We start from the raw sequence: 228,459 nt of genomic DNA, 5'->3' as shown, positions 1-228,459 counted from the left end.
TCGGACATGCCACAGCCAGCGGCGTGCCGTCTGGTCGCCGCCACGCATGAGATAGAGCTCGACATCGGCACGGGAGCCACCGGGGTCGAAAGACCAGCCGCCCGACCAGGTGCTGCTCGCCAAATCGTCGTCTCGAGCCTGGTCGGCGCGACCGCCAACGCGGATCTGCCGCGACGCGGTGCCGATCGGAACCCCGTCGGCGGCGAAGACGGCCGTGATCGTGCGGAGCTGCCGGAGTGCCGGATCGTCGGTTGCCGCGACCTGAATCGTGATGAACGGATGCGGACGTTCCGGGGTCACTTCGATCGTCGCGGTCGAGGACGATCCGCCGGTGAGGGTGAAACCGTCGTGGAAAAGGGTGATGGTCAACGTAAACGCGTCCGATGCGACCTGGAAGGGCCCAGACGCCGCGAGCGTTCGGTCGATTTTCGGGGAAAGGCCAACCCGGAGATTGAAGACGCTGCCGGGATCGACGCTTCCGGGGCATTCCAAGAGCGGGTGCACGGTTCGCACCGTGTCGCCGAGGGGATCTGCGCGACCTGAGCCGGCCGGTGGCCGTTCGCCGCGTTTGCCGCGTTTCGGGAGGCTGACAGGGTACGCTTTCTTGAATATTTTCACCAGCGGCGGCTCGACACCGGGAGTCCCGGGTGGAACGAGGCGCGCATCGCCCAAGGTATCGCCCACCTCGGAAAGCCAGCGAAGGACGTTCACCCGGTGCGCACGGTGTTCGGTGGCACGTCGTACGGCGACGAGGACGTCTCTCGGCCGGACCAGTGACAAGAGCCCGCCGGTCCATACCGGATCGGTGCTCGTCACGATCGCGGCCGGGCTGGTCAGCCTCGCCGTCACTGCTCTCGCACCGTCGTGGGTCAAGGCTGCGACGACTCGGCGCAGGCGGTCGGTGCCGGCACGACGGCCGCGGAGGGTGGCCGCCGTGTGCGGTTGCTCCGCCAGGATTTCGAGGAGCGCGGTCAGCAGATCTTCGCCGTCGGCCACCGAAAGCTCTCGCAGTGGCGAGAGATTGGCGGGAAATCCGGCGGGTTGGAGAATGGTCGCGATTATCTCGACCACGAGGGGGAGCGGCTCGGGAGAAGCTGCGGACCGGTCCGCCTTGGCTTGTGGAGAAACCTGTTCGAGGGTATCGGCAGCATGCTCAGCGGCCGCTCGGAACAGCTCGTCATCGCCGGTTGCGAGCATGCGCAGGAACCGGATATCGGCGTCGTTCGCCCGCGAGGCAACCATATGGGAGAAGTCGTGTGCCTGCGGCGGGTGTTACGATGAATGGCGGTTTCTTGAATCTCGAGGGTGGATCGGGCTCAGCTCCGCTTGGCTGCACACGCTGGAAACTGTGAAATGAGCTCCTTGCTGTCACTGGGTGTGACCTGTCGACCAGGACAGCCTGTCAGGTGACGACAAGGGAGTAGCCGCCGACGAGCCGGCCGTCGAGCTCTGTCGCGGTGAAGCGGAGCAGGTGCTGGGATCGCGACGGGCCACCCATGGCCGAAGCGATGTGGGCGGCTTGCAGGTTGTCGATGTCGAGCAGCGTTCTCAGCGCGTCCGGGACCGCCTGGACGAGGGGCCGCCGGGTCACTGCTCCCACCAGGTCGATGTCTTCTCGGGGCAGGTCACGGATCAAGCCCGGGAGCGCCGGGATGTCGGTGAACGGATCCGGTGCGTTACGTTCGGCCAGCAAGGCGGCTAGGAGATCGCTGCGCACGATGATCGTGCGGTCGACCTCGACGCGGATGATGGTGAGGACGTGCTGCTCGAGTTCGGTCCGGACACCGTGGCGCAGGTCGTCGAAGGGGACTGGCGTGACCGTTGTCGGGAAGGGGTCGCCCTGCGGTGGCACGATCGTCAGCCTGCCGCCGGCGATCGCGTTCAGCAGCGGCCCGGCCGCGGGGCCGCCGTGGGTGAGGTGGAGTGCGCCAAGCCGCGGCAGGTTGTCGCCGAGGGTCCGGAGCAGCGGACCGGCGTCTTGCTGTCCGGTCAGGACTGTCAGGTTGCGCTGGCCGAAGTGCCGGTCGGTGTTGCAGTCCCAGCGTCCGCTCCACTGGTCCGCGGGACAGGACACGGTGGCTACCAGGCATTCGTGCCCGCTGATGTCGGCGGGAATGGACCACGGCCGGTCGAGTTCGATGAGACGCTGCGAGTCTGCCCGAGTCCGGTCGTCGAGGTCCACCATGGCGCCGCCGACGAGCGTCGGCTCGTAGCCCGGTTGCCCCTGGTTCGCCTGCCCGAAGAAGCCGGGCTGCACCCACCACGCCCGGATGTGGACACCGACGGCAGGGAGCAGGCCGAGGTTCCACACCCGGACGAAGAGACGATAGCTCCGGCCGGCCGTGGGTGAGGCCACGAGCCGGCCGGGATCGAACGGGCCGGTCCAGGCCGCGTCGATGAGCAGGATGTCCGGAGACTCCCAGCACACGACGGGCGGCCACAGCGGCCGCTGACCGCGGTCACCCGGCGAGAAAGCCCGGATCAGCAGGAAAGGCAGCACGTCTTCGCGGCGTGGCCGGTGCCGTTGGGCAAGCTTGCCGTAGACATTTCGCCAGTGGTCGGCTCTGGTGTCGTCCGGTCGCCAGCCGGGATCCGGGTCGGGACCGGGGTCGGGAGGATGTCCGCCGCCGACTGTGCGGGCGGGGTCTTCCCCGCGCTGGTCGGATGCCGGAGGCTCGGTGCTGTCCGGTTGCCGGTCCTCGGTCATGGCCGGCCCGGACCTTCCGGTGGTGTGTGCCATGGTCGGGTCCATCCCCTCCGGCCCAAGCCGAGGTCATCGGTCCGGTCCTCGCCTGGCAGCCGGTGTCGCCAGCCCGTGCCGTCGAACGGCTCGTGCGGCGAGCCGGACATGTCACAGGGATCTTCGTCGTCAGCCGGCGGTTGCTCGACGCCGCGACCGAGGTAGTGGACCTTCAGGTCCAGCCGCGGGTCGTACCACTGACTGTCCAGCGGCGTCGTCCCATCCGGCTGGAGCTGGTGTTTGTTGTCGGTGTCGGCATGGAAGAACTGCGGAGGCGTGCACGGCTGGCGGTAGGAAAAGTTGCTCTGGGGTGTCGCGGTCAAGAGCGGGGTGCAGGCCCATTCGCCGGCGGAGCCGTGGTGGTGGCGGGCCCAGTCCCAGCACAACCAGGCGTACCCGCGGTCGGAGTCGAGATTGAAGTCCGGGACCCGGAACTCGGGTGACTGATCCGTGGCCATCCTGCCGACGAGGTAGAGGCCGTAGTCGACCGGGCCACCGAGGTGCAGGTCGTCGGGGAGCAAGGCGTCGAGCGCGGCAAAGGTCTCCGCCGGGGTCTTGCAGTCCTCGAGCCGGTTGCGTGCGGCCGTACTTCCCTGAGGGCCGGGCAGCAGGACCGCGGAGCCGTCTCCGGCGACGAACGGGCCAACGTGGGCCGGCGCGCCTTCCTGGGGAACGCCTTTGCCGGCTTGACCAGTCAGGGGATACCGCCACGGCGCGATCCACTCGGTGGGCTTGAACACGGCGATTCCGTCGCCCGCATACCGAAGCGGGCGGGTCAGTCCCAGCATGCCCGGAAGGTCGACGGCGCTGACGTCCGTGGGCTGGTCCCGGACGATGCCGCGAGGATAGGCGGGATCGAGGCCGAAACCGGACGTCGCCGTCTCGCGCCCGGACGGCTCGGTCACCCGGAATGTCGCCGCACCGTCACCCAGCGGGCTGTCGAGAGCCGCGGTCACGTCGTACGTTCCGGAGGCCGAGCCGAGTGTGGTCAGGCCGAGGTCGATCTCCTCCGGCTTGGGCGTCAGGAAGCCCGACATGACAAGTGCTCGCCGGGCCAGGATGTACAGGTTCCAGGCCGGCACCACAACGGCCCAGTAGAGCACTTCACGAACCGGGAAGGTGAGGACGTCGACGATCAGGCCGGGCAGCACGGTGACCAGCCACTCGATGATCTGCGCGAGGTAAACCACCCACGCGAAGATGGCCAGCACCAGGTCGAGCAGGCTGAACGAGTCGTCGTCATCGACGTCGGCACCGCGGGCCGGGTCGTCGTCGACACCGTAGCCGCCGCCACCGGGCGGCGTGGGGAAGGAATGGTCGGTGAACACCGACGGCGGTGCCGGGCGGCGCGGACTCAGGCCGTCGCTTCCGGTGGCCTTCAGGTAGGCATAGACGAGCGTCCACATCTGGTTCATCGCATCACTGTTGGGCCGCCCGTCGGGGGTGCCCGACGCATCTGCTGCCGAGAACTGCGGATCCTGCGTCAGGATCTTCGGGCCGTCCGGGTACACCTCGGCCATCGCATCGAGCAGAGCGGTGACAAGGGGCTCGGGGAGTTCTCCCGAGTCCAGATCGAACAGAGCCCGCCGCGCCGCTGAGGGCGTGGCGCCTTCGGAGGTGTCGTAGGCCGGGAATCCGGCGAAGTAGTCATAGGCGGGTGCGTCTTCGCGCATGTCGTACGGCTGATCGTGCCGCGCGCGGAACGCGACGTAGAAGTGCAGCGCGCTGGTGCCCCGCTCGCCGTAGCACGGTCCTGGGTTGCGGGCCGAGTAGTTCTCGCTGTCCATGTGGTTCTCGACCAGATGGTGACGTTGCCAGTGATCCCGGTACGGTCCGCCGGCCTTGGCGTTGGTGAACGGGTGGCCCGTCACGTCGGTCGCGCAGTGGCTCATCCACCCGACCGCGAAGGCGGTCCTGGCGTCGGCGTCCAGCCGTTCCGCGTCGGTGGTGGCTGTGGCGCGTGCCTGTTCGGCTTGGCGGAACAGCGTGTAGGGGAATTGGTAGGTGCGGCGGTAGTGGAACATGTCCGACCAGTAGAAAGCGTCGTTGCTGTAGCCCTGGGGCACCCCGGAGGTGAGCAGCCCGAACCAGTCGCCCATCCGGGCGAGCAATCCCTCGAACGCGGACGTGACGGCAGCCGACAGTTCGTCAAGGATCGCGCCGAGCTGGTTGGACAACCCTCCGGTGAGCTGGCCGGTGAGCTGGGCATCGTTCGTCTGGATCGGATCGATCCACTTCTCCCACTTGGCGACGAACTGCGCGTCGAGCACGGCCCACACGTCGACCACCCAGCGGATCACCTGACGGATCACGCAGCCGGTGGTGTTCGCGAAGTCCGGCAGGAGATAGAACAGGTCCGGACCGAGCGACCCCAGCGCAAGGTAGTTGCGCCAGGTATGGCACGTCTCGCCGAGGGCCTGCGAATCGGCGAGGTCGAGGGGGAACCCCGGCGGAATGTCACCGTCGCGCAGTCGCTGAGCCGTTTGTTTCGCAGCTTCCAGATGGACGTACCAACCGGGCATCACGCCCTCCTCGTCTCCGGTGCTCGCCGTGGGACATCACTCACGAACCCAGTCGAACGTCACGCGCGTGCCACCGGCGAGGCGCTCAAGTCCGCCGAGAACGTAGGTTGTGCTGACCAGGCCGGCCGTCTTGGCTTTGCGGAAGGACAGCCGCTGGCCGTTGCGCACCTGATGCGTCCAGAGTCCGACCGTGTCTTCGAAGCGGCGCGCGCCGCCCCATACGGCTCCCGTGTGGATGTTCCACGAACTGCCGGTCTCGCCATCCGGAACGTTGATCTCCTTCCACCACCACAGCATGCTGGTGATCCGGAACTCGACGACCTCGGCAGGCACCGTGCCCGGTCGGATGTCGGCCCGAATGACATCGCCGTCGTCGAGCAGGGAGCCGTTCTCCAGTTCCGCCCACGCGAGAGCGTATGGCCATTGATGGCTCAGGCCCACGTAGACGAGATTGGCGGTGGGAGTGTCCAGTTGTACTGGCGGCCCGGTGCTGGTGGTGACGGTGTAATAGTGCGGCGAGAAGACTTCGATCGTTTCGTAAGGGCGCAGCGAATCCAGGAACGTGTAGACGGTGGCGCCCACGGGGTCGACGCGCGGGGGACCGTCCGGCAGGATGGCCGGGCCTCCCGGCCGTCTGAACGTCGCACCGGGCGCCGGGGTGACGGCGCCGAACCACTTCACCCGGAATGCTTGCACGGCTGGTTCCTCTCACTCCCCGGCAGGCGCAGTAGGCGTGTGCTCCACTCGCGGACGCGCCAGCGGACCGCCTTCGGTCACGAACACGGTGGATTCGCCGGGATGTCCTCTCCCCGTTGTGTCAGGGAGCGGAGGCAGTGGAGGCAGTGGAGCCCGGGCGGGCAACGGATGGCGCCGAAGCTCCAGGAGCTTGGCGACCAGATCCGCCTTGGAGGCGAGCGGGAAATAGAACGCGGGAGCCCGGCGGAGGGCTTCGAGTGGAACAGTCCTTTCCGGACGCTCGCCTGCGTTTTCGAAAAGGGTTTTCAGTGAGTCGATGGGGTATGTCAGGAAATCAAGAGAGCGCACGTCGTCGACGAGATCACTGATATCCGGAAATTGATCGAGTACGACGTTGATTGCGTCCAGGTCGTCGGCGTCGTATGTCATTTCTCCTCCAGCGGATGACGGGGAGGCACGTAGCTAGTCTCCTCTTGTGGTATGGGCTGTCAAGCGGCGAAAGGGTTCATTCTGCAACGGTTTATTGGGGAGTATCCGACGATCACTGTTGCGCGAGGTTGGTGCATTTCACACGGTGCGAGATGCGACCGAGTGTACAATTCTCGAATTGTGGGCAACTCTGCGCGGTACGATCATACTTCTCTCCGCGGTTTGGCAAGGCGTCCGTACAAGGGCGGCATGTGATCCACCCTTCACGATGATCGGCAGCTGAGCTACACCGACGGTCGGCTGATCACCACCCATCACCCGGTGGCCACTTCTAGTAGATTGTCGTGGCCAATTCTCGGGGTATGGGTGGCGGAGTTTGACGCGTGCGTCGTCGGTGGTGTGAACTGCCGGCGGACTTGACGTTGTTCGGTGTTGATGGCGTGTTGCCAGGCGGCGAGTTCGGCGTTGAGGGTGTCGAGGTCGCTGATGCGGCGGTCGGGACATTGCCGGGGACAGTGCGGAGAGTTCGATCTCGGCGATGGTGAGCCAGGACCCGTGTTTGGGGGTGTGGTGGATCTGCAGGCGCTGGGCGAGGGCGAAGGCCTCGTCGGGCGTGAAGGCTTCGTAGAGGCCCGGCCCAGTCGATTGGTTCGCTGGGCCAGGGTTCTCGTCCATGCACACGACCGGGCGGGCGGCGTCGCGCGGCCGGGAGTAGACAGCGAGCACGTCCTCCATGCGGGCGGCGAACTCCGCGTTCACCCGTAGCGGGATGTTCCAGCACTTCCTCAGATGAGGACGCAGTTCCGTTTTCTTTAGGACCCGGCCGACGTCGTCGAGCTCGACAGCCTGCGCGGCGCGCTCGAGGACCTCGCGGTCGAGCAGGTGATCGCGCACGCGTCGGACGAGGATCTCGCCGTCATCGAGAAGGCGACTGGGGCGATGGGCCACGCCACGGATCCGCACGTGATGGTGGGCCTGGACATCGCGTTCCACGATGCTGTCTTCGCCGCCGCCGGCCATCGGCGTCTCGTCGCGGCCTGGGAGGCCATCCGGTGCCAGGTCCACCTGTTCCCGCTGACCCGCATCGGCCGCAGTACCGAGGGGTACCTCGGCGGTATCCCGCAGGAGCACCACGCTCTGGCCGCGGCCCTGCGCGCCCGGGACCTCGCGGCACTCCGCCTCTTTGCCGCTCACCGCCGTCACGCGATGGACGTGCTCACCAGTTCGCCGGTCTGAGGTTGGCTCGGTCTGTTGGGCGCCGGTGACGACTCGTAGCCCGGTGGGTGGCTCGCGAACTCGCCCGCCCGGCGCGACGAACCCGGCCTAGCCGCCACGCCCCTCTGCCGAGTGCGGCAACATCTCCTTGACCACCAGCCCACCCATACGGTGGGTGACGAAACTCAACGGACGCTGCACGATACCGTGATTCTCCAACTCAGCGGGAAGATTGACCGCCCGGTCCTCGATACACTCCCGCTCGCGTGGCTCAAACCGGCAAACCCGCTGACAGCCGAGTAGTCACCCACACGGGTGATCTGCGAGCCTCGTGCCGTGTTGACGATAGAAAGCAACAAGCCAACCGCGACTGGTGCACCGCGTTCGGCCCGGTCGGATCGGATCTTCCGGCCGTGCTAGAAGTGGCAAAGCAGGCGGGGGTTGGTGGGTCGGCGGCGTGTGCTGGACTCATCTCTCGATCTGTCGTGGTGTCCGCCCCAACGTCACCCGTCTATTCACCTGAACGATCACCGCAGGTGGGGCACCGCCACGCCGAAACGCCAGCCACCTAGGTAGGCTCCGAGGCTCTCTGCATTCACCGCATCGGACGATTCGAGCGAGCTCACGCTCTTGCCGCGTTCCGCTACTATCTGGCGAGGTGAAGCGAACCAGGCGTGTGTCGGTCGAGCGGCTTGTTCTTGCGTTGTCCGGCCTCGCCAGTGTCACCGTTGGCCTGCTTGACCTCGTTGGGCTCCTCGACGTACCTGCGCTTGCGCAGAAGTTGCCGCAGTTGACGTTGCTGGTGGGCGGCCTGGTACTGACGGTTCTCGCTATCAATGTACCGATGTGGTCGAGTCGACTACGCGACGAGCTCGTTGAACTGCGCAATGATATGAAAAACAACAACGTAGATCTGCGAGGCGAGATTGGCAGGCTTGCAACGCATGTCTCTTCGTCGCATATCGACACGTTTCCATCTCTCATCGAACAGGTGGACCCCGCTCTACTTAGGGTATTTCGTCCTTATCTGGAGGCATCGTTCAGAACGCCGACACAAGTGTTGAATGAGCGACGGTTCCAGTTAAACGATATGGAAAGCTATCGCAATTACCACCGGCGAGCGCACGAGGAAAATTCGGGTTCGACTTTCTTTGCGACCAGTCTTCCTTATCGTAAATGGTTTTGGCTGGGAGATTATGTTGAGCGAACAATCAAGAATTTCGTAGCAGCTGGCGGCTCGATTACCCGAATCTTCTTTATACGTGATGATGAGGAAGTGACGGATTCCGCAGAGGTGCAAGGGGTTCTGGGCGCTCAAGTCAAACTGGGGGTCGAAGTGCTTCTGGTGAATGTCATGCAAGTTCCACCGTATCTCCGAAAGTTCTTCTTGGTGGAAAGTGCGCAAAAGTTCGGCTGGGAAGCAATCCGTGGACCGGATGATAGGGTTACCAGTCTCAACGTGACGGCGAACCCTGCTGATACTGCGCGCTACTATTCTATGTTTCAACAGCTACGGCAAATGGCTGTTCCATATAACCCTGGCTCGATACTGAGTCAACAAATCGGCGCAGGAGGTCACGTGTCAGTTAATACGTCGCAAGATCCGGTAGCTTTCCGGGAATTTGAGTTCTCAGGCTGGCAAGGCGCGGTGGAGAAATACCATATGGCTTGGGGGCGCTTGACGCAAAAGGCTGCAAGCTCGTTGCTTGACGCTATTGGCGTGACTGAATCCACCAAGCTCCTTGATGTCGCCAGTGGCCCAGGTTACGCTGCTGCAATTGCGGCGGATCGTAAGGCAGATGTTCTTGGCATGGACTTTTCTCCACAGATGGTCCAAAAAGCTCAATCTCTATTTCCCCATGTCACGTTCCAGGAGGGTGATGCCGAGGGTTTGCCCTTCGAGAAAGAGACTTTCGATGCGATCTCAATGAATTTTGGAATGCTGCATCTCGGCAATCCTGAGAAAGCTATCAGCGAGGCGTTTCGAGTCCTAAAACGAGGCGGCCGATTTGGCTTTACTGTATGGGCGCCGCCAGAGGAGGCTGTGGGATTTTCTGTCATCCTCAAGGCTGTCAGCGAATACGGCCAGCATGTGACTGTTCCCCATGGTCCTGACTTCTTCTATTACAGTCGCCCGGATGAGTGTCGAGTTGCTCTTACTGCCGCAGGATTTGGGGCGCCGAAGGTCATACTGCTCGATTTGACATGGCAACTTGACGACCTGGATGATCTTTTTTCGGCGTTTCTGCACGGGACAGCGCGGACTGGTGGCCTGCTTCGCGCGCAAGATGCTCCCACCCGCAACAAGATCGAGAAACGCGTGCGGGAAACTGGTCGACAGTTCCAGAATGGAGATGGAAGCGTTTCGATCCCCATGCCGGCGATACTTGCGGTAGGAACAAAAAACTAAAGGTCTGTCTGGCAATTGAGCCTGCGGCCTTCGTTCGGCCTGTATTTCTTTCTCGTTGGTCGCAGATGGTTATTGGGCCGCAGGTTTAATTGTCTTACCTTCCTATAAGGCGTCTCAAACTGGCGCACGTGAAATCGGGAGTACCTATGGCTGAGGTCGCCGCCTTAGTGGTAACAAACATTGAACAACAGCAGATCCTCCACTTGGCAACGCAGCTTGAAGTAAGCCCGCAAAAACAGCAAGAATACTGCACTCAAGCCGGCCTTTTGGCAGCCGACCTTCCGGTGCGCCTCCGTGGCCGCATTGAGGAATTCTTTAGTCGATCACACGGATCTGCTCTAATTATCTCTAATCTCCCTATGGGGACGGTCCCGCCGACCCCTCAAGGAAATAGTACCCATGTCGGGCAAGGTACTCTGCTCGCCCGAGTGCAAGCGATCATTAATCAGCGATTGGGGTCGATGATCGCCTATGAAACCCAAGCATCGGGGCAACTATTTCACGATCTCGCCCCCTCAATTGACGAGGGGAGTCTTCAGACGAGCGTTAGCTACGACGTTGAACTTGATGGGCATACCGAGCAATGTTTTAGTCCACTCCGACCTGATTTCTTGAGTCTTGCATGTCTGAGATCCGATCCAAGTGCTCATACGTACATCTTCCCGGCTGTCGAGATAACCCAATGCATGTCGCCGGATCAGCGCGATAGATTATTTGAGCCTATGTGGGAAACCGGTGTAGATACCTCATTTAGAATGCTCGATCAAGGGTTCGGTTTGACGGCTACACGTGGCCCGATTTCGCTGCTGCAAGGAGACTACAACGAGCCATTTATCACCATAGATGAAACTCTCACCAAGGGGCTAACTGTTGAATCGCAAGATCTGCTAGACCTGGTAATCACGCTGTATCGTGAGCGTCGAACCAAGATTGTTCTTGTAGCCGGAGATCTCCTTATTCTCGACAACAAGAGATCCATGCATGGACGTTCCTCCTACCCGGCCCGCCTGGACGGCACCGATCGATTTCTGCTAAGGACGTTCATTGCCCAGTCTGGTCGGGCAATTGAATTTGCAATGCGCGCCGACTCTTGCGTTATTTTGGCCAAATACAGCTAACATCCACTGCTGGGGCGGGACTACGACGAGGCCCTGCGCATCCGCCGCGACGTCGAACTGCCGGTCTACGAGCGGCTGGGCGACACCACGCTCGCCATTCGCGTGTGCGAGGATCGCAACCAGTCGACGGCGCCGGCCAAGCCACGCAGCGTGCGCGCAACGCTGGCCATCCGGGACCAGCGAGGATCGCAACATCCAGGACAACATCAACTGGATCGGGGCCGCTCGGCAGCGCTGGCCGTCCACGTCACCTCAGAGGACCGGTCGATCGACTTCCCGATCACCACGACCGGAGCACTCTGACCAGCCACCTTCCCCTCTTGATGGTCACAAACGAGGGAGCATTTATGCTCCATAGCGGCGTCGATCGACTTCGATTGAGGCCGAATCAGGGCGTGAGCGAGGTAACCCGGTCGATGCGGGACAGGTGGTTGATCCGGCAGCGGGTCAGCACCGCGTGCACGGTCGATGCCGGCAGGCCGAGCCGGCCGCCGATCTGGATCGGGCCTAACCGCCGGCGCCACCACACGATCTGCCGCACCACCGGGGCCGGCGTGCGGTTCGGGCTGTGGTGTGGACGGCAGTTGCGGTCGGTCATCCCGGCCACGCCTTCGGTTCGGTAGCGGTCGGCCAATTGCGGTCGCTGTCCGCGCTGGCGTCAGTTTTTTCGTTGCTGGGGAACGGGAATCCGCGTGGGATGCTCGCGCGCTGCGCTGGCTCGGCAGTATGGCTGGTGCTGGCCGAACCGTCGCGAATGGAGATCAGGCACACGTCAGCGCAGCCAGGGCCGCCGGGCATCAGCGGGCGGATCTGAGCGGCACGGGAGATCGACGGGGCGTCGTGATCGTCGACGCCGTCCTGCACTACGTCCTCGAAGAGGCCGGACGCCGGTCCCAGCGGACGCTGTTCGTCGAGCTGGACCGCGCGACGATGCCGGTCGCTCGGCTGGCCCGCAAGCTTGCCGGCTACATCCGCTGTCACGACCACGCCCTAGCTGGGGCATGCCGGAAGCCCGCATGGCGAGAGCGGTATCCCCGGTTCCCGCGGGTCCTGATTGTCCTGTCCGGTTCCGAGCAGCCCGTGCTCGAGCGCCGGCTCGCCGACCTGCGCGCGCACGCCCAGGCCATGCCCCTCGTGAGCACCGCGGCCGGACGGGTCGACCTGGTCGCAACCACTCTGCCCCGGCTTCAGGATCACGGCCCGCTGACGCCGGCGGCGATGCCGCTGCTGGGTGACCCGCGGTGGGTGAGTGTGTTCGGCCGGCTGTCATGACCGAGGTCGTGGCGCAGTTCGGGCTGTCGCCGCGGCTGCGGCAACGCCGGTTCGCGCTGCTGCCGCTGCGCGGCGAGGGCACGCCGTTCACCTAGCTGCCGGGCCGGCTCCCTGGCGACGTCACCACGCCGTCTGACCTCGCGGACCTGATCTCCTCTATCACCAGCGTCGGACTCCTGCAGCCGGTGCTGGTCGAGGAGATCGACCCGAGCGACGGGACGCATCCGGCGATGAAGCTGGCCGCAGGGGAGCGGCGGCTGCGCGCGTGCCGGTGGGGTGCGGTCAACCGGCCGGACAACCCGCACTTCGCCGCGCTGCCCGCGGTGGTCTGCCCGGGGCCGCTGCCGGACGAAGAGCGTCGGATCTGGCAGCTCGTGGAGAACCTCGCCCGGGAAAGCCTCCGCCCGGGCGAGCTCGCCGCTGCTGTCGGCACAGGGCCCGCCAGTTCGGGTGGGTATGTGGGGGACCTGCCCCGAGTCGCCGGAGTCCGCGCACGTCCGCAGTTCGATCGCCGCGCCCCGTGCGACGGACCCTCGGGCGCTGCTCACCCTTCTGACCTGGCATGATCGTGTTCGTGCGGGTGTTGCTGGTGGAGGACGACCAGCCGATCGCCGACTCGCTGCGGCGTGGTCTGGTGCGGTACGGCTACGAGGTCGTGTGGGTTCGGACGGGCGCTGAGGCGCTGGCCGCCGGGCCCGCGGACATGGTGCTGCTCGATCTGGGGCTGCCCGATGTGGACGGTCTCGACGTCTGCCGGGAGCTGCGGGCGCGGGGTGACGTGCCGATCATCGTGATCAGCGCGCGGGCCGACGAGGTCGACCGGGTGGTCGGGCTGGAGATCGGGGCCGACGACTACGTGTCGAAGCCGTTCGGGGTCCGTGAGGTGATCGCGCGGATGCGGGCGGTGCTGCGCCGGGTGCAGCCGGCCGCGAAGCCCGCTGAACCGGAGTCGTTGTCCGGTGGGCGGCTCGTGATCGACCGGCGGGCGCGGCGGGTGCACGTGGACGGTGCCGATGCCGAGCTGGCGCTGTCGCCGAAGGAGTACGACCTGCTGGCTTTCCTTGCGGACGCGCCGGGCGCGGCGCTGACCCGTGAGCAGATCATGGAGGCCGTCTGGGACGCGAACTGGTTCGGCCCGACGAAGACGCTGGATGTCCACATTGGAGCATTGCGCCGCAAGCTCGGAGACGCGGCTGTGGTGGAAACCGTGCGCGGGGTGGGGTTCCGACTGGTGGCCGGCGGGTGAAGGGCCCGACGTCGCTGAACCGGCGGCTCGTGGTCAGCTACGTGCTGCTGGTGGCGATCGCGATCGCCGCGTTCACCGTGCCGGTCGCGTTCGTGCTCACCGGCCAGCTGCGCGGGGACGTCGAGACGTCGGTGCGTCGCGAGGCCGACACCGCCGCGTTGCTGTTGTCCGCCGGGGACCTGCCGTCCCGGCAGGCGCTGGCCCGGCTGGCCGAGGCCTACGAGAAGGAGACGCCGGGACGGCTCGACGCCGTGCTCGCGGACGGGACCGCGCCGAGGCCGCTGCCGGTGCCACGCGCCGCGGACGACCCGGCGTTCCGCGCCGCACTGGCCGGGCAGGTGCCGGCCCGCTGGGGGTACGCGGCCGCGTTGGACGCAGACGGGCTCGTCCTCGCGGTGCCCGCCCGCGAAGCCGACGGCCGGGTCGTCGGGGCGATCCGGGTCAGCTACCCGTCGGCGCCGCTGGCCGCGCGGCAGCTGCAGATCTGGGGGTTCCGGGCGGTGCTCGCGATGGCGGTGCTCATCGTCGCCGCGTTCCTGGGCGCGTTCTTCGCCCGGCGGCTGACGCGGCCGTTCCGGGAGCTCAACCAGATGGCCGGGCGGCTGCGTGACGGCGAGCTGACGGCCCGCGCCGAGGAGTCGGGGCCGGTCGAGACCCGCACCCTCGCGCGGACGCTCAACAATGCCGCGGAAACCATCGACACGCTGGTGCGGGCGCAGCGGGCGTTCATCGCCGACGCGTCGCACCAGCTGCGCACGCCGCTGACCGCGTTGCGGCTGTCGCTGGACAACATCGCCGATGGTGTGCACGACCCGGAGGTGCACGAGGACGTCGACCAGGCCACGGCCGAGGTGGTCCGGATGAGCCGGCTGGTCAACGGGCTGCTCACCCTCGCCAAAGCGGAGGCCGCGGTCGGCTCGCCGGAGCCGGTGACGATCGCTGACGCGGTGGGGGAGCGGCTTGAAGTCTGGCGGGCGGTCGCCGCCGACCGTGGTGTCGAGCTGCGTCAGGAGCACGCGGACGGCGAGTTGCTGGCCATGGTCAGCCCTGGGCACCTCGAGCAGGTGCTGGACAACGTGCTGTCGAACGCGCTGGCGGTGTCGCCCGACGGCGGCGCGGTCAGTGTGTCGAGCCGTCGTCACGAGGGGCAGGTGCTGCTGGAGGTCGCCGACGAAGGCCCCGGCATGTCCGAGGCCGAGCGGCTCCGGGCGTTCGACCGGTTCTGGCGGGGCCAGGGCCGGACCGGCCCGTCGGGGTCCGGCCTCGGCCTGGCCATCGTCAAGCAGCTGGTCACCGACGACGGCGGCACCGTGACACTCGGCACTGCGGATGGCGGCGGGCTGTGCGTCCGGATCGGGCTACCTCTCGGGCATCGCCGATGAGTGGTGGTTCACGATGAGCCACTTGCCGTCGCGCAGTTCGTAGACGTAGGTGTAGCGCGCCCGCACCAGCTGTGCCTTGCCGTCCTTGGTCAGGGTGAACTGGTAGACGCCGGTGTTGATGGCGGTGTCGGCGTCGAGGACATCGACGCTCTCGTCCTCGATCACGCCTTGTGGCTTGTCCTTCAAGAACTTGGTGAAGTAGTCGACGATCTCGGCCCGGGTGCGGCGGACCTGGTTGGACACCGTGGGCAGCAGGACCGCGTCCGGCGCGTAGAGATCGGCGACCCGCTGCGGGTCGCCAGTGGCCAGCGCGGCGTTCCACTGGGGGAACAGGTCCGCGATCTGTTGCTGGGTAGGGTGGGCCGGGGCCGCCGGTGCGGGGGCGGGGGACGCGGTGGCCCCGGCGGCGCACCCGGTCACCACCGCCGCGGCCGCCACCGTCGTCGCCACGATCGCACTCATCCGAACCTTGCGCATTTCGCCTCCTCGTGGGGAATCCCTTATGAGTCCACTGTGGATCAGCGGCCGGAAGCGGATTGCCAGCGAAAGGACAAGACCGGAGAAGGGTTTCGCCAAGGTTTGGCGGGTGAGTGAACAGGGTGACGGTCTCAAGGACGGCGAGCCGTCGGCGGCTGGGGTGCCGGAGGGCAGTACTTGCCGCCGCGGCATCGTCGAAGCGCTTTCCGGGACCGGGCGGGTCGAGGTCGATTCGTCCGCGTGCCTCGAAGTCTTGAGTGGCGGATGTTCTGTGGACTTCCTGCTGCAGGCGTAGTGGAAATCATGGGGAGGACGAGGGTGGCTGCGGGTAGGGTTCGCGTGCGTGACCGGTGAAGACGTGTTGCAGAACAAGCCGCATCGGCGTGTTGTACGAATCGGCGACACCGTCCGCAGGCCCACCTATCCGTGGTCGCCGGCAGTCCATGCTCTGCTGCGGCATTTGGAGGCCGTGGGCTTCCCGCGTGCACCTCGCGTGCTGGGCGTTGACGAGGAAGACCGGGAGGTTCTGACGTATCTGGAGGGCGAGTCCGGGCCACAGGGCTGGGCCAAGGTGGTCGACGATGCCGGCCTGACGAGGTTCGCCCGGTTGCTGCGGGACTATCACGACGCGGTGGCCGGCTTCCGGCCATCCGATGAGCTCAGCTGGTTCACCGGCGAGAGCGGCACCGGCAGCGACGAGTTGATCCGCCACGGCGACTTCGGTCCGTGGAACGTCGTCTGGCAAGGCGAACAGCCGGTGGGAATCCTTGATTGGGACTACGCTCGACCTGGCACCCGGCTCCACGACGTCGCCTACGCCTTGGAGTACGTCGCTCCCTTCCGAGACGACGCGGAGTGCCTTGAGTGGCTGCGTTATCCCCATTCTCCCCATCGGCGGCACCGCTTGGAGTTGTTCGCCGGCGTGTACGGCCTGACGTCCACGTCGGGATTGGTCGATGCTGTGATCGAGGTCCAGCGGGACGGCATCGAGCAGGTCCGGAAGCTGGCCGGCGCGGGATATCAGCCCCAGGTCGACTGGGTCGCCAAGGGCCTTCTGGTGGAGTTGACCAACAGGCTCGCCTGGAGCCGGGCCCATAGGCACATGTTCGAGTAGGCGGCAAGTTGTGAGGCAACGGTCGCTCACAACTGGGGTGTGCGTGTGCCGACGTGCCAGACCTGGACACCGGCAACGCTTGCCATCGTTACTACATCAGTGTTGAATTTTTCCGGACCGTAGGGCTGCTGCACATCACCGCCGGAACCGCCAAGACCCACGTCGCCCACCTGCTGCTCAAGCTCGCCGCCCGCGACCGCGTGCAACTGGTGATTACGGCCTACCAAGCCGGTCTGGTCACGCCTTGACCAAGGCACGCGCCGTTCAGGACGCGATGCGCTGAACGTCGACCTGGGGATAGGGCGGGGGGCCGGTCAGAAGCGGTTCGGGCCGGCCGCGCGTCACGTGGTCGGCGAAGGCGGTCAAGTAGGCCCCGGTGATGGTCAGCGCCTCGGCGCCGTTGATCGGGCCGAGGGCGAGCTGGGTCCGGATCGGCGCGGCGAGGTAGTAGGTGCCGTAGTCGCTGAAGTTGAAGTGTTCGGCGCCGTTGATCCGGTAGCACCAGGTGGGTCCGGTGGTGGCGGCCAGCAGGACGCGGGCGGTGTCACGGTCCGCCTGATCGCCGGCGTCGGCTGGTTGGCAGATGCCGGTGATGCAGGAGTTCTCGCTACCGACGAGGAGCATCGGTTTGGTGAGTCCCGTGTGGACGACCGTGCCGTACTGGGTGCCGTCGAGGTCGGCCGCGCCGGCGCAGTGGGGATCGGAGCTGCATGCTTCGAGTGCGGCGGCGCCACCGAAGGAGTGGCCGAGGTAGACGGTCGTGGTGGCGTCGACGTGTCCGGCGAACCGGCCGCTGGAGTCGAGTGCGGCGACGTGGGCGGCGGCAAAGCGGTCGTCGGCCGCCCAGATGCCGACCAGCCGGTCGCCTGCGGCCTGGGCCGGACCGGCGTGCAGGTCGGTGGCGTCGAACACCGGCGGGTTGCCGGCGTCGGTCGCGGATACGGTCTGTCCGTTCAGGACGGTCAGGTTCGCGCTGTAGGTCGGGGTGACGCCGGTGACCAGGTATCCGTGGCTGGCCAGGTTCTCCGCGATCGTGGTGTATTGAGGGGCGGCGAGGCCAAGACCGGGAGCCAGCACGGCGATGGGGAACCGGCCGCCGGCAACCGGAACGTCGGCGAGGGCGTGGTCGTGGACCTCGTCGAAGCCGGTCTCGCCCAGCCCGGGCACGCCGCCCAGGTGTAATCCCGACCAGGCGCCTGGGGTGTAGGGAGCGGGTTGCGCGTCTGGACCGGGGGCGGCGGGGTACCACAGCCAGACGGACAACTCCCGTGGCGTGCCGGGCTGAGGCGCGAGTGAATCGGTGCGGGTGTGGTCGGTCCAGCCGATGATGGTGCGGCCGACCGGATAGGCGCCGGTCGGAGCGGGCAGCGTGACCGGCTGCGCCGCCCGGATCGCGACATAGCCGACGTAGCCGCCGAGCGCGACGGCGAACCCGAGCACCAGGACGAGCAGAATCCGCAGCGGGCGCCGCCGTCGCGCCCGGCCGTTTGATGGGCCTCGTTCCATAAGGCGGATAGTACACGCTGCGTACTACGTGGCACGTAGTATCGTGCGGCGTACCATGCTGAGGGGCAGGAGGAGGACGCATGCACGGCAACGACGCGCAAATGCTGGTGCTCACCGCACTCGCGGGCGGCCCGCTGCACGGTTACGCCATCAACACCGCGATCGAAGTACTGACCGGGACCCGGCTGGGTCCGGGCAGCCTGTACGGCGCGCTCGCGCGCCTGGAGGCACGACAGCTGGTCGAACCGGCCGCCGGTCGCTCCGACGCGCAGGATCGGCACCGCACGGTCCGGATCACCGCGGCCGGACGGGAAGCGCTCCGCGTGGAACTGGAACAGCTGGCCCGGGTGGCTCAAGCCGGCCTCCGCGCGCTGGGCGTCGCCCCGGCGTGAAGGTCTCCGCGCTCCTGGTCCGGCTCTACCCGCCGGCGATCCGCCGGCGCTGGGGCCCGAGATCGCCCACGAGGCGGACGCGGCCGGGCCTCGTTCGTGGCCGAACACCGCCGCCGGGGCCGCGAAACTGTGGCTGCACCCGAGTGAGTGGCCGGAAACCGCAGCCGGACAGACCAGCCACGTCCTGGTCACCGCGGTGGTCACGGTCGTCACGACGGTCGTGCTGCTGCTGCGCGCGGCCGGGCCTACTTCGCTCACGGCGACGGTCGACCACCCCGCCACCAGTGCGTGGCTGCTGCCGATCGTGGCCGGGGTGGCGCTGGCCTCGCCGCTGCCACCCCGGCACTGGGTTGCCTTAGTGCGGCTGATCGCCGCGACGGCCCGCACCCTTGCCGCGCCCGCCCTCGCGCTCGCCGCCCTGTATTTCCTCGCCCATAGCGGACTGGCCGACCACCCCGCCGGCGCGCTCCAACCCTTGCTGCTCGGCTGGTACTGGGCGACCCTCGGCTTCGCCGGGGTACGCCTGTGCCTGCTCATGGGGCGCGTCGGCCGGATCGCCATCATGCCGAGCACCCGCCGGCTGCACGTCGCACTGCTGTTCCTCGGAGCCGGGCTGGCGCTCGCGGCCGCGCAGACCCTCGTCATCCCCAGCGGAACTTTGCCGGTTGCCACTGCGGTATCGGCCTGCGGACTCGCTGCCCTTGCCGCCGCGGTACTGATCGCCGGGCTCGACCTGCGCCGCATCCCGCCCGGGTAGCCACGACGGTGTTCAACGCGAGGACTCCGGCGGCAGCGGGAGCGGAGCAGACACATTGTGTGAGTCGTGACCTGGGGATCCCCGGGCCGGATCGGGCGGTTCGCGGAACTGTCAGAACTGTTCGTTTGCGCGAAAGCAGACCGCAGCAGGTGGAGCTGGGGCAGCGCCGAATCCGATGGCCCCGAACAGAGATCCGAATGCCTGCCGGTTGTCACGGGCCGCGGCGACCACGGCGTCGACAACCGGCGGTGACCACAGCCGTGTCCCGCCCCGGGTTTGATGGAGACATTCAAGCCTGGATGATGAGGACTGATGGCCCCACCGAAGAAGTACCCAGACGAGCTGCGTGAGCGGGCGACCCGGATGGCCGTGGAGGCGCGGCGGGATCCAGCGGCCGCGACCGGGGCGATCAAGCGGATCGCCGACCAACTCGGGATCCACCCCGAGGCGCTGCGGACCTGGGTCAAGCGCGCGGAGACCGACGCCGGGGACCGGCCGGGCACCACGAGCGGTGACGCGGAGCGGCTCGCTCAGCTGGAGCGGGAGAACCGTGAGCTGCGGCGGGCGAACCAGATCTTGAGGTCAGCGGCCAGTTTCTTTGCGGCGGAGCTGGACCGTCCGTCGCGATGAAGGTCGAGTTCGTCGACTCCCAGAAGGAAGAACACGGTGTCCAGCCGGTCCTGCAGGCGCTCAAGCAGACGCCCGCCGAGATCGCACCGTCGACGTACTACGCGGCCAAGTCCCGCCCGCAATCGGCCCGTACGGCACGAGACCGGGAGCTGACCGCGACGATCAGGCGGGTACACAAGGACAACTACGGCGTCTACGGGGCGCGGAAGGTGTGGAAGCAGCTCAAACGCGAGGGCGTCGACGTGGCCCGATGCACGGTCGAGCGACTCATGCGCGAGAGCGGACTGCGTGGCCTGCTGCGCGACAAGTCTCCGCGCACGACACGGCCGGCGGCGGAGACCAGCAGGCCCGCTGACCTGGTGGAACGTGACTTCACGGCCACGCGTGTCAACGAGCTGTGGGTCGCGGACATCACCTACGTGCGCACCGCCGCCGGCTGGGTCTACGCGGCGTTCGTGCTCGATGTCTTCTCCCGCCTGATCGTCGGCTGGCAGGTCGCCACCAGCCTCTACACCGAGCTCGCGCTGGACGCGCTGCAGATGGCGATCTGGCGCCGCCAGGCCGCCGGCGCGGACCTGACCGGGCTCGTCCATCACAGCGACCGCGGCGTGCAGTACCGGGCAGTGCGCTACACGCAGCGCCTTGCCGAGGCTGACGCTGTCGCATCCGTTGGCAGCAAAGGAGATTCCTACGACAACGCGATGGCTGAGGCGTTCAACTCGTTGTACAAAGCCGAACTCGTCCGCAACCGCGGACCATGGCGCGGTATCGACGACATCGAGATCGCCACCGTCGAGTACATCGACTGGTACAACAACCGACGCCTGCACGGCGAACTCGGACACGTACCGCCCGCCGAGCACGAAGCACTACACGCGATGACCCACACGGTCACCGCAACCCTGGAAACCAGTTAATCCAGTCTCCATCAAACCCGGTACTTGACAGCCGAGCGAGGCCGGCGATCTCGCGTAGGTGGTCTCCGAGGCAGTCGTGGAGGGCGTGCCGGTAGGCAGTGCCGGGGTCGGTTTCGAGGGCGGCCGTGCCGGCCATCGCTCCGGACAACACAGCATAGGAGATGCCTTCGCCGGTGACCGTTTCCAGCGAGTGGCGTGGTGGTCAGGCCGTGCACAGCGGTGTCGGGATGGCCGGCGCCGGGAGACGGCTGAAGTCGAGGGTCACCGGGGAGCAGTGGACCGTTTCGGTTGTTCCGTTGTCGAGAATGGTCTTCACCGTGAGGTCGGGGCTGGCGATTGCCAGGACCGGGGGAAGGCTGGTGGTGACTGTGAGGGTCCCGGTCGTACCGCTGATCTGTGTGGTTCCCACGCCGGGAACGGTCATGGTCAGGCTGCCTGTGCAGCCTCCTCCGGGAGGGACGGTGATGCCAACCGGCGCGATGGTGACGGTGAAGGTCGCCGGGGCGCTGCACTTCAAGGTGCCGTGGACGGTGTCGAAGTTGGGCACGGTCATGGTCAGGGCGCCCTCACAGGAACCGGAGAGGACCTTCACGGTGAGGGTGGCGGTGAGCACCGCTATGTCGCCCGCGCAGGTCAAGGTGCCGGAGGCGGATTGGGTCATGGTGAGTGTGCCGTTACCGCCCAGCACGGTGATCTCGCCGGTGGTGGTGTTGATGGTCACGGTATCGCCGTCGAACGTCCCGTGACCGGCGAGGAAGCCCGGGATGGAACCAGTGCCGGTGCAGTGCGCGGGGGCCACGGTGAACAACCCGGGCGTGGGGGTGGCGATCGGACCAGGAGCAGTACAGGTAAAGGCGCCGCTGGCAACGGAGGCTATGTCACCAGTGCACGCGATCTGGGTGGGTGTGGTCAACGCGCACGTCAGGGTCACACCAGCCGCCGTGGAACCATCGGGCGCGGTCCGCGCACCATCCGCGGCCGCCCCAGGCGCGGCCACTGAGAGAAGGGCCAGGACCGCCGCGGTGACCACGACCAGCGTGGCCCTGCGCGCACGGCGGTGTGCGGCGGTGAGGCGACACCACGAGAACATGACAAACCTCTATTCTTTTTCTGTCGATCTCCACACGTTTCTGTCGGGTGTTCACAGGTTTGGCCACCCCCGGAGATCCTCCCGGAATTAAACCTCGGCTCCGAGGTGGCGAAGTGGCCTCGGACTCGGACGGTCGCCCAGGATGGGCTATTTCCACTCACGTCGCCCGTCCGTGGAACTGCCTTGGTCACGCGTGTGGCGGTGCGCCGCCCAGTCATTGTTAACCGCGCCACGTCGCGACCGCAATCGCGCGGTAGAGGGATTCTTCCAATGTGATGTGCTGGCTGGTCCGATTTCTGGCTGGATCTTCAAAGCTGCGCCGCGAGGTGCGGCTGGCCAGGTACGAAGCGGCGGTGGTTGCCGTTGTTTTCGCTCGTTGGGGTGGTTGTGATCCGACTCCCGATACAATCGGACCGCTCGATCCCTCCGCTCGGCGGGGCACTGCGGGCTGAGCAGCGACGAGAAGCTTGAATCCAAGGACGTGCTATTTCCTGGGCGTTCAACGGCCAACGTAGCGACCAGCCGCGACATGATCAGCGAACGGCTGGTGGCCGGCCAGTGCAGGTGGCGTTAGTGGGACAGGTCGCGGTAGGCGGAGTAGGTGCCGAGCATGCGGGCGAACACACTGGCCTGACAGACCGGGATGTGGGGCGTCAGCTTGATCCAGGCCTGGTCGACCAGCCGACCGGCGTAGGCGATGCTCTCGTCCACCGCGCCGCAGTCCTGCAGGATGTCCAGGCAGTCCCGCACTGTGGCGGGATCGGTGGGGCGGGCGGCGACGGTTTGCCACAGTTCGCGCATCCGGGGCCGGGGCAGGATCCCGACGGCGCGGGCCATCGGGAAGTTGACTTTGCCGGCGCGGATGTCCTCGCCAGGGCTGCGTCCGGTTCCTTTTTGTTGGTGTGCGGGGTAGATGGCGGGAAATCCGCGGCAGACGTCCAGGGCATCATCGGCGACCTGGAAGGTCGTGCCAACGGTCTCGAAGTAGTCGGTCAGGGCGGTGGTGAGGGCGGGTGGGCTGTCCGCGAGCAGGGTGGCGATGATGGCCAGTCCGCGGAACGCGGCGGCGGTTTTGAGCCGGTAGGTCACGATCAGCCGCTGGCTCAGGGGTTCGGGATCGCCGGTCTCGATTGCGTGTGTCATCGCGTCGGTGTGCCCGTAGAGGTCCAGGGCTTGCCCGGCGTGCCCCGCCCGCAGGATCGCGCCGTATGTTTGGTAGATCTTGTGCCAGGTCGGCTCGTCGACGCCGTCGATGGTGCGCGCGACCCGGTCGAAGGCGAAGTACGCGGCGCAGCCGGCGTTGATGGCCAGTGCCTCGCCCACGACCTGGTGTGCGGTGGGTGCGCCGCGGCGCACCGTTGAGCCGTCCTCGATGTCGTCGACGATCTCCGATCCCACGTGGAGCAACTCGGCGGCGCTCATGATGGTGTGGAAGCGTTCCCCGTCGCCGCCGGCCAGATGCAGGGCGACCATGAACATGTACGGGCGCCAGCACTTGCCGCCGTGGTCGACCAGGTGCCGCACCGGCCGCACCAGCGCCGCGCCCAGGTCGTCGTAGGGCAGGTGGCTGAGCAGGACGGGGTCGGTGGAGCCGACGAGCCCGCCGGCCGTGGCCGCGTCGACGCGATCGGGATACAGCTCCCGGATCAGGCGCCGGACGTGCCGGGCGGGGCCGGCCAGCAGGTGTTCCATGGAGGCTCGGCGGCGGGCCGGCAGGACCTCGGCGAACCCCGTGCCGTGCACCGTCGAACCGGCCGCGGTGCCCGACACAGAGACCCGGCCTTTCCAGAAATCGCCCAGGGTGAAGGTGATGCACTCCTGTCGCGGTGAGACCGCGGTCAGGGTCAGGTCGAGTCCGGCTTGGACGCTGCGCAGTCGCCACACCGTCGGATACTCCGCGAAGGACTGCACGGAGATCCGTTCCTCGGTGCCCGCGCAGTCCAGGTCGTCCAGCGGGATGGACTCGCCGGTGGCGGCGATGGCGACCGCGAACCGGCATCGTTCCACGGCTCGGTCCTCATCCCGATTCCAGTCCAGCACCACGTACACAGTCAGGTCCCAGCCGTTGTCCAGGTGTACGCCCACCCACCACCAGCAGCGCTCCATCACCTCCACGGCATCGAGTGGCATGCGCAGGGAGCGGATCCGATCACCGAACTGGTGGTGGTACCACCCGATGCCCGAGCTGATCGGGCGCGCCTCACCTCCGGTCACGACCGCACCGGTCACCGTGCCGCGGGGGACGAAGTAGTGGAACATCGATCCGGCCGTATCTCCGCGGCTGCCGGGGATCACGCCGTCCACGCCGAACCGGATGGTGGGCTTGGTCGGCTCGAAAGCCACGTCGAATCCACAGCTTCCGTCGGCGGAGCGCGCCGGCACCCGGTAGGACCCGTCGTGCTGGCGTGTCAGCGAGGCTGCTTCGCCGTAGGTCAGCGCGAGATCGTCCCACCGAACCGACACCGGCTCGACGAGCAACCGTTCCGGCGGTATCGGGACGTCCCGGTCCAGCACTTCCAGCATGGCCCGGCGCAGGTTGGGCTCGACCACGTCGGTCTCGCGCAGCAGTTCCCGGCCGAACCGCAAGCCGTCCCGGTCCAACGCGGCGTCCCAGACGTACCGGTCCGCGGTGACGTCGTACAGACCCCACGAGACCACATGGCCCCGCTCGATCTCGCCCGCATCCGCGGTGTCGCGGTAGGCGGAGGCGACGAACACCACGAATCCCGAGAACTCCCGGCCTTCGGCATCGGTCGCGTGGAAGTGCAGCTGCCAGCACTCCACCCCGGCGGACAGGTGCGGCCGATCGTCCGGGGCGAGATCCACCACACCCTTGCCGTCCGGCCAATCCGACGGTCGCGCGGGCGCGGGTGCGGCAGAAATCGTCATACTCCGGACCTTCCAGCAGCCATCATCGACACCACAACACTGCGTACCGGACGTTCCCCCACGCGCAAACCGAGCACACCCGCGGACGACAAGCCCCAACCTTGAGTCCTATGTGGACCACTCACGGCTGGTGGCGGGGAGCGGGGATCAGGACAACGGTGAGAGGTAACTCCCCTGGATGGTCACGTGGGCGACCACCGTGTCGGTGGTGATGTCCGGGAAACCGAACGACCGCATCGACGTCGTGACCAGGTCCACCATCTCCCGCGTCATGCGCACGGGCAGGTTGGACATCTTCAAGGTCGCCGGCGCCCCCAGCACACCGGGAACGACAGACAGGACACCCTCTGCCGTGTGCCAAGTGAACATCGGCCGCACGCCGCTGTCGACGTTGTTGACCATGTAGCGAGCCGACATCTGCTCGTCCCGGACATCACCCGCCAGCCGGGTGACCCGCACCTCGGCGGCGGCTTCCCGCAGGACGAAGCCACCGTCCGCGGCAGCCGTGCCCTGGGCGTGGGCGGGGTTGGCGAGGGCGGGATCGCCTTGCGCCGAACGCAGGGGAAACCGCAGTCCTCGCCGGCCGTCGCGCTGGATCAGCTCAGCCGGGGCGATGGCCTCCACGGTCGTGCCACGCCGGTCGGTCTCGGTCTGGACCAGTGCAGTCCACAGGATCTCGAGCCACCCGTCCTGGGCCGTGCCCAGCACTTCGGCCGCGTCAGCAGAAGGGGACAAGGCCGTGGCCGCCAGCAACGGCGACGACAGCACGCCGCCCAAAACCGATCGTCGAGACACACCCATCGCCAGCTGCCTTCCTGACCGAACCCGCGGAACAGTCCACAGGGGATCTTCGCGCCCCGGCTGCCCGCCGTTCCCGAATCCAGCACAGCTACACCCCGACGAGGGACAACCACCACCTGTTCGCAGGAGCGTTCTTCACCCAGCCCAGCCCTGGACGGTTCAGGACGTGATCTCCGACGAGGTTGCCGCGGGCACGGGCGATTCGAGCAGCTGCCGGCAGCGGTCGCGCGCGCCGACGACGACCGCCTGAGCCATCCGGGTCGGTGCGTACAGCGGACGCCGGTCGAGGCGATCGTGGAGCGCAACGAGCTGATCGCCGAATACCGGGCCAGCCGTGATCCGCGGAAGGTCGAGGCGGTGAAGTGGCAGCGTCCGGTCGGTCCGGCGTCGCTGCGTCGAATCAAGGAGACGTTGCGTGCGATCTTGCGGCCGGCGGTGGACCAGGGCCTGCTGACGCACAACGTGGCGAAGCTGGTCGAGTTGCCGCCGGCGGTGCGGCCGAAGCCGAAGCTGTGGACTCCTCAGCGGACCAGCCCACGTCGTCACGGCGGTGGGAGGACGTCCGCGACGTCGGCGACCTGCTTGAGGAACGCGTCGGATGGGTGGCCTTTGATCGGGTCGGTTTCGGCGATGACGACCAGCTTCCCGTCCAGCCGCGACCGGTAGTGCTTTCCGGTGAAACGGAAGCCGCCTGCTTCGAGAATCTCCGTTGCGAACGGAGTCACGTCCCCGGATCCGTACGTGTCTTCCAGCCGGCCGAGCTGTGTGGCTGATTCGGCCGACGGCATCTTCACCCACGTGACCGAGCCGGCGATCGTGTTTCCGTTCTTGTCCTGCACGACGAACAGCAGCTGGTCGAGCTTGTCGCACGGATGACGCAGGAAGAACTGCTGAACCTGGCCGAACGACTGGACGGCGCACCGCAGGTCGTTCTTGATCTCCTTCCTGATCTCCTTGAGAGTCAGCCGTCGCCATGCCTCGGCGCGATCGCCGTTCCGTGCGGCTTTCTTGCTGTTGGCCGTGTCCGCGTCGGACACGCTCCGGGTCGTCGCAGCGTCGAGCCCGGCGCCGACCGAAGTGACAACGTCTCCGCCGCTCGCTGCCGCCACAACTGTCGCCAAGACGGCCGCGCCGAGAACGCTACCTTTCTTGATCCATTTGCCGTCCGGGCCTCTGGGCTGGTTCGGGTTGAAGGGCACGCGCTGCGCTCCTGAGTCGAGTCGGGGTGCGATTCGACTTTGCCGGAACGGGAGCTGGCGGAAAACTGCGAGCACGAGAATCACCTGATCGTCTCAATGTCCGCCGTTCCGCCGTGGCGTTCACTTACTCCGTCACGTAGATCTCCGATGGCACCGTGGCCCGGTACGCCGAATCTCGGGCGTGCACGTGCTCGACTTGACGTATTGCCGCCGTTGATCACACGACGGGAAGGTCTGCCGGTCAGAACCCGCGCTCGGTGACAAGCGTGGTAGCAGGCCGTTCGGCTGGCAGAAGGTGCTGCGGGACGGCCTCTGCTCTTCGACGCGTCACCGCGCCGATCGGGGAGAGCGCGGCTGGGGAGCAGGAGGCGCACCAGCGCCCGCGACGAACGCCTCCGACGAGCTGTGCCGCGTCAGCGACCGGACACTGAGGTCGCTCAGCGTCGCACCGGCCGTCGATCCGGCGAGGAGCTCTGGGTGGTGGAGGAGGGAGTCACCCTTCCAGCGTGGGCTCCGGCACCATTGGGCTGCCTCCGATGTTCCGCCGGGAACTACGGCTACCCCGCCAACCTCTCACCCATGGGAGCTGCGGGAGGACCGAGCCGACGAGCGATAGCGGCCGGGTGTCTGACCGACCAGCTCGGTGAAGGCGTCGATGAAGCTGCTGGGGTCCGACCAGCCCAGCCGGATCGCCGTGTCGGTGACCGAGGCACCGTCGCTGAGCTCGATCAGCGCCCGTTGGGTGCGCAGCAGGGCGCAGCGGCTCCTGTGCGGCGCGGGCGAGCTCGGCGAGTACGACGTCGATCAGCAGTCGCGCACGGGGGCTCTCCAGCGGCTCGCCCTCGCTCATCAGCGCCAGATAGGCCTCGCGCAGCAACGCGCTCGCCACGAAGACCGACGGCTCGGCCGGCAGCTGTCCGGTCAGCGTCACGGGCAGCGACAGCACCCGGATGTCCGTCTCGCCGTACGCCTTGCTGCTGTGCACCGCGAAGGGCGGCACCCACATGATCCGGCTGGCCGGCGCCACCCAGGTGCCCACCTGGGTGGCTGTGACCAGGGCCCCACGTGCGGCGTAGCGGAGCTGGCCGTGGTCGTGGAAGTGCGCGGCCACGTCGGCGCCATGGGCCAGCGGCGCCGACAACGGCGCATCGTCGGTGCAGAAGCTCGGCTCGCCGCTGGGGTCGGACACGCGATCGAGACTACCCGGCACTGGCGGGTTATCGGAAAAACCTGGCGCGATACCGGTGGTGCGCCTGGCGCCGCAGACGCATCGTGGAGACATGTCACGACAGATCAAGCTCGAGGACGCCGCGCCCGCGTCGTCCTCCCCCACCGCCACACAGACGATCGGCACGATCGCAGTCTTCGGCGCGACGGGGCAACAGGGCGGGGCGGTGGTCGACGCGCTGCTGGACCACCAGGCCCCGGTGCGGGCCCTGGTCCGCAACCCGCAGTCCGACCGGGCTCAGGCGCTGGCCGCCCGCGGTGTCGAGCTGGCGGCCATTCGGACCGACGACCCGGCGTCGTTGGCCGCCGCGCTGACGGCGGTCGAGGCGTTCTACTTCATGACCCCGGCGGCGGACAACCTCGAAGAGGTCGAGACGGAGATCCGCATCGGCACCGCGCTCGTCGACGCGGCGGTCGCGGCACGCGTCCCGCACGTCGTGTTCAACTCGGCCTTCGGCGCGGACCGGGAGTCGGGTGTGCCGCACCACGACTCGAAGCACTCGATCGAGGAGCACCTGAGGAAGTCCGGCCTCAGGGCCGCGATGGTTCGCCCGGCCCCCTTCATGGAGGTGATGGCACCGAGCCTGGAGCACGGAGAGATCGTGCTGAGGCTGCCGCTGCCGGAGGACGTCGCCGTGAAGATGATCTCGGTCAGGGACATCGGCCGGGTCGCCGCCGCGCTCCTGCTCGACACCGCGGAGGCACCTGGCGGAGCCGTTGAGCTCGTCGGCGACGAGCTGACGGGCCCTCAGATCGCCGCGGCGTTCGGCGCGCGCGCCGGGCTCCCGGCACGGTACGAGGCCCTCCCGTTGAGCGTGCTTCCCAGCGACCTCGACAGGGCGATGTTCCGCCAGTTCGCGAAGGCGGCGGAACACCCGTCGGATCTTGCGGTGGTGCGGGCGATCGAGCCGGCCACCCTCGACCTGGCCGAGTGGATCCGATCCACTGGCTGGACCGCGCCCGCAAACGTGGCTGGCTCCTGAGCCTCCGAGCCTGAACCAGCCGAAGTGCCGGTGCGGCCGCCGCCGGTCCCGGCCAAGTTGATCTTTCACTTGGAGCGACGAGCATTGGAGCAGGACATGAAGGCGATCACCTACACCGAGTTCGGCGGCCCGGAAGTCCTCCGCCTCGCAGAGGTCGACGAGCCGCACGCCGGACCCGGGCAGGTTCGGCTGAAGGTCGTGGCGGCAGGGGTCAACCCGCTCGACTCCAAGATCCGCAACGGGTGGAGGCCGCAGGTGACGCCGCCGTTCCCGGTGATCCCCGGCGTGGAGGCGGCCGGCGTCGTCGACGAGGTCGGCGAAGGCGTGACCGGCGTCGCGGTGGGTGACGAGGTCCTGGGCTGGACCGTCACCGGCGCGTACGCCGAGCACGCGCTGGCCGTCGACTTCGGCCCGAAGCCCGCGGACCTCGACTGGGACCTCGCCGCGGCGCTGCCCGTCGCCGTCGAGACCTCGGTCCGCGTGCTCGACGCCCTCGGCGTCGGGGAAGGCGACACGCTCCTGCTGCACGGAGCCGCGGGTGTGTCCGGCGCCGTCGGTGTTCAGCTCGCGGTCGCCCGCGGCGCCACGGTCATCGGCACCGCCTCCCCCGGCAACCACGACTACCTGCGCTCGCTGGGCGCGATCCCGGTCGCCTACGGCGCCGGCCTCGCCGACCGGGTCCGCGAGGCCGCACCGCAGGGCATCGACGCCGTGTACGACGCCGCGGGGGCGGGCGACCTGGAGGTGTCGATCGACCTGCGCGGCGGCACCGACCGGATCATCACCATCGCAGATACGAAGGCCGCCGAGCTGGGCGTCACCTTCTCCAGCCCCGGCGCCCTGTTCGGTTCCCGTCTCGGCGAGTACGCCCGCCTCGCAGCCGACGGCAAGCTCACGGTGCGCATCGCGCAGAGCCTTCCGCTGGAGGACGCTGCGAAGGCGCAGGAGCTGAGCGCGAGCGGTCACGCCGCCGGGAAGCTCGTCCTGCGGCCGTAGCTCAGCGCCCGGCCGGCTGGGGAGGCACGACGGCAGCGCGTCACGGTCCTGGCGAACCCGGCCGGCTCGTCCGCCTCCACCGGTCCTGCCTGCCGCAGGTGGCCGAGACCGCGGGCGAGCAGCAGTTCCGCCTGCTCCTCGCACCACGTCCGCCCGGCCCCGGCCCCGGCCGCCGCGGCCACGAGGCGAAGGCCGCGGCAGATCGCGGCGGTCGGCACGGCGCCCCGGGCCAGCCCGCCGTGAGAACCGCCACCACCCCGCTAGCGCCGCCGGCCGGCAGCCACATCGGCACAGACTCGAGGTCGCGGTGCCAGCCTGGGGCCCCGGTGCTGCGCCGGTACCGGTGGCGGAGGTGAGCGCGTCCGCGGGATGGGATGTCAACGGCAGGTGCCGCCACGGCGCGGACATCAGGGCGCCCTTGCACAGCTGCGGCACCGCGATCGGGAATTCCGGGATTCGGCCGCCGCGGCGCGCCGGTCCTAGCGCTCAGTAGCGTGTCTGGCGTTGGAACCACATTTCCGCGGAGGCGCACGAAGCGGTGCTGGCTGGCGACATCATGGTGTCGCACTCGATAGACGAGGAGCAGGTGGCCTCCTCGCTCACCTGGACCGCGAACCTGCTGGAGTGATCGAAAGCGAGTGTCCCTAAAATTAGAATCTGTGGCACATGATTTACAGTCGCCCTCGATGGCTTCATCTAGCGACTCCTAGACCACGCGTCCGATCGAGTGCAGTGGCGGGCCGATCTGCTACCGCTTGGGCAGCGTCCGCCTCGGGTCGCCGGCTCCTCGGCACAGCCGCTCGATCCACCGGAGATCGTCCGAGATCCACAACACCGCCATGCCGGAGCACCCCTGGCTATTTCCGGGATGTCCGGTCGGGCCACCCTGTGCAGCAACTGTCCGGCGCGCACAAGCGTCGACGCTCTCATCCGGCAGCGTAATGTCCTCCTCAGGAGGAGGGTGATGACCTTGACCGAATTGGTCAGATGTCAGACGGGCGGGGACTATCGGTGATCGCCCTTCGGCGCGTAGTCCCCGCAGCAGCCGTCAACACGACCGTGAACAACACGTAGGAGGCCAGCAGCCCATTGAAGCTGTCGGCCGAGCTGAGGGTGCCGCCGATCGCCCGTCCCAGCAACTGCCCGGTGCACTCGGCTGTGATGACCGCAGTGGCGAGTTCCACCGCCGTGAAGCCACTCGCGCCTGCGGTCGTCGCCCTTATGTACATGACCGGATACGCCAGCCCGATGCCGATTCCGCCGACAGCCCAAGCGGCGACCATCATTGTGAACGGTATGGCGACGACCAGCCCCACGGCCAGCACGGCCGTTCCGAGGGCGGCTAGACCCAGACCGATGGCGGGAAAGCGGTGCTTGCTGCGCTCCGACACGAACTGGGTGGCGAATAGGCTGGTCACGCCCCAGCCCAACGGGGCTGCGCTCAGGACGATCACGGCCTTTCCGAGGCTTATCCCGAGGCCGGACGTCAGCAGCACGGTGATCAGGCTGTCCGCGCCGAAGTAGCCGATTGCGAACAGGACCATCGTGCCGAGGGCGGCTGGGGTTTCCGGCCGGAAGCGCGCCGTTCCCTCGGGCAGGATCGTGATCATTCCCGCCAGTGCGATCACGGCGCCGATGATCGCGAGCGGCCACCACCCCATGCTCAGCACTACACTCGCGGCGCCCAACGGGATCAACAGTGTCCGCGCCAGCGGACGGTGTTCGGACTCGTCTGGAGGGTCGTCACGGACGGCACGCATCACGAGGAGTCGTCCCAGGAGGACGAACGGCACCGGGACGAGCAGAGTCCAACGCCAGCCCACGAGGTGCTCCAGCCCCAGGGTGGCGGCTGGACCGACCAGAGCGGGCAGGATCCACATCGCCGACGACGCCGCCACCACGCGCATGCGCAGTTGCTCGCTAAGGTGCCGGATCGCGGAACTGATGCCGAACACCGCCAGGAGCCCGCTGGCGAGCCCGTTTGCGAACTGTCCCACGGCAAAAATCCACGCGGTTTGCGCGGTGGCAGCAAGGACGAGCCCACCAATGTAGGCGAGGATTCCTGTCCCCAGGGTGCCGTTGGTGCCGAGCAGGCGGAGAACCCGGCTCGCCAGCGGTAGCGCCACGAACAACCCCAGCGTCGACCCCGCGATCAAAAGGGCAAGGCTATTGCGCGCACCCAGAGCAGTGGATACCACGGGTAGCAGCGTGGAGGCGACGAAATTGGTTACCGCAGCAGCAAACTCGAGCGAGACGATTCCCACGCCGAGAAGCGCTGTCCCGGTCCGCTGGTTCAACCGGGCGCCAGTCATACTGGCATTCTAGGCATGCGGCCCGACGACCACCACCACCTGACCGCTATTCCTTCCTGGTCAGCCCCTTGAACATGTCGAGCAGCGGATTTCGTGGAGCCTGGACCAGCTGGTTTTTAGATGCAGTGATCGGATGGGTTATCGGGTGGTAACTGGTCAGGTCGTTTCCGGGGTGTGTTTGCCCCCGTGAGATGATCTTGTTGTGCAGGCCGGGGATGGGCGTCCGTCGTATGACGAGCTTGCCGCCCTGGTGGTGCGGCAGGCGGCGGTGATCGAGGAGTTGCGGGTTGAGGTCGCTGCTTTGCGGGCCGAGAACGCTGAACTCCGGCGGCAGTTGGGGCAGAACAGCCGGAACTCGTCGAAGCCACCGTCATCGGATTCGCCGTTTGTGAAGCCGGCGCCGAAGTCGTTGCGGCGCAGGAGCGGCCGCAAGCCGGGCGGGCAGTCCGGGCATCCGGGGTCGACGCTGGCGCAGGTCACCGATCCGCATGAGCGAGTGCGGCATGAGCCCGGTCCTTGTTCCGGTTGTGGTGCGGATCTGGCCTTCGCGGCGGAGGTCGGGGTGGAGCGGCGGCAGGTGTTCGATCTGCCGCCGATCACGGTGCGGGTGACCGAGCACCAGCTCATCGCGCGCCGCTGTGAGTGTGGGACCACCACCTGCGGCGCAGCGCCGGCTGGGGTGACGGCGCCGGTGCAGTACGGGCCGCGGATCACCGCGATCGTCCTCTATCTGTATGTCGGGCAGTTCCTGTCGAAGAAACGCACCGCGACCGCGTTGGCTGAGCTGTTCGGTACCCCGATCTCGCAGGGCACGGTGGCAGCGATGACCGCACGCGCCGCCGACGGGTTGACCGACTTCCTGACCCGTCTGCGTGACCTGATTGCAGCGGCCGCAGTGGCCGGGTTCGACGAGACCGGGCTTCGCGTCGCCGGGACGCTGCACTGGGTGCACTGCGCCCGCACTGAGAAGTACACCCTGATCACGTGTCACCCCAAACGCGGCCGCGCGGGTATCGACGACGCCGGTGTGCTCGGTCGGTTCCGTGGGGTCGCCGTGCACGACGCGTGGGCACCGTATGACACCTACCTCGATGCCGACCATCAACTCTGCTGTGCCCACGCGCTGCGCGAATTGCAGGCCGTGACCGAAACCGTGCCGCCGGAGAGCCCATGGTGCTGGGCAACCCAGGTCGCTGACGCGCTCGTCGCGATGCAACACCTGGTGGCCGAGGCGATCGCCGCCGGTGCCGACGCGGTGGATGCCGACGCGCTGACCATCCAGATCCGCCGCTACCGTTCCGCCGCCCAGGTCGGGATCACCCAGACCGCCGATCGAGTGGATGCGCTGGCGTGCAAGCACAACGCACTCGCCCGCAGACTGATCAACCGGCAAGACGACTACCTCCGCTTCACCACCGACTGGCGGATCCCCGCCGACAACAACGGCTCCGAACGTGACATTCGCATGATCAAGCTGCGGCAGAAGATCTCCGGCTGCCTCCGTACCCTCGCCGGAGCCGGGCAGTTCTGCGCCATACGCAGCTACCTATCCACCGCAGCCAAACACGGCCACCACTTCTTCGACACCCTCGTCACACTCGCCGAGGGAAACCCCTGGCTGCCCGCAATTCCATGACCTGACCAGTTACATCGGGTGTAGCGCCATACTCGGCATGCGGGAAGCGTCCGAGCTCGCCGTCAAGGCACTGGCCGTCGTACTTGTCGATGTACTCCGCCGGCGCGACTTCCGGTTCGTCGATCCCGAGCCAAGGAGCCGCAGTTGCGGACACATTCGGCTTTGTGCAACCGTTTGAACGCCTCCGACCTTGCGTTGTCGTATCAGTCACCTTGGAGCCGCCCGAGGCAACATCACCTTCGTCCGCGAGCCGCTGGGTATAGCACAGCTCGGTAAGGCACTCCGCGGTCGACCAAGCCCGCCAGGCCGGCGCCGTTGGCTTGTCTCCGGCGACTTGGCAGCCCAGCCCACCACGGCCGCAATCGGCGGCGCGGCGCCCTATACCGGACGTCCCGGACCCTAGACGACACCGGCAACCGCAAGACACAGTCCGCTTCTCAGGCCCGTGCTTTGCTGGCCTTGGTGCGGCCGCATGATGTCGTGGGGCGGTCCCGCCGGCGGTGCAGCAGCGGGTTCAGCGGGTGGACTGGGCGTGTAGGCAGCAATGGGATACCCAGACCCGAGCCTTCATCCAAGGCGGAGAAGTGTGTGTTGCGCATCGAGTCCTTCTGGGGTGAAAGTGATGCCGGTGACGGCTTCGCCCAGCGCGAGCAGCCACGGAGTGGCGTTGCCCGCCGGTGCCGGGAGCGACGTGGTGTAGGAAGCCAGGGGTGCCGGGACGGCACCTTGGCCCGGCCGGATCACGACGACGTCGTGGCCAGGTTGGGCAAAGTAGGCCAGCTTGTTGCCGCGCGTCTCCCAGCCGACGTTGAGCACTGTGGTGTGCGGCCGAAGAGCCTCGACGATCTGGTGCGCGAACGGGCTGCGGTTGAACGCGATCGCGATTGTCCAGTCGTCCTCGCGTCGCAGTGCGACCTGTTCGGTGTCGGTGAGGGACACCGGTCCTGCACCGAACTCGATGCCGCCGAACGCCGCCGCGACGGTGTCGAGTGGGGTGCTGCGGGCGTAGGTGATGGAGGCTGCGAGGCCGAGCCAGTGCTCGGTGATCCACGCGTGGCGTTGCAGCGGGCCGCCGGTGCCGGCGCGGGCGCCGTCCGCGCCGGACGGTGCCGGTGGGTTTCCCAGTAGGTCCAGGAAACCGGCGAGCAGCGGTGCCGGATCGTGGCGGTCCAGTTGCTTGGCGAGTATCGCCGCGTAGATCGTCTTGAATGCGGCGGTGAGCGGGTTCGGTGCGGTGCGCAGCGTGCGTACGGCGTCCAGGGCGAGGAGCCGGAGGCGGTCGGCGTCCGGTGCGTAGCCGGCCTCGTAGCGGGCCATCCGGACCAGTTCGTCGAACTCGGTTCCGCTGTCGGGTACCTCGGTCAGCCCGGCGGAGGCGAGAACTTCGTCGACGGCGGCATGGGCGACTGTCAGCAGCGGCTCGTTGTCGGCACGGCGCAGCGCGGCGGCGAGTACCGGGTGCTGGTACTCCAGCGGCTCGAACCCGGGCGTCACCGGGTGCACGTCCTCGAGGTGTTCGGCGATCGGTGCGACGAGGGCGTCGCCGTCCAGCCAGTCTTCGGTGAACGGTTGCCCGGTCAGCCGCGCGGCGAGCAGGAGCAGCCCCGTCCGCCAATGGCTCGCCGCCCAGTCGATGTCCGCGGCCAGCGGCGTCAGGCAATCGGGGTCCTCGCCGTCCTTCCACGAGTCGGCGCCTGCTTCGAACGCCGTCTTGATGCGGCCGTCAACGGCGTAGCTGAACCTGGTCAGTGCCTCGATGTTCCAGAAGGCGCTCACCGTTTCCCCGAGCTGCGACACCCGGCGCAGGACCTCGGGTCGCGTGCCCTGGAAGCCGTTGGTTTCGATCGCGACGACGTACTCGCCCTGTCGGCACACGGCAACCGTGTACGCCTGGTCGAGGTCGTTCCCTGTCGCCGCGAACGGGACGGTCCGGGCCTCGCTTGTCACCCCGCCGAAGTCTCGCACCACGGCGTCCACGTCCGTCGTCTTCACCATGGTCACACAGGCGGCTTCACCCAGCGTGCTCGTCGACAGCCAGTCGAAATCATCCCCGGTCACCACTCCTTTGTAGCGGCCTGAACGCGGACCTGCGAGGTCACTGACTCCTCGATCTTGGCGATGACTCCCATCGGAGGCAGCCCTGAGTTACGTGTCGCACACGTTCCGACGGCTGATCGAGAAGGCTGATCTGCCACCGGTGCGGTTCCACGACCTGCGCCACGGCGCGGCGACGCTGTCCCTGGCCGCGGGCAACGATCTGAAGACCGTACAGGCACTGTTGGGTCACGCCAGCATCGTCCTGACGGCCGACACGTACACCAGCGTGCTCCCATCGCTGGCTCAGGCCTGCGCGGAGGCGACCGCGAGCTTGGTCCGCCGCGCCGGCTACGACCGGGGACGGAAGATCTGCAGGTCAGGCGCTAGGTCTACCCGGCAAGGGCGACGCCGAGCCGTCGGACATGGTCCGCGCTTCATCCGTGCCGGCGGGACTCTGGGTGGGACCCACAACGGCCCCAGCGCGGACCCACAGATCAACAAAGCCCACCGACAGCGACCCTGAAACTGCAGGGAAACCGTTGGTGGGGTTTGCTTTTCGACTGTGCGCCATCAGGGACTCGAACCCCGAACCCGCTGGTCAAGAGTTTGGCTGCCGTGCCTTCTGGTGCTCGAGCGGCGGTTGGCCCGGGACTGGGAGGTTGTGGTGACAGTAACGGCTGAGGGTGCGCTGTTGGTTATCGTCCGGGGGACGACCGGGCCGCGATGACGGTTCCGACGGTGGGTGCGATGCACGATGTTGCGGTTATCCCATTGCGTGAGCAGCAGGCTCGGACGGATGGGTCGTTGGTAGTGCGGGTGGTCTACGCGGACGGCGGGCATCGAGACGGTGCGGATTCCTTCGCGTTGCCCGCGGGCGAACGGCTACGCCGAGCGGTTTGTGCTCACAGCCAGAACCGAGCTCACCGATCGCATGTTGATCGTGAGCGAGCGGCATCTGCGCGCCGCGGTCGCCGAGTACGTCCGGTACTACAACGGTCGACGGCCGCATCGTTCCCGCGGGCTTCGCCCACCACGGCCGACCCCCGCCGTGGCAGACCTCAGCTCGCAGCGGATCAAACGACAGCAGGTACTCGGAGGCTTGATCAACGAATACGAACGGGCAGCGTAAAACTATTGGTCAGAACCGGCGACAGGGTTATGGAACCCCACACGCGGTGCACACCTACGGCTGGATGACCGACGCCCAGTTCCTCGACGCGGTGGTGCTCGGCCAGATCACCCCTGGCCCGGTCGTGCAGACGGTCGCCGTAGTCGGCCACGCCGCCGTGGGGCTGACCAGCCCGCTGCTGGCCGCACTGGTCGTCTTTGCCCCGTCCTTCGCCTTCGTGCTGATCGGCGGCCCCCATCTGGATCGCTTGCGGGGCAACCAGCGGGTGCAGGCGTTCCTCACGGGTGCCGGAGCCGCCGCGATCGGCGCTATCGCGGGCTCGACGGTCGCGTTGACCCGGGCACTGAGCCACCCCGGGCAGGGCGTGGTGCTGGCCCTTGCCCTGTGCTGGCTGCTCGTGTTCCGGCGCGGAGTGGTGACGGCGCTGGCCGGCGCCGGAATCCTGGGCGTGCTGCTGACGGTGATCGGCTGGGTCTGACCGCCTGCCTTGGGACCGCGCCTGGGGTACGCGGTCCCAAGGCTTTCGCGACCCTTGCCGGATCGCTGCCTTCGGGGCCGGATCAGTACGGGGAGGTCCAGGCATCGACCCAGTGGCGAAGCTTCCAGTCGTGATCGAGTCCGTACGCACTGGACGTGATCGGGTCCTTGTCGTAGACCATCGCGGTGTAGCACGACGTGTGCTCGTCCGCATCGACGAGATCGCACCGGTATTGCTTGAGGTCGGAATTACGGTGGATCAATGCGTAGCCGCCGGTGAAGTTGCCCGGGTCAGGACCGTAGGCGTTGCTCAGCCGAGCCCACGCCGTGTGGCATTTGAGGCTGTACCGCAGCTCCACATAGGCTTCGCTCCAGTCACCCCCGGAATTGAGGTGTGACAGCGCTTTCGTCGTGGCGTCGTTGGCGCATCCGGTCGCGATGGGGTCCTTGCCGTCGTAGGCGTAGTTCGTTGCTTCGGCCGGGACGGCCAGCGTCAACGGCAGCAGCCCGGCGGTGAGCAAACCGATGGCGGCCCGGGTGACCCCCGTGCGTACGGTCACATTCCCCTCGTTTCCCTAGGTGAGTGAGCCCGCGCCGAAGGACCCCGGCACGTGTTGCCCAGCCTGTCCGGTCGCGGCGGTGACGAACAGCGACAACCTCTACAGTTCGCCTGCACACTTGGCGGCGTTCCGCGCCAGTTCGAGGTCGGCGAGGACGGCGGTCTCGCGTTCGGCACCGCCGTGGTGGTGCAGCAGGGTGTGGGCATCGGCGAGGACCTTGGCGGCAGCGCAGGGCTCGCCCATGTCGAGGAGGGTGCGGCCGAGGGCGGCCAGTGCGATTCCTTCGTCGAGCCGGACTCCCGCCGCTCGCCAGAGCCGGGCGCTTTGCCTGAGGTTGGTGACGGCGGGCTCGTACCGTCCGGCTTCCTGATGCACGACGCCGATCCTCGACTGCGCGTAGGCCATGCCGCGGTCGTCGCCGGTTCTTCGCGCTACGTCGAGCGCTTCGGTGGCGTAGGCGAATTCTCGCTGCGGGTCGCCTTTCCGGCCGTAAAGCACGCCGAGGTTGACCAGCGTCATCGTTTCGGCCTGGGACATGCCCAGCTCGCGGTTGAGCGCGAGGCTCCGTTCACCGAAGTCGACGGCCTCGTCGAGGTCGTTCCCGAGACCGAAGACGAAACAGAGGTTGTTCAGGCACGCCGCCAGGTATCGGCGGTCGTCGAGCCGTGAACAGTCCGCGAGGCTCTGCCGCAGCTCGTCGTGGGCTCGCCGGTAGTCGTCGGAACCGGACGCGCGGGTCAGCTCGGCGGCGGCGATGCCCAGGTCGTTGCGCAGTGTGGCGACCGCGGCCCGGTCGGAGCCCGCCGAAACGAGGGCCAACGCCGCCTCGTTGACGCGGATCGCGTCCCGCCACCGGGCCCCGGCACGGTAGTACGCGAACAGCCCGAGCCCGACCGAGGCGACGACGTCACCTGGCACGCCGGGGATACCGATGGCCTGCTCGACGGCGGCGACGAGGGGCGGGTGGTGCGTGTCGAGCCAGCCGAACGCCTGGGCGGGTGTGTCCAGGGCTGGTGCCGCCGTTGCCTCGGCTCGGCCTGCTGCCCAGTCCAGCCGGTGCGAGGAAGCCGAGACCAGCGCCATGCCCCGCCACGCCACCGTGGCGTAGAGCTCGAGCACACGGGTGAGTGCTGCTGCGCGGTCCGGCACCGTGATCGCCGTCGCCAGCTCGCCGGCGTAACGGCGTAGGAGATCGTGCAGTCGGTACCGGCCTGGCGCCGGAGCCTCGAGCAGGTGCAGATCGGCCAGCCGCTCCAGCAGCCGTTCGGTCTCCTGCTCGGGCAGATCGAGCAGCCGGCAGACGACGCTCGTCGGCAGGTCCGGGACGTCGAGCAGGGACAGCAGGGGATAGACGCGTGCCGCCTGCCGGTCGAGCGGATGCGTGCCGAGCGCGAGCTGGTCGAACGACCACGCGAAGCTCGCCCGGACGCCGGTCGGGGTTGCTTCCAGCTCGTCGAGACACCGGTGCTCGTCGGCCAGCCGCTCGGCCAGGTGGGCGACCGGCCTGCCCGGCCGGGTCGCCAGCCGCGCACCGGCGAGGTGGATGGCGAGCGGGAGGCGGCCGCAGAGCCGGACCACCGCGGCGGCCGCGTCCGGTTCGGCGGCCACCCGGTCCGGACCGGCTGTCGCTGCCAGCAGCTCGACGGCCGCGCGCTCGGGCAGCACGTCCACGAAGACCTGATGCGCCTGCGCCAGCGTGGGCAAGACCGCCCGGCTCGTCACGATGGCCGCCGATCCGGCCGTGCCGGGGAGCAGTGGCGCCACGTGCTCCACGTCCGGTGCGTTGTCCAGGATCAGGAGCACGCGCTTCCCGGCGAGCAACGACCTGAAGTGCGCCGACGCGGCCTGCAGTGTCGCCAGCGTGCCCGGCTCGGTGTCGCCGAGCGCACGGAGCAGGGCATCGAGGGCGTCGATCGGCGCCGTCGGGCGTGCCGCGTGCCCGCGCAGGTCGAGATAGAGCTGACCGCCGGGGAACCGCGGTGCCAGCAAATGTCCGATGTGGACGGCGAGGGAGGTCTTGCCGACGCCGGCCATCCCGGAGATGGCGGCCACGACGGCGGTCTCGGGCTCCTCGAAGAGCCGGAGCAGGCGATCGACCTCCGCGTCCCGGCCGGCGAACACGGCGAGTTGCCCTGGCAGCTGGCGTGGTGGATCCTTCGCACCCGGCTCGGGACGGGACGCGCCGGGAGTGCCCCGGCGTGACGTCACGGCTGCGAAGGCCTGCTGTTGCTCGTCGGTGAGGTCCAGCGCGGCGGAAAGCCGATCGACCGTGGCGCGGTACGGGAACCGCCGGTCACCGCGCTCGAGCGCCCCGATCGCCTGGCCGCTGAGACGAGCTCGCTCGGCGAGCGCCTCCTGCGTCAACCCGGCCGCGAGCCGATAGCGGCGTAGCTGCGCCCCGAACGACTCCGTCACACGACCCCTCCGTGCCCGAGCGTCGCATGGAGGTATCAGTGTGTAAAGCCCGGTGTGGTCAGCTCACCGGGACTTCTTCTGCACCGAATCGGCGTTGACGGCCAGGAGCAGGTGGCCGCTGTCGTCGTCGACGACGTCGAGCCGTTCGATGTCCCCGGTGGCGATGGTGGTCGTCGCGTTGACCCGCATCGCGCCGGCATAGGTCACGTGCCACGACGACACGGTCTGGTCGCGCCGTCCTCGGCGTGGACGACGAGCCGGCACGCGGTGTCGAGCGGGAGGCCGGTGAGCGTCATGCCGATCCGGGCGCCGGCGGGCAGGGCGAGGAGGGGCGTCGAGACGTCCGCGGCTTCCTCGGAAGCTCCACCAGCGCCTGCGCTGAACCACGAATCCACCGAGATCGCCCAGCCGATCTGCCCGGCCGCGTCCGCGGTCATCAGCAGCTGTCGCAGCACGGATCTGGACCTGGCATCGCCGGATGGCCGGCGGCGGAACCTGGGACGCCCGCACCGATACCGGCACTGGCGCCGCCATCCTGCCCTGCGGGGCCGGATCGAGGGGCGCGGATCCGACCCCGCCGGTGGTTCACCGCTCGACGGGTGGCCGCGCGAGCCGGTATCCCGCGGCGAGCAGCGGCGCGAGCACGACGAAGACGGGGATGAGTTGGTTGAGCCTGACCCCGGCGACGACAGGGAGACGGTCCGCGAATTCGGGGTCGACCAAGGCGGCGCCGGGGAACAGGATCGCGGGGACCTGGGTCGCCGAGTAGAATCCGGCGAACAACGTCGCCCACCGCACCGCGGCCCGGGATCGAGCTCCCGGGCCCCACAGCTGCCACAGGCTCACCGCGGCGAGTTCGAAGCCAAGGGCGATCGTCTGACCGTTGTGGAACTTGGCGTGCGGTGACCACGTCGGGTTGAACACGTGGGTTTCGTTCCAGTCGGCCGCTATCGCGCCCGCGGGGCCGGCGATGGCCACGATGGAGATGAGCACCTTGCCGACCAGATGCTGGGCGGGGCCGTGAAATCGGGACACGAGACCGGTCCTTCCGCTGTGTTGGTGGTCGGTCACGATGCCGCCCCGCGGGTGCCGGTGAACGCGATTGCCATCATCGCGGCTTTCGCGGTGCCGGTCATCGTGTCGCCGTCGATCGCGGCTGTGCAGGTGATCTTCAGTTTGAAAGGTGTGGTGATCCGGGCGGTGAACTTGAGGTCGTCGCCGGTGCGCAGGAGGTTCTCGACCGGGATGCCGTCGAGGGTCCCCGTGGTGGTGTCGAACACGAGCGTGGACCGCTTTTCCCCGCCCGGTGTCCGGAACCGCAGTGTCCAGGCGGAGCCCGCGGCGAGGGGGTTGAGGCGCCGGTATTCGGTGGCTGCGACGATCGACTGGCGGTGTTCGGCGGCGGGGTCGGGGATGTCGGCGGGGTCGAAGTCCTTGGTGGCGAAGAATCTTTCCATGGCCTGGTTGGCGCCGACGGCGTACTCGCCGGCGCGGGGGAGCATGACCGTTTCGTAGCGCACGATGGCGTCGTCGACCGTGGGTTCCTCGGCCACGGCCCGGGCGAGTTCCGCGCCGTCGAGCATCGCGAGGTTCACTCCGAACCCGCCCCACGGTGACATGACGTGGGCGGCGTCGCCCAGCAGGGTCACCCCGGGCCGGTGCTCCCACTCCAGGGGGGCCGGCAGCACGTGGATCGGCCGGTTGACGAAGCCGCCGTCGCCGTCGGTGATGAACGGCATCAGGTCGTCGGACCAGCCGGCGAACTCCGTGCGCAGGAACCGCTGCGTGGCGGTGCGGTCCTCGAGGTCCAGCCCGGCCTGGTCGCACCAGTCCAGGTCGGTGCGCATGGCGACGTAGCCGCGGACGTGCCCGTTGCTGTTGCGCTGGCCGATGAGGGCCCGGCCGGCGTTGTCGGTGGCGAACATGTGCCCGGTGCCGACGAGCTTCGCGACGCGAGGGTGCCGGAGGTCGACGTCGTCGAAGCGGGCGTCGAGGAACGAGATACCGCTGTAGTGCGGGGTGGCGTCGGTCAGCAGGGGGCGCACGCGTGACCACGCCCCGTCGGCGCCGATGAGGAGGTCGGCCTCGCTGACGGTGCCGTTGGTGAACTCGAGGCGGTGCGTGCCGTCGGGGAGCGGGGTCGCGGTGTGCAGCTTGTGGCCCCAGCGCACGGTTCCGGCCGTGAGGTGTTCGGCGAGCAGGGCCCGCAGCTGTCCGCGGTCGATCTCGTTCGCGGCCTCGTCCTGTTCTTCCGGGACGAAGGCGGACAGCACTGTGCCGTGCTGGTCGAGGCTGGTTTTCGCCTGACCCTCGGGGCGGGCGAGGGTGCGGAACTGCGCAAGGAGGCCGGCGTCTTCGAGGGCGATCTGGCCCGAGTCGGCCTTCAGGTCGAGGGTGCCGCCGGCGTCGCGGGCGTGAACGCCGGAGTCCGTGTCGTAGACGGCGACCTCGAGGCCGTGTCGCTGCAGGACGCGGGCGCACAGCAGGCCGCCGGGGCCGGCTCCGACGATGGCGATACGTGGGGTGGTGGTCATCACGACTCCTAAGTTTTGGTGACTCAAAATTTATAGTAGCACGAAAAATTGAGTGGCTAGACTATGCTGAGGTGATGGAAGCGCGATCGGTGACCTGGACGACCACGCGTGCCCCGGAGGAGGGTGCGCCGGCTCGGGAGGGGTTGCGCGCGCGGAAGAAGCGGTTGATGCGTCAGCAGCTGTCCGACGCGGCGACCGAGATGTTCATGGAACGGGGCTTCGACGCTGTCCGGGTATCGGAGGTCGCCGAGGCGTGCGGCGTGTCCGAGCAGACCGTGTTCAACTACTTCCCGACCAAGGAGTCGCTGGTCCTGGACCGCTGGGACGCCACGGCCGCGTCACTGCGGTCGAGCTTGGCCGATGTCGGGACACCGCTCGTGACGGCCGTCCAGCGGATCGTGGCCGGCGAGCTCGGGGATTTGCTGTCCTGGCTCGGAGGGCAGGACGATCCGGTGCGGGCTCGTGCCACGATGCGGCGCTTCACCGAGCTGGTCGAGGACACGTCCGCACTGCGCGCGCATCAGCGCGACGCGCGGGATCAGGTGGTCGCCGTCGCGGCGGGGATCCTGGCCGAGCGGATCGGCCTGAGCCCGGACGCCCCGGAGCCGAGGATTGCCGCGACCGCGCTGGTGGGGCTGTGGGACGTGAAGGCCGATGCGGTGAAGAAGCACCTGTACGGCGACCTCGGCTTGGACGAGGTTCGCGAGCGTGTCCTGGAGGAGGTCCGCCGCGCCGCGCAAGTGATCGACGGCGGCCTTCGAGCGTGGATTGACGGGTGAGTTTCTTGAAGCACCCAAGGGTAGGGACGTGGACATCGACGTCGTGCCGGCGTGGATCGGCGAAGCCGTCTCCCAGTCTCTGCCCCAGGAGGCGCATTGGTGGCATGCGCGGAAGCTGGCTCAGCTGACCGTGAGTGAATCAAGGCCCCCGACGATGCCTCGCGCCGGATCTGTCCCGTGATCGGCGTTTCCGGCGTCGTTGATCAGTAGGTTCAGCTTTACTCGTCGAGGTCTGCTCGGTGGAGGTGTCTGGCTGATCGGGTTGCGGCGGCGCGGCCGGTGAGCGGACTATCCCCGGTAGTGGTCCGCGGCTGGACGAACGTGGCCATGGTTCGTGGTACTTCTCGCTGGAGCTGCCGGTGGGCCGCGATGGACAGCGGCATCGGGTGCGGCGTGGCGGTTTCTCTTCTGGTGTCGCCGCGGAACAAGCACGGGGGTACTTACTGGGCAACGATATCGATCCGGCTGCGGCCGTGGTGACGGTGGGGCAGTGGCTGGATATCTGGTTGGAGATGCGCCAGAATCTGAGCTTCTCCACTCGGCGGCTCTATATTCAGCACGTCCGTGACTACCTCAAGCCGTACCTGGGAAGTGTGCCGTTGCGGTCGTTGACGGTCGCGCGGGTGCAGGCGATGTTCGCAGCGTTGATCCGCACCAACTCGAGTCGCACCCGGCCCTTGTCTTACGCGACGCTGCAGCGCGTCCGAGGGGTTCTTCATGCCGCGCTCAACGGTGCGATCCGCCGGGGACTGCTCGACCGGAACCCGGCACATTGGATCGAACTTCCCTCCGGGCGCCGGCCGCGTGCTGTGGTGTGGACCGAAGGCCGAGAAGCTCACTGGCGCCAAACCGGCGAGCGCCCGGCCGTAGCAGTCTGGACTCCGACGCAGACAGCGGCGTTCCTGGAGAGCAGCTATGACCACCCGTTGCACGTGCTGTACCTGCTCGTCGCGCTGCTTGGCCTGCGCCGGGGTGAAGCGGCAGGCCTACGGTGGTGCGACATCGATAACGCGTGCGTGCTGCAGGTGTCGCACCAGGTGCAGGACCACAATGGCCGGACCGTGATCTGCCCGCTGAAAACCGAGAGCAGTGTCCGCGTCCTTGCATTGGACAGTATTTCTGTATCAGCACTGCGAGCCTTGCGCGCCGAGCGGAGGCGTCGGCTACTGGGCGATGCGGCGTTGACCGGGTTCTTGTTCGTTAACCCGGCCGGATCGACATTGACCGGTTCCGCAATATCGTCGCCCGCCGGCAGATACCGCGCTGCGACGACGGCCGTATCGTGCTGGGAATCGACGTCAGCAACTGGCTGCGTCCGGACGCGAACACCAGCCCGGAGCGGCTGTTCTGCCACACCTACGCACGCGGCAAGGGCCAAGCCCAGATGATCCCCGGGTGGCCCTACTCCTTCGTCGCGGCGCTGGAGCCGGGCCGCGCATCGTGGACGGCGATCCTGGACCCCCAGCGGCTGGGTCCCGACGAGGGCACCGCCGTCGCCGCCCCCCCAGCTGCGCACGGTCACCGAAGAGCTCATCGCGGCTGGGCACTGGCGCGAGGGCGATCCGGAGATCTGGATCGTCGGTGACACCGGCTACGACGGCCCGCGGCTGGCGTTCCTGCTGGCCGATCTGCCGGTCCGGGTGCTGGTGCGAGTGCGATCAGATCGTGTGATGGCCTACCCGGCGGCGCCGCGGCGCCCGGTGCGCGGCACGGAGCCGAGTTCAAGTTCAAGGACTCCCGCACATGGCCCGCGCCCGCCCACGCCACGACTACCCAGACCACGAGATACGGCACCGCGCAAGCTCGTTCGTGGGATCGACTGCATCCCAAGCTGACCCACCGCGGCACCTGGGCCGACCACGACGGTGACGTGCCGATCATCGAGGGCACGGTGATCCGGTTGCAGGTCGACCGGCTGCCCGGTGACGGCACACCGAAACCGTTGTGGCTATGGTTCTCCGGCACCGCGATCACCGCGGCCGGCATGGATCGGTTATGGCAGATGTTCCTGCGCCGCTTCGACCTCGAGCACACCTTCCGGTTCCTCAAGCAAACCCTGGGCTGGACGAAGCCTCGCGTTCGCACCCCCGGCGCGGCCGACCGCTGGACCTGGTTGATCATCGCCGCGCACACCCAACTCCGGCTCGCCCGCCACGTCACCGAAGACCTGTGCCGTCCCTGGGAAAAGACGCCCGCCACCCCCGGCCGACTGACCCCCGCCCGCGTCCGCCGGGGGTTTCGCAACATCCGACCGGCAACCACCCTGCCCGCCAGCGCACCGAAACCAACACGACCAGGCCCAGGCCGCCCATCCGGATCAAGGAACAACACCCGCGCCCTCGTATGCCACGTCGGCAAGACCACCAAAAGGGACACAGCGACCACAGCCACAACGCAGCAACCACGTTAAGAACAAGCTAAGAGCTCGCCGTCTTCGACTTCTGCGGGATCGGCGCCGCGGCATTTGGACCTGGCGGAGTCGTCGCCAGCGGCGGCTTCCGCTGAGTGGAGTATGAGGTGCAGCGCCACCTCCTCGGCTGGGCACCGGGGTTGGGGCCAGTGGCCAGCGGTGAGGTCGTCGAAGGAGCGTGCGGCTTGCCGGCGCCAGACGGCGTTCTGTCGCCAGGTGATCCGTGGGAACTCGTCGAACACGGCCCCGGCACCAGTGTCGTCCACCGGCTTGTCACCGTGTTCGAGGACTTCGTCGTAAGCTTGATCGGCCAGAACTCCGGCTGCGGTCCACAGGGCTGCCAACGTTCTTCGCCGACGCCTTTCCCGTGCGCATGCGGTACATGGCTTCCCCGGCAGCGGTCATCGCGTCCTGGCGCCGGGCCGAACTGGCAGTAGTCGATCACGGCGTTGGGCAGGCAGTCCTGGCCATGGACAACCGCTGTGCCCCGGTTTCTCCTCCGTCGCGGCTGGGCTACGTTGGAAAGCATGACAAAGCTCGGCACCACGGAACTGGATATCTTCGGACTCAACCTCGGCGGCGCCGTCTTCGGTCGCACCGCAGACGAATCCATGTCGTTCGCCGTGCTTGACGCCTACACCGGGGCCGGCGGCAACTTCTTGGACACGGCGAACGCATACGGCGGTGGCGGCGGCTCGGAGACGATCATCGGCAAGTGGCTCACCGCACGCGGCCGGCGGGACGACATGGTGATCGCAACCAAGGTCGGCGCCGGGGACCAGCGGCCGGGTCTGTCGGCGGCGAACATCGCCGTGGCCGTCGAGGAATCCCTGCGCCGCCTGCAAACCGACCACATCGACCTCTACTACGCACACCGGGACGATCTCGACGCCCCGCAAGAGGAAACGCTAGCCGCGTTCGACGGGCTCGTCCGCGCGGGCAAAGTACGGCACATCGCGGCGTCGAACTTTGAACCCGACCGGCTCGCCTCTGCACTGTCCATCTCGGACCGTGAAGGTTTCGCAAAATACGTCGCCCTGCAACCGCATTACAATCTCGTGAAACGCGACTACGAGAAGAAACTGGCGCCCCTGGTCGCCCGTGAGAACCTCGTCACCCTGCCATATTCCGGTCTGGCACAGGGATTCCTCACCGGCAAATACCGCTCGAAGGACCAGCAGTCGGGCGACCCGTCACGCGCCGCGCGAGCGTTGGAATATCTGGACGCGCGCGGCGAGCGAGTGCTCGACGTACTCGAAGAAGTGGCTGTCGCAAATGCGGTTTCGGTCACCAGTGTCGCACTGGCCTGGTTGCGCGTGCAGCCGACGGTCGCCGCGCCGATCGCGAGCGCACGCACCCCGGAACAGTTGCCCGATCTGCTCGAGTCGGTTTCGCTCGAGCTCACCGACGGCGAGCTCGCCGCACTGAGTCAGGTCTCGAGCTGATTCCTGCCGAGCACAGACTTAAAGGTCAGTTCAGAATGAGTCGGCGTGTCGGCTTTGCTGGGACTGCAGGACTTTCCAAAATCTTGGTATGCGTGAGGAGGTTCTGACCGACCAGCTGTGGGAGCGGCTGGAGCCGCTACTTCCGGTGCATCCACGGCGTTTCCGCTAGCCAGGCCGCAAGCGGGCCGACGACCGCGCGGCACGGGAAGGCATCCTGTACGTTCCCGGCCCCGGTGACCACGACTCAGGTGCGGATCGTCGTCGCAGCCGGGCAAAACAGCTTTTCGCGGATTGCGGAGGTGGCGCCGTGCCACGGCGTGGAGCCGCTACTCGACGGAAGGCGATTTCGTCGGATGCAGTGTGGCCAGGATTCGGTCTGCCGGGCTGCCGGGGTCGGCCCGGAACAGCACCAGCCGCTGCCCTTGCGCCCGGCCGGGGAGTACGGCGCAGCTCAGTTCGAGCTTCGCGCGCGGATGCAGGACCAGCTTGGGGCCTGGCTTCAGCAGGCCGGCCTGGTGGCGTTCCCACAGTTCGGTGAAGGAGGCGCTGCCAGCCCGGAGTCGGCGAACAAACCGGACCGAATCGTGGTCTCCGGCCCGCAGGCCGACGGCCAAGCGCAGGTCCGCCACGTAGGCCCGGCTGGTCTGTTCCTGTTCCTCGGGCCGGGCGATGGAGTCGCGCCAGGCCCGATCGGCGAACCATCGCCAGATGATGTTCCGGTCGATGCCGGTCCGGCCGGCGAACGGGGCGTAGACCTCGGCACTGAGAGCGTTCTGGGCCAGCACGGCGCCGAGGTCGTCGGTGATCAGGCCGATCGTGGTGGGCCCGAGCGAGCCGAGCGCGGTGAGCAGGCTGGGATCCGTCGCCGAGTGCGGGGCGGGCGGCCGCGGCGGCGGGGCATGCCCGGCCAGCGTGTACAGGTACCCGGTTTCGTCGCTGGTCAGGCGCAACGTGCGAGCGAGAGCTCCGAGCACCGACACGGACGGCTGAGGGCCGCGGGCCTGCTCGAGCCGCTCGTAGTAGTTGGCCGACATCGCCGTCAGCATGGCCACTTCCTCCCGGCGCAGCTCCGGGGTGCGGCGCCGGGTGCCGGGTGGCAGGCCGAGGTCCGCCGGGGTCAGGGCTTCCCGGCGCCGACGCAGGAAGTCACCGAGCGCCGCACGGTCCATCCGCACGCTCGGGGACAGGGCTCGACGCGGTGTGCGGGACTTCCGTGGTTGCGGCGTCACGCCCCCAAGGTAGCGGCGGGCGCCGTAGCCTCGGATCGGCAGACCGTGGATGAGCTTTCACGACGCTGCCATGCTCGGCGGGTGTCGAAACGAATACTGATATCGGGTGGCAGCGTGGCGGGGCCCGCCCTCGCTTACTGGCTCGGGTGCGCCGGCTGGGAGACCACGGTCGTGGAAGCCGCTCCCGCGCTGCGCCGCGGCGGCTACGCTGTCGACTTCCGTGGACCCCGGCGCAGGTACCGGCGCCGCAGCTCGGCCTGCTTGACGTCGTCCTCCGCGACCAGCACGAACGCGCACATCCCAGCCTCCCGCACGGCCAATGGTCGGCGATCCCAGGGCAGGGCATCCCGCCGCCGCTGCCGCACCCGGTCAGGCGGTCGGCGGGGTCCAGGTGGCGGGCAGGCCGGACTGGGCCAGCAGGGTGGCGAGGCTGTAGTAGTCCCGGTCGCTGACGATCAGGCCCTGCCGCAGTTCGAGGATCGTCGTGGCGGGCACCGCGAACGGTGCCGGCGCGCCGTGGATCTGTCCTGAGTAGACTGTCTCGATCGCGATGTGGTCGCCGCCGCGGAACGACTCCTTGACCGTGACGTGCACGTTCGCGATCAACAGGTCGGTGCGCTGCTTCCAGGAGGCGACCCCGTCCCGGCCCGTCGAGACCACGTTGACGCCGAAGTCGGTGTAGGTGGCGTCGGCGGTGAACAGCTTCGCCAGCGCCTGCGGGTCGGTGCCGCTCCACGCCGACGCCCAGGCCGCCACGATGCCGGGACGCCCGTGCCCGGGTTGGCGGTGGTCGGCGGACGCGCTGCCGCTCAGGGCGGTGACACCGGCAACGGCGGCGGCGAGAACGGCCAGGACGCGCTTCACTGCGGAGATCTTCATGGTGGTTTCCTCACTGTGGTGAAAGGGAGTGGTGAACGGGACCGGACACCGGGGTAGCGCACCGTGCCGGCGCGACGGCTAGCTCCTCGACCTCGGTGATGGTTTATCGCTATGTTAGTGGCCATAACTAAGCATTGGCATGTCGTACTGAGTCAACCCATAACGTGAAATGAGGTTCTCGTGATGACCGAGCAACAGCTGACCCGACGTGACCGGTACCGGCGCCGGACCGTGGCCGGCGATCCCCCATCAGGGAGTCAAAGGACGACGTCCGCCAAGCGGCTGATCTCGTCGAGGTCGTCGCTCGTCGGGTTCAAGAAGACTTCTTCGGCGCCGAGAGCCTCGTACTCCTTGACGGCCGCGGCGATCTCCTCCGTCGTCGTGCACACTCCCCCCACGACGATATCGAGGAACTCACCGGACCCGGCGTAGTAATCCGCCACGTTCGCGCGGCCCTTGTCGACGTCACCGAGGGCGAAGTAGGCGATACCGATCAGACGCGGCTCGCCGTCACGTCCGGCTTCGCGCCAAGCGGCTCGCGCGTTGTCGAACAACATACCCGCCATGGACGCGGGGACGGATGGGCCGACATAGCCTTCGCCGTGTTCGGCCATCCGCCTCATAGCACGCGCATTGCCGGCACCGAAGATGAGCGGAATCTGCCGCGTACCCGCAGGAACTGCCGGGTTCGGACCGCCGCCGAACGACTCACCGTTCCAGACCGACCGGTAGATCTGAAGGTCACGGTCCATCCGGCGTCCGCGATCGCCGGTGCCGAAACCGTCCACCACGAAGTCATCGGGTCGTAGCCCGACGCCGACGCCGAGGGTCAACCGGCCGCCGGACACGCCGTCGATGCCGGCGATCTCCTTCGCGAAAAGCGCGGCGGGCCAGGACGGGGCCAGCATGATGTTGCTGAACAGGCCGACCCTCTTGGTGGCACCGGCCGCGGCAGCCAGGGCCACGGTGTCCATCACGCCCGGGTACGCGAGCCTGCCAACTGTGCTCACGCTCCCGAAGCCGGCCTGCTCCGCGCGACTGGCCCACTCCGGGATCACGCTCGCATCAACGTCGCGTACCTGGTTCGGGAGTCCGATTCCGAGTTTCATCTTTTGTCCTCGTGCGTTTGGCGGATAAACTATGCGAGAGGGGAAATCAGGGTCCTGTTGGCCTTGAGGAATGAGGTGGCCAGTGCGGCGAATTCGTCCTGCCGCTCGATCTGCACCCAATGACCGCATTCGCCGAACACGTGCAGCTGTGACGGCCTGATGAGGTGATGGAGGCGCAGAGACGTCTCGAGCGGGATGACCTGGTCGTCGCGTCCGTGCAGGATCAGGGTGGGGCAGGTCAGCGAGGCGATGTTCTGTTCGGCGACGGCGAGGGCTTGGAGCCGTGCCTGGCGAGGGGCCGGGAACATGGCCGCGAAGGCGTCCTGCACTCCCGGCTGGGTCGCCGCGGCGAGCCGGAGTTCGGCGAGGTCATCGGTGACACGCGTGCGGTCGTGGGCGAACAAGTCGAGCAGGTCCCGCATGTTCTTCAGCGACGGGGTGAATCCCCAGACCCGTTCCAGTCCCGGCGTGATCGGGAAGTCGATCCCGACGCTGCCCATGAGAACGAGGCGGTCGATCCGCTCCGGGTGGCGAGTGGCCAGCTTCAGCGCGAGGGCGCCGCCGAAACTGTTGCCCACCAGTGACATTCCGGCCAAGCCGAGTGCGTCGGCGAAGTCCGTCAGGTGGGTCGTCCACGTGTCCAGGTCGTACCTGGCGCCCTCCGGCGCGGTGGTGTTCCCGAAGCCGAGCAGGTCCGGGGCGATGACCCGGAAGTTTTTCGCCAGCAACGGAATCACCGCGCGCCAGTTGGCGTGCGCGGTCACTCCGGGGCCGGAGCCGTGCAGAAGCAGCACCGGCGGGCCGGAGCCGATGTCGTGGTAGTAGGTCTTGATGCCGCCGGCCGAGATGCTCCGCCCGATCTCCGAGGTGCCGGCACCGATGGTCGCCCGGCCGGTCATGTCAGTGCGCCGACGGTTCGCCCGGTCACCATTCCGGCCTGCTCGGCGGTGGGCGGCGTGCCGTAGATCATGAACTCCGGAGGCATGGTCGTGCCGCCGATCGCGAGCCCGGCGCCCGTGGCGAACTCCTTCAGATCCCACACGCGGGTCTCGTAGTCCGGCTCGAACTGGAGGATGCCGGTGTTGCCGAAGAGCTCGATGCGGTTGCCCCCGGGTTCGAAGACGTAGAGGAACGCGCCCTGGGTGACGCCGTGCACGTCGGGACCCGCTTCGATGCGGACTCCGTACTCGCGGCAGATCTCGGCGAAGTCGGTGTTGTGCTGCGGGATGCCGTACCAGAAAGCGAGGTGGTGCAGCCGTCCCCGGCTCCCGGTCGCGTCCTTCATGATGGCGAGTTCGTGTCCCAGCGCGTTGACGCTCATCCACGCGCCCATCTCGGCCGGTCCGTCCACGACCGTCTCCCTGGTGCCGAAACCGAGGGTCTGCTCGAAGAGCGTTTTCTGCTCGGTCACGTCGGACGCCATCAGGTTGACGTGGTCCAGGCGCCGCGGCGGAATGCCTTGCAGGGGACGCTTCGAAGGCCGGGTCAGGATCGGCGAGCGCAGCGATTCCGGTGCCCGGTACTTCTCCACGTCCCAGACGAGTTCCATCGGGTGCCCGTCCGGTGAGGTGAAGCCGAAGGTCGGACCGACCCCGAGGTCACCGTCGGTGGGGCCGGTACCCAAGCCGGCCTTGTCGAGTGCCACCGCCCGTCGGTCGAATGCGTCCCGTGACGCGGTCCGCCAGCCGAGCATGCCCAGCCCCGGCTGGTCCGCGGCGGTGAGTTTGAGGCTGTGGTGGTAGGGGTCCTCATAGCAGCGGAGGTACACCGAGTCGCCCTGGCGACCGGTCTCCCGCATGCCGAGCAAGGTCTGAAAGAACCAGAGTGACCCGCCGAGGTCTGCCGTGAAGAGCTCGGCGTGGGCGAGGTGGGCGATCTCATTGCGAACGAGAGGTGAAACGGACATCGTCGTCTCCGGGTGGTCGCGTAGGTTGATTGCTGACCAGTTGATAGCTGACGCATCAGCGATCTAAGACTCCGCCTTGATCCCTGTCTTGTCAACTACTGACTGTTCAGCAATAGTGGAGGCATGCCTGCCTCCGACCCGCTGCTGGACGACGAGCGCCTGACTGCCATCGGGCTCTTCGTCGAGGCGAAAAGCGCGCTCGTGCGCCGGCTCGACGAAGAGCTGCGCCGGGATGTCGGCATGTCGCTGAGCAGCTACGAAGCGTTGATCCGGCTCGGCCGGTCTCCCGGACGCCGGCTGCGTCAGGTCGAACTCAGCCGGCAGCTCTCCCTCACCACGGGCGGCATGACGCGCATGATCGACCGCCTGGCCGCCGACGGACTGGTGCGGCGCACGCCGTGCGCCGACGACCGACGCGTGTCCTACGCCGAACTGACCGAAGAGGGTCTTCGTGCCGTGGAGCGGGCCACCGAGGTGCATCTCGTGAGCTTGCAGAAGCATTTCGTCGAGCCACTCGGAGAAGACGGCGTCGCGACTCTCGCCGCCGCCGCGCGTCGTCTACGCGACGCACTCGTCCCCCAGGTCGACGTTCGGTAGAAGCCGTTGCCTCTCACCGGGCACCACGTCGACGGTCGTCCGCGCAACCTGCAGTTCCCTTGTAGATTCGGGAAAGGCTCCCTCAGTTGATGTCGGCTCTGCTCACCGCGCCAAGGGTCGCCGGCTTGGCGTTGAGCTGCGACGGGCTCCGGCTGCTGGCGACGGTCGAGGTGCCGAACGCGGCAAAGTCGAGATCTGTCCAGCAGTTGTGGGAGATACCGCTGACCGGCGGCGCGGCCCTGTGGGGTTCCAGAAGTCTACTCATGCATTCTGACCTGCGGCAATGGCTCGTTCGGCGGTAGGGCATGATCGCCGGCCATGTCGCTGCGTCTGCTCTACCTGATCTTCCTCCGGCTGGTGGGCCTGCTGGTGTTGCTCGGCCGTTCGTCAGCGTCCAAGAACATCGAGTTGCTGGTGCTGCGCCACGAGGTCGCCGTACTGCGCAGAGGCAACCCGAAACCTTGTCTGGATTGGGCTGACCGGGCTGTGTTCGCGGGGCTGGCTCGGCTGCTGCCCAAGGCGCTGCGATCACACCGGCTGGTTACCCCGGGCACGATTCTGCGCTGGCACCGTCGGCTGGTAGCCGCGAAGTGGACCTATCCACACCGGCATGGGCGTCCGCCCGTTGATGAGGCGATCGTCGGGCTGATCGAACGGATGGCCGGAGAGAACCACGGCTGGGGGTACAAGAGGATCCAGGGTGAGCTGATCAAGCTTGGCCACCGGGTCGGGTCCTCGACGATCCGGCGGATCCTGAAGCGGGCGCGCATACCTCCAGCGCCGGACCGACGTACCGACACGACCTGGCGGCAGTTTCTGCGTACACAGGCCTCGACGATGCTGGCGTGCGATTCTTCCACGTCGACTGTGCGCTCACGCTCAAGCGGATCTACGTGTTCTTCGTTCTGGAGGTCGGCAGCCGCTACGTCCACGTCCTGGGCACGACCACGAACCCGGACGGTAGATGGACCACCCAGCAAATCCGCAACCTCGTGGTGGAGCTCGGCGATCGAGTCGACGAGTTCAGATTTCTCATCCGCGACCGGGCCGGCCAGTTCGCGGCGTCCTTCGATCCCGTCCTGGCCGACGTGGGCATCGAAACGATAAGGATTCCGCCACGCTGCCCACGGGCGAACGGCTACGCCGAGCGATTCGTGCTGACAGCCAGAACCGAACTCACCGATCGTATGTTGATGCTCAACGAGCGGCATCTGCGGGCCGCGCTCGCCGAGTACGTCCGGCACTACAACGGTCAACGGCCGCACCGTTCTCGCCAGCTTCGCCCACCCCGTCCCACCTACCCCGTGGCAGACCTCAACACTCAGCGGTTCAAGCGGCAGCGGCTTCTTGGAGGCCTGATCAACGAATACGAACGAGCCGCGTAAAGCCGCTGGTGAGCGCCGGTGAGCGCCGGTGAGCGACTTTTGGAACCCCACAGGTTCCCACGCGGGATCATCGGCCGGCGACCCCGTCGAAGAACTACCGGTACTGCACCAACGCGCAGGTCGCGATCGATGCCGGGACCAGGTTGGTGATCGCCACCGGTGACCCGCAGCCGGGCAGCTGCAACGACTGCACCGTCTACCGCGACTCCGGTATCGCCGAGGCACTCGCCGACCGGCCGGTCATGGCCGACGGCGGTAATCGGACGCGGCACATCGCAGAGCCCACCAAAAGCCGATATTCGCGGATACGTTGCGTGTTCGTCTGTGTAATCGATGCTTCCCGAGCGCAGCAGCTTGTCAAGATTGTCCGCGCGGAGTCTCGAGCGCGGGGCAGGGCGAGGGCTCGAGGGAGACGGGGTAGTCACCGCGCCTCACTGCGGACGCGACTCGAACGCTCGTGCCGATGCCACTGGGCGACGGTTCGCTTTGGTCCTCTATCGCCCGGCTACCGCGGGCAATGCCAGAGCCAAAGCCAAGGTGTCGTCGAGGAACACGAGTCCGCGTTCGTGGAACTGCTCCAGCGCCTGGTGGACGGCTGTAACCGACATGTCCAGCTGGAGCGCGTCACGCACAGCGGACGCGGTCGTTGGGCGTTCGCTGCACGCGAGGTAGATGTCGGCGAGCGTGTCGTGGAAAGTGTAGGTTCCTTCGCGGCCCTTGTGCCTGCTGTCGTAGATCTGCAGAAAGCCGGGGCTCGACCAGTAGGTGAGCACTGGTGGGTCGGCTGCTTTCCACGCTTGGGACCAGTTGGCGACGGCCTGACGCAGCCCTTCGTACGCACTGTCGGGTAGAACGTCGTCCAGTTCGTACTCGAAGAAGTAGGCGGTTCGTGCGAGGTCGACGGTTTCCGGGTACACATATCGGTAGCTGCTTTCCGGTGTCCGGTGCCGCAGGCGGAACCGGTCCGGTTGGCTGTACAGCGGGCTGAATCGTTCCAACCATATCCGGTCCGCGTTCGACGGGGGACGCAGGTGGGTCAAATGGGGCACGACAGCAGCTTGTTCGGCGTAGTCGCGTGCGGTCTCGCCCGGGAATCCCCACAAGATGTTCCACGCCACGTGGATGCCGTAGTACTGCGCCCAGCGGAGCAGGTTGATGTTCTGCGCCGCCCGCACTCCCTTGTCCATGAGGCGTAGCACGTTGGAGCTGAGCGACTCCAGGCCGGGCTGGAGGACGGTCACACCGCCGCGCGCCAGGAGTCCGAGCTGCGCTCTGGTGAGGTTGGCCTTGGCTTCGTAAAAGATCTCGTAGTCCATGCCGTTTTCGGCGATTGTGGGAAACAGCGTCGTCAGGTAACTCAGGTCGAGGATGTTGTCGACGGCCTGGAAGCGGAAGCTGCGATAGCGCCTGGCCTGTCGCGCGAACTCGTCGAGCACCCGTTGCGGCGACTTGGCACGGAACCGCATCGCCGTCCCGTTGAGTCCACAGAATGTGCAGTGGTGTTTGGCGCCCCACCAGCAGCCCCGAGCACTTTCGAACGGAATCCAGACGTTGCGGTGCCCGGACCGGGGCAGCAGACCCAGGCCTTCCGCCTGTTCGAAGTATTCGTCGTAGTCCGGTGCCGGCAGGTCATCGAGGTTGGCCGGCGGCGGCGCCGGAGGTGTTGCGACCACTCGATCACCGACCCGGAGCGCGACCCCGGGAACGTCGGCGGGGTCGGATCCCGACGCCAGTGCGGACAGCAGGCCGGGAAACGCCCGGTCGCCCTCGCCGATGACAGCCAAGTCGATGCACTCGACCGACCGCACCCACTCGAGACCCATCTCATCGTCGAAATTCGCCCCGCCGAATACCGTCACAATATCCGGGTATCGCGCCTTGATGCGGCGCGCCATGGCAAACGAGGCAGTGTTCTGTTGAAATGTCGAACTGAAACCCACTATTCGCACTTCATGCCACGGAAAAGCGGACATGAGGTTGTCGAGAAAAAGGGGTACATCATGGTCGCGGGTGCGCAGGAGCTGACTCCGTGCCGCCTCGGGCGATCCGGCCAGGCAGGTGAGCTCGTCGGCGAACTCCGCTGTGAACTGCGCGTCGTGATCGGGCGCGGAGTCGCCGAAGGCTTCGACGGAGAACAGCCAGTCGCCGAGGAGGCGGCCTCGGTGCTCGGCGAGGACATGGTAGTAGCCGGCACCGATCTGGGCGGCGAGATCCAGGTTTGCGTACAACGTGCGCACCGGGAAGCCGTGCACTTCCCCGATCGCCTTGAGTAGTCCCAACTGGATCGACGGCCGGTCGACGTCCATGAACGGCATCGACACGATGACCGTTGGCCATGCGGCATGCCGCTCCGCGTCGGACATGTCGCACTAGTCGGTTCCGGTGACGCCGATATGACTCGGGAAATGGGCGACAAGGATATTCGCGCCATCCTCTGTGAACGCGGCGGCGAACTGCTCGCAGAATGGTGGTGGATCTTTTAACTTGTCTACCTTGATGACCCTCGCGGCCGTACCGACGATAGCCGACAGCAAGAGCATTTCCTCAGGCGTCAGTTCGAGACTGTCGAGCTTCCGAGCGAGCGAGTCGATGTCGGCCTGCTTGATATCGATCAAACCTTTGGTGCTGTCCGAGCTGGTTGGCGTCTCGGCCATTGCGGACCTCCGAACGGAGCCATCTGACGAGCACGACGGAGTGAGGGTCCATCGTACAGTGACCGCACTGACATGACCAGTCACTCGTGGCTCCGGAGCGCCCCGCCACCCGGGCCTTCGCCCGTGCTGGTGGGGCTGATCGCGGGATCTTCGACCGGTTCTGTCGATTTCAGCTTGGTGCGGACATCGTCGGCGTCGGTGTGGCCGAGTTGATCAAGGACGTCCAGGGCATACCTCCAGGCGGTGCGTGCCGCTTCCGTGTCGCCGGCGGCGTGGTGGGCGTCGCCGAGGGACGCCCACACGTCGGCTTCGTTGTAGCGGTAGCCGATCTGGCGGTACATCTCGGCGGCGGCCCGGTAGCACTCGACGGCACGCGCGTGGCGGTCGAGATGGCTGTGGGTGTAGCCAAGGCTGTCCCATGTCTCGGCCTGGCCGAGCCGGTCGCCAAGCTCCTGCTGAAGGTCTAGAGCCTCCTGGCAGAAGCCGAGCGCATCCTCATAGTGACCGAGCAGAGCATGGAACCAGCCGATCGCGTTGAGGGACCTGGCCTGCCCGGACCGGACACCGGCGGCTCGGAACAGGTCGAGGGCCCGCAGAGCGGAGGAAGTCGCCTCTTGATAGCGGCCCTGTCGCTCGAGCAACCAGGAATAATAACGATGAGCATTGGCCTCGCCGGCGTTGTCGCTCGCTCCTCGGTACAGGTCCAGCGCGTTCTGTAGATGGGTGCGAGCGTCGTCGTAACGATCGAAGCGGATGTAGGTACCACCCAGGAAACAATGGGCGAAGGCCTGTTTCCGCGGGTCGGCCAGGCGCTGCGCGGCGTGTAGCGCGATGCTGAGCACGTCGAGCGAATCGTGCCAGTGCCCCTGATAGTCGAAGAAACGTCGTAGCGCCCACGCCAACCGCCAGACATCGGCGTCGAACCCGGACACTTCATGGAGTACCGCGAGCAGCACCCGGTGCTCGGCGCCGAACCAGGCAAGAGCTTGCCCGTGGTCGGCTGTCTGCTCCGGTGTCACCCCGGGGACGACCGAGGGCAGCGGCGGTGGATCTTCCCGGTGCGGGTTGAGGAGCCGGTCGGCCGGGTCGGCGCTGTGCACGTAGTGACTGAGCGTTCTTCGCATCGCGGCGTCACGCTCGGCATCGCTGTCGAGAATGTCGGCCTGTTCCTTGGCGTAGACCCGCAGCAGGTCATGAAAGGTGAACCGATCGGCGAGGTGCTCGGCGATCAGGTGCGCCTGAGCCAGCTCAGCCAGCAGAGGCCGCACCACGCGGGCCGAGAGACCGGCCAGACTCGCTGCGGCGGGTGTCGCGACGTCCGGGCCGGGGTGCAGCCCGAGCAGCCTGAACAACCGCGCCGCGCCAGGGCTGAGTTGCCGGTACGACCACGAGAACACCGCCCGCGCATCGGTCGCCGGGTCTGAGCCGGCGAACGTGTCCAAGCTGCCACGGGCCGCGCGCAGGTCGGTGCCCAGCACGTCGAGGCCGAAACGGGGATGAGTGACGGCACGAGCGGCCATGATGGCCAGCGCGAGAGGAAGTCGAGCGCACAGGGTGATGATCTCGGCGACCGCGCTCGGTTCGGCAGCTACCCGGTCCCGACCGAGGCGGCGAGCCAGAAACTCGTGTGACTCCTCGGCGGTGAGCAGGTCCAGCGTAAGCGGATGAGCGCCTTCGGTGACAAGTCCGGCGAGTTGGTTGCGGCTGGTCACCAGTGCCTGGCATCCGGGTTCGCCAGGCAGTAGCGGCCGGACCTGTTCGGCGTCGCGCGCGTTGTCGAGCACCACGAGGATTCGCCGGCCGGACAGGAGACTGCGGTACAGGCCGACCTGCGCCGCGAAACCGGCGGGGATCCGCTGAGCCGGCACCTCGAGCGCGTCCAGGAAACGGCGCACCACCTCGGCCGGCGGAACCGGCGATCCGGTCGGGTCGAAACCCCGCAGGTTCACGTACAGCTGTCCATCGGGGAACTTGCCGCGAACGAGGTGTGCCCAATGCACCGCCAGGGCCGTCTTGCCGATTCCCGCAGTACCCGAGACCGCGATGATCACCACTGCCAGAGCACGATCGTAAGCTTTCGCGGTGAGGTCGTCCAAGAGGCGCAGCTCGTGGTCGCGTCCAGTGAACCCGGGAAAGTCCGGTGGTAGCTGCGCGGGCGGGGCATTGGGCCTGCCGGTCGAGGCTACCGGCTCCGGCGGGGGCTCCCCACGCAGGATCGCCCGATGCAGGTCGCGGAGCTCGGCGCTGGGGTCCGTGCCGAGGTCCTCGGCCAATCGCCGCCGGATGATGGAGTACCGGTCGATGGCTTCCGCGTCGCGGCCGGCCGCCCACAGCGCCCGCATGAGGAGGCCCTCGAGGGGCTCCACCAGCGGATACTCAGGGACAAGGTCGTGTAGGACGGCGACCACCGGAGCCGGATGCCCGAGCCGGAGTTCGACCTGCGCCCACCGGACCACCGCGTCCACCCGGAGCCGGGACCACCGGTCGCGAACCTGCTCTACCCATGATCCGGACAGGGCCGCCAGCGGCGGCCCCCGCCACAGTCCCAAGGCCTCGGCGAGCACGCCGGCGCAGTCGGCGTCTCCTCGCCGTGAGTCGTTGCCTTTTTCGACCAGACGGGAAAACCGGTATAGATCCACCATGTCCGGGTCGATATCCAGTACGTAGCCGGTGTGCCGGCGCCCGATCCGTGGTCCCGTCCCGCCGGTGCGGAGGGCTGCCTGTCCGAGCAGCCGGCGGATCCGGCTCACATGTGAATACAGCACATTTCGTGCTTCGACGGGCGGCCCGTCATCCCAGATTCGATCGATCAGCGTCTCGACGGCAACCGGTCGTCCCGCATCCACGACCAACGCCGCCAATACCGCCTGCTGCCTCGGCGTCCCCACGTCGAGCAACCGACCCGCCGCCCGCAGCTCCACCTCGCCGAACAGGCGGATTTCCACATGTGCCCCCTCGGTGATCGTCTTGTCACCAGCGGCCTCCATGCGGTCATGCTGACCTTTCCGCAGGATCGCCGCAAGGTCCGTGGCCAGGGCGCGGGAGCACTGTCATGAAGCTCAATCAATCCAGTCTGCGGGAGATAAATTGAAAACTCGAATTTTCATGTCCGCGTCCATCGCTGCCGCGGCTATGGGGATGGCTTCCTTCGCCACGCCCGCGCAGGCCGAACCGGTACAGCACATGGAAAAGGATCGTCACTGTGTCGTGAACCTGTCGGACGCGGGCGCCCCGATGGCCTGCTACGACACCTTCACCGAGGCCGTCGCGACGGCGACGGGCGGCCGGATCGCCGACGCTCCGGACAATGCAGCGAAAGCACTCGGCGACGCTCGCTTCGCGGCACGACTGAACGCGGCCGGCGTCAAGAAGGACGACACGGGCTCCACGCTCGCCGCCTCGTCGCCGGTCAGCATCATGTTCGACGACGCCGACTTCGGAGGCGATTCGCTGACCTATACAGCGGACCATGACTGCACCGGCCCGACAAACGACGTCGACTTTCGCGTGCACCTGGTGCAAGCGAACTGGAACGACAGATTCGGCTCGTACAAGGCGTTTCGGAATTGCTTCTTGAGCTTGTTCGAGGACCTCGACTGGACCGGAGCTTCGATCGGCTTCGCCGGCACCCGAACCGACCTGGGCATCTTGGACGACGAGACCAGTTCGATCCGGTGGTCCTGAGCCACCCAGCCGTCGGCCGGTGGCGCGATACGCGTCACCGGCCGGCCCGAGGTCGGTGTCCTGAAGCAGGCGCGCCGCCGTCGTCAGGCGCCACCAAGTCAGGTACGCGATCGAGGGCCGGCCCGTCAGCGCCGTGAACCGGCTGACCAGGGTGACCCGGGAAAGGCCCACGTGGACGGCCAGGTCCTCGATCCAGCTCGTCGGCCGACTCGGCACGGGGCCAGGTCGTGACCGTGCCGCCCGGCGGCTCGGCATCTCAGCCGGGCGCGTCAAGGTGGGGCTGAGTCTTGCCGGGGCCCCAAGAGTCTCCAACATTCGAGGGTCCGGTCCGGTGACCTGCAGGAAGTCTCATTCGCCCACGGGCGGGAGCGTCAACTTGAGTTGACGGCTGGCCGGGCCTGGGGCACGGCAGGGGAGTGTCCCGGGATCCGCCTGGTAGGCGCTGGCGCGGGGAAGTGGTGGCGAGTACGGGCCGCTCGTGGTGAGGGGAGCTGGACGTACGTTGCCTGGCGCGATGATGATCGCGGAACCGGATCACCACCAGGCAATGATCCCCCACTAAGTGTGTAACGCCCTATACGGCGGGCAACTATGAAATTTATATCACCGGTGACGGCTACAACGACATCATGAGCCTCAGCACCGGCGGTTCGCTCTACCTCGCCCAGCACAGCGGCACTGTGAATGGTGCCGCCACCTTCCGGCCCGAGAAAAACATCGCCAACGGGTGGCAGAGCGCTTCGCTGATCCTCGTCACGGATTTCCTGGGTAAAGACCGGAACAATCCCACGGAACTCGACGGCCTGGCCGACATCCTCTTCCGCGTGCCGACCGACAACGAGATCTACCTCTACGTCAACCAGGGGCTCGACAGCAACGGCAACCTCACCTTCTTCAGCTGGGGCAAGCTGCTCAACGACACGCAGGCCGTCACCAGCATGGCCGCCGCCGACGTGACAGCAGACGGCTTCCCCGATCTCTACACGACCTTCACCGACGGAAGTGCCCGGCTCCTCGACTTCTTCGCGGAGCAGGACTCCAGCGGCAACTGGATCCCCAAGTGGTACACGATCACGGCCACGGGCGCCGACGTCTACGACACGCGCCTGCTGACCGACGTCAACGACGTCGGCTTCCCCGACCTGCTCACCCGCACCAAGGCGACGGGTGAGCTGGACGTGGCTCTGCACGCGAGGAACTGGAATCCGGCCGCCATCGGCCGTCTTCGACACCGCGAACCGGAAAATACTCGCCACGGGCTGGGAGGATCACCGTTGGGTGATCTGGCTCATGACGGCGGATCCGGCGGCGGAAACGGCTCAGCCGCGGGAACTGCGTGGTTACCCGGTGTGCTTCCGGCGTGGGCCCGTGCGGTGGATGAGAGACGGTGTTGACGAGAGGTAGCCGGCGGCTCGTTCTGGTGGCGTGTCTCCTGGCCGGTGCTCTTTGCGGCTGCGAGGCCCGTGGCATCGATCCGGCCGTCCCGGCGCGTCCGATGCAGCTGCTGGGTTCGAAAGCCGGGTTCGCCGTTGATCCGTCGAGCCCGGCGGCCGCGTGGGTGCTGAACAACCCCGGATCACCGGCCGCGGCCACGATCAAACAGCGCATCGCCCGAGTTCCCGCCGCTCATCGGGTGGCGGTTCCGGAAAAAGAGGTGGCGGACGACATCCGGCCCTACCTCGACGCGGCGGTCGGCAGCCGCGCTCAGGCGCTGCTGTTCGCCGACGCCGATCGCGGGGCCGGTTGTCCGGCGTCGTCCGGCTCCTATCGCAGCTGGAGCAGTGCGCTCGCGGCCGCGGTGGGGGAGCAGGATGTGATCATCGTGCTCCGCGTATCCGCATCCGAACCGGGCGGCCGGGAATGCTCAACCGATCCAAGGCCGCAGGTGACCGAGAACGTCGTCGCGAGCTTGCATGCCAGTACCCGGCACGCCCGGGTCATCCTGGATGTCAGTGACCTGGCCGCGCAGTCCGTGCCGGCGGTGCAGCAATTCCTGGACAGCCTGCCGCTCACCGGTCTCACGGGTATCGCCGTCAACGTCGGTGGGACCGCTCCTGACGCCCAGATCGCCGATACCGTGTCGAAGCTACGCCGCGGTGACCTCCTCGTCGTCCAGGACTCGAGCAGAAGTGGTGGCGACGGGCCGCCAGGATGCAACTCACCGCAAGCCCGGCTCGGTCCGCAGCTGTCGCTGAGCCCCGATGCCGGATGGGTTCAGAAGATCTGGATCACTACCCCCGGCGTCTCCGACGGCCCGTGCGGCGCCGCCCCGGGCAGTAAAGCGGGCGAGTTCGTGCCTGAGCTTGCTGTCGCACTGACCCGGTAGTTCTACGCTGGTGTGAGCTGGTGATCAGGAACGTCTGACCGCTTGTTCGTAGGTGTGGCTGGGCAACGTTGATGGACTGATCTCCACGGCCACTGACGTCGGTGCGGAATGCTCACGGGCGAGCAGACCCTTGCCGAGCGCGGCGAGCGTGGCGAGGAAGGCGACGTTGAACGCCGTGCCCCAGTCGAACTTCGTGATGTCGAACACCCCGGCCATCGCCGATCCTGGAACAGTTCCTGTTGTTTCAGGCGCAGCAGGCACGCGCCACCGAACCGGAGGCGGACACCGGCATGACCGACCCCCGCGCGGAAGAACTGGCCGCGTGCCGGCGCGACACGACCGATGTCGACGCCGTTCGCCGGCTGCTCTGGCACCTCGGTCAGTCGTTGCCGTCGCCGAGTTTCGTCGACCTGGCGCGCGATCTTGAGGACTGCGCCGACGCACTCGCCCGGTCGATCGATGCGTCATCGGCTCGACGCCGAGACTGCCGGCGACCGATGGCCGGCGGTGATGTCAGGTGTCCGTGCGGGGTAGCCGGAACCATACGGTGAGGCCGCCGCGCGGATTGCTCTGTGCGGCCACATCCCCGCCGTGGGTGCGGATCACTTCCGCCACGATGGCCAGGCCCAGCCCGCTGCCGCCGCTGGCGCTGCGGCCGGGGTCGCCCCGGTAGAACCGGTCGAACATCCGATCCCGTGCCGGGGGTTCCAGGCCCGGACCGCTGTCGGCGACTTCGACCCGTGCCTCGTCCAGTCTGTTGTGGAGAGTGACGGTCGAAGGAGCGTCGATCGGTGTGTGGGCCCGGACATTGGCCAGGAGATTGGCCATCACCTGGCGGAGGCTGTCCTCGTCGCCGGTGACGATGCAGGGGTCCGGCACGTCGAGACTGATCCTCCGGTGGGGTTCGACGGCGATGGCGTCGGCCACCGAGTCCCGCACCACTGCCGTCAGGTCGACCGACTGGCTGCGCAGTGCCGGCTCCGCGTCCAGTCTGGCCAGGTACAGCAGGTCATCCACGATCGCACCCATTCGGGCGGTCTCGTCATCGAGCCGCCGCAACACGTCCGGCCGATCCCGTTCGGTGACCACCCCGGCCGCCAGCAGGTGGAGATAACCTCGGACCGAGGTGAGCGGTGTACGCAGCTCGTGTGAAGCGTCCGCCACGAAGCGCTGCAACCGCTCCTCCGACCGGGCCCGCGCGAAGAGGGCGGCCTGGATCCGGGCAAGCATTCCGTTCACCGCGCTGGTCAGCCGGCCCACCTCGGTGCGCGCTGCCCGTTCACCGGCCACCGTGGTGATCCGGCGATCGAACTCGCCGGCGGAAATCGCCGTCGCGGTTGTCGTGATGTCCTCGAGCGGCCGCAGCCGCCGTACGACAAGCAGCCGCGCCAGCACCGCGAGGACGGTCAGCAGGACAATGGCCGAGAGCGCCTCGATCAGGACCAGCTGCCGGATCGTCTCCTCGACCGGAGCCAACGGGAGTCCGACCAGCACCGTGGCGCCGGCCACCTGCACCACGACGACCCGGAACCGGCCTGACCCCGACTCCACGGTCACCGGGTCGACTGTCGCCGCGCGCACCTGGCCGAGCAGCGGCACGGTGGGGGTCGACCGCGCGCCGGACAGCAGGGTGATGGCGCCGGCCGGATCACGGACCTCGACCACGTAGTCCGTCGGGGCCATCACCGCGCGCAGCTCTTGGCCGGGCCCGGTGCCGTCGAAGAGATGTCGGCCCCGGGCCAGCAGCAGGCCGGCCGCTCCGCGAAGCTGGTGGTCGATGCGGCCCGAGAGATCGGCGTGCAGGGCAGCAGCGCTCACGACGGCGGCGGCGGTCAGCACGGCGGCGGTGAGCCCGAGGATGCCCAGCAGCAACGAGGTCCGCAGAGGTAGCTGTGACCATCGGCCCGGCGTGCTCATCCGATGTCCGCGTCCGATGTCCGCAGCGCATACCCGAACCCTCGGTGGGTCATGATCAGCGGGCCGCCGAGCGCCTCGAGTTTGCGGCGCAGGTAGCCGATGTAGGTGTCGACCACCTTCGATCCACCGCCGAAGTCGTAGCTCCACACCGCGTCGAGGATCTGCGACCGGGACAGCACCCGCTCCGGGTTGAGCAACAGGTAGCGCAGCAGCTTGAACTCGGTGGGAGACAGCTCGACCGGACAGCCTCCCCGGCGCACCAGCATGGTGTTCTCGTCCAGTTCGACGTCGCCGTAGCGCAGCATGGCCTCGGGTGGGTCCGGACGAAAGGACACCGCGGTCCGGCGGAGAACCGCGCGGACCCGCGCGATCAGCTCGTCGACCGCGAACGGCTTGGTCACGTAGTCGTCCCCGCCATAGGTCAATCCTGCCACCGTGTCGTGACGCGTGTCCCGCGCTGTCAGGAACACGATGCCCACGGGATGGCCGTCCGCGCGCAGCCGCCGGCACACCTCGAAGCCATCGCCGTCCGGCAGCATCACGTCCAAGATGACCAGGTCAGGGCGATCCCGGTCGGCCGCGTGCAGCGCCTCGGCGACCGTGCCTGCCGTGCTCACCGCGAAGCCGTGGAACTTCAGCACCGTGGCCAGCATGTCCACGATGTTGGGGTGGTCGTCGACCACGAGGATGCGCGCCGTGTCAGACATCGCGCACAGCACAGCACAGCCAGGTGTGAATTCGGTGAGAACTGTGGATCACACCGGACTCACACCTTGTTCTTGCTGGACTCACGCCGCGCCGTAGCCGGGCTCACATCCGACGCTGGTGGACTTCTCCGGTACGCATCCAGAACACCCGAGGGGAAGAAAAGGAATGAAGAAACTCACTCGCATGTCGATGTTCGCCGGGGTCACCTCGGCAGTGGTGTCGACGACCTTGCTGGCGTTGGCGTTGCCTGCCGCCGCCGCGGACGCGACTGCCGCCTACTCGCACGATTCCACCACCGGCGCGACGAACCAGGGTTGGATGGGGTGGCTGCCCGACAGCGCGCCGCTCAGTGAACTGACCCTGCCCGGCACGCACGACAGCGGCGCTTCCCGGTCCGGCGGCGACATCGCCCTCACCCAGTCCATGACCTTGGGCGAGCAGTTGAACGCGGGGATCCGGGCCTGGGATATCCGATTGGGCGAGGCCGACGGCAGACTGAAGGTCTATCACGGCGTGGTCAGCCAGGGACAGGACTTCGAGAACGACGTGCTCGCCACGGCCAGTAATTACCTCGCGGCGAGCCCCACCGAGGCGATCGTGATGCGCGTCAAACACGAAATCGGACCGGAGGACGGTTTCGACACCATGGTCAAAGCCGACCTGGACAAGTACTCGCGGGTCTACACGGGCACCAGCGACAATCCGGCACTGGGGGACATCCGTGGCAAGATCGTCGTGCTGCAGGACTTCTCGTCCAGCACCCGGATGGGATTGCCCTGGGGCAGCCTGGCGATCCAGGACAACTACAGCATGAACACCAACTGGGACCTCGCCGGGAAGTGGCGCGCGATCAAGGGCCAGCTGGACACGGCGCAATTCGGACCGCGGGACACCACGTACGTCAACTTCCTGAGCGCGTCGGGCGGGTCGTTTCCGTATTTCGTCGCCAGCGGCAACTCCAGCCCCGGGACCGGCGCACCCAACCTGCTCACCGGGATGACCCGAGGCGTCATCGACACCTGCAGCGGAAACTCGCAGTGCATTTCCGAGTTCCCCAGTGAGAACTGCGCATTGGGCACCTGCTCGGTGGCCTTCGAAGGCATGGACATCCTGACGAAGAACGAGATCAACCGCCGCGGCTGGCCCAACCGGTACGGCATCGTCATGGCCGACTTCCCGGGCGCGAGCCTGATTCACTCCCTGATCGAATCCAACAACTACAGCAACTACCGCTCCGCGCTCAAGGTCCAGGAGTCCGGCCGGTGCCTCGACGTCCCAGCCGCCAGCCAGCAGAACAGCACCGTCGTCACGGTGTGGGACTGCCACGGCGGCCCCAACCAGGTCTGGACGAGAACGCCCTACGGCCAGCTGACGGTCTACGGCTCGAAGTGCCTGGACGTCCGCAAGAACGCCACCGCCGACGGAACCCCGGTGCAGATCTACGACTGCAACGACACCGGCGCCCAGCGGTGGAGCTTCACGCCGGACGGCCTGATCGTCAACCCGGACTCCGGCAAGTGCCTGGACGCGACCGACCACGGCGTCAACGGGGCAACGCTCGTCATCTGGACCTGCCACGGCGGCGTCAACCAGCGATGGACACGCGCCTGATCATTGAACGACGTTGAACAATGGGTGCCGCACTCCACTACCACGGAGGCGGCACCCATTGGTCATCCTGGACAGATGCCCGTGCTCGTGGGGTGAGCGGGTGGCAAGTCGGGCTGACGTAGGAGGTCCCGGTCAAAGTGACGCCGGCGAGGCGGACTTCGCCGAGCTCGATCCAGGCGTGTGGAGCGCCACCGCGGTCCGGACCTGCAGCGTCTGCGATGGGCAGGCGCAGGTCCTTGGCCATGGCGGCCAGGTGGTCGTTGTGGGTGGAGTCCAGTGGCGCGCGGTGGCCGATCAGGCTCCACCGCGACGTGGTCGCGTTTGAACCGGTCCGCCAGCAGCGCGAGTTCCTCGGCGGCCGCGGCCGCCGAGGGCCGGCGGTCGGCGCCCCTTGCAGTTCTCGCGAACGAAACCAAAGGCCCCAAGGCCAAAGCGTCGAGTTGGGATCACGCTGGATCGAGGTACCAGCAGCGGTCGCATGACTGCGGGCTGGGAAGGCTTCGCCCAATCAGCGCAGCCGGCCGGGCACTGGCCGACGCGGGTGTGGACGTCTTGGCCGGCACCGATGCTTCCATGGCCGAGACGTTCTTCGGCGGCCTGGCGCACGGAGCCAGCCTGCACCAAGAACTGCAGTACCTCGTGGCGGCCGGACTGACTCCCGCGCAGGCGCTGCGCGCCGCGACCGCGACCACGGCCCGCCGCTTCGGGCTCGTCGACCGGGGCCGGATCGCCGGAGGGCTCCGCGCCGACCTCCTGCTCGTCGACGGCGACCCGACGACGAACATCGGCGACACGCTCAACACGCGCGCGATCTGGCGGCGGGGCACCCGGTTCAAAGAATCGTGATCCGAGGGTGCGGGGCAATCTCGCCGAGCCGGTAACGGTGCCGAGCCAAGCCGTGCCGGCGAACCCCGCCCGGGGCCGGCCATCGAACTCGTGGATCTCGATGGCCGGCCCGCGTCCGCAGAATTCATCCTGGTGCGAGCGAGCGACCGGCTGCACCGGTGCTGTCTCTGGTCGGGCTGCCGATGCTGGTGTGGGGGCGGCAGGTGACCGGGCTCGCCGAGCTCGCGGAACTCTGCGGCGCTCCCGAGGCTGGGCCGGTCCGCGTCACCGGAATTCCGAACGCCCGGTTCGCCAGTGAGGTCGAGGCCGCCGCGGCGGCCGGGGTGATCCCGGAGCCCGCCGCCGGGGGCCCGGCGACCGATCCGCAGGAACTGCGGGAGTGGGCGGCAGGACTCGGCTGGGAGGTCGTGCCGACCTGGTCCGCCGACGACGTCGAATGCTTCGACGTCGTCGTCCTCCCCGGCGGGCGGGTCCAGGGGCGGGTGCTCTCAGGTGTGTTCGTCCCCACCGGCCGGCCGGGGCGGACACTCGTCAACCACCCGGCAGGCGCCCGGGAAATCGGCGCGCTGGTCGTCGCATTGCGCGGCTACCTGCAGGAGCGGCTGCCGGAGTACATGATGCCCTCGGCCGTTGTCGCCATCGGCGAGGTGCCCCAGACCCCGAGCGGGAAGCTGGACCGGCGGGCGCTGCCGGTGCCCGACTACGCCGTGGCGTCGACCGGCCGCGCGCCGCGGAACCCACAGGAACAGCTGCTCTGCACGTTGTTCGCCGAGGTGCTCGGCGTGGACCGGGTCGGCATCGACGACGACTTCTTCGCCATGGGCGGGCATTCCCTACTGGCCACCCGGCTGGTCAGCCGGATCCGCGCGGCCTTGGGCGCCGAAGTGCCGATCCGCGCGGTGTTCGACGCTCCCACGATCGTCGGACTCGTCGAGCACCTCGCGCTGGCCGCGTCGGCACGCCCGCAGCTGCGACGAACGCTGCGGAGGCCGGACCGCGCACCCCTGTCGTTCGCCCAGCGCCGGTTGTGGTTCGTCGGCCGTTTCGAAGGGCCGTCGGCGACCTACAACCTGCCGTTCGTCCTGCTGCTGGCCGGTCCGCTCGACGTGCTCGCGCTGGAATCCGCGGTCGCCGACATCCTCGCCCGGCACGAAAGCCTGCGGACGGTGATCGGCGAGGACACCGAAGGTGTGCCGTACCAGGAGGTGCTGCCCGCCGACCGGGCACGGCCGACTGTGCCGGTCGTCGACGTCGTCCGAGCGGACCTGTCCGTGGCGCTCGCGGATGCCGCCGCACGTCCCTTCGACCTTTCGGCCGAGATCCCGCTCCGAGCCGGGTTGTTCCGGACCGGTGTCGAGGAACACGTCCTGTTGCTGCTGATCCACCACATTGCCGGCGACGGCGAGTCCATGGCTCCGCTGGCTCGGGACCTGGCGGCGGCGTACGCGGCCCGGTCGAACGGCGTGGCGCCCGAATGGGCCGAGCTGCCGGTGCAGTACGTGGATTACACGCTGTGGCAACGACGGCTGCTCGGGGACGAGAACGATCCCGCGAGTGTGCTGAACCAGCAGGTCGCCTACTGGCGTTCCGAACTCGCCGGGATGCCCCAGCCGCTGCAGCTGCCGACCGATCACCCGCGGCCGTCGGTGGCCGGTCACCGCGGCGATTTCGTGGAGTTCACCTTCGATCCCGACCTGGTCGAGGCGGTCGGAAGGCTGGCGAAGGCGCACGGGGCAACGGTGTCCATGGCGTTGCAGACCGCGCTCGCGGTGTTGCTCCACCAGCTGGGCGCGGGCGACGACATTCCGCTCGGCAGCCCGATCGCCGGTCGCACCGACAAAGATCTCGCCGACCTGGTGGGCTTCTTCGTCAACACCTGGGTGCTGCGTGCCGATCTGTCCGGGAATCCGTCGTTCGAGCAGTTGCTGAAGCGGGTCCGGGACAAGGCTCTGGCGGCCTACGACCATCAGGACGCCCCGTTCGAGCGGCTGGTGGAGTGCTCAATCCGGAGCGCTCGACCGCCTACCAACCGCTGTTCCAGGTGATGTTCGCCTGGCAGAACATCGTCCGTCAGGATTTCGCGCTGCACGGCCTGCGGGTGACGTTGGAACCGGCGTCCACCGGCACCGCGAAGTTCGACTTGTTCTTCAACATGGCGGATTTGCCCGGGCGCGGCGTGGTCGGGCACCTGGAGTACGCGACCGAACTGTTCGAACGGGGCACCGTGGAGGCGCTCGCGGAGCGATTCGTGCGGGTCGTGCGGCAGATGGTCACCGAGCCCGGCAAATCCGTCGACCTGGTGGACGCCTTGGTCCCGGGGGAACGGGATCTGTTGCTGGCCGAGCTCAACGACACCGCTCGCGAGGTTCCCGAGCTGTCGCTGCCCGAGTTGTTCGAACGCCAAGCCGCCGCGACACCCGCTGCGATCGCCGTGGTCTTCGGTGACGAGATGCCGACCTACCGGGAACTGGACGAACGGGCGAACCGGCTGGCCCGGGAATTGCGCCGGCGGGGAGCGGGGCCGGAGTCCCTGGTCGGGCTCGCGCTGCCTCGATCCGCCGATCTTGTGGTGGCCCTGCTCGGGATCTTGAAGTCCGGCGCCGGGTACCTCCCGATCGATCCGCGCTATCCGAGCGGGCGGCTGGAGTTCATCCTCTCCGAAGCGCGGCCGCACGTGGTGCTCACCGACGCGGAGGCGGCCGGCGTGCTGCCGGACGTCGGCGTCCCGAGGCTGTTCCTCGGCGATACCGGCATTTCCGAGGCCGCCGAAACTGATGCGCCCCGGGTTCTGTGCAGGCTCTGATCTCAGGGAGGATGCAGAGCATGCCGGCACCGAAGAAGTACAGCGACGAGCTGCGTGAGCGGGCGACGCGGATGGCGTTGGACGCAATCGCGGCCGAGGGTCAGTGGATGGCGGCGATCCGCCGGGTGGCGGGCCAGTTGGACGTGCATCCGGAGGCGTTGCGGACGTGGGTCAAGCGGGCCGAGATCGACGGCGGCACGGCGCCCGGCCGCACGAGCGATGATGCCGCACGGATCGCCGAGCTGGAACGCGAGGTGCGTGAGTTGCGGCGGGCGAATGAGATCCTGAAGACGGCCTCGGCGTTTTTCGCCGCCGCGGAGCTCGACCGCAAAATCAAGTAACTTCTGACGGTTCCACGCCTCGGCGGGAGGTTCCGCTCGCGGTGGTCGTCGACTATATCGACGACCACCGCGAGCGAGTTGTCGAGGGGAAGAAGCTCGGGGTCGAGTCGATCTGCGCAGTCTTGAACGATGCGGATGCGCGGATCGCCCCGAGAACTTTCTGGGCAGCGAAGAAGCGCACGCCGTCGGAACGCGCCGTGCGGGACGCGGAACTGCTCACCGAGATCGGGCGCGTGTTCCGCGAGAATTACGGCGTTTACGGAGCTCGGAAGGTCCATGCGCAACTCAGCCGTGAGGGAATCCGGGTGGCTCGCTGCACGGTCGAGCGGCTGATGCGTCAGAAGGGCCTGCGGGGCCTACGGCGAGGCAGGTGGCCCAGGACCACCATCGCTGCTGCTTCGCCTTCGCCGGCGGACCTGGTCGACCGCTGCTTCACTGCTGACCGGCCGAACCAGCTCTGGGTAGCGGACATCACTTATCCGGACGTTTTCGGGATGGGTGTATGCCGCGTTCGTCATCGAGGTGTTCTCGAGAATGGTTGTGGGCTGGCAGGTGTCGACCTCGTTGCACACGAATCTCGCCCTGGACGCGCTGGAGATGGGGATCTGGGCCAGGCAGCGAGCCGGACAAGACGTGACCGGGCTTGTCCATCATTCCGACCGCGGAGTTCGATATCGAGCCATTCGTTATAGTGATCGTTTGGCGGAATCGGCAGTGGTCGCCTCGGTCGGTTCGCGCGGAGATTCCTACGATAACGCGATGGCTGAGGCATTCAATTCGTTGTTCAAGGGAGAGTTGGTCCATAACTCTGTTGTCTGTGGCCGCGGTTGGCAATCAGTTCGTGATGTCGAGATCGCCGTCGCCGAATACGTCGATTGGTACAACCATCGCCGCGTCCACGGCAAGCTCGGCCAGCGCACTCCAGCCCAGGTCGAAGACGGCCACCAAGCGTCACGTTACGATCAGTTCTTCGAGCCTGCCCGGGCTCGGTGACAGACAACGAGACCTGCACCAGACCCGGGGCGCATCAGTCTCCCTTGTCCGGCGATCATAGGTTGAACCGATCACATGTTCACGACGCGGAACGGTCAAGCACCCGTTCCTTGGCGATCTTCCTTCGTGTCCAGCGCGGAAAGACCTCGTCCCGCGATCGACCGGCTGACCCCGTACGTTCCCGCCGTTAGGCCGGCCCCCGCGCCCAGCATCGTCAACGTGGGCACGAAGTTGCCTGTGTCGATCGAGTGCCAGGCCAGAATGGCGATGACCACCATGTTGACGATGCTCAGGCCAAGGGTGATCAGCTGCGTGATCCAAATCCGCGTGGAGAGCACCCGCTGGTGACGGGCGTGGTCCAGTTCGAGCTGCCGCTGGTGGCAAGCCTGCTCTCGGGCGAGTGCCATGACCTCGTCGGCGATGTGCGGAGCCTTGGCGTGCCATTCGGCGGCCTTCTCCCACGGCGCCAGCGTCTCCCAGGCCGTCCCTTTCGGAGATCCCGGAGCGGCAGTCACGAGACCCCCTGAGGAACGGGAACCGGTGATTCCGCCGCTTGCGCCAGCGGCTCCGGGGGTGGTCCGAGCCGGTTGAGCACGGTGTTCAAGGCATCGGTCGCGGTCTCGATTCCCACGGCTTCGCCGCCGGAATTCCAGCGTTCGCGCACCTTGGGGCGCTTTGCCAGGAAGGAACGCAGTCGGCGAAGCGCTGGCTTCGCCGCTGAATCCGGGCTTCCGCCTTCGACGTCTGCGGTATCGGGCGCCGGCGGCTGAAGACCAGTCAGCGAAGCAAGGAATTCCCGGGAAACCCCTGGCGGAGCCGAGTCCCGCATCGCCTCGCGCGCCCGGAGAACCGCCGCCAGCTCGGCCGCACACGCCGGGCAGTGCGCGATGTGGGCTTCCGCGCGTTCTGTTGCCGAAGGTGAGAGCTCACCGACGGCGTAAGCTTGCGTGGTTTCCCCCAGCAGGTGGGCCTCCGGAAGTCCCCAGCCCCGGATGGCCTTCGATCGGCCTTTTCTCCCGGCATCACCTGGCAGCCTTACGGTTTCGCCGACCACTGCCAAGATGCCGGCCTCAACAAACGCGCGGTCGAGGTTGTTGAGCGCGGAAATCTGGTGCACCAAGTCTCCGAGAGTGTGGGACCGGTCGAGGACTCCCGAAGGCACGATGGAGAAGATCGAAGAGAGCGCATCGTAGAAGGTTTCCGGGTTCGACCGGAGTTGCTCATTGACCCACTGCTCCTGAGTCTCGTCCATGCCGCGCCCCTCTTTGGCAACCAGAGCCGAGTGTAGTCGAGGTGACCGTCGACGACCCAGGCTCCAATTCCTGACGGCCCCGCCGCGGCAACCGTTGAGACGGCCCGCGAACGCAAGGGCGCCGACTTGGTCACTGCACGATTCGCTGCCCGGTTCAATCAACTTGACCCTCCGAGCCGCCGCGAGACGGCTGACGACACGGCTTACTTCCGCTCAGCTCAGGAGCGCCGCGGCGTTTGAGGTCCATCGCGAGGAAGGCGACGTCGTCGAGGACGTCGACATGCCGGAGGTGGTCGTCGATTCGAGGCAGCCAGTACGCGGGGGGCCGTCGTCCAGCAGGTCGCCGTGGCCGTCGTCGACGTGTCACTCGGAGATCTGCGGTCGAAGAGCGGTTCGCGCACCACGAGGAAGTCCTCGGCCAGTGCTTCGATCTCGATCGCCGTGGCCGGGTCCAGCACTTCGCCATGGAAGGGGTGGGCCTTCTCGAAACTCGCGCGCCTGTGGTTCCGGACCGTGTCGCGCCGGCCTACGACGGTCGGCAGCGTTGTGCTGACCTAACGCGAGCGTCGCCGGGCAGGGTTGTCAGCACGCTCCCACCGACGAGCATTCACCGGTGCTCCCGCGAGGGTTCAGGGCTTTAGCCTCGGCTCAGCTGCGGCTCGATATGGTTCTGGCGCGGTCAACCGGCGGCGCCACGATAAGCCCCTTGAGGGCGGTAGAAGCCCACGGCCGATCGGATCAGCTTCCGGTACCCAGTTGCGTGGCGCTCGAGGTGACCTGCTGATTGATCAGCTCTGCATCCGCGGCGTGGGACAGGTCAGCACGCGAGGCGATCTGGCGATGGCTGCCGCCGAGTGCCTTGGCCTGCGCCACGAGGCGGTCTCGTTCGCTCAGCCAGCCTGCGGCTTGCTCGGCGGCATGCTCGATGTCCTGCAGCACCTGCGCCAGTTGCGCGGTGTTGTCTTCGCTCGGGTTCGACACCGGCAGATGGTAACCGGCTCGCACATTGCGGGCCCGGGTTGAACGGGTGTGAGCCTTCTGGCGTCTGGAGAGCGCAGCAACGCCAGTGGCTTCGGCCAGTTTATTCTTGCTGTGGTCAGCTTGCTGATCATTGTTGGTGGTTGGATATCACGAGGGCTCGCTGTGTCGCAAGTGGTGGACTTAAGCTCCTGGGAATCGGGATTCTGCCGCACGATTGCGAACGCGGCCCACCTGGGGCTGTGAATTTCGCACCGCCGATGGGGCCGGTGCGCCAGGAACGTTCCCTTGGACGGTGAGGACGTGCAATCCCTTGACTCCGGCTGCGACGGAGGCTAGAAGATAGAGCGCCCTTGCGGACCGCGCCGATCGTTGATTTGCCACGTTCGACATTCCGCGCGGCCGATTCCTGACGCCAAAAACATTTTCATGGTTCCGAAGGAGTGACTGTGCAATCGTTCAAGATGCGTCTGGCCGGTGTTGTCGCGTTGGCCGCCCTGGCTCTCACCGCGTGCAGCGGCCCGGGGGCGGAGCAGCGCACGACCGCCGACGTGCCGGGTCCGAGCGGTGGGAAGCTGAAGGTCGCGGTCGTCACGCACGGCAGCCTGGGGGATGCGTTCTGGAACGTGGTGCAGAACGGCGCCTTGCAGGCAGGGAAGGACCTGGACGTCAGCGTGACCTACTACTCCGACGGCGACCCCATCTCCCAGGCCAAGCTGATCGACAACGCCGTCGCCCAGAGGGTCGGCGGGCTGGTGGTCTCGATGGCGAATCCGCAGGCACTGCAGACGTCGGTGCAGAATGCGGTCAAGGCGGGCATCCCGGTCGTCACGATCAACTCGGGCGAGGACTCCAGCGTGGCGTTCGGCGCCATCGCGCACGTCGGGCAGAGCGAAGGACTCGCCGGGCACGGCGCGGGACAGCGGCTGAAGGACGCGGGCAAGGCGCACCTGCTGTGCGTGATCCATGAAGCCGGGAACATCGGCCAGAACCAGCGCTGCGACGGTGCGAAGCAGAGCTTCAGCCACGCGACCACGCTGCAGGTCGACATCAACAACCCGAACGACGTCCAGGCGCGCATCCGCGGCGCGCTCCAGGCGAACCCGTCGATCGACGCGGTCCTCGCCCTGAACTCGCAGATCGCGGTGCGCGCGTACAGTGCAGCGAAGGAGGCGAGCTCGAAGGTCCAGGTCGCCACGTTCGACCTCAACAACGAGGTGGTGTCGGGCATCAAGAGCGGGGACATCCTCTTCGCCGTCGACCAGCAGCAGTACGAGCAGGGCTACCTGCCGATCGTGATCCTCAAGCTGTACACGCAGAACGGGAACACCCTCGGCGGCGGCAAGCCGGTGCAGACCGGCCCCGGCTTCGTGGACAAGTCGAATGTCGACGCGATCACGCCGTACATCCAGGGCGGGACCCGTTGACGGGTCATCGGCTCCGCGCCCGCCAGCCGGGTACGGGGTTCCGCTACGGTGCCCGCATGAGTTCCGCACCGCGAGACCAGTTGGGCTCGTTCAGCCGATCAGGTCAACAAGATGGTGGAGATGTACGGCGGTGCTGTGTGCTCGTTGCGGTGTGCGCGGTTGACTGCCGCGGTGTGCCCGCACTACACGACTGCCGGCTCACCGATCGCTGGCTACGCCGTGCCGCGGCACGATCGTGTCGACTTGGTCGGCTGCGACCTGGACAACGATGACGAGTACGACGTCGCTGGTCTTGACCCAATATGCGTGCTGTTGGTCGCCCACACCCCATGACTCACGGGGGAAATGGGCCTGTCGCCGGTGGGTTGGTCCTGCGTCTGAAGCTGGCGTCGCGCGCGGAGGCCACCGGGCATCCCGACGATGACGGGGCTCGGCGTGCAGATCGAGCGGCGGTGCACGCCTTGAGGTGATCTGCAACATCGTGGTCGGCCTCAGCGACGTAGATGAGCATGACCGACGACGTCTCGCCACCGCCCTCGAGTCCGGGCGTTCCGCTTCGCCGCCGCCCGCCGTGTCGGCTCACCGGCCGCGGTTGCGGGAGCTGTCGCCGAAGACGATGTGGCTGACTGCAGCCGTGATCGCGGTGCTGACCGCGGGTGCGGTGGTGGTGCTGTGGTGGCCGGCGACTGCTGGGCTCAACGGTGCCGAGCTGGTGTCTGCGCGGCTGGATGCGTTGAAGGTGGGGTTGAGCGTCGCGGTCGGCAGCGGCGGCGTGGTCGCGCTGTACCTATCCTGGCGGCGGCAGCACTCCACGGAGGCCGACCTCGACAACCGGGAACGCGCTCTGGCTCACCAGCAGGAGGTCCACGCGGCCACGATGGCCCACCTGGACCGGGTCGCCCGCGCCACCGAGCACGATGCCGCCGAGCGGCGGCTGAGCGAGCAGCCCCGCCAGCCTGCCAGTGGCGGTGCCATCGATAGGCGGATTTGGTGCTGACGCGCAGGGCTGCGGCGTGTGGGGTTCCAGAAGTCGGCCCACCCATCTGACCTGCGGCGACAGGCGCGTTCGACGGGCGGGGCATGATCGGCGGCCATGGCGCTGCGTCTGCTCTATCTGATCTTCCTCCGGCTGGTGGGCCTGGTGGTGTTGTTCGGCCGCTCGTCGGAATCGAAGGACATCGAGCTGCTCGTGCTACGTCACGAGGTTGCTGTGCTGCGCAGAGGCGACTCGAAACCTCGCCTGGACTGGGCCGACCGGGCTGTTCTCGCCGCGCTGGTCCGGCTGTTGCCCAAGAGGCTGCGGGCACACCGGCTGGTCACCCCGGGCACGATCCTGCGTTGGCATCGGCGCCTGGTAGCCGCGAAGTGGACCTATTCACACCGGGTCGGGCGTCCACCCGTTGGCGAGGCGATCGCTGGGTTGATCGAGCGGATGGCCAGGGAGAACCACAGCTGGGGGTACCAAAGGATTCAGGGTGAGCTGCTCAAGCTCGGACATCGGGTCGGTGCGTCGACGATCCGGCGGATCCTGAAGCGGGCGCGCATACCTCCCGCGCCGTGCCGGCAAACCGACGCGAGATGGCGGCAGTTCCTCCGCACGCAGGCGGCGACGATGCTGGCGTGCGACTTCTTCCACATCGACTGTGCGTTCACCCTCAAGCGGATTTACGTGTTCTTCGTGGTGGAGGTCGGCAGCCGCTACGTGCACATCCTGGGCACGACAACGAATCCGGACGGCGAGTGGACTACGCAGCAGATCGCAATCTGATGGTGGATCTCGGTGATCGAGTCGACGACTTCAGGCTTCTCATCCGCGACCGGGCTGGCCAGTTCGCGGCTTCGTTCGACGCCGTCCTGGCCGACGTGGGCATTGAGACGGTTAAGATCCCTCCGCGCTGCCCGCGCGCGAACTGCTACGCGGAACGGTTTGTACTCACGGTCAGGACCGAGCTCACCGATCGTATGTTGATCGTGGGCGAGCGGCATCTGCGGGCCGCGCTTGCCGAGTACATCCGGCACTACAACGGTCGACGGACCCTGTCGCTGGCGGCAGGGAATGAGTTGCGGGTGGTGCAGGCCCTGCTCGGGCATTCCAGCATCGTGCTGACCGCGGATACCTACACCAGTGTTCTGCCCTGCCTGGCGCAGCAGGCGGCGGATGCGACGGCGGCGTTGGTCCGGCGCGCGGGGTACCAGCGCGGGGCCAAGATCCACAAGGTGGTGGTGCCCCGGCAGCGCAGCGGGTCACCGCGAGCACGGATGGTGACGGCAAGTCACTGAACCGGGGCGACACGTCGGCTGCACCCGGGCTGCACACACGAGCAAAGCCCACCAGCAGCGACCCTGAAATTCAGGGAATCTGTTGGTGGGCTTTGCTTTCCAACTGTGCGCCATCAGGGACTCGAACCCCGAACCCGCTGGTTAAGAGCCAGCTGCTCTGCCAATTGAGCTAATGGCGCTGGTGTCTGCCCGGGTTTCCCCTGGCGACGTGGAAAAGATTAGCACCCCGTTCAGGGCTCGTTTCAGGGGGGTCCCCTTGACCGGTTCCGGCGTTGCCGCCCCGGTGTCCCGGCTGGTCGGGCACACTGTAGCCGGACATCGACGGCGAAACGGGCGGGTGGGTATGAGGGGTTCGACCGGCTTGGGGGCGCTGGTGGTCGCCGGCGTGATCGGCCTCACGGTGGCAGGCTGCAGCAGCAGTCCGGCGGGTGAGCCGCCGAAGCCGAGGGCGTCCTCGAGTGCGTCCAAGCCCGCGCCCGCGTCCGCTCCGGCGCCCGCCGTGCTCGCGTTGAGTCCTGCGAAGGATGCCAAGGACGTTGCGCCCGGTGAACCGGTGAGCGTCACCGTCAAGGACGGGAAGGTCGGCGAAGTGAAGCTGACCGGGGCCGACGGCAAGGTCGTCGGCGGGACGGCGCGGGCCGATGGCTCCGGCTGGGACTCCGCCGAGCCGCTCGGCTACCACAAGATCTACACGCTGACCGCGAGCGCGACCGGTGCCGACGGCAAGCCCGTCACTGCGGAGTCGACCTTCACCACCGTCAAGCCCGCGCGGCAGCTCGACGTCTCGGTGAACCTCGTCGACGGCGATACCGTCGGGGTCGGGATGCCGCTGATCTTCACCTTCGCCGGCAACGTCGCCGACAAGGCAGCGGCCGAGAAGGCGCTGAAGGTCACCGCCGAGCCGGCCACCGAGGGGGCCTTTCGCTGGTCCGGTGACAAGCAGGTGACCTGGCGGCCGAAGGAGTACTGGAAGAGCGGTACCAAGATCAAGGTCGACGCCGCCGTCTACGGCAAGCCGCTCGGCAACGGCAGCTACGGGCGGGAGGACAAGCGCGCCGGCGTGACCGTCGGCGACAAGCTCGTCGCCGTCGCCGATGGGGGGACGCACCAGATGACGGTCTCGATCAACGACAAGGAGGTCAAGACCATGCCGACCTCCATGGGCAAGCCGGGCCACAACACCCCCGCCGGCACCTACACCGTCATGAGCGAGCACACCGGCTACACGATGAACTCCGCCACCTACGGCGTGCCCGAAGACGCTCCCGGCGGCTACAGCACCTTCGTGCAGTACGCGGTGCGCCTGTCCTACAGCGGCATCTTCTTCCACTCCGCGCCCTGGTCGGTGCGGCAGCAGGGCCGCAGCAACGTCAGCCACGGCTGCCTGAACCTGTCCACCGAGAACGCGAAGTGGCTGATGGACACCGCCAAGAAGGGCGACGTCGTCACCGTACAGAACAGCGGCGGCCCGAAGCTCGAGCCGACCGACGGCTGGAGCGTCTGGCAGCTGTCCTGGGACGAGTGGCGTACCGGCGGGAACTAAGCCGAGTCGCGAACCAGCTCCCGCGCCTCCGCCTCGGTCGACACCGCGGGGCCCGACCCCCACAGCGGCTTGTTCGCGGTCTCGCGGCTGAAGAACACCGCGACCGCGCCGATCGCGCCGGCCGCCATCAGGTACCAGGCCGGCCAGAAGTCGTGGCCGGTCGCTGAGATCAGAGCCTGCATCACCAGCGGTGTCGTGCCGCCGAAGAGCGACACCGAGATGTTGAACGCGATCGACAGCGCGCCGTAGCGGATCGCCGTCGGGAACAACGCGGGCAGCGCCGACGGCATCGACACCTCGAAGCAGAGCAGCAGCAGGCCGAGCCCCATCAGGCCGAGGAACGTGACGACGAGGCCGCCGTCGTGCACCAGCAGCATCAGCGGCCAGGACAGCACGAGGAACCCGAGGCAGCCCGCCATCATCACCGGCTTGCGGCCGACGTGGTCGGTGATCCGGCCGCCGACCATGATGATGAGCATCATCACGACCATGACGACGATGATCAGCAGCAGCCCGTGGGCGGCGTCGAGGTGCAGCTGCTCCGACAGGTATGTCGGCATGTACGACAGCAGCATGTAGTCGGTGACGTTGAACACGAGCACCAGGCCGATGCAGATGAGCAGCGCGGGCCAGTACTCGGTGAACATCTTCCAGAACGGCTCGCCGGAGCGGCCGCGCTTCTCGGCCTCCTCGGCGTGCTTCCGGAACGCCGGCGTTTCCTCGAGCTTGAGGCGCATGTAGAGGCCGATGATGCCGAGTGGCCCGGCGATGAGGAACGGGACGCGCCAGCCCCAGTCGAGCAGCGTCTCGTGCGGCACCCAGGCCTTCATGCCGGTGACGACGGACGCGCCGAGCACGTACCCGGACAGCGTGCCGAACTCGAGCCAGGAACCCATGAAGCCGCGGCGTTTGTCGGGGGAGTACTCGGCGATGAACGTCGTCGCGCCGCCGTATTCGCCGCCGGTCGAGAAGCCCTGCACCATGCGGGCGAGGACGAGCAGGATCGGTGACCAGACGCCGATGGTGGCGTACGACGGGATCAGTCCGATGCAGAGCGTGCCGATCGCCATCATGATCATCGTGACGGCGAGGACCTTCTGTCGTCCGATGCGGTCGCCGAGCGGCCCGAAGACGAGGCCGCCGAGCGGGCGCATGAGGAAGGCGGCGGTGAAGGCGCCGAACGTCCCGATGAGCCGCACGCCGGGTGACACGCTGGCGGGGAAGAACACCTCGGAGATGGTGTCGGCGATGTAGGCGTAGACGCCGAAGTCGAACCACTCCATGGCGTTGCCCAGCGCCGCGGCTCCGACCGCGCGCTTGAGCAGGGACTGGTCGACGACGGTGATGTCCTCGTAGCGCAGTTTCTTCCGCTTTCGTATCTTCGGCAGTGAACGTTCCACCACTCCACGGTGCATCGGCATCCGGGTCCTCGCACGATGAGCCATCCGGTCGTGAGCGTTACCACGTTTGGGCTAAGGCCAATTAGGACATTTCAAGCTGCCTACACTTCCGGCGCGTATCGAGGGGGAAGCTCATGACGACGGTCGCGGTTTCGGAAGCACCGGTCGGGCGGAAGTTGCCCGCGCCGCTGTGGTGGATGGTGCTGTCCGGGGCGCTGCTGCTGGTGATCTTCGCGGGGTACACCGTGTGGGCCGGCGTCTGGACGACGGCGGGCGTCTATCTCGAGGACTTCAAGTCCTATGTGGCGACCGGCCGGGCGGTGCGTGCCGGGATGTCCCTGTACGAACCGGGGGTCTCGGTCCTGCCGACGATCGGCGGTACGTTCAAGTACACGCCGTTCGCGGCCGGTGTGTTCGTGCCGTTGACGGTGGTGCCGAAGCTGCTGCTTCCGCTGCTGGCCGTGCTGGTGAACCTGTTCGCCCTGCTGGTGGTCGTCTGGGTGTCGCTGGGGCAGCAGGGGTACGCGCCGGACCAGGGGCGGATCGCGGCGACGGCGGCGCTGACGGCGCTGGCGCTGCCGATGCAGCCGGTGCTGATGAACTTCACCTCGGGCCAGGTGAACCTGGTGCTGCTGTGCCTGGTCCTGGTCGACCTGACCGGCCGGAACCGCTGGTGGACGGGCGCCGGCGTCGGATTGGCGGCGGGCATCAAGCTGACCCCGGCGATCTTCGTGGTGTATCTGCTGGTGACACGCAGGTTCCGCGCGGCGGCAGTAGCCACGGGCACGTTCGCCCTGACGGTCCTGGCCGGCTTCGTGGCACTGCCCCGAGACTCGGCGGCATTCTGGTCGGCCAACCTGGCAGACCCATCCCGAATCACCGGCGACAGCGACGCAACATCCCCGGAGAACCAGTCAATCCGAGGCGCACTGGCCCGCCTGCTGGACATCCCGGACGTCCCAGGCAAGATCTGGATCCCAGCAGCAGCGGTAGTAGCCATAGCCGCACTCTGGATCGCCATCCGAGCCCACCGCGAAGGCCGCGAACTGCTGGCAGTGAGCGTGACGGGCGCCCTGATGGTCCTGGTAACCCCCTGGACGTGGTCCCACTACTGGGTCTGGTTCATCCCATTCTTCGTAATGGCATCGTGCGCAGCGCTGCGCGCCCGCACCTGGCTCCCAGCCGCAGCCCTGACGCTGACCTACCTCCTGCTCTTCCCCTGGAAGGTAGGAGACGGCCGAGGCAACGTCCCGGTAGTAGGCCTGGCGGTCCTCCCAGACAACTACGCCCCCTTGACCCAAGCACTGGCTCACGCCCTGTACGTAGCGCTGGCCCTAGCCCTCCTGGCCCTGGCAGTAATCCGCCCAGCAGCCCTGAACCCCACCCCAACCCCAGCAACCTCAGAGGCCACGTCAAACCCCCGAACGTAACCACACGGATGGGGGTCCGGGGGCGTGCCCCCGGCGGGGGTGTGGGGGTTCGACCCCCACAAAAAGGCGAAACCCCGACAACGGAAAAGGGCCGCAAGGCCCTGACCATGCCGGGGTGATGGGGTGAGCGACGGGTTTCGAACCCGCGACCTCCTGGACCACAACCAGGTGCTCTACCAGCTGAGCTACGCCCACCATCAGCGAGGGAACCGCTTGCGATCACCTCGTTGGCTGTAATCGTAGCGGGTGCCCTCGCGGGGTTCGCAGGGGGTTACCTCTGGTGCTGTTCCTGCACTTCAGCGGCGGCGGCCTTGGCTTCTTCGCTGGTGGGGCCGGGCTGGGGGACGAAGGCGACGCGCCGGTAGTAGTCGAGTTCGCCGATGGATTCCTTGATGTCGGCGAGGGCGCGGTGGGCGAGGCCTTTCTCCGGCTTCGCGTAGTAGATGCGCGGGTACCAGCGGCGGACGAGTTCCTTGACGGAGGAGACGTCGACCATGCGGTAGTGGAGGTGGGCGTCGAGGGCCGGCATGTCGCGGGCGATGAAGCCGCGGTCGGTGGCGATGGAGTTGCCGGCGAGGGGGGCGGTGCCGGATTCGGGGACGTGCTCGCGGATGTAGCCGAGGACGCGGCGTTCGGCTTCTTCGAGGGTCACGGTGGAGCGGCGGACCTCTTCGGTGAGGCCGGAGTGGGCGTGCATCTCGCGGACGACGTCCGGCATCCCGGCGAGTTTTTCCTCGTCGGCGTGGATGACGATGTCGACGCCGTCGCCGAGCACGTTCAGCTCGGCGTCGGTGACGAGGGCGGCGATTTCGATCAACGCTTCCTTGCCGAGGTCGAGCCCCGTCATCTCGCAGTCGATCCAGACTAGGCGGTCGGTCACCTGGTGACCCTAACCCGACACGGGGATATGAGGGGCGTTACCTGCGCGTACGGCGCGTTACGCTCGCGAAGCCGGGTTCGGTGTGGCGCAGGACACAGATCGGGAGCGGGACAGTGACGGTGCAGGGATCGCCGGCGAGTGAGATCGCCGCTGGTTATGCGAGTGAGGGTGCCGCGCTGGAGCTGGGTGCGGTGGTGCTCGACGGGCAGGTGGACGCGGCGGCCGCCGTTCGCCTGCCGTTGGCGACGCTGAACCGGCACGGCTTGGTCGCGGGCGCGACCGGGACGGGCAAGACGAAGACTTTGCAGCTGATCGCGGAGCAGTTGTCGGCCGCCGGGGTGCCGGTGGTGCTCGCGGATGTGAAGGGCGACCTGTCCGGCCTCGCGGCCGCGGGGGAGGCGAACGACAAGGTCACGCGGCGTTCGCGGGAGCTCGGTGACGACTGGGCGGGCTCCGCGTTCCCGGTGCAGTTCCTGTCGCTCGGGACGGGCGGGAAGGGGTCGCCGATCCGGGCGACGGTCACGAGCTTCGGGCCGGTGCTGCTGGCCAAGGTGCTGGGGCTGAACGAGACGCAGGAGTCGACGCTCGGGCTGATCTTCCACTGGGCGGACCGGCGTGGCCTCGCCCTGCTGGACACGAAGGATCTCCGTTCGGTGATCACGCACCTGACCGGCGACGAAGGCAAGGAGGACCTCAAGGGCATCGGCGGGGTCTCGGCGGCGACGGCCGGGGTGATCCTGCGGGCGCTGTCCAATCTGGAGGCACAGGGCGGCGAGGACTTCTTCGGCGAACCCGAGCTGGACGTCCACGACCTGATGCGCCAGGCGGACGGCAAGGGCGTCGTCACGCTGCTGGAGCTGGACAACCTGCAGGCGAAGCCGGCGCTGTTCTCGACGTTCCTGATGTGGCTGCTGGCGGAGCTGTTCGAGGAACTGCCCGAGGAAGGCGACCTCGACAAGCCGAAGCTGGTGTTCTTCTTCGACGAGGCGCACCTGCTGTTCAACGACGCGTCGAAGGCGTTCCTGGAGCGCATCGAGCAGACCGTGAAGCTGATCCGGTCGAAGGGCGTCGGGGTGTTCTTCTGCACGCAGCTGCCGACGGACATCCCGAACGCCGTGCTTTCGCAGCTCGGCGCCCGGATCCAGCACGCGCTGCGCGCGTTCACCCCGGACGACCAGGCGGCGCTGGCCAAGACGGTCAAGACCTACCCGAAGACGAAGTTCTACGAGCTCGACACGGCGTTGACCTCGCTGGGCATCGGTGAGGCGATCGTCACGGTGCTGTCGGAGCGGGGCGCGCCGACGCCGGTGGCGTGGACGCGGCTGCGCGCGCCGCGGTCGAAGCTGGGCTCGATCGGGCCGGAGGCCGTCGCCGCGGCCGTGACGGCGTCCGACCTGCACGCCAAGTACGCCGAGACGATCGACCGGGAGTCGGCCTACGAGAAGCTGGCCGCGAAGGTCGCCGCCGCTCCCGCCCCCGAGGCTCCGGCGCCCGAGGCACCCGCGCCGGCGCCCGGGAAGGACGAGCCGGGGTTCCTCGAGTCGGCGATGAAGAACCCCGCCGTGAAGTCGTTCATGCGGTCGGCGGCGAGTGCGCTGGGCCGGGAGATCACGCGGGGGCTGTTCGGCAACCGGAGGCGGTGACGAATACCTGACCCGATCTGTCAGGTATGGCTGCGAAGCTGGCGCTTCCCTCCGAAAGGAAACCAGTCATGACCAGCACCGCCACCGCGTCGTTCGTCGTCGGCAAGTGGGAACCGCAGGCGACCGACGAGGCCGGAGGCACCGAGTTCGCCCGGGTGGCGATCGCCAAGACGTTCACCGGGGCCGTCGAAGGGACCAGCAGCGTCGAACTGCTCTCGGCGTCCAACGCGACTTCGCGCGCGTACGTCGCCTTCGAACGTCTCGAGGTCTCCGTCGACGGCCGCAAGGGCGGCTTCGTCCTGCACCACTCGGCCGACGACACCGGCCTGACGCTGAAGATCCTCACCGGCTCGGGCTTCGGCGAACTGGCCGGGATCTCCGGCACGGCGAGCATCGAGATCGACGCGGACAACAACCACGCCTTCACCCTGACCTACGCCTTGTGAGCAGCACGAAGGCCGTTTCGAGAGCCCCCGATTGACTCTCGAAACGGCCTTCGCGGTGTACCCCGCTCCGCTCCCCGAAGCGGGGGACGGGCCGCCCCGATCGCGGCTCGTCCGTGGCTAGCTGTTCACGATCTGGTCGACGATCTTCTTGGCGTCGTTGATCGGGATGGCGAAGCCGATCCCGACGCTGCCCGCCGCGCCGTTGGCCGACGCCGACGGGCTGTAGAGCGCCGAGTTGATGCCGATCACCTTGCCCTGGCCGTCGACCAGCGCACCGCCGGAGTTGCCCTGGTTGATCGCGGCGTCGGTCTGGATCGCGGTGTAGCTCGGCGAGTTGCTGCTCTGCTCCGACGTCCGGCTGAACGGCGAGCGCTGCTGCTGCTGGCCCTGCCCGATGTCGGAGAGGTTGCGGTTCAGGGCGCTGACGATGCCGGTGGTGACGGTGTTCTGCAGCCCGCCCGGCGACCCGATCGCGACCACTTCCTGGCCGACGACCAGCTTGCTCGAGTCGCCCAGCGTCGCCGCCGTCAAGCCGCCGGCGTTCTGCGCCTGCACCACCGCGATGTCCGCCTTGGTGTCCGCGCCGACCACGCCGGCCTGGTACTTCTTGCCGTCGGCTGTGGTGATGACGACGTTCTGGGCGCCGTCGACGACGTGCGCGTTGGTCAGGATCCGGCCGTTCGAGGTGAGGATGACGCCGGAACCGATGGCCTCGCCCTGAGCGGTGGTGACGTTGATCTGGACGACGCTGGGCGTCACCTTCGCGGCGACGGCGCTGACGTCGCCGGTGGCGGCGGAGTTCGAGACCGTCTGCCCGTTCACGGCCGGCGTGCTCACCGACGTCGTCGTGCCGTCCGCCGAGTTCGTGGTGAGCCCGACGATCGCGGCGCCGCCGACGCCGCCGACCAGCGCGGCGCCGAGGGCGGTCGCGCTGACGATCATCGCGACGCGGCCGCCCTTGCGCGGCTTGGCCTTGAGCGCCGCGGGGGCCTGCCCCTGCTGCGGCGGCGTGAAGAGCGGATTCGGCGCGGCCTGCTGCTGGTAGGCGTACTGCGCGTACGGCCCGTACTGCTGGGTGCTCTGGTGCGGCTGGTGCCCACCGGGTGAGGCGGGGCCGGGCCGACTCTCGTTCTCGGTCATGGGACAAGATTCGCGCCCGTGCTTGTGAAGAGCCTGTGGAAATACCTCAGGCTTTGCTGAGAAGAATCAGCTGAGAAAACTCAGGTAATCCTCAGGCGTCAGGCGAAGAACGACGGGACGTCCAGTGCTCCTCCCGCCGCCTCGAACTCGTCGTGCACGGCCTTCCGCAGCGCGGCGTCGCCGAGATAGTCGGCGGCGGTCAGGGCCAGCCCCAGCGCGCCGTCCCGGACTCCGGCGTCGCCCGTCTCCGAACCGGCCGCGGCGGCGAACTCCTTGGTGTGCAAGGCGACCGTCGGTCCCGAGACCGCCAGCATCGGGTGCAGCGCGGGCATCCGGTACGACAGGTTGCCGAGGTCGGTCGAGCCGGTGAGCGACTCCGGCACGATGCCGGGCGGGAGCGGCTTGCGGCCGGTGCTCACCTGGTTGGCCGACCAGCGCCCGGCGAGCGCGGTGTTGAACCGGATCGGCAGGTAGGCCGCCTGGGCGTCCCAGACCAGCTCGACGCCGCAGCCGGTCATCGCCGCGGCGCCTTCGGCGATCGACGTCATGCGGGCGGCGAGGTCGCGCAGGGTCGCCGGGGTTTGAGAGCGCAGGTAGAACAGCAGCGCGGCACGCGCCGGGATGACGTTGGGCCGGGCGCCGCCGTCGGTGAACACGCCGTGGACGCGGTCGCTCTGCGGGAGCTGCTGGCGCAGCGCCGAGACGCCCTGGTACGCGGCGACGGCGGCGTCGAGCGCGTTGCGGCCCATGAACGGCTGGGCGCTCGCGTGGGCGCCGACGCCGTGGAAGACCATCTCCAGCTGACGGCGGCCGAGGAACGGGTGCAGCGCGATGTCGTGGCTGAACGGGTGCAGCATGATCACCGCGTCGACGTCGTCGAACACGCCGGCGCGGGCGAGGATCTCCTTGCCGCCCCCGCCTTCCTCGGCCGGTGTGCCGATGAGGCTGACGCGGCCGCCGAGCCGTTCGGCGACCGCGGCCGCGCCGAGGAAGCCGCCCGCGGCGGTGGTGCAGATGATGTTGTGACCGCACGCGTGGCCGAGCCCGGGCAGCGCGTCGTACTCGGCGAGGACGGCGATGTGCGGGCCCTCTTGTCGTGGTGTGCTGACCCGCAGTGCGGTGTCGAGCCCGCCGACGCCGACCGTGGCCTCGTGGCCGTGGCGCCCCAGCAGGCCGGCCAAGGCGCGGACCGAGCGGTGCTCGGCGAACCCTTCCTCCGGGTGGGCGTGCAGATCTTGGCTCAACGCCACCAGATCGGGTGAGCTGTGCTCGACCGCGGCGGTCACCTCGGCCCGGGTCGCCTCGTCCGCGCCCGGGTAGGGCGAGGACAGCGGTTCGGCGGCCGCGACGGCGTCGGCGGTGGCCTCGACCAGGGAACGCAGGTAGCTGTCGTCGGGCGGGACGGGATCGGCGTGGGTCATGGGGCGATGCTAACCGCCGCCCCCGACAATTCGTGCCGCTCAGCCCAGCCGGCCCGCCACGATCTGCGTGACGCCGGCGTAGCGTCCAGTGATCTCCGTGAAGCCGCGGGCCCGCAGGCTCGCCGCGATTTCGCCGCGGTCGAACATCCGCTGCCCGCTCACGATCCCGCCGGCCGACTCGATCAGCCGCCGGGGCTGCCATCCGCTGCGTGCGGTCGTCAGCAGCACGATCCGGCCGCCCGGTTTGAGTACGCGGGCGAAGGAGTCCAGTGCGGTCTCCGGCTCGGCGAACATGTGAAGCGCGGCGAAGCAGCAGACTGCGTCCACAGTGGACGCCTTCAGCGGGAGGTGCACGGCGTCGGCGCGCAGGTAGGCGACGGTGTCCGGGCCGCCCTCGCCGACGGCCTTGGCGAGCATGGTGCGGGCGCCGTCGAGCCCGATCGCGAGCCCGTCCGGGCCGACGGCCGCGCCGAACGCGCGGGTGAACCGTCCGGTTCCGCAAGCGACGTCGAGCGCTGTGTGACCCGGTTTCAGCCGGAGGAGTTTCGTGGCGAGCGTGACTTCACCCGCCATGCTCGGCCCGAACGGGCCTTTGAGCGCGCGGCCGAGGGCGGGGCGCCAGTACCGCTCGTAGACCTGCGGGAGCAGGGTGGTGCGCATCAGGCGCTGCGTGATGCCGGTCGGCGGACCGGCCTGGTTCGCGGCGCCCAGCAGGTCGAGGTAGCCGTTGTCCGTCTCCGCCGACGTCTCGAGCAGGGTGTTCAGCCGCTCGAGGGCGGTGTTCCGGCTGGTCGGCACAGTCCCTCCCGGGGGTCGGATACCGGCAGTATGCCCACTCGCCCGCACTCGATCGAGTGAACAAGTCCGCGCTCAGGCGTTCGGCGCCCGGAATTGTCGGTGCCCCTTCCTAACGTCGCAGGCGAGATCCCGATCCGAGGAGGAGAGATGACGACAATGTCCGTTCCGTGCGCGGAGATCGCGGTGCGTGGCGAGTTCGACCTGGCCGCGGCGGCCCGGTTCCTGACCGGCTTCGCCCCCGCGGGGCAGCCGGACGCGGAACCCGGCGCGCTCCGGGTGGCCTTCCCGTTGGAGGGCGTGTGGACACCGGTGGGCGCGGTGCTGCGGCAGAGATCGCCCGGCGAGGTGGCGGTCGAGGTCCACGGCCCGCCCGAGCACGTGGAGGCGGTGGTGGCCCAGGTGCGGAGGATGTGTTCGCTGGACATCGACGGCACCGGGTTCCCGGAGGTCGCCGGCCGGGATCCGGTCGTGGCGCTGCTCCAGGTCCTCCATCCGGGGCTGCGGCCGGTGCTGTTCGCGTCGCCGTACGAAGCGGCGTGCTGGGCGGTGCTGAGTCACCGGATCTGGATGACGCAGGCGGTGCGGCTGCGCCAGCGCCTGACCGAGCGCTACGGCACGGAGGTGGACGTCGGCGGGCGGAGGCTGAGGTCGTTCCCGGCTCCCGCCGCGCTGGCGAAACTGGAGTACTTGCCCGGGCTGCCGGGTCCGAAGATGCCACGCTTGCGCGGCATCGCCGAGGCGGCGGCCGCGGGACTGCTGGACGCGGCCGTATTGCGGGCGATGCCGGCGGAGGAGGCACTGAAACAGCTGCAGCTGCTGCCGGGAATCGGCCGGTTCAGCGCGGAGCTGATCCTGATCCGCGGGGCGGGCCATCCGGACGTGTTCCCGCGAGCGGAGAGCCGCCTCCACGAGATCCTGCGCGACGCCTACCACGTCCCCCAAGCGGAAGTCGCAGGGTTGGCGGAGTTCGCCGAGGCCTGGGCGCCGTTCCGGAGCTGGGTGTCGTTCCTGTTCCGCGTCGAAGGCGAGGCGAGGATGCGGGAGTCGCGATGACCTGACCCAGGAGGCGCTCGGCCCGGCTGCGGTGTTGGCGCCTGTCCTCCGGGTGTTCGGTCGCACTGGCGATGCTCGGTGCCTGAACCGGCGGCGGCTGGCGTGCCCGGCGTCCGGCTCCGGCTGGCCCGTGTTCGGCACGTGCCCCGGTTGGCGGCTGGTCCGCCGCGGTGCTCGGTGCCTGACCCCGGCGGTTCTCGACCTGCTCGCAGTGCCCCGGGCGTGCGCGCGAGTCCGCTCACCGAGCTTGGATCCGGCTTGAGCGCGGACCCGCTCGGCGAGGCCTCATTGCTCCACGGCCGCAGGCCCGGAGGGTCAGTCCTGTGAAGGCGCGCACCGACCCGTCGGCGTCGGCAACACAATCCACGGTCCCGGCAGAAAGGAGAACGCAACGACCCGATACCGGAAGCCGCGCAGCGGCGAGCGGTGGGGACTCACAGTAGCCAGATGTCGCCTGTGGTGAGGTGTCCGGGTGAGCTCGCCCGTTCAACTCGCGCTCGGCGGACCGGCCGGTCACGCCCTGTCGGCTTTCCGCGCGGCCGCCGCCACCGATCCCTCGGCGGCTGGTTCGCTGCTCCACCAGGCCCAGACCCCCGCGGTGATCACCCTGGTCGCCGGCGGTGTGGCCATGCTGGTCGTGCTCGTCGGCGGGACGCCTTGGCGGCGGGCGCGGAACGTCGTCACGATCGTGCACGAGGCCGGCCACGCGCTGGCCGCCGTGCTGGTCGGACGGCGCCTGCAGGGCATCAAGCTGCACTCGGACACCTCGGGCGTCACCGTCTCGCGCGGCAAGCCCGAGGGGCCGGGCATGGCGTTCACCGCGATGGCCGGGTACGTGGCGCCTTCGGTGCTGGGGCTGCTGTTCGCCAGCCTGCTGGGCGCCGACCTGGTCGGCACGGTCCTCGTCCTGATCGCGCTGCTGCTGCTCGGCGTGCTGGTGATGGTGCGCAACGCCTACGGGGTGTTCACCGTCGTCGCCAGCGCCGCGGTGCTCGCGCTGGTCGCGTTCGTCGCGCCGGTCGAGGTGCAGGCGCCGTTCAGCTACCTCGTGACCTGGTTCCTGCTGTTCGGCGGCGTGCGGCCGGTGGCGGAGCTGCAGGTCAAGCGGCGGCGCGGGCAGGCCCGTGACTCCGACGCCGACCAGCTCGGCCGGCTCACCGCGGTGCCGCCGGTGCTGTGGGTGCTGGTGTTCGCCGTGGCGACTGTCAGCTGCCTGATCGCCGGTGGGCTGTGGCTGCTGGAGCCCGTCGCCGCGTAGGCGGCCGGGCGCCCGCCGCGTCAGCCACCGGGCGGCCCCGCCGCGGTAAGCGGCCGGGCGCCGGTCACCGGGCCGCGCGCATGCGGCAAACTGGTCTCTCGCTGGTCGCGCGGAGGGAGACGAACGATGGACGAGGTCGCCAAGGCCGTGGAGGAGTGCGCACGGGCGGCGAAGCTGGCCGCGCCGTCGCTCGCCGCCGCGAGCGCGGAGGCCGTCGACGCCGCGTTGACCGGGATGGCCGAACGGCTGCTCGCGCACCGCGAGGAGATCCTCGAGGCGAACCAGGCCGACGTCGAGCGCGCGAAGAGCGAGGGGATGAGCGCCGGTCTGCTCGACCGGCTCACCATCACCCCGGATCGGCTGACCGGCATGGCCGAGCAGCTGCGGCTGCTCGCCGGCGCGTCACACCAGGAGCGCTCGGTCGAGGTGTCCACGCTGGACGGCGGCTTGCGGCTGGTCGAGCGGCGGCGCCCGGTCGGCGTCATCGGCGCGAACTACGAGGCGCGGCCGAACGTGACCGTCGACGTGGCGTCGCAGCTGGTCAAGTCGCGCAACGGCGGCGTCCTGCGCACCGGCTCGGCCGCGCTCGGCTCGGCGCAGCGGCTGCGCGACGTCGTCATCGCGCCGGCGCTGGCGGAGGCGGGCATCGACGCGGACTGCGTCCAGCTGGTGCCCCGTGTCGAGCGCGAGGCGGCGTCCGCGCTGGTGCGGCTGCCGGACCTGGTGCCGCTGGTGATCCTGCGCGGCAGCGGTGACAGCACCCGGGCGCTCGCCACCGAGGCGGCGGTCCACGGCGTGCGCACGCTCGCCCACGCCGACGGCGGCGGGGTCCTGTACGTCGACCGTGGCGCGGACGTCACCAAGGCGCGTGACCTGGTCTACGCCAGCCTCGACCGCCTGGGCGTCTGCAACCGGCTCAACCTGCTCCTCGTCCACGAGGGCATCCACGACGAAGCCTGGCCGGCGATCTCCGAGGCGCTCGCCGAGCGGGGCGTGACGCCTTCGCTGGCCCCGCACGAGCACCCCATCGGCTACGAGTGGGCGCTCGACTCCGACCGGGAAGCGACCGTCACGGTCGCCAAGGTCGGCTCGCTCGCCGACGCCGTCGAGATCGCCAACGAGCGGACCTCGGGCCTGGCGGCGGGCATCGCCACCGAGGACGAGTCGGCCGCCGACGCCTTCTTCGACGGCTACACCGGCACGGGCGTCTTCTGGAACGCGCCGACCCGCCTCCTCGACGGCTTCAAGCTGCTCGCGGTCCCGGAGACCGGCATCAACCTGGACAAGGTCCCCGGTCCCCGCGGGCCGGTGACGTACACGGACCTCTACGTCCGCCAGTACGCGGTCCTGCCCGCCTGAAGCTCCGCGCCGGTGCCGGACGTCACTGCGCGGGCGGGATGTCCGCGAGCTTGCGGAGCTCCTGGACGGTGTCCGCGGCGTTGGTGACCAGCTCGGTCCGGTCGCTCGTGTCCCCGGAGTAGCGGTAGATCGCCGTCGGGCCGTCGCTGATGGCGATCGCCGCGACCAGGCGGCCTTCGGGGTCGCGGGTGAGCCCGGTCGTCACCGGCACCTCGCGGCCGACGGTGTCGACCGTGGTGAGTGTCCGTTCCTTGTACCAGCCTCGCGTGGTCATGTTCCGCAGCTCCGGGGGATGGGGGATCACAGGGATACGTCGTAGGACGCGAGGATCACCGAAGGTGTTACGGCATACTGGGGCGGGTGATCTCCCGGCCGCACGTCCTGCTGTCCGCCGCGCAGTCGCTCGACGGCTACCTCGACGACACCTCGCCCGAGCGGCTCGTGCTGTCCACTGAGGACGACTTCGCCGTCGTCGACCGGTTGCGGGCCGAGGCAGACGCGATCTTCGTCGGGGCCGGGACCGTCCGCGCCGACAACCCGCGGCTGCTCGTGCGGTCACCCGAGCTGCGGCGGCAACGCGTGGCGCGGGGAAAGCCCGAGCAGCCCGTCAAGGTCACCGTGACCACCCGCGGCCTCGATCCGGACGCGCAGTTCTTCACCGTGGGGGACACCGAAAAGATCGTCTACGCGCCGCCCGGCGCCGCGGACGCCGTGAAGCACCTCGCCACCGTCGTCGACGCCGGCGACCCACCCGACTTCGGCCGCGTCCTCGACGACCTCGGGGCGCGCGGCATCGAAAAGCTGCTGGTCGAAGGCGGCGGCGGAATCCACACGCGATTCCTCACCGAAGGCCTGGCCGACGAGCTGCGCCTGGCGATCGCACCGTTCTTCGTCGGGCAGCCGGACGCGCCGAAGTTCGTCGGGCCGGGGCGCTATCCGCGGCCGCTGGTCCTCACCAGCGCGAAAGAACTGCAAGGGATGGCGATCCTCGAGTACCGCGCGGCGGAGGAGCCGTCCGGCCGGGACGTCCGGCGGCTCAGGGAAGCCATCGCGCTCGCCGCCGAATGCCCGCCGAGCCACACCTTCCGGGTCGGGGCCGTGATCACCGGCGCCGACGGCGAGGTCGTCGCGACCGGGCATTCCGGCGAGGGCGATCCGTTGAACCACGCCGAAGAAGCGGCGCTCGCCAAGTGCGCCGGCGACCCGCGCCTGGCCGGGGCGACGATGTACAGCTCGCTGGAGCCGTGCAGCAACCGGAGTTCGCACCCGCGCAGCTGTACCCAGCTCATCCTCGACGCCGGCATCCCGCGCATCGTGTTCGCCTGGCGCGAGCCACTGGTCTTCGTCGACGCCCAGGGCACCGAGCTGCTGCGGCAGGCCGGGCGCGACGTCGTCGAGGTGCCCGCGCTGACCCCGGAGGTCCAGCGCGAGAACACCCACCTCGGCTTCTGAGACTTCTGAAGAAAATCGGCTAGCAGGCGCCGTTGTCCACCCAGACGCCCCACTCTCCGGTCGTGCCGGGCTCTTCGCCCTGCGTCCACCACTTCGCCGTCCACTTGTGGCTGTTGTGCGAGACGACGTTGTCCTTGACGTAGACCTTCGTCCGGTCCCACTCCGCCGCGGTGCAGGAGCCGCCGCCCGGCGTGGTCGGGGTCGTCGTCACCGGCGGTGTCGTCTGCGGCGGCGTCGCACCCGCGAAGCGGACGCTGAACTTCGTGAAGTCCCAGTCGTTCTGCGGGACGTTGCTGCAGACGCCGTTGTCGGTCGTGCCGACGCAGGCGCGGTCCCGGTTGACCGACCAGAACGTGAAGCGGCCGAGGCCGTGGCCGGTCGCGTAGTCGTACACCGTCTGGAAGTCCGCGGTGTAGAACATCTCCGCCGCGTCCGACTTTCCGTTCATGCCGGAGAAGCCCTCGTGCGAGTACGCCGTGGCGCTGTCCCAGCCCAGGTGCGACATCAGCAGGCCGTGGAACGCCTCCAATGCCGACACCTGCGACGAACCGCCGTTGAAACCGCCGTCGAAGGGCATGATCGAGAAGTTGTTCGGGGTGAAGCCGATCGACTTGGCCTGGTCGAGCAGCTGCGTGCCGAACCAGCCGGTGCCGGCCGCGGTGCCCGGCATGGTCACCGACACGAACAGGCCGGGGTTGTTCGCCTGCAACGTCTTCGCGGCACCGAGCTCGTTCGCGATGGCCGCGGTGTTCTCGTACTCGGGCTCTTCGAGGTCGAGGTCGATCGCCTTGAGCGAGTACTTCGTGATGACCTGCTGGTAGGCGGCGGCCGTCGCGGCCACCGTCCCGCAGGTCTGGCCGAGCTTCGTGCCGCCGTAACCGCCGACGGACACCGAGACGTCGCCGCCCGCGCCGCGGATCCGCGAGATCACGCCCGCGACCGCCGTGTCGGAGGAGACCGCCGAGGTGCCGTCCCAGGTCGGGCTGCAGCCACCACCGTTCGGGGCCAGGATGAACGCCAGCTGGAACGCCTTGAGCCCGGTCGCGTTCATGACGGTCACGGGGTCGGGCGGGTTGTTGCTCTGGGGCATCAGGTACGGCGCCGCGGCGTACCAGTTGCTGCTCAACGCCGCGGTCGCCGAAGGCGCGCCGAGCACGAGGCTGACGGCGGTGGCGGCGAAAGCGGCGGCGGCGAGCCCGATGGCGGCCAGTCTGCTCTTGCGCATGAGCTGTCCTCCCGTGGGGATTTCGAGGTGGACAGATCATTGGACTAGACCATTAACGAAGTCAAGCCACCAAGGTCGGGCATCGCGGACCGGGAGGTGAAAAGCCCGGAATATCCGATATTTGTCCGAGGAAAGACGAAGCAGGTCAAGCGCCGGGCAGCGTCACCACCACGACGAGCCCTCCGGCCGGCCGCCCCGTCGCCACCACCTCGCCGCCGTGGGCGTGCGCCACCGAGCGCACGATCGACAATCCCAGCCCCGCCCCCTCCGCGGCCACGCGCGCACGGCGGTGGAACGGGTCGAACAGCGCCGGGACCTCCGACGGCGGGATCACCGGTCCGCTGTTGGCCACGGAAAGCTCGACGCCGCCCGGCACGGAGCGGGTCGTCACCCGGACCCAGCCCTCCTCGGTGTTGTGGCGGATCGCGTTCTCCACCAGGTTGTGCGCCAGGCGCTCCAGCATCAGTGCGTCGCCCAGCGCCACCGCTTCGCCCAGCTCCTCCGAGACGCCCGGCGGGACTACGTGGGCGACCACTGCGGCCAGGTCCACCGGGCGCCGCTCGGTCAGGGCGCTCTCCGACCTGGCCAGCAGCAGCAACCCACTGATCAGCTTCTCGTGCCGGGAGTTGATCTGCAGCAGCTTGGTGCCGAGCTCGCGGACGTCGTCCGACGCCGTCCGGCGGTGCATCGCCACCTCGACCAGGGAGCGGTTCAGCGTCAGCGGGGTGCGCAGCTCGTGCGACGCGTTCGCCACGAACCGGCGCTGCGCGTCGAAGGACCGGTCGAGGCGCTCGACCATCACGTCGAACGCGTCGGCCAGATCCTTCACCTCGTCCTCCGGCCCGGGCAGCGCGATGCGCTCGTGGCCGCCCGGGTCGGCCGCCGCCGCGATCCGGCGGGCGGTGTCCGTCACCTGGCGCAACGGCGCCAGCGCGCGCCCCGCCACCAGCCAGCCGGCCGCGGCCGCGAGCACGGCCACGGCGCCGAGCGCGATCGCGCCCTGCATCAGCAGCGACGTCGCCGCCGCCTCGCGGACCTGCCGCGCCTGCTCGTCGAGCGACTCCGGCGAAGGCAGTGACGGCAGTGGGGGCAGGCCGGACGGCGCGGTGCCGACGAGCATCGTCACCCGCCGCCCCACCTGCCGCGTGAACAGCAGGTACGTCACGCCCAGCAGCACGCCGCCCGCCAGCAGGAACAATCCGCCGTACAGCACGGTCAGCCGCAGCCGGAGGCTCACCGGAGCCGCCTCATGAAATCCGGTAGCCGACCCCGGTGACCGTCTCCACCAGCGGTGGGTCACCGAGCTTGCGGCGCAGCTTGAGGATGGTGAGCCGGACCGCGCCGGTGAACGGGTCCGCGTGCTCGTCCCACGCCTTCTCCAGCAGGTGTTCCGCGGAGACGGTGGCGCCGTCGGCGCGCAGCAGCTCGGCGAGCACCGCGAACTCCTTTTTGGACAGGGGCAGGTACCGGCCGTCGCGGAACACCTCGTGCCGCGCCGGATCGAGCGTGACGCCGGATCGGCGCAGCACCGGCGGTGCGGCCGGGCGGCAGCGCCGCCCCAGCGACTGGATGCGCGCGGCCAGCTCGGGGAAGGCGAACGGCTTGGTCAGGTAGTCGTCGGCGCCGAGGGACAACCCGCCGACGCGGTCGGTGACCTCCGCGGCCGCCGTGAGCATCAGCACCCGCGTCGCCGTTCCGGACGCCACCAGTTCGCGGCAGACGTCGTCGCCGTGCACGACCGGCAGGTCCCGGTCGAGCACGACGACGTCGTAGTCGTGCACGGCGATCCGCTCCAGCGCCGCGCCGCCGTCGTGGGCGAGGTCGACGGCGTGGGACTCGCCGCGCAGCCACTCCGCGATCGCGTCCGCGAGCATCGGCTCGTCCTCCACCACCAGGACCCGCATGCCGCCATGATCGCCGCGGCGGTGTTTCCTCGCCGTTAGCGGCACTGGTAGAGCGTGTCCGCGCCGCCGATCCGCACCGGGCCACTGTCCTGCGCGGGGCCGGGCCGGCCGCCGTACGCACTCGCGTCGACGACCGCGCAGTGCCCCTCGATCCAGCGACGGCGTTCGTCCTGGACGGGGCTCCGCGCGGGCCCGCCCTGAGCGGTGCCGGCGCTGCTCAGCACGAACCGCAGCTTGCCCTCGGCGAGCCAGCGGCCGAGCTGCGCGACCGACGGCGCGTTGTCGCGGCCGCCGAAGCCGCCCATGCCGATCACGGTCGCGTCCGAGTCGATGATGAACGGCGCGACGCTGCTCGCTTCACTGTTCACCGCCAGGGTGATCTCGGTGCCGTTGCGCCGGGCGTAGCCGAGGATGCGCCGCTGGTTGTCGGACAGCCTGGCGGTGCCGTCGCCCCCGCCGCCGAGCACCAGCCGGGGCCCCGGTCCACCGGCGGACGGACCCGGCGCCGGTCCGGGACCGCCGGGCACCGGTCCGGGCCCGCCCGGAGCGGGGCCGGCGGCGGGCAGGGTGCCCGCGGACGTGCTCTGCGCGGCGGCGTACGACCACACGGCCGGGGTGAGCAGCAGCGGCACGAGCCCGGCGACCAGCGCCGACCGGCTCCGCGTGACGAGGAGCCCGGCGATGGCCGCGACGGCCGTGCCGAGCACCGCCCAGCGCGTCCAGCCGTGGAACGACGTGTCCCGCGAAGTCAGCACGAACGCCCAGGCCGCGGTCGACGCGATGGCGAGCGGCAGCAGAGTCCGCCGGTGGTGGCGCCACAGCAGCGCCAGCCCGGCGGCGGAGACCGCGGCGATCGCGGGCGCCATCGCCGTCGTGTAGTACGGGTGCCAGATGCCGCCGGCGAAACTGAACACCGCGGTCGTCACCAGCAGCCAGCCGCCCCACAGCACCCAGCCGGCGTCGCGCCACCGGCGACCGGCGACGATCAGCGCGAGCAGCGACAGCGGCAGCAGCCACGAGATCTGGCCGCCGACGACGTCGTTGAACATCCGGCCCGGTCCGGGGTCGCCGCCGAAGGACGTCATGGTCAGCTGCCCATTGCGCATGATCATCATGCCGCCGCTCTCGCCGTTGCCGGAGAGACGGCCGAAGCCGTTGTAGCCGAAGACGAGGTCCCACGCGGAACCGTCCGCGCTGCCGCCCATGAAGGGCTTGGCGCCGGGCCACCAGTCGTACAGGGCGATCCACCAGAACGACGACACGACGAGCACGACCCCGGCGCCCAGCAGGTCGAGGAGACGGCGGTTGACCGGCGCGGTCGTCCCCGCGAAGTAAGCGAGCGCAAGCACCGGGACGATGATCCAGGCCTGCAGCATCTTGGTCAGGAAGCCGCAGCCGACGAAGAACGCGCACCAGAACAGCCACTTCCGCCCGTCTTCGAGCGCGCGGGTGAGCGCGTACGCGGCGGCGACCAGGAAGAGGACGAGCAGCGTGTCCGGGTTGTTGTCGCGGTCGATGATCACGGTGACCGGCGTGAGCGCGAGGATCACGGCGGCGAGCAGGGCGACGTTTTCGCCCGCCCACCGCCGGACCGTCCGGTGCAGGAGGAAGACCGCCGCGACGCCTTCGAGCACCTGGGGCAGGAGCAGCGCCCAGCCGTGGTAGCCGAAGACCAGCGTGGAGATCGCCTGGGGCCACAACGAGAGAGGCGGTTTGTCGACCGTCACCACGCCGTACGGGTCGAAGGCACCGAAGAGGAAGTTCGTGAAGCCGCTCGTCATCGATTTGACGGCGGCGGCGTAGTAGGTGTTGCCGACCTGGCCGTCGCCGATCTTCCAGGCGTAGAGGACGGCGGCGCCGAGGCAGACGAGCGGAAGCGCCCAGGAGCGGGTCTTCGGGGGAGCGGCGGTGATCATGCCGCCACCCAACCCCGGCCCGCGTTTCCCGGGCGTTTCCGCTCAGCGGCGGGGAAGGCGAAGCGTAGCCGCCGCGGCCGTCATTCCGACTCGAGGTCACCCTCCAGCGACAGGTACACCTCGCGCATCTTCTCGAGCAACGCCGGGTCCGGCTCCTCCCACAGCCCGCGGTCCGCCGCCTCGTTCAGGCGCTCCACGATCCCGCGCAGCGCCCACGGGTTCGCCTGCCGCAGGAACTCCTGGTTCACCTCGTCGAGCACGTACGACTCGGTCAGCTTCTCGTACATCCAGTCGCCGACGACGCCTGCTGTCGCGTCGAAGCCGAACAGGTAGTCCACTGTGGCCGCCAGCTCGAACGCGCCCTTGTAGCCGTGACGGCGCATCGCCGCCAGCCAGCGCGGGTTGACGACCCGCGCGCGGAACACCCGGGCCGTCTCCTCGCCCAGCGTGCGGGTGCGGACCGCGTCCGGTGAGGTGCTGTCGCCCACGTAGGACGCCGGGGCCGCGCCGGTCAGCGCGCGGACCGTCGCGATCATCCCGCCGTGGTACTGGAAGTAGTCGTCCGAGTCGGCGATGTCGTGTTCGCGCGTGTCCGTGTTCTTCGCCGCCACCACGATGCGCTTGTACGAATTCTCCATGTCCTCGCGCGCCGGGCGACCGTCGAGGTCGCGGCCGTACGCGAAGCCGCCCCACACCGCGTACACCTCCGCGAGGTCCTTGTCGTCGCGCCAGTTTCCGCTGTCCATCAGCGGCAGCAGGCCGGCGCCGTACGCGCCCGGCTTCGACCCGAAGATCCGCGTGGTCGCCCGGCGGGAATCGCCGTATGCGGCCAGGTCCGCCGAGACGTGCGCGCGGACGAAGTTCTCGTCACCGGGTTCGTCCAGCGACGCCACCAGCCGCACCGCGTCGTCCATCAACGCGATCACGTGCGGGAACGCGTCGCGGAAGAACCCGCTGATCCGCACCGTGACGTCGATCCGGGGCCGGCCCAGCTCGGCCAGGGGAACGGCCTCGATGCCCGTGACGCGCCGCGAAGCTTCGTCCCACACCGGCTGGACGCCCAGCAGCGCCAGGACTTCCGCCGCGTCGTCGCCGGACGTCCGCATCGCCGACGTGCCCCACACCGAAAGCCCGACCGACTTCGGCCAGTCGCCCGTGTCCTCGCGGTAGCGCTTCAAAAGGGAATCCGCCAGCGCCTGCCCGGTTTCCCAGGCGAGCCGGCTCGGGATCGCCTTCGGGTCGACGGTGTAGAAGTTCCGGCCGGTCGGCAGCACGTTGATCAGCCCGCGCAGCGGCGACCCGCTCGGCCCGGCCGGGATGTACCCGCCGTCCAGCGCGTGCAGCACCGCGTCGAGTTCGGCGGACGTCCCCGCGAGCCGCGGGACGATCTCGGAAGCCGCGAACGAAAGCACCCGCGCGACCTGCTCGTCCGGCGCGACCGAAGCGACCGCGGTCGCGTCCCAGCCGCGCATCTCCATCGTCTGGACGAGCTCACGCGCCGTCTTCTCGACCGCGTCCACTTCGGACATCGGCGCGTTCTCCTTGAGCCCCAGCGCCGACCGCAGGCCCGGGATCGCACCCTGCTTGCCGCCCCACATCTGCGACGCGCGCAGCATCGCCAGCACCAGGTTGACGCGGGCTTCGCCGGTAGGCGCCGCGCCCAGGACGTGGAGCCCGTCGCGGATCTGCGCGTCCTTGACCTCGCAGAGCCAGCCGTCGATGTGCAGCAGGAAGTCGTCGAACTCCGCGTCGTGCGGCCGTTCCTCGACGCCGAGGTCGTGGTCGAGCTTCGCGGCCTGGATCAGCGTCCAGATCTGCGCGCGGATCGCCGGCAGCTTCGCCGGGTCCATCGCCGCGATGTTCGCGTGCTCGTCGAGCAGCTGCTCCAGCCGCGCCATGTCGCCGTACGACTCCGCGCGCGCCATCGGCGGGATCAGGTGGTCGACGATCGTCGCGTGCGCCCGCCGTTTCGCCTGCGCGCCCTCGCCGGGGTCGTTGATCAGGAACGGGTACACCAGCGGCAGGTTCCCGAGCGCGGCGTCGGGTGCGCACGACGCCGAAAGCCCCGCGGTCTTGCCCGGCAGCCACTCCAGGGACCCGTGCTTGCCGAGGTGGACGACGGCGTGCGCGCCGAACTCCTCCTCGAGCCACCGGTAGGCGGCCAGGTAGTGGTGGCTCGGCGGCAGGTCCGGGTTGTGGTAGATCGCGACGGGGTTCTCGCCGAACCCGCGCGGCGGCTGGATCATGATGATCATGTTGCCGCTTTGCAGCGACGCCAGCACGATGTCGCCGTTGTCGACGTACAGTTCGCCGGGCGCCGGGCCCCAGTGCTCCTCGACGCCGTCGCGCAGTTCGGCCGGCAGCGCGTCGAACCACTCCTGGTACCGCGCGGCGGGCACGCGGATCGGGTTCCCGGCCAGCTGTTCCTCGGTGAGCCACTCCGGGTCCTGGCCGCCGGCGGCGATCAGCGCGTGGATGAGGGCGTCACCGTCGGGCTGGTCGGTCCCGGTCGGCTCGACGCCGGGGAACGCGTCCGGTCCCAGGTCGTAGCCCACATCGCGCATCCGCCGCAGCAGTTCGACCGCCGACGCGGGCGTGTCCAGCCCGACCGCGTTGCCGACGCGAGAGTGCTTCGTCGGGTACGCGGACAGCATCAGCGCGATGCGCCGCTCCGCAGGAGGCGTGTACCGCAGCCGGGCGTGTGCCAGCGCAATGCGAGCGACGCGCGACGCGCGCTCGGCGTCCGGCACATACCGCGGCAGCCCGTCTTCGTCGAGTTCCTTGAACGAGAACGGCACCGTGATCAGCCGTCCGTCGAACTCCGGCACGGCCATCTGGTTCCCGGCGTCGAGCGGCGAGAGGCCGTCGTCGCTGGCCGCCCAGGCCTCGCGGTCGCTGGTCAGGCACAGCGCCTGCAGGATCGGGACGTCGAGCGCGGCCATCTCGGCGACGTCCCACGCCTCGTCGTCCCCGCCGGCGCCCACCTCGGACGGCCGCGTGCCACCGGCCGCGAGCACCGTGACCAGCAGGGCGTCGACGGTTGTCAGCTCGGCCATCATCTCCGGCTCGCGCGTACGCAGCGAAGCACAGTAGATCGGCAACGCGCGCCCGCCCGCGGCTTCGATCTGGTCGGCGAGCGTGTGCACGAACGCCGTGTTCCCGGACAGGTGGTGTGCCCGGTAGTACAGGATCCCGATGACCGGGCCGTCGCCCTGCGAAGGACGCTCCAGCACACCCCACGCGGGCTGCTCGGCGGGCGGCTCGAAGCCGTCGCCGGTGAGCAGGAGCGTGTCGGAGAGGAACCGGTGGAGCTGGGTGAGGTTCGCCGGGCCGCCCTGCGCGAGGTACGCGTGGGCCTCGGCGGCGATGCCGGCCGGAACGGTCGAGAGCTTCATCAGCTCGGCGTCCGGCGTCTGCTCCCCGCCCAGGACGACGACGTGCGCGCCCGAGGCCCGCAGCGTGTCCAGGCCGTCCTGCCAGCTCCGCGGCGTGCCGAGGATCCGCGCGACGACGATCTTGACGCCGTCGAGCAGCCCGGGCAGCTCGGCGACGTCGAGCCGGGCGGGGTTGCCGAGCCGGTACTCTCGGTCGCTCGATCGAGCGCTGAGCAGGTCGGTGTCCGAAGTGGACAAAAGCAGGATCACGAGGTTCCTCCTCGGGGTCCGCGCCCCGGGTAGACGGGCGCGCCGGCCGGAGTTCCTGGCTCCCGGAGACCCGCCGACGCACTCCCTCCCGCGGAGGCGGCGCCGGACCCAGCTCTCCGGTGACAGTGGCGGGACCGCCCCGGACTCTCACCGGGTTCCTCCACCTGCCGACGCGTGGGTATCGCCCTCACTCTCCGGTGCCGGTCGAAGTGCGTCAAGGTGACGTTGACCGGCGCTGGGTAGCCTGGTGGCTTGGAATCCCTTCTCCGGAGCTTCACCGCCGCGCAGTCGACCCGGCAGCCGTACCGCCACCCCACGGCGGCCGAGCTCGAAACCGCCGGAACCGGCTTCGCCGCGTTCCTCGACCGGGCCCCGCACCACCTCGATGACCTGGGCTTCTCCGTCCACGACGACGCGCTCGCCGTCCAGGAACCCGGCACCGGACGCGCCTGGGGGCTCTACGCGATCGACCGGTCCGCGCCGCCGTCACTGGTCGTCGAGGTGCCGCATCCCTCGTCCGACCTGCGGACCGACCTGATCGGCCTGGCGCTCTTCCGGCAGGTGCCCGGCGCCGTGCTGGCCGTCGCGGGCGCGCACCGCCGCCGGGAAGACCCCGCGCACGACACGCGGACCGTCTTCCACGTCGTCACCACGCTGCTCGCCCGGCGCGGCCTGCCCCAGGTCCAGCTGCACGGCTTCAAGGACCGCACCCTGCCCGAGGCGGACGTCGTCCTCTCGGCCGGGGCCGCCGAAGCCGGGGACGCGGCCCGCCGGGCGGCGGACCGGCTAAAAGCCGCCGGGTTCCGCGTCCGCCGGGCCTGGGCCGAGCCCTGCCGGGGCCTGGCCGGGACGACGAACGTCCAGAGCCAGGCCGCCGGCGGTACGCCGTTCCTGCACGTCGAGCTCAACCGGACCGTCCGGGAGACCCGCCGCGACGACGTCGTCCGCGCGCTGGCCGAGGCCGACCTGCGCAAGCCCTAAGCCGAGCGTTCTCCCAGCCGCGGGAAGGGCGTCGTCGAGAACAGCACCTCCACGGACACCTCGAAGAACTCCGCGATCCGCAGGGCCAAGTACAGCGAAGGGCTGTACTCGCCGCGCTCCAGGTAGCCGATCGTCTGGTAGTGCACCCCGAGGGCCTCCGCCAGCTGCCGCCGCGAGATCGACCGCTCCGCGCGCAGCATCGCGATCCGGTTGTAGACGACCTCACTCATGACTACCCCACACGCTGCATGGCCTTCTGCCGCCGTTCGGCCACCGACGAACCCGCCTCGCGCCGCGCCATGCGGCGGAGCAGGACCGGCGCCAGTGCCAATCCGATCACGGCCCACGCGACGAGCACCGCGAGGGTCGGCAGCGGGCGCCACGACTGGCCGATTTCGACGGCGAGCGCGCTGTCCGGCAGCAGCGCCGAGCGCATCCCGAGGCCCAGCCAGTACATCGGGAACACCTGCGCGATGCCCTGCACCCAGCCCGGCAGTGCCGTGATCGGGTAGAAGATCCCCGAGATCGCGCCCATCCCCATGATCGGCAGGGTGATCAGCCCGATCGAGCGCGGGCTGTTGGTCAGCGAACCCAGCGCCGCGCCGATCGGCATCGTCGCGGCCATGCCGATCAGCAGTACCCCGAGCAGGTGCAGGTACGACCAGACGCCGTCGGGCGCCAGCACGGAGAACGCGAACAGGCACGGGATCAGAACCGCCGCCAGGCCCGTGAGCTGGGCGAGCGACAGCGCCGTCGTCTTCCCGAGCAGGTACCCCAGCATTCCGTTCGGGGTCGCCTTCGCCCGCAGCAGCGTGCCGTCTTCGCGGTCGATGGCCAGGTAGCCCGCCGCGCCGGTCAGGCCTTGGAACACGATGCCGGCGCCGAGCACGCTGGGCACGGTGGCCGCGCCGAGTGAGAACGACGTGCCGGGCAGTGTCGCGTTCCGCATGAAGAACAGCGTGCCGAGGAAGAGCACCACGAAGACGAGCTGCCCCACCACGTCGTCGATGTTGGTCCACGTCTGCTTGAACTCGATCCAGCCGCGGGCCAGGCCGGACCGCAGTGCGGCGGTCTTGGCGTTCATCGCGCACCCGCTTCCTGGAGGCCGAGCTCCGTTTCGCCGCCGGTCTCCGCCCGGCGGACCAGCGTCATGTAGGTGTCCTCCAGCGACGCCCGCCTGACCTCGAGGTCCGCGACGGCTTCACCGTGCTGCCTGAACAGGTCGTACACGTACTTCGTCGCTTCGGTCGTCAGGTGCACGAAGCGCTGGCCGTCGACGGACCAGCGGACCTCGGCCTCGCCGGAGACCTGCCGGCTCAGCTGGTCGGCCGAGCCGTCGGCGATGATGCGGCCGCCGTTGAGGATGAGGATCCGGTCGGCCAGCTTCTCGGCCTCGTCGAGGTCGTGCGTGGTGAGCAGGATCGTCGTGTCGAGCTCGTCGGACAGGCGGTGCACCAGGTCGTGGAACTCGCGCCGCGCCTCGGGGTCGAACCCGGCGGTCGGCTCGTCGAGGAACAGCAGCTCGGGACGGCCGACGATGCCGATCGCGACGTCGAGCCGCCGCCGCTGGCCGCCGGAGAGCTGCTTGAGCTTCTTGTGCGCGTGCTCGGTGAGCCCGACCGTCGCGATCAGCTCGTCGGTGTCCCACGGCCGCGGGTGCGACGCCGTCGAGTACGGCGCGTAATAGCGGCCCAGGTGCGCGAGCAGCTCGCGGATGCGCCACTTCCCGTGGTCGCGCCAGGACTGGAGCACGACCCCCAGGCGTGCCCGCCAGTCCTCGCCACCGTGTGCCGGGTCGACGCCCAGCACGCTCACCTCGCCCGCCGACCGCATGCGGAAGCCTTCGAGGATCTCGATCGTCGTCGTCTTGCCCGCGCCGTTCGGCCCCAGCAGGCAGACGACCTCGCCGCGGTACGCCTCGAACTCGACCCCGTGGAGCACGTCGTTCGTGCCGTACCGCATCCGCAGTCCGCGCGCGCGGACAACGGGATCGGCTGGATCTCTCATCGCGATCACCCCCATCTGACTGATGCGATTGAATGTAGCACACCTACTACATCTGATGAGACTTCTGCTGTCCCGGGAACTTGACCGGCGGTCACCCGGTTCGCCGGGCATGGGAACTTGGCTGGGGCTGGCCCTTCCGGGCGGCGTGGTGATCCTGCTGGTCATGGCGGCGATCGAACTGCGGCCGCGCAAGAACGGCTCGCGCTTCAAGGCGCGGCTGTCCGCGACCTACATCGAAGAGACCACCGCCTTCCTCTACGGCACCAAGCGGCGTGAGCTGGAACACCGGGAAACGATGTCGATGCTCGTCGAGCAGGACGCCGAAGGCGCACCACCCTGGCGTGACGTGGACCTGGACGCCGGAACCGCCCGGATCCGGCCCCGTTCGGGCCCGCCGGAGCCGGAGAACCGCCAGCTACAGTGACCCCATGCCGACCCCAGCGCGCGTGCGAGCCGACGCGTGCCCTGGTGTTTTCGCACCCCACGACGCCGCCGACGGACCGTTGGCCCGGGTGCGGCTGCCCGGCGGCACGATTTCCGCAGCGCAGCTGCGCGCGCTGGCCGATGGGGCCGAAGCTTGCGGCGACGGCGACCTCCACCTCACCTCGCGCGGCAACGTCCAGCTGCGCGGCGTCACCCGGCCCGGCCTCGCCGCCCGGCTCACCGACGCCGGCCTGCTGCCGTCGCCGTCGCACGAATGGGTCCGGAACGTCCTGGCGTCGCCCCTGAGCGGACTGCGCGGCGGCCTCTCCGACGTCCGCGGCCTGGCGGCTGCGCTGGATCTCGCGCTGTGTTCGACGCCGGAGCTGGCATCGCTGCCCGGCCGCTTCCTCTTCGCCTTCGACGACGGCCGCGGGGACGTCACGGGAGAGAGCCCCGACGTCTGCTGGCGGGCGACCGGCCCGTCCGGGGGAACGCTGCTGCTCGCGGGCGGTGACACGGGACGGCGGGTGCTTCGCGCCGACGCCGTCTCGGTGCTCGTCGAGGTCGCGCTCGAGTTCTGCCGGGTGCGCGGGGCCGCTTGGCGCGTCGCCGAACTCGACGACCCGGAGTGGCGGGGGACGCCGGTGCCGCGGGTCGACGGCACGGTCCCGGCCGGGCTGATCGAGCGGGACGGCGGCTTCGCGGCCGGTGTCGTGCCCCGCTTCGGGCAGCTGTCCGCAGCGCAGGCCCGGGTGCTGGCCGGGTTCGGCCCGGCGCTGGTCACGCCGTGGAAGTCCGTGGTCCTGCCGGACGTGCCCGCCGACGTCTTCGAGCGGCTGGGTTTCGGTGGCGTGCCGCTGGGCACCAGCGCGTGCATCGGCCGTCCGGGCTGCGCGAAGTCGCGCGCCGACGTGCGCGCCGACGCCGTGTTCCGGCCCGGCCTGCGCGCGCACTTCTCGGGCTGCGAACGGCGGTGCGGGAAGCCGTCGCAGTCCCATGTGGACGTTGTCGCCGAAGCGGGGGGCTACCGCATCGACGGCCGGTGGGTGCCGCTCGACGAGCTGAAGGGGAATCTGTGATCGACTACCTGCGGGACGGTGCCGAGATCTACCGGCACTCGTTCGCCACGATCCGCGAGGAGGCGGACCTGGCGATCCTGCCCGACGACGTGGCGGGCCTCGCGGTCCGGATGATCCACGCCTGCGGCATGGTCGATCTGGTCGACGACCTGCGCTACACGCTCGACGTCGTCGAATCCGGCCGGGCCGCCCTGGAAGCCGGCGCGCCGATCCTGTGCGACGCGCGGATGATCGCCAGCGGCGTGACCCGGCGCCGCCTGCCCGCGGACAACGAGGTGCTCTGCACGCTGTCCGACCCCGCTGTGCCCGGGCTCGCCGAACGCATGGGCACCACGCGTTCGGCCGCGGCCCTGGAACTGTGGCGCGACAAGCTGCCCGGCTCGGTCGTGGCGATCGGCAACGCGCCGACCGCGCTGTTCCGCCTCCTGGAAATCCTCGACGAAGGCGTCGGCGCCCCCGCGGCGATCATCGGCGTCCCGGTCGGGTTCGTCGGCGCGGCGGAGTCCAAAGTGGAGCTCGCGAAGCGGGCTCCGGCGCCGTACCTGGTCGTCCACGGACGGCGGGGCGGCAGCGCCATGGCCGTCGCGGCGATCAACGCACTCGCGAGCGCCGAAGAATGACCGGCACGCTGTACGGCGTCGGGCTCGGCCCCGGCGACCCGGAACTGATGACGGTCAAGGCGGCCCGGCTGATCTCCGAGGCGCAGGTGATCGCCTACCACTGCGCGCGGCACGGCCGGAGCATCGCGCGGTCGGTCGCCGAGCCGTACCTGCGCGAAGGGCAGATCGAGGAGAAGCTCGTCTACCCGGTCACCACCGAGACGACCGACCACCCGGGCGGGTACGAAGGCGCGATCGCCGACTTCTACGAGCTGAGCGCGAAGCGGCTGGCCGAGCACCTCGACGCGGGTCGCGACGTCGTCCTGCTCTGCGAAGGCGACCCGTTCTTCTACGGCTCGTACATGTACATGCACGAGCGGCTTTCCGGCCGGTTCGACGCGGTCGTCGTGCCCGGGGTGACGTCGGTGAGCGCGGCGTCGGCGGTGCTCGGCCGGCCGCTGGTGCAGCGCGACGAGGTACTGACCGTGCTCCCGGGCACGCTGCCGGCCCCGGAGCTGGCCCGGCGCCTCGCGGACACCGACTCGGCGGCCGTGCTGAAGCTCGGGCGGACGTTCTCTTCGGTGCGGGAAGCGCTGGAAGAGGCGGGGAAGCTCGACGACGCCGTGTACGTCGAGCGTGCGACCTGGGGACAGCAGCGGATCGAGCCGTTCGGGTCGGTCGATCCTTCGACGGTCCCGTACTTCTCGCTGGCGTTGCTGCCGAGCCCGGCTTACGCGTCGCGTGTTTCGCCCGCGCCTTCCGCGTCACCTGCCGCGGCTTCGGGCGAGGTCGTGGTCGTCGGCCTCGGCCCCGCGGGGCCGGAGTGGCTGACGCCGGAAGCCGCGGCGGAACTCGACGCGGCCGAGCACATCGTCGGCTACGGGCCGTATGTCGCGCGCGTGCCGCAGAAAGCCGGGCAGCGGCGGCACGCGTCCGGCAACCGGGTCGAGGCCGACCGGGCGGTCGAAGCGTTGTCGCTCGCCGCTTCGGGCGCCCGGGTCGCCGTGGTCTCCTCCGGGGATCCGGGGGTCTTCGCGATGGCGTCGGCCGTGCTGGAGCAGGTCGCCGCCGGGCACGGCACGGGCGTGCGGGTGCGGATCGTGCCGGGCGTGACGGCGGCGCAGGCGGCCGCGTCCCGCGTCGGCGCGCCGCTCGGGCACGACTACTGCGTGCTCTCGCTGTCCGATCGCTTGAAGCCGTGGGAAATCATCGAGAAACGGCTCGACGCGGCGGGCGCGGCGGACCTGGTGCTGGCGCTGTACAACCCGGCTTCGCGGTCCCGGACGACGCAGCTCGCCGACGCCCGGGACGTCCTCCTCCGCCACCGCGCCCCGGCGACCCCGGTGGTGGTCGCGCGGGACGTCGGCGGCCCGGAGGAGGACATCCGGATCACCACGCTCGGGGACCTCGATCCGTCCACAGTGGACATGCGCTGCCTGCTGATCGTGGGCTCGTCGAGGACCCGCGCGGAGAACGGCGTCGTCTGGACCCCGCGGAGTTACTGACCGAGCGCCGTCAGGAACGCCGGCCCGTTCGGTGAGCCGATGCCCGTGACGTTCTCCGCGCTGACCGGGCACACGGACACGGTGGCGTCGGTGTCGATCGGGCCGTCGGGAACCCTGATCGCCACGGCCGGTTATGACCGTTCGATGCGGTTGTGGGACGTGTCGGACCTCGCCCACCCGGTCCAGACGGCGGCGTTCAGCGGCTTCACCGACTCGGCGTACACGATCGCGCCGGCGCCCGACGGGCGGCGGGTCGCGATCGGCGCGGGCACCATCCGGTTGCTGGAACTGGATCCGGAGCGGGTGGCCCGGCAGATCTGCGGGCTGGCGGATCCGAAGATCACCCCGGCGGAGTGGGGGACGTACTTTCCGGGAGTGCCCTACGCCCCGCCGTGCCCGTAGCTACCGCGTCGGGTCCTTGCCGTTCGGCTGCCGCGGCCCCGGTCCCGGCGACCACCAGCCCGGCACCGTCTTCTCGCCGTGCACGACCGTGGGCGCGATGCCCTCGGTGAACGGCTCGATCTGCAGCAGCTGTCCCCAGGACTGGCTCGGCTGGCCGATCAGGTAGCTCGGCACCTCGGGCTCCTCGGCCAGCTCCTCCAGCCAGCCGATCGGCCCGCCGTTGGTCGAGGACGCCCACTGGGCCTCGTCCGCGAGGCCGCCCGCCGTGATGCGGTAGTCCGGGACCTGCGAGATCCCGTCGTGGGACGTCACCGGCTGGACGCACGGGTACACGAACGACGCCGGCCAGTCGACGTACACCGGCTTCGACCCGATCCGGTCCGTCAGCGTCGTGAACGTCGGCACGCGCGGGGCCGACGCCGCGATCCAGCCGTCCTCCGTCAGGTCGTTGTCGACGATGTTGATCCGGACCGCGTTCGTCTCCGGCGGCAGGTCGCGCAGGTTGATGCGGGTGTCGTTCCAGCCGCCCGTGCCCGAGCCCGGCGGCAGCATGAACTGGCTGCGCAGGATCTTCACGCCGTCGGGGGTGTCGGCGCCGTAGTCGAGGCTGACCGACGTCGGACGGCGGGGCGCGCCCGCCGTCGCCACCACGATCTGGCCGTCCGCGGGCTTCTCCGTCAGCGCGTACCAGTCGCTGCGCAGCCGGCCCGCCCGCGTCTCCGGGTCGAGGTAGCTCGACCACATCGGCACGGTCTCCGGGGTGAACCCGTGCGGCGGCTCGGCCAGGGGGTCCTTGTCGTCGACCGGGCGGGTGTGGAAACCGGTCTGGGCGCGGCCGTTGGCCTGGTCGGGGTTGGGCAGCGGCGAGCTTTCCTGCGGCTTCACCGGGACGGTCCGCTGCTCGGACTGCGGGTGCAGGATGCTCGTCGCCGCGTCGCGCTCGACCATCACGTGGTCGGACAGGTTGCAGCTCTTGCCGAACAGGTGCCCGACGTTCGCCGCGCCCAGGCTGTAGCTGCCGGCCTGGTTGTGGATCGCCCACGCCATCGTGACGAACTCGCCCGCCGCCACCAGGCCGCAGACCACCACCAGCGACAGCGAACCGAGCCGCAGCGCGCGGCGCTTGCCTTCCTGGGGTTGCGCGGGCAGGCCCGGCCGGTGCGCGCGGACGTTCTCGACGAACGCGTACACCCCGGCGATCCCCGCCGCGACCAGCAGGATCGTGGACAGGCCGATGCCGCCGATCGACGGCGCCACGTTCGTCCACTGGACACCGAGGCGCGAGACGAACCAGTAGGTGTTCGGCCCGGTCGCGGCCAGCGCGGCGACGACCAGCAGCCCGGCGAGGAACGCGGCGCGGTTGCGGCTCGACCGCAGCACCGTCGAGCCGGTGGCGAGCGCGGTCAGCGCCGCCATCGACGCGCCGACCGCGGCGAACGCGCCGAAGTGGTGCGTCCACTTCGTCGGCGTCAGGGCCAGCAGCAGGAAGAACAGCGCCGTCGTACCGATCAAGCGCCGCGCCGGGCCGAGCGCCGCGCCGGGGATGCGGCCGCGGCGCAGCAGCATCACCAGGCAGGTGCCGGTGCACAGCAGCACCAGCAGCACCGGGAAGCGGCGCGGTGCCGAGCCGTCCGGCAGGCTTTCGAACAGCAGCTGGTAGCGCGAGAGCTCCTGGAACCACGACAGGTTCGGGCCCACCTGGGTGCGGATCCGCGTCGCTTCCTGGACCGTCGCGAACGTCTGGTCGGCGAACACCGCGACCAGCACGAGCAGCCCGGCCGCGGCGACCGGCGCGAGCACCGGGAGCCAGCCGTTCTCGGTCGCGCGCTGGCGGATCAGCTTGAACAGCGGGCGTGCGGCCACGAGGAACGGCGCCACCGCGATCAGCCCGGTCGGCGTCGCGGCCAGGGTGAACCCGGCCGCGGACAGGCCGAGGCACAGCGGCAGCAGCCGCCGTGTCACCAGCGTGCGCTCCACGGCGCAGATCGCCAGCAGCGAGCCGAGCGCGGCGACCGGTTCCGGGCGGACGCCGTTGTTGTAGGGCATCCACCAGATCAGGAACACGGTCGCGGCGGCCCAGCTGGCCGGGCGGCTGGTGCGGATCTGGGTGCCCAGCCGCGGCATCACCTCACGGCTGATCAGCAGCCAGCTGAGCACGCCGAGCAGGAACGACGGCAGCCGGATCCACGGCGGCACCGTGCTGACGTGCGTCATCAGCTCGAAGACGTGGTAGAACCAGCCGAACGGCGCTTCGGCGACGCCGAACCAGCGGTGGTAGTTCGTCAGGTAGCCGGTTGCCTCGGTGACCCGGGCCATCGTGAGGATGTAGCCGTCGTCCGAGGTCACCGGCCCGATGAAAACCCACGCGCCGAGCGCGGCGATCACCGTTGTGTCCCGTGCCGTCAGCCGCCACCAGCCGACCGGCGCCCAGCGCGGGGCGCGGCGGGCGGAGCCGGAGTCGCGGCGCCAGACCGCGATCAGGGAGCCGATCAACGACAGCACGGCGATCACGCCGACGATGATCTTCAGCGCGGTCGGCGACGTCTGGTAGCGCGTGTCCGGCACGACCGAGACGTGCAGGCCGGCGATCGGGTCCTTGCTCGAGTTGATCGAGGAGTAGATGCCGACCACGCGGGGCCGGGCGTCGCCTCCGGTGTGGAAGATCGGCGTCCCCGCCACGGCGAGGGTCATCTGCGTCGCGTCGACGTCCAGCTCGACGTCGCACTTCTCCGCGGGCAGCGGCTGCTGGGCGATCTGCTGGCCCTGGCTGGAAGCGAGCAGCACGCCGTTGTCGACGCGCAGCTGCAGGCCGACGCCGTTGCCGGCCTTCGGGTCGGTGCGGCCGTCCGGCACGGTGGCGAACAGCAGGCCCGGGCCGTTCGTGCGGGCGTCGACCGAGCGGATGGCCGCGCACGGCAGTTCGGCGCGCAGGTCCTGGGCCCAGTAGCCGGTCAAGGGCGCGTTGACGGAGCGGGTGTCGCTGCCGGTCGGCCAGACGACCTCCGCCGTGTCCTGCACCACCGGCAGGAAGGGGAAAGCCAGCGCGCACAAGGCCGAGAGCAGCCCCAGCGCTACGGCAATCAGACGCATCGGCGCAACGCTAACGGGTCAGACGGTGGCGGCTGACGCAGGCCCCGGGTCACGCGGGGTGAACCGTCCGTGGTGTATCGCCTCGGTCAGGGGACGGCGGCTGCGCCAGCCGTGGCGCTCGAGGTCCGGCTCGGTCTCCAGCCGGCTCACCGGGCCGGCGCACAGCCACGCGACCGGCCGGATGCCGTCGGGGATGCCGAGCAGCTCGCCCAGGAAGGGTTCGCGGTAGAAACTCACCCAGCCGACGCCGAGGCCTTCGGCGGTGGCCGCCAGCCAGAGGTTCTGGATCGCCAGGCAGACCGAGTACAGGCCGGCGTCGGCGATGGCGTGCCGGCCGAGCACGTCGGGCGCGCCACGCGCCGGGTCGTAGGTGACGACGATGCCGAGGCTCGCCTCGAGGATGCCCTCGATCTTGATGTTCGCGAAGGTGCTCGCGCGGTCTTCGCCGAGCTGACCCGCGAAGACCTCTCGTTCCTCGTAGACGTGCTTCGCGAACTTCTCGCGCGTCTCGACGTCGTCGACCAGCACGAAGTCCCACGGCTGGGTGAGCCCGACGCTCGGCGCGGCGTGCGCGGCCTCGAGGATCCTCGTCAGGGTGGCTTCGGGGATGGGCTCGCCGGTGAACTCGCCGCGGACGTCCCGCCGCTTGCGCAGGACTTCGTAGAACTCTTCGATCATCGGTGCAGGACCCATTCGACGGCTTCGGGGACGGTTGCGGCGGTCTCGGTGCCGGAGCGTTCCGGCCGCCTGACCAGCAGGACGGGGATGTTCAGCTCGCGGGCGGCGGTGAGTTTCGCGCTGGTCTGCGCACCGCCCGAATCCTTGGTGACCAGGACGTCGACCCGGCCGAGCAGCTCGCGCTCGGCAGCCACTTCGTACGGGCCGCGGGCGAGGATCAGCTCGTGCCGGCGGGGCAACGGGGGCGCGGGCGGGTCGACGCAGCGGATGAGGAACCACAGGTCGTCGAGGTGCGCGAAGGCGGGCAGGCCCTGGCGGCCGCTGGTCAGGAACACGCGTTTGCCGAGGTCGGGGAGCATCCGCGCGGCTTCGGCGAGATCGTCCGCCCAGTGCCAGACGTCTCCTGGCCCCGGCTGCCAGCCCGGCCGGGCGAGCCGGAGGAGAGGCGTCTTCGTCAGTTCGGCCGCCTTGACCGCGTTGGCCCCGATTCGCTCGGCGAAGGGGTGCGTGGCGTCCACGACGGCTTCGATCCGGTGTTCTCGCAAGTAGAGCGCGAGACCTTCCGGGCCGCCGAAGCCGCCTACGCGTACTTCGCCGACTGGGAGCCTCGGCCGGGCGACGCGTCCTGCCAGCGAAGAGACAACGGGGACTTCGCGCGTTGTCAGCGCTTCGGCCAGCTGCCGCGCTTCTCCGGTTCCGCCGAGGATCAGGATCACGCGCGGCGCCCGGAGCCGACGGCTTCGCGCCAGCGGTCCAGCGTGCGCATGTTGGCGAGGGTCTCCGCCCAGGTCAGCTCCGGCGCCTGGCGGTCGTCGACGTGCGCGGCGACGTGGTCCGCTTCGCGCGCGAAGACGCCCTGGGTCGCTTCGACCTCGATGACCTCCGGCTCGCCGTCGGCGGGGGTCAGGATGATCCGCGAGACGCCAGGCTTGCGCAGCGGGTGGATCCACGCCGGCTGCGGGATGTGGATCTGCCCGCGCGAGCCGAAGACGTGGATGCCGTCCTCGCGGGTCAGCCGGATCCCGCACGAGATCGTCGCGAGGATGTCCCCGGGCAGGCGGAGCAGGCCGGTCGCCCACTCGTCGACGCCGGTGGCGGACAGGTGCGCCATCCCGCTGACCTCGGCCGGCTCGACGACGTCCTGCCCGGTCGCGGCTTGGGCGACCAGCCGTGCGAGCGACGTGCAGTAGCACCCGACGTCGAGAATCCCGCCGCCGCCGAGCGCGGGATCGGCGAGCCGCGCGGTTTCTTCCGGGTTGCTGTCGAAGGAGAACGTGGTGTCGACCGCCCGGACCTCGCCGATCGCGCCGGACGAGATCAGCTCCACCAGCCGCCGGGTCTGCGGGTGCAGCCGGTACATGAACGCCTCCATCAGGAAGACGTCGTGCTTGCGCGCGGCGGTGATCACTTCCTCGGCGTCGGCCGCGGTGACCGTCAGCGGCTTCTCGCAGAGCACGTGCTTGCCGGCTTCGGCGGCAGCGATGGCCCATTCCTTGTGCAGGGCGTGCGGTGTCGAGACGTACACGGCGTCGACGTCCGGGTCGGCGAGGAGTTCTTCGTAGCTTCCGTACGCCTTGGGGATGTCGAAGCGCGTGGCGAACTCCCTCGCCCGGTCGGCATCCCGCGCGGCGACCGCGGCCGGCCTGCCGTGCTTGCTCTCCTCGACGCCCGCGGCGAAGTGGGCGGCGATGGTCCCGGCGGCCAGCAGGCCCCAGCGAAGTTCGGTCACAACGACTCCGGTTGGTTCGCCCGGTCGCGGGCACTGGAATAGAGGAAGCTGTCGGGAAAGTTCGTGGCGGCGAGCACCCGGCCGACGAAGATGGTGGCCGCGCGCGTCATCCCGGCTTCGCGGACCAGCATCGGCAGTTCGCCGAGCACGCCGCGCACGACGGTTTCGCCGGGCTGCGTCGCGAGCGCGACGACGGCGACCGGGCAGTCTTCGCCGTAGTGCGGTTTCAGGTCTTCGGTCACCCGCTCGACGTAGTTGATCGCCAGGTGCAGGGCGAGCGTGGCCCCGGTCGCGGCGAAGGCGGCGAGGGTTTCGGTGGGGGGCATCTTCGTGGACCGCGCCTGGACGCGGGTGATGACGAGGCTCTGCCCGACCTCGGGCACGGTGAGCTCCCGTTTCAGCGCTGCGGCCGAAGCGGCGAAGGCGGGCACACCGGGAACGACCTCGTACGGCACGCCGGCGGCGTCGAGCCGCCGCATCTGCTCGGCGACGGCGCTGTACAGCGACGGATCACCGGAGCACAGCCGCGCGACATCGTGACCTGCCCGGTGCGCTTCGACCAGCTTGGCGACGATCTGTTCGAGGCTCAGGCCGGCGGTGTCGACCACCTCGGCGCCGGGCGGGCAGTACGCGAGGAGGTCGGGCGGGGTCATGCTGCCGGGGTAGAGGCAGACCCCGCAGCGCGCCAGCAGGTCCCGGCCGCGCACGGTGATGAGGTCCGCGGCGCCGGGCCCGGCGCCGACGAAGTGCACGGTCATCGGCCGCGCTCCGGCGTGCGTGGGCGGCAGGGGGTGCGTGCACCGGTCATCGGTTGCTCCACTGGGTCACCGTCCGCGCCGGGGTCCAGCCGGTGAACCCGCCGAGCGGGGCCGCCCGCTCTACGCCGATCCTCAACAGTTCCCCTCCGTGCTGCTCGTACGCGCGCGCCAGGACCTGCTCGGCCTCCAGCGTCACGCCGTGTGCCACCAGCCGCGCGCCCGTCGCCAGGCAGGCGTCCAGTACGCCCGGCGCCGTCACCCCGCCGCCGATGAAGACGGCGTCCGGCACGGGCAGCGCGCTCAGCGCCTCCGGTGCTTCCCCGGTCACCACCTCCAGTTCCGGTACTCCCAGGTCCAACGCGTTCCGCCCGATCCGTTCGGCCCGTTCCTCCGAGCGCTCGACAGCGATCGCGCGGTTCAGCACGTGCAGCCGCGACCACTCGATGCCGACGCTGCCCGCGCCCGCGCCGACGTCCCACAACAGCTCGCCGGGACTCGGCGCGAGGCGGGCGAGCGCCGACACCCGCAGGTCGCGCTTGGTCAGCTGCCCGTCGTGGGCGTACACGTCGTCCGGGATGCCGATCAGCGGCAACGCCGGACCCGCGCACTCCAGCGCGAACACCGACAGCGGACCGGGATCGCCGGTCCAGCCGTCGGAAACGCGCTCGTCGGGCCCGCCCAGGTTCTCCAACGCGATCAGCTCGCTCTCGCCGTAACCCCGCACGGTGAGCAGGGAGCGCAGAGCGGGCGCGTCGGCACCCAGGACGAGCACTCGCCGGCGCGGCGCCAGCACGCGGGCGACGCGGGCCGACGACCGGCCGACGATGGTGACCACCTCGGTCTCCTCGGCGGACCAGCCCAGCCGTGCCCGGGCCAGCGTCACCGACGAGACCGCGGGCAGCGCCTCGACCTCATATCCATGTGCCACGAGCGTAGTGCCGACCCCCGACAAAAACGGATCGCCGCTGGCCAGGACGCAGATCCGGGCTCCTTCGTGCTCGGCGATCACCGCATCGAGCCCCGGCAGCAACGGCGTCGGCCACGCCTGCGCCGTGACCCCGTCGGGCAGGTAGCCCAGCTGCCGGGGCGCGCCCAGCACGACGTCGGCGGCGAGCACCGCGGCCCTCGCCTGTTCCGACAGCCCGGACCAGCCGTCGGCCCCGATCCCGACCACGGTCAGGCGGTTCGCGGAGCCCGCTTCCGCCGCCGATCGACGTGATTCTTCGCGCACGATTTCCCACCCTAAGCGAGCCGGGCGCTGTGCGATGATCGGCCGGTCGCCGAGTTCAGGAGTGCTGTTGAAGCCGTACCCGTTCACCGCCGTCGTCGGGCTGCCGGACCTGCGCCTCGCCTTGGTCCTCTCCTCGATTTCGCCCGCCGTCGGCGGGGTGCTGGTGCGCGGTGAAAAAGGCACGGCGAAGTCGACCATGGTCCGCGCGCTCGCGGGCCTGCTCCCCCGTGTCGACGTCGTGGCCGGCTGCCGCTTCTCCTGCGATCCCGCGGCCCCCGACCCGCTCTGCCCGGACGGCCCGCACGAAGGCGCAGCGAGCCACCGCCGTCCGGCGAAGCTGGTCGAGCTGCCGGTCGGCGCGGCCGAAGACCGCGTCATCGGCTCCCTGCACCTGGAACGCGCGCTGGCCGAAGGCGTGACGGACTTCCAGCCGGGCCTGCTGGCCGCCGCGCACCGCGGGCTGCTCTACGTCGACGAGGTCAACCTGCTGCACGACCACCTCGTCGACACCCTGCTCGACGCCGCCGCGATGGGCCGCGCGACCGTGGAACGCGAGGGCGTCTCGGTGTCGCACGCGGCCCGGTTCGTCCTGATCGGCACCATGAACCCGGAAGAAGGCGAGCTGCGGCCGCAGCTGCTGGACCGCTTCGGGCTGACCGTCGAAGTCGCCTCCAGCCGCGACCCGGAGCAGCGCGTCGAGGTCGTCCGGCGTCGCCTGGCCTACGAAGCCGATCCCGACGCCTTCGCCGCGCAGTACGCCGCCGAAGACGCCCAGCTCGCCGCGGACATCGAAGCGGCGCAACGGCTTCTGCCCGCGGTCAAGCTCCCCGACGACGCTCTGCGCCGGATCGCCGAGGTCTGCGCGTCCTTCGAGGTCGACGGCATGCGCGCGGACATCGTCACCGCGCGCACCGCGGTCGCGCACGCGGCCTGGGCCGGCCGCGACGAGGTCACGACCGACGACGTCCGCGTCGCGGCGCGGCTCGCGTTGCCGCACCGCCGCCGCCGGAACCCCTTCGACGCGCCCGGGATCTCGGAAGAGCAGCTGGAGCAGGCCCTGCAGGACGCCCAACCGGACCCGGGACCCGAGGACGACGGTCCTGGATCCGGTTCGACGCCACCGGAAGCGTCCGAGCCGCAGGGGAGTGAAAACGCGCCGCAAGGCGAACCAAAGCAGAGTGGCGGTCGGCAGAAAACCGTCGGCGCGGGGGAGACGTTCAAGGCGCGCGTGTTCCGAGTCAAGGGCATGGGCGAGGGCGAACGCGGCCGCCGTTCACGCGCGATCACCGACAGCGGCCGGACCGTCGGCGTCCAGCCCGCGAGTGTCCGCGAGGGGCGGCCGCACCTGGTCGCGACCGTGAAAGCCGCGGCGCCGCACCAGAAAGCCCGTGGCCGGGCCGGTGCCGGCCTGAAGCTGCGGCCGGAGGACCTGCGGTTCGCGCTGCGGGAAGGCCGTGAGGGCAACCTCGTGCTGTTCTGCGTGGACGCGTCCGGCTCGATGGGCGCGAAGGCCCGGATGCGCGAGGTCAAGTCCGCGGTCCTGTCCCTGCTGCTCGACGCCTACCAGCGCCGCGACAAGGTCGGGCTCGTCACTTTCCGCGGTGACGCGGCCGAACTCGCGCTGCCGCCGACCATCAGCGTCGACGCGGCCGCGTCCCGCCTCGAAGGCCTCCCGACCGGCGGCCGTACGCCCTTGGCCGAAGGACTCCTGGAAGCCGCGCGCGTGCTGCGTGTCGAGGAGATCCGTGACCCGCGGCGGCGGCCGCTGCTGGTCGTCGTCACCGACGGGCGCGCCACCAGCGGCCCGGACGCCGTCGCGCGCGCCCAGGCCGCGGCCGGGCTGCTCACCGGCGTCACGACCGTCGTGATGGACTGCGAGAGCGGCAAGATGCGGCTCGGCCTGGCCGCCGACCTCGCCGCCCACCTCGGCGCCGAGCATGTTCCCCTCGCCGGCGTCGCCGCCGAATCGCTGGCGGACGCCGTCCGCGCCCGGACCGGAAAGGCCGCCTGATGCCCCAAGGCAAACCCGGCGTCGTCCCGGACGACGGCCTGACCACGCGCCAGCGCCGCAACCGGCCGCTGCTCGCCGTGCACACCGGCGAGATGAAGGGCAAGTCGACGGCCGCGTTCGGGATGGCGCTGCGCGCCTGGAACCAGGGCTGGTCGATCGGCGTGTTCCAGTTCGTCAAGTCGGCGAAGTGGCGCGTCGGCGAGGAAGCCGCGTTCCGCGCGCTGGGGAAGCTGCACGACGACACCGGCCAGGGCGGGCCGGTCGAGTGGCACAAGATGGGCGAAGGCTGGAGCTGGGCGCGCAAGACCGGCAGCGAGGAGGACCACGCGGAGAACGCGCGCGAAGGCTGGGCGGAGATCAAGCGCCGGCTCGCCGCCGAGACGCACGACTTCTACGTCCTCGACGAGTTCTCCTACCTGCTCAAGTGGGGCTGGCTCGAGGCCGGCGACGTGGTGTCCACGTTGGCCTCGCGGCCCGGGCACCAGCACGTCGTCATCACCGGCCGGTATGCGCCGCCGGAGCTGATCGACGCTGCCGACCTCGTCGCGGAAATGACCAAGGTCAAGCACCCGATGGACGCCGGCCAGAAGGGCCAGCGGGGGATCGAGTGGTAGCGCGCGTGGTCATCGCCGCGCCCGGCTCCGGGCACGGCAAGACCACGATCGCCGCCGGGCTGATGGCGGCGCTGCGGGCGGCCGGGCACCGCGTTTCCGGGCACAAGGTCGGGCCCGACTTCATCGACCCGGGCTACCACGCCCTCGCCACCGGACGTCCCGCGCGCAACCTGGACCCGTTCCTGCAGGGTGAGGACCGGCTGGTTCCCTTGCTGCGGCACGGCTCCCGCGACGCCGGCATCGCGGTCATCGAGGGCGTCATGGGCCTGTTCGACGGGGCTTTGGGCACCGAGGGCTACGCGTCGACCGCGCACGTGGCCCGTCTTCTGGACGCGCCGGTGGTACTGGTCGTCGACGCTTCGGCGGCTTCGCGCAGTGTCGCCGCGACGGTCCTGGGGTTCGCCCACTACGACAACCGGGTGCGGCTCGCCGGCGTCATCCTCAACAAGCTCGGCTCGCAGCGGCACCTCGACGAAATCGCGTCCGCGCTGGAAGCCACCGGCGTCCCGCTGCTGGGCGCGTTGTACCGCAACGAAGAGATCCACGCGCCGAGCAGGCACCTCGGGCTCGTCCCGGCGGCGGAACGGGCCGCGGAGGCGCAACGCGTGCTGCCCGCGCTCGCTGCGTGGGTGACCGACGGCGTCGACGTCGAGGCGATCGTCCGGATCGCTTCCGGGGCGCCGCGGCTTTCGGCGGCACCGTGGGAACCGTCCGGTGTGGACGGTTCCCGAGTGACGGTCGCGGCCGCGGGCGGGCCGGCGTTCACCTTCCGCTACACCGAAAACGTCGAGTTGCTGGCCGCGTGCGGCGTCGATGTCGTCGACGTCGATCCCTTGCGGGACAAGGCGTTGCCGGACGGCTGCGCCGGGCTGTACTTCGGTGGCGGGTTCCCCGAGGTGCACGCGGCCGAGCTGTCGGCGAACACGGCGTTGCGGACCGAAGTGGCTTCCGCGATCGAACGCGGGATGCCGGTGAGCGCCGAATGCGCGGGCCTGTTGTACCTGTGCCAATCCCTGGACGGCGTGCCGATGGTCGGCGCGGTGCCCGCGGACGCGAAGATGACCGCCCGCGGCAAGCTCGGCTACCGGCGCGCGGTCGCCGTCGAGGACAACCTGCTGGCGACGGCCGGCCAGCGCGTCACCGGGCACGAATTCCACCGCACCGAGGTGACGCCGTCGCACGGCGGCTCGGCGGCCTGGGGCTGGGACCGGCAGCTGGACGGCTTCGCGTCGCCGACGTTGCACGCGTCCTACCTGCACGTCCACTGGGCCGGGTACCCCGAGCTGGCGCACCGGTTCGCCGCGAGCGCCCGGGCGTATGGCGGTGGCTGATTCCGCCTCCGCGGGAGGATACGACCTCCATCACCACGGCGACCGCGAGGTCGCGCCGGGGCTGGTCGACCTCGCCGTGAACGTCCGGTTGCCGCGGCCGCCCGCGTGGTTGCGTGCGGAGCTGGTGTCCGCTTTGGACGACCTCGCCGCCTATCCGTCCTCGGTGGACGCCACGGAGGCGGTGGCCGCACGGCACGGCCGTCCTCCTGCCGAAGTGCTGGTCACCGCGGGCGCGGCGGAGGCGTTCACGCTGCTGGCCTCGGCGTTCCGGCCGCGTCGCGCGGTGGTCGTGCATCCGCAGTTCACCGAGCCGGAAGCGGCGTTGCGGGCGGCGGGGCACGAGGTCTCGCGCGTGATCCTGGCCGAACCGGACGGTTTCGTCCTCGACCCGGCGCTCGTGCCGGCCGACGCGGACCTGGTGTTCGTCGGCAACCCGACGAACCCGACCTCCGTGCTGCACCCGGCCGCGGTCCTGCGTTCCCTGGCCCGGCCCGGACGGCTGCTCGTGGTCGACGAGGCGTTCCTGGACGCGATCCCGGGCGAGGTCGAGAGCCTGGCGCCAGGTTTCCCGGGCGTCGTCGTGCTGCGCAGCCTGACGAAGACGTGGGGCCTGGCGGGGCTTCGAGCGGGTTACGTGCTCGCTTCGGCCGACGTCGTCGAGCGGTTGCGGGCGGTCCAGGTGCCCTGGTCGGTGTCCACGCTGGCCGGGGTGGCGACGGTGGCGTGCTGCCGTCCGTCCGCTTTGGAGGAAGCGGAAAAGCTGGCGATCGCGGCGGAGTCGGACCGCGAGTACCTGGTGTCCGGCCTGACGGCGGCGGGGGTACCGGTGCTGGGCGACCCCCGCGGCCCGTTCGTGCTGGTCCGCGTGCCCGATGGCGCTTCACTGCGCGCGCGCCTGCGTGAGGCGGGCTACGCGGTCCGCCGCGGGGACACGTTCCCCGGTCTCGGCCCGGACCACCTGCGACTGGCCGTCCGCGACCGCGCGACGACGGACGCGTTCCTGACCGCGGTGCGCGAAATTTCGTAAACACCGACAGGGGGTTGTCGCCACCGAGGTCGAGAGTGGGCGCAGACCGGGAAACGCCCGGCTCGGCAGCGGAAGGAACGACATGCCTGGATTCAACGACGTCGCGTGGTTCGAGATCGGCGCCGCGGACCCGGCGGCCGCCGAACGGTTCTACGGCGACGTCTTCGGCTGGAAGACAGTCCAGGACGAGTCGGCGAGCACCGACCCGGCGTACCGGGTGATCGACACCGGCGGCTCGCGCGGCGGCCTCGCCAGGGGCACGGAGGACTACGCGATTTTCACCGTGCTCGTCGAGGACGTCGAAGCGGCCTGCGAACGGGCGGCGGCAGCCGGCGGCCAGGTGCAACGGCCGCCGACGGTCAACCCCGTCGGGGTGAAGTTCGCGCACCTGCTCGACCCGGCGGGCAACCGCTTCTCGGTGTTCACCCCGCCAAACTGAGCTGCTCGACGTCGCCGTACGGGATGTCGAGGTCCTCGGGGCGAAGCCGGCGAAGCGGCGGCACCTCGGCGGTCACGGTGAAGGAGGTGATCCGGTCGGTGCGAAATGCCCGGATCTCCCGGCGCAGCCGGCACCAGGCCACGAGGTACCAGTGCGCGGGCTTGCCGACGTAGCCGAGCGGCTCGACCTCCCGCCGGGTGGCTTTGCCTTCGCGGTCGACGTACCGGATGCGCAGTACGCGGCGGATACCGAGCACGTGTGGCATCGGCGGGATGGGACCGCCGCCGAGCAGGTGGACACAGGCGGCGAGGTCCTGCGCCGCATCCGCCTCCTCCCGCCGCATCGCGGCGACCAGCTTGCGCAGCGCCGAGCGCCCTTCCGCGCGGAACGGGGTGCCCTCCAGGTGTTTCAGCGCGAGTGCCATCGCGACGGCCTCGCCGGACGTCAGGTTGACCGGCGGCATGGTGTGCGCCTTGTCGAGGCAGTAACCACCGGTGCGGCCGGCCTCGGCGTAGATCGGCGTGCCGGACTCCTGAAGGGCGCCGATGTCCCGTTCGATGGTGCGGACGCTGACCTCGAACCGGTCCGCGAGCCACCGCGCGCTGCGCGGCCGCGGCGCGACGGCGCGCAGTTCTTCGACGAGGGCGTAAAGACGATCGGTTCGGTTCACGTCGATCACTGTAAGGAGGGGGTACGACAGTTTCGGTTACCTGCTTCACCAAGTACCTGCCGGGCGACGGGCCTGGCCCTGTCGTGGTCCGGCGCTGAGGGCGGTGGCGGTGTCGATGATCGTCTGTTCCGTGGGGCGGGGACGCTGTGGGCGCTTGTCCCGGGAACCGAGCCGCCGACGATGCGGGATGTGGCAGCCCGCCTGCACTGCGACCCTTCCACGGTGAGTCTCGCCGCCGACAAACTCCAGAGCATGGGACTCGTCGCCCGTCAGCCTCATCCCGCCGACGGCCGCAAGCGCACCCTGACCCTCACCGAACACGGCCACGAACTGTGGGATGCGCTCAGAACGCGGCTGCACGCCTCCGGGCTGTTCGCCGGTCTCGACGCGCAGGAACAGGACACCTTGCTCGCGCTGCTGACGAAAATGCGAACCCCGCACCACCCATAGCCGGTCTCGGTCGCCCGCCTTCGATGCTGAGATCCGCAAGCACCGCAACGTTGTCGAACGGTGCGCTGGCTCCGATGACTTACCGGACCTAGGTTGACAGCGCGAGCAGCGCGGCCGCGACGGCGGCTTCGACACCGGCGCCGAGGACGTCGCCGGTGATGCCGCCGAGCCGCTTGGTGCATCGCCACAGGAGCGCCCCGGCGACGCCGTAGGCGAGGAGGACCGCGAGCGGCCCGCGCCACCACGGCAGTCCGGGCAGGAGCACAGCGAGCCCGGCGGCCGCCACCCCGACGGCGATCGCGGCCGTGCGGGGCACTGATCCCGCGACGGTGGCGCCCAAGCCCTCCGGCCGGGCCGGCGGAACGCCCCGCGCACACGCCATCGAGAGCGTGCACCGGCCGACGAGCACGCCCGCGGCCGCGGTGATCGGGTTGGCGGCGGTCAGGGCGCCGACCTGGAGGAGGAGAACCAGGACGAGGGTCGCGACCCCGGTGGGACCGGAATCGCCGCGGCGCATGACCTCGAGGGCCTTGGCGCGGTCGTAGGAGGCGCCGAGGCCGTCGGCGGTGTCGGCGAGCCCGTCGAGGTGCAGGCCCCGGCTGCCGAGCGCGACGGCACCGAGGGCGAGCGCCGCGGTGCCGAGCGCGGGCAGCCCGGCGGCGGACCCCGCCCAGACGATCCCCCCGGCGGCAGCGGCCAGGGGAATCGCCGCGAGCGGCGAGAGCAGCATGGCCCGCCCGGCCACCCGCCGATCGATGACGCGCGGCGCCGGGACCGGCACGGTGGTCAGCGTCCCGACGGCCATCCGCGCGGCATCGACCCAGCGGCTCACCTCGAGTTGTCCACAGCCGGGCCGGCGAAGGCCGAGTTGTCCACAGATCGCCGAACGGCCGTGGTGCCGGCCGGGGGACCGATAGACTGGACAGGGGACGCCCCCCAGGGAGTGGCGGGGGCTGCGTTTTTCATGCCAGGTCGGCCAGCAAGCCCATTTCGGCCAAGATCGCGCGGGCGGCGCGCAGCGTCGGTACCGCCTGCACCGCCCCGCTTCCTTCGCCGAGCCGCAGCCCGAAGTCCAAGATCGGCTCCAGGCCCAGCGCCTTCAACGCGAACGCCTGCGAAGGTTCCGTCGAGCGGTGCCCGGCCAGCCACCACTGCTCCGCTCCCGGTGCGATGTCGCGCGCCACCAACGCCGCCGCGCCGGAAAAGACTCCGTCCAGCAGCACCGGGATGCCGAGCGCCGCCGCCTGGACCAGGAAGCCCGCCGTCGCCGCCGCGCACGCGCTGCCCAACGCCGTCAAGCGCTCGAACGGGTCCTCCGTGCGGCCGGCCGTCCGCGTCAACGCCGCCGCGACCGCCGCCGTCTTCCTCTCCAGGCCCGCCGCGTCGACTCCGGTGCCCGTGCCGACCACCTCCGCCGCCGGCAGGCCCAGTGACGCCGCGACCAGCGCCGCGCACACCGCCGTGTTGCCGATTCCCATGTCTCCCGGGATCAGCACGTCCGCCTCGCGCTCCTCGAGCGCGATCGCCCGGCCCGCTTCGAACGCCGCCTGGGCTTCGCCCGGCAACAACGCGTCCTCGACGTCGATCGAGCCCGAGCCGCGGCGGATCTTGTGGGCCGTCACCTCGGGCGGCACGTCCGCGCCGTCCCAGTCGACGCCGATGTCGGCCACCCGCACCTTCGCGCCGACCTGCGCGGCCAGCACGTTCACCCCGCTCTTGCCGGCCAGGAACACCCGGACCATCGCCGCGGTCACTTCACGCGGGTACGCCGAGAGCGCCGACACGCCGTGGTCGCCCGCGAAGACGACCACGCGGACGTCGTCCAGGGGGCGCGGCGGCACGCTGCCGTGCGCGGCGGCCAGCCAGGCGGCGATCTCTTCCAGCCTGCCCAGCGCGCCGAGCGGCTTGACCAGGCCGTCGAGCCGGTCCAGCGCGGCGGCGCGGGCGGCGGGGTCGGGCACGGGTACGTCGAACACGGGCGCCTCCTGGCTACAGGTCGAGCGCCCGGCCCGCGACGACCAGCACGACCCGGTCGGCGTCGGCGGACACCCGGTTGTTGAGTGCGCCCAGCACATCACGGAACAGCCGTCCGGACGACGTTGCGGGCACCACACCGCTGCCGACCTCGTTGCTGACCGCGACCACCGGCACCCGCGCCGCGGCCCACGCGGCGAGGAAGTCCTCGAGCCGGTCGTCCAGCCGGTGCTCCCAGCCCGGCTTCTGGCGCCACGCGCCGACGTCGTCCAGCACACGGGACAGCCAGGTGCCGAGGCAGTCGATCAGCAGCGGTTCGGTCGCCGAGCGCAGGATCCCGGCCAGGTCGGTGGTCTCGACGGTCTTCCAGTGCGCCGGCCGCCGCGCCTGGTGCGCGGCTACCCGCGCGGCCCACTCGGGGTCGTCCTCGCCCGCGGGCAGGCCGGGCGCGACGTAGACGAGGTGCGGGTGGCGATCGACGAGCCGCTCGGCGTGCCGCGACTTCCCCGAGCGGACGCCGCCGAGGACCAGCACCTTGCCTTCGTCGCGTCCGGACCGGCGCAGTGCCCGTGCCAGGGTCTCGAGAGACCCGGCGAGCCGGTGGCGCAGCCCCGCCGATGTACGTTTCTCCGCGGAGGCGGCATTGGGCACAGTCATACCCGGCATTCTGGTGCACGCGCTACCGTGCGCCACGTGCCACTCCGTCTAGGGACAACCGCAGCCGGACTCGTTACCGGATATGTCGCCGACGCACTGTTCGGTGACCCCCGACAGGGGCATCCGGTCGCCGTCTTCGGTACCGCCGCGGCCCGCCTCGAACGTCGCCTGTGGGCTGATTCGAAGCCACGTGGAGTCGCGTACGCGGGGTTGTGCACCTTCGGGGCGGTAGGCCTCGGCGTCGCGCTTCAGACGGCGACGCGGCGACGCCCCTTCGCGCGCTTCGTGGTCACGGCCGCATCTACCTGGGTCGTGCTCGGGGGACGCGGTCTCGCCACCGAAGGCGCCGAAATGGCCCGGTTGCTCGAAGCGGGCGAAGTGCCTGAAGCGCGTCAGAGGCTCTCGCACCTCTGCGCGCGCGACGCGACGACGCTCGACTCCGCCGAGCTCACCCGCGCGGCCACCGAGTCGATCGCCGAGAACACCTCGGACGCCGTGGTCGCGCCGCTGTTCTGGGGCGCCGTCGCCGGGGTGCCGGGTCTCCTCGGCTATCGCGCCCTCAACACCCTCGACGCGATGGTCGGCTACCGCTCGGCGCGCTACCGGCGCTTCGGCTGGGCCGCGGCGCGCGCCGACGACGTCGCCAACCTCGTGCCGTCGCGGATCGGCGCCGCGCTCACGGTGGTGTGCGCGGGCGGCCGGGCGCGGGAGTCCTGGCGGATCTGGCGCCGCGACGGCGGACGGCACCCGAGCCCGAACGCGGGCCAGGTGGAAGCCGCGTTCGCCGGCGCGCTGGGCATCCGGCTCGGCGGGACGAACAGCTACGGCGGCGAGATCGAGAGCCGCTCCCGGCTCGGCGAAGGCCGCGACCCGCAGCCGGCGGACCTGCGCCGCGCGGTGCGCTTGTCCCGCCTGGTCGGGGCAGCGGCGGTGCTGATCGCCGCGACCGCAGCCCCCACCACTCCCCGGGGGGCGGCCCCTGACCAGTCTATCGGCTCCCCGGCCGGCACAACCGCCGCTCGGCGATCTGTGGACAACTCCGCCGGTGCCGCGTGGGCTGTGGACAAAAAGCGGAGCAAGCGCGGGAACCGTCGCGCCGGGGTGGCACGATGACCGGCCTGCTCGTCGCCGGGACGACGTCCGATGCCGGGAAGAGCCTGGTCACCGCCGGGATCTGCCGGTGGCTTGCGCGCCGTGGGGTGCGGGTCGCGCCGTTCAAGGCGCAGAACATGTCCAACAACTCGATGGTCTGCGCCGACGGTGCCGAGATCGGGCGGGCCCAGTGGGTGCAGGCCCGGGCCGCGGGCGTCGAACCCGAGGCGGCGATGAACCCCGTGCTGCTCAAGCCCGGGAGCGATCGGCGCAGCCACGTCGTCGCGCTCGGGAAGCCCTTCGGCACCCTCGAAGCCGGCGAGTACGCCACCGGCCGGGCCGGGCTCGCCGAGATCGCCTTCGGTGCCTTCGAAGACCTCAGCGCCCGGTACGACGTCGTCGTCTGCGAAGGCGCCGGTAGTCCCGCGGAGATCAACCTGCGCGGTGGCGACTACGTCAACATGGGGCTCGCGCGGCGGTTCGGGCTGCCGGTAGTGGTCGTCGGCGACATCGACCGCGGTGGGGTGCTGGCGGCGATGTTCGGCACCCTCGCGCTGCTCTCGGCCGAAGACCAAGCCCTGGTCGCGGGCTGGGTCGTCAACAAGTTCCGCGGGGACGTCGGCCTGCTGCGGCCGGGCCTGGACAGCCTCGAGAAGGTCACCGGGCGGCCCGTGCTCGGTGTCCTGCCGTGGCTCGACCGGGTGTGGATCGACTCGGAGGACGCGCTCGCCGCCGCCGGGTGGCGCCGGGAAGCACAAAACACGGGCCTCGACGTCGCCGTCGTGCGGTTCCCGCGCGCCTCCAACGCCACCGACGTCGACGCACTGGCCGCCGAACCTGGCGTCACCGTCACGCTGACCGCCGACCCCGACCGGGTCGCGGCGGCCGACGTCGTGGTGCTGCCCGGGTCGCGCTCCACCGTCGGCGACCTCGCCTGGCTGCGGGAGCGCGGCCTCGACGCGGCGGTGACGGCCCGGGCCGTCACCGGGCGGCCGGTCCTCGGCATCTGCGGCGGCTACCAGATGCTCGCCGAGTCCATTGTGGACGACGTGGAGTCCGGGGCGGGCGAGGTGCCCGGCCTCGGCCTGCTGCCGGCGAAGGTGACGTTCGCCGCGGAGAAGGTGCTGGCCCGCCCGGTCGGGGAGTGGCGCGGCACCCGGGTGGACGCCTACGAGATCCACCACGGCTCGGTCACGTCGGCGACGACGACCGAGTCCTTTTTGGACGGTATGCGGGCCGGCGCGGTCTGGGGCACGATGTGGCACGGCGCGTTCGAGAACGACGCCTTCCGCCGCGCCTGGCTCACCGAAGCGGCGGCGCAGGCGGGCGTCAGCTGGGCCCCGGCGCCGGACGCCCCCGGTTTCGGCGAGCTGCGCGAGGAAATGCTGGACAAACTGGCGGACGCCGTCGGTGAGCACCTCGACACCGCAGTGCTGGAGACGCTGCTGGAGCGGGGCGCGCCGCCGAACCTGCCGTTCGTCCCGCCCGGCGCGCCCTGACACTCAGCGTCGGTACGGCGCCAGGTACTGCCCGCCCCGCGCCTGGACCGCGCAGACGGCGGTGTGCTTGCCCGCCGCCCAGTCGGCCCCGCCGGGGTGGAACGTCACGACCTCTCCGCTGTCCGGTTCGACGCCGGCGCCGAAGTACTCGTCGCTCCGGACCTGGCAGCCCGCGGCGGCGGCCTGCTCGAGTTCGTCGTCCGAGGACGCTCCGGTGGGCGGCGTCAGGGTGAAGGTGGCGAACGCTTGGCCGTCGTGCGGCTTCGTGCAGGACGCCTTGGCGATGTCCGTGTCCTGCTTGAGGTAGCACTCACCGGCCTGCAACGCCTGCCCGGTCGGGGCCGTGCCGCCGCCGGTCGACCAGCCGACGGACACGATCAGCGCGCCCGTGAGCACCGCGGCCCACACCACACTCAACACGATCCCGGCGATCGCCATGCCGCGCCCGGTCTGGTTCCGCTTGGGTATCTGCACCAGCGCGACGACGCCCAGGATCGGCGCCACCAGCAGCGACAACCCGAAGATGCCGAGGATGCCCAGTACCAGCGACGCGACCGCGAAGGGATTGCGCGTCGGCGGCGGCGCAGCTCCCGGCGTCGAATTCGCCCGGCGTGAAGAATCGACTTCGGACATGGTTCCCCCTGTGCAGTCCTGTCGGCGGCAGTCTAGGCAACCGGTCCGACAGAAACCGCACAGGGAGAACACTCAGGCGGTGACGGCGGCCTTCCGGTTCAGCGCCTTCTCCGCGAACGCGCCGAACACCAGGCCCAGCGCGAGCCACAGCGTCAGCTGAGTGCCGACCGAAGCGGTCCGGAAGCTCCACAGCGTCGACGCCGGGAACGACGTCGGGACCTCGTCGACCACCGGCATCAGCCAGGCGACGACGCCGATCACGACGAGGTAGGCCGCCGCGGCGAGCAGGAAGCCGTTCCACGCGCCGAAGCGGTCGGCGAGCTTGCGGCCGAACACCGTGGCGAGGATGCCGGCCAGCAGCGAGACGGCGACGAACCCGAAGTACAGCTCGGTCCGCGAGCCGATCGTGCCCGGCTGCCCCACCGCGGGCGGGTTGGCCGGGTACTTCAGGAACGGCACCAGGAACACCACGGCGAACGCGCCCGCGGTGAGCAGCAGCGCCGTCACCCGCGGGCGGAGGGTGCCGAGCCGTCCCTGGGCGAACGCGAACGCGAGCGAGAGCAGCCCGCCGATCGCGACGCCGTAGACCAGGACGCCGGTCAGCAGCCCGACCGTGCTCTGGATGTCCCGGGGGACCAGTTCCTCTTCGTGCGCTTCGGCGGGAGCGGGAGCGTCGGGGGACTCCTCGAGCCCGATGGCGGCGTTCACCGACGGCTCGCCGAAGGCGTAGGCGAACCCGAACGCGAGCACGCCGGCGATCAGGCCCGCGAGCATGCCGCGGACCAGCAGGGTCTTCATCATGGGAGCGCGTGCCCGCCGATCAGTGGCAGGGGAAGGCCAGCAGGTGCCGGCCGTCGTGCACGAACTCGTGGACGTAGGAGTTCGCGAAGACCGCCGTCGCGCCCTGTTCGGCGCTCACGAAGTAGAGCGCGATCAGGGCGAGGAGCACCACGAACACCGCCCACGGCACGATCTCACGGATCGGGATGCGGATCGGGAGCGGAACGGCGGGAACTGCCGTCTGGGTCATGGCGTGGCCTCCTCGGGCTTTCGCGGCCTCATCGGGGTCGGTCACGACGGTCCGGGTCTGGCTTCCCCTGGCAGGGGTCACAGTGGCGCGACCGCGCGGACTTGCACCGCGTTCCGGAATCCGTCGTCTGGCCGGTTGAGCGTAGGTCCGCGCTTCCGGGCGCGTCAATGTGACAATGCCGCGGTGACTCGAATGGTGGCGGCCCTCGATGTGGGCGGGACGACGATCAAGGCAGCGCTGCTCGACGAGCGGCTCCAGCCCCAGGCGGCATTGCGAGCGGAGACGGCGCGCAGCGCGGACGGGACGGCGCTGGCCGCGCAGGTCGTGGACATCGTGGCCGCGCTGGCGGAGCAGGCGGGCACCGGGCAGCCGGCGGCGGTCGGCGTGGTCGTGCCCGGGATCGTCGACGAACAGACCCGCGTCTGCCACTTCTCGGCCAACCTGGACTGGCGCGAGGTCGCCTTCGGCGACCTGCTGGAGGGACGCCTCGGGCTGCCGGTGGCGTTCGGCCACGACGTCACCGCGGGCGGCATCGCCGAGTTCCGCGTCGGCGCCGGGCAGGGCGCGGTGAACGCGGCGTTCATCCCGGTCGGCACCGGGATCGCGGCCGCGCTCCTGCTCGACGGCCGGATCCACCGGGCCCACGGGCAGGCGGGCGAGGTCGGGCACATCGACGTCGGCCACCCCGGCAAGTGCGGCTGCGGCGCGACCGGCTGCCTGGAGGCGATCTCGTCGGCGGCCGCGATCGCCCGCCGCTACACCGAGCGCACCGGCCGCCCGGCCGACGGCGCCCGCGAGGTGGTGGACCTGGCCCGCCACGGCGACGAGGTGGCCGTGGCGGTGGTCCAGGACGCGCTCGACGGCCTCGGGCACGGGATCCGCACGCTGCTGACGCTGCTGGGCCCCGAGGTGATCGTCCTGGGTGGCGGGCTGTTCACCGCCGCGGACTACGTGCTGGAGCCGGTGCGGGCGTGGCTCGCCGCGCACCTGACGTTCCAGAAGATGCCGGAGCTGCGGATCGCGAAGCTGGGCGACGAGGCCGGGCGCCTCGGCGCGGGGCTGCTGGCCCTGGACCTGCTCGACGCCTGACCCGCGACGACTCGTCCAAGTTCGTGAAGGCCACCTTGAGGAACTCTATGTTCCTGAAGGTGGCCTTCACGACCGGAGGACGGAGGGTCAGCAGGGGCCGATGGAGGACGCCTGGTCGTTCGGGTCCTTGCCGACGTAGCTGCTCGCCGTGCCCGCGTTCATCAGCGGATCATTGCGGCGGGAATAGTTCTCGTTCCAATACCAGCAATACACCTGTCCCGTGTTGTTCACCCACGAGCTCAGCTGATCGGACCACGTTCCGTTGTTGTTGTCGTGTTTGGAGCTGCGGCAATCCTGGCAGTCGAAAGCGCGGAGGTCCGGGTAGGCCACGCCGGCCGGGATGACCAGGACCTTCCCCCCGAAGTCCTTGTGTTCGTACAGGCAGACCGAACTCGCCGGGCAGCTCTCGAGGACCGAGGCCGGCAGCGCGGCCGGGGTCACGGACCCGGCCGTGGCGACACCCGTGATCGTCAGGAAAAAGGCGGAACCGATTCCCGAGAGCGCGGCAAAACGGGATCGAAGCGTCGACATCTGCTATTACTCCCTTTCCGTGGGCGGTAACGCAGAGGCGAGCTTACGGCCGCGACCGGGGAGAATTCGTTGGCATTTCTCGCAAATCCGCGTCCCGCGCCGGCCGCCCGGTTGGCACGACGCGCAATCAGGTCCAGGCGCCGGCCAGCAGGCGGGCGACGGCCGCGGTGAGGACGCGGACTCCCTTCGTCGAGCCGGGATCGATCGCGGTCACCTCCCGCACCCGCCGGAGGCGGTAGTCGAGGGTCCGGGGGTGGATGTGCAGCGCGACGGCCGCGCGGAGCCGGTTCATGTCGTTGCGGTAGTAGACGTCGAGCGTCCGCACCAGGTCCGGGCCGTTCGCGAGCCGCCGCGCGACGTCGCGGAGCCAGTGGTCCACCTCGGGCACTCGCGCGACACCGAGCTCGACGAACACGTCCGCGATCCCGCACACGGTGTGCGGCACCCGCTGCACCGGCGCGACCTCGGCCACCTGACGCGCCGTGCACACGGCCTCGGGCAGCCTGCCCGCCGTGCCGGTCGCGACGCCGACGCGGCAGGGGCCCTCCACCAGCTCGGCGATGTCCCGCACCACCGGCAGCGTGTCGTCCGGCGCCTCCTCCCGCGGCGAACACGCGGGCAGCAGCGCGAGGAGCTCCTCCGGCCGGCGCCAGGCGATCGGCACGGTGTGCATCTTGAACACCGACTCGACGAGGTCGTCGTCGTGATCGCCGCGGCAGGATGGCCGGCCGGGAAACCGCATCACCACCGCGACGTAGTGGTCGTGCAGGCAGACACCGAGGTCGTGCGCGAGGCCGGGAGCCGACAGGTCGCCGGCCAGCAGCAGGTCGACGAGGTCGTGCAGCCGCTTGCCCACCGAAAGCCGGAGCCGTTGCGCGGCCAGGTACCCGTCGAGGTAGGAGCCACTGCCCCGGGTGCCCTGCTCGCCGAACCAGGCCGTGAGGCGCAGCAGCTCCTCGAGGTCTTCGCCTTCGGCCACCTCGTTGATCTCACGCAACATCAAGGTGGCGTGCAGGGCGAGGACGCGTTGCGCCGCTCCGGTGGAAAACCCTTCCTCGGCCCGTTTCCGGCCGATGTCCCCGATGAAGGAAAGGTCTTCGTCGGAAAGCCGGCGGCTTTCGGAGACCAGTTCGACGGTGTGCCGGCGAAACCACACGGCGTAGTCCAGCATCTCCGCCCGGGAACGGGGATTCGCGGCGTGGACCCGGTAATCCGGAAGCTCGCGTTCGTACGCTTTCACCTCGGCCCGCGCGTTGGCGTCGGACCGTTTCATCAGCTGTTCCAGCAGGCCACTCATGTCGATCCGTCCTCCCTGCCTCGGGTGGGTACGGTGCCGTTCGGCTTTCGACGTGCGGAACGCGGGCCCCGAGACTCGGGGCCCGCGTTCAGTTGCTCATGCGGATCACTGCCACCACTGCGACTTGCCGCCCGCGATGAAGTCCCACAGCTGCAGCCGCGTGCCGTTGCCACCCACCGTGCCCTCGGCGGTCAGGTAGCGCGGGCTGGCCGGGGTCTGCAGGCGCAGGTAGCCCTCGGGGATCTCGGCGAGCGTCCACCACTGGTTCTTGCCACCGGCCATGTAGTCCCACAGCTGGATCTTGGTGCCGTTGCCGTTGATCGTGTTCAGGTCGGCGTCGAGGTAGCGGCCGCTCTGGTAGTTCTGGAACCGGTAGTAGCCTTCCGGGTTCTGGGTCAGCCAGAACGCCTGGTTCGGCGCGGTGTCGTTGCAGTCCCAGAGCTGCATCTTCGTGCCGTTGGCGTTGATGGTGTTCACGTCGGCGTCCCAGCAGCGCCCGAAGCCCACGGACTGCAGCAGGTACGGCCCCGGGTTGACGTCCTGCGCGGCCATGGTGCCGGCCGAGCGCTGGTGCTGCGCGGCCCCCGCCACCTTGGACGGGATCAGCTTGATCTGGCCGAGCGACGTGACCGGCGTCCCCTTGCCGTCGGCCGCGCCGGCCTGCGGCACCGCGATCAGGCCGAACAGGCCCGCCGCCGCGGCGACCGTCACCATCAGGCGCTTCATCTTCGTCATCGTTCCCCTTTTTTTCGGCTTCGTTTCGCACAGCTGACGACGAAGGCGTGCGGCAACCGGCTCCGGGCCGCATGGCCCGGCGCTGAATCTGCCGACGATTCCCCCTCGTCAAGACCGTCAAACCCCCGAAAGCGGTCTCTTCAGCCATCATTCAGTGCCGTCCGGCGTCCGTCGAGGAGATTTCCGGCAGGGGCAAAAACGCAGGTCAGGTGTGTAACGGATCGAGATCTTCGCCCGATGGACGAGCAGACACCCCGGGGGGACCGTGCGCATCGAACTGACGTTGCAGGACCTCGTCCGCGCCCGTCTCGCGGCCGCGGCCGATCCGATGGGGGAGCTCGCCGCGAGCCTGCAGGTGCTGCAGCGGCGCGACGGTGGCCGCAACGCGGCGTCGGCGGCGTTCAACCGGTGGCGGCACCGGGTATGGCAGGGGCTGCCGGACTCGGCGTCGGTGCTGACCTGGCTCTGCCGGCCGGACGCCCCGATCCCGGAGTTCCTGCTGCCCGCGGCGGGGCGCTACGACCTGGAGTCCGGGCTCGCGGCGGTGCTGCGGGCCGAACCGGTGAGCCTGAAGGCCGCGTTGCGGACCGCCCCGGCCGAGCGTGACCTGCCCGCGTGGGCGGCCGCGCTCGCCGACGGCGACCCCGCGGGCCTGCCGCGGCTGGTGCAGGCGATGCAGGAGTACCACGACCTCGCGCTCGCGCCGGGCTGGGACGTCGTGTGCGCCCAGGTGGACGCCGATCTGGGGATGCGCACGCAGGTGCTGCTCCACGGCGGGATCGACGCGCTGCTGACCGGCCTGCGCCCGAAGGTGCACTGGACGGCGCCGGTCCTGGAGACCGACGACGGGATCCCCGCGACGCTCCCCTCGGAGGGGGCGGGCCTGCTGCTGGTCCCGACGTACTTCTCGGTGTGCCCGGCCCTGGTCCCGCCGTCCCCCGGCGGCACGCCGCGGCTGCACTACCCGTGCGTCCGCCACGCCGCGCACTCCGCCGGGTTCGATCGCGGAGCCCGGAAGACGCCGGGCAACGCGCTGGCGGACCTGCTGGGCCCGACCCGCGCGGCGGCGCTGGCGGTCCTGGCGGTGGGCTGCTCGACGTCCGAACTGGCGGCGCGGCTGGGCGTCACGCCGTCGGCGGTCAGCAAGCACACCACGGTGCTCCGGCGCGCGGGACTGATCATCACGCACCGGGAGCGCAACACGGTGCTGCACTCGCTCACCCCGCTGGGAAGCGCTCTTCTCGACAGCTAGCCGCTGCACGGCCGAGAAAGTGGAGCAGCGCCGGTGGAGGTGGCGACGGTGACACCTCCGCCGGCGCTGGGTCTTACGCGATCGGCCGGTCCGTCGGCGCGATCGGCCGGGGCAGCACCTCGCGCCCGGTCAGGTAGGCGTCGACGCCGGCCGCCGCCGAGCGGCCTTCCGCGATCGCCCAGACGATCAGGGACTGGCCGCGGCCCATGTCGCCGGCCACGAACACGTTGTCCAGGCTCGTCTTGAACGCCTTGTCGCGCGCCACGTTGCCGCGCGCGTCCAGCTCGACGCCGAGGTCCTCGATCAGGCCCTGCTTCTGCGGCCCGAGGAAGCCCATCGCCAGCAGCACGAGCTGCGCGGGCAGCTCGCGCTCGGAATCGGGCACCGGGACGAACTTGCCGCCCTCGTTGCGGACCTCGACCAGCTTCAACGCGCGCACGCGGCCGGAGTCGTCGCCCAGGAACTCCTGCGTGTTCACCGCGTACAGCCGTTCGCCGCCCTCTTCGTGCGCCGAGGACACCCGGTAGATCATCGGGTATGTCGGCCACGGGTGGGCGTCGGAACGCGCCTGGGGCGGGCGAGGCATGATCTCCAGCTGCGTCACCGACTTCGCGCCCTGGCGGTGCGACGTCCCGACGCAGTCCGCGCCCGTGTCGCCGCCGCCGATCACGACGACGTCGAGGCCCGCGGCCGAGTAGGGCGACTCGGCAAGCTCACCCGAAGCGACCCGGTTGGCCGGCGGGAGGAACTCCATCGCCTGGTGGATGCCGTCCAGCTCGCGGCCGGGGATCGGCAGGTCGCGCCAGTCGGTCGCGCCGCCGGCCAGCACCACGGCGTCGTAGGACGAAGTCAGCTCCGAAGCGGAAATGTCCACGCCGACGTTCACCGACGCCCGGAACTCCGTGCCCTCGGCGCGCATCTGGTCGAGACGGCGGTCGAGGCGGGACTTCTCCATCTTGAACTCGGGGATGCCGTAGCGCAGCAGCCCGCCGATCTTGTCGGCCCGCTCGAGGACCACGACGCTGTGGCCCGCGCGCGTGAGCTGCTGCGCCGCGGCAAGTCCCGACGGGCCGGATCCGACCACGGCGACCTTCTTGCCCGTGAGGGCGCTGGGAACTTCGGGCGTCACCCAGCCCTCTTCGAAGGCGCGGTCGATGATCGAGATCTCGACCCGCTTGATCGTCACCGGGTCGTCGTTGATCCCGAGCACGCACGCGGTTTCGCAGGGTGCCGGGCACAGCGTGCCGGTGAACTCCGGGAAGTTGTTGGTCGCGTGCAGCCGTTCGATGGCCTGCTGCCAGTCCTCCCGCCAGGTCAGCGTGTTCCACTCCGGGATGAGGTTCCCGAGCGGGCAGCCCTGGTGGCAGAACGGGATGCCGCAGTCCATGCAGCGGCCGGCCTGCTTCTGCAGCTTCGTCGTGGCGAAGTCTTCGTAGACCTCTCGCCAGTCCATCAGCCTCAGGTCGACCGGACGGCGCTTCGGCTCTTCGCGGGTGGTGGTCAGAAAGCCCTTGGGGTCAGCCATGTGCGGCCTCCGTTTCTTGCGGGACACTCCCCCGGGTGCGGGTGTCCCGCATCAACACTGCCGGTCGGCACTCATGACTGGCTGCGCGATTATCAGCCATGAGCTGCCTCCATGATCGCCTCGTTCACGTCGCGCCCGTCGCGCTCCGCCTGCACCTGAGCGGCGAGCACGCGCTTGTAGTCCTTCGGCATGACCTTCCCGAAGCGGTCGACACCCGCGTCCCAGTCGGCCAGCAGTTCCCGCGCGACCGCGGATTCCGTTTCGTTGTAGTGCTTCTCCAGCGTTTCGCGCAGGAAGTCCGCGTCTTCGGAGTCGAGCGGGTCGAGGTCGACCATCTCCGGGTTGACGCGGTGCGCGGGCAGGTCCAGCACGTACGCGATGCCGCCGGACATGCCGGCCGCGAAGTTGCGCCCGATCGGGCCGAGCACGACCATCCGGCCGCCGGTCATGTACTCGCCGCCGTGGTCGCCGACGCCTTCGACGACGGCCAGCGCGCCCGAGTTGCGCACGCAGAACCGCTCGCCGACCTTGCCGCGGATGAAGATCTCGCCGCTGGTCGCGCCGTAGGCGATCACGTTGCCGGCGATGATGTGGTCCTCGGCGGCGATCCGCGCCTCCTTCGGCGGCCGCACGATCAGCCGTCCGCCGGAGAGGCCCTTGCCGACGTAGTCGTTGCCGTCGCCGTAGAGCCGCAGCGTGATGCCCTTCGGCAGGAACGCGCCGAACGACTGGCCCGCGGTGCCGGTGAAGGTGACGTCGATGGTGTCGTCGGGCAGGCCTTCGCCGCCCCACCGCCGGGTCAGCTCCGAGCCGAGCATGGTGCCCACGGTCCGGTTCACGTTGCGCACGGGCAGTTCCAGCCGCACCTTGTCGCCGGAGTTCAACGCGCCCTCGGCGAGCTGGATCAGCGTGTTGTCGAGTGCCTTCTCGAGCCCGTGGTCCTGCGGCTTCTGCTGCAGGCGCAGCCCGGCCGGGGCCACGTCCGGCACGTGGAAGATCGGCGACAGGTCGAGCCCGGACGCCTTCCAGTGCTCGACGGCCTTGCGCTTGTCGAGGAACTCGGCGTGCCCGACGGCCTCGGCGATCGACCGGAAACCCAGCTCGGCCAGGTACTCGCGCACTTCCTGGGCGATGAACTCGAAGAAGTTGATGACGTATTCGGCCTTGCCGCTGAACTTCTCGCGCAGCTTCGGGTTCTGCGTCGCGACGCCCACCGGGCAGGTGTCGAGGTGACAGACGCGCATCATGATGCAGCCGGACACCACCAGCGGCGCGGTCGCGAAGCCGAACTCCTCGGCGCCGAGCAGTGCCGCGACGATGACGTCACGGCCGGTCTTGAGCTGGCCGTCGGTCTGCACGACGATCCGGTCGCGCAGCCGGTTGGCCAGCAGCGTCTGCTGCGTCTCGGCCAGGCCGAGCTCCCACGGGCCGCCGGCGTGCTTGATGGACGACAGCGGCGACGCGCCAGTCCCGCCGTCGTGGCCCGAGATGAGCACGACGTCGGCGTGCGCCTTGGACACGCCCGCGGCGACCGTCCCGACGCCGACCTCGGACACGAGCTTCACGTGGATGCGCGCGTTCGGGTTGGCGTTCTTGAGGTCGTGGATCAGCTGCGCCAGGTCCTCGATCGAGTAGATGTCGTGGTGCGGCGGCGGCGAAATGAGGCCGACGCCCGGCGTCGAGAACCGCGTCTTCGCGATCCACGGGTACACCTTCGCGCCGGGCAGCTGCCCGCCTTCGCCGGGCTTCGCGCCCTGCGCCATCTTGATCTGGATGTCGTCGGCGTTGACGAGGTACTCGCTCGTGACGCCGAACCGGCCGGACGCGACCTGCTTCACGGCGCTGCGCCGCTCCGGGTCGTACAGCCGCTCCGCGTCTTCGCCGCCTTCGCCGGTGTTGGACTTGCCGCCGAGGCGGTTCATCGCGATGGCGAGGGTCTGGTGCATCTCCATCGAGATCGAGCCGTAGGAGATGGCGCCGGTGGCGAACCGCTTGACGATCTCCGAGACCGGCTCGACCTCTTCGATCGGCACCGGCGCGCGCTTGCCGTACTTGAAGTCGAACAGCCCGCGCAGCGTCAGCAGCTTCTCGGCCTGGTCGTCGACGGCCTTCGTGTACTCCTTGAAGACGTCGTACTTCCCGGCGCGCGTGGAGTGCTGGAGCTTGAACACCGTCTGCGGGTTGAACAGGTGCGGTTCACCCTCGCGGCGCCACTGGTAGTCCGCGCCGGTCTCCAGCTCGCGGTGGGCGGCGCGGACGCCGTCGGCCGGGAACGCGTACTTGTGCCGCTTCGCGACTTCGTCGGCGAGCGTCTCGAAGCCGACACCGCCGAGGCGGGACGTCGTGCCGGTGAAGCAGTTCTCGATGACCTCTTCGCCGAGCCCGATCGCTTCGAAGATCTGCGCGCCGGTGTAGGACGCGACGGTCGAAACGCCCATCTTCGACATCGTCTTGCGGACGCCCTTGCCGAGCGCCTTGATCAGGTTCTGCGTCGCCTGCTTCGGCGTCACCCCCGGGATCAGGCCCTGGTGGGCCATCTCCTCGACGGTCGCCATCGCCAGGTACGGGTTCACCGCGGCGACGCCGTAGCCGATGAGCAACGCGATGTGGTGCACCTCGCGCGCGTCGCCTGCCTCGACGATGAGGCCGACCTGCGTGCGCGTCTTTTCGCGGACGAGGTGGTGGTGCACCGCGCCGGTGAGCAGCAGCGACGGGATCGGCGCGTGGTGCTCGTCGAGGCCGCGGTCGGACAGCACGATCAGCCGGGCGCCGTCCTCGATCGCCTCCGACACCTCGGCGCGGATCTCGTCGAGCCGCTGGACCAGCGCGTCGCCACCGCCGTGCACGTTGTAGCGGCCGAGCACGGTGACCGCCTGGAACTCCGGCAGGTCGCCGTCGTCGTTGACGTGCACCAGCTTGGCGAGCTGGTCGTTGTCGAGCACCGGGAATGGCAGCGCGATCCGGCGGCAGCTGGCGGCGTTGCCGTCGAGGAGGTTCGGTTCGGCGCCGATCTGCGCGCCGAGCGCGGTGACGAGCTCCTCGCGGATGGCGTCCAGCGGCGGGTTCGTGACCTGCGCGAACAGCTGGATGAAGTAGTCGAAGATCAGCCGTGGCCGGCTGGACAGCGTGGCGAGCGGAGAGTCGTTGCCCATCGAGCCGATCGGCTCCGCGCCGCTGCGGGCCATCGGTTCGAGGATGGCTTCGAGTTCTTCCTCGGTGTAACCGAACGCCTGCTGGCGGCGGACGAGCGCGGCGTGCAGCGGCACTTCGCGGTCGCGCTCGGGCAGGTCCTCGAGCTGCAGCAGGCCGGCGTCGACCCATTCGTCGTACGGGTGCGCGGTGGCCAGCTCGGTCTTGACCTCTTCGTCCTCGATGATCCGGCCTTCGACGGTGTCCACCAGGAACATCCGGCCGGGCTCGAGGCGCCCCTTCCGGACGATCGTCGCCGGGTCGATGTCGAGCACGCCGACTTCGGAGGCGAGCACGACGAGCCCGTCGTCGGTCACCCAGTACCGGCCGGGGCGCAGGCCGTTGCGGTCGAGGACGGCACCGATCTGGGAGCCGTCGGTGAAGGCGACGAGCGCCGGGCCGTCCCACGGCTCCATCAGCGTCGAGTGGAACTCGTAGAACGCGCGCCGCGCGGGGTCCATCTCCTGGTGGTTCTCCCAGGCCTCCGGGATCATCATCAGGACGGCGTGGGGCAGCGAGCGGCCGCCGAGGTGGAGCAGTTCGAGGACCTCGTCGAAGGACGCCGAGTCGCTGGCGCCGCGCGTGATCACCGGGTAGATCCGCTTGAGGTCGCCCGGGATCAGATCGGTCTCGAGCAGCGCCTCGCGGGCGTCCATCCAGTTGCGGTTGCCGCGCAACGTGTTGATCTCGCCGTTGTGCGCGACGTAGCGGTACGGGTGCGCCAGCGGCCACGACGGGAACGTGTTGGTGGAGAAGCGCGAGTGCACCAGGCCGATGGCGCTGGTGACGCGCTCGTCGGTCAGGTCGGCGAAGAACCGCTCGACCTGGGGCTCGGTGAGCATTCCTTTGTAGACGATCGTGCGCGAAGACAAGGACGCGAAGTAGACAGCCGGTTCCCCGGTGTCCTCGACGAGCTCGTGCTCGGCGCGCTTGCGGACGCAGAACGCGCTGCGCTCGATGTGCAGCGGGTCCGAATGCTCCGGTTTCGGGCGGCGCGCGGCGAGGAACAGCTGGGTGAAGTGCGGCATGGTCTCGGCCGCGGTCGGCCCGCAGTGCTCGGTGTGCACCGGCAGCTCGCGCCAGCCGAGGACGCGCATGTCCTCTTCCGCCGCGATGCGCTCGATGGTCGTCATGGCCCGGCCGCGGCGCTTTTCGTCCTGCGGCAGGAAAGCCGTGCCGACGGCGTAGGTACCCGGCTCGGGGAGCTCGAAGTCCACGACCTCGCGGTAGAACTCGTCCGGGATCTGGATGAGCAGTCCGGCGCCGTCGCCGGTGTCCGGTTCGGCGCCGCGTGCTCCGCGATGTTCCAGGTTGCGCAACGCGACCAGGGCCTTGGCGACGATCGAATGATCCCGTCGCCCGGTCAGGTCGGCGACGAAGGCGACACCGCAGGCGTCGTGTTCGTAGTCGCTCCGGTAGAGGCCCTCGGCCTCGGCGTTGCTGAGCTGCTCCCCGAACGGGGGCAGGGAACTGGCACGGTGGGTCACGGCTGGCCGCCTCCCAAGGCGTTGGCGCGACCGGTACTCACTCCATCGAGTGGTTCTTGCTGAACCGGTTAACGAAGTGGTCCGGTACCGCGATGGTCAGTCGAGAACAGTTGCTGTTGTCGGCGATGGTGGTGTCGCAGTGCAAGATGCCGCGAAGGATCGGCCGGGCTCTGTGGCCCGGAACCGGAAGCGGAGCATCTGGGAGGCCGCACGACGCTGGGCAGCCGAACATGTCGGGTTCTGCGTGCGCGCACAGACCGGCCACTGTGGTGGGGACCGGACGGAGCGCGCGGTGTTACTCCCGGGTTCGCCGGGTCTTATGACGATAGTGTGAATTCGCTGTTATCGACATACGTCGTTGTGCCCGGGTGGGAAATGCCACGCTTCCGTTGACGCCGCCCAGGGTAGTCCCATATGCCGGGCTGGGTCTCCCGCTCGGCGGTATGGCAGCGCCGTGACCTGCGGAAATGTCTGTCCCCAGTGGTCTGGGGCACGTGTCGCGACGTCGTCGCGGGGTGGGAAGCTGGGTACATGGCGGACTCGTCCGATGGCTGATCGTTATCTCTCCGTGGCTCGGACGAGCGTCCACGAGATCGAGATCAAGCGCTCCCGCTTCCTGTGCGCGCTCGCTCCGGTGACCTCGGAGGAGGCCGCGCGCGAGTTCATCGCGGCCCGCCGCCGCGCCGATCCGCAGGCGCGGCACCACTGTCACGCCTTCGTTTTGGGGCCGGATGGGCGAACTCGGCGGTCCAGTGACGACGGCGAGCCGGCGGGCACCGCGGGCACGCCGATGCTGGAAGTGCTGCGCCGCCGCGAGCTGACCGACACGGTCGCGGTGGTGACGCGGTACTTCGGCGGCGTGTTGCTGGGCGTCGGCGGGCTCATCCGCGCGTACGGTCAGTCCGTTTCGGACGCACTGGAAGTTGTTGGTGTACTAGAACACCGTCGGCTGCGCATGGTCGACGTGGCGGTCGGCTACGACCGCGCGGGCCGGCTGGAGAACGACCTGCGCGCGTCGCCGTACCTCCTCCATGCGACCCGCTTCGAGGAGCGAGCCCACTTCGAGACCGGCCTCGAGCCGGGCCAGGTTGAAGCTTTCGAAAGCTGGCTGGCAGACCAGACCAACGGCGAAGCCGCCCCAAGTTCCGTGGGCGACCACTGGATCACCGCCTGACCGGACCCTTCAGGAACCGTTGCGGGCCAGCCACTCTTCGCGGGTTATCGCGTACGCGACTTCGCCTTGTTCGCTGCCCGGGGCTCGTTCGTGCTCGGGGAACTCTTCGAAGAACGTGCGGAGGAACGTCATCCCCAGCTTTTCCATGACGCGGCGCGAGCGGTGGTTCACCGTCATCGTGAACGCCGTGACGCGCCGGACCCCCAGCTCGGTGAAGCCCTTCGCGAGCAAAGCCGCCGAACCCTCGGTGCCGTAGCCCTGGCCCCACGCCTTCTGGTGCAGCCGGTACCCCAGCTCGGGCTCGTCCGCCGGATCTGCCGGACGCGGCCGGAAGTGGAACCACCCCAGGAAATCACCGGTGCGCTTCTCGATCGCCGCCCAGAACCCGTAACCGGGGAAACGCTCGTAGTAACCGAGGAACGCGGGGAGGTCGAGAGTGACGATCTCGGTGCGATCCGCCGGCAGGCCCCCATTGAGGTACTTCATCACGGCCGGGTCGTCGTAGAGCTCGAACAGCGCGTCGGCGTCGTTCTCGGTGAACCGGCGGAGGATCAGCCGCTCGGTTTCGAGGAATACGTGCATCGGGTGATGCTGGCAGTAACCCCAGTGTGTGGCAACGCGATTACGCGGCGACGGCGAGGACCTCGCCCAGTGCCTGCGAGCCGGCCTCGGTGAGCAGGGCGGGCACGCGCTCGCCGCACTTGCCGGGGCGGGCCGGGGCGATCAGGCCGAGCCGCGCCAGCCGGTGCACGGTCGTCTGGTCACAGCAGCTCAGGCCGTCGATGAACAGGTCTGGCTCGCAGCTGCAGCTGATCTCGGCCTGGCCCCCGGCCACGGCTCTCAACGTGGCCCGCTCACGATGGTTCAATTCGGTGATCATGGCGGCGCCTCCTTCCCGTCGTGCTCATTAGACGCCCCACCACCGACAGTTTCCGCCTCCCAGCGTGCGAACCCGGGGATTTAGGGTCTCCACGTAGGGGTGGCGTGTCGCGCTGCTCCGGGGTAATCCCGGAGTACCCCTCAGGAAAGCGGTTCAAGCGTGGTCTTGCGCAGGTGGCGGAAAACGATCGACGTCCGGAAGCCGACGATCTCACGGCGCAATGCCAGCCGGTCGGTGAGGAAAGCGTGCAACGCGTCGATGCCGGGAGTGGTCACTTCGATCAGGAAATCGTCGTTTCCGGCCGTGACGTACACCGAAAGCACTTCCGGCAGCTCGGCGATCGACCGCTGGAAGGAATCGATCACCGCCCGGCTCAGCGGCCGCACCTGCGCCGTGACGAGCGCCCGGACGCCGCGGTTGAGGCTCGCGAGGTCGATGTCGGCGTGGTAACCGCGGATGACGCCGCGTTCGCGGAGCAACCGGATCCGTTCGAGACACGTCGACGGCGCGATGCCGACCTTGCGGGCGATGTCCCGGTTGGTCTGCCGCGCGTCCTCCTGCAGCAGGCGCACGATCGCCGAATCAAGTTCGTCCAGCACCGGGACCTCCGTATCGGGACCGAATTTCGTTCGGCGGCTCGCCGACTTCGTCGATGTTCACTCTAACTTAGGCCGACATGACCGCACATGAGCAGCTCGTGGCCCGCCGTGGCCGTCGATCCGGCGTCACCACGATGATCGCGATCCATTCGACCGCCCTCGGCCCCGCCGTCGGCGGCTGCCGCTTCAAGCCGTACGCCGGCCTCGACCAGGCCGTCGCCGACGTCCTCCGCCTGTCCGCCGCGATGACGGCCAAGTGCGCCGTCGCGGGACTCGCGTACGGAGGCGGCAAGAGCGTCATCGCGCCGGAACCGGGACGCGTGCTGACGCCGGCGGACCGCCGGGACGTCCTCCTCGACCACGCCGACCTGATCGCCGAGTTCGGCGGGGCCTACCTCGCCGGCCCGGACGTCGGCACCGGACCGGACGACATGCTGGTGTTCCGCGAGGTCTCGGCGTTCGCGTTCTGCACGCCGGAGTCCGCGGGCGGCACGGGCTCATCCAGCGGTCCGACCGCCATCGGCGTGCTCGCCGCGCTCCGTGCCGTGTTCGGCACGGCGGACATGACGGGCCGCCGGGCGGTGATCAGCGGCTACGGCGCGGTCGGCACCCACTTGGCCGCTCGCTTGCGGGCGGCCGGCGCCGACGTCGTCGTCTCCGATACCGACTCGGCGAAGCGAGCTTCAGCCGAGAGCAGCGGACTGACCTGGGTGGAGCCGGAAAAAGCGCTCACCTTGACGGCCGACGTGGTGATCCCGGCGGCGGTCGGCGGGGTCCTGAGCCCGGCGACGGTGGCCCGGCTCGACACACCGGTGGTGGTCGGCCCGGCCAACAACCAGCTCACGGCCGACGCGGTCGCGGCCGACCTCGCCGCGCGGGGCGTGCTGTGGATCCCGGACTACGTGGCGAGCGCGGGCGGCATCCTCTACACCCTCTCGCGGGAGGCAGGCGGCCTGAGCCACGACGCGGCGCTTGCCCGGGTGGAGACGATCGAGCGGACCGTCGCTGACCTCCTCGAGGCCGCGAAGGCCAACGGGACCACACCGCTGGAGGAGGCGTCCGCCCTGGTCGAGCGGCGGCTTGCGGCCGCGGCGTCCGGCGTCGCCGCATAGACCTGCCCCGAGAAGGTCCGTGAATGGCACATTGAGGGACGTCAAGTCCCTCAATGTGCCATTCACGGCTGTTCAGCGGCCTCGCGGAGAGCCGCCAGTACCTCCGGGGACGTCGTGAACTCGCCGAGGCGGACCGGCTTGCGGTCGCCATGGAAGTCGCTCGATCCGGTGATCGCCAGCCCCAGCTCCGTGGCCACCTCGCTCAGCCGCTGCCTGACCTCCGGCGGCTGCTCCGGGTGGTCCGCCTCGATCCCGGCGAGACCCGCTTCGGCGAGCCGGGCCAGCTGGACGTCCGTGACCTCGGCTCGGCGCTTCACCGACCGCGGGTGGGCGAGCACCGCCGCGCCGCCTGCCGCGCGGACCAATGCGATCGCCTCCGTCGTCGCCAAAACGTGTTTCGGCACGTCCGCGCGGCCGCCGTCGGCGATCCAGGCCGGGGTGAACGCGCCCGCCGTGTCCTCGATCACGCCCGCCGCCACCAGGGCCGACGCGACGTGGGGGCGGCCGAGGGGTGCGCCGCCCGCGATGGCCTCGACCTGCGGGAGCGTGATCGGCGCGCCCAGCTCGCGGCAGCGCTCCACCATCCGCACCGCGCGGCGGGTCCGGTCGGTGCGGATCAGCTCCAGTTCGGCCGCCAGCGGCGCGTGCCCCGGGTCGGCGAAGTAGCCCAGCAGGTGCACCTCGGCGTCGTCGAGGCGGCACGAGATCTCGACGCCGGGGACCACCTCGACGCCGTCCGCCGCGTTCGTCGCCTCGGCCAGTCCGGCGAACGTGTCGTGATCGGTCAAGGCGATCACCGTCAGGCCGGCGAGGACGGCCAGCCGGGGCAGCTCCGCGGGCGGCGTGGTCCCGTCGGAGGCGGTGCTGTGCGTGTGCAGGTCGATCGTCACGCAGCGGATCGTCCCACCGATCGTCTTGAATGGGGGCGTGGAGATCCTCACCGACGCCGCCACGCTCGCGCTGTACACCACCGACGCGTCCAACTACCGTCACGTCCCCCGCGGCGTGGTGCTGCCCCGGACCGTCGACGACGTCGTCGCCGCGGTCGCCGAGGCCCGCGCGCGCGACCTGCCGGTGATCGCGCGCGGTGGCGGCACGAGCGTCGCCGGGAACGCCTGCGGGCCGGGGCTGGTGATCGACACGTCGAGGCACCTCGGCGGCGTCCTCGAGCTGGACCCCGAGAGACGGCTCGCGCGCGTGCTGCCCGGCACGGTGCTGGACGACCTGCAGGCGGTCGCCGCCCCGCACGGGCTGCGGTTCGGCCCGGACCCGTCGACGCACAGCCGCTGCACGCTCGGCGGGATGATCGGCAACAACGCCTGCGGCTCGCACTCGGTGGCGTGGGGCCGCACGGCCGACGTCGTCCGGTCGCTGGACGTCCTGCTCTACGACGGCACGCGGCTGCGGGCCGGCCGGGACGAACCCGCCGAAGGCCGGATCTTCGACGAGCTGCGCGCGCTGGTGCGGGACAACCTGGCGGTGCTGCGCAAGGAACTCTCGACGTGGCCACGCCGCGTCTCGGGCTACGGGCTCGAACACTTGTTGCCGGAGAACGGTTTCGACGTCGCCAAGGCGCTCGTCGGCAGCGAGGGCACGTGCGTGACCGTCCTGGAGGCCACGGTCGCGCTGGCCGAGCTGCCGAAGCGCCGGGTGCTGGCGGTGCTGGGGTTCCCGTCCGACATCGCCGCCGCCGACGCGGTGCCGTCGATCCTGCCGTGGTCCCCGCTGACCGTCGAGGGCGTGGACGCCGAGCTCGTCGCGATGCTCCCCGGCCGGGCCGGCGACCTGCCGCCGGGCGGGGCCTGGCTGTTCGTCGAACTGGCCGGGGACGATCCGGCCGAGCGGGCCCGCGCGCTGGCCTCGTCGCTCGACCTCACCGGCTTCACGATCCTCGACGACCCGGCCGCGCAACGCCGGTTGTGGCGCATCCGCGAAGAAGGCGCCGGGCTCGCGACCCGGCTCGCCGACGGCTCGGAGGCCTGGCCCGGCTGGGAGGACGCCGCCGTCCCGCCGGAGCGGCTCGGCGCGTACCTGCGCGAGTTCAAGGAGCTCATGCGGGCGCACGGGCGCCGCAGCGTGGTCTACGGCCACTACGGCGAGGGCTGCCTGCACCTGCGGCTGGACTTCGATCTGCTGTCCTCGCAGGGGATCGCCGGGTTCCGGCGGTTCCTCGAGGAGGCCGCGGACCTCGTCGCGGCGCACGGCGGATCGCTGTCCGGCGAGCACGGCGACGGGCAGGCGCGGTCCGAACTGCTGTCCCGCATGTACAGCCCGGAAATGATGGACGTCTTCGCGCGGTTCAAGGCGATCTTCGACCCCGCCGGGCGGATGAACCCCGGCATCCTGGTGGCGCCGCGGCCGGTCGACGCGAACCTCCGCGTCCGTCCGGCGCCACTGTCCATTGAGGACGTCACCGTGCTGGGATACCCCGAAGACCGGGGGAGTTTCGGCCAGGCGATGCGGCGCTGCGTCGGCGTCGGGAAGTGCCGCAACACCAGCGGCGGCGGCGTGATGTGCCCGAGCTATCGGGCGACCCGCGAAGAGAAGCACTCGACGCGCGGCCGAGCACACCTGCTGGCGGAGATGATCAACGGTGAGGTGATCACGGACGGCTGGCGCTCGTCCGAAGTGCGCGAAGCCTTGGACTTGTGCCTGTCCTGCAAGGGTTGCCTGTCCGACTGCCCGGTCGATGTCGACATGGCGACCTACAAGGCGGAGTTCCTGCACCAGCACTACCGGCGGCGGCGGCGCCCGGCGTCGCACTACTCGATGGGCTGGCTGCCGCTCTGGCTGCGGCTGAGCGCGCGGATGCCCCGCCTGGCCAACGCCGTCGGGCGGTCCCGGCGGGTGTCCGGCCTGCTCAAACGGCTGGGCGGGATCGCCCCGGAACGCGCGCTGCCGCAGTTCGCGCCCGCGCCGTTCACCCGGACGCGGGCGGATCTGCGACGCCGGGCGCCGGGCGAGCGCCGCGTGGTGCTCTGGCCGGATTCGTTCAACAACTACCTGACGCCGTCGGTGCTGGCGGCCGCGCACGAGGTGCTGACCGCGGCCGGCTACGACGTCGTCCTGCCGGACCGCGGAGTCTGTTGTGGACTCACCTGGGTGTCGACGGGCCAGCTCGGCGTCGCCCGCCGGGTCCTGGACCGGACCCTGGACGTGCTGGCGCCGTACCTGGCGGACGGGTACGAGGTGGCGGGCCTGGAACCGAGCTGCACGGCGTTGTTCCGCGGCGACCTGCCCGCGCTGCTGCCGGGCGACCCGCGCGCCGAGCTGCTGGCGTCGCGGACGTTCACGTTCGCGGAACTCCTGGCCCGGGCGCCGATCCCGTTCGCGGACCTCGACGTCGACGCGATCACGCAGGTGCACTGCCACCAGCACGCCGTCCTGGGCTTCGGCGCCGACGAGTCCGCGCTGGCGGCCGCGGGCGTCCGGAACACCACGCTGGACTCGGGTTGCTGCGGCCTGGCCGGCAACTTCGGCTTCGAGCGCGGTCACTACGACGTGTCGAAGGCGGTCGCCGAAGACCGGATGCTTCCCGCGATCCGCGCGGCGTCCCCGGAGACGGTGGTCGTGTCGGACGGCTTCAGCTGCCGGACGCAGATCGCCCAGGAGTCGGGTCGTGAGCCGGTGCACCTGGCGGAACTGCTGCGGCGCGCCCTGCCGTGATCATTCGGCGCGGATCATTGGGCGCGGCTCATTCGGCGCGCTCCAGCAGCGTCCGGACGGCGGTGAGGACGAGCCGGACGATGTCGTCGGGGTCGGCGCCGGCCAGCGGCTGCTTGCCGGTGATCTCGCGGACCACCCCGATGCCCATCAGCCAGGCCAGCGCGAGGTCGGCGCGCAGCTCGGCGTCCGGGGCGTCGGTCAGCGTGGCCAGGATCCGGGCGTACTCCTGGCCGATTTCCTCGCGGAGCACGGCCCCGACGTCGCCGCTGCCCGACGAGCGCAGGTACGTCTCCAGCGTCCGGTTCCGGTCGCCCCCTGGCTCGAGCATGTTGCGCAGCGAAGCGCTGAGCAGCCGCTGCGGCGGGTGCGTTTCGAGGTGCTCGCGCCCGCTGCGGGCGATGACCTCTTCGAACAGCGCTTCCTTGCTGCCGAAGTAGCGGAACAGCAGTGACTGGTTGACCCCGGCCAGGTCGGCGATGTCCCGCACGGTCGTCCGGTCGAACCCGCGCTCGGCGAACAGCTTCGCGCCGGCGTCCAGCAGCGCCTGCCGCGTCGCGGCCGCGTCACGCTTCCGGCCCGGCTGTTCGGTCACCGGTGAAGGTTAACCGTCAAGCCGGGCCGGAGCGCGGTGGCTCAGCCGGTGACGCGGATCGCGGCGGCGGGGCAGCTCAGCTCCGCCTGCCGGACCGCGTCCTGCTCACCGGGGGCGGGCTCGGCCGTGAGGAGGACGACCGTGCCGTCCTCCTCGTCCTGGTCGAACGTGTGCGGGGCGAGCAGGACGCACTGTCCGGACGAGACACAGCTGGCGGTGTCGGCGGTGATCTCCACGGCTCACCACGCCACGGGGACGCGCTCGACGCCGCCGGCGACGCGGTTGGTGCGGACCGGGATCTCGTCGATCCCGGCCTCCAGCCGCAGGCCGGGGAAGCGGCGGAACAGCTTCGGGAACACCGTCCGCAGCTCGGTGCGGGCGAGGTTGGCGCCGATGCAGACGTGGGCGCCGGTGCCGAAGGCGAGGTGCACGTTCGGCGTCCGGTCCGGGGCGAAGTCGTCGGGGTCGGCGAACACCGACGCGTCGCGGTTGGCCGCGTCGCTGGCGATGAGCACCGCGTCGCCGCGCATGATCCGCGTCCCGGCGATCTCGACGTCCTCGTGGGCGTACCGCAGCAGGCCGGTGCCGCTGGTGGCCGTCAGCCGCAGGATCTCCTCGACGGTCTGGTTCACCTGGCCCTCGGGGTCGGCGGCGAACCGATCGCGGCGGGCAGGGTCGCTGAGCAGGAACAACGTGCCCATGGCGATGCGCGTGGACGTCGTTTCGTGGCCGGCGAACAGCAGACCGGTCGCCAGCCGGGCGAGGTCGTCGTCGGTGAAGGACGGGTCGTCGGCCTGGACCGCGACCATGTCCGAGATGACGTCCGGCTGGGGGTCGGCGCGCTTGGCGTCGGCGAGCTTCGTCATGTAGGCCTTGAACTCGGTCATCGCCGCCTGGGCGTCCTCGCCGCCGTCCATCAGCGCGATCCGCTCGGACAGCCCGCGGAAGTGCTCCCGGTCGGCGTACGGCACGCCGAGCAGTTCGCAGATCACCAGCACCGGCAAGGGGAACGCGAGGAAGTCGGTCAGATCGACGGGCTCGCCGGGGTTGGCGTCGCGGGCGGCCTGCAGGTCGTCGAGGCAGCGGTCGGTCAGCTCCGCGATGCGGTCGCCGAGAGCGCGCATGCGGGGCGCGGAGAAGGCGGGCGCGAGCATCCGGCGCATCCGCTTGTGTTCCCGCTCTTCGGTTTCGAAGTCGCCGCTCGGGCCGTCCTGCACCGCGGCGTAGGAAATCCGCGACGCCTCTTCCGGCTTCGGGTGCGAGCGCCCGAAGCGCCGGTCGCGGAAGACCTCCTTGGCCTCCTCGTACGACGTGATGAGCCACGCCGGATCGCCGGCGGGCGTCAGCACCCGGCTCACCGGCGCCTGCCGGCGGAGAGCTTCGTAGTCCGGGGCGATCGCCAGCGCGTTCTCGCGGGCGAAGGGGAGCCGAGGCGTTTCTTCGGTGGTGGTCATGCGCCTTCTCTCGGGTCGGTTTTCAGGTCGGCGAGCCAGCGGAGTTCGGCGTCGAACTTCCCCAGGACGTGCTGCAGCGCGGCCCGGCTCCAGGGGTCGGCCTGCCCGGCGGCCAGCCCGCTGACCCGGGCGTGCTCGGCGGTCAGCGCGCGCTCGCGAGTGCCGAGCACGCGTGCTCGTTCGTCCTCGCGCAGCCAGGTGAAGTTCCCGACCCGGGCCAGGAACTCGGGCTCGTTGAGCGCCAGGTCGATCGGGAAGTCGGCGAGCATGTCGTGCAGCAGCTCCCGCCCGACGTCGGTGATCGTGTAGACGTGCCGCGGCGGTTTGGCCTCCTGCTCCTCCGCGCTGCGGCTCACTGCGCCCGCGTCGACGAAACGCCGCAGCGTCGGGTAGAGCGAGTTGTTCGACAAGGTGTGGCCGGTCGACGCCTCCACGGCCTTGCGCAGTTCGTAACCGTGCATCGGCGAGCCGGCCAGCTTCGACAGCAAGAGGATCTCGATCCACACCTAGGTCACCGTAACCTAGGTCTTCGTGACAAGGCAATGGCTGACCGTGACATCCGGACGGAAACTTTCCGCTACGGCGTGACCTTGGGTGATCACCACGGCGCTCGACGTGAGCATGATCGCTGTGTAGCGTTGTAAGCGGCTGCTTACAAATCTGGAGCACGGGGGTACCTCATGACTGCCGAACCGCTTGCCTACCCCTTCAACGAGGAGGCGGGGCTCGACCTCGACGAGGCCTACGCGGCCGCCCGCGAAGCCGAGGGCATGGTGCGGGTGAAGATGATCTACGGCGAGCCGGCGTGGCTGGCCACGCGCTACGCCGACGCGCGGCTGGTGCTGGGCGACCGCCGATTCTCGCGGGCGATGGAGAAGGAAAAGGACGCGCCGCGCCTTTCGCCCGCCGTGCAGGACGGCGGCATCCTGCAGATGGACCCGCCGGACCACACGCGGCTGCGGACGCTGGTCGCGAAGGCGTTCACCACGCGGCGGGTCGAGCTGATCCGGCCGCGCGTCGCTTCCCTCGCGGCGGAGCTGATCGCGGACATGAAGGCGGCCGGCCCGCCCGCCGACCTCGTCGACGCCTACGCGCTGCCGATCCCGGTCGCGGTGATCTGCGAGCTGCTCGGCGTCCCGGTCGCCGACCGGCCGAAGTTCCGCGTCTGGAGTGACGCGGCGTTGTCCACCAGCGGGCTGACGCCCGAAGAGTTCGTGCGCAACCGCGAAGAACTGCGCGACTACATGCGCGGCCTGATCGCCGACCACCGCACGCGCCCCCAGGACGACCTGATGACGGCGCTGATCGAAGCCCGCGACGTTCGCGACCGGCTCACCGAGCTGGAACTGGTCGACCTGTGCGTCGGCGTCCTGATCGCCGGGCACGAGACCACCGCGAGCCAGATCCCGAACTTCGTCTACGCGCTGCAGGACCAGCACGAGCAGTGGGAGCGGCTGTGCGCCGACCCGGACCTGATCCCGGCGGCGGTCGAGGAACTGCTGCGGTTCGTCCCGCTGGGCGCCGGCGCCGCGTTCCCGCGCTACGCCACCGAAGACGTCGAGGTCGGCGACGTGCTCGTGCGGGCGGGCGAGCCGGTGCTGGTCGCCGTCGGCGCGGCCAACCGCGACGGGCTGCAGTTCGGCGACGCGGACAAGCTGCGCTTCGACCGCCCCGAGAACCACCACCTCGGCTTCGGCCACGGCGTCCACCACTGCCTGGGCGCGCCGCTCGCCCGGCTGGAGCTGCAGGAGGCGCTGCGCGCGTTGGTCACCGAAATGCCGGCGCTGCGCCTCGCCGGCGATATCGTGTGGAAGACGCAGATGATCGTCCGCGGACCGCGGACGATGCCGATCGGATGGTGACGATGACCTGGCACGTGGAGATCGACGAACACACTTGCATCGGCTCGGGGATGTGTGCCGCGCTGCTGCCGGAGGTGTTCGCGCTGGACGGCGCGGTCGCGCACCCGGTGACCTCGGCCGTGGACGCCGACGAAACCGTGCTCGACGCGGCGGATTCGTGTCCGGCGATGGCGATCACCGTGACCGACGGCGGCCGCGAGATCGGCCCGCGCCCTTAGGACGTGAAGCGGCCGTGCTCGGTGACCACGGCCGTGATCAGCGCCGACGGCGTGACGTCGAACGCGGGGTTGAAGACCCGCGCGTCCGGCGGCGTGAGGAGTACCCCGGCGTATTCGGTGAGCTCGCGGGCGTCGCGTTCTTCGATGGCGATGCCCGTGCCGTCCGCGAGCCGCCTGTCCACTGTGGACGAGGGGGCGACCACGACGAACGGCACGCCGTGGTGTTTTGCGGCGATCGCCAGGCCGTAGGTGCCGATCTTGTTGGCGACATCGCCGTTGGCCGCGATCCGGTCGGCGCCGACGAGCACGCAGTCGACCAGCCCGCGCGCCATCGCCGCGGCGGCCGCGCCGTCGGGCTGGACGCGGTAGGGGACTTTCGCCTGCGCCAGTTCCCACGCCGTCAGCCGGGCGCCCTGGAGCAGCGGGCGCGTCTCGTCAACGAGGACCTCCTCGACGAGACCGCGTTCGTGCAGGTGCCAGACGACGCCGAGCGCGCTGCCCCAGCCGACGGTCGCCAGATGCCCGGCGTTGCAGTGGCTGAGCAGCCGCAGCGGCCGGCGCGGGCATTCAGCCAGCACGATCTCGGCCGCGTGCGCCGACGCCGTCTTGTTCAGTCGTTCGTCCTCGGTGAGCAGGGCTTGCGCCTCCGCGAGGACCGCGTCGGCACCCTCGGGGAGCTTCGCGAGCGCGCGTTCGACGCCCCAGGCCAGGTTGACCGCGGTCGGCCGGGCCTGGGCGACGAGCTCGGCGTCGGCCCGGACGTCCCCGCCGAGACGGGCCGCCAGCGCGACGCCCAGCGCACCCGCCGCTCCGAGCGCGGGTGCGCCACGCACGGCCAGCCGCTTGATCGCGTCGACCAGTTCGCCGACGGTCCGCAGCTCGAGCAGCCGGTACTCCGCGGGCAGCGCGGTCTGGTCGATGATGACGATCGCGCCGTCCGCCCAGTCGATGGTCCTGCGCACGTGCCCTCCTCGGGTAGCGCCTGCCGCGAGTTACGCGCTCGAACACGCGAGTTCCGTTTCTGATCACGCGAGTCACGGCTCTGGTCACCCGAGTGCGGCGTATCGGACCGGCGAACTCGCGCTATCTGGAGGGACGGCTCGCGTGATCGGGGCTGGACCCGCGTGGTCAGGAGCGTACTGTGTCGATCGTTACCAATCCGACCACAGTCACGGCCGAATGGCTTTGTAGCAACGGTTACGTGCCGCGCGGGGGTCGGCCTACTTTTGGCCGGATTGGTAACTCGCGTGATCGGGGCCGTGACTCGTGTGATCGAAGGCGGATCTCGTGTGATTGGGGAGCGATCACGCGTGATGGGAGGGGCGACACGGGGTCAGGACGGGCAACTCGTGCCCGGCCTGACCCGGTTCGGTTGGCCCGGGCCGGCCAAGCCGGGATCAGAGACCGGCCATCAGGTCCGTCTCCGTGATGCCCGGGCCCTGGCCCGTGCGGATGAACCACTCGGTGCCGAAGGCGAACGTGAACGCGTCGTCCGGCATGGCCAGCATGAACATGTCCTCGCTGATCTGGCTCGGGTGGGCCCGCATCGCCGCGCGCTTGACCGGCGCGTACTTCGACACGTCCACCGCCGCCGTGATCTCCGCTTCCGGTTTGCCGAACTCGACGTTCTCCGGTGGTTTCGGCGCTGCCTCGGGCGGCATCAGGCCCTGCTCGACGGCCGCTTCGAAGCCGCGTTGCATGAACTCGCGGTTGAACGTGGCCTGGAAGACGCGGGCGGTGCCGGCCAGCTCGGCGGCCCGGACGCCGACGCGGTGCACCTGGATGTGGTCCGGGTGGCCGTAGTCGCCGTTGTCGTCGTAGACCGTCAGGACGCCGGCCGACTCCTCGCGCAGGATCGCCGCCAGCTGCTCGGCGGCCTTTTCGACGTCGGCGCGCCAGAAGCAGGCCGGATCGTCGTTCGTCGGCTCGCCCATCATCCCGGAGTCGCGGTAGCCGAGGAACTCGACGCGTTCGACGCCGAGGATCTCCGCGGCCGCGTACGACTCCTGGACGCGCCTGTCCTCGAGTTTTTCGCCCTCGGCGAGAAAGCCTTCAGGCACTTCGCCGGCCTCGCCCTTGGTGGCGACGACGAGCACGACCCGGTGCCCGTCCTCGACGGCTTTGCGCATGACGCCCGCGGTGCGGAGACATTCGTCGTCCGGGTGGGCGTGGAAGGTGACCAGTGTTGCCATGTCCACGACGCTACCGGGTGCCACCGACAAAAACCGCCCGCCAGGATGCGGTCCCGCCGCTAAGGTCCGCGATCGTGGCCGACGCGGAGAAACGCACGTTGCGGATGTTCCTGCGAGCGCAGCGCGAAAGCGTCCTGGCGATCCTCGACGGGCTGGGGGCGGAGGTGCTGACGACTCCGGTCCTGCCGTCCGGCTGGACCCCGCTGGGCATGGTGGAGCACCTCGGGCACGCCGAACGGCACTGGTTCCAGGAGGTCGTCACCGGCACCGCGGATCCCCTGCCCTGGCCGGACGAGCCCGGGCCGCCGGCCACGCCGCGGCGTCCGGAGGCCGTCTTCGCGTTCTACCGCGAACAGTGCCGCCGGTCCGACGAGATCTTCGCGGCGACACCGCTGTCCGCGCCACCGCGGGGCCGCCACCCCGGTCCGCTCGCGGACGAGATCGCCGATCTGCACGGGGTGGTGCTGCACGTGCTCGAGGAGACGGCCCGGCACGCCGGCCACCTGGACGTGGTGCGGGAGCTGATCGACGGCCGCACCGGCCTGGGACCGCGCTAGCCGGACTGTTCCTTAGAACACCACCAGGTCGACCGGCCGCCGACGGTGCCGTGGGTCATCACGGCGCCGCAGCGCGGGCAGTGGCCACCCGCCCGGCGGTGGCCGATGATCTCGCCGGTGTGCACGCCGCCGTGCTTGATCGCCGCGCGCAACGACTTCCGCAGCGCCTTGTGCAGGTTCGTGAGGTCGTCGCCGTCCAGTTCGTGCACCGGACGGGCCGGGTTCAGCGCGGCCTGCCAGAGGGTTTCGTCGGCCAGCAGGTTGCCGATCCCGGCCACCACGGACTGGTCCAGCAGCCGCGCCTTCACCGGCGCTCGCCCGCGGCCGACGCGGTCGCGGAACTCGCCGCGTGAAACCTCCCCGGCGTCGGGGCCGAGCGCGTCGAGATCGGGGTCGAGCCGCACCCGGGCCAGGCGCCGCGTGTCGAACAGGCGCAGCTGTTCGCCGTCGGCGAAGGTGATCCCGAACCGGAACCACTCGGGTTTCTCCTCGCGATCGCGGAACCGGCCCGGCCCGGGTGGCCCGCTCTCGCCCGCGAACCGCAGCTGCCCCGCCATCCCGAGGTGTACCCCGAGGTTGGGGCCGGGCCGCCCGTCGCCGCCTTCCGTTTCGCACCACAGCGTCTTGCCCCGCCGGTGTGCTTCGGTCAGCCGCCCGCCCCGCAACGCGGCGGCGATGTCCCCGGGCGCGTGCGGACGGCAGACCCAGTCGTCGTGGTCGTCGACGTCCCGGATCTTCCGGCCGAGCGCGCCGGCGAGGACCTGGCGGGCGAGTTCGACCTCGGGGAGTTCGGGCACCCCACCAGCTTGCCGGAACCCCGTCACGGACGCCGGTCGCGCCGGGCCACCAGCAGCGCCGGGAGGATCATCACGGCGGTGAGCGCGAAGGTCGCCGGGTATCCGGCCGAGCCGATGAGCAGCCCGGCGCCGAGCGCGCCGGCCGCCATGCCGAGGTCGTAGGCCGCGTTCCAGATCGCGCTCACCGCGCTCTCGCCGCCCGCGGGCACCCGGGCGTACATCAGCGTCAGCGTCGCGTTCTGCAGGACGCCGAACCCGGCGCCGAACACGAGCGCCCCGCCGATCACCGCGGCCGGCGTGCCGGTCCACGCGATGGCCGCCATCCCCGCGGCGGCCAGCACCAGGCCGGGGACCAGCAGCCGGGCCGGGCCGTGGCGGTCGCCGAGCCGTCCGGCGATCCAGCGGGTCACGGTGGCCGCCGCGGGCTGGGCGAGCAACGCGCTCGCGGCGACCCAGGCCGGCTGGTCCGTGGCGGCGAGCGGCAGGAACGTGACGAGGACGCCGACCGCGGCGGCCGACACCGCGAAGAGCGTCGCGGGCCGGGTCAGCACCGGGTTGCGCAGGCCGGCGAGCACTCCGTGCCCCTCGTCGTCCCGCGGGGTCGCGGCGTGCCGCGGCAGGCCGGGCACGGACACCAAGGCCAGCAAGGTGGCCCCCGCCGTCACCACGAACACGGGGGTGTAACCCCAGTGCGCCGCCGCCCACACCCCGGCCGGCAACGCGAGCAGACCGGGAATCCCGCCGACGATCCCGACGAGCGCGAGGCCCTCACCTCGCCGCTCGGCCGGGATCAGCAGGGCGGTGACGGCGCCACCGGCCACGATGGCGATGGCGAACCCGATGCCGCGCACCACGTTGACCGCGATGATCACGCGGAGGTCGGCGCTGAAGGGGAGGACCAGTGCCGGCGCGCCGAGCAGGGTCAGCCCGACGGCCAGCGCCCACCGGTAGCCGACCCGGGCGACGAGCCTCGGCGTCACCAGTTCGGCGGCCACGGTGGCCAGCAGCAGCGCGACCGTCGCCAGCCCGGCACCGGCGTCCGAACCCGCCTGCTTCGCGAACAGCGGCACCACCGAAAGCGGCAGGTAGAAGCCGATCGACGAGCCGACGATCGAAACGAAACGCACCGCCAGGGCACGGGACACCAGCCGGGGGCGGAGCTGCAGGTCAACGGTCATGGCAAGAACGTTAGAAGCGAACTGGGTCACTGGTAAGGTCCAGTTCCATGGCTGTGGAGTGGGCCGGTTCGGGTCCGGAGCTGCTGTTCACGATCGACCGCGAGAGCGGCGCCGGGCTCCGCGCGCAGCTGGAGGAGCAGCTGCGCGACGCGATCTGCGGCGGCCGCCTGGCCGGCGGCGAGCGGCTGCCGTCGTCGCGCGAGCTCGCCCGCGCCCTCGGCCTGTCCCGTGGCCTGGTGCAGGACTGCTACGCCCAGCTGCAGGCCGAGGGGTACTTGACCAGCCGTCCGGGATCGGCCACGCGCGTGGCTCCGGTCGCCCGCCGGGCCGCGCCACCCCGGGCAGGCACGCCGGCCCCGCCGCGGCCCGCGATCGCCGACTTCCGCCACGGCGTCCCCGATCTCCGCCTGGCTCCGCGCGAGGACTGGGCGTGGGCCGTCCGCGAGGTCTGCCGCACCGCGCCCAACACCGCCTTCGACTACGGCGACCCGGCAGGCGACCGGCAGCTGCGCGAGGTGCTGGCGGCCTACCTGCGGCGGGTGCGCGCGGTCGCGGCCACGGCCGAGCAGGTCGTCGTCTGCACCGGGATGGCGCAGGCCCTCGGCCTGGTGCTGCGGGCGCTCGCGGCCGGCGGCATCGGCACCCTGGCCTTCGAGGACCCCGGCGCCTTCCGCTCGACCGCCGAGCAGGCGAACGCGGCGGGTCTGACCGCGGTGCCGGTCCCGGTCGACGAGGACGGCCTGGACATCGCCGCGCTCGACGACAGCGGGGCCCGTGCCGTGCTCGTGACCCCGGCACACCAGTGGCCTACGGGGGTCGTGCTCGCCGGGCACCGCCGTCAGGAGCTGATCGAGTGGGCGCGACGGCGTGACGGCGTCGTCATCGAGGACGACTACGACGCGGAGTTCCGGTACGACCGCGACCCGGTCGGTTCACTGCAGGGCCTCGACCCCGATCACGTCGTCTCGCTCGGCACGGTCAGCAAGTCGCTCGCGCCGGCCCTGCGCCTGGGCTGGCTGGTCGCCCCCGAATGGCTGCTTCCCGCGCTGGTGCGCGACAAGCGCGTCAGCGACCGCGGGAGCCCGGGCATCGACCAGCTGGCGCTGGCCCTGCTCATCGAATCCGGGCGTTACGACCGGCACCTGCGCCGTGCCCGCGCCGAATACGCCTTCCGGCGCCGGACGCTCGTCGACGCGCTGGCCGCGCACGCGCCCGGGCTGCGCGTCACCGGGCTCGCCGCCGGCTTCCACGCGATCCTGCACCTGCCGCCCGGGACGGACGAGGCGCGGGTGATCGAGCAGGCCCGGCAGCGGGGCGTCGGGCTCTACGGCCTGGCCCCGCTGCACCACGCGCCGGGGCCGAGGCCGCCGCGGCTCGTCCTCGGCTTCGGCGACACCTCGCAGCACGCGATCGAGCCCGCCGTCGCCGCCATCGCCGACCTGCTGCGCGGGTGATCAGGACAGCGTCGCGGTCGCGGTGGTTTCCCAGGCGAACCCGTCCGGGTCGGTGAACGGCTCGCTCGCGCCGGCGACCGCGATCCGGTGCGAGCCGGAGCCGCCGGGGGAGACGCCGGCGTCCTTGGCGAGGGCCTTGTGCCGGTACAGCGCCAGCTTGACGGGGCTCGAACCGGCGTCGAACTCGACGTACATGCGGCCGAAGCTCTTCCCGACGGTCAGGCCGTGGTCGACGTAGAACTTCTTGCTGGCGGCCACATCGGCGGTGCCGAGCAGGAGCACGACGGCGTCGATCTCGCGGGTGGCCGGGCCGGTGTTCTTCTTGGCGGAGGTCGCGAGCTTCCAGATCGTCCCGTCCGGCGCCCGGACGGTGCCGCCGTAGCCCCACATGGACTTGGTGGCGGGTTTGATGGTCGTGGCCCCGGCTTCGAGGGCGGTGCCGATGAGGGAGTCGACGTCGGCGGGCTGGGGCACGGTGAGGGAGAGGGTGAACCCGCGGAAGCCGGTGGTCGGCTCCTCCGAGGCCCGGAAGCGCAGCTGAGTGGTGAGCCCGAAGGCGGTGGCGTAGAAGCGTTCCGCGGCGGCGGGGTCGGTGACTTCGAGGGTGATGGCTTCGATGTTCGTCATGCCGGTAACGCTAGGTGCGGCCCGCCGGCCGGCGCTTCTCGATTCCTGATCGGTCCGCGGCGGTACCTTGGGGGCCGGGCGAGGGGGAGGAGCAGGCCGGTGCCGGACAGTCCGCGAATCGAGCGGTTCGACCCACGGCGGGCGACGGAGACGGAGTTCGCGGGCTACCACGCGGTGGTGGCGGCGAGCGAGGCCGCCGACCGGCCCGGCGAACCCGGGCTGCCGCTCGCCGAAGTGGCCGGGCGGCTGACCGAGCCGCTCCCCCGCATGGGCCCGGCCGCGCACTGGGTGGCTCGCCGCGGCGACGTCGCCGGGTTCACCGAAGTGTGCCTGCACCCGCGCCGGCCCGACTGGGCCTACCAGCGGGACACCGCCGTCCTGGCCGGGCATCGCGGACACGGCCTCGGCCGCTGCGTCAAGGCGCACCTGGCCCGGTGGCTGGTCGCGGAGCGGCCGGCGGTGGCGCGGATCAGCACCACGACGGGGGAGGACAACGCGCACATGCTCCGCGTCAACGCGGACGTCGGCTACACGACGCTGCGCAGCGTGGTCGCCATGCGGCAGGATCTCGCGGAGCCGGCGGCCCGGCTCGGTTAATCGCTGGGCAGGACGAGCGGCGTGCTGATAGCTTGCCGTGGACCGTGACCCGGCTGTCGGAGGTGATAACCCATGAACGTTCCATCGATGTGGGTGCTCCCTGCCGTCGTCACGGTCGGGCGGCTGACGTAAGTGTCGCCGGGAGCGCTCGGCAAGCACTCCCGAAAGGCGACACCCATGAAACCTGGACAACCCACCGTGGTGGTCACCCGGGTCGCGGAGCGGCAATGGCACGCTCTGGACGACGACCGCGTGGTCGGCCGCGGCGAAGCTTCTCCCCGGCCCGACGGACGGCTCTTCCTGAGCATCGACGTCTGGCACAGCGCGGTCTTCGACCAGCTCGCCGGCGCCATGCTCCCGGCCCTGCCGAGGCCACTGTCCACAGTGGTCGGCGAAACCGACGTCGAGCTGACGTCCCGATGGCGGCGAGCCGGCTTCACGATCCGGCGCCGTGAATGGGAATACCACGTCCCGACGGCCCCGGCGGCTCCCTCCGCCGTGACGATCGTTCCCGGCCGCGAGGCGGACGAGAAGCGGCTGCGCGAGCTGGACCGCGCGATCCGCGCCGAAGTCGAGGCAGGCATCGGCTGGCACGAAATGCCGGCCGAGGTGCTGCCCCGCATCCCGGCGCTGGACCCGTCGAAGTACACGATCGCGGCCCGCGGCGACGAGTACGTGGGCCTGCTCCGGCTCGCGGCGGTGGCCCGGCAGCCCCGGATCGGCCTGGTCGCGGTCCGCGCGTCCGAACAGCGCCGGGGGATCGGCCGCGCGCTCCTGACCCACGTGCTCGGTGCCCTGCACGACGCCGGAATCGAGACGGCGTCAGCGGAAGTGAGCGAGGCGAACGTGGCGGCGACGGCCCTGTTCGACGGCGTCGGCGCGCGCCGGACCGGCAGCAACCTCGAGCTGGTGTTGCGTTGATGGCGAAGACCGCGGGCGGTATCGAGGTGGAGGGCACCGTCGTCGAGTGCCTGCGCAACGCCACCTTCCGGGTGGAGCTCGAGAACGGGCACAAGGTGCTCGCGCACATCAGCGGGAAGATCCGGAAGAACTACATCAAGATCCTGCCGTTCGACCGGGTGCTGGTGGAGCTGAGCCCGTACGACCTCGGCCGGGGGCGGATCCTGTTCCGGTATCGGAACTAGTGCTGGGAGTCCGTCGCCGGGGTTTGTCCCCGGCGGCGGACTCCGCTGGAGGATCAGTACTCGTTCTTGATGACGAAGTAGGAGCCGCGGATGGTTCCGGCCAGTTTGGACTTCTGGCGGGCGAACTTGAACGAGGAGAGTTCCTCGGGGACTTCCATCCCGTCGGAGAGCTTGAACCCGACCGCCCGTTTCCCGGACTCCTCGATCGTGTACATCACGTTGATCGACAGGCCGTTTTCGTAGAAGACGTAGGCCATCCGGATGTTCTCGACCTGGAACGCGGTCGCTTCGAGCGGGCGAGCGGCGATGACGATGCCGCGTTCCTCCTCGAGGATCCGGTGCACCCAGCCGATGGTCGACGCGGCCTCGCTCGCGGGCTCGACCGTGAAGACGTGGTCGTACTTGTTCTTGAAGTACCGGGCCTCGTTCGCCCGCAGGCCGGCGAGCGCGGCCGCGACCGGCGAAGACTCCAGGCCGGTGGCCGACACGGTGTCGAAGTCCACGGCGTAGGGCATGGCGCAGTCCTCCGGGGGTGCGAACGGGCGGCGGAGTCCTCTCCGCCGAGGGCCGGACCCAGCGTAAGCGCTGGCGGCGGCGGCCGCCCGGGTCACGCCCGCAGGAACGGCGGCGGCTTGGCCCGGTGCTGGTGCCGGCGGCAGTATGGTCGGTCTCTCGACGATCGAGGGGAGCTGACACAGTGGCACGTCTTCACGTCGGCTGCGCGATGTGGACCCACAAGGCGTGGCCCGGGCGGTTCCTGCCGCCGTCGCTGCCGGCCAAGGAACGCCTGCGGGCCTATGCCGGCTGGTGCAACGCGGTCGAAGGCAACACCACCTTCTACGCGACTCCGGCCCGGGACACCGTCGTGGCTTGGTCGCAGCAGACCGGCCCCGGTTTCCGGTTCGTGGTCAAGCTGCCGAAGGTCGTCACGCACGAGCGCCGGTTCGCCGGGGTCGAGGCCGAGATGCGGGCGTTCCTGGACGCGATCGAACCCCTCGGCGAACGGGCGGTCCTGTGGACGCAGCTGCCCGGCTCGTTCGGCCCTTCCGACGTCGACGCCCTTCGCCGCTTCCTGCGCCGGCTCCCCGCCGGCCGCCGGCGGGCCGTGGAGGTGCGTCACCCCGGGTTCTTCACCGATGCCGGCTCGACGTCGTTGCTGGAGGGGGCGCTCGCCGACGCGGAGGCCGAGTGGGTGCCGTTCGACACCACCGTCTTCTTCCAGCGGCCGCCGGCCAGCGAGGCCGAGCAGGACGCCTGGGCCAAGAAACCGCGGCTGCCGCGGCGGACGCGGGCGCTGACCGACCGGCCGATCGTGCGCTACCTGGGCCGGGACTCGGTCGAGGAGACGGTCGAGGGGTGGCGGCCGTGGACCGCGGTGGTCGCCGGCTGGCTGCGTGAGGGCCGGTCGCCGACGGTTTTCGTGCACACCCCCGACAACGACGACGCGCCGGCGCTCGCCCGCCGGTTCCACGACGAGGTGCGAGTGCTGGTGCCCGGCCTCGACGCGCTGCCCGAGCCGGAGCCGGTCGAGCCCGCGACGCTGTTCTGAGCGACGTCACGATCGTGCGGGGTACCGCGGCATCTGGACATTGTGGACAGTGGTCGCCGAGATCACGGGCCCGGATATCCGGGGAACCGCGCGGGCGGCGGTAACGGCCGGTCCGTGGCGGTTTCGAAGGACTGAAGCAGGTAGGCGACCAGCCGTCGCGAGCCGGCCGCCGCCTCGGCCGTGCTCGTCGCGACGCCGCTGACCGCCTTGAGCAGAAGCACCAGGTCCTCGACGCGGAAGTCCGCGCGCAGCCGCCCGGTCGCCTTCGCGCGACTCACCAGTTCGGCGAGCTTCCGTTCGGCTTCGTGTCGTTCGGCGCCGAGGTCGAAGGCACCGGGCAGCGCGGCGGCGAAGGCGGCGGTCAGCTCGTGGCCGGCGGCCTGCAGCGCGCCGAGTTTCTCGACCGCGGTGCGGAAGGCTCGCCACGGATCCGGGTCGGCCAGTGCCTCGTCGACCACGGAGGCGCACTCGGCCAGCTGCCGCTCGAACACCGCGGTGAGCAGCGCCTGCCGGTTCGGGAAGTGCCGGTACAGCGTCGCCACGCCGACTCCGGCCCGGCGTGCGATCGTGGCCATCGGGACGTCGAGCCCGCGCCGGGTGAACACCTCGCGCGCGGCGTCGAGGACGCGTTGCCGGTTCTGCCGGGCGTCTTCGCGCACGATCCGAGAAGAACCGGTTCGCATCCGTCTCACCTCTGTCTCTCCCGGATTTCCTTCGCCGCCACCCACGTTAGTGCCGATCATGACGAACGACGTGAGCATGCGTGCGGCCCTGTACGACCGGTACGGGCCGCCGGAGGTGTTGTACGTGGGCGAGGTGCCGAAGCCGGCCGCGGGCCCCGGGCAGGTGCTGGTGCGGGTCACCGCGAGCAGCGTCAACGGTGGTGAGCTGTCCGGCCGCGCGGGCCGGGTCCGGGTCGTGACCGGGTTCGGCGGCTTTCCCCACCGCATCGGGATCGACTTCGCCGGCGAGGTGGCGGCCGTGGGCCCGGACGTGCCGGATTTCGCGCCCGGCGACCGCGTGTGGGGCCTGCTGCCCCGCGCGTTCGGTGCCGCCGCGGAGTTCGTCGTCGTGCCCGCGCGCCAGCTGGCCGCCGCCCCCGCCGGTCTCGACCTGGCCGAGGCCGCGGCCCTGCCCGCGGTCGGCACCACGGTGATCACCGCGTTGCGGGACAAGGCAAAGCTGCGCGCCGGGGAACGGCTGCTGGTCCGCGGGGCCGCCGGCGGCGTCGGCCACGTGGCGGTCCAGCTCGGCCGCGCGTACGGCGCCCACGTCACCGCACTCGCCGGTGCCCGGAACCTCGAGTTCGTCCGGGAGCTCGGCGCGCACGAGGCTTTCGACTACGCGACGGTGAAAGCCGCCGAGCTCTCCCGCTTCGACGTCGTCATCGACACCGTCGGCACCGACCTGCCCGCATACCGGCGGCTGCTCACCCGAACCGGCCGGATGGTGACGGTGTCGTTCGACATCGACCACATCGTGGTGTCACTGGGGTACGTGCTCGCGTCCACGGTGCACGGCCGGCGGCGGGTGCGGTTCTTCCGCGGCGACCCGCACCGCGAGCTGCTCGAGGAGCTGACGCGGCTGACCGAAAGCGGCTCGTTACGCCCGGTCGTGGACCGTGCGTTCCCGCTGGCCGGCATCGCCGACGCGCATCGGGCGCTGGAAGACGGCGGTGTCCGGGGGAAGATCGTGGTGACCGTCCGAACCGGCCGGCCCGCGGAATAGCCGTCGACCGCGGCGCGCCCGGGCACCGGGCCGCTCGGGTGCGCCGATCACGCATGACGTTCGTCGTCGCTGCCGCCCTCCTGCCCGGGCTGGCGTACGTCGGGCCGTAGCGCGGAGGATCACCTCCGCTGGCCGGGTGTCCCGGCGCTTCTCCGGGTGAGGCCCTCCCCCTGCCGTTCGTGCACGGCGGGCAGCCAATTCTCGCCGAACGTGGCCGTGGGGCCCGGGGGCGTGTGCCTGGTGCTCGACGATCCGGACCAAGCTGTCCGGAAAAGATTTTCGGAGAAATCCGGGCGGGACTGTCGGATCGGCGCGATGGTGTTCGTAGCAGGGGTGAGGCCGCCGTCAAGGGCGGCGCCAGAGGAGAGGTTCTCGGATGCAGTACCTGGTTTCCGTGATCGATGACAAGAGCAGTCCCGGCAGCACGGACCGGCAGCCTGCCATCAGCGAGTTCAACGACCGGCTGATCGCCGAGGGCTACTGGGTCTTCGCGGGCGGGCTCGCGGACACCGACGCGGCCACGGTCGTCGACAACCGGGGCGAGCAGGCGGTGTTCAGCGACGGGCCGTTCGTGGAGTCGAAGGAGTACCTCGCCGGCTTCTGGGTGTGGGAGGCCTCCGATCTGGACGTGGTGCTCAAGCTCGCCGCCGAGGCGTCGCGGGTCTGCGATCGGAAGATCGAGGTGCGGCCGTTCCGGTGAGCGACGTCCACGAGGCGGTCACCCGGGCCCATCACGACGAGTGGGCGCGGGTGGTGGCCGCCCTGACCAGGCGCTTCGGTGACCTCGACATCGCCGAGGAGGCGGCCGCCGAGGCGTTCGCGACCGCTGTCGAGCGGTGGCCCGCCGACGGCGTGCCGCCCAACCCCGGCGCGTGGCTGACCACCACCGCCAACCGCAAGGCCATCGACCGGATCCGGCGCGAGAGCAAGCGCGACGACAAGCAGAAGGAGGCCCGGATGGGATACGACGACGACCCGCCCGAGCCCCTCGGCGCCATCGACGACGACCGGCTCCGGCTGATCTTCACCTGCTGTCACCCGGCACTGGCGGTGGACGCCCGCGTGGCGCTGACGCTGCGCCTGGTCGCCGGCCTGACCGTGCCCGAGATCGCCCGCGGGTTCCTGGTGGCCGAAACGACCATGGGGCAGCGGATCACCCGGGCGAAAGCCAAGATCAAGGCGGCCCGCATCCCGTATCGCGTGCCGTCCGCCGGGGACCTCCCGGCCCGCGTCTCCAGCGTGCTCACCGCCCTCTTCCTCGTGTTCAACGAGGGCTACCTGGCGACCGGCCCGGACACCGACCCGGTGCGGCACGACCTGACCGCCGAGGCGATCCGGCTCACCCGTCTGATCCGGGCTCTCCTCCCGGACGACGGCGAGGTGGCCGGGCTGCTGGCGCTGATGCTGCTGATCGAGGCCCGCCGTTCCGCCCGGGTCTCGGCCGGCGGCGAACTGGTCGCCCTCGACGAGCAGGACAGTGGGGCCTGGGACAAGGCGCTGATCGCCGAGGGGCACGGGCTGGTGCGTGAGCGCCTGGCCGCGGCCGCCGCCGGGGTGGCTCCGGGCCGCTACCAGATCCTCGCCGCGATCAACGCGGTGCACACCTCCGCCCGCGACGTGCGCGACACCGACTGGTCGCAGGTTCTCGCCCTCTACGACCAGCTCGTCCGTGTCGACTCCTCGCCGGTCGTCGCCCTCAACCGGGCCATCGCGGTCGCCGAGCTCGACGGCCCGGAGGTGGCCCTGGCGGCGGTCGACCGGCTCGAGGACAGGCTGGCCGGCTATCACGCTTACCAAGCCACCCGCGCCGACCTGCTGCGCCGGCTGGGCCGGAGCCAGGACTCGCGGGCGGCGTACGACAAAGCCATCGAGCTGGCCGGTAACACCGCCGAGACCGCTTACCTGGTTCGTCGTCGCGACCAATTGCGGTAGCCGGGCTGGGAACAGAACGTGCTGGTGCAGATCTTCGCCGGCGCCTGTCTCGGAAAACCCACGCCGTACCGACCGGGTGGTATGTTGACGCGGTGATCGAAGCGGCGCGCCGGACCTGGCGATTCCTCGAGCCCTACCACGGCATGATCTACTTCGCCCCGGAAGCCGCGGCCGCGTACAAGGAACTGGGTCTGACCGGCCGCGCCGGCTATTTCGCGTCGAGGTCGGCGGCGCTCGGCGCGGTCCCGGCGCCGGTCGTGGTCGCGACCTTCTACAACTTCAACCCGGTCCTCGTCGGGGAGTCGATCGACGGCGTCTGGTCCACGACCGACCCGGCCGCCGTCCTCGCCGCCCGCTACTCCGCCGCCGACCAAGCCCTGCGCGGCATCCTGGGCGACGCGATCACCTCACCCGAGATGCGCCGAGCCGCCGCTCTTCTCCGTGCGGCCGCCGAGACGGTCATCAGCGACGTCACCGGCCGTCCCCTGTTCGCCGGCCACGCGGCCCTGCCGTGGCCCACCGAGCCGCACCTGGTTCTGTGGCACGCGCAGACCCTGCTCCGGGAGTACCGCGGCGACGCCCACGTCGCCGCCCTGCTGACGGCCGGCCTGAGCGGCATCGAAGCCCTCGTCACCCACGCCGCCTCCGGTGCCGTTCCCGCCGAGACCCTGCGCACCTCCCGGGCCTGGTCCGAGGAGGATTGGACCGGGGCCGTCGCGGGCCTCCGCGAGCGAGACTGGCTCACCGGCGACGACGCCCTGACGTTCACCGCCACCGGCGCGGCCCGCCGGGCGGAAATCGAAAAGGCGACCGACGAGAACAGCGTCACCCCCTACGCTCACATCGGCGAGGCCGCCTGCGACGAACTGCAGGCGCTGGTGCGTCCGTTCAGCCGGGCGCTCGCCGAGAAACTCATGCCGTGGGCGCTCGCCAGGCACTAGCGGCGCGTTTGCGCACTGTGACAAATCCAGGTGCGCAACCGATCTTCGGTTTTCGCGAAACGACATAGCCCGGACGTCTCTCCTCGCCCGACACTCGCGGTCTTGCTGTCGGAACGGAGGGAGTTCCACCATGGCACGAGGTCGGCGAAAGAGTGTTCTCGCTGCAACCGGAATCGTCTGGCTCGCCCTGGCAGGCGTCAGCGTACCGGCGTCGGCGGACGTGACGGGCGGTTCCGCCGATCCGTCCATGATCGCGGCGATGAAGCGCGACCTGCACCTCGATTCCGCCCAGGCGACCGAACTGCTGACCAGGGAGTCGGCCGCCGGGCGGACCGAACGCGATCTCCGGGCGGCGTTGGGCACCCGGTTCGGCGGCGCGTGGCTCACCGCGGGCGCCGCCACCCTCGTCGTGGCCGTCACCGATCCGGCCTTGGCGGGCCGGGTGCGGGCCGCCGGCGCCGAACCGAGGATCGTCCGGCACAGCGAGCGCGACCTCGCCGCGGTCAAGTCCACATTGGACAAGGCGGCGCGGCCGTCGTCCGGCGTGGTGTCCGGCTGGTACGTCGACACGGTCACGAACACCGTCGTGGTGCAGGCTCGTCCGGACGCCGTCGCGGCCGCCGGCGAGTTCGTCAAGGCCAGTGGTGCCGACCCGGGCGTGGTGCGGGTGAACGTCTCGGCCGACACACCGAGGACGACGGAGCGGGTGGCGCTCGGCATCTACGGCGGGGACCTGCTGAGGGTGCCGCTCGGCTCGTGTTCCCTCGGGTTCACCGTTGTGAACTACACCCAGCACTTGGGCGGCTGGGTCACGGCGGGCCACTGCGGCCGGACCGGCGACGCGGCCACCCCGGGCTTCGACGTCGGCGCCACCGGTACCTTCCGCGGATCGGTGTTCCCCGGCAACGACTACGCCTGGGTCAGCCACGACAACTACGACTTCGAGTACGGCCCGTTCGGGATGCCCCAAGTCTACGACTACCGGGGCAACGGCGTCTGGGTCGAAGGCCTGCGGGAGGCGCCGATCGGGGCGTCGGTCTGCCGGTCCGGCATCACCACCGGTTGGCGCTGCGGCACAGTCCAGGCCAAGAACGTGACCGTCAACTACGCGGAAGGCACGGTCTCCGGCCTGACGCGGACCAGCGCCTGCGCCGAACCGGGTGACTCCGGCGGTCCCTACCTGTCCGGCGGGCAGGCCCAAGGCGTCACCTCAGGCGTAAGCGGCAACTGCACGTCCGGCGGCACGACCGTCTTCCAGCCGCTCAACCCGATCCTCCGCGCGTACCAGCTGAAACTGTCGAGTGCCAACGGCCCGCTCGATCCGCCGGCGTAAGCATTACCGGCGCTCGCGCCGGTGTCCCGGCGTGAGCGCCCGACGGTCGGCTATTCGTGTGGAATGCCGTCGCCACAAGAGCAATTCGTCAAGCGCCTGTACTACTGTCCGCGGCAAGGGTGGCTGGGCGCCGGACGACGCCGGCCGGGGAGGGGAGTCGTCATGCTGAGGAATTGCCGAAGATCCGCGTGGTCGCTGGTGGCGTCGGTTGCCGTATTTTCCGGCACGCTCACGGGAACCGCGCAGGCAACCCCGTCCGGTCCGGTGGACCTCGGAACGCTGCCCGGCGACGACAGCAGCACGGTCCTCGCGGTCAATGAGGCGGGGGTGATGGTGGGGCTGTCGATGGCGGGCCGTGACCCGCGGCACGATCACCCGGTTCGCTGGGAGGCCAATGGCGGGATCACCGCCCTGCCGACGCCCGGTGGGAGCGAGGGGCAGGTGCGTGACATCAACGAGAACGGGGTTTCCGCCGGCTACGTGCTGACCGCGACCGCCGCCGTGCCGGCCCGCTGGGACGCCCAAGGCCAGGCGACCACGCTGCAGGTCCCGCCCGGCTACCACAACGCCACGGCGTTCGCGATCAGCGACACCGACGTCGTCGTCGGGAACTGGCTGACGCCGTCGGACGAGTACCACGGCTTCCGCTGGGACCCGGACGGCCAGGTGGCCGACCTGGGTGTGCTGCCCGGCGATACCTGGGGCATGGCCGAGGACATCTCCGCCGACGGCCGCGTCATCGTGGGCGTCGCCAACCGCGCCGGGACGGGGCATGCCGTGCGGTGGGTGGACGGCGGCCCGATCACCGAGCTGGCGCCCCTGAGCTACAGCAGCGGGGCCCACATCGTCAACGACCACGGTGTCGCCGCCGGCTCGATGCACGAGACCGGCAGCGGACCCCCGATCCCGGCGACCTGGGACCGGGACGGCACGATCCACCGGCTGGACTGGCCCAGCCCCCACTCGGTGTGGGTTTACGGGATCGGTTCCACCGGCTACGTGGTCGGCTACGGGTACCTCAACCCTCCTTCGCCGTCGGCGGTGATCTGGGACCCCGACGGTCACCTCACCGTCCTGCCCGACGACGGCCACTACGTCGACGTCGAAGCAGTCGACGGAGAGGGCACCGCGGTGGGCAGCCTCGAGAGCCGCGCGACCGTCTGGCCCCGGAACGGGGCACGCACGCAGCTCGGCACGCTGCCGGGCGGCAACCGCAGCCAGGCCTACCGGATCACCGACAGCGGCCGCGTCGTCGGAACCGCGACCACCGCCGCGGGGAAAGACCACGCGGTGTACTGGACTCTCGGCTAGTGTCGCGCGTCGCAAGTTGTTTGGCGCTCGGGCCGCTGGAGTCAGGGCGCTCGCTCAGCCCCGGCGAGGCTCGCCGGCCCCGGCCAAAGGTCTTGAATGACTCATTCAGGACCTCCGAAGTCCTGAATGAGTCATTCAGGACGCTCGCCCTCGCAGCCGCGCTGTCAACGAACCTGCGACGCGCAACACTTGCGCCTCGGAAGATCTTCGCCTGGGTGGCGGCGGCACGGATCTGCGCACCGGCTTTGCCACGGCGGTGCAGCAGTCCCCGTCCCGACGTGATCGTGGCTCTGGCCGACGGCCAAACCCCTTGGCCCGAGGCCAGACCGCCCGCCGGGACGGTGGTGGGCCTGTTCTCCCAGCCGCGTCCGCCGGCCGGGGACGACCGCCACTACGGGCCGAACGGCCACCGGCTTGGGCGCGGGTGGTCACCGTGGGCTGACCGCCGGGGTCACAGGGGGTCGTACTCGTCGCCGTTTTCGTTGAGCAGCACATAGCCGGGCGACAGTTCGGTCAGGCACCTGCTCAGCGATGCCAGCAACTCCTCGACGTCGACGTCGCCGAGTTCCAGCTCCGCGCCGGCCTCGGAGCGGAGCTGGTCGATCCGGGGCTCGTACTCCTTCATCTCGGCGTAGGAAGATTCGAAGGCGGCGAGCATCGCGTTGACGTCAGGCGCGTTCGCCACGACGTCGTGCCAGGTCGGCACACCGACGACGAGGCGAACCACCGCGCCCGGGTCGGTGGCGACGATCCCGGCGGTGCCTTCGGAGCCGGCGTAGAGCACGGGTCCGTCGTCGCACACGAAGAACGTCCCACCCGAGGCGTCGCCGGCGACCGCGCGCAACTCGCCGCCCGACGCCAGCCGCACCGGTTCGACGGGATCGAGGCGGGCGATGTCGAAGTCGAACACGTCCGCCAGCAGTGCGGCGGCGCGGGCGTTCTTCCGGAGGCGATCGAACATGGCGGAACGATAGAGCATGCGGCATGTCAGACGCGCGCGTCCGGAACGTCGATGACGGTTCGCCAGGGCGTGATCCTGTCGATGTGCACGACGGCATCGAACGCGACGAGGGGATTCGCCAGCTGTTTGTACGGCCCCTGCCGGGTGCCGTCGATCTCGGCGAAGCGGCGGGCCACCGCGCCGGCTTCGGGGACGTCGCGCAGGTCGAGCAGGGCGAGCGGCTCGCCGGCGCTCGCGAGCAGGGCGTCGAGACTGCCCGGTTCGGTGAAGGGGGCGACGTCCTCGTAGAACACCTCGGTGTGGCCGGGCGGCCCGTCCGGCAGGGGACGATGGCCGAACACCCGGCCGCCGTTGTAGGTGGTCGCGATGACCACCATCCGGTTTCCGAGAGAACGGGCCAGGTGCTGGCCGAGCATGACCTGCTCTTCGTTGATGATCGGGGGCACGCGGTAGGGCCAGCGCTGTAGATGCCCGTTGGCCGCCCCGACGACCAGGCGTTCCTCCCGGTCGAGGATCCATTCGACGTTGTCGGCCATCGCCGCGTCGCGGACGTTGGCGCCCCGGTAGGTGCGCTCCGGGGCGGCGGCCATATTGGCCAGGAAGGCGTCCGCGTGCCTCGCGGTGACCGCGCACTGCAGCGCGATGTCCGCCCCGGCGGAGTCCACAGTGGAGTAAGGGACGCGCAGGGCACGCAGGCGTTCGGTCAGCTCGCCGATCCGGGCGGTCAGCTCGTGACGGTGGGCGGTGCCGAGGGCCAGGTAGCCGTGGATCGCGGGCGCGGCCCAAGCCAGCCCGGTCCGGTCGGCGGGCAGGTACTCGAACAGCGGCAGCAGGTTCCGGCGGGCCGCCGCCGCGTAGGCCGGATCCGCCTCGTCCAGGAACGACAGGGCGGACACGACCCCGGGCAACGCGGACGCGCTCGAGTCCGGCAGGTCCATGCCGTAGAAGCGGACTTTGCGGTCGTGGCTGCGGTTGTGCTCGCGCATCCACACCAGCTGGTCGCGCATCTCCGCGCACTTCCCCATGTGGTAGGTGATGCCGGTGTGCAGAAGCCGGTCCAGGTCACCGTCACCGCCGAGGACCCAGTCGTGGACCGCCCAGCCCTCCGGGAAGCCGGACTCCATCGCGAACCCGGTGAACCCCATCTCCTCGACCAGGAACCGGGTCACCAGGTGGCGGAGCTGGTAGAACTCGTGCACCCGGTGCGTGCTTTCGCCGATGGCCACGACGCGAGCGTCGCCGACGATGTCGCGCAACGGCTCGAGCTCGTGGTGGCCGGCGTCGTCCGGCTCGATGGTCCGCAGCCGGACGATGTTCTCCCGGAGCCATTCGGTGAGGTCGATGTCCATTCACCCGTCCTTTTCGGTTTCGCCCGCGGCACGGGCCTTGCGCAGGTAGTCGACGACCTCGGCGGCACTGCCCGGCCCGGACCACCCGAGACGCCGGTCGAGGTCCCCGCCCATCCCGGCCCGGTTGTCCTCCCACAGCGTCGTGGTCGCGGCTTCGATCCGGGGGCCACCGGGGTGGAACGCGACGGCGATCTCGCGCCAGCGAGCGACCAGCTCCCGCACCGCCGGATCGTCGACGGGCGTTCCGTCGAGCAGGTGCTGCCGAAGCCGGGTGAAGAGGCCGAGCCATTCGGTCTTCACCCGCTCGATCGCGGCGCTGCCCAGCTTCGCGGCCTGTCCGGTGATCGCCGTGAGCTGTCCGTCGGACAGGTAGCGGCGCACGTCCACGGACATCGGCTCCAGCGTGGCGAGGAACTGCTCTGGTGCCGGCATGGCGGCCTCGTCCAGCCGGGCGAGCAGGCCCCGGAGCCGCTGGGCCGACTCCTCGACGCGGGCGGCCTGGATCTCGAGATCGGCGAGCTGCGCGGTCAGCAGGCCACGCAGCGAGTCGAGATCGTCCCCGGCGCTCCGAAGCGCGGCGGCCACTTCGTCCAGGGAAAGACCCAGCCCGGACAAGGTCCGTACGCGGTAGAGCCGGCGCACGTCCGCCTCGGCGTACCGCCGGTGTCCCGCGGGAGTGCGTTCGCGCGGAGACACCAGCCCGATCCGGTCGTAGTGGTGCAACGTGCGCACCGTGACGCCACTGGCCCGGGCCAGCTCACCGATGCTCCACCTGCGCTTGCTCACCCCTCGACCGTAGAACCTGACGCCACGTCAGGTTCAACCCTCGATCACGGGGTTGGCGCAGAACTTCCCCGCGGCCTCACGCCGGCAAGGTGCGCCGCAAGAAGTCCGTTGTCAGCTCCCATGCCCTGGCCGCCGCTTCGGGGTGGTGGAACATCGGCGCCACGTGGTTGTGGAACGCGTGCCCGGCCTCCTCCTGCACGTGGATCTCCGCGCCCGGGTGCGTGGCCACCGCCGACTCGACCGCCGCCACGTCTCCGCGCGGGATGTACGGGTCCTGCCCGCCGAAGTGGAACTGGATCGGGCACGAAATCCTTGCCAGGTCGCCGATCTGGGCGGGGACCGTCGAACCGTAGAACGACACCGCCGTGTCCGGGTCGCCCTCGGCCGCCGCCGCGAAGGCCAGTGAGCCGCCCAGGCAGAAGCCCAGCACTCCCACACCGCCCGTCACCGAGGGGGACTCGCGGAGGTGGGTGATCGTCGCCAGGACGTCGGACAGGCCCGACGCAGGGTCGAAGGAAGCTGCCACGTTCATCGATGCCGCCACGCCGGCTTCGTCGTGCGTCGACGACCAGCCCGGGGAAATCCGCCAGAACAACTCCGGGATCGCCACCACGTAGCCCGCCGCGGCCAGGTCCTCCGCGACCGAACGCAAGTAGTCGTCGAGGCCGAAGATCTCCTGGACCAGCACCAGGCCCGGGCCACGGCTCGACGGAGGCAGCCACACCGGCAGCCCGACGTCGCCATCGGGCAAGGAAAGGATGTTCATCGCCGCGACCTTTCGGGAGAGTTCTTCACCGGGTCACCGTACTGTGCCGATGGTTACTGATCCGACCACAGTCACGGCCGATGGCTTCGCAGGAACGGTTACGTGCCGCGCGGGGGGCGGCCTGCTTTTGGCCGGATCAGTAACTGGCCGGGCGGCGGGTCGCGTCTTAAGTTGGGAGCCGACCAAGGAGGCGCGATGGCTGAACAGACCAAGTACGTCCTGGACGAAGCCGATCTCCCGGCCCGGTGGTACAACGTCGTCCCCGATCTCCCGGAGCCGCCGCCCCCGCCGCTGCACCCCGGTACCCGCGAGCCGGTCGGGCCGGACGACCTCGCTCCGCTGTTCCCGCAGGCGCTCATCGCCCAGGAAGTGACGTCGGAGCGCTATGTCGACATTCCCGAGGAGGTCCGGGAGGTCTACCGGCTCTGGCGGCCGTCGCCGCTGTTCCGCGCGCGACGGCTGGAGAAGGCGCTGGGCACGCCGGCGCGGATCTACTACAAGTACGAAGGCGTCAGCCCGGTCGGCTCCCACAAGCCGAACACCGCCGTGCCGCAGGCGTTCTACAACGCCCAGGAGGGCGTCGCCCGGCTGACCACCGAGACCGGCGCCGGCCAGTGGGGGAGCGCGCTCGCCTTCGCCTGCGCCCAGTTCGGGCTGGAGTGCGAGGTCTGGCAGGTGCGGGCGTCGTACGACCAGAAGCCCTACCGCAAGCTGATGATGGAGACCTTCGGCGCGACGGTGCACCCCAGCCCGTCCGACCTGACCGAGTCCGGCCGGGCCATCCTCGCCGCGCACCCCGACTCGACCGGCAGCCTCGGCATCGCGATCAGCGAGGCCGTCGAGCAGGCGGCCCAGGACCCGGACACGCGATACGCGCTGGGCAGCGTGCTCAACCACGTGCTGCTGCACCAGACGATCATCGGCGAGGAAGCGCTGAAGCAGTTCGAACTGGCCGGCGACACCCCGGACCTGCTCGTCGGCTGCACCGGCGGCGGCTCGAACTTCGGCGGGCTCGCCTTCCCGTTCCTGCGGGAGAAGCTGGCCGGCCGGATGAACCCGGTGATCCGCGCGGTCGAGCCGGCCGCCTGCCCGTCGCTGACACGCGGGAAGTACGCCTACGACTTCGGCGACACCGCCGGCCTCACGCCGCTGCTCAAGATGCACACGCTCGGCCACGAGTTCATCCCGGACCCGATCCACGCGGGCGGCCTGCGCTACCACGGGATGTCGCCGCTCATCTCGCACATCTACGAGCTGGGCCTGATCGAAGCGATCGCCGTCGGGCAGCAGGAGTGCTTCGCGGCGGGAGTGCGCTTCGCGCGTTCCGAAGGCATCATCCCGGCGCCCGAGCCGGCGCACGCACTCGCCGCGTGCATCCAGGAAGCTTTGCGCTGCAAGGAAACCGGAGAGGAGAAGGTGATCCTGACGGCGCTGTGCGGGCACGCCCACCTGGACCTGCCCGCCTACGGCGCGTACCTCGCCGGGGACATGGTGGACAACGAACTGTCCGCGGCCACGCTCGAAGCCTCGCTGGCCACTCTGCCGTAAAGCCGTGAAGGCCACCTTCAGGAACTACAAGTTCCTCAAGGTGGCCTTCACGGACTTGGGTCAGAGCGCGTCGGGGATTTCGGGGCGGGTCAGCTCGGAGCGGGTGGTGGCCAGGATGACGCGGTCGCGGCCCGCCGCCTTGGCTTCGAACACCGCGTCGTCGGCCGCCTGGAGCAGGATGGTGTATTCCGTGGCCGTTTCCGGGTACACCGCCGCGCCGATCGACGCCGTCAGGCCGGCGATCACCTCGGGCTTGCCCGGGCGGATCACCGGGACGCGCACCTCGACCCGGGCGATCGCCGTCCGGATCCGGTCCGCGATGGCCGCGATCTCCGTGCTCGTCGCGCCCGGGAGCAGCACCACGAACTCGTCGCCGCCGAACCGGCCGACGTAGTCGCCGCCGCGCACCGAACCCTGGATCGCCGCCGCGACCGCGCGCAGCACCTCGTCGCCCGCCAGGTGGCCGTTGCTGTCGTCGATGGCCTTGAAGTGGTCGATGTCGATCATCAGCACGCCGGCGGTCGAGGACAGCTCCGCGGCGCGGGCCAGCTCGCTGCGGGCCAGCTGCACCCAGAACTCCGGGGCGAGCAGCGCGGTCTTCGAGTCGGTGCGCGCGGCGGCCTGGAACTGCGGCAGCAGCAGGCCGATGTGCAGCGCCACCGGCGTCACCATGAGCACCGGCAGCAGCCACGGCCGGACCGTCATCACCAGCGCGATCCCGCAGCCGACGCCGACCGCGGCCAGCACGATCAGCACGTCGGACGGGTTGCCGAACGCCTGCCGCGGCGGCTTGCCCGGGTTGCTCATCAGGATCGCGACGATCACCAGCACGTAGTTGAGGCCGAAGTAGACGATCCCGGACGCCAGCAGCGCGGTCATCCCGCCGAACCCGTCCAGGTACGGCACGTACGGCGCGAAATGCCCGGTGCCGGTCGTCAGCACGGCGCCCGCGGCCGCGCAGGCGAGAATGACCGTGGCCCCGGAGAACACTTTCCGGTGAATCACGCCGCGCCGTTTGTAGACACGGACCCACGAATGGGCGTAGCTGACGACAATGACCAATGTGGCCAATGGCGGAGGCAGCAGGAGCAGCCCGGCGAAGATCCAGATCGACTGCAGGTGCATGTGCGGCCTGCCGTCGGCGGCCAGCTCGCGGATCCGCTCGATGCGTTGCGCCGCTTCGAGGTGCACGATCTCGCCGGCCAGGATCAGGCCGCACCACAGCAGCGCCTGGGCCGTGATCGGCACCAGCGCGGCCGTCGCCACGACCACGACGAGCGCCAACGCGTCGAGGGCGAGGACATAGCCGAGCACCGGAGTGGTCAGCTTCCACATAGCCCACGTACGGATACCTGATCGTGGACGTTCTGAGCTGGGCATTCTCCCTGGGGACCCGGACAATCCCACGAAACGCCAATCTCCTCAGGACGGAACTCTTCGAGGACTCGTCACTGTAATCGAATGAACGCGGTGTGTCACTAGGCCGGTCAGGCTACGGTTCGGTTACACACCGTGCCAACCCCCTCACCACAGGAGAGATCATGTCGCACTTCCTGCCCGGTAACAACTCCGCCGCTCTCGGAAACCCCGCCGCTCTCGGAAACATCGTCCCCTCCCGTCGTCGCGCGCAGCGGCCGACCGACTGGACCCGGCAGCTCCCCACCGACTGGACCCGGGCCATCCCGACCGACTGGACCACGCGGCAGGCGCCCACCGACTGGACCGCCCGCGAACTGCCCACCGACTGGACCGTCCGCCGGATGCCGACCGATTGGACCCGTCCCGGCGTCTCGTCACCGCTGCCGGAGTGCCCGACCGACTGGACGCCGCGCCAGGCGCCGACCGACTGGACCCCGCGCCAGGCGCCGACCGACTGGACGCAGTCCTGAACAGTGCCCGGTGACCGGTACCCCGGCGGGGCCGGTCACCGGGGATCCGGTTGCGCCCGCCGCCACAGCGTCGCTGCGCCGAACGCGGCCACCACGCCGATCGCCCCGGCCGCGGCGACCACGCCGTGCGGGGCGGCCCGTTCGGCGGCGAGCCCGGCCAGCACCACGCCGATGCCCTGCGAGACCCGCAACGCCGTCAGCGCGAACCCGAACGCCTGCGCGCGCTGGGCGTCCGGTGTGAGCTGGACGAACGTCGTGTTCGCGATGAGGTTGTACGAACTGGCCACCCCGGACAGGGTTAGCAGCGCTAACGTGGCCTCGAGGTCCGGTCGCAGGGCGCAGCCCAGCAACGCGGCGCACGCGAGCATCGCGAGCGGGCCCAGCAGCCGGCTCCGCCGCGAAGCCGGGATGCGGGACAGTGCGGCCATGCCGAGGACGTTGCCCAGCGCGTACGCCCCGAGCAGCAACCCGACCACCACCGCGCCACCGCCGAGCTCGGCGGCGTACGGCGCGGCGATCGCCTCGCCGGCGATGTAGATCCCGGAGACGCAGCCGAGCGCGACCAGCGCGAGCCGCCGCCGGTCGCCGACGACCACCGTCCAGCCCGCCCGCACGTGCCCCCACCACCGGACCCCGGGTTCGCCACGGGGTGGCCACGATTGCACGCCGCTGACCAGGAACACCGCCGAAACCGCGAAACTCGCCGCGTCGGCGAGCAGGGCGCCGGAGGTGCCGAGGGCCGCCACGAGCAGGCCGCCGAGCGCGAACCCGGCGACCTGGCCCGCCTGCACGAGCATCATCAGCAGGCCCATCCCGGGTACGAACGTCTCGCCCGGCAGCACCTGCGGCAGGAGTGCCGCCCGCGCGGAGTTCCACACCGGGTTGAACAGCTGGACGCCGACCAGCAGGGCCGCCACCGCGGCCAGCGGCAAGCCGGGGGCGGCCATCGCGGTCACCGCGACCGCGCGCAGGATGTCGGCGGCGACCATCACCGTCCGCGGGGGGTACCGGTCGGCCAGCCCGGACAGCAGCGGCCCGCCGACGAGGTCCGGCAGGAACGTCAGCGCGTAGGTCAGCGCGGCCCAGCCGGGCGAGTTCGTCCGGTCGTAGACCAGGATCGACAACGCGACCCGCGCCAGCTGGTCGCCGGTGACCGACACCAGCTGCGCCGAGAACAGCGCGCGGAATTCGGTCACACCGAGGACGTCCCGGAACCCTGCCGCGCGTGTCGTCATGGGCACTCAGGGTACCGCCGCGGACGCCCAGCGTGAACGGCCGTTAGGAGGTCACTGCCCCTCGCCGCACGTGATTTTCGGCTGCGGGTTGTAGTGGACGGTCCGGGTCGACCGGCTCACCTCGCGGCCGGTGGCGGCGTCCTTGAGGACGCGGGTGTCGGTGGTGGTGAACCCCGGGGCGCCGTTCGAGGCGTGGCAGTTCTCCGCCGGTCCCGGCTTGGGCTGCGGGTCGCTCTGGTTGGTCTGCGCGCCGGGGATCGACTCGACGGTGTAGCGCTTGGCGCCCCACAGCTTCACGGTGATCGACGACGGCGTCCAGATCGTCTGGATCGCGATGCCGGTCGGCGAGTCGTTGGTGAACTTGAGGTCGATGACGCTGGCGCCGTTGGGGTTCTGGAACACCGTCGCCTCGCGCGCGGCGGGGTAGCGGCTGATGTAGTAGCTGTGCTCCTTGTGGCCCGCGTCCTTCATGCCCGCGAAGTACGCCGCGTTGTACAGCGTGGTCGCGAACTGCGAGATGCCGCCGCCGACCTCGCGCCCCGGGGCGCCGTCCTTGATCACGCCGGCCTCGACGTAGCCCTGTGCCGTGCCGCGCGGGCCGGTGAACCCGTTGAGGCTGAAGGTTTCGCCCGGCTTGACGATGGCGCCGTTCACCTTCTGCGCGACGACGCGGATGTTGGTGCCGGAGTCCGCCGCGAACTTCTCGGTCTTGAACTCGCCGACGACCTCCTTGATGCCCAGCTGGTTCGCCTGGTCGGTGGTGACCTTGGCCGGGCTGTCCTTGTAGATCGCGGCGACCTCGCGGCCGTCGGTCTTCTTCAGCACGTCGGGCAGCGGCTTGAGGCTCGGGTCCCAGTCGATCGTCCGGCCGTCGGTGGACGGGTCGACCGCGGGCTTGCCGCCTTCGAAGACGACGGTCGCGTCCTTGCCCTCCTTCTCGGTGGGCTTCAGCTGCGGCCCGGCGGCTTCGGCGATCTTGGCGTTGTCGATCTTCGGCGTCAGCCCGCCGCCGTCGGCGGGCTCGAAGGTGATCGCCGCGGCGATCGCGGCCGGCTTCACGGTGGCGTTCTTGCCTTCGCCCTTGACCACGAGCGGGCCCGAGACGGCGGGACGCGCGAACTGTTCCAGCGCGGCCTGGACGCCTTCGGGAGTGGTGCGGACCGGCGTGCTCGTCACCGGCAGGGCCACGGTTTCCCCGCGCGCCCACTTCTCGATCACGGCGGCGGTGGCGCCCGGCACGTCGAGCTTCTGCCCGGCCTTCGGCGGCACGGCGACCGGCTCGGCGCCGTCGAACTTCACGGTGCCCTCGACCGGGTCGCGGTCGACCTGGCCGCGCAGCGACTCCAGCGCGGCGGCGACCTTGGTGTCGTCGGCGTGGCTGACGACGCCGACCTCCCGGCTGGAGAACAGCGACGAAAGGCGCGTGAACGGGTTGAGCGGCTGCTCGCCGGCCTGGTCGAGGGTCTGCGGCCAGTCCAGGCGCAGCCCCGCCAACGTCGGCGACAGCGTGCCCTGCACGTCGCCCGCGGTCACGGCGAGGGGACGGGTGAGCCGCGGCTCGATCTTCCCGCGCAGCTCCTGCTCGGCGGCGTCGCGGCCCATCCCGCCGACGTCGACCCCGGCGACGGTCACGCCGCGTGGGACGCTGCCCTGGCTGACCAGCAGGTCGATCCCGTACAGCGCGACGAGCAGGCCGAACAGCCCGCCCGCGACCCAGCCGGCCTTGCGCAGGTTCCGGCGCTGCGGGGGCGTGGCTTCCGGCTCGGGCCGGACGACCGGCAGGACGTCCGTCTGCTCACCGTGTGACTCGGGCCAGCGCGGTTCGTACGGCAACTCTCCACCCCTTCAACGCGGCGCCGGGTCGCGCCGGTGACGGGGATCAGCGTACGGGGCACCCGGACAAGCCGTACGACTCGCCCTAACGGGGGATAAAGCGGTCACAGATGCGCCACCTCACCGCGCGTCGGGTTCGGGATTGTGCCCGGCCTTGGCCAGGAAGTCGAAGTCGCAGCCCTCGTCGGCCTGGGTGATGTGGTCGCTGTAGAGCGCGCCGTAACCGCGTTCGAACCTCGGCGCGGGCGCGGTCCATTCCGCACGGCGCCGCAAAAGCTCCTCATCGGACACTTCCAGCCGCAGCACGCGCGAGGGGACGTCGAGGGTGATCAGGTCGCCGTCGCGGACCAGGGCGAGCGGGCCGCCGACGTGCGACTCGGGGGCCACGTGCAGCACGCAGGCGCCGTAGCTGGTGCCGCTCATCCGCGCGTCGGAAATCCGGACCATGTCGCGGACGCCTTGTTCCAGCAGGTGCGCGGGGATCGGCAGCATCCCGTACTCGGGCATGCCGGGGCCGCCGAGCGGGCCGGAACCACGCAGGACGAGCACCGAGTCCGCGGTGATGTCCGGGTTCTCGATCCGCTTCTTGAGATCGCCGTAGTTCTCGAACACCACGGCCGGGCCGGTGTGCGTCAGCAGGTGCGGCTCGGCGGCGATGTGCTTGATCACCGCGCCGGACGGCGCGAGGTTGCCGTGCAGCACGGCGACCCCGCCCTCGGCGGCGACCGGGTTCTCCCGCGGCCGGATGACGTCGTCGTTGTGCACCTGTGCCTGCTCGAGGTTCTCCCCGAGGGTGCGGCCGGTGACGGTGAGCCGTTCGGTGTGCAGCAGGTCGGTCAGCCGCGAGAGCAGCCCGGGCAGGCCGCCCGCGTAGTAGAAGTCCTCCATCAGCCAGTCGCCGCCCGGGCGGATGTTCGCCAGCACCGGCACGCGCCGCGCGATCGCGTCGAAGTCGGCCAGGCTCACCGGGATCCCGCTGCGGCCGGCCATCGCGATCAGGTGGATCACGGCGTTGGTCGACCCGCCGAGCGCGAGCACGGTGGTGATCGCGTCCGCGTAGGCCCGTTTGTCCAGCACCTGCGTGATCGTGAGGTCTTCCCAGACCATGCCGACGATCCGGGCGCCGCTCGCCGCGGCCATCCGGTGGTGCGCCGAGTCGACGGCGGGGATCGACGCGGCGCCGGGCAGGGTCACCCCGAGCACCTCGGCGGCCGACGTCATGGTCGACGCCGTCCCCATCGTCATGCAGTGCCCCGGCGAACGCGCGAGGCCACGCTCCAGTTCGGACATTTCGGCGTCGCCGATCAGGCCCGCGCGCTTGTCGTCCCAGTACTTCCACATGTCGGTGCCGCTGCCGAGGACCTCGTTGCGCCAGTGCCCGCGCAGCATCGGCCCGGCCGGGACGAAGATCGCGGGCAGGCCCGCGCTGGCCGCGCCCATCAGCAGGGCCGGCGTCGTCTTGTCGCAGCCGCCCATGAGGACGGCGCCGTCGATCGGGTAGGAGCGGAGGATCTCCTCGGTCTCCATGGCCAGCAGGTTGCGGTAGAGCATCGGCGTCGGCTTCTGGTAGGTCTCCGACAGCGTGGCCACCGGGAACTCCAGCGGGAAGCCGCCCGCCTGCCAGACACCGCGCTTGACCTGCTCGGCGCGTTCGCGCAGGTGCATGTGGCAGGGGTTGATGTCCGACCAGGTGTTGAGGATGCCGATGACCGGCTTGCCGAGGTGCTCTTCCGGGTTGTAGCCGAGCTGGCGGCTGCGGGCGCGGTGGCTGAAGTTGCGCAGTTCGCCGCCGCCGAACCACCGGTGGCTGCGAAGCTCCTCGGGTTGCTTCATACGATTCAGTATGGCATCTGATATACGATCTGACGGGCCTGGTTGAATAGGCCCACAGATCGAGGGAGCGCGCTATGACCGGGACATTCAGCCTGCCCGCCTCCCGGACCGAAGTGGTCCTGGAGGAGATCCGCCGCGGCATCCTGACCCGGGAGCTCCTCCCCGGTCAACCGCTGGTCGAGGCGGAGCTTGCCGCGCGGCTCGGGGTGTCGAAGACGCCGGTGCGCGAAGCGCTGAAGGTGCTGTCCAACTCCGGGCTGGTCACCTTCAGCCCGTACAAGGGCGCATCCGTGGTCAAGGTCGACGCCGAGCTCGCGAAGTCCGTCTACGACGTGCGGATGGTGCTCGAGCCGGAGGCCGTCCGGCGGACGGTCGGGCGGCACGACCCCGAGCTGCTCGAAGACGCGGCCGAGGCGCTGAAGGAGGGGTCGTCGGCGATCGCGGACAAGGACCAGGCCGCGCTGAGCCTGCTGAACCGCCGGTTCCACCGCGCCCTCTACCGCGGCTGCGGTAACCCGCTGATGGTCACCATCCTCGACGACCTCAAGGACCGCGCGGCGCTGATCAGCGTCGTCGGCTGGGAGGCCAACCCCAGCTGGAAGAAGGAGTGGAACGAGCACAAAGCGGTGCTCGCGGCGGCCAAGAAGGGTGACGCCGAGGGCGCGGCCTCGCTGCTGCGCGACCACATCGGCGGGTTCCTGGAACGGGTGCTCAAGGCCATCGGATGAGGCTGCTGCTCGTCTCGGACACGCACCTGCCGGCTCGCGCCCGCGCGTTGCCATCACAGGTGTGGGACGAAGCCGAAGCCGCGGACGTCGTCGTGCACGCCGGCGACTGGGTCGACGTCGCCCTGCTGGACGAGCTGGAAGAACGCAGCAAGCGGCTGATCGGCGTGTACGGCAACAACGACGGCCCGGCGCTGCGGGCGCGGCTGCCCGAGATCGCGCGGGCCGACCTCGACGGCGTCCGCCTGGCCGTGATCCACGAGACCGGCGCCAAGCAGGGCCGGGAGCAGCGGTGCGACGCGCAGTTCCCGGACACGGACGTGCTGGTCTTCGGGCACAGCCACATCCCCTGGGACACGACGACCCCGGCGGGGCTGCGGCTGCTCAACCCGGGTTCGCCGACCGACCGGCGGCGCCAGCCGTACTGCACGTACCAGACGGCGTCGATTTCCCACGGCCGGCTGACGGACGTCGAGCTGCGTCAACTGCCCCTCAGGGGGTAGACAAGGCGTATGGATCCGGCATGGGCGTTGCGGGAGATCGCGTTCCAGCTCGAACGCGCGGGTGAACCGAGCTATCGCGTCCGCGCGTTCCGCAACGCGGCCGCGACCGTCGACAAGACCGGCGCCGAGAAGCTCTCGCAGCTGGCCGGGAACGGCACGCTCACCTCGTTGCCGGGAATCGGCAAGGCCACCGCCGGGGTCATCGAGGACGCGCTGGCCGGGCGCGACCCGGCGTACCGGGCGAAGATCGTCGAGAAGAAGCTGCCGGACGGCGAGCCGCTGCGCTCGGCGTTGCGCGGCGACTGCCACACGCATTCCGACTGGTCCGACGGCGGCAGCCCGATCGGCGAGATGGCCGTCGCGGGCCGCGACCTCGGGCACGAGTGGATGGTGCTGACCGACCACTCGCCGCGGCTGACCGTCGCGAACGGGCTTTCCCCCGACCGGCTCCGGCTGCAGATGCAGATCGTCGCGAAGGCCAACGAACTGATGGCGCCCTTCCGGCTGCTGCACGGCATCGAGGTCGACATCCTCGACGACGGTTCCCTCGACCAGGAAGAGGACCTGCTGGGGCAGCTGGACTTCGTCGTCGCGAGCGTGCACTCGAAGCTGCGGATGCCGGCCGGGGACATGACCCGGCGGATGGTGACGGCGGTCCGGAACCCGCACGTGCGGGTGCTGGGGCACTGCACCGGACGGCTGGTCGCCGGCCGCGGCCGTCCCGAGTCGGAGTTCGACGCCGAAGCGGTGTTCACCGCGTGCCGCGAGAACGGCGTCGCGGTGGAGATCAACTCCCGCCCGGAGCGGCTCGACCCGCCGATGCGGCTGCTGCGCCTGGCCGCGGAGATCGGCTGCGACTTCGCCATCGACAGCGACGCGCACGCGCCGGGACAGCTCGACTGGCAGCCCTACGGGTGCGAGCGTGCGGTCAAGGCCGGGATCGGGCCGGAGCGCATCCTCAACACCCGCACGGCGGATGCGCTCCTGACCCGCTGAGCCCGGCTCAGTTGATCGTGTAGGAGTCCCCGTAGACCTTCCACTTCAGCGGGGTGTGCAGGTCGAAGTTGCCGTCGTTGAGGAACTTCAGCTGCTCGGTGTCGACGCGGGAGGTGTCGGCGTGCGCCTCCTCCTGCTTCATGATGACCTTCCGGGCGGCGAAGAACGCCTTGAGGTAGGTCGTCTCGTCGCCGCCCTGGGCCGGCGTCTTCGCCTTCTTCATCGCGGCCTTGCGAATGCCGCCGAAGCTGTCGGAGCTGTCGCCGGGGCCGTGCATCACGATGGCGTCGTAGTAGGCGAACTGGCCGAGGTTGCTCAGGCCGTCCGACTTGCCCTGGCTCACCGACGGGTTGAAGTAGACGCGGTCGCGCTCGTTGTTCTGCGCGGTCTGGAACGCGCTGGTGGCCGCGGCCTGCTTCCACGCGCTCTCGAACGCCGAGCCGAGCCCGGCGTGCGAATCCGTGCCGTTCACCTTCCGCAGCGCCGGAAGGTACTTCGCCAGCGGGTTGTCCGGGACGGAGTTCGTGTACGCCTCGACGAGCTCGAGCATGTCGCCGGTGCCGGAACAGAAGCCGATGATGCCCGCGGTGTAGCCGCGGCCGTCGCCGATGTCTTCGATGTACTTGTACTGCGCCTTCCAGTCCAGGGAGGAGTTTTCCGCGCTGGAGACCAGCTTCATCGCGATTTCCTTCTTGGCCGGGGCCGAAAGGTCGCCGGCGGCGAGCACGGACGCGCCGGCCACCGGCGCCGGGGCCGGGGCCGCCGACGAGAACGCGGGGGTGGTGATCACGAGGGCCGCGACCGACGCCGCGCCGAGCGTGCCGATGAGGACCGGCCGCAACTTCTTGCTCATGGGGAGGAAACCCTTTCCGCGGGATGCGCCGCCGTCGGATCACGACAGCTACATGGATATGGGCAATTCGGGCGAAGCTGCGGCGTAGCGACACGGTAGCGAAGAGTCAGCGAGCTCCACAAGAGGCGGAAGTCGTTCATGTTCGTGAACGGTCCAGACCACCGCGACCAGTCCTCAAAGGACGCCCCGCGGGCGCGCCGCGGCGAAAGCCATGAGGGTGCCCTCATGGCTTTTACGTCCATGAGGGTGCCCCTCATGGCATGCGGGCGGTCAGCGCTTGCCGGCGAAGAGGCGGATGACGTCGGGCAGCACGGTCACCGGGATCGTCGGGTCGATCGCGCGCTGCACGCCGAGCCCGATGCCGAGGCTGAGCAGCGCCGTCGCGGCGTCGTCGGCCGACATCGGGAGCGTGATCCCGAACCGCCGCGCGTACCCGGTGAGCAGGCCGGCGATGGTGTCGCGGATGGCCTTGTCCCGCGCGGCCAGTTCGGCGCGCACGTGCGGGTCGCGACGGGCGTTCGTGGCGAACTCGACCTCCAGCGCGGTCCACGCCTCGTCGCCGATGCTGCGCTCGGCCCAGGTCTGGAACGCGGTGAGCAGCCCGTCCACGCCTTCGGCGCCGGCCAGGGCCTCGGCGATCAGCGCGACCTGCTCGTCGTGGATGCGGTCGAGCACCGCCAGGCAGAGTTCGTCCTTGCTGCGGAAGTTCGAGTACACCGCGCCCTTCGAGTACCCGGCCTCGTCGGCGACCTTCTCCAGTGACGTCACCGAGTAGCCGTCGCGCAGGAACAGCAGCTTCGCGGTCTCGATCAGCTGCTCGCGCGTGCGCGCCTGGCTTTCCGCGCGGGTGAGTCGGGCCATGGGGGCACTCTAGCGAACCCCGGAATCGGGGTACCATCGGTTTTGAGATACTGTTAGTCTCCGAAAATGGAACAACGCGACTTCGCAGTCCTCGTCGTCGGAGCCGGGGCGTCCGGGCTGGGGGCCGCCATCCGCCTGGGCCAGGCCGGGATCGGGGACCTCGCCGTGCTCGAGAAGGCCGACTCGCTCGGCGGGACCTGGCGCGACAACACCTATCCCGGCTGCGCGTGCGACGTCCCGTCCGCGCTGTACTCCTACTCGTTCGCGCCCAATCCGGAGTGGACGCGCGCGTTCGCCGGCCAGGCCGAGATCCGCGCCTACCTGCGGGAAACGGCCGCACGGTTCGGCGTCGCCGAGAAGATCCGGTACGGCGTCGAAGTGACACGCGCGCAGTGGAACGACCGCGACGCGCGGTGGGAGCTGGAGACGTCACAGGGTCCCTGCACCGCGCGGGTCCTGGTCGCCGGCACCGGGCCGTGGCACGAGCCGCTGATCCCGGACCTGCCCGGCCTCGGCGGTTTCCCCGGCGAGGTGTTCCACTCGGCGCGCTGGAACCACGGCTACGACCTGACGGGCAAGCGGGTCGCGGTGATCGGCAGCGGCGCGTCCGCGGTGCAGTTCGTCCCCGAGATCGTGCCGCGCGCCGGGCGGCTGCACCTGTTCCAGCGCACCGCGCAGTGGGTGCTGCCGAAACCGGACCACCCCGTCCCCGGCGTGGAACGGCTGTTGCTGCGGCGGTTCCCGGCGCTGCAGCGCGCGTTGCGCCGCGCCGAATACGGCGCGATGGAGGCGCTCGGCTTCGGGTTCCGGCACCCGTGGCTGCTGCGGCAGGTGCAGCGGATCGGGCTGGCTCATCTGCGGCTGACCGTGCGGGATCCGGTGCTGCGGGCGGCTTTGACGCCGGACTACACCCTCGGCTGCAAGCGCCTGCTGATGTCGAACACCTACTACCGCGCGCTGACGCAGTCCACTGTGGACGTCCATCCGACGGCGGTGCGGGCGGTCGAGGGCAGCCGGGTGCTGGGCGCGGACGGTTCGTCGGCCGAGGTCGACGCAATCATCTTCGGCACCGGCTTCCACATCCTCGACATGCCGGTGTCGGCGCGCGTGTTCGACGCCGAGGGCCGCAGCCTCGACGACCACTGGAAGGGCAGCCCCCAGGCGTTCGCCGGGACGACGGTCGCCGGCTTCCCCAACCTCTACCTGCTGCTCGGGCCCAGCCTCGGCACCGGGCATTCTTCGGCGTTCATGATCCTCGAGGCGCAGCTGCGGCACACGGTGGCCGCGGTGACCCGGACGCTGCGTGCGGACGGGACGTCGCTGTCGGTCCGTCCGGAGGCGCAGGCGGCGTTCAACGCCGAGGTCCAGGCCGCGCTGCCGGGCACGGTGTACCAGTCCGGCGGCTGTTCCAGCTACTACACCGACGTCAACGGCCGCAACAGCTTCAGCTGGCCGTTCTCCACCGGGCGGCTGCGGTCGCGGGTCGGTTCGTTCGACGAGGGGGACTACGAGATCACAGCGTCGCGAAGCGCAGCCCCGCCTTGGTGAGACGGTCCACGAGCGCGTCGCCCATCGCGGTCGCCGTGGTCACCTGGCCGGAAGTCGGCGGCAGGTCGTCCGTCGCCAGGCACAGCGCCGACTCCGCCAGCATCTTCGCCGTCTCGTCGTAGCCCGGGTCGCCGCCGGACACCTCCGTCACGACCCGCTCACCAGCGCCTTCGCCGACAAACCGGACCGAGAACCACGAGCGGGCCCGTCGCTCGGGGCTCGGGCCGCTGCCGGGGGCCAGGAACCGCGAGAGCGCCCGCCGGGCCGGCGGGATCTGGGCCGCGGCGAGCAGGACACCCGCGCCGGCGACGCCGCCCGCGAGCACCGGCAGGTGCTTGACCGCGGCGAAGTGCCGGTAGGTGAAGTCCGGCCCGTAGCGCTCGGACGCGGCCGCCGACCGGCGGACGATCTCGGGGTCGATCGTCGGCAGCGGCACCGCCCACCAGCCCGCGCCGTCGACCCGGTGCGGGCCCCGGCCGGCAGCCGCGACATGATGGTCAGCGCGCTGAGCACCGTGCCGCCGGACGGCATCCCGCTCGCCCGGACGTAGCCGTCGACCTTCAGCGGCACGCCTTCCGGCAGCTGCCGCACGGTGAACCACGCGCCGAGGTCGTGCGGGACGGAGTCGAACCCGCACGCGTGCACCAGCCGCGCCCCGGTCTCGCGGGCGCGCCGGTCGTGCGCCAGGTACATCCGGTCGACGAACTCGGGTTCGCCGGTGAGGTCGACGTAGTCGGTGCCCGCCTCGGCGCACGCCGCCACCAGCGGTTCGCCGTGGTCCAGGTACGGGCCGACGGTCGTGATCACCACCTTGGTGGCTTCGGCGACGGCCCGCAGCGACGCCGGGTCGCCGGAGTCGGCGACGAGCAGGTCGAGCGAGGAGAACCGGTCGTCGAGCTCCGCGAGCCGCGTCCGGACGGCCTCGAGCTTGCCGCGGTTGCGCCCGGCCAGCGCCCAGCGCAGGTCCGCGGGTGAGTGGCGGGCCAGGTACTCGGCGGTCAGGCCGCCGGTGAACCCGGTGGCGCCGAACAGGACCACGTCGTACGTGCGCATGTCTTCTCCTCCGGGACGTCGACCTCAGGTTACCCGTCGGTCACTTCCTCGTGCCGGGTGAAATACCGGCGGGTACAGTGCCCCCTCGAACGCGAGGAGGCAACCGTGACCGAACGCTTCGGCAGCTACCAGAACGAGCTCTACCTGCAGGGACTCGGCGGTCAGCTGCCGCCGTGCTCGACCGACGCGACGAAGCTCGAAGCGTCGGCCCGCGAGGTCATGGCGCCCGGCCCGTTCTCCTACGTCGCGGGCGCGGCGGGCTCCGGCGCGACGGCGCGCGCCAACCGCGAGGCGTTCGACCGCTGGCGGATCGTCCCCCGGATGCTGACCGGCGCCACCGACCGCGACCTGGCCACGACGGTGCTCGGCACCCGGCTGCCCGCACCGGTGGCCGTCGCGCCGGTCGGCGTCCAGTCGATCGTCCACCCGGACGCCGAGTCCGCGACCGCCCGCGCCGCCGCGTCGGTCGGCCTGCCGTTCATTCTTTCGACGGCGTCGTCCACCGGCATCGAGGACGTCGCCGCGGCCAACGGCGACGGCCCGCGCTGGTTCCAGCTGTACTGGCCCGGCGACAACGACGTCTGCGCGAGCCTGCTCACGCGGGCGAAGAACGCCGGGTACACGGCGCTGGTCGTCACGCTCGACACGTGGACGCTGGCGTGGCGACCGTCCGATCTGGACCAGGCGTACCTGCCGTTCCTGAAGGGGGAGGGGTGCGCGGTCCCGTTCACCGACCCGGTGTTCCGCGGCCTGCTGGAGAAGACGCCGGAAGAGGACCCGAACATGGCGATCCTGCGCTGGATCGGCATGCTCACCGGCACCGACCGGACGTGGGACCAGCTGCCGTTCCTGCGCGAGCACTGGGACGGCCCGATCGTGCTGAAGGGCATCCAGCACGTCGGGGACGCGCGCCGCGCGGCCGAGGCGGGCGTGGACGGCATCGTGGTGTCGAACCACGGCGGCCGCCAGGTCGACGGCGCGATCGGCGCGCTGGAGGCGCTCCCCGGCATCGTCGCGGCGGTCGGCGACCGCATGGAGGTGCTCTTCGACTCGGGCGTCCGCACCGGCGCGGACGTGCTCAAGGCGCTGGCGCTGGGCGCGCGGGCGGTGCTGGTCGGCCGCCCGTGGGTGTACGGCCTGGCCCACGCGGGCGAGGACGGCGTGCGCCACGTCCTGCGGAGCCTGCTGGCGGACTTCGACCTGACCATGGGCCTTTCCGGCCACCGCACGCTCGCCGAGCTGGGGCCGGACTCGCTGCAGCGGGCGTAACGGCTCAGCCGAGCCCAAGCGGGACCGGCGTGCGGCCGGTCACGTAGCGGGGATATTCGGAGGTCCGGGTCGTCACGCACGGCTATCCTGGTCCGAGAATGTCCGAGCCATCCCCCTTCCCAGCGCTGCGTGCGCGCCTGCCCGAGCTGATGCCGCGCGACGAGCAGCGGCTGCGCCGCCGGCTCGAAGGCGCCCGCAAGGCCCGCGACCGCGACTCCGCCTTCGCGCAGATCGCCGCCGACATCGACGCGGCCGAGCTGCGCGTCCAGTCGCGGCGCGAGAGCGTGCCCAAGATCGAGTACCCGGAAGAGCTGCCGGTCAGCAAGCTCAAGGACGAGATCGCCGCCGCCATCGGCAAGCACCAGGTCGTGATCGTCGCGGGGGAGACCGGCTCGGGCAAGACCACCCAGCTGCCGAAGATCTGCCTGGAGCTCGGGCGCGGCATCCGCGGCCAGATCGGGCACACGCAGCCGCGGCGGCTGGCCGCGCGCACCGTCGCCGACCGGATCGCGAGCGAGCTGAAGACCGAGCTCGGCGAGACCGTCGGCTACAAGGTCCGGTTCACCGACCAGTCCGGGCAGGACACCCTGGTCAAGCTGATGACCGACGGCATCCTGCTCGCCGAGATCCAGACCGACCGGTCGCTGCGCCAGTACGACACGCTGATCATCGACGAGGCCCACGAGCGCAGCCTCAACATCGACTTCATCCTCGGCTACCTCAAGCAGCTGCTGCCGCGCCGCCCCGACCTCAAGGTCATCATCACCTCGGCGACGATCGACCCCGAGCGGTTCTCGAAGCACTTCGACGACGCGCCGATCGTCGAGGTCTCCGGCCGGACGTACCCGGTCGAGACGCGCTACCGGCCGCTCGTCGACCCCGACCATCCCGAAGACGCCGGGGACGCGGACGAGCGCGACCAGACGCAGGGCATCCTCGACGCCGTCGAGGAGCTGTGCGCCGAAGGCCCCGGCGACATCCTGGTGTTCCTGTCCGGCGAACGCGAAATCCGTGACACCGCGGACGTGCTCAACCGCGCGAACCTGCGGGGCACCGAGGTCCTGCCGCTGTACGCGCGGCTGTCGGCGGCCGAACAGCACCGCATCTTCCAGTCCCACACCGGGCGCCGGGTCGTGCTCGCCACCAACGTCGCCGAGACGTCGCTGACCGTGCCGGGCATCAAGTACGTCGTCGATCCGGGCACCGCGCGGATCTCGCGCTACAGCCACCGGACCAAGGTGCAGCGGCTGCCGATCGAGCCGGTGTCGCAGGCGTCGGCGAACCAGCGCAAGGGCCGCTGCGGCCGGACGTCCGACGGCATCTGCATCCGGCTCTATTCCGAAGAGGACTTCGAGGCGCGGCCCGAGTTCACCGACCCCGAGATCCTGCGGACCAACCTGGCGTCGGTCATCCTGCAGATGACGTCGCTGGGCCTGGGCGACATGGCGGCGTTCCCGTTCGTCGAGCCGCCGGACCGCCGCCAGGTCGCCGACGGCGTCGGCCTGCTCCAGGAGCTGGGCGCGTTCGCCCCGGGTGGTTCCGGGTCCGACCGCGGCCTCACCGACATCGGCCGCAAGCTCGCGCAGCTGCCCGTCGACCCGCGGATGGGCCGGATGGTCCTGGAGGCGGCACGCAACGGGTGCGTCCGCGAAGTGATGATCATCGCCGCCGCACTGTCCATTCAGGACCCCCGTGAGCGGCCGGCCGAGAAGCAGCAGGCGGCCGACGCCCAGCACGCGCGGTTCGCCGACCCGACGTCGGACTTCCTCGCCTACCTGAACCTCTGGGAGTACGTCTCGGAGCAGCAGAAGGCGTTGTCCGGCAACCAGTTCCGGCGCATGTGCCGCACCGAGTACCTGAACTACCTGCGGCTGCGCGAGTGGCAGGACATCTTCGGCCAGCTGCGTCAGCTGGCCAAGCCGCTCGGCATCTCGCTGAACACGAACACGGCTTCGGTCGACCCTCAGCGCGTGCACACCTCGCTGATCGCCGGGCTGCTCTCGCACATCGGGCTCAAGGATCCGGCCAAGGGCGACTACCTGGGCGCGCGGGGTGCCCGGTTCGGCGTGTTCCCGGGGTCGGCGCTGTTCAAGAAGCAGCCGCGCTGGGTGATGTCGGCGGAGCTGGTCGAGACGTCGCGGCTGTGGGCGCGGGTCAACGCGCGCATCGAACCCGAGTGGGTCGAACCGCTGGCGGAGCACGTCGTCAAGCGCAGTTATTCCGAGCCGCACTGGGAACGCAAGCAGGGCGCGGTGATGGCGACCGAGAAGGTGACGCTGTACGGCGTCCCGCTGATCGCCGATCGCCGCGTCAACTACGGCCGGATCGACCCGGAGCTGTCGCGGGCACTGTTCATCCGGCACGCGCTGGTCGAGGGGGACTGGCAGACGCGCCACCACTTCTTCGCCGAGAACCGCGCGCTGCTGGAGGAGGTCGAGGACCTCGAGAACCGCGCGCGGCGGCGCGACATCCTGGTCGACGACCAGACGCTGTACGAGTTCTACGACGCGCGGGTCCCGGCGGACGTCGTCTCGGTGCGGCACTTCGACAGCTGGTGGAAGAAGGCGCGGCACGCGGACCCGGATCTGCTGTCGTTCGAGAAGTCCATGCTCATCAACGAGTCCGCGGGCGGCGTCCGCGAGGGCGACTACCCGGACTCGTGGACGCAGGGTACGCAGGTCTTCAAGCTGACCTACCAGTTCGAGCCGGGCGCGGACGCCGACGGCGTCACGGTCCACATCCCGCTGCCGGTGCTGAACCAGGTGACGCCGGACGGGTTCGACTGGCAGGTGCCGGGGCTGCGTACGGAGCTGGTGACCCAGCTGATCAAGTCGCTGCCGAAGGCGTTGCGCCGCAACTTCGTCCCGGCGCCGGACACGGCTGGTTACGTCCTTTCGCGAGTGTCCGCTTCGGACGGTCCGCTGCTGGAAGTGCTCGGCCGCGAACTGCGCGCGCTGCGCGGGATCACGGTGCCTTATGCGGACTGGGACCTGTCTTCGGTGCCGGAGCACCTGAAGATGACGTTCCGCGTGGTCGACGAGCGCGGCAAGAAGGTGGCCGAGGGCAAGGACATCTCGCTGCTGCAGCTGAAGCTGGCGCCGAAGGTCCGGGAGACGATCTCGAAGGCGGCCAACAGTCTCGAGAAGGCGGGGCTGACGAAGCCCGACTTCGGCTCGCTGCCCCGGGTTTTCGCGTCGACCCAGCGCGGCCACGACGTCAAGGCGTACCCGGCCTTGGTGGACGAAGGCGCGTCGGTGGCGGTGCGGCTGCTGGACACACCGGGCCAGCAGGAGCACGCGATGTGGGCGGGCACGCGGCGGATGCTGCGGCTGAACCTCAACTCGCCGATGAAGTTCATCACGCGGTCGCTTTCGAACTCGTCGAAGCTGGTGCTGAACCGCAACCCGCACGGCAGCGTGGCGGCGCTGCTCGAGGACTGCGTCGACTGCGCGGTGGACGCCCTGATGGCCTCCGGCGGCGGCCCGGTGTTCGACGAAACCGGGTTCAAGGTGCTGCTGGAGAAGATCCGCGCGGGCCTGCATCCGGAGGTCCTCGGCGTGCTGACGGACGTCGAGAAGATCCTTCGCGCGGCGAACGACGTCGAGGTGCAGTTGTCCTCGGCGCGCGGCCCGGCGGAGTCGCTGGCGGACATCCGCGCTCAGCTGGCTGCGCTGGTGTATCCCGGTTTCGTGACAGAGACAGGCGCTTCGCGACTGCGTCACGTGGTGCGGTACCTCCAGGGGATTTCTCGCCGCCTGGAGAAGCTGCCCCTGGAGCCGACCCGCGACCTGCAGCGGACGGCGGACATCGCGTGGATCACGCGCGAGTACGAGGATGCGCTGGCTTCGCTGCCGCCGGGGACGTCGTCGCCGGCGTTGCGCGAGGTGCGGTGGATGATCGAGGAACTGCGGGTTTCGTTCTTCGCCCAGACGCTGGGGACGGCTCATCCGGTGTCGTTGAAGCGGATCACGAAGGCCCTTGACGACGCCCTGGCGTGACGCCCGAAATATCCGGCTCGGGCGGTTCAGAACTTCCGTCGGTTGACCCCGGGCGTGCGGGCGTCAAGCCTGGGGCGGCTGAAGACCTTCCTGGGAAAGGACCTTCCGATGTCCTTGGGTGTTTCCTCCCCTAAGCGGAGAATTCTCGCCACTCTCACCGCGCTGCTCCTGCCACTCGCCGTCGTCCTCGCGCCGGCCGCGAACGCCGCCACCGGTGGTTCGCCGCTGCCCGTGGATCCCGCGCACGGCAAGCACAAGATCGCCCGGCTGGCGCAGGAGCCGCGGCACGACGTGCCGAACCCGCTGCTCAAGGAGCGCTTCGCCGAGGAGGAAGAGGAGGACGGCGACGATCCCGCGCTGTCCGCGCTCTGCCAGACCTACATCGGCAAGCCGAACCCCTACCGGCCGCTCGCGCCGAACACCGACGTCATCGACGGCGACACCATCGTGCCCACCGGCAGCCAGACCGGGTGCAGCACCGCCCAGAACGAAACCACCATCGCCGTCAACCCGGAGAACCCGCGCAACATCGTCGCCGGGTCGAACGACTACCGGCTCTACAACACCCGCGAGTCCCGCAACGACTCCGGCGGCTTCGCCTACACCTCGTTCGACGGCGGCCGGACCTGGGCCAACGTCCAGCTGCCGCACCTCGACTTCCCGACCGGGGCGGCCGCGCCACTGTCCTACATGGACGCCGCCGGTGACCCGGCCGTCGCCTTCGGGCCGCACAACACGGTGTACTACGCGACGCTCGTGTTCAGCCGCGCGGCCGTGCCGGACGACCAGCAGCTCGCCAGCGGCATCGCGGTGTCGGTGTCCCACGACGGCGGCCGCAGCTTCGGCGACCCGGCGATCCTGCACCTCGACGGCGTCACCCCGGCGGGTACGCCGACGCCCGCGAACATCTTCAACGACAAGGAGTGGATCGCCGCCGACCCCGTTTCCGGCGACGTCTACGTGACCTGGACGCAGTTCACCTACGACTCCACCGGCGCGTTCACCGAGTCGCCGATCGTGCTGTCGAAGTCCCGTGACTTCGGCCGGACGTGGTCGCCGATGCGCCGGGTCTCGCCGTCGCTGAGCGGGTTCCACGGCGGGATCACGCCGTTCGGCAGCGGCTCCAACCCGGTGATCACCCGCGACGGGACGCTCCAGGTCGCCTACGAGACGTCGGTCTGCGCGACGGCCGCGTGCGACCAGCCGTCCGACCACGACGCCGTCGTCGTGGCGACCTCCCGTGACGGCGGCCGGACCTTCCGGCACAGCGAAGTGGGGCTCGACTTCGACTTCCCGGTCGACGAAGACGTCGCCAACAACGCGCTGACCGGCGAGCACTTCCGGATCAACAGCTTCCCGCAGCTGACCTACGACCGGGTGACCGACCACCTGTGGGTGACCTGGGCCGACGACCGCAACGGCACCTACCGCGACGGCGAGTCGGTCAAGACGAACGGCGACGCCTTCCTGAGCGGGTCCGACGGGCGGCACGGCTGGTCGAAGCCGGTCAAGATCGGCACGGGCGCCGACGAGGTGTTCCCCGCGGTCGCGGCGCTGGCCGGGCGGGTCGCGGTCACCTTCTACACCCGCGCGTACGACCCGGGCGGCATCGGGCTGGACTACGCCTACGCCACCGGCTGGGGCGGCGGAGTGGGCGCGGCGCCGATCCGCCGGATCACGACGCAGACGGCGAACCCGCAGGTGCAGTTCGTCTCGACCGGCGCGGTGACCGGAAAGGAACTGCAGGGAGTGTTCATCGGCGACTACACGGCCACGGCCGTCGGCGCCGACTTCCGGCTGCACCCGGCCTGGACCGACTTCCGCGGCAACCCGGGCAAGACGTTGCCGAACCAGGACGTCGGGACGCAGACCCTGCCGATGTTCCCGTAGGGCAGCGTCCGGGAATCCCCAACACAGACGAAAATGCGCGAGAAGTTCAGATATCTGTTGGGTAACCGCGAGTAACGTCCTCGGCCGTCCGGTCGACTCGGAATTCAAGAAAGGGTAAACGGCCGCGGGGCAGGCCGGATTCGAGGGGCGCGAACATGCGGTCGCTTCGTTCACTCACAGTGGGGGTGCAGGGCGGGAGAAGTCCCGCGGCGCTGGTGGAGGCCGGGGGGCTGACGGCGCTGGTCGTGCTCGCCCTGTGGCAGTTCGACCGCTGGGACGGCGTGCCGCTCGGCCCGCCGGCCCGGGACGCGGGCGCGGTGCTCGCGCTGGCCGCCGCCGGGGTCGCGACCGCGGCGGCGGTGGTCGCCGCGCTCGGCCCGGCCGAGGCGGGGCACCGGAAGCTCGTCGCCCCGCTGGGTTTCTACGGCCTGGTGGTGATCCCGGCCGGGGTGGTCGGGGGGCCCGGGCCGGGGATGACGATCGCGCGGTTCGTGGCCAGCTGCCTCTTCCTGGTGCTGGCCGCGACCGCGCTGCCGTGGTCGGCGCGGTCGAGCCGGCCGTTCGCGCTGGCCGGCACGCTGCTCGTCGCGGGGATCGCGCTGTCGCTGCTGGAGGGGTACCCGGTGGCCGCGCACGTGATCGTCGTCGGCGGCTGGTGGGTGGTCGCCGCCGGATTCGTGGCCGCGGGCACCGCGCGGGCCGAGCGGGCGACCTGGCGGATCGGCATCGGCCTGTCCCTGGTCGCGGTCGCTCACCTCGAGGCGTTCACCAGCGTCCCGGAGTTCCTGACCGCACCCGAGCTCGAGTTCGGTGGTCTGCGCCTGCTCGGGCTCTTCGTGGTGCTGGTCATGCTGGCCCGGCCGGTCGGCGGCGCGCTGCGCGCGGCCCGGGCCGACGCCGAACGTGAGCACGAGATCCGCAACGTCCTTTCCGGGCTGTCCGGGGTCGGCTACCTGCTGGATGCCGGCCCGGAGACGCTGGACCGCGGGCAGCGGGCCGAGCTCGCCTCGGCCATGCGGGCCGAGCTGGCGCGGGTCGGGGAACTGCTCGGCGACCGCCCCGGCGACCAGGACGGCGACACCCCGCTGCGGCCGCTGCTCACCCAGCTCGTCGCACTGCGCTGCGCCCGCGGCGAACGGGTCGAGCTCGACGTGCCACCGTGCCTGTGGGTGGCCATGCCCGCGCACGCGCTGACCCAGGTGCTGACGAACCTGCTGGCCAACTGCGACCGGCACGCGCATGGCAGCCGCGTGCGCGTGGTCGCCGCGGCGGACGGTGACCGCGTCACCATCACCGTGGCCGACGACGGGCCCGGGCTGCCGGAGCACGGCCACCCGAAACCGGGGATCGGCCTGAGCGTGTGCACGCGGCTGCTCGCCGAGCACGGCGGGCAGCTCTGGCTCGGCCCGCCCGGCCCGGGGTGCACGGTCGAGGTCCGCGTGCCCGCCGTGGCGGACATCCCGGCTCCGCGGGGCAGCCCCGTCCGCGTCGGGTCACCGCAGGTCGTCTGACCATGGTCCGCCGTCCGGTCGTGGTCATCGACGATCATCCCCTGGTCAGCACCGCACTGGTGGTGGCGTTGCGCGCCGAGCGGATCGACGCCGCGCGGATCCCGGTCACGAGCGGGACGGAAATCCTGGCCGCCGTCCGGCAGCATCGGCCCGGCCTCGCGCTGCTGGACCTCGACCTCGGCGACACGGCCGGGCTGGACCTGATCGGCCCGCTGCGGGCCGACGGCTGGGCGGTGCTGGTCGTGACCGCCTGCCTCGACCGCCGCCCGATCGCCGCGGCGATCTCCCGGGGCGCGATCGGCTGGATCGGCAAGCAGGAGTCGTTCGAGCAGCTGGTGGCGATGGTCGTCGAAGCGGTGGCGGGCCACGAAGTGCTCTCGCCCGCGATCCGCGACGAGCTCGTACGGCTGCACCAGTCGGCGCATCTGCGGCAGCAGCAGCTCAGGCAGGCACTCGCTCGGCTGTCCGCCCGCGAGCGGCAGGTGCTCACCCGGCTCGCCGCCGGGCACACCGCCGCCGACGTCGCCGCGGAGTTCGCGGTCTCGCTGACCACCGTGCGCGCGCAGATCCGGTCCATCCTGGCGAAACTCGACGTCCGCTCGCAGCTGGCCGCGGTCGCGGTGGTCAACGAAGCCGAGCGCGCCGGCTTGGGCTGAACGAGGTCACACGGCGCACATCAGACAGCGCACATCAGACAGCGCACATCATGCAGTGTCAGATTACGCAGCGCACATTACACAGCGTCAGATTACAAAGTGGCTTTCCTCAATTTTGACGATGCGGCCGCAACCGCCGCGATGGCGCAATTGAAAGCCAATCGTGCGGGAGGGGTTCTGCGATGACGCGCTGGATCGTCGGTCAGAGCTTGAAGTTGCGGCTGCTGGTGCTCGTCGGCGCGGCGGCGCTGCTCGTCTTCGGCGGCATCCAGCTCCGGACGACTTCGCTCGACACACTGCCGGAGTTCTCGCCGACCTCGGTCGAGGTCCAGACCGAGGCGCTCGGCCTCTCCGCCGCCGAGGTCGAGCAGCTGATCACGGTGCCGCTCGAGGCGGATCTGCTCAACGGCATCGCCTGGCTGAAGACGATCCGGTCGGAGTCGGTGCCCGGGCTGTCCTCGCTGACGCTGGTGTTCGAGCAGGGCACCGACCCGCTCAAGGCGCGCCAGGTCGTGCAGGAACGCATCACCCAGGCCAAAGCGCTGCCGAACGTGTCGAAACCGCCGATCATGCTCGAGCCGCTGTCCTCGTCCAGCCGGGTCATGATGATCGGCCTGACCCCGAAGCAGCTGTCGCTGATCGACACCTCCGTGCTCGCACGGTGGACGATCAAGCCGCGCCTGATGGGCGTGCCCGGCGTCGCGAACGTGTCCATCTGGGGCCAGCGAGACCAGCAGCTGCAGGTCCAGGTCGACCCGAAGAAGCTGGCCGCCAGCGACGTCTCGCTCGCGCAGGTCATCCAGACCGCCGGCAACGCGATGTGGGTGTCACCGCTGACCTTCCTCGAGGCTTCGACGCCCGGCTCCGGCGGTTTCTTCGACACGAACAACCAGCGTCTCGGCATCCAGCACGTGTCGCCGATCGCGTCCGCGGAGGACCTCGCGAAGGTCACCGTCGAAGACACGCCGAACCGCATCGTGAAGCTCGGCGACGTCACCACCGTGGTCAAGGACCACCAGCCGCTCATCGGTGACGCCGCTGTCCAAAGTGGACCGAGCCTGATCCTGGTCGTCGAGAAGTTCCCCGGTGCCGACACGATGTCCGTCAGCCGCGGGCTCGATCAGGCGATCGAGGACCTGCGCCCCGGTCTCGGCGGCGTGCGGGTCGACACCGGCGTGTTCCGGCCGGCGATGTTCCTCGACGCGGCGATCGGCAACGTCGGGCTCTGGCTGCTGATCGGCGGGATCCTGCTGCTGGCCGTGTTCGCGCTGACCCTGCGCTCGTGGCGCGGCGTCCTCGCGGGGGTGGTCTCGCTGCTGGTGTCGCTGGCCGCGGGCGCGGGCGTGCTGACCCTGGCCGGGGCGACGATCAACCTGCTGACCGTCGCCGGGCTGGTGGTCGCCGCCGGGCTCGTCGTCGACGACATCCTGATCGACCTGCGGGAGATCCGCCACGGCCTCGCCGCCGAGGGGAAGACCCGCGCAGAGCTGGTTCTCGACGCATCCCTCGCCGTGCGGGGCTCCGCGATCTTCGCGACCGTGATCGGCCTGCTGGTCCCGATCCCCGTGTTCTTCCTCGACGGCCAGGCGAAGACGTTCTACCTGCCGCTCGTGCTCGCGTACGGAGCCGCCGTGCTGGCGTCGCTCGTGGTCGCCCTGACCCTCACCCCGGTGCTGGGCGTGCTGCTGATGCGGCCCGGGCGGCCGGTGGCGCGCCCGGCCGGGCCCGGCGCGCGCTATGTGCGGTTCCTCTCCCGGGCGCTGGCGCACCCGCGCCGGATCCTGGCCGGCGCGCTGGTCCTGCTGGTCGCCGGGATCGGGTTCTTCCCCCTGGTCACGCAGTCGCTGCTGCCGACGGCGAAGGACCCGGACGTGCTCGTGCAGTTCAACGGCCCGTCGGGCACCTCGCTGCCGGAAATGGACCGGATCACCGCGCGGGCGGGCGACGAGCTGCGGCGGATCGGCGGCGTGCAGACCGTCGCCGTGCAGGTCGGCCGCGCGGTGCTCGCCGACCAGGTGGTCGGCACGAACTCCAGCCAGCTGTGGGTCACCCTGACGCCCGGCGTGGACTACGACACCGCGCTGGCCGCGGTCCGCCGCACGGTGAGCAGCTACCCCGGTATCAAGAGCCAGGTACAGACCTACGGCGAGAGCCGGGCGTCGGAGATCCTGGCGACGAGCACCAACGAGGTCACCGTCCGGCTGTACGGCCAGGACATCGACATCCTGAAGCACAAGGCCGGCGAGGTCGCCACGATGCTGGCCGGCGTCACCGGAATCGTCGCCCCGCGGGTCGAGACGCAGGACGAAGAGCCGATGATGCTGGTCGACGTCAACCTCGCCGCGGCCGAGCGGTTCGGGATCAAGCCGGGCGACGTCCGGCGCGAAGCGGCGACGCTGGTGAACGGCACCGAGGTCGGCAGCCTGTACGAGGGCCAGAAGATCTTCGAGGTCGTCGTGCGCGGCACCCCGGCGACGCGGACCAGCCTGTCGGGCATCCGGGACCTGTCGATCGACACGCCCGGCGGCGGGCACGTGCGCCTCGGCGACGTCGCGAACATCACCGTCGGCTCGAAGCCCACCGTGATCAAGCGCGAGGACGTCTCCCGCCGGATCGACGTCACCGCCTCGGTTTCCGGGCGCTCGGTGAGCTCGGTGTCGGCGGACGTGCAGGGCAAGCTCAAGGACATCTCGTTCCCGCTCGAGTACCACGCCGCTCTGCTCGGCAGCTACTCGGACCACCAGGCCGCGCTGGGCGAGCTGCTGGCCGTCGCGATCGCGGCCGCCATCGGCATCTTCCTGCTGCTGCAGGCGGCGTTCAGCAGCTGGCGGCTGGCCGCGGTCACCTTCGTCGCGCTGCCGTTCGCGCTGACCGGCGGCCTGGTGACCACCGTGCTGGCCGACGGTGAGCTGTCCCTCGGTTCGCTCGCCGGGTTCCTGCTGGTGACCGGGCTCGCCACGCGGGGCACGGTCGCGCTGGTCCGGCGCTACCGGCGGCTGCGAGACGAGGGCACCGGGTTCGGCCCCTCGCTCGTCGTGCGCGGCGCACACGACGTTCTCGGCGGCGTCCTCGCGACGGCGGGTGCGATCGCGGCGTTCTTCCTGCCGGTGCTGTTCTTCGGCACGGCCGCGGGGCTCGAGATCGTGCACCCGATGGCGGTGAACGTGCTCGGTGGCCTGGTCACCTCGACGGTGCTGGTCGCGCTCGTCGTCCCGGCGCTGTACCTCGTCTTCGCCGGCCGCCGGACCGAGCGGGTCGACGACACCGCCTTCACCGAAGAGCCGCCAGAAGCGTCCACAGTAGACACCCCAACGGAAAGCCCGGCCTGAACCACGTCGGCGGAAGGAGCGAAATGCGGATCAGCAAACACGTCATCACCGGCGTCGTCGTCGTCGCCGCGGGCCTGGCCATGGCGGGGTGCGCCAAGACCTCGGCGGCGACCTCCGAAGAGCCGCCCGCGGTCGTCCAGCAGGTACCCGCGGGGGAGATTCCCACGGTCACTCTGAAGCAGGACGCGGCGGACCGGATCGGGCTGAAGACCGAAGTCGTGCGGGACGAGACCGTCGACGGCCTCCAGCGCAAGGTCGTGCCTTACGCGGCCATCCTGTACGACCCGAAGGGCGACACGTACGCGTACGCGGCTTCGGAGCCGTTGGTCTTCAAGCGGGTGAAGCTCGTCGTCGACACGATCACCGGCGACCGTGCGGTGCTCTCCGACGGCCCGCCCGCCGGCACGACCGTGGTCGTCGTCGGCGCGGTCGAACTGCTCGGCACCGAATCCGAGATCGCCGAATAACCCCGGGGGAGTCCTGCGATGCTGCGGTGGATCGTCGGTTCGAGTCTCAAAGGCCGGTTCCTGGTTCTCGCGCTGGCCGGCGCGCTGCTGTTCTTCGGCTCGCTGCAGCTGAAGAAATCCCCGGTCGACGTGTTCCCCGAGTTCGCGCCGCCCCGCGTGGAGGTGCAGACCCTCTGCGTCGGGCTCAACACGGCCGAAGTGGAGAGCCTGGTCACCGTGCCGCTCGAGCAGGCGTTCAACGGCGTCGCGGGAATCGACACCATCCGCTCCAAGTCGGTCTCCGGGGTCTCGTCGATCGAGATGATCTTCAAGCAGGGCACCGACGTCATCAACGCCGAGCAACTGGTGTCCGAGCGGATCGGCACCGTTTCCCACCAGCTGCCGACCTGGGCGGCGCCGCCGGTGATCCGGCCGCCGCTGTCGGCGACCAGCCGGGCGATGCACATCGGCGTCAGCTCGAAGACTGTCGGCCTGCTCGACCTTTCGAACATCGCTTACTGGACCCTGCGGTCGCGGATCCTGCGCGTGCCCGGCGTGGCCAACGTGGCCATCTGGGGCGAACGCCTCGACCTGCAACAGGTCCAGGTGGACCCGAAGCGGCTGAAGGCGCAGAACGTCACCCTCACCCAGGTCATGGAGGCGGCGTCGAACGCGGTGGACTCCGGGCTGCTGCAGTTCACCAACGGCGCGGTGCTCGGCACGGGTGGCTTCGTCGACACCCCGAACCAGCGTCTGGGCCTGCAGAACCTGCCTCCGATCGTGACGACGAAGGACCTCGCGGAGGTCTCCGTCCCACGGCCCGACGGCACGTCGGTCCGGCTCGGTGACGTCGCCGACGTCCTGCGCGACCACCCGCCGCTGATCGGCGACGCGGTGATCAACGACGGCACCGGGTTGATGCTCGTGGTCGAAAAGTTCCCCTGGGGCAACGCCCTCGACGTCGACAAGGGCGTCGAGCAGGCGATCGACGAGATGCGGCCCGGTCTGCAGGGCATCGACATCGACACGACGATCTTCCGGCCGGCGACCTTCATCCAGGCGGCACTGGGCAACCTGACCACGTCGATGGTCATCGGCGCGCTGCTGCTGGTGCTGATGCTCGGGCTGTTCCTGTGGGACTGGCGGACCGCGCTGATCAGCGTCGTCGCGATCCCGCTGTCGGTCGTCACGGTGGGGCTGATCCTCGACTCCCAGGGCTACACCATCAACACGATGATCCTGGCCGGGCTGGTGATTGCGCTCGGCGACGTCGTCGACGACGCGATCGTCGATGTCGAGAACGTGTTCCGAAGACTCAAACAACATCGGGCCGAAAATCCGGAGGCCACGAGACGGGCGACCGCCCGGGTGATCCTGTCGGCCTCGATCGAGGTCCGGAAGGCGATCATCTACGCGACGGCCATCGAAGTCGCCGCGGTGAGCCCGGTGATCCTGCTGCCCGGCCTCTCCGGCTCGTTCTTCCGGCCGCTGGCCCTGGCGTACTCGCTGGCGATCCTGGCGTCGATGTCCGTCGCCCTCACCGTGACGCCCGCGCTGTGCCTGATCCTGTTGCGCAAGACCAAGTTCGAGCGTCGCGAGTCGCCGGTGGTCCGCTGGCTCGCGCCGCGCTACACCCGCCTGCTGCAACGGGTCGTGCGCCATCCGTACCGCGCGTTCGCCGGGGCCGGGGTGGTGCTGATCGCCGGGATCGTCGTGTTCCCGCTGCTTTCGGCGTCGCTGTTCCCCGAGTTCAAGGAACGCGGCTTCCTGATCCACTGGATAACCAAGCCCGGCACGTCACTGGCCGAAGAGCGGAGGATCGTCGAGTCGATCAGCAAGGACCTGCGGGCCATCCCGGGCGTGCGCAACTTCGGTTCGCACATCGGGCAGGCGTTCCTGGCCGAGGAGATAGCCGGCGTCGACTTCGGGGAGAACTGGATCAGCATCGATCCGGACGTCGACTACGAGAGCACGGTCGCGGCGGTCGAGGACGTCGTGAACAGCTATCCCGGCATGTTCCACAATGTCGAGACGTACCTGGCGGAACGCATCGACGAGGTGCTGACCGGGTCGAGCTACCCGATCACGGTGCGGATCTTCGGCACCGACCTGCCGACCATGCGCGCCAAGGCCGACGAGGTCCGGAAGCTGCTCGCCGACGTCCCTGGCACGACGGACGCGAAGGTCGAGCTGCAGCAGGACGAGCCGCAGCTGCAGGTGACGGTGAACCTCGACGCGGCCCAGAAGTACGGGCTCAAGCCGGGTGACGTGCGCCGGGCCGCGGGCACCCTGGTCGCCGGGGAGGAGGTCGGCGACATCTATCGCGGCGGCAAGACCTACGACGTCCAGGTGTGGAGCACGCCGCAGACCCGGCAGAGCGTCACCGACATCGGGAACCTGGTACTCGACACGCCGACGAACACGCAGGTGAAGCTGAGCGACGTCGCGGACATCCGCGTCGTGCCGGTGCCGAACTCGATCCGGCACGAGAACACCGCACGCCGCATCGACGTCACGGCGAACGTGTCCGGGCGGGACCTCAACGACGTGGTGGGCGACGTCCAGCAGAAGCTGCGCGACGTCCAGTACCCGCAGGGCTTCCACGCCGAGCTGCTCGGCACCTTCCAGGAACGGCAGGCGGCGCAGAACCAGATCCTGCTCGTCGCGATCGGCGCCGCCGTGGCGATCCTGTTGCTGCTGCACTCGGCGTTCCGCAACTGGCGGATGACGGTGCTCGCGTTCGTCGCGCTGCCGATGGCCGTCGTCGGCGGCATCCTGGCCGCGCTGATCAACGGCGGGATGCTGTCGCTGGGGGCGCTGGTCGGGTTGTTCACGGTCTTCGGCATCGCCGCGCGAAACGGGATCATGCTGATCAGCCATTTCCACCACCTGAACGAGGTGGAAGGAATGCCGTTCGGCGTGGAGCTGGTGCTGCGCGGGTCCCGTGAACGGCTGCGGCCGATCGTGATGACCGCGCTCGCCACCGGGCTCGCCGTGCTGCCGCTGGTGGTCGCCGGGGACATCCCGGGACACGAGATCGAGCACCCGATGGCCGTGGTGATCGCCGGCGGCCTGGTCACCTCGACCCTGCTCAACCTGTTCGTCCTGCCCGCTCTGTACCTGCGATTCGGCAAGGCCGGGCGACCGGCCGAGATCGGGAGTTCTCATGCGCCGCAGCACGTTTAGCCTTTTCGCGATCGGTCCGTTGCTGGCGGTGACCGCGTGCGGGAGCCAGGTCGCCCCGCAGGCCGCGTCGTCTTCGGTGGCGCCACCGCCGGTCTCGTCGTCGGCCGCGCCGTCGACCACGGCCTCGGCCAAGCCCGTGGTGGCCGTCCCGACGTGCGGTCCGGTGACCATCCCACCGCTGGACAAGAGCGCGTTCTCGGCGTCCACCAAGATCACCGGCAACTGGATGCCGCTGCCGGTGGGGTCGCAGTGGACCCTGGAAGGCCGGGCCAACCGCGGTGGCGGGGTGCTGCCGCACCGGATCGTGTTCACCGTGACCGACCTGGTCGAGGTGATCAACGGCGTCCCGAACGTGGTCACCTGGGACGTCGACACCGACAAAGGCACCGTGTCCGAAGCCGAACTGGCCTTCTTCGCCCAGGACGACAACGGCAACGTCTGGAACTTCGGCGAGTACCCGGAGGAATACAAGGGCGGCAAGTTCTCCGCCGCGCCGAGCACGTGGCTCGCCGGGCAGAACCGCGCCGAGGCGGGTGTCCAGGTTCCGGCGAAGGTGCAGATCGGTACGCCCGAAGTCCTGCAGGGCTCCTCGCCGACGGTCAACTTCCTCGACTGTGCGAAGGACGTCAAGACCGAAGACCACGTCTGCGTCCCGACCGGCTGCTACGACAAGGTCCGGGTGGTCGACGAGCGCAGCCCGCTCGCGCCGGACACGGGCGTGCAGACCAAGTCCTATGCGCCGGGCGTCGGTGTCGTCAAGGTCGGGGCCATCGCCGACCCCGAAGGCGAGACGCTGGTGCTCGCCGAGCGGAAGACGTTGAGCCCGCCGGAACTGGCGAAGGCCGACGCCGAAGCACGCAAGATCGACCGGCACGGCCGGGACACCCACCCGGTCTACAAGAACGCGTCCCCGTTGCAGGGCCCCTGACTCCCGCGGCCGACCTGCCCGAGATGTCGGTCGCACGCCGGAGGTCCACAGTGGCCACCCGTCCGGATCGGATGACGACAGCTGACATCCGGGCGTCCTCCAGGAACCAGCGCATGACCGGCACAGCCTGCTGGTAGGTCCCCAACGCGCGGGTACCCCGCCGGGCACGCTCGGCATGCAGCAAACCGGACAGGAACAAGACGCTGCCCTCGGATACCTCCAAGGCAGCGGAGTATGCGACGCTCATCCAGCGCAGAACCTCGATGAAGTTGGTCTGTGGCAGGACCACCTTCATGCCGAGGTTCTGCGCTCTTCTTTTGTATAGCAACGAATTCAGCATGTCGCTACCGCTACCGGCGACTACACCCTGCGCCCGGCTCGCGATGACCGGCTGACAGAGCGTTGTCAGGGCGTATGACCGGGCTGTGAGCCCGGATGATTCGGCGATGACCCCGGTATGAGCCGGAACGGCGATGATTCCCGCATGATGCGATGGATCGTCGGGATCAGCCAGAAGTACCGGCGCCTGGTGCTGGCTGTCGCAGTGGGCCTGCTGGCTTTGGGGTTCGTGCAGTTGCGCAGCACTTCGGTGGAAGCCTTGCCGGAGTTCAGCCCCGTGCGCGTCGACGTCCAGGTCGAGGCGCTCGGGCTGTCGGCGGAAGAAGTGGAAAACCTTCTCACCAACCCGATGGAGAACGAATTCTTCAACGGCATCCCGTGGCTTTCGAAGCTGGAGTCCCGCACGATGCCCGGGCTCACTTCCATGGAGATGACCTTCGAGCCGGGTACCGATCCGATCCGCGCCCGCCAGGTGGTGCAGGAACGCCTCACGATGACGCCTGCCCTGCCCCAGGTCGCATCCCGGGCTCCGCAGGTGGTGCAGCCGCTGTCGTCCACCGGCCGGCTGATGATGATCGGCCTGTCCTCGAAGGACAAGTCGCTGATCGACATGTCGCTGCTGTCCCGGTGGACCGTCGTCCCGCGCCTGCTGTCCGTGCCAGGCGTGGCGAACGTCGGCATCTGGGGCTTCCGGGACCGCCAGCTTCAGGTTCAGGTCGACCCGTCGCGGCTGATGCACGACGGCGTCACCCTCGACCAGGTCCTCCGTACCTCGGCCAACGCCCTCTGGGTCTCTCCGCTGACCTTCGTGGAAGCGTCCACTCCCGGCCTCGGCGGCTACGTCGACACGTCCAACCAGCGCATCGAGGTCCAGCACAACCAGCCGATCAAGACCGCCGCCGACCTCGGCAAGATGACCATCCAGGGCGCCGAGGACCGCCAGCTGCGCCTCGCCGACGTGGCGAACATCGTCGAGGATCACCAGCTGCTCATCGGCGACGCGGTGGTCAACGACGCGCCGAGCCTGATGCTGGTGGTGGAGCGGTTCCCGGGCACGTCCGTCCAGGAAGTGACCAAGAATGTCGAGGCGGCGCTGGACGAACTGAAGCCCGGCTTGTCCGGCGTCCAGCTCGACACCACGATCTACCGGCCGGCCACGTTCGTCGAGAACATGACCGCCAATCTCACCTGGACCCTGCTGCTCGGCGCCCTTCTCCTGCTTCTGCTGATCGGCGCGATGTTCTTCAACTGGCGCATGGCACTGGTCAGCCTGCTCACGATCGCCACGTCGATCGCCGTGACCGTGCTGGTGCTCAACTGGTTCGCGATCCCGCTGAACATGATGTCGTTGGCGGGCCTGGTGATGGCGCTCGTCATCGTGGTGGACGACACCGTCGTCGCGGTGGACAACGTCCGCCGGCGCCTGCGGCAACGCCGTGAGGCCGCTGACGACCAGCCCACGATCGGCGTCATCCACGCGGCCGTCCTGGAGATGCGAGGCCCGCTGATGGCGGCCGCCGTGATCACCGCGGTCTCCGTCGTGCCGGTCTTCATCCTGGACGGGGTGCGCAGCGCCCTCCTGACCCCGGTCGCCATCGCGTTCCTGGTAGCGACTGCGGCCTCCGTCCTCGTCGCGCTGATCATCACCCCGGTGCTGGCGACGGTGCTGCTGGGCAAGGAATCGCTCCAGCACCGTCCGTCCCCGGTCGCCGACTGGCTGGAGGCGGCCTACGCGGGGCTCGTCCGCCGTGTCCTCCGCGCGCGGATCTGGTCGTACGCGACCGTGGCCGTCCTGGTGGTCGCCGCCCTCGCCGCGCTGCCGTTCCTGGGCGCCCGCCCGCTTTCGCCCACCTTGCACGAGCGCGGCTTGCTGATCTCCTGGGAAACCGCACCCGGCACCTCCCGTCCGGAGATGGACCGGATCACCGCCGCGCTCACCAGCGAGCTCCGGGCCACCTCGGGAGTCCGCAACGTCGGCGCGCACTCCGGCCGGGCGCTCGCCGCCGACCAGATCGCCAACATCAACTCGGGCGAGGTGTGGCTGTCCATCGACGAGAACGCCGACTACCAGGGCACCCTCAACGCGATCAAGCGCGTGGTGAGCGGCTACCCCGGGGTTCGCAGCGACGTGCTCACCTACTCCGACAAGCAGGTCCGTGAGGTGACCACCCGAGGCGCCTCCGACGATCTGGTGGTCCGTGTCTACGGCAACGACTACGACGTGCTCAACGCCAAGGCCAAAGAGGTGCTGGGGATCATCTCCGGCGTCCAGGGCGTGGACCGGCCGAAGATCAACGGCGCCCAGGTCGCCCCGACCCTGCAGATCGAAGTCGCCGTCGACAAGGCCGCGAAGTACGGCCTCAAGCCGGGTGACGTCCGCCGGCAGGCGGCCACCCTGATCGCTGCCACCGTGGCCGGCAACCTCTTCCAGGACCAGAAGGTGTTCGAGGTCGTGGTCTGGGGCACGCCCGAGGTGCGCCACGACGTGACCAAGATCAAGGACCTGCGCATCGACGCCCCGATCGGCGGCCCGGGGAACGGCCCGTCCCAGGTGAAGCTGTCCGATGTGGCCGACGTCCAGATCGCGCCGAAGCCGGAGATGATCACACACGACCAGGTGTCGCGCAGCATCGACGTGGTGGCCAACGTGCGCGGGCGCAGCCTGTCCGCGGTCACGGCCGAGGCCAAGGACAAGCTGGCGGCCGTCGCCTTCCCCCGTGAGCACCATCTCGAGGTGCTCGGTGCCAGCGAGGCGAGGGCTGCCATCGACTTCCGGGTGTGGCTCTACGCCATCGGTGCCGCGATCCTGATCTTCTTCCTGCTCCAGGCGGCCATGGCGAGCTGGCGGCTGGCGGCGCTGTACTTCCTGCTGCTGCCGGTGGCATTGACCGGCGGCGTGCTGGCGGCCGTGGCCGGCGGCGAGAGCGTGTCGATCGTGGCCATGCTCGGCCTGCTGACCGTGCTCGCCGTGACCGTTCGCGGTGGCCTGCTCCAGATCGGGGACTACCGGCGGCTCGCCGGGGACGGCCATCCGCCGGGCGAGGACCTGGTCGTGCTCGGCTCCCGGCAGCGGTTCACCCCGGCCGTGACTTCTCTGCTGGGCGCCGGTCTCGCGCTCATCCCGCTGGTGATCGCCGGTGACGCCGCCGGCTTGGAGGCCGCCGGTCCGCTCGCCTGGATCATCCTGGGCGGCCTGGTCACGGCCGGCGTGGTGAACCTGCTCGTGCTGCCCGCTGTCTACCTGCGTTTCGCAGGAAACCGGGACAAGGAGGTGACCGTCGATGCGCGGTCGTGATCGACAAGGCCCATGGCCGGCCGTCGTCCTGCTCACCGCGGGACTGGGGCTCAGCGGGTGTGCCGCCAGCGGCGCCGCGCCCCAGGAGCAACCGCCCGCCAACGTCGCGGCGATCCCGGGCAAGGAGGTCAAGAGCGTGACGTTGTCCGACCGTGCGGCAAAGCGGATCGGTGTGCAGACCGTCCAGATCGCCGCGTCGCCCCAGGGGCCGACGGTGCCCTACTCCGCCGTGTTCTACGCCGCGGACGGCGTCGCCTGGCTGTACACGGTCACCCAGCCGCTGACCTACGTGCGTGAGCAGGTGACGGTGGCGAACGTCGGTGGTGCTGCGGGTGACCAGGCTTTCCTGTCCAGCGGCCCCGCGGCGGGGACGACGGTGGTGAAGGCGGGCGTCATCGAGCTGTACGGCACCGAGATCGGGATCAGCACGGAATAGTTCCGTCCACAGTGGACCAAGGGTAGGGGTCGCGACCATGATGCGCTGGATCGTCGCCACGAGTTTGAGGCTCCGGCTGCTCGTGGTCGTCGGCGGGGCGATGCTGATGTTCTTCGGTGTCCTGCAGATTCGCACCATGCCCGTCGACGCCTTCCCCGAGTTCGCGCCCCCGCAGGTCGAGGTGCAGACGTTGTGCTCCGGCCTGTCCGCGCGCGATGTCGAGGAACTCGTCACGGTCCCGATGGAAAAGGAGATGCAAGGGCTCCCCGGCCTGGCCGACCTGCGGTCCAAGTCGGTTACCCAGCTCTCCTCCATCGTGCTGATCTTCAACCCCGACGTCGACCTGATGAACGCCCGGCTGCTGATCCAGGAACGGCTGAACTCGATCACCCCGAGGCTGCCGCGCTGGGCCAACTCCCCGTTCATGATCCAGCCGCTGTCGGCCACCAGCCGGGTGATGAAGATCGGGCTGTCCCAGCCGGACAAGTCCGACGCCGCACTGGTCGACACCGCGCTGCAGGCGTACTGGACGATCCGGCCACGCCTGATGCGCGTGCCCGGCGTGGCCAACGCGGCCATCTGGGGTGACCGCTGGTGGGTCAAGAACGCGTTGGTGGATCCGGAAAAGATGAAGCAGCACAACGTCACCATGCAGCAGGTGATGGATGCCGCCGGGGACGCGGTGGACGTCGGCATGCTCAAGTTCCGCAAAGGGTTCGAGATCGGCACCGGCGGGTGGGTGGACTCCGCGAACCAGCGGCTCCAGGTGCAGCACAAGCTGCCGGACCTGTCGGGTCAGCAGCTCGCCGAGATCCCGGTCGACCTGCACGATCTCGCGCACCCGGTCTACCTCAAGGACGTCGCCAGGATCACCGACGACATCATGCCTCCCTCGCTGCTCGGCGGGGACGCGGTGATCGGCGACGGCCTGGGCATCATGATGATCATCGAGAAGCTGCCGTGGGCCAACACCCTGGACGTGACCCAGGGCGTCGAGCAGGCGCTCAAGGAGTTCGCGCCGGGCATGCGGGGCATCAAGGTGGACACCGAGATCTTCCGGCCGGCCACCTTCATCGAAAGCGCCGTCCAGAACCTCAGCCGGGCTCTGGTGATCGGGTTCATCCTGGTCGTGCTGATCCTGATCTTCTTCCTGTTCGAGTGGCGGGTCGCGCTGATCAGCGCGATCAGCATCCCGCTCTCCCTGGTCGCCGCCGGGCTGGTGCTCGACGCGATGGGCGCCACGATCAACACGATGATCCTGGCCGGGTTGGTGATCTCGCTGGGGGTGCTGGTCGACGACGCGATCATCGACGTGGAGAACATCGTCCGGCGGATCCGCCAGTACCGCCAGGAGGGCAGCGACCGGTCGACCGCGTCGATCGTCTTGGAGGCGTCGCTGGAGGTGCGCGGCCCGATCGTGCACGCCACCGCGATCATCCTGGTTTCCACCGTCCCGGTGTTCCTGCTGGCCGGTCTCACCGGCTCGTTCTTCCGCCCGCTGATCCTCGCCTACGGCCTGGCGATCCTGGCCTCGCTCCTTGTCGCGCTGACCGTGATTCCCGCGCTGGCCCTGATCCTGCTGCGCAAGGCGCCGATCGAGCGGCGCTCGTCGCCGCTGGTGCGTTGGCTGCAGCGGGCGTACCTGGTGGTGCTGCGCCGGGTCGTGCCCCGGCCGGCCGCGGCCTTCGCCACCTTCGGCGTCTTCCTGATCGCCGGGCTGGTCACCGCCCCCTTCCTCGGCCAGGACCTGTTCCCGGCGTTCAAGGAACGGGACTTCCTGATGCACTGGATCACCCAGCCGGGCACCTCGCGGGCGGAAATGGTGCGCATCACCGAGCAGGTCAGCGCCGAGCTGCGGGCGATACCCGGGGTGAAGACCTTCGGCGCGCACATCGGGCAGGGCACGCTGGCCGACGAGATTGTGGGCATGAACGCCGGCGAGAACTGGATCAGCATCGACCCGAACGTGGACTACGACCAGACGGTGGCCGCGGTGAGGGACGTGGTGGCGGGCTACCCGGGCCTGCAGACCGATGTGCAGACCTATCTCAAGGAGCGCACCGAGGAGGTGCTCTCCGGCGCCAGCGAGCCCATCGTGGTGCGGGTCTTCGGTGACGACCTCAAGGTGCTGCGGGAGAAGGGCGACCAGATCAAGAGCCTGGTGGCCGGGATCGACGGTGTGATCGACGCGCGGGTGACGCTGCAGACCACCGTTCCGCAGGTGAACATCCAGGAGAACCTGGAGAAGGCCACCCAGTACGGCATCAAGCCCGGTGACGTGCGGCGCAGCGCGGCCGCCTTCATCGCCAGTGAGGAAGCCGGTGACATCTGGCGCAAGGGCAAGAACACCGAGGTGCACGTCTGGAGCGAGCCGGTGGCCCGCAACAGCGTCGAGGCGGTGCGCGCGCTGTTGATGGACGCCCCCGACGGGCGGAAGATCCCCCTCGGCGAGCTGGCCGATGTCAAGATCATCCCCGCGGACAACCAGGTGCTGCGGGAAAACGGCTCGCGGCGCATCGACGTGGGCGCCAACATCGCCAAGGGGCATTCCCTGGGAGCCATCGCCGACGAGGTGCAGCGCCGCCTGGCCACGGTCGGCTTGCCGACCGGGTACCACGCCCAGCTGATCGGCGAGTACAAGGAGGCGCAGGCCGCGCAGGATCGGCTGCTCCTGTTCTCCGGCATCGCGCTGATCGGCATCCTGATTCTGCTGGCCACCGCGTTCGGCAGCTGGCGCCTGGCCGTGCTGGTGCTGCTCACCCTGCCGATGGCGCTGATGGGCGGGGTGCTCGCGGCGTGGCTCGGCGGCGGCGTCCTCTCGCTCGGCTCGCTGGTCGGCTTCTTCACCGTGCTCGGCATCGCGGCCCGCAACGGCATCCTCATGATCAACCACTTCCAGCACCTGGAACGGGAGGAGGGCGAGACGTTCGGCCCGGCCCTGGTGCTGCGCGGCGCGCAGGAACGGCTCGCGCCGATCCTGATGACTTCACTCGCTGCCGCGCTCGCGCTGGTTCCGCTCGCGATCGCGGGAAACCTGCCCGGGCACGAGATCGAGCACCCCATGGCGATCGTGATCATCGGCGGGCTCGTCACTTCGACCCTGCTGAACCTGTTCGTCACGCCATCGCTGTACCTCCGGTTCGGCAAACGACGCCGCACCGGTGACGAGCCGGCCATTCCGGCAAACGGCTGACCCTATTGTTGGGGCCGCAATCGGCAGTAGACTGTTCCCATTCAGCGGCAAGCCGGATGGGGGACGCGTCGTGGATTTTCGTCTACTGGGCGTCGTAGAAGCGTGGTCGCGGCATGAACGAATTGACCTCGGCCCGCCCAAGCAACGTTTCTTACTGGCCGTCCTCGCGTTAAAAATAAACCAACCGATTTCGGTTGACCGGCTCGTCGATCTCACCTGGCCGATCTCCCCGCCGCCTACCGCTCAGCATGCCATTCATGTCCGAATATCAAAATTGCGTGCCACGATCGCCAAGCGAAATCGCGACGGGCGCGCCATCGAGATTCTCACCAAGGGGTCGGCCTATGTGTTGCAGGCCGACCCGATGTGCGTCGACGCGCACCGGTTCCGCGCACTCGTCGCCGACGCGAGGGCGGGAAAGAACGACACCGACAAGATGTCGCTGTACCGGCGGGCACTCGAGTTGTGGCGGGGGCCGCCGCTGGCCGACGTCGCCTCGGAGATCGCCGACCAGCTCTGCGCCGGCCTCGAGGAGACCCGGCTGATCGCACTGGAGGAATGCCTCGACGCGGAGCTGCGTCTCGGCAGGCACCGGATCGTCATCGACGAGCTCACTGAACTGGTGGCGCAGTACCCGTACCGGCAGCAGCTGCTGGCGCAGCTGATGCTTGCACTGCACCGGTCGGGCCGGGGGCCCGAGGCGTTGCATGCCTACAAAACCGCCCGGTTGCGGATGATCGAGGAGCTCGGCCTGGAGCCTGACATGGCGCTGCGTCGGCTCGAGCACGCCATCCTCCTGGGTGATCCATGTCTGGACCTCGCCGGGCCAGGGCCGCGAGTGCCCGCTCCCCGGCTGCCTGCTCAGGTGGAGGCGGCCATCGAGGTCGACCAGCTGACCCGGCGTTTCGGCGAGGTGACCGCGCTCGACCAGGTCAGCTTCGCGGTGGCGCCCGGTGAGATCGTCGGTGTGCTCGGCGCGCCCGGCGCCGGCAAGACCACCCTCATCCGGGTGCTGGGCACCCTGCTGGCGCCGACCGGCGGTTCGTTCGCGATCGCGGGCGTTCCCTCGCACCGGGGCGCCGAAATCCGCGCCCTGATCGGCCTGCTGCCTGCCCCGGCCGACCAGCCGGGGCACCTCACCGGCGTCGAGACGCTGGCCTCTTGCGCTCGGTTCTCCGGCCTCGGGAGGACGGAGGCGTGGCGGCTGGCCGGGCGGCTGCTCGCCGAGGTGGGCCTCGTGGATGTGGCGGGCAGCCGGATCTCGGCCTACGACCGGGAGCTGCGCTGCCGGCTGGGGCTGGCGACGGCGCTGGTGCGCGAGCCGAGCGTGCTGCTGCTGGACGAGCCCACCAGCGGGCTGAACCCCTTGGCGGCCAACCGGTTGCTCGACCTGATCCAGCAGGCCGCCACCTGGCGCGGGGCCACGGTCCTGTTCACCACCTGGGAGCCGGCCGAGGTGGCGTACGTCCGCGCCCGGCAGCTCATCCTGGACCGCGGTGTAGCGCAACGGTGCGAACCGCGGGATGGCGTGACGCTCGCGCGCGTATCCAGCCACGGTTGTTGTTGACCTTGGCTGGTCGTGAGTCAGAAACAGGGTTATAACACTGTTTCTCACGCACGACCCCGGGGCAAGCGGACGTGGACCTCGGCGCCGCCGGGGGAGTCGGCCACCCAGGCCGAACCGCCGTGGCCGGCCGCGACTTCGCGGACGATCGCCAGCCCGAGGCCCGCGCCGCCGCTGTCGCGGGTGCGGGCCGCGTCCAGGCGGTGGAAGCGGTCGAACACGCGCTCGCGTTCCGCGGCCGGGATCCCGGCGCCGTCGTCGGTCACCGTCAGCTCCACGTGTCCGTCCTCCGTGGACAGTCCGACGACCACCCGGGACGTCGCGTGCCGCTCGGCGTTGTCCAGCAGGTTCCGGATCAGGCGCCGCAGCTCGTCCGGGCGTCCGGGCAGCCGGGCCGGGGTGAACGGCGAGAGCTCGACCCGCACCTTCCCGCGCGCACCCAGTGACTCCGTCTCGGCGAGCACGAGCTCGTCGAGGTCGACCGGCCCGGTGGTGCCCGGTATACCGTCCATTTTGGACAACACGAGCAACTCGTCCGTCATGGCGGCCAGTCGTGCGGCTTCCTGGTGGGTGTCGCGAGCCAGCCGCAGCCAGTCGGTCCGGTCCGGGTGTGCCAGGCCGACCTCCAGCCGCGCCAGCATGCCCGAGACCGGGCTCCGCAGCTCGTGCGCGGCGTCGGCGACGAACCGGGACTGCCGCTCGGCCGAGGACTGCAGCCTGCCGAGCATCGCGTTCATCGTCCGGGACAGGAGGCCGACCTCGTCCGCGGCCGCCGGTTCGGGCACGCGCCGTGCCAGCTCGCCGGCGCCGATGCCGGCCACCTCGCGGCGCATCGCCTCGACCGGCCGCAGCGTGCGCCCGACCAGCAGCCACGACAGCACCGCGATCCCCGCCAGCAGCACCGGGGAACTGATCATCAGCGCCGACGTCGTCGCGTCGACCGCTTCGGTGGCCGGGTCCAGCGAACTCGCCGCGTAGACGGCCAGCGAGTCGAAGCCGACGGTCACCGCCACGCTCGCGACCGTGTAGTCGTGGTCCTCTTCGATGCCCGGGTTTGCGAGGATCACCGGCCCCGAACCGTCCGGCCATCGCGGCAGCAGCGGGCCGCGCCCGGCCAGCGCGGACCCCGCCGCGATCACTCGCCCGTTCCGGTCGACGACCTGGACCAAGGCGGTGCCCAGCGGCACATGGGTCGTCCTGGCGGAGACCAGCTGGGCGGCGGTGTCGCGAGCCCGCTGCTGCGCCAGGTTCTCGGCGTTGGCCGTGAGGTTCTGCCGGACCAGCGTCACGACGACCGCACTCCCGGCGAGCAGGCCGAGCCCGACCACGAGTACCGCCAGCACGGTCAGCCGGACCCGGACCGTGCCGAGCCGCTTACCCGCCATCGGGATCGAGCCGGTAACCGGTGCCGCGGACGGTGCCGATCGCGTGCCGCCCGAACGGCAGGTCGACCTTGCGCCGAAGGTAGCCGATGTAGACCTCGAGCACGTTCGTCTCGCCGGCGGCCAGCGCGCCGTCCCAGACCTGCTCCAGAGCGAACGCCTTCGGCACCACCCGGCCCGGCCGCGACATCAGCAGTTCCAGCAGCGCGAACTCGCGCGGTGTCAGGTCGATCTCCGCCGTGCCCCGGCGGCACGTGCGTGCCGCCCGGTCGAGGACGAGGTCGCCCGCGACCAGGCTCGTCGAGCCCCGCGGCCCGGTTCGGCGGAGCAACGCCCGCAGCCGCGCCAGCAGCACGCGGTAGGAGAACGGCTTGGGCAGGTAGTCGTCCGCGCCGAGGGTCAGCGCCCGCACCTGGTCCTGCTCGCCGTCGCGCGCGGTCAGTACCAGCACCGGGGTGCCGATCCCGGCCGCGCGCCACCGCGTGCACAGGTCGAGCCCGGCGAGCCCGGGCAGCATCAGGTCGAGCACGATCAGGTCGTACCGGCGGTTGAGGCCGAGGTCGAGCGCGACGAGCCCGTCGGCTGCCGTCTCGACGGCGAAACCGTCGTGCCGCAGTCCTTCGGCCAGGGCGGCCGCGACCGTGTGCTCGTCTTCGACGACGAGCACACGGGCGGCCGGGGGCGCATCGGGCATGCCCGATTCTAGCTCGCTGATCAGCGGTTTCTCGCGTGTCGATACCGGACCGCGCCCGCGCCGAGGCCGAGCAGCACCGGCACCACGAGCACGACCGGCAACGCGCCGCCGGCGTTGAGCGTCTGCTTCCCGGCGACGTCGAGGTGCACTGGCGGGCTGACCACGAGCGGGCCGCGTCCGGCGGTCGACTTGGCGTCGGGGAGCAGCACGACGTAGACGGCGAAGCTGCCGACGTTGACGGCCTGGATCGGCCAGCTCAACGTCTGCGACTCACCGGGTCCGATGTTCTCGATCACCTGGCTGCGCTCGGACGACCAGTCCTCCGGGTCGACGTACACGCCGTCGGTCAGGCTGACGACGTTGAGGTGCGCGAGGACCTGGCCGCTGGGTTCGGCGCCGGGGTTGGTGACTTTGCTGCTGAGCGTCACCCGCTCGCCGACGGCCATCGCGACGCCCGGCCGGTCGAAGCTCACGTCGGCTGCGGCCGCGGGCGAGGCCAGCGCGAACAGCAGGCCGACCACGAGCAGAAGTGTCTTTTTCATGCCGTCCTCACCCCCGGGAAAAGCCGGACGAGCCGTGGGCTCCAGCCGGTCAGCACGGCCGTGGCGACGACGAGGACGACCACCGGGGACACGAGATAGCCGAGTTCCCGCGTCCAGGCATGTCCGCTGACCAGCACCAGGCCGACGTAGTGCAGCCCGGACGCGATCGGGTTGGCCCGGGTCAGCACGTCGAAGAACCAGCCGCGCGGCAGCCCGCCGGGCAGCTGCGTCGGCGCGAACAGCGCGAGCATCAGGAACAGGCTGATCGCCAGGCTGGCCTTGTTGCTGCCGGACACCGCGCTGATCAACAGGCCCACCGCGGCCAGCCCGGCGGCGAGCACGCTGCCGACGGCCAGCGCGAGCACGAGTGCGCCGGTCACCAGCGAAATGCCGTTCCCGAGCACCCAGATGTAGGGCACGGTGACGACGAAAGCGCCGAACCACACCGAAAGCGCCGCGATGAGCTTGCCCAGTACGATCGAGCGCCGCGGCACCGGAGTGAGCAGCAGGCATTCGAGGGTGCCGCGTTCGCGTTCGCCGCTGATGCCGTCGGCGCTGACCACGAGCGTCACCAGGACGCCGACACCGACCGCGATCTGCAGCGTGTAGTTGACGGCTTCCTTGTGTTCCAGGAAGTTCAGCGTCTGGTCGATCGCGGTGAAGTACGTGATCGCGCTGACCAGCAGGCTGAACGCGAACAGCAGGGTCGGTGCTCGCCCGCTCAGCCACAGGTCCCGGGCCTCCTGCGCGGCCACGATCCGGGTGCTCATCCGACCTTCTCCCCGGTCATCACGAGAAACGCGTCGGCGAGCCGGTCGGTACCCGCCCGACGCGTGATTTCTTCGGGCGTGCCGGTCATCAGCACCTTTCCCCGGTGGAGGATCAGCACCTGCGTGCACAGCTGTTCCACCTCGTGCAGGGTGTGCGTGCTGAGGACGACGACGGCGCCGCTGCGCCGCGCGACGTCCCGGACCAGTTCGAGGATCCGGGCTTGCCCGGCGGGGTCGAGGCCGAGGGTCGGCTCATCGAGGAACAGCACGACGGGCTCGTTCACCAGCGCGCGGGCGATCCCGAGCCGCTGGCGCATGCCGCGGCTGTAGGACGCGATCCGCGTCCGCGCCCGCTCGGCGAGGCCGACCTCGCCGAGCAGCCGGTCGGCGCGTTCCCCGGCGGCGCGGGCGTCGATGCCGAAAAGCCGTGCGTGGTACCGGAGGTACTCCCACCCGGTTTCCTGGGCCGGGTATCCCGAGCTCTCGGGCAGCACCCCGACGCGGCGGCGGATTTCGGCGGGTTTCGTCGACGGCACCCCGGCGACGGAGAAGGTGCCGGCGGTGGGTTCGAGGATGGTCGTCAGCAGCCGGATGGTGGTGGTCTTCCCGGCGCCGTTCGGGCCGAGCAGCCCGAGGATCTCGCCGGCGTGCGCGGTGAAGCTCAGCTGGTCCACGGCGACGCGCGGACCGTACCGTTTCGTGAGCCGCTCGGCGGCCAGCACGGGTTCCATCCACCCAGCGCACCACCGCCGGATGTGAGAACGATAAGAGCTACTTCGCGTCGGCGTAGACGTCGACCGGGGCGACGTGCAGCGGGAAGCGGACCGGGCAGGCCGGCCCGAACAGCAGTTTCGCCGCCTCCGTCATCGAGTCCACAATGGACTGCGTGACGACGTCGGCCAGCTCGGCCGGGGTGTGGACGATGACCTCGTCGTGCTGGAAGAAGACCAGGCGGGCCGGGGCGGGGAGGCGGCGGCGCAGCGTCGCCAGCATCACCGCCGTCATGTCGGCCGCGCTCGCCTGGACGACGAAGTTGCGCGTGAACCGGCCCCAGCCGCGCGATGCCCGGCGGGCCTGCAGTTCGCCGGCTTCGTCGGAAGCCAAGCCGCCGGTCAACGCCCGCCAGGCCGCCGAGGGCGCGGGGGAGGTGCGGCCCAGCCGGGACCGGACCCGTTCGCCGCGCTCACCGGCCTGGGCCGCTCGCTCCACATAGGACACCGCGTCCGGGAAATGCTGCCGCAGCAGGCCCAGCAGCGGGCCCGCTTCGCCGGACGTGCCGCCGTACATCGCCGAGAGCATCGCGATCTTCGCCCGGGCGCGGTCGTCACGGTCGTCGTCGGAGACCGGGACCCAGCGGGCGCCGGAGAACAGCGCCTCGCCCAGCCGTGCGTACAGGTCCGTCGCCGCCGCGACGTCGGCCAGCCGCCGGTCGCCCGACAACGCCGTGAGCACCCGGGGTTCCAGCTGGGCCGCGTCGGCCACCACGAGCTTCCAGCCGGGGTCCGCGCGTACGCACGTCCGCAGCACCTTCGGGATCTGCAGCGCTCCGCCGCCGCGGCTGGCCCACCGCCCGGACACGACGCCGCCGACGACGTAGTGCGGGCGGAACCGGCCGTCGGTGACCCACTCCTCGAGCCACGCCCAGCCGTTCGCGGCAAAAAGCCTCGACAGCTCCTTGTACTCCAGGAGCGGCCCGACCGCGGGGTGGTCGATGCCCTTGAGGAGGTACTTCCGCGCCGCCGTCACCTCGATCCCCGCGCGGGCCAGCGCCCGGACCACGCTCGGTGGCGAGTCCGGGTTGACCGGCCGCCCGCCGAACGCCTCGCTGATCTTCGCCGCCAGCTCCACCAGCGCCTTCGGCCGCTGCCCGGCCGGCACGCGCGGCCCCAGCCGCGAAGCCAGCAGCGCCTCGTGCACGTCGGCCCGCCACGGCAGCCCGTCGGCCGACATCTCCGCCGCGGCCAGCGCGCTCGCCGACTCCGCGGCCAGCAGCAGCCGAAACCGGTCCGGGTGCCCGGCCGCGGCCACCCGCCGCTCCTGCTCCGCGAGCACGCGCCGCGCGGCCGTGACCACCCGCACGCCCTCGGGCAGCGTCGGCACGCGGGTTTCGAACAGCGTCGGCTGTGCCAGTTCGACGTCCGTCGAATCCTCCGGCGGTTCCTCGCCGTTCGCCCTGGCCCAGGCCGCCCGCAAGCTCCGCGACTGCCCTTCCAGGCCCTCGTACGCCAGCAGCAGCCCCTCCGCCAGCGCGAGGTCGTGGCAGCGGCGCACCCGCAGCCCGGCCGCCATCAGCACCGGGTACGTCCCTTCCACCGAAGGGAACACCCACCGCGGCTCCAGCGAAGCCTCCAGCTCCCGGGCCAGCGCCGCGAAACCCGCCTCGTCGAGCCCGGTCGCCGTCGACGACGGCGTGTCCACGGTGAAGCTCCCGTCCTCCTCCCGCCCCGCGATCACCTGCACGAAGACATCATGCCGACCACCACCGACAAAAAGCGCCGGGTGCGCATCCGGCCCGGTTGGTTTACTCTCCAGTAGCCCCCATACCGCCGGTACGCCCGCCGTCGGCGTGGGCTCTTTCCCAGCAGCGACGGAGGTGCCTGGATGAGCCTGGTCGAGCTCGCCACGCAGGTGGCGGACAAGGTGGCCGAGACGGCCCGCAGCGTCGACGTGATGCGGCGGGCGGGTCTCGTTCCCTTCCCCCGGCTCGACGAGGGCGTGCGGGCGCTGGTCGCGCTCCGGAAGTACGGCCCGTTCGCCGGCGCCAACCACATCTCCGCCCGCCGCGACCCGGCCGCCGTCGGCATCGTCGACGAGCTCGGCCCGCTCACCTACAAGCAGCTGGACGACCAGTCGAACGCGCTGGCCAGGGCCTGGTCCGAACGCGGCATCAGGCCCGGCCAGGTCGTCGCCGCGCTGTGCCGCGACCACCGCGGCCTGGTGCTCACGATGGCCGCGTCCGGCAAGCTCGGCGTCCGCCTGCTGCTGATGAACACCGGGTTCGCGAAGCCGCAGCTGGCCGACGTCGCCAAGCGCGAAGGCGTCACCGCGCTCGTCTACGACCAGGAGTTCACCGGCCTGCTCGACGCGATCCCGGACGGCGTCGACCGCTACCTCGCGTGGGTCGACCCCGGCTCCGACCTCACCGACCGGACCGTCCCGGTGCTCGACGAGATCATCGCCAGCACCGACGACCGGCCGTGGCCCGCACCGGCCAAGCCGGGTGGGTTCGTGCTGCTGACCAGCGGCACTACCGGCACGCCGAAGGGCGCGCCGCGCCCGCACACCTCCGCGCTCGCGTCGGCGCAATTCCTCGACCGGATCCCGCTACGGTCCAACGAGGCCACCTACATGGGCGCGCCGCTGTTCCACGGCACCGGCCTGTCCCAGTTCATCCTGTCCTTCGCGCTCGGCTCGAAGGTCGTCATGCGGCGCAAGTTCAACCCCGAAGAAGCGCTGCGCGGCGTCGCCGAGTACCGGTGCACCGCGCTCGTGCTGGTGCCGACCATGCTGCAGCGCATCGTCGACCTGCCGAAGGACGTCCGCGAGAAGTACGACACCTCGGCGCTGCGGATCGTCTTCGTCGCCGGTTCGGCGCTCTCGCCGGATCTCGGCAACCGGGCGAACGAGGCGTTCGGCCCGGTCGTGCACAACCTCTACGGCTCGACCGAGGTCGCGGTGGCGACCGTCGCGACGCCGGAGGACTGGGCGAAGGCCCCGGGCACGGTCGGCCGCGCGCCGGTCGGCTGCAAAGTGGCGCTGTACGACGAAAAGGGCGGCAAGATCACCGAGCCCCACGTGACCGGCCGCGTGTTCGTCGGCAGCGGGCTCAGCTTCGGCGGCTACACCGACGGCCGCCACAAGGAGATCATCGACGGCCTGCTCTCCAGCGGCGACGTCGGCCACTTCGACGAAGACGGCCTGCTGTTCATCGACGGCCGCGACGACGAAATGATCGTCTCCGGCGGCGAGAACGTGTTCCCGATCGAGGTGGAGAACCTGCTGGTCGAACGCGAAGACGTGATCGAGGCGGCGGTGATCGGCATCGACGACCCGGAGTTCGGGCAGCGGTTGAAGGCGTTCGTGGTGCGAGCCGAAGGGGCCGACCTCGACGCCGACGAAATCCGCGACTACGTCAAGGCGAACCTGGCCCGCTACAAGGTGCCGCGGGACGTCGAGTTCCTGGACGAGCTGCCGCGCAACGCGACTGGGAAGGTGCTGCGCACCAAATTGCGGTGACAACCGAGGCTCCGCCTCGGGCCGGGGGCTTCGCCACCCAGACCCCCGAAAAGCGTTGTCATGAGCCCCGCTGGACGTTGACGATCCGCCAGCGCCCGTCGCGGTGCTCGGCCACCACCGTGCAGGCGACGCCGTCGCGGTGCCCGCTCGCGACGCCGACCCCCGGCGTCACCTCCAGGCGCGTCCACCGGAACGCGGCCGAGGGTGGCCGGCCGGGCCAGTCCGCCTTGCCGAGCACGCGCCCGGCCGGGCCGTCGCCGCGGAAGCCGTCGGCCAGCAGCGGCTCCAGCGCGCCGGTGTCGCCGCCCGCGTCGGCGTCCCGCCAGCGGGCCAGCAGCTCTTCGAACGTCTCCACGGTTTCGAAGGTCGCAGGCACCGCGTAGCCGAACATCGGCCACCTGGCCGAGATCCGCTGGCAGACTGGCCGGGCCATGACTGAGACGAAACTCCTCCCGGCGGGCACGGTCACGATCCTGTGCGCCGGCGACGCCACCCCGGCCGTCTTCGCGACGCCCGAAGCGGCCCTCGCGGCGCTGACCGGTGGCCCGGCGGCCGTCCACACCGGCGAAGTGCTGCTGCGCGACGACGGCACGCCTGCCGGACCCGCCGTCCGCCGCTGCGAACACCTGCGTGCGCTGGCGGACGACGGCCGGGTCCTCGTGTCGGCGCGCACCGCGGCCGCCCTCGGAGACGCCGTCACGCTGCACGACCTCGGCGTCCACCGCCTGCCGGACCTCACCGCGCCCGAGCGCGTCTTCGAACTCGGCGAGCCGCCCGATCCGCGGCCGCTGCGCTCGCTCGACGCGGTCCCGAACAACCTGCCCGTGCAGCTGACCGGCTTCGTCGGCCGCGAGACCGAGGTCGGCGACGTCCGGCGGCGGCTCGCCGAGACGCGGCTCGTCACGCTCGCCGGTCCGGGCGGCAGCGGCAAGACGCGGCTGGCCGCGCAGGTGGCGGCGACCGGCGAGTGGCCCGGCGGCGTGTGGTGGGTGGAGCTGGACGCCCTCACCGGGAGCGCCGAGGTCGCCGAACTGGTCGCCGCGACCCTCGGCGTGCCGGTGGAGCCGCGCGTGGGCGCCGCGCGCTCGGTCGCGACGGAGCTGCGTGACCGGCGCGTGTTGCTCTGCCTCGACAACTGCGAGCAGGTGCTCGACGGCGTCGCCGACGTCGCCGTCGAACTGCTGCGGTCGTGTCCCGAGGTCGCGGTGCTGACGACCAGCCGGGAACCACTGGACGTGCCGGGGGAGACGGTGTGGCGGGTGCCGCCGCTGGCCGTCGAAGAGGCCGTCGCGTTGTTCGTCGAACGGGCGGGCGCGGTCCGGCCACTGTTCACTTTGGACGCCTCCAGCGCGACCGCCGTCCGGTCGATCTGCACCCGGCTCGACGGCATCCCCCTGGCAGTCGAACTGGCCGCCGCTTGGCTGGGAACCCTGGCGCCGCACCAGATCGACGCCGGTCTCGACGACCGGTTCGCCCTGCTCACCCGCGGCCCCCGCGGGGTGCCGGCGCGGCAGCGGACCCTCGAGGGCTCGATCGCGTGGAGCCACGACCAGCTCGGCGAGGAAGACCGCGCGGTGTTCCGGCGGCTCGCGGTGTTCGCCGGCGGGTTCACCCTCGACGCGGCGGGCGGCCCGGCGGTGCTGCCCGCGCTCGGCCGGCTCGTCGACAAGTCCTTGGTGCTGGCCGAAGACGGGCGCTACCGGCTGCTGGAGACGCTCCGCGAGTACGCGGCCGCCCGGCTGGCCGAGGCGGGCGAGACCGACGCCGCCCGCGACCGCCACCTCGACCACTACCTGGCCCTGGCCGAAGCCGCCGAGCCCGAGCTGGACCGCGACAAGGACGCCTGGCGGGCTCGGATGGAGCCCGAGCGCGACAACCTGCGCACGGCCCTGGAATGGGGCCTGGCGCGGGAAGACGCCACGCGCGGCCGCCGGCTCGCCGCCGCCGTCGCGTGGCTGTGGAACCTGCGCGGCCGCGGTCGCGAGGGCTTGGCGTACCTGAAACGCGCCGTCGCGCGGTGCCCGGCCGACCGGACGGTCCTGCAGGCCCGGCTCCTGACCGGGATGGGGCTGGTCGCGGACACGACGGCGCCGTTCGACCTCGAAGCCGCGCGGCAGGGCCTGGAGCTCGCCACCGAACTCGGCGAAGCGGGCCTTCGCGCGCGGTGTCTTTCGCTGACCGGTCTCGGTCACCTGTACACGGACCTGGACAGCGCCTGGGACATCGCCGTCGAAGCCGAGAAGATCGCCGAAGACGCCGAAGACGGCTTCGCGCGCGACAGCGCGTTGATGCTGCGTGGGATCGTCCAGTTCGTCCGCGACCGCCACGACGAAGCGTCGCCGTTGCTCACCGAGGCGGGTGAAGGACTCCTTCGCCGCGGAGACCGCGGACTCGGCTCCACCGTCCTCAGTGCCCGGTCGATGATCGCGCTCGCCGCGGCGGACCTGCCGCGGGCGCGGGAACTGGCCGAGCAGGCCGTCGACGTCGCCGCGCCGCTCGGGGACTTCCACCGGGTCAACACGACGCTGTGCCAGCTCGCGCTGGTGCACTGCCTGGCCGGGGACGTCGAGGCCGGGTTCCGCGTGATGGAGCCGTTCCTCCGGCTGGTCGAGACCGCGGGCGACGTCTTCGTGCCGGGTATGGCGCGGGTGATGGGCGAGCTGCACTGGCGACGCGGGGAGTTCGAAGCGGCGCTGGGCTGGTTCGAGCGCGAAGCGGTTCCGGGGACGTACATGGCGTCGCAGGGACTGGCCGAACGCGGGGCCGTGCTGCGCGCGCTCGGCCGGACGGAGGAGGCCGCCGAAGTGCTCACCACCGCCGTCGAACTCACCCGCCGCTGGTCCCTGCCGTCACCCCTGGCCGGCGTCCTGGAGCAGCAGGGGTACCTGGCGGAGCCGGAGCAGGCCGCCGAGCTGCAGCACGAAGCATTGACGCTGCGCGTCGACCACGGCCTCCACCTCGGCGTCCTGGCGAGTCTCGACGCGCTGACCACGCTGCTCGCGCGCGCCGGACGCGAGGCCGACGCCGCCCGCGTGCTCGTCTCGGCGTCCCAGGCCCGGGCCGAGCTGGGCTTCCCGCGCCGTCCCGCCGAGCAGGCCGGGCTGGACGCCCTCGGGCTCGCGACGGACGAGACGCCGATGCGCCTCGACGACGTCGTCGCGTTCGTCCGCCGGACCCGCGGGGCCCGCGGCCGCCCGTCGAGCGGCTGGGGGAGCTTGACGCCGACCGAGCTGGCGGTGGTGAAGCTCGCGGCCGAGGGCTGCACGAACCCCGAGATCGGCACCCGGCTGTTCATGAGCCGCGGCACGGTGAAAACGCACCTCGCGCACGTCTACGCCAAGCTGGGCATCGCGAACCGGACCGAGCTGGCGACGGTGGCCGCGGCGCAGCTGACGTGATTCAGTCCCAGTCGATGCCGAAGACGCCGGGGCCGAAGTCCAGCGCCACCGCGTGGACGCCGTCGGCGCCGTCGAGCTTCAGCGGGCGGCGGGCGAGCGTTCCGGTCGTGCCGTGGCGGGAGTACTGCCAGCAGCTGCCGGGCGCGGTGCCCGGCGCGAACCGGACTTCCAGCAGGTACTCCGGTACCGGGCGGCGGAACTCGCGGTAGTGGGTGTTGCGGCACTCCGGGTACGGCGGCCCGCCGTTGGTCAGCGTGTACTCGATCAGGTGCGTCTCGCCCCGGTTGATCGGCCGGCCGAAGAGCAGTTCGGCGACGATGAGGCCGTGGGTTTCGTCGACCTCGGCGCGGCCGACCCGGCAGTTGCGCACGGCGTGCAGCTCCGGCGGGCCCGCCGCCGGGTCGTCCTGGGTGTAGATCAGCAGCCAGCGGTCCTGGCCGTCCGCGGCCGCCTGGAACACCGCACGGGCGGTGACCGCGCGCTGGCCGCCGTCCTCGGCGATTTCACACAGGTCGTGCAGCCCGACCAGCTTCAGCGGGTGCGGGCGCTCCAGTGCCTGCGGCGCGCCGACCTTGTCCAGCAGCGGCTGCAGCACCTCGCGCGGGAACGCCATCGGCTCGCGGGTGTGCCGCTTCCCGGCGCCCCCACGCGGCCGGGGTGGCGGCAGCAGCCCCAGCAGAGCACCGGCGGGAATGTCGAGGATGTCTTCGAGCGTGCGGACGGCCGAGAGCGAGCTCTGGCGCTCCGGCTGGCGCTTCCCGGACTGCCAGTAGCTGAGCGCCGTGACGCTGACGACGACACCGCGGGCCCGCAGCCGCGCCTGGATCCGGTCCAGCGACAGCCCGCTGGTGGCGATGGCCGCGCGCAGCTGAGTGGCGAACGCGGTGCGCTCACCGTCCTGACCGCCCGTGCTGCCCGCCATTGCCGATCCCGTCCCCCTGGATCCCCGACACGGAGACGTTAGCAGGATTCCTCACGCCCTCCGCGCTCGTCTTCACCAGGGCCGCCACTCGGGCGAACGGGCTAGTACTGGCAACTGTGAACCATTGCCCTGGTCTGGGCGGACACGCTTACATGACTTGCCTGCCCCGGTGGCTCCGCCTCCCCCTCACGGCCCACCCGGGCGCAGGTGTGACCGGCCGCGAGAGCGGTTCCGGCTCCGGTTCACCCGGCCGCGTTGTGCGACCGGCCGGTGTGGCCGCGCGATGACCGGTGGCCCGGCGACGCCCCCAGCGCCGGGCCACCGGTCTTTGTTACCACCGGGTAGCATCCGGGACATGACGCTCCGCCAGAACATCCTGATCACCGGCGCCAGCAGCGGGTTGGGCGAAGGAATGGCCCGCCGGTTCGCGGCGAAGGGGCGCAACCTCGCGCTGTGCGCGCGGCGCACCGAGCGGCTCGAGAAGCTGGCCGCCGAGCTGACCGCCGCGCACCCGGGGATCAAGGTCGTCACGCGCACTCTCGACGTCACCGACCACGACCGCGTGTTCACCGTCTTCGAGGAGTTCCGCGCCGAGCTCGGCTCCCTCGATCGGGTGATTGTGAACGCCGGGCTCGGGAAGGGGCA

General features: G+C 70.0%; 202 protein-coding genes, 2 tRNA genes, 6 pseudogenes and 1 riboswitch (2 of these 211 only partly in view). Of the genes and pseudogenes, 104 read left to right on the top strand and 106 right to left on the bottom strand.

The window, feature by feature from the left end; genetic code table 11:
* The 5 genes from A3CE_RS55120 to A3CE_RS56470 form a co-directional block, all read right to left on the bottom strand.
* Window positions 1–1,242: the 5' portion of a CHAT domain-containing protein gene (locus A3CE_RS55120; RefSeq protein WP_084641526.1), read on the bottom strand. The gene continues 1,005 nt to the left of window position 1, outside the view; 1,242 of the gene's 2,247 nt are visible here — the first part of the coding sequence; its start codon is at window positions 1,240–1,242; its stop codon lies beyond the left edge, outside the window.
* Between the two features lie 160 nt (window positions 1,243–1,402).
* Complete coding sequence (locus A3CE_RS0113030) at window positions 1,403–2,707, bottom strand: hypothetical protein (protein ID WP_125591635.1); 1,305 nt, start codon at window positions 2,705–2,707, stop codon at window positions 1,403–1,405.
* On the bottom strand, window positions 2,704–5,262 hold the full coding sequence (locus A3CE_RS0113025; RefSeq protein WP_020640528.1) for a zinc dependent phospholipase C family protein: 2,559 nt from the start codon (window positions 5,260–5,262) through the stop codon (window positions 2,704–2,706). Before A3CE_RS0113025 ends, A3CE_RS0113030 begins: the two co-directional genes overlap by 4 nt.
* A 36-nt stretch (window positions 5,263–5,298) precedes the next feature.
* Window positions 5,299–5,958 carry a hypothetical protein gene (locus A3CE_RS0113020; RefSeq protein WP_125591633.1) on the bottom strand — a complete coding sequence of 220 codons (660 nt, stop codon included), beginning with the start codon at window positions 5,956–5,958 and terminating at the stop codon, window positions 5,299–5,301.
* A gap of 12 nt (window positions 5,959–5,970) precedes the next feature.
* Entirely contained in the window at window positions 5,971–6,387 is a 417-nt protein-coding gene (locus tag A3CE_RS56470) for a hypothetical protein (protein WP_125591631.1), read from the bottom strand.
* An 846-nt stretch (window positions 6,388–7,233) separates the two neighbouring features.
* On the opposite strand from A3CE_RS56470, the gene A3CE_RS51020 reads away from it, so the two are divergent.
* The 3 genes from A3CE_RS51020 (at window position 7,234) to A3CE_RS55105 (ending at window position 11,130) form a co-directional block, all read left to right on the top strand.
* Window positions 7,234–7,623, top strand: a complete 390-nt coding sequence (locus A3CE_RS51020; protein ID WP_084641524.1) for an FCD domain-containing protein — start codon at window positions 7,234–7,236, stop codon at window positions 7,621–7,623.
* 637 nt (window positions 7,624–8,260) lie between these two features.
* A complete protein-coding gene (locus A3CE_RS55110; protein WP_125591629.1) occupies window positions 8,261–10,012 on the top strand; it encodes a class I SAM-dependent methyltransferase in 1,752 nt (583 codons plus the stop codon).
* Window positions 10,013–10,158: 146 nt separating this feature from the next.
* The gene (locus A3CE_RS55105) at window positions 10,159–11,130 is read left to right on the top strand and encodes a TauD/TfdA family dioxygenase (protein ID WP_084641518.1); all 972 of its coding nucleotides are present in this window, start codon (window positions 10,159–10,161) and stop codon (window positions 11,128–11,130) included.
* Window positions 11,131–11,533: 403 nt separating this feature from the next.
* Here the strand turns inward: A3CE_RS55105 and A3CE_RS0113005 are convergent.
* A pseudogene (locus A3CE_RS0113005) lies at window positions 11,534–11,761 on the bottom strand (IS481 family transposase); the annotation flags it as partial.
* 95 nt (window positions 11,762–11,856) lie between these two features.
* Here A3CE_RS0113005 and A3CE_RS51015 point away from each other — a divergent pair.
* The 4 genes from A3CE_RS51015 to A3CE_RS0112980 all read left to right on the top strand — a co-directional run bounded on the left by A3CE_RS51015 (window position 11,857) and on the right by A3CE_RS0112980 (window position 15,030).
* The gene (locus tag A3CE_RS51015; RefSeq protein WP_221761425.1) at window positions 11,857–12,402 is read left to right on the top strand and encodes a replication-relaxation family protein; all 546 of its coding nucleotides are present in this window, start codon (window positions 11,857–11,859) and stop codon (window positions 12,400–12,402) included.
* Window positions 12,403–12,497: 95 nt separating this feature from the next.
* Window positions 12,498–12,968 carry a ParB N-terminal domain-containing protein gene (locus tag A3CE_RS58585; protein WP_260473754.1) on the top strand — a complete coding sequence of 157 codons (471 nt, stop codon included), beginning with the start codon at window positions 12,498–12,500 and terminating at the stop codon, window positions 12,966–12,968.
* Window positions 12,965–13,648, top strand: coding sequence for a response regulator transcription factor (locus A3CE_RS0112985; RefSeq protein ID WP_020640520.1), 684 nt, complete (start codon window positions 12,965–12,967; stop codon window positions 13,646–13,648). The genes A3CE_RS58585 and A3CE_RS0112985 overlap by 4 nt, the downstream gene beginning before the upstream one ends.
* Window positions 13,645–15,030 (top strand): HAMP domain-containing sensor histidine kinase, encoded by a 1,386-nt coding sequence (locus A3CE_RS0112980; RefSeq protein ID WP_020640519.1) that lies wholly within the window; start codon window positions 13,645–13,647, stop codon window positions 15,028–15,030. The genes A3CE_RS0112985 and A3CE_RS0112980 overlap by 4 nt, the downstream gene beginning before the upstream one ends.
* On the opposite strand, the gene A3CE_RS0112975 is transcribed toward A3CE_RS0112980, so the two are convergent.
* Entirely contained in the window at window positions 15,007–15,507 is a 501-nt protein-coding gene (locus A3CE_RS0112975; protein WP_020640518.1) for an SgcJ/EcaC family oxidoreductase, read from the bottom strand. The genes A3CE_RS0112980 and A3CE_RS0112975 overlap by 24 nt on opposite strands.
* A gap of 109 nt (window positions 15,508–15,616) precedes the next feature.
* Between A3CE_RS0112975 and A3CE_RS0112970 the strand changes: the two genes are divergently transcribed.
* The 3 genes from A3CE_RS0112970 to A3CE_RS59845 are packed head-to-tail and all read left to right on the top strand — an operon-like array spanning window position 15,617 to window position 16,869.
* Window positions 15,617–15,802 carry a hypothetical protein gene (locus tag A3CE_RS0112970; RefSeq protein ID WP_020640517.1) on the top strand — a complete coding sequence of 62 codons (186 nt, stop codon included), beginning with the start codon at window positions 15,617–15,619 and terminating at the stop codon, window positions 15,800–15,802.
* Window positions 15,803–15,850: 48 nt separating this feature from the next.
* A complete protein-coding gene (locus tag A3CE_RS0112965) occupies window positions 15,851–16,621 on the top strand; it encodes an aminoglycoside phosphotransferase family protein (RefSeq protein ID WP_026468427.1) in 771 nt (256 codons plus the stop codon).
* Window positions 16,622–16,674: 53 nt separating this feature from the next.
* A complete protein-coding gene (locus A3CE_RS59845; protein ID WP_020640515.1) occupies window positions 16,675–16,869 on the top strand; it encodes a helix-turn-helix domain-containing protein in 195 nt (64 codons plus the stop codon).
* A gap of 16 nt (window positions 16,870–16,885) precedes the next feature.
* Here the strand turns inward: A3CE_RS59845 and A3CE_RS0112955 are convergent, their stop codons facing one another.
* A complete protein-coding gene (locus A3CE_RS0112955) occupies window positions 16,886–18,127 on the bottom strand; it encodes an alpha/beta hydrolase (RefSeq protein WP_245589505.1) in 1,242 nt (413 codons plus the stop codon).
* Window positions 18,128–18,207: 80 nt separating this feature from the next.
* Here A3CE_RS0112955 and A3CE_RS0112950 point away from each other — a divergent pair, with 80 nt between their 5' ends.
* The 3 genes from A3CE_RS0112950 to A3CE_RS0112935 all read left to right on the top strand — a co-directional run bounded on the left by A3CE_RS0112950 (window position 18,208) and on the right by A3CE_RS0112935 (window position 20,823).
* Window positions 18,208–18,519, top strand: a complete 312-nt coding sequence (locus tag A3CE_RS0112950; protein WP_020640513.1) for a PadR family transcriptional regulator — start codon at window positions 18,208–18,210, stop codon at window positions 18,517–18,519.
* Window positions 18,520–18,715: 196 nt separating this feature from the next.
* Window positions 18,716–19,276 carry a hypothetical protein gene (locus tag A3CE_RS0112945; RefSeq protein WP_020640512.1) on the top strand — a complete coding sequence of 187 codons (561 nt, stop codon included), beginning with the start codon at window positions 18,716–18,718 and terminating at the stop codon, window positions 19,274–19,276.
* A gap of 312 nt (window positions 19,277–19,588) precedes the next feature.
* Window positions 19,589–20,823, top strand: a protein-coding gene (locus A3CE_RS0112935; protein WP_245589481.1) for an IS3 family transposase whose coding sequence is annotated in 2 segments (ribosomal slippage) — window positions 19,589–19,868 and window positions 19,868–20,823 — 1,236 coding nt in all. Because the reading frame shifts where the segments join, the coding sequence is not laid out codon by codon here.
* 202 nt (window positions 20,824–21,025) lie between these two features.
* Here A3CE_RS0112935 and A3CE_RS0112930 read toward each other — a convergent pair.
* From A3CE_RS0112930 to A3CE_RS59840, 6 genes are all read right to left on the bottom strand, one after another.
* On the bottom strand, window positions 21,026–21,853 hold the full coding sequence (locus A3CE_RS0112930) for a hypothetical protein (RefSeq protein WP_125592569.1): 828 nt from the start codon (window positions 21,851–21,853) through the stop codon (window positions 21,026–21,028).
* Window positions 21,854–22,483: 630 nt separating this feature from the next.
* Entirely contained in the window at window positions 22,484–24,802 is a 2,319-nt protein-coding gene (locus A3CE_RS53485; RefSeq protein ID WP_084641515.1) for a polyprenyl synthetase family protein, read from the bottom strand.
* Between the two features lie 147 nt (window positions 24,803–24,949).
* Window positions 24,950–25,603, bottom strand: coding sequence for a hypothetical protein (locus tag A3CE_RS0112920; protein WP_125592571.1), 654 nt, complete (start codon window positions 25,601–25,603; stop codon window positions 24,950–24,952).
* Between the two features lie 159 nt (window positions 25,604–25,762).
* On the bottom strand, window positions 25,763–26,062 hold the full coding sequence (locus A3CE_RS56465) for a hypothetical protein (protein ID WP_125592573.1): 300 nt from the start codon (window positions 26,060–26,062) through the stop codon (window positions 25,763–25,765).
* Window positions 26,063–26,145: 83 nt separating this feature from the next.
* On the bottom strand, window positions 26,146–26,886 hold the full coding sequence (locus tag A3CE_RS0112910; protein ID WP_245589504.1) for a hypothetical protein: 741 nt from the start codon (window positions 26,884–26,886) through the stop codon (window positions 26,146–26,148).
* Between the two features lie 409 nt (window positions 26,887–27,295).
* Entirely contained in the window at window positions 27,296–27,991 is a 696-nt protein-coding gene (locus A3CE_RS59840; RefSeq protein ID WP_425387537.1) for an AraC family ligand binding domain-containing protein, read from the bottom strand.
* Between the two features lie 91 nt (window positions 27,992–28,082).
* On the opposite strand from A3CE_RS59840, the gene A3CE_RS0112900 reads away from it, so the two are divergent.
* Window positions 28,083–29,012, top strand: coding sequence for an NmrA/HSCARG family protein (locus A3CE_RS0112900; RefSeq protein ID WP_020640506.1), 930 nt, complete (start codon window positions 28,083–28,085; stop codon window positions 29,010–29,012).
* Between the two features lie 96 nt (window positions 29,013–29,108).
* Window positions 29,109–30,008, top strand: coding sequence for an NADP-dependent oxidoreductase (locus A3CE_RS0112895; RefSeq protein ID WP_020640505.1), 900 nt, complete (start codon window positions 29,109–29,111; stop codon window positions 30,006–30,008).
* Here A3CE_RS0112895 and A3CE_RS0112890 read toward each other — a convergent pair.
* Together A3CE_RS0112890 and A3CE_RS0112880 are read right to left on the bottom strand one after the other, a co-directional pair.
* A complete protein-coding gene (locus tag A3CE_RS0112890) occupies window positions 29,975–30,226 on the bottom strand; it encodes a hypothetical protein (protein ID WP_020640504.1) in 252 nt (83 codons plus the stop codon). The two genes, A3CE_RS0112895 and A3CE_RS0112890, sit on opposite strands and share 34 nt — an antisense overlap.
* 765 nt (window positions 30,227–30,991) lie before the next feature.
* Window positions 30,992–32,320: an MFS transporter gene (locus tag A3CE_RS0112880; RefSeq protein ID WP_020640502.1), complete on the bottom strand. Its 1,329-nt coding sequence runs from the start codon at window positions 32,318–32,320 to the stop codon at window positions 30,992–30,994.
* Window positions 32,321–32,522: 202 nt separating this feature from the next.
* Here A3CE_RS0112880 and tnpC point away from each other — a divergent pair, with 202 nt between their 5' ends.
* Complete coding sequence (gene tnpC, locus A3CE_RS50995) at window positions 32,523–33,956, top strand: IS66 family transposase (protein WP_026468424.1); 1,434 nt, start codon at window positions 32,523–32,525, stop codon at window positions 33,954–33,956.
* Between the two features lie 567 nt (window positions 33,957–34,523).
* Here the strand turns inward: tnpC and A3CE_RS0112870 are convergent.
* On the bottom strand, window positions 34,524–36,014 hold the full coding sequence (locus A3CE_RS0112870; RefSeq protein WP_020640500.1) for a DUF6461 domain-containing protein: 1,491 nt from the start codon (window positions 36,012–36,014) through the stop codon (window positions 34,524–34,526).
* Window positions 36,015–36,105: 91 nt separating this feature from the next.
* Between A3CE_RS0112870 and A3CE_RS55090 the strand changes: the two genes are divergently transcribed.
* From A3CE_RS55090 to A3CE_RS0112865, 3 genes are all read left to right on the top strand, one after another.
* Complete coding sequence (locus tag A3CE_RS55090; protein WP_084641512.1) at window positions 36,106–36,516, top strand: tyrosine-type recombinase/integrase; 411 nt, start codon at window positions 36,106–36,108, stop codon at window positions 36,514–36,516.
* Between the two features lie 324 nt (window positions 36,517–36,840).
* Window positions 36,841–37,122, top strand: coding sequence for an integrase core domain-containing protein (locus A3CE_RS55085; protein ID WP_211231847.1), 282 nt, complete (start codon window positions 36,841–36,843; stop codon window positions 37,120–37,122).
* Window positions 37,123–37,168: 46 nt separating this feature from the next.
* Window positions 37,169–37,600 (top strand): chromate transporter, encoded by a 432-nt coding sequence (locus A3CE_RS0112865; RefSeq protein WP_020640499.1) that lies wholly within the window; start codon window positions 37,169–37,171, stop codon window positions 37,598–37,600.
* An 82-nt stretch (window positions 37,601–37,682) separates the two neighbouring features.
* Here A3CE_RS0112865 and A3CE_RS50990 read toward each other — a convergent pair whose 3' ends face one another.
* From A3CE_RS50990 to A3CE_RS50975, 6 genes are all read right to left on the bottom strand, one after another.
* Entirely contained in the window at window positions 37,683–38,159 is a 477-nt protein-coding gene (locus tag A3CE_RS50990; protein WP_020640498.1) for a DUF2690 domain-containing protein, read from the bottom strand.
* 99 nt (window positions 38,160–38,258) lie between these two features.
* Window positions 38,259–40,574 carry an XRE family transcriptional regulator gene (locus A3CE_RS50985; RefSeq protein ID WP_020640497.1) on the bottom strand — a complete coding sequence of 772 codons (2,316 nt, stop codon included), beginning with the start codon at window positions 40,572–40,574 and terminating at the stop codon, window positions 38,259–38,261.
* Between the two features lie 63 nt (window positions 40,575–40,637).
* Window positions 40,638–40,781 (bottom strand): hypothetical protein, encoded by a 144-nt coding sequence (locus A3CE_RS56460; RefSeq protein ID WP_020640496.1) that lies wholly within the window; start codon window positions 40,779–40,781, stop codon window positions 40,638–40,640.
* A complete protein-coding gene (locus A3CE_RS0112845; protein ID WP_020640495.1) occupies window positions 40,778–41,029 on the bottom strand; it encodes a hypothetical protein in 252 nt (83 codons plus the stop codon). Before A3CE_RS0112845 ends, A3CE_RS56460 begins: the two co-directional genes overlap by 4 nt.
* 130 nt (window positions 41,030–41,159) lie before the next feature.
* Window positions 41,160–41,609 carry a DUF6640 family protein gene (locus A3CE_RS50980; RefSeq protein ID WP_020640494.1) on the bottom strand — a complete coding sequence of 150 codons (450 nt, stop codon included), beginning with the start codon at window positions 41,607–41,609 and terminating at the stop codon, window positions 41,160–41,162.
* A 32-nt stretch (window positions 41,610–41,641) separates the two neighbouring features.
* Entirely contained in the window at window positions 41,642–43,108 is a 1,467-nt protein-coding gene (locus tag A3CE_RS50975) for an FAD-dependent oxidoreductase (RefSeq protein WP_020640493.1), read from the bottom strand.
* 74 nt (window positions 43,109–43,182) lie between these two features.
* Here A3CE_RS50975 and A3CE_RS0112830 point away from each other — a divergent pair, with 74 nt between their 5' ends.
* From A3CE_RS0112830 to A3CE_RS0112825, 6 genes and pseudogenes are all read left to right on the top strand, one after another.
* On the top strand, window positions 43,183–43,887 hold the full coding sequence (locus tag A3CE_RS0112830; protein WP_084641509.1) for a TetR family transcriptional regulator: 705 nt from the start codon (window positions 43,183–43,185) through the stop codon (window positions 43,885–43,887).
* A gap of 359 nt (window positions 43,888–44,246) precedes the next feature.
* Window positions 44,247–44,507, top strand: a pseudogene (locus A3CE_RS59585) (tyrosine-type recombinase/integrase); the annotation flags it as partial.
* A 593-nt stretch (window positions 44,508–45,100) separates the two neighbouring features.
* On the top strand, window positions 45,101–45,472 hold the full coding sequence (locus A3CE_RS58570) for a transposase (RefSeq protein WP_312024843.1): 372 nt from the start codon (window positions 45,101–45,103) through the stop codon (window positions 45,470–45,472).
* Entirely contained in the window at window positions 45,396–45,722 is a 327-nt protein-coding gene (locus A3CE_RS57995) for a transposase (RefSeq protein WP_211231908.1), read from the top strand. The genes A3CE_RS58570 and A3CE_RS57995 overlap by 77 nt, the downstream gene beginning before the upstream one ends.
* A 35-nt stretch (window positions 45,723–45,757) precedes the next feature.
* Window positions 45,758–46,297 (top strand): hypothetical protein, encoded by a 540-nt coding sequence (locus A3CE_RS57990; protein ID WP_211231846.1) that lies wholly within the window; start codon window positions 45,758–45,760, stop codon window positions 46,295–46,297.
* A 527-nt stretch (window positions 46,298–46,824) separates the two neighbouring features.
* The gene (locus A3CE_RS0112825; RefSeq protein ID WP_020640491.1) at window positions 46,825–47,742 is read left to right on the top strand and encodes an aldo/keto reductase; all 918 of its coding nucleotides are present in this window, start codon (window positions 46,825–46,827) and stop codon (window positions 47,740–47,742) included.
* Between the two features lie 326 nt (window positions 47,743–48,068).
* Here A3CE_RS0112825 and A3CE_RS0112820 read toward each other — a convergent pair whose 3' ends face one another.
* Window positions 48,069–48,971, bottom strand: coding sequence for a helix-turn-helix transcriptional regulator (locus tag A3CE_RS0112820; protein WP_125592317.1), 903 nt, complete (start codon window positions 48,969–48,971; stop codon window positions 48,069–48,071).
* A gap of 81 nt (window positions 48,972–49,052) precedes the next feature.
* Here A3CE_RS0112820 and A3CE_RS58565 point away from each other — a divergent pair.
* A pseudogene (locus tag A3CE_RS58565) lies at window positions 49,053–49,196 on the top strand (FAD-dependent oxidoreductase); the annotation flags it as partial.
* Between the two features lie 144 nt (window positions 49,197–49,340).
* Here A3CE_RS58565 and A3CE_RS0112810 read toward each other — a convergent pair.
* The 4 genes from A3CE_RS0112810 to A3CE_RS0112795 all read right to left on the bottom strand — a co-directional run bounded on the left by A3CE_RS0112810 (window position 49,341) and on the right by A3CE_RS0112795 (window position 52,865).
* Window positions 49,341–49,850, bottom strand: a complete 510-nt coding sequence (locus A3CE_RS0112810) for a nuclear transport factor 2 family protein (protein ID WP_020639494.1) — start codon at window positions 49,848–49,850, stop codon at window positions 49,341–49,343.
* Between the two features lie 257 nt (window positions 49,851–50,107).
* Entirely contained in the window at window positions 50,108–50,959 is an 852-nt protein-coding gene (locus A3CE_RS0112805; protein ID WP_020640488.1) for an LLM class flavin-dependent oxidoreductase, read from the bottom strand.
* A gap of 29 nt (window positions 50,960–50,988) precedes the next feature.
* Window positions 50,989–51,858, bottom strand: coding sequence for an alpha/beta fold hydrolase (locus A3CE_RS0112800; RefSeq protein WP_020640487.1), 870 nt, complete (start codon window positions 51,856–51,858; stop codon window positions 50,989–50,991).
* A complete protein-coding gene (locus tag A3CE_RS0112795) occupies window positions 51,855–52,865 on the bottom strand; it encodes a VOC family protein (protein WP_020640486.1) in 1,011 nt (336 codons plus the stop codon). Before A3CE_RS0112795 ends, A3CE_RS0112800 begins: the two co-directional genes overlap by 4 nt.
* A 123-nt stretch (window positions 52,866–52,988) precedes the next feature.
* Here A3CE_RS0112795 and A3CE_RS0112790 point away from each other — a divergent pair, with 123 nt between their 5' ends.
* Window positions 52,989–53,462, top strand: a complete 474-nt coding sequence (locus tag A3CE_RS0112790) for a MarR family winged helix-turn-helix transcriptional regulator (protein WP_020640485.1) — start codon at window positions 52,989–52,991, stop codon at window positions 53,460–53,462.
* Window positions 53,463–53,544: 82 nt separating this feature from the next.
* On the opposite strand, the gene A3CE_RS56450 is transcribed toward A3CE_RS0112790, so the two are convergent.
* Window positions 53,545–53,727 (bottom strand): hypothetical protein, encoded by a 183-nt coding sequence (locus tag A3CE_RS56450; protein WP_125592315.1) that lies wholly within the window; start codon window positions 53,725–53,727, stop codon window positions 53,545–53,547.
* Window positions 53,728–54,355: 628 nt separating this feature from the next.
* Here A3CE_RS56450 and A3CE_RS0112780 point away from each other — a divergent pair.
* Together A3CE_RS0112780 and A3CE_RS55065 are read left to right on the top strand one after the other, a co-directional pair.
* Window positions 54,356–54,847 (top strand): integrase core domain-containing protein, encoded by a 492-nt coding sequence (locus A3CE_RS0112780; protein ID WP_245589503.1) that lies wholly within the window; start codon window positions 54,356–54,358, stop codon window positions 54,845–54,847.
* A 53-nt stretch (window positions 54,848–54,900) separates the two neighbouring features.
* A pseudogene (locus tag A3CE_RS55065) lies at window positions 54,901–55,104 on the top strand (IS5/IS1182 family transposase); the annotation flags it as partial.
* Between the two features lie 237 nt (window positions 55,105–55,341).
* Here the strand turns inward: A3CE_RS55065 and A3CE_RS0112770 are convergent.
* From A3CE_RS0112770 to A3CE_RS50965, 3 genes are all read right to left on the bottom strand, one after another.
* Window positions 55,342–57,210 (bottom strand): RiPP maturation radical SAM C-methyltransferase, encoded by a 1,869-nt coding sequence (locus A3CE_RS0112770; RefSeq protein ID WP_020640481.1) that lies wholly within the window; start codon window positions 57,208–57,210, stop codon window positions 55,342–55,344.
* A 6-nt stretch (window positions 57,211–57,216) separates the two neighbouring features.
* Window positions 57,217–57,501, bottom strand: coding sequence for a hypothetical protein (locus tag A3CE_RS0112765; protein ID WP_020640480.1), 285 nt, complete (start codon window positions 57,499–57,501; stop codon window positions 57,217–57,219).
* A gap of 80 nt (window positions 57,502–57,581) precedes the next feature.
* On the bottom strand, window positions 57,582–60,488 hold the full coding sequence (locus tag A3CE_RS50965) for an AfsR/SARP family transcriptional regulator (RefSeq protein ID WP_020640479.1): 2,907 nt from the start codon (window positions 60,486–60,488) through the stop codon (window positions 57,582–57,584).
* 151 nt (window positions 60,489–60,639) lie between these two features.
* Here A3CE_RS50965 and A3CE_RS53480 point away from each other — a divergent pair, with 151 nt between their 5' ends.
* The 3 genes from A3CE_RS53480 to A3CE_RS0112745 all read left to right on the top strand — a co-directional run bounded on the left by A3CE_RS53480 (window position 60,640) and on the right by A3CE_RS0112745 (window position 63,511).
* Window positions 60,640–61,185 carry a hypothetical protein gene (locus A3CE_RS53480; RefSeq protein ID WP_211231845.1) on the top strand — a complete coding sequence of 182 codons (546 nt, stop codon included), beginning with the start codon at window positions 60,640–60,642 and terminating at the stop codon, window positions 61,183–61,185.
* Between the two features lie 629 nt (window positions 61,186–61,814).
* Complete coding sequence (locus tag A3CE_RS0112750) at window positions 61,815–62,579, top strand: FG-GAP repeat domain-containing protein (protein WP_020640477.1); 765 nt, start codon at window positions 61,815–61,817, stop codon at window positions 62,577–62,579.
* A 101-nt stretch (window positions 62,580–62,680) separates the two neighbouring features.
* Window positions 62,681–63,511 (top strand): hypothetical protein, encoded by an 831-nt coding sequence (locus A3CE_RS0112745; protein WP_020640476.1) that lies wholly within the window; start codon window positions 62,681–62,683, stop codon window positions 63,509–63,511.
* 24 nt (window positions 63,512–63,535) lie between these two features.
* Here the strand turns inward: A3CE_RS0112745 and A3CE_RS0112740 are convergent, their stop codons facing one another.
* The 3 genes from A3CE_RS0112740 to A3CE_RS0112730 form a co-directional block, all read right to left on the bottom strand.
* Complete coding sequence (locus A3CE_RS0112740) at window positions 63,536–63,727, bottom strand: hypothetical protein (protein ID WP_020640475.1); 192 nt, start codon at window positions 63,725–63,727, stop codon at window positions 63,536–63,538.
* 297 nt (window positions 63,728–64,024) lie between these two features.
* Window positions 64,025–65,428, bottom strand: coding sequence for a sensor histidine kinase (locus A3CE_RS50955; RefSeq protein WP_043790830.1), 1,404 nt, complete (start codon window positions 65,426–65,428; stop codon window positions 64,025–64,027).
* Window positions 65,425–66,135, bottom strand: coding sequence for a response regulator transcription factor (locus A3CE_RS0112730; protein WP_043792223.1), 711 nt, complete (start codon window positions 66,133–66,135; stop codon window positions 65,425–65,427). Before A3CE_RS0112730 ends, A3CE_RS50955 begins: the two co-directional genes overlap by 4 nt.
* 166 nt (window positions 66,136–66,301) lie before the next feature.
* On the opposite strand from A3CE_RS0112730, the gene A3CE_RS50950 reads away from it, so the two are divergent.
* The 5 genes and pseudogenes from A3CE_RS50950 to A3CE_RS55060 all read left to right on the top strand — a co-directional run bounded on the left by A3CE_RS50950 (window position 66,302) and on the right by A3CE_RS55060 (window position 72,730).
* The gene (locus A3CE_RS50950) at window positions 66,302–67,747 is read left to right on the top strand and encodes a ricin-type beta-trefoil lectin domain protein (RefSeq protein WP_084641503.1); all 1,446 of its coding nucleotides are present in this window, start codon (window positions 66,302–66,304) and stop codon (window positions 67,745–67,747) included.
* A gap of 180 nt (window positions 67,748–67,927) precedes the next feature.
* Entirely contained in the window at window positions 67,928–68,593 is a 666-nt protein-coding gene (locus A3CE_RS59835) for an amidohydrolase family protein (protein WP_376741676.1), read from the top strand.
* Between the two features lie 158 nt (window positions 68,594–68,751).
* Entirely contained in the window at window positions 68,752–70,638 is a 1,887-nt protein-coding gene (locus A3CE_RS57985) for a condensation domain-containing protein (protein WP_026468423.1), read from the top strand.
* On the top strand, window positions 70,590–71,396 hold the full coding sequence (locus A3CE_RS57980) for an AMP-binding protein (protein WP_020640470.1): 807 nt from the start codon (window positions 70,590–70,592) through the stop codon (window positions 71,394–71,396). Before A3CE_RS57985 ends, A3CE_RS57980 begins: the two co-directional genes overlap by 49 nt.
* A 20-nt stretch (window positions 71,397–71,416) precedes the next feature.
* Window positions 71,417–72,730, top strand: a pseudogene (locus A3CE_RS55060) (IS3 family transposase).
* 95 nt (window positions 72,731–72,825) lie between these two features.
* Here the strand turns inward: A3CE_RS55060 and A3CE_RS0112695 are convergent.
* The 3 genes from A3CE_RS0112695 to A3CE_RS0112685 form a co-directional block, all read right to left on the bottom strand.
* On the bottom strand, window positions 72,826–73,245 hold the full coding sequence (locus A3CE_RS0112695) for a hypothetical protein (RefSeq protein WP_020640468.1): 420 nt from the start codon (window positions 73,243–73,245) through the stop codon (window positions 72,826–72,828).
* Complete coding sequence (locus A3CE_RS55055; RefSeq protein ID WP_084641500.1) at window positions 73,242–73,982, bottom strand: anti-sigma factor family protein; 741 nt, start codon at window positions 73,980–73,982, stop codon at window positions 73,242–73,244. The genes A3CE_RS0112695 and A3CE_RS55055 overlap by 4 nt, the downstream gene beginning before the upstream one ends.
* Before the next feature lie 738 nt (window positions 73,983–74,720).
* Entirely contained in the window at window positions 74,721–74,963 is a 243-nt protein-coding gene (locus tag A3CE_RS0112685) for a hypothetical protein (RefSeq protein WP_020640466.1), read from the bottom strand.
* 461 nt (window positions 74,964–75,424) lie between these two features.
* Here A3CE_RS0112685 and A3CE_RS0112680 point away from each other — a divergent pair, with 461 nt between their 5' ends.
* From A3CE_RS0112680 to A3CE_RS58555, 4 genes are all read left to right on the top strand, one after another.
* Complete coding sequence (locus tag A3CE_RS0112680) at window positions 75,425–76,387, top strand: sugar ABC transporter substrate-binding protein (protein ID WP_051183900.1); 963 nt, start codon at window positions 75,425–75,427, stop codon at window positions 76,385–76,387.
* 466 nt (window positions 76,388–76,853) lie between these two features.
* Window positions 76,854–77,384 carry a hypothetical protein gene (locus A3CE_RS0112670; protein WP_020640463.1) on the top strand — a complete coding sequence of 177 codons (531 nt, stop codon included), beginning with the start codon at window positions 76,854–76,856 and terminating at the stop codon, window positions 77,382–77,384.
* Window positions 77,385–77,480: 96 nt separating this feature from the next.
* The gene (locus tag A3CE_RS58560) at window positions 77,481–78,155 is read left to right on the top strand and encodes a hypothetical protein (protein ID WP_245589502.1); all 675 of its coding nucleotides are present in this window, start codon (window positions 77,481–77,483) and stop codon (window positions 78,153–78,155) included.
* Entirely contained in the window at window positions 78,128–78,667 is a 540-nt protein-coding gene (locus A3CE_RS58555) for an integrase core domain-containing protein (protein ID WP_245589501.1), read from the top strand. Before A3CE_RS58560 ends, A3CE_RS58555 begins: the two co-directional genes overlap by 28 nt.
* A gap of 106 nt (window positions 78,668–78,773) precedes the next feature.
* On the opposite strand, the gene A3CE_RS0112660 is transcribed toward A3CE_RS58555, so the two are convergent.
* A tRNA-Lys gene (locus tag A3CE_RS0112660) sits at window positions 78,774–78,846 on the bottom strand.
* A gap of 164 nt (window positions 78,847–79,010) precedes the next feature.
* On the opposite strand from A3CE_RS0112660, the gene A3CE_RS0112655 reads away from it, so the two are divergent.
* Window positions 79,011–80,210 carry a L,D-transpeptidase gene (locus A3CE_RS0112655; protein WP_185839876.1) on the top strand — a complete coding sequence of 400 codons (1,200 nt, stop codon included), beginning with the start codon at window positions 79,011–79,013 and terminating at the stop codon, window positions 80,208–80,210.
* Here A3CE_RS0112655 and proP read toward each other — a convergent pair.
* On the bottom strand, window positions 80,207–81,631 hold the full coding sequence (gene proP / locus A3CE_RS0112650; RefSeq protein ID WP_020640461.1) for a glycine betaine/L-proline transporter ProP: 1,425 nt from the start codon (window positions 81,629–81,631) through the stop codon (window positions 80,207–80,209). The two genes, A3CE_RS0112655 and proP, sit on opposite strands and share 4 nt — an antisense overlap.
* Window positions 81,632–81,744: 113 nt before the next feature.
* Here proP and A3CE_RS50935 point away from each other — a divergent pair, with 113 nt between their 5' ends.
* Window positions 81,745–83,040, top strand: a complete 1,296-nt coding sequence (locus A3CE_RS50935) for a glycosyltransferase 87 family protein (RefSeq protein ID WP_020640460.1) — start codon at window positions 81,745–81,747, stop codon at window positions 83,038–83,040.
* 119 nt (window positions 83,041–83,159) lie between these two features.
* Here the strand turns inward: A3CE_RS50935 and A3CE_RS0112640 are convergent.
* Both A3CE_RS0112640 and orn read right to left on the bottom strand, forming a co-directional pair.
* Window positions 83,160–83,235, bottom strand: a tRNA-His gene (locus A3CE_RS0112640).
* Window positions 83,236–83,311: 76 nt separating this feature from the next.
* Complete coding sequence (orn, locus tag A3CE_RS0112635; RefSeq protein ID WP_026468420.1) at window positions 83,312–83,920, bottom strand: oligoribonuclease; 609 nt, start codon at window positions 83,918–83,920, stop codon at window positions 83,312–83,314.
* A 113-nt stretch (window positions 83,921–84,033) separates the two neighbouring features.
* Between orn and A3CE_RS0112630 the strand changes: the two genes are divergently transcribed.
* Window positions 84,034–85,563, top strand: coding sequence for a helicase HerA-like domain-containing protein (locus A3CE_RS0112630; protein WP_020640458.1), 1,530 nt, complete (start codon window positions 84,034–84,036; stop codon window positions 85,561–85,563).
* Between the two features lie 68 nt (window positions 85,564–85,631).
* Window positions 85,632–86,009, top strand: coding sequence for a DUF3224 domain-containing protein (locus A3CE_RS0112625; protein ID WP_020640457.1), 378 nt, complete (start codon window positions 85,632–85,634; stop codon window positions 86,007–86,009).
* Between the two features lie 117 nt (window positions 86,010–86,126).
* Here the strand turns inward: A3CE_RS0112625 and A3CE_RS0112620 are convergent, their stop codons facing one another.
* The 3 genes from A3CE_RS0112620 to A3CE_RS0112610 form a co-directional block, all read right to left on the bottom strand.
* Complete coding sequence (locus A3CE_RS0112620) at window positions 86,127–87,149, bottom strand: S1C family serine protease (RefSeq protein ID WP_020640456.1); 1,023 nt, start codon at window positions 87,147–87,149, stop codon at window positions 86,127–86,129.
* Window positions 87,150–87,247: 98 nt separating this feature from the next.
* On the bottom strand, window positions 87,248–88,570 hold the full coding sequence (locus A3CE_RS0112615) for a M20 family metallopeptidase (protein ID WP_020640455.1): 1,323 nt from the start codon (window positions 88,568–88,570) through the stop codon (window positions 87,248–87,250).
* Window positions 88,571–88,609: 39 nt separating this feature from the next.
* On the bottom strand, window positions 88,610–89,368 hold the full coding sequence (locus tag A3CE_RS0112610) for a class I SAM-dependent methyltransferase (RefSeq protein WP_020640454.1): 759 nt from the start codon (window positions 89,366–89,368) through the stop codon (window positions 88,610–88,612).
* A 147-nt stretch (window positions 89,369–89,515) separates the two neighbouring features.
* Here A3CE_RS0112610 and A3CE_RS0112605 point away from each other — a divergent pair, with 147 nt between their 5' ends.
* From A3CE_RS0112605 to A3CE_RS0112595, 3 genes are all read left to right on the top strand, one after another.
* On the top strand, window positions 89,516–90,421 hold the full coding sequence (locus A3CE_RS0112605; RefSeq protein WP_026468419.1) for a DNA-3-methyladenine glycosylase family protein: 906 nt from the start codon (window positions 89,516–89,518) through the stop codon (window positions 90,419–90,421).
* A gap of 472 nt (window positions 90,422–90,893) precedes the next feature.
* Window positions 90,894–91,679 carry a M50 family metallopeptidase gene (locus A3CE_RS0112600; protein WP_020640452.1) on the top strand — a complete coding sequence of 262 codons (786 nt, stop codon included), beginning with the start codon at window positions 90,894–90,896 and terminating at the stop codon, window positions 91,677–91,679.
* A gap of 126 nt (window positions 91,680–91,805) precedes the next feature.
* Window positions 91,806–93,038 carry an aldehyde dehydrogenase family protein gene (locus A3CE_RS0112595; RefSeq protein WP_020640451.1) on the top strand — a complete coding sequence of 411 codons (1,233 nt, stop codon included), beginning with the start codon at window positions 91,806–91,808 and terminating at the stop codon, window positions 93,036–93,038.
* Between the two features lie 22 nt (window positions 93,039–93,060).
* Here the strand turns inward: A3CE_RS0112595 and A3CE_RS0112590 are convergent, their stop codons facing one another.
* Window positions 93,061–93,312 (bottom strand): hypothetical protein, encoded by a 252-nt coding sequence (locus A3CE_RS0112590; RefSeq protein WP_026468418.1) that lies wholly within the window; start codon window positions 93,310–93,312, stop codon window positions 93,061–93,063.
* An 86-nt stretch (window positions 93,313–93,398) separates the two neighbouring features.
* Between A3CE_RS0112590 and A3CE_RS0112585 the strand changes: the two genes are divergently transcribed.
* Window positions 93,399–94,490 (top strand): dihydrofolate reductase family protein, encoded by a 1,092-nt coding sequence (locus A3CE_RS0112585; RefSeq protein WP_020640449.1) that lies wholly within the window; start codon window positions 93,399–93,401, stop codon window positions 94,488–94,490.
* 19 nt (window positions 94,491–94,509) lie between these two features.
* Here the strand turns inward: A3CE_RS0112585 and A3CE_RS0112580 are convergent, their stop codons facing one another.
* From A3CE_RS0112580 to cobN, 5 genes are all read right to left on the bottom strand, one after another.
* Complete coding sequence (locus tag A3CE_RS0112580) at window positions 94,510–95,715, bottom strand: chitinase (RefSeq protein WP_020640448.1); 1,206 nt, start codon at window positions 95,713–95,715, stop codon at window positions 94,510–94,512.
* 145 nt (window positions 95,716–95,860) lie between these two features.
* Entirely contained in the window at window positions 95,861–96,952 is a 1,092-nt protein-coding gene (locus A3CE_RS0112575; RefSeq protein WP_020640447.1) for a sensor histidine kinase, read from the bottom strand.
* Window positions 96,953–96,962: 10 nt separating this feature from the next.
* A complete protein-coding gene (locus tag A3CE_RS0112570; RefSeq protein ID WP_020640446.1) occupies window positions 96,963–97,619 on the bottom strand; it encodes a response regulator transcription factor in 657 nt (218 codons plus the stop codon).
* A gap of 35 nt (window positions 97,620–97,654) precedes the next feature.
* Window positions 97,655–99,535 carry an ArnT family glycosyltransferase gene (locus A3CE_RS0112565; protein WP_020640445.1) on the bottom strand — a complete coding sequence of 627 codons (1,881 nt, stop codon included), beginning with the start codon at window positions 99,533–99,535 and terminating at the stop codon, window positions 97,655–97,657.
* Window positions 99,536–99,615: 80 nt separating this feature from the next.
* Window positions 99,616–103,179 carry a cobaltochelatase subunit CobN gene (gene cobN, locus A3CE_RS0112560; protein WP_020640444.1) on the bottom strand — a complete coding sequence of 1,188 codons (3,564 nt, stop codon included), beginning with the start codon at window positions 103,177–103,179 and terminating at the stop codon, window positions 99,616–99,618.
* A 50-nt stretch (window positions 103,180–103,229) separates the two neighbouring features.
* A riboswitch (cobalamin riboswitch) is annotated at window positions 103,230–103,339 on the bottom strand.
* 92 nt (window positions 103,340–103,431) lie between these two features.
* Between cobN and A3CE_RS0112555 the strand changes: the two genes are divergently transcribed.
* Window positions 103,432–104,160: a hypothetical protein gene (locus tag A3CE_RS0112555; protein WP_020640443.1), complete on the top strand. Its 729-nt coding sequence runs from the start codon at window positions 103,432–103,434 to the stop codon at window positions 104,158–104,160.
* On the opposite strand, the gene A3CE_RS0112550 is transcribed toward A3CE_RS0112555, so the two are convergent.
* The 3 genes from A3CE_RS0112550 to A3CE_RS0112540 are packed head-to-tail and all read right to left on the bottom strand — an operon-like array spanning window position 104,157 to window position 106,167.
* Window positions 104,157–104,390 (bottom strand): helix-turn-helix transcriptional regulator, encoded by a 234-nt coding sequence (locus tag A3CE_RS0112550; protein WP_020640442.1) that lies wholly within the window; start codon window positions 104,388–104,390, stop codon window positions 104,157–104,159. The two genes, A3CE_RS0112555 and A3CE_RS0112550, sit on opposite strands and share 4 nt — an antisense overlap.
* 2 nt (window positions 104,391–104,392) lie before the next feature.
* Window positions 104,393–105,244: an ABC transporter permease gene (locus A3CE_RS0112545; protein WP_020640441.1), complete on the bottom strand. Its 852-nt coding sequence runs from the start codon at window positions 105,242–105,244 to the stop codon at window positions 104,393–104,395.
* Window positions 105,241–106,167: an ABC transporter ATP-binding protein gene (locus A3CE_RS0112540; protein WP_026468416.1), complete on the bottom strand. Its 927-nt coding sequence runs from the start codon at window positions 106,165–106,167 to the stop codon at window positions 105,241–105,243. The genes A3CE_RS0112545 and A3CE_RS0112540 overlap by 4 nt, the downstream gene beginning before the upstream one ends.
* 109 nt (window positions 106,168–106,276) lie before the next feature.
* Here A3CE_RS0112540 and A3CE_RS0112535 point away from each other — a divergent pair, with 109 nt between their 5' ends.
* From A3CE_RS0112535 to A3CE_RS0112515, 5 genes are read left to right on the top strand one after another with little or no spacing between them, the layout of a single operon-like run.
* Window positions 106,277–106,591, top strand: a complete 315-nt coding sequence (locus A3CE_RS0112535) for a DUF6191 domain-containing protein (RefSeq protein WP_020640439.1) — start codon at window positions 106,277–106,279, stop codon at window positions 106,589–106,591.
* A gap of 4 nt (window positions 106,592–106,595) precedes the next feature.
* The gene (locus tag A3CE_RS0112530) at window positions 106,596–107,669 is read left to right on the top strand and encodes a precorrin-3B synthase (protein ID WP_026468415.1); all 1,074 of its coding nucleotides are present in this window, start codon (window positions 106,596–106,598) and stop codon (window positions 107,667–107,669) included.
* A complete protein-coding gene (locus tag A3CE_RS0112525; RefSeq protein ID WP_020640437.1) occupies window positions 107,666–108,289 on the top strand; it encodes a precorrin-8X methylmutase in 624 nt (207 codons plus the stop codon). The genes A3CE_RS0112530 and A3CE_RS0112525 overlap by 4 nt, the downstream gene beginning before the upstream one ends.
* Window positions 108,286–109,773, top strand: coding sequence for a precorrin-2 C(20)-methyltransferase (locus A3CE_RS0112520; protein ID WP_020640436.1), 1,488 nt, complete (start codon window positions 108,286–108,288; stop codon window positions 109,771–109,773). Before A3CE_RS0112525 ends, A3CE_RS0112520 begins: the two co-directional genes overlap by 4 nt.
* Window positions 109,774–109,812: 39 nt before the next feature.
* Window positions 109,813–110,175, top strand: a complete 363-nt coding sequence (locus tag A3CE_RS0112515) for a WD40 repeat domain-containing protein (protein WP_020640435.1) — start codon at window positions 109,813–109,815, stop codon at window positions 110,173–110,175.
* Here the strand turns inward: A3CE_RS0112515 and A3CE_RS0112510 are convergent, their stop codons facing one another.
* From A3CE_RS0112510 to A3CE_RS0112485, 6 genes are read right to left on the bottom strand one after another with little or no spacing between them, the layout of a single operon-like run.
* The gene (locus A3CE_RS0112510) at window positions 110,176–113,265 is read right to left on the bottom strand and encodes an arabinosyltransferase domain-containing protein (RefSeq protein ID WP_020640434.1); all 3,090 of its coding nucleotides are present in this window, start codon (window positions 113,263–113,265) and stop codon (window positions 110,176–110,178) included.
* 18 nt (window positions 113,266–113,283) lie between these two features.
* Window positions 113,284–113,943, bottom strand: coding sequence for a 5,6-dimethylbenzimidazole synthase (gene bluB, locus A3CE_RS0112505; protein ID WP_020640433.1), 660 nt, complete (start codon window positions 113,941–113,943; stop codon window positions 113,284–113,286).
* Window positions 113,940–114,659: a cobalt-precorrin-6A reductase gene (locus A3CE_RS0112500; RefSeq protein WP_020640432.1), complete on the bottom strand. Its 720-nt coding sequence runs from the start codon at window positions 114,657–114,659 to the stop codon at window positions 113,940–113,942. The genes bluB and A3CE_RS0112500 overlap by 4 nt, the downstream gene beginning before the upstream one ends.
* On the bottom strand, window positions 114,656–115,672 hold the full coding sequence (locus A3CE_RS0112495) for a Gfo/Idh/MocA family protein (protein ID WP_020640431.1): 1,017 nt from the start codon (window positions 115,670–115,672) through the stop codon (window positions 114,656–114,658). The genes A3CE_RS0112500 and A3CE_RS0112495 overlap by 4 nt, the downstream gene beginning before the upstream one ends.
* Complete coding sequence (cobM, locus tag A3CE_RS0112490; RefSeq protein ID WP_020640430.1) at window positions 115,669–116,430, bottom strand: precorrin-4 C(11)-methyltransferase; 762 nt, start codon at window positions 116,428–116,430, stop codon at window positions 115,669–115,671. The genes A3CE_RS0112495 and cobM overlap by 4 nt, the downstream gene beginning before the upstream one ends.
* 46 nt (window positions 116,431–116,476) lie before the next feature.
* A complete protein-coding gene (locus A3CE_RS0112485; protein WP_020640429.1) occupies window positions 116,477–117,661 on the bottom strand; it encodes a bifunctional cobalt-precorrin-7 (C(5))-methyltransferase/cobalt-precorrin-6B (C(15))-methyltransferase in 1,185 nt (394 codons plus the stop codon).
* Between the two features lie 67 nt (window positions 117,662–117,728).
* Between A3CE_RS0112485 and A3CE_RS0112480 the strand changes: the two genes are divergently transcribed.
* The 5 genes from A3CE_RS0112480 (at window position 117,729) to A3CE_RS0112460 (ending at window position 123,083) form a co-directional block, all read left to right on the top strand.
* Window positions 117,729–119,672, top strand: coding sequence for a putative cobaltochelatase (locus tag A3CE_RS0112480; protein ID WP_026468413.1), 1,944 nt, complete (start codon window positions 117,729–117,731; stop codon window positions 119,670–119,672).
* Window positions 119,672–120,286, top strand: coding sequence for a cob(I)yrinic acid a,c-diamide adenosyltransferase (gene cobO / locus A3CE_RS0112475; RefSeq protein WP_020640427.1), 615 nt, complete (start codon window positions 119,672–119,674; stop codon window positions 120,284–120,286). Before A3CE_RS0112480 ends, cobO begins: the two co-directional genes overlap by 1 nt.
* Complete coding sequence (locus tag A3CE_RS0112470) at window positions 120,280–121,617, top strand: cobyrinic acid a,c-diamide synthase CobB (protein WP_043790826.1); 1,338 nt, start codon at window positions 120,280–120,282, stop codon at window positions 121,615–121,617. The genes cobO and A3CE_RS0112470 overlap by 7 nt, the downstream gene beginning before the upstream one ends.
* Window positions 121,604–122,644, top strand: a complete 1,041-nt coding sequence (gene cobC, locus A3CE_RS0112465; RefSeq protein WP_020640425.1) for an Rv2231c family histidinol phosphate aminotransferase CobC — start codon at window positions 121,604–121,606, stop codon at window positions 122,642–122,644. The genes A3CE_RS0112470 and cobC overlap by 14 nt, the downstream gene beginning before the upstream one ends.
* A gap of 82 nt (window positions 122,645–122,726) precedes the next feature.
* Window positions 122,727–123,083 (top strand): VOC family protein, encoded by a 357-nt coding sequence (locus A3CE_RS0112460; protein WP_020640424.1) that lies wholly within the window; start codon window positions 122,727–122,729, stop codon window positions 123,081–123,083.
* Here the strand turns inward: A3CE_RS0112460 and A3CE_RS0112455 are convergent.
* Entirely contained in the window at window positions 123,067–123,753 is a 687-nt protein-coding gene (locus tag A3CE_RS0112455; RefSeq protein WP_026468412.1) for a helix-turn-helix transcriptional regulator, read from the bottom strand. The genes A3CE_RS0112460 and A3CE_RS0112455 overlap by 17 nt on opposite strands.
* Here A3CE_RS0112455 and A3CE_RS59285 point away from each other — a divergent pair.
* Complete coding sequence (locus A3CE_RS59285) at window positions 123,739–124,203, top strand: MarR family winged helix-turn-helix transcriptional regulator (protein ID WP_084642065.1); 465 nt, start codon at window positions 123,739–123,741, stop codon at window positions 124,201–124,203. The genes A3CE_RS0112455 and A3CE_RS59285 overlap by 15 nt on opposite strands.
* Before the next feature lie 88 nt (window positions 124,204–124,291).
* On the opposite strand, the gene A3CE_RS0112445 is transcribed toward A3CE_RS59285, so the two are convergent.
* From A3CE_RS0112445 to A3CE_RS0112435, 3 genes are all read right to left on the bottom strand, one after another.
* The gene (locus A3CE_RS0112445; protein ID WP_026468411.1) at window positions 124,292–125,008 is read right to left on the bottom strand and encodes an adenosylcobinamide-GDP ribazoletransferase; all 717 of its coding nucleotides are present in this window, start codon (window positions 125,006–125,008) and stop codon (window positions 124,292–124,294) included.
* 157 nt (window positions 125,009–125,165) lie between these two features.
* Window positions 125,166–126,179, bottom strand: a complete 1,014-nt coding sequence (gene cobT, locus A3CE_RS0112440) for a nicotinate-nucleotide--dimethylbenzimidazole phosphoribosyltransferase (RefSeq protein WP_020640420.1) — start codon at window positions 126,177–126,179, stop codon at window positions 125,166–125,168.
* 13 nt (window positions 126,180–126,192) lie between these two features.
* Window positions 126,193–126,834 carry a bifunctional adenosylcobinamide kinase/adenosylcobinamide-phosphate guanylyltransferase gene (locus A3CE_RS0112435; protein ID WP_051183767.1) on the bottom strand — a complete coding sequence of 214 codons (642 nt, stop codon included), beginning with the start codon at window positions 126,832–126,834 and terminating at the stop codon, window positions 126,193–126,195.
* Window positions 126,835–126,870: 36 nt separating this feature from the next.
* Between A3CE_RS0112435 and A3CE_RS50925 the strand changes: the two genes are divergently transcribed.
* Together A3CE_RS50925 and A3CE_RS0112425 are read left to right on the top strand one after the other, a co-directional pair.
* On the top strand, window positions 126,871–127,947 hold the full coding sequence (locus A3CE_RS50925) for a cobalamin biosynthesis protein (protein WP_051183899.1): 1,077 nt from the start codon (window positions 126,871–126,873) through the stop codon (window positions 127,945–127,947).
* Window positions 127,944–129,425, top strand: coding sequence for a cobyric acid synthase (locus tag A3CE_RS0112425; protein ID WP_020640417.1), 1,482 nt, complete (start codon window positions 127,944–127,946; stop codon window positions 129,423–129,425). Before A3CE_RS50925 ends, A3CE_RS0112425 begins: the two co-directional genes overlap by 4 nt.
* 3 nt (window positions 129,426–129,428) lie before the next feature.
* Here the strand turns inward: A3CE_RS0112425 and A3CE_RS0112420 are convergent, their stop codons facing one another.
* The 3 genes from A3CE_RS0112420 to A3CE_RS0112410 form a co-directional block, all read right to left on the bottom strand.
* Window positions 129,429–130,058 (bottom strand): DUF4190 domain-containing protein, encoded by a 630-nt coding sequence (locus A3CE_RS0112420; protein ID WP_020640416.1) that lies wholly within the window; start codon window positions 130,056–130,058, stop codon window positions 129,429–129,431.
* 72 nt (window positions 130,059–130,130) lie between these two features.
* Complete coding sequence (locus tag A3CE_RS0112415) at window positions 130,131–130,859, bottom strand: CbtA family protein (protein ID WP_020640415.1); 729 nt, start codon at window positions 130,857–130,859, stop codon at window positions 130,131–130,133.
* 19 nt (window positions 130,860–130,878) lie between these two features.
* Window positions 130,879–131,088 carry a CbtB domain-containing protein gene (locus tag A3CE_RS0112410; protein WP_020640414.1) on the bottom strand — a complete coding sequence of 70 codons (210 nt, stop codon included), beginning with the start codon at window positions 131,086–131,088 and terminating at the stop codon, window positions 130,879–130,881.
* 192 nt (window positions 131,089–131,280) lie between these two features.
* On the opposite strand from A3CE_RS0112410, the gene A3CE_RS0112405 reads away from it, so the two are divergent.
* Window positions 131,281–132,177, top strand: coding sequence for an ROK family protein (locus A3CE_RS0112405; RefSeq protein ID WP_020640413.1), 897 nt, complete (start codon window positions 131,281–131,283; stop codon window positions 132,175–132,177).
* A gap of 87 nt (window positions 132,178–132,264) precedes the next feature.
* Here the strand turns inward: A3CE_RS0112405 and A3CE_RS0112400 are convergent, their stop codons facing one another.
* The 3 genes from A3CE_RS0112400 to A3CE_RS0112390 form a co-directional block, all read right to left on the bottom strand.
* Complete coding sequence (locus A3CE_RS0112400; RefSeq protein WP_020640412.1) at window positions 132,265–132,708, bottom strand: peptidase inhibitor family I36 protein; 444 nt, start codon at window positions 132,706–132,708, stop codon at window positions 132,265–132,267.
* A 127-nt stretch (window positions 132,709–132,835) separates the two neighbouring features.
* On the bottom strand, window positions 132,836–134,005 hold the full coding sequence (locus A3CE_RS0112395; protein WP_020640411.1) for a PucR family transcriptional regulator: 1,170 nt from the start codon (window positions 134,003–134,005) through the stop codon (window positions 132,836–132,838).
* Window positions 134,006–134,110: 105 nt separating this feature from the next.
* Window positions 134,111–134,740, bottom strand: coding sequence for an RICIN domain-containing protein (locus A3CE_RS0112390; protein WP_020640410.1), 630 nt, complete (start codon window positions 134,738–134,740; stop codon window positions 134,111–134,113).
* A 265-nt stretch (window positions 134,741–135,005) separates the two neighbouring features.
* Between A3CE_RS0112390 and A3CE_RS0112385 the strand changes: the two genes are divergently transcribed.
* Window positions 135,006–135,992: an ArsR/SmtB family transcription factor gene (locus A3CE_RS0112385; protein ID WP_020640409.1), complete on the top strand. Its 987-nt coding sequence runs from the start codon at window positions 135,006–135,008 to the stop codon at window positions 135,990–135,992.
* Between the two features lie 73 nt (window positions 135,993–136,065).
* Here A3CE_RS0112385 and A3CE_RS0112380 read toward each other — a convergent pair whose 3' ends face one another.
* Both A3CE_RS0112380 and gltB read right to left on the bottom strand, forming a co-directional pair.
* Complete coding sequence (locus A3CE_RS0112380; RefSeq protein ID WP_020640408.1) at window positions 136,066–137,517, bottom strand: glutamate synthase subunit beta; 1,452 nt, start codon at window positions 137,515–137,517, stop codon at window positions 136,066–136,068.
* A gap of 92 nt (window positions 137,518–137,609) precedes the next feature.
* Window positions 137,610–142,193, bottom strand: a complete 4,584-nt coding sequence (gene gltB / locus A3CE_RS0112375; protein ID WP_020640407.1) for a glutamate synthase large subunit — start codon at window positions 142,191–142,193, stop codon at window positions 137,610–137,612.
* Between the two features lie 547 nt (window positions 142,194–142,740).
* Between gltB and A3CE_RS0112365 the strand changes: the two genes are divergently transcribed.
* Window positions 142,741–143,367 (top strand): YigZ family protein, encoded by a 627-nt coding sequence (locus A3CE_RS0112365; protein ID WP_051183766.1) that lies wholly within the window; start codon window positions 142,741–142,743, stop codon window positions 143,365–143,367.
* A 9-nt stretch (window positions 143,368–143,376) separates the two neighbouring features.
* Here A3CE_RS0112365 and A3CE_RS0112360 read toward each other — a convergent pair whose 3' ends face one another.
* The 3 genes from A3CE_RS0112360 to A3CE_RS0112350 form a co-directional block, all read right to left on the bottom strand.
* Window positions 143,377–143,949 (bottom strand): GNAT family N-acetyltransferase, encoded by a 573-nt coding sequence (locus tag A3CE_RS0112360; RefSeq protein ID WP_020640405.1) that lies wholly within the window; start codon window positions 143,947–143,949, stop codon window positions 143,377–143,379.
* Window positions 143,950–143,989: 40 nt separating this feature from the next.
* Entirely contained in the window at window positions 143,990–144,247 is a 258-nt protein-coding gene (locus tag A3CE_RS0112355) for a hypothetical protein (protein ID WP_020640404.1), read from the bottom strand.
* A gap of 140 nt (window positions 144,248–144,387) precedes the next feature.
* Window positions 144,388–144,843 carry an Lrp/AsnC family transcriptional regulator gene (locus tag A3CE_RS0112350; protein ID WP_026468408.1) on the bottom strand — a complete coding sequence of 152 codons (456 nt, stop codon included), beginning with the start codon at window positions 144,841–144,843 and terminating at the stop codon, window positions 144,388–144,390.
* A gap of 80 nt (window positions 144,844–144,923) precedes the next feature.
* Here A3CE_RS0112350 and A3CE_RS50915 point away from each other — a divergent pair, with 80 nt between their 5' ends.
* Window positions 144,924–145,958, top strand: a complete 1,035-nt coding sequence (locus A3CE_RS50915; RefSeq protein WP_043790822.1) for a Glu/Leu/Phe/Val dehydrogenase dimerization domain-containing protein — start codon at window positions 144,924–144,926, stop codon at window positions 145,956–145,958.
* 62 nt (window positions 145,959–146,020) lie between these two features.
* On the opposite strand, the gene A3CE_RS0112340 is transcribed toward A3CE_RS50915, so the two are convergent.
* A complete protein-coding gene (locus tag A3CE_RS0112340; protein WP_020640401.1) occupies window positions 146,021–146,848 on the bottom strand; it encodes a PHP domain-containing protein in 828 nt (275 codons plus the stop codon).
* A gap of 37 nt (window positions 146,849–146,885) precedes the next feature.
* Here A3CE_RS0112340 and A3CE_RS0112335 point away from each other — a divergent pair, with 37 nt between their 5' ends.
* Window positions 146,886–149,624 carry an FAD-binding and (Fe-S)-binding domain-containing protein gene (locus A3CE_RS0112335; RefSeq protein ID WP_020640400.1) on the top strand — a complete coding sequence of 913 codons (2,739 nt, stop codon included), beginning with the start codon at window positions 146,886–146,888 and terminating at the stop codon, window positions 149,622–149,624.
* Between the two features lie 28 nt (window positions 149,625–149,652).
* Here A3CE_RS0112335 and A3CE_RS0112330 read toward each other — a convergent pair whose 3' ends face one another.
* Genes A3CE_RS0112330 through A3CE_RS0112315 form a run of 4 tightly spaced genes read right to left on the bottom strand, consistent with a single transcriptional unit; the run spans window position 149,653 to window position 152,176 of the window.
* Window positions 149,653–150,216: a TetR/AcrR family transcriptional regulator gene (locus A3CE_RS0112330; RefSeq protein WP_020640399.1), complete on the bottom strand. Its 564-nt coding sequence runs from the start codon at window positions 150,214–150,216 to the stop codon at window positions 149,653–149,655.
* Between the two features lie 41 nt (window positions 150,217–150,257).
* Window positions 150,258–150,452, bottom strand: a complete 195-nt coding sequence (locus A3CE_RS0112325; RefSeq protein ID WP_020640398.1) for a ferredoxin — start codon at window positions 150,450–150,452, stop codon at window positions 150,258–150,260.
* A gap of 3 nt (window positions 150,453–150,455) precedes the next feature.
* Window positions 150,456–151,670, bottom strand: a complete 1,215-nt coding sequence (locus A3CE_RS0112320) for a cytochrome P450 (protein WP_020640397.1) — start codon at window positions 151,668–151,670, stop codon at window positions 150,456–150,458.
* The gene (locus A3CE_RS0112315; RefSeq protein ID WP_020640396.1) at window positions 151,667–152,176 is read right to left on the bottom strand and encodes a PadR family transcriptional regulator; all 510 of its coding nucleotides are present in this window, start codon (window positions 152,174–152,176) and stop codon (window positions 151,667–151,669) included. Before A3CE_RS0112315 ends, A3CE_RS0112320 begins: the two co-directional genes overlap by 4 nt.
* 174 nt (window positions 152,177–152,350) lie before the next feature.
* Between A3CE_RS0112315 and A3CE_RS0112310 the strand changes: the two genes are divergently transcribed.
* Together A3CE_RS0112310 and A3CE_RS0112305 are read left to right on the top strand one after the other, a co-directional pair.
* A complete protein-coding gene (locus A3CE_RS0112310; protein ID WP_020640395.1) occupies window positions 152,351–153,532 on the top strand; it encodes a cytochrome P450 in 1,182 nt (393 codons plus the stop codon).
* Complete coding sequence (locus A3CE_RS0112305; RefSeq protein ID WP_020640394.1) at window positions 153,526–153,750, top strand: ferredoxin; 225 nt, start codon at window positions 153,526–153,528, stop codon at window positions 153,748–153,750. Before A3CE_RS0112310 ends, A3CE_RS0112305 begins: the two co-directional genes overlap by 7 nt.
* Here the strand turns inward: A3CE_RS0112305 and mtnA are convergent.
* Window positions 153,747–154,712: an S-methyl-5-thioribose-1-phosphate isomerase gene (mtnA, locus tag A3CE_RS0112300; protein ID WP_020640393.1), complete on the bottom strand. Its 966-nt coding sequence runs from the start codon at window positions 154,710–154,712 to the stop codon at window positions 153,747–153,749. The two genes, A3CE_RS0112305 and mtnA, sit on opposite strands and share 4 nt — an antisense overlap.
* A gap of 435 nt (window positions 154,713–155,147) precedes the next feature.
* Window positions 155,148–155,942 carry a PIG-L family deacetylase gene (locus A3CE_RS0112295; RefSeq protein WP_026468406.1) on the bottom strand — a complete coding sequence of 265 codons (795 nt, stop codon included), beginning with the start codon at window positions 155,940–155,942 and terminating at the stop codon, window positions 155,148–155,150.
* A gap of 74 nt (window positions 155,943–156,016) precedes the next feature.
* Here A3CE_RS0112295 and A3CE_RS0112290 point away from each other — a divergent pair, with 74 nt between their 5' ends.
* Window positions 156,017–156,499, top strand: a complete 483-nt coding sequence (locus tag A3CE_RS0112290) for a DinB family protein (RefSeq protein WP_020640391.1) — start codon at window positions 156,017–156,019, stop codon at window positions 156,497–156,499.
* On the opposite strand, the gene A3CE_RS0112285 is transcribed toward A3CE_RS0112290, so the two are convergent.
* Window positions 156,496–157,296 carry an Fpg/Nei family DNA glycosylase gene (locus tag A3CE_RS0112285; RefSeq protein WP_020640390.1) on the bottom strand — a complete coding sequence of 267 codons (801 nt, stop codon included), beginning with the start codon at window positions 157,294–157,296 and terminating at the stop codon, window positions 156,496–156,498. The two genes, A3CE_RS0112290 and A3CE_RS0112285, sit on opposite strands and share 4 nt — an antisense overlap.
* A 23-nt stretch (window positions 157,297–157,319) precedes the next feature.
* The gene (locus A3CE_RS0112280; protein WP_020640389.1) at window positions 157,320–158,474 is read right to left on the bottom strand and encodes an MFS transporter; all 1,155 of its coding nucleotides are present in this window, start codon (window positions 158,472–158,474) and stop codon (window positions 157,320–157,322) included.
* A gap of 47 nt (window positions 158,475–158,521) precedes the next feature.
* Here A3CE_RS0112280 and pdxR point away from each other — a divergent pair, with 47 nt between their 5' ends.
* Window positions 158,522–159,928 carry a MocR-like pyridoxine biosynthesis transcription factor PdxR gene (pdxR, locus tag A3CE_RS0112275; protein ID WP_020640388.1) on the top strand — a complete coding sequence of 469 codons (1,407 nt, stop codon included), beginning with the start codon at window positions 158,522–158,524 and terminating at the stop codon, window positions 159,926–159,928.
* Here pdxR and A3CE_RS0112270 read toward each other — a convergent pair whose 3' ends face one another.
* Window positions 159,929–160,555, bottom strand: coding sequence for a VOC family protein (locus A3CE_RS0112270; RefSeq protein ID WP_020640387.1), 627 nt, complete (start codon window positions 160,553–160,555; stop codon window positions 159,929–159,931).
* A gap of 99 nt (window positions 160,556–160,654) precedes the next feature.
* Between A3CE_RS0112270 and A3CE_RS53465 the strand changes: the two genes are divergently transcribed.
* The 3 genes from A3CE_RS53465 (at window position 160,655) to infA (ending at window position 162,297) form a co-directional block, all read left to right on the top strand.
* Window positions 160,655–161,152 (top strand): GNAT family N-acetyltransferase, encoded by a 498-nt coding sequence (locus A3CE_RS53465; RefSeq protein ID WP_020640386.1) that lies wholly within the window; start codon window positions 160,655–160,657, stop codon window positions 161,150–161,152.
* Between the two features lie 177 nt (window positions 161,153–161,329).
* Window positions 161,330–162,073: a GNAT family N-acetyltransferase gene (locus A3CE_RS0112260; protein WP_026468405.1), complete on the top strand. Its 744-nt coding sequence runs from the start codon at window positions 161,330–161,332 to the stop codon at window positions 162,071–162,073.
* Window positions 162,073–162,297: a translation initiation factor IF-1 gene (gene infA, locus A3CE_RS0112255; protein WP_020640384.1), complete on the top strand. Its 225-nt coding sequence runs from the start codon at window positions 162,073–162,075 to the stop codon at window positions 162,295–162,297. Before A3CE_RS0112260 ends, infA begins: the two co-directional genes overlap by 1 nt.
* Window positions 162,298–162,350: 53 nt before the next feature.
* Here the strand turns inward: infA and A3CE_RS0112250 are convergent, their stop codons facing one another.
* The gene (locus A3CE_RS0112250) at window positions 162,351–162,812 is read right to left on the bottom strand and encodes a hypothetical protein (protein ID WP_020640383.1); all 462 of its coding nucleotides are present in this window, start codon (window positions 162,810–162,812) and stop codon (window positions 162,351–162,353) included.
* Window positions 162,813–163,021: 209 nt separating this feature from the next.
* Between A3CE_RS0112250 and A3CE_RS0112245 the strand changes: the two genes are divergently transcribed.
* Window positions 163,022–163,846 carry a DUF72 domain-containing protein gene (locus A3CE_RS0112245; protein ID WP_020640382.1) on the top strand — a complete coding sequence of 275 codons (825 nt, stop codon included), beginning with the start codon at window positions 163,022–163,024 and terminating at the stop codon, window positions 163,844–163,846.
* A gap of 62 nt (window positions 163,847–163,908) precedes the next feature.
* On the opposite strand, the gene A3CE_RS0112240 is transcribed toward A3CE_RS0112245, so the two are convergent.
* The gene (locus tag A3CE_RS0112240; RefSeq protein ID WP_020640381.1) at window positions 163,909–164,529 is read right to left on the bottom strand and encodes a TetR/AcrR family transcriptional regulator; all 621 of its coding nucleotides are present in this window, start codon (window positions 164,527–164,529) and stop codon (window positions 163,909–163,911) included.
* Window positions 164,530–164,587: 58 nt separating this feature from the next.
* On the opposite strand from A3CE_RS0112240, the gene A3CE_RS0112235 reads away from it, so the two are divergent.
* From A3CE_RS0112235 to A3CE_RS0112210, 6 genes are all read left to right on the top strand, one after another.
* Window positions 164,588–165,574: an NAD(P)-dependent alcohol dehydrogenase gene (locus tag A3CE_RS0112235; RefSeq protein ID WP_245589497.1), complete on the top strand. Its 987-nt coding sequence runs from the start codon at window positions 164,588–164,590 to the stop codon at window positions 165,572–165,574.
* Between the two features lie 376 nt (window positions 165,575–165,950).
* Window positions 165,951–166,274, top strand: coding sequence for a YciI family protein (locus A3CE_RS0112230; RefSeq protein WP_020640379.1), 324 nt, complete (start codon window positions 165,951–165,953; stop codon window positions 166,272–166,274).
* On the top strand, window positions 166,271–167,506 hold the full coding sequence (locus tag A3CE_RS0112225) for an RNA polymerase sigma factor (protein ID WP_020640378.1): 1,236 nt from the start codon (window positions 166,271–166,273) through the stop codon (window positions 167,504–167,506). Before A3CE_RS0112230 ends, A3CE_RS0112225 begins: the two co-directional genes overlap by 4 nt.
* A 92-nt stretch (window positions 167,507–167,598) precedes the next feature.
* A complete protein-coding gene (locus A3CE_RS0112220) occupies window positions 167,599–168,447 on the top strand; it encodes an SCO6745 family protein (protein ID WP_020640377.1) in 849 nt (282 codons plus the stop codon).
* A 259-nt stretch (window positions 168,448–168,706) separates the two neighbouring features.
* Entirely contained in the window at window positions 168,707–169,780 is a 1,074-nt protein-coding gene (locus A3CE_RS0112215; protein WP_245589496.1) for a S1 family peptidase, read from the top strand.
* A 264-nt stretch (window positions 169,781–170,044) separates the two neighbouring features.
* Entirely contained in the window at window positions 170,045–171,091 is a 1,047-nt protein-coding gene (locus tag A3CE_RS0112210; RefSeq protein ID WP_020640375.1) for an HAF repeat-containing protein, read from the top strand.
* Window positions 171,092–171,542: 451 nt separating this feature from the next.
* On the opposite strand, the gene A3CE_RS0112205 is transcribed toward A3CE_RS0112210, so the two are convergent.
* From A3CE_RS0112205 to A3CE_RS0112190, 4 genes are all read right to left on the bottom strand, one after another.
* On the bottom strand, window positions 171,543–172,052 hold the full coding sequence (locus A3CE_RS0112205; protein ID WP_125591441.1) for a hypothetical protein: 510 nt from the start codon (window positions 172,050–172,052) through the stop codon (window positions 171,543–171,545).
* 26 nt (window positions 172,053–172,078) lie between these two features.
* On the bottom strand, window positions 172,079–173,401 hold the full coding sequence (locus tag A3CE_RS0112200; RefSeq protein WP_020640373.1) for an erythromycin esterase family protein: 1,323 nt from the start codon (window positions 173,399–173,401) through the stop codon (window positions 172,079–172,081).
* Entirely contained in the window at window positions 173,402–174,187 is a 786-nt protein-coding gene (locus tag A3CE_RS0112195; RefSeq protein WP_020640372.1) for a MerR family transcriptional regulator, read from the bottom strand.
* Window positions 174,188–174,263: 76 nt separating this feature from the next.
* On the bottom strand, window positions 174,264–174,953 hold the full coding sequence (locus A3CE_RS0112190; protein WP_020640371.1) for a dienelactone hydrolase family protein: 690 nt from the start codon (window positions 174,951–174,953) through the stop codon (window positions 174,264–174,266).
* A 195-nt stretch (window positions 174,954–175,148) separates the two neighbouring features.
* Between A3CE_RS0112190 and A3CE_RS0112185 the strand changes: the two genes are divergently transcribed.
* The gene (locus A3CE_RS0112185) at window positions 175,149–176,501 is read left to right on the top strand and encodes a TrpB-like pyridoxal phosphate-dependent enzyme (RefSeq protein WP_020640370.1); all 1,353 of its coding nucleotides are present in this window, start codon (window positions 175,149–175,151) and stop codon (window positions 176,499–176,501) included.
* Between the two features lie 60 nt (window positions 176,502–176,561).
* Here A3CE_RS0112185 and A3CE_RS0112180 read toward each other — a convergent pair whose 3' ends face one another.
* Complete coding sequence (locus A3CE_RS0112180) at window positions 176,562–177,836, bottom strand: GGDEF domain-containing protein (protein WP_020640369.1); 1,275 nt, start codon at window positions 177,834–177,836, stop codon at window positions 176,562–176,564.
* 206 nt (window positions 177,837–178,042) lie between these two features.
* Here A3CE_RS0112180 and A3CE_RS0112175 point away from each other — a divergent pair, with 206 nt between their 5' ends.
* On the top strand, window positions 178,043–178,390 hold the full coding sequence (locus tag A3CE_RS0112175) for a hypothetical protein (protein ID WP_020640368.1): 348 nt from the start codon (window positions 178,043–178,045) through the stop codon (window positions 178,388–178,390).
* Window positions 178,391–178,425: 35 nt separating this feature from the next.
* On the opposite strand, the gene A3CE_RS0112170 is transcribed toward A3CE_RS0112175, so the two are convergent.
* The 3 genes from A3CE_RS0112170 to araD form a co-directional block, all read right to left on the bottom strand.
* Window positions 178,426–179,625: an MFS transporter gene (locus A3CE_RS0112170; protein WP_020640367.1), complete on the bottom strand. Its 1,200-nt coding sequence runs from the start codon at window positions 179,623–179,625 to the stop codon at window positions 178,426–178,428.
* A 51-nt stretch (window positions 179,626–179,676) separates the two neighbouring features.
* Complete coding sequence (locus tag A3CE_RS0112165; protein ID WP_020640366.1) at window positions 179,677–181,458, bottom strand: VanW family protein; 1,782 nt, start codon at window positions 181,456–181,458, stop codon at window positions 179,677–179,679.
* A 120-nt stretch (window positions 181,459–181,578) separates the two neighbouring features.
* Window positions 181,579–183,291 (bottom strand): L-arabinonate dehydratase, encoded by a 1,713-nt coding sequence (araD, locus tag A3CE_RS0112160; protein ID WP_020640365.1) that lies wholly within the window; start codon window positions 183,289–183,291, stop codon window positions 181,579–181,581.
* 74 nt (window positions 183,292–183,365) lie between these two features.
* Between araD and A3CE_RS0112155 the strand changes: the two genes are divergently transcribed.
* Genes A3CE_RS0112155 through A3CE_RS0112145 form a run of 3 tightly spaced genes read left to right on the top strand, consistent with a single transcriptional unit; the run spans window position 183,366 to window position 185,515 of the window.
* The gene (locus tag A3CE_RS0112155) at window positions 183,366–184,019 is read left to right on the top strand and encodes a GntR family transcriptional regulator (protein ID WP_020640364.1); all 654 of its coding nucleotides are present in this window, start codon (window positions 183,366–183,368) and stop codon (window positions 184,017–184,019) included.
* The gene (locus tag A3CE_RS0112150; protein ID WP_020640363.1) at window positions 184,016–184,519 is read left to right on the top strand and encodes a metallophosphoesterase family protein; all 504 of its coding nucleotides are present in this window, start codon (window positions 184,016–184,018) and stop codon (window positions 184,517–184,519) included. Before A3CE_RS0112155 ends, A3CE_RS0112150 begins: the two co-directional genes overlap by 4 nt.
* Window positions 184,520–184,528: 9 nt before the next feature.
* Window positions 184,529–185,515: a PHP domain-containing protein gene (locus A3CE_RS0112145; RefSeq protein WP_026468401.1), complete on the top strand. Its 987-nt coding sequence runs from the start codon at window positions 184,529–184,531 to the stop codon at window positions 185,513–185,515.
* Between the two features lie 7 nt (window positions 185,516–185,522).
* Here the strand turns inward: A3CE_RS0112145 and A3CE_RS0112140 are convergent, their stop codons facing one another.
* Window positions 185,523–186,368: a chitosanase gene (locus A3CE_RS0112140; RefSeq protein ID WP_020640361.1), complete on the bottom strand. Its 846-nt coding sequence runs from the start codon at window positions 186,366–186,368 to the stop codon at window positions 185,523–185,525.
* Window positions 186,369–186,638: 270 nt separating this feature from the next.
* Window positions 186,639–187,229, bottom strand: coding sequence for a TetR/AcrR family transcriptional regulator (locus A3CE_RS0112135; RefSeq protein WP_020640360.1), 591 nt, complete (start codon window positions 187,227–187,229; stop codon window positions 186,639–186,641).
* A 66-nt stretch (window positions 187,230–187,295) separates the two neighbouring features.
* Between A3CE_RS0112135 and A3CE_RS0112130 the strand changes: the two genes are divergently transcribed.
* On the top strand, window positions 187,296–188,777 hold the full coding sequence (locus A3CE_RS0112130) for a flavin-containing monooxygenase (RefSeq protein WP_020640359.1): 1,482 nt from the start codon (window positions 187,296–187,298) through the stop codon (window positions 188,775–188,777).
* Here the strand turns inward: A3CE_RS0112130 and A3CE_RS50905 are convergent.
* Window positions 188,743–189,830: pseudogene (locus tag A3CE_RS50905) on the bottom strand (saccharopine dehydrogenase family protein). The gene A3CE_RS0112130 and the pseudogene A3CE_RS50905 sit on opposite strands and share 35 nt — an antisense overlap.
* 105 nt (window positions 189,831–189,935) lie before the next feature.
* Here A3CE_RS50905 and A3CE_RS0112120 point away from each other — a divergent pair.
* The 13 genes from A3CE_RS0112120 to A3CE_RS53460 all read left to right on the top strand — a co-directional run bounded on the left by A3CE_RS0112120 (window position 189,936) and on the right by A3CE_RS53460 (window position 215,873).
* The gene (locus A3CE_RS0112120) at window positions 189,936–191,099 is read left to right on the top strand and encodes a lactate 2-monooxygenase (RefSeq protein ID WP_020640357.1); all 1,164 of its coding nucleotides are present in this window, start codon (window positions 189,936–189,938) and stop codon (window positions 191,097–191,099) included.
* Between the two features lie 98 nt (window positions 191,100–191,197).
* Complete coding sequence (gene hrpA / locus A3CE_RS0112115; protein WP_043790816.1) at window positions 191,198–195,097, top strand: ATP-dependent RNA helicase HrpA; 3,900 nt, start codon at window positions 191,198–191,200, stop codon at window positions 195,095–195,097.
* Window positions 195,098–195,205: 108 nt separating this feature from the next.
* Window positions 195,206–196,987 carry a sialidase family protein gene (locus tag A3CE_RS0112110; protein ID WP_020640355.1) on the top strand — a complete coding sequence of 594 codons (1,782 nt, stop codon included), beginning with the start codon at window positions 195,206–195,208 and terminating at the stop codon, window positions 196,985–196,987.
* A gap of 155 nt (window positions 196,988–197,142) precedes the next feature.
* Window positions 197,143–198,498, top strand: coding sequence for a sensor histidine kinase (locus tag A3CE_RS0112105; protein WP_157376782.1), 1,356 nt, complete (start codon window positions 197,143–197,145; stop codon window positions 198,496–198,498).
* 2 nt (window positions 198,499–198,500) lie between these two features.
* Window positions 198,501–199,154 (top strand): response regulator, encoded by a 654-nt coding sequence (locus A3CE_RS0112100; protein ID WP_020640353.1) that lies wholly within the window; start codon window positions 198,501–198,503, stop codon window positions 199,152–199,154.
* Window positions 199,155–199,336: 182 nt separating this feature from the next.
* Entirely contained in the window at window positions 199,337–202,483 is a 3,147-nt protein-coding gene (locus tag A3CE_RS0112095; protein ID WP_020640352.1) for an efflux RND transporter permease subunit, read from the top strand.
* A gap of 23 nt (window positions 202,484–202,506) precedes the next feature.
* Window positions 202,507–202,950: a hypothetical protein gene (locus A3CE_RS0112090; protein ID WP_020640351.1), complete on the top strand. Its 444-nt coding sequence runs from the start codon at window positions 202,507–202,509 to the stop codon at window positions 202,948–202,950.
* An 18-nt stretch (window positions 202,951–202,968) separates the two neighbouring features.
* Complete coding sequence (locus tag A3CE_RS0112085) at window positions 202,969–206,115, top strand: efflux RND transporter permease subunit (RefSeq protein ID WP_020640350.1); 3,147 nt, start codon at window positions 202,969–202,971, stop codon at window positions 206,113–206,115.
* Window positions 206,096–207,043 (top strand): hypothetical protein, encoded by a 948-nt coding sequence (locus A3CE_RS50900; RefSeq protein ID WP_020640349.1) that lies wholly within the window; start codon window positions 206,096–206,098, stop codon window positions 207,041–207,043. Before A3CE_RS0112085 ends, A3CE_RS50900 begins: the two co-directional genes overlap by 20 nt.
* A 484-nt stretch (window positions 207,044–207,527) precedes the next feature.
* A complete protein-coding gene (locus A3CE_RS0112075; protein ID WP_020640348.1) occupies window positions 207,528–210,677 on the top strand; it encodes an efflux RND transporter permease subunit in 3,150 nt (1,049 codons plus the stop codon).
* On the top strand, window positions 210,664–211,113 hold the full coding sequence (locus A3CE_RS0112070) for an efflux RND transporter periplasmic adaptor subunit (protein WP_020640347.1): 450 nt from the start codon (window positions 210,664–210,666) through the stop codon (window positions 211,111–211,113). Before A3CE_RS0112075 ends, A3CE_RS0112070 begins: the two co-directional genes overlap by 14 nt.
* 37 nt (window positions 211,114–211,150) lie before the next feature.
* Window positions 211,151–214,306 carry an efflux RND transporter permease subunit gene (locus A3CE_RS0112065; RefSeq protein WP_020640346.1) on the top strand — a complete coding sequence of 1,052 codons (3,156 nt, stop codon included), beginning with the start codon at window positions 211,151–211,153 and terminating at the stop codon, window positions 214,304–214,306.
* The gene (locus A3CE_RS53460) at window positions 214,275–215,873 is read left to right on the top strand and encodes a BTAD domain-containing putative transcriptional regulator (RefSeq protein ID WP_084641497.1); all 1,599 of its coding nucleotides are present in this window, start codon (window positions 214,275–214,277) and stop codon (window positions 215,871–215,873) included. Before A3CE_RS0112065 ends, A3CE_RS53460 begins: the two co-directional genes overlap by 32 nt.
* A gap of 44 nt (window positions 215,874–215,917) precedes the next feature.
* On the opposite strand, the gene A3CE_RS0112055 is transcribed toward A3CE_RS53460, so the two are convergent.
* Genes A3CE_RS0112055 through A3CE_RS0112030 form a run of 6 tightly spaced genes read right to left on the bottom strand, consistent with a single transcriptional unit; the run spans window position 215,918 to window position 221,718 of the window.
* Entirely contained in the window at window positions 215,918–217,255 is a 1,338-nt protein-coding gene (locus A3CE_RS0112055; RefSeq protein ID WP_020640344.1) for a sensor histidine kinase, read from the bottom strand.
* A complete protein-coding gene (locus tag A3CE_RS0112050; protein WP_043790814.1) occupies window positions 217,245–217,946 on the bottom strand; it encodes a response regulator transcription factor in 702 nt (233 codons plus the stop codon). The genes A3CE_RS0112055 and A3CE_RS0112050 overlap by 11 nt, the downstream gene beginning before the upstream one ends.
* A gap of 20 nt (window positions 217,947–217,966) precedes the next feature.
* Window positions 217,967–218,488, bottom strand: a complete 522-nt coding sequence (locus A3CE_RS0112045; protein WP_020640342.1) for a hypothetical protein — start codon at window positions 218,486–218,488, stop codon at window positions 217,967–217,969.
* A complete protein-coding gene (locus tag A3CE_RS0112040; protein ID WP_020640341.1) occupies window positions 218,485–219,258 on the bottom strand; it encodes an ABC transporter permease in 774 nt (257 codons plus the stop codon). The genes A3CE_RS0112045 and A3CE_RS0112040 overlap by 4 nt, the downstream gene beginning before the upstream one ends.
* A complete protein-coding gene (locus A3CE_RS0112035; protein ID WP_020640340.1) occupies window positions 219,255–219,989 on the bottom strand; it encodes an ABC transporter ATP-binding protein in 735 nt (244 codons plus the stop codon). The genes A3CE_RS0112040 and A3CE_RS0112035 overlap by 4 nt, the downstream gene beginning before the upstream one ends.
* A gap of 40 nt (window positions 219,990–220,029) precedes the next feature.
* Window positions 220,030–221,718: a bifunctional 3'-5' exonuclease/DNA polymerase gene (locus A3CE_RS0112030; protein WP_020640339.1), complete on the bottom strand. Its 1,689-nt coding sequence runs from the start codon at window positions 221,716–221,718 to the stop codon at window positions 220,030–220,032.
* A gap of 141 nt (window positions 221,719–221,859) precedes the next feature.
* Here A3CE_RS0112030 and A3CE_RS0112025 point away from each other — a divergent pair, with 141 nt between their 5' ends.
* A complete protein-coding gene (locus tag A3CE_RS0112025) occupies window positions 221,860–223,494 on the top strand; it encodes an acyl-CoA synthetase (RefSeq protein ID WP_020640338.1) in 1,635 nt (544 codons plus the stop codon).
* A 58-nt stretch (window positions 223,495–223,552) separates the two neighbouring features.
* Here A3CE_RS0112025 and A3CE_RS0112020 read toward each other — a convergent pair whose 3' ends face one another.
* A complete protein-coding gene (locus A3CE_RS0112020; protein WP_245589495.1) occupies window positions 223,553–223,927 on the bottom strand; it encodes a nuclear transport factor 2 family protein in 375 nt (124 codons plus the stop codon).
* On the opposite strand from A3CE_RS0112020, the gene A3CE_RS59280 reads away from it, so the two are divergent.
* The gene (locus A3CE_RS59280) at window positions 223,926–226,892 is read left to right on the top strand and encodes a helix-turn-helix transcriptional regulator (RefSeq protein WP_020640336.1); all 2,967 of its coding nucleotides are present in this window, start codon (window positions 223,926–223,928) and stop codon (window positions 226,890–226,892) included. The two genes, A3CE_RS0112020 and A3CE_RS59280, sit on opposite strands and share 2 nt — an antisense overlap.
* 1 nt (window position 226,893) lies before the next feature.
* On the opposite strand, the gene A3CE_RS0112010 is transcribed toward A3CE_RS59280, so the two are convergent.
* Window positions 226,894–227,814, bottom strand: coding sequence for a hypothetical protein (locus A3CE_RS0112010; RefSeq protein ID WP_020640335.1), 921 nt, complete (start codon window positions 227,812–227,814; stop codon window positions 226,894–226,896).
* A gap of 355 nt (window positions 227,815–228,169) precedes the next feature.
* Here A3CE_RS0112010 and A3CE_RS0112005 point away from each other — a divergent pair, with 355 nt between their 5' ends.
* Window positions 228,170–228,459 carry the 5' portion of an SDR family oxidoreductase gene (locus tag A3CE_RS0112005; protein WP_020640334.1) on the top strand. It continues 463 nt past the right edge of the window, so 290 of the gene's 753 nt are visible here — the first part of the coding sequence; it begins with the start codon at window positions 228,170–228,172; its stop codon lies off the right edge, out of view.

The sequence above is a fragment of the Amycolatopsis balhimycina FH 1894 genome (assembly GCF_000384295.1).
In the GTDB taxonomy this organism is placed as follows: Bacteria; Actinomycetota; Actinomycetes; order Mycobacteriales; family Pseudonocardiaceae; genus Amycolatopsis; species Amycolatopsis balhimycina.
This window is presented reverse-complemented; position numbering and strand designations above follow the sequence as displayed.

Bases quoted from the DNA above. Each gene is read 5' to 3' on its own strand.
- A3CE_RS0113030 (WP_125591635.1), bottom strand. From the start codon at position 2,707: ATGACCGAGGACCGGCAACCGGACAGCACCGAGCCTCCGGCATCCGAC.
- A3CE_RS0113025 (WP_020640528.1), bottom strand. From the start codon at position 5,262: ATGCCCGGTTGGTACGTCCATCTGGAAGCTGCGAAACAAACGGCTCAG.
- A3CE_RS56470 (WP_125591631.1), bottom strand. From the start codon at position 6,387: ATGACATACGACGCCGACGACCTGGACGCAATCAACGTCGTACTCGAT.
- A3CE_RS55105 (WP_084641518.1), top strand. From the start codon at position 10,159: ATGGCTGAGGTCGCCGCCTTAGTGGTAACAAACATTGAACAACAGCAG.
- A3CE_RS51015 (WP_221761425.1), top strand. From the start codon at position 11,857: ATGGCTGGTGCTGGCCGAACCGTCGCGAATGGAGATCAGGCACACGTC.
- A3CE_RS0112985 (WP_020640520.1), top strand. From the start codon at position 12,965: ATGATCGTGTTCGTGCGGGTGTTGCTGGTGGAGGACGACCAGCCGATC.
- A3CE_RS0112975 (WP_020640518.1), bottom strand. From the start codon at position 15,507: ATGCGCAAGGTTCGGATGAGTGCGATCGTGGCGACGACGGTGGCGGCC.
- A3CE_RS0112955 (WP_245589505.1), bottom strand. From the start codon at position 18,127: ATGGAACGAGGCCCATCAAACGGCCGGGCGCGACGGCGGCGCCCGCTG.
- A3CE_RS0112950 (WP_020640513.1), top strand. From the start codon at position 18,208: ATGCACGGCAACGACGCGCAAATGCTGGTGCTCACCGCACTCGCGGGC.
- A3CE_RS53485 (WP_084641515.1), bottom strand. From the start codon at position 24,802: ATGACGATTTCTGCCGCACCCGCGCCCGCGCGACCGTCGGATTGGCCG.
- A3CE_RS0112920 (WP_125592571.1), bottom strand. From the start codon at position 25,603: ATGGGTGTGTCTCGACGATCGGTTTTGGGCGGCGTGCTGTCGTCGCCG.
- A3CE_RS0112900 (WP_020640506.1), top strand. From the start codon at position 28,083: ATGTCACGACAGATCAAGCTCGAGGACGCCGCGCCCGCGTCGTCCTCC.
- A3CE_RS0112895 (WP_020640505.1), top strand. From the start codon at position 29,109: ATGAAGGCGATCACCTACACCGAGTTCGGCGGCCCGGAAGTCCTCCGC.
- A3CE_RS0112880 (WP_020640502.1), bottom strand. From the start codon at position 32,320: ATGACTGGCGCCCGGTTGAACCAGCGGACCGGGACAGCGCTTCTCGGC.
- A3CE_RS50975 (WP_020640493.1), bottom strand. From the start codon at position 43,108: ATGACCACCACCCCACGTATCGCCATCGTCGGAGCCGGCCCCGGCGGC.
- A3CE_RS0112830 (WP_084641509.1), top strand. From the start codon at position 43,183: ATGGAAGCGCGATCGGTGACCTGGACGACCACGCGTGCCCCGGAGGAG.
- A3CE_RS0112825 (WP_020640491.1), top strand. From the start codon at position 46,825: ATGACAAAGCTCGGCACCACGGAACTGGATATCTTCGGACTCAACCTC.
- A3CE_RS0112810 (WP_020639494.1), bottom strand. From the start codon at position 49,850: ATGAAGATCTCCGCAGTGAAGCGCGTCCTGGCCGTTCTCGCCGCCGCC.
- A3CE_RS0112805 (WP_020640488.1), bottom strand. From the start codon at position 50,959: ATGAAACTCGGAATCGGACTCCCGAACCAGGTACGCGACGTTGATGCG.
- A3CE_RS0112800 (WP_020640487.1), bottom strand. From the start codon at position 51,858: ATGACCGGCCGGGCGACCATCGGTGCCGGCACCTCGGAGATCGGGCGG.
- A3CE_RS0112795 (WP_020640486.1), bottom strand. From the start codon at position 52,865: ATGTCCGTTTCACCTCTCGTTCGCAATGAGATCGCCCACCTCGCCCAC.
- A3CE_RS0112790 (WP_020640485.1), top strand. From the start codon at position 52,989: ATGCCTGCCTCCGACCCGCTGCTGGACGACGAGCGCCTGACTGCCATC.
- A3CE_RS56450 (WP_125592315.1), bottom strand. From the start codon at position 53,727: ATGAGTAGACTTCTGGAACCCCACAGGGCCGCGCCGCCGGTCAGCGGT.
- A3CE_RS0112770 (WP_020640481.1), bottom strand. From the start codon at position 57,210: ATGTCCGACGCGGAGCGGCATGCCGCATGGCCAACGGTCATCGTGTCG.
- A3CE_RS0112765 (WP_020640480.1), bottom strand. From the start codon at position 57,501: ATGGCCGAGACGCCAACCAGCTCGGACAGCACCAAAGGTTTGATCGAT.
- A3CE_RS50965 (WP_020640479.1), bottom strand. From the start codon at position 60,488: ATGGAGGCCGCTGGTGACAAGACGATCACCGAGGGGGCACATGTGGAA.
- A3CE_RS53480 (WP_211231845.1), top strand. From the start codon at position 60,640: ATGGCTTCCTTCGCCACGCCCGCGCAGGCCGAACCGGTACAGCACATG.
- A3CE_RS0112750 (WP_020640477.1), top strand. From the start codon at position 61,815: ATGAGCCTCAGCACCGGCGGTTCGCTCTACCTCGCCCAGCACAGCGGC.
- A3CE_RS0112745 (WP_020640476.1), top strand. From the start codon at position 62,681: ATGCAGCTGCTGGGTTCGAAAGCCGGGTTCGCCGTTGATCCGTCGAGC.
- A3CE_RS0112740 (WP_020640475.1), bottom strand. From the start codon at position 63,727: ATGGCCGGGGTGTTCGACATCACGAAGTTCGACTGGGGCACGGCGTTC.
- A3CE_RS50955 (WP_043790830.1), bottom strand. From the start codon at position 65,428: ATGAGCACGCCGGGCCGATGGTCACAGCTACCTCTGCGGACCTCGTTG.
- A3CE_RS0112730 (WP_043792223.1), bottom strand. From the start codon at position 66,135: ATGTCTGACACGGCGCGCATCCTCGTGGTCGACGACCACCCCAACATC.
- A3CE_RS50950 (WP_084641503.1), top strand. From the start codon at position 66,302: ATGAAGAAACTCACTCGCATGTCGATGTTCGCCGGGGTCACCTCGGCA.
- A3CE_RS55055 (WP_084641500.1), bottom strand. From the start codon at position 73,982: ATGGACGAGACTCAGGAGCAGTGGGTCAATGAGCAACTCCGGTCGAAC.
- A3CE_RS0112680 (WP_051183900.1), top strand. From the start codon at position 75,425: ATGCGTCTGGCCGGTGTTGTCGCGTTGGCCGCCCTGGCTCTCACCGCG.
- A3CE_RS58560 (WP_245589502.1), top strand. From the start codon at position 77,481: ATGGCGCTGCGTCTGCTCTATCTGATCTTCCTCCGGCTGGTGGGCCTG.
- A3CE_RS0112655 (WP_185839876.1), top strand. From the start codon at position 79,011: ATGAGGGGTTCGACCGGCTTGGGGGCGCTGGTGGTCGCCGGCGTGATC.
- proP (WP_020640461.1), bottom strand. From the start codon at position 81,631: ATGCCGATGCACCGTGGAGTGGTGGAACGTTCACTGCCGAAGATACGA.
- A3CE_RS50935 (WP_020640460.1), top strand. From the start codon at position 81,745: ATGACGACGGTCGCGGTTTCGGAAGCACCGGTCGGGCGGAAGTTGCCC.
- A3CE_RS0112625 (WP_020640457.1), top strand. From the start codon at position 85,632: ATGACCAGCACCGCCACCGCGTCGTTCGTCGTCGGCAAGTGGGAACCG.
- A3CE_RS0112620 (WP_020640456.1), bottom strand. From the start codon at position 87,149: ATGACCGAGAACGAGAGTCGGCCCGGCCCCGCCTCACCCGGTGGGCAC.
- A3CE_RS0112615 (WP_020640455.1), bottom strand. From the start codon at position 88,570: ATGACCCACGCCGATCCCGTCCCGCCCGACGACAGCTACCTGCGTTCC.
- A3CE_RS0112605 (WP_026468419.1), top strand. From the start codon at position 89,516: ATGACGACAATGTCCGTTCCGTGCGCGGAGATCGCGGTGCGTGGCGAG.
- A3CE_RS0112595 (WP_020640451.1), top strand. From the start codon at position 91,806: ATGGACGAGGTCGCCAAGGCCGTGGAGGAGTGCGCACGGGCGGCGAAG.
- A3CE_RS0112590 (WP_026468418.1), bottom strand. From the start codon at position 93,312: ATGACCACGCGAGGCTGGTACAAGGAACGGACACTCACCACGGTCGAC.
- A3CE_RS0112580 (WP_020640448.1), bottom strand. From the start codon at position 95,715: ATGCGCAAGAGCAGACTGGCCGCCATCGGGCTCGCCGCCGCCGCTTTC.
- A3CE_RS0112570 (WP_020640446.1), bottom strand. From the start codon at position 97,619: ATGCGGGTCCTGGTGGTGGAGGACGAGCCGATGCTCGCGGACGCGATC.
- A3CE_RS0112565 (WP_020640445.1), bottom strand. From the start codon at position 99,535: ATGATCACCGCCGCTCCCCCGAAGACCCGCTCCTGGGCGCTTCCGCTC.
- A3CE_RS0112550 (WP_020640442.1), bottom strand. From the start codon at position 104,390: ATGAGTGAGGTCGTCTACAACCGGATCGCGATGCTGCGCGCGGAGCGG.
- A3CE_RS0112545 (WP_020640441.1), bottom strand. From the start codon at position 105,244: ATGAACGCCAAGACCGCCGCACTGCGGTCCGGCCTGGCCCGCGGCTGG.
- A3CE_RS0112540 (WP_026468416.1), bottom strand. From the start codon at position 106,167: ATGAGAGATCCAGCCGATCCCGTTGTCCGCGCGCGCGGACTGCGGATG.
- A3CE_RS0112535 (WP_020640439.1), top strand. From the start codon at position 106,277: ATGGGAACTTGGCTGGGGCTGGCCCTTCCGGGCGGCGTGGTGATCCTG.
- A3CE_RS0112530 (WP_026468415.1), top strand. From the start codon at position 106,596: ATGCCGACCCCAGCGCGCGTGCGAGCCGACGCGTGCCCTGGTGTTTTC.
- A3CE_RS0112520 (WP_020640436.1), top strand. From the start codon at position 108,286: ATGACCGGCACGCTGTACGGCGTCGGGCTCGGCCCCGGCGACCCGGAA.
- A3CE_RS0112515 (WP_020640435.1), top strand. From the start codon at position 109,813: ATGCCCGTGACGTTCTCCGCGCTGACCGGGCACACGGACACGGTGGCG.
- A3CE_RS0112510 (WP_020640434.1), bottom strand. From the start codon at position 113,265: ATGCGTCTGATTGCCGTAGCGCTGGGGCTGCTCTCGGCCTTGTGCGCG.
- bluB (WP_020640433.1), bottom strand. From the start codon at position 113,943: ATGATCGAAGAGTTCTACGAAGTCCTGCGCAAGCGGCGGGACGTCCGC.
- cobM (WP_020640430.1), bottom strand. From the start codon at position 116,430: ATGACCGTGCACTTCGTCGGCGCCGGGCCCGGCGCCGCGGACCTCATC.
- cobO (WP_020640427.1), top strand. From the start codon at position 119,672: ATGCCCCAAGGCAAACCCGGCGTCGTCCCGGACGACGGCCTGACCACG.
- cobC (WP_020640425.1), top strand. From the start codon at position 121,604: ATGGCGGTGGCTGATTCCGCCTCCGCGGGAGGATACGACCTCCATCAC.
- A3CE_RS0112460 (WP_020640424.1), top strand. From the start codon at position 122,727: ATGCCTGGATTCAACGACGTCGCGTGGTTCGAGATCGGCGCCGCGGAC.
- A3CE_RS0112445 (WP_026468411.1), bottom strand. From the start codon at position 125,008: ATGGCCGTCGGGACGCTGACCACCGTGCCGGTCCCGGCGCCGCGCGTC.
- A3CE_RS0112435 (WP_051183767.1), bottom strand. From the start codon at position 126,834: ATGACTGTGCCCAATGCCGCCTCCGCGGAGAAACGTACATCGGCGGGG.
- A3CE_RS0112425 (WP_020640417.1), top strand. From the start codon at position 127,944: ATGACCGGCCTGCTCGTCGCCGGGACGACGTCCGATGCCGGGAAGAGC.
- A3CE_RS0112420 (WP_020640416.1), bottom strand. From the start codon at position 130,058: ATGTCCGAAGTCGATTCTTCACGCCGGGCGAATTCGACGCCGGGAGCT.
- A3CE_RS0112415 (WP_020640415.1), bottom strand. From the start codon at position 130,859: ATGATGAAGACCCTGCTGGTCCGCGGCATGCTCGCGGGCCTGATCGCC.
- A3CE_RS0112410 (WP_020640414.1), bottom strand. From the start codon at position 131,088: ATGACCCAGACGGCAGTTCCCGCCGTTCCGCTCCCGATCCGCATCCCG.
- A3CE_RS0112405 (WP_020640413.1), top strand. From the start codon at position 131,281: ATGGTGGCGGCCCTCGATGTGGGCGGGACGACGATCAAGGCAGCGCTG.
- A3CE_RS0112400 (WP_020640412.1), bottom strand. From the start codon at position 132,708: ATGTCGACGCTTCGATCCCGTTTTGCCGCGCTCTCGGGAATCGGTTCC.
- A3CE_RS0112395 (WP_020640411.1), bottom strand. From the start codon at position 134,005: ATGAGTGGCCTGCTGGAACAGCTGATGAAACGGTCCGACGCCAACGCG.
- A3CE_RS0112390 (WP_020640410.1), bottom strand. From the start codon at position 134,740: ATGACGAAGATGAAGCGCCTGATGGTGACGGTCGCCGCGGCGGCGGGC.
- A3CE_RS0112380 (WP_020640408.1), bottom strand. From the start codon at position 137,517: ATGGCTGACCCCAAGGGCTTTCTGACCACCACCCGCGAAGAGCCGAAG.
- A3CE_RS0112365 (WP_051183766.1), top strand. From the start codon at position 142,741: ATGGCTGATCGTTATCTCTCCGTGGCTCGGACGAGCGTCCACGAGATC.
- A3CE_RS0112360 (WP_020640405.1), bottom strand. From the start codon at position 143,949: ATGCACGTATTCCTCGAAACCGAGCGGCTGATCCTCCGCCGGTTCACC.
- A3CE_RS0112355 (WP_020640404.1), bottom strand. From the start codon at position 144,247: ATGATCACCGAATTGAACCATCGTGAGCGGGCCACGTTGAGAGCCGTG.
- A3CE_RS50915 (WP_043790822.1), top strand. From the start codon at position 144,924: ATGACCGCACATGAGCAGCTCGTGGCCCGCCGTGGCCGTCGATCCGGC.
- A3CE_RS0112320 (WP_020640397.1), bottom strand. From the start codon at position 151,670: ATGACCACCACCGAAGAAACGCCTCGGCTCCCCTTCGCCCGCGAGAAC.
- A3CE_RS0112310 (WP_020640395.1), top strand. From the start codon at position 152,351: ATGACTGCCGAACCGCTTGCCTACCCCTTCAACGAGGAGGCGGGGCTC.
- A3CE_RS0112305 (WP_020640394.1), top strand. From the start codon at position 153,526: ATGGTGACGATGACCTGGCACGTGGAGATCGACGAACACACTTGCATC.
- A3CE_RS0112295 (WP_026468406.1), bottom strand. From the start codon at position 155,942: ATGGCAACACTGGTCACCTTCCACGCCCACCCGGACGACGAATGTCTC.
- A3CE_RS0112280 (WP_020640389.1), bottom strand. From the start codon at position 158,474: ATGACCGTTGACCTGCAGCTCCGCCCCCGGCTGGTGTCCCGTGCCCTG.
- pdxR (WP_020640388.1), top strand. From the start codon at position 158,522: ATGGCTGTGGAGTGGGCCGGTTCGGGTCCGGAGCTGCTGTTCACGATC.
- A3CE_RS0112270 (WP_020640387.1), bottom strand. From the start codon at position 160,555: ATGACGAACATCGAAGCCATCACCCTCGAAGTCACCGACCCCGCCGCC.
- A3CE_RS0112260 (WP_026468405.1), top strand. From the start codon at position 161,330: ATGAAACCTGGACAACCCACCGTGGTGGTCACCCGGGTCGCGGAGCGG.
- infA (WP_020640384.1), top strand. From the start codon at position 162,073: ATGGCGAAGACCGCGGGCGGTATCGAGGTGGAGGGCACCGTCGTCGAG.
- A3CE_RS0112250 (WP_020640383.1), bottom strand. From the start codon at position 162,812: ATGCCCTACGCCGTGGACTTCGACACCGTGTCGGCCACCGGCCTGGAG.
- A3CE_RS0112245 (WP_020640382.1), top strand. From the start codon at position 163,022: ATGTGGACCCACAAGGCGTGGCCCGGGCGGTTCCTGCCGCCGTCGCTG.
- A3CE_RS0112240 (WP_020640381.1), bottom strand. From the start codon at position 164,529: ATGCGAACCGGTTCTTCTCGGATCGTGCGCGAAGACGCCCGGCAGAAC.
- A3CE_RS0112235 (WP_245589497.1), top strand. From the start codon at position 164,588: ATGACGAACGACGTGAGCATGCGTGCGGCCCTGTACGACCGGTACGGG.
- A3CE_RS0112230 (WP_020640379.1), top strand. From the start codon at position 165,951: ATGCAGTACCTGGTTTCCGTGATCGATGACAAGAGCAGTCCCGGCAGC.
- A3CE_RS0112215 (WP_245589496.1), top strand. From the start codon at position 168,707: ATGAAGCGCGACCTGCACCTCGATTCCGCCCAGGCGACCGAACTGCTG.
- A3CE_RS0112205 (WP_125591441.1), bottom strand. From the start codon at position 172,052: ATGTTCGATCGCCTCCGGAAGAACGCCCGCGCCGCCGCACTGCTGGCG.
- A3CE_RS0112200 (WP_020640373.1), bottom strand. From the start codon at position 173,401: ATGGACATCGACCTCACCGAATGGCTCCGGGAGAACATCGTCCGGCTG.
- A3CE_RS0112190 (WP_020640371.1), bottom strand. From the start codon at position 174,953: ATGAACATCCTTTCCTTGCCCGATGGCGACGTCGGGCTGCCGGTGTGG.
- A3CE_RS0112185 (WP_020640370.1), top strand. From the start codon at position 175,149: ATGGCTGAACAGACCAAGTACGTCCTGGACGAAGCCGATCTCCCGGCC.
- A3CE_RS0112180 (WP_020640369.1), bottom strand. From the start codon at position 177,836: ATGTGGAAGCTGACCACTCCGGTGCTCGGCTATGTCCTCGCCCTCGAC.
- A3CE_RS0112175 (WP_020640368.1), top strand. From the start codon at position 178,043: ATGTCGCACTTCCTGCCCGGTAACAACTCCGCCGCTCTCGGAAACCCC.
- A3CE_RS0112170 (WP_020640367.1), bottom strand. From the start codon at position 179,625: ATGACGACACGCGCGGCAGGGTTCCGGGACGTCCTCGGTGTGACCGAA.
- araD (WP_020640365.1), bottom strand. From the start codon at position 183,291: ATGAAGCAACCCGAGGAGCTTCGCAGCCACCGGTGGTTCGGCGGCGGC.
- A3CE_RS0112155 (WP_020640364.1), top strand. From the start codon at position 183,366: ATGACCGGGACATTCAGCCTGCCCGCCTCCCGGACCGAAGTGGTCCTG.
- A3CE_RS0112150 (WP_020640363.1), top strand. From the start codon at position 184,016: ATGAGGCTGCTGCTCGTCTCGGACACGCACCTGCCGGCTCGCGCCCGC.
- A3CE_RS0112145 (WP_026468401.1), top strand. From the start codon at position 184,529: ATGGATCCGGCATGGGCGTTGCGGGAGATCGCGTTCCAGCTCGAACGC.
- A3CE_RS0112140 (WP_020640361.1), bottom strand. From the start codon at position 186,368: ATGAGCAAGAAGTTGCGGCCGGTCCTCATCGGCACGCTCGGCGCGGCG.
- A3CE_RS0112135 (WP_020640360.1), bottom strand. From the start codon at position 187,229: ATGGCCCGACTCACCCGCGCGGAAAGCCAGGCGCGCACGCGCGAGCAG.
- A3CE_RS0112130 (WP_020640359.1), top strand. From the start codon at position 187,296: ATGGAACAACGCGACTTCGCAGTCCTCGTCGTCGGAGCCGGGGCGTCC.
- hrpA (WP_043790816.1), top strand. From the start codon at position 191,198: ATGTCCGAGCCATCCCCCTTCCCAGCGCTGCGTGCGCGCCTGCCCGAG.
- A3CE_RS0112110 (WP_020640355.1), top strand. From the start codon at position 195,206: ATGTCCTTGGGTGTTTCCTCCCCTAAGCGGAGAATTCTCGCCACTCTC.
- A3CE_RS0112105 (WP_157376782.1), top strand. From the start codon at position 197,143: ATGCGGTCGCTTCGTTCACTCACAGTGGGGGTGCAGGGCGGGAGAAGT.
- A3CE_RS0112100 (WP_020640353.1), top strand. From the start codon at position 198,501: ATGGTCCGCCGTCCGGTCGTGGTCATCGACGATCATCCCCTGGTCAGC.
- A3CE_RS0112095 (WP_020640352.1), top strand. From the start codon at position 199,337: ATGACGCGCTGGATCGTCGGTCAGAGCTTGAAGTTGCGGCTGCTGGTG.
- A3CE_RS0112090 (WP_020640351.1), top strand. From the start codon at position 202,507: ATGCGGATCAGCAAACACGTCATCACCGGCGTCGTCGTCGTCGCCGCG.
- A3CE_RS0112085 (WP_020640350.1), top strand. From the start codon at position 202,969: ATGCTGCGGTGGATCGTCGGTTCGAGTCTCAAAGGCCGGTTCCTGGTT.
- A3CE_RS50900 (WP_020640349.1), top strand. From the start codon at position 206,096: ATGCGCCGCAGCACGTTTAGCCTTTTCGCGATCGGTCCGTTGCTGGCG.
- A3CE_RS0112075 (WP_020640348.1), top strand. From the start codon at position 207,528: ATGATGCGATGGATCGTCGGGATCAGCCAGAAGTACCGGCGCCTGGTG.
- A3CE_RS0112070 (WP_020640347.1), top strand. From the start codon at position 210,664: ATGCGCGGTCGTGATCGACAAGGCCCATGGCCGGCCGTCGTCCTGCTC.
- A3CE_RS0112065 (WP_020640346.1), top strand. From the start codon at position 211,151: ATGATGCGCTGGATCGTCGCCACGAGTTTGAGGCTCCGGCTGCTCGTG.
- A3CE_RS0112055 (WP_020640344.1), bottom strand. From the start codon at position 217,255: ATGGCGGGTAAGCGGCTCGGCACGGTCCGGGTCCGGCTGACCGTGCTG.
- A3CE_RS0112050 (WP_043790814.1), bottom strand. From the start codon at position 217,946: ATGCCCGATGCGCCCCCGGCCGCCCGTGTGCTCGTCGTCGAAGACGAG.
- A3CE_RS0112045 (WP_020640342.1), bottom strand. From the start codon at position 218,488: ATGAAAAAGACACTTCTGCTCGTGGTCGGCCTGCTGTTCGCGCTGGCC.
- A3CE_RS0112040 (WP_020640341.1), bottom strand. From the start codon at position 219,258: ATGAGCACCCGGATCGTGGCCGCGCAGGAGGCCCGGGACCTGTGGCTG.
- A3CE_RS0112035 (WP_020640340.1), bottom strand. From the start codon at position 219,989: ATGGAACCCGTGCTGGCCGCCGAGCGGCTCACGAAACGGTACGGTCCG.
- A3CE_RS0112025 (WP_020640338.1), top strand. From the start codon at position 221,860: ATGAGCCTGGTCGAGCTCGCCACGCAGGTGGCGGACAAGGTGGCCGAG.
- A3CE_RS59280 (WP_020640336.1), top strand. From the start codon at position 223,926: ATGACTGAGACGAAACTCCTCCCGGCGGGCACGGTCACGATCCTGTGC.
- A3CE_RS0112020 (WP_245589495.1), bottom strand. From the start codon at position 223,927: ATGGCCCGGCCAGTCTGCCAGCGGATCTCGGCCAGGTGGCCGATGTTC.
- A3CE_RS0112010 (WP_020640335.1), bottom strand. From the start codon at position 227,814: ATGGCGGGCAGCACGGGCGGTCAGGACGGTGAGCGCACCGCGTTCGCC.